Source organism: Ruegeria sp. HKCCA5463 (genome assembly GCF_013034175.1).
In the GTDB taxonomy this organism is placed as follows: Bacteria; Pseudomonadota; Alphaproteobacteria; order Rhodobacterales; family Rhodobacteraceae; genus Ruegeria.
On sequence record NZ_WQFL01000006.1, the window covers coordinates 1 to 230,686 of the forward strand.

192 protein-coding genes, 2 tRNA genes, 5 pseudogenes and 1 riboswitch (1 of these 200 cut by a window edge) are annotated in these 230,686 nt (G+C 57.6%); of the genes and pseudogenes, 113 read left to right on the forward strand and 86 right to left on the reverse strand.

Features of this window, described 5'->3' with window-relative positions:
- Nucleotides 1–191 precede the first annotated feature (191 nt).
- Nucleotides 192–1,283: a zinc ABC transporter substrate-binding protein gene (locus tag GOW09_RS13385; RefSeq protein WP_171119060.1), complete on the reverse strand. Its 1,092-nt coding sequence runs from the start codon at nt 1,281–1,283 to the stop codon at nt 192–194.
- A gap of 57 nt (nt 1,284–1,340) precedes the next feature.
- Here GOW09_RS13385 and GOW09_RS13390 point away from each other — a divergent pair, with 57 nt between their 5' ends.
- Genes GOW09_RS13390 through GOW09_RS13400 form a run of 3 tightly spaced genes read left to right on the forward strand, consistent with a single transcriptional unit; the run spans nt 1,341 to nt 3,393 of the window.
- Nucleotides 1,341–1,853 (forward strand): Fur family transcriptional regulator, encoded by a 513-nt coding sequence (locus GOW09_RS13390; RefSeq protein ID WP_171119062.1) that lies wholly within the window; start codon nt 1,341–1,343, stop codon nt 1,851–1,853.
- Between the two features lie 2 nt (nt 1,854–1,855).
- On the forward strand, nt 1,856–2,596 hold the full coding sequence (locus tag GOW09_RS13395; RefSeq protein ID WP_171119064.1) for a metal ABC transporter ATP-binding protein: 741 nt from the start codon (nt 1,856–1,858) through the stop codon (nt 2,594–2,596).
- On the forward strand, nt 2,596–3,393 hold the full coding sequence (locus GOW09_RS13400) for a metal ABC transporter permease (RefSeq protein ID WP_171119393.1): 798 nt from the start codon (nt 2,596–2,598) through the stop codon (nt 3,391–3,393). The genes GOW09_RS13395 and GOW09_RS13400 overlap by 1 nt, the downstream gene beginning before the upstream one ends.
- A gap of 124 nt (nt 3,394–3,517) precedes the next feature.
- Here GOW09_RS13400 and GOW09_RS13405 read toward each other — a convergent pair whose 3' ends face one another.
- From GOW09_RS13405 to GOW09_RS13440, 8 genes are all read right to left on the reverse strand, one after another.
- Nucleotides 3,518–4,591 (reverse strand): BMP family ABC transporter substrate-binding protein, encoded by a 1,074-nt coding sequence (locus GOW09_RS13405; protein WP_171119066.1) that lies wholly within the window; start codon nt 4,589–4,591, stop codon nt 3,518–3,520.
- Between the two features lie 31 nt (nt 4,592–4,622).
- A complete protein-coding gene (locus GOW09_RS13410) occupies nt 4,623–5,543 on the reverse strand; it encodes an ABC transporter permease (RefSeq protein ID WP_171119068.1) in 921 nt (306 codons plus the stop codon).
- Between the two features lie 3 nt (nt 5,544–5,546).
- Nucleotides 5,547–6,629 carry an ABC transporter permease gene (locus GOW09_RS13415; protein WP_171119070.1) on the reverse strand — a complete coding sequence of 361 codons (1,083 nt, stop codon included), beginning with the start codon at nt 6,627–6,629 and terminating at the stop codon, nt 5,547–5,549.
- 63 nt (nt 6,630–6,692) lie between these two features.
- On the reverse strand, nt 6,693–8,210 hold the full coding sequence (locus GOW09_RS13420; protein ID WP_152460137.1) for an ABC transporter ATP-binding protein: 1,518 nt from the start codon (nt 8,208–8,210) through the stop codon (nt 6,693–6,695).
- Entirely contained in the window at nt 8,207–9,142 is a 936-nt protein-coding gene (gene xdhC / locus GOW09_RS13425) for a xanthine dehydrogenase accessory protein XdhC (protein ID WP_171119072.1), read from the reverse strand. Before xdhC ends, GOW09_RS13420 begins: the two co-directional genes overlap by 4 nt.
- On the reverse strand, nt 9,142–11,544 hold the full coding sequence (xdhB, locus tag GOW09_RS13430; protein ID WP_171119074.1) for a xanthine dehydrogenase molybdopterin binding subunit: 2,403 nt from the start codon (nt 11,542–11,544) through the stop codon (nt 9,142–9,144). The genes xdhC and xdhB overlap by 1 nt, the downstream gene beginning before the upstream one ends.
- Entirely contained in the window at nt 11,541–12,902 is a 1,362-nt protein-coding gene (gene xdhA, locus GOW09_RS13435) for a xanthine dehydrogenase small subunit (RefSeq protein ID WP_171119076.1), read from the reverse strand. The genes xdhB and xdhA overlap by 4 nt, the downstream gene beginning before the upstream one ends.
- 180 nt (nt 12,903–13,082) lie before the next feature.
- Nucleotides 13,083–13,247 (reverse strand): hypothetical protein, encoded by a 165-nt coding sequence (locus tag GOW09_RS13440; RefSeq protein WP_171119079.1) that lies wholly within the window; start codon nt 13,245–13,247, stop codon nt 13,083–13,085.
- Here GOW09_RS13440 and dnaE point away from each other — a divergent pair.
- From dnaE to GOW09_RS13455, 3 genes are all read left to right on the forward strand, one after another.
- Nucleotides 13,246–16,746 carry a DNA polymerase III subunit alpha gene (gene dnaE / locus GOW09_RS13445; protein ID WP_171119080.1) on the forward strand — a complete coding sequence of 1,167 codons (3,501 nt, stop codon included), beginning with the start codon at nt 13,246–13,248 and terminating at the stop codon, nt 16,744–16,746. The genes GOW09_RS13440 and dnaE overlap by 2 nt on opposite strands.
- Nucleotides 16,747–16,831: 85 nt before the next feature.
- Nucleotides 16,832–17,050 carry a hypothetical protein gene (locus GOW09_RS13450; RefSeq protein ID WP_171119082.1) on the forward strand — a complete coding sequence of 73 codons (219 nt, stop codon included), beginning with the start codon at nt 16,832–16,834 and terminating at the stop codon, nt 17,048–17,050.
- Between the two features lie 16 nt (nt 17,051–17,066).
- On the forward strand, nt 17,067–17,435 hold the full coding sequence (locus tag GOW09_RS13455; RefSeq protein WP_253282647.1) for a hypothetical protein: 369 nt from the start codon (nt 17,067–17,069) through the stop codon (nt 17,433–17,435).
- Nucleotides 17,436–17,439: 4 nt separating this feature from the next.
- Here GOW09_RS13455 and GOW09_RS13460 read toward each other — a convergent pair whose 3' ends face one another.
- Nucleotides 17,440–17,634, reverse strand: coding sequence for a SlyX family protein (locus GOW09_RS13460; protein ID WP_152460143.1), 195 nt, complete (start codon nt 17,632–17,634; stop codon nt 17,440–17,442).
- Nucleotides 17,635–17,763: 129 nt separating this feature from the next.
- Between GOW09_RS13460 and hisS the strand changes: the two genes are divergently transcribed.
- Genes hisS through hisG form a run of 3 tightly spaced genes read left to right on the forward strand, consistent with a single transcriptional unit; the run spans nt 17,764 to nt 21,035 of the window.
- Entirely contained in the window at nt 17,764–19,251 is a 1,488-nt protein-coding gene (gene hisS / locus GOW09_RS13465) for a histidine--tRNA ligase (protein WP_171119084.1), read from the forward strand.
- A gap of 3 nt (nt 19,252–19,254) precedes the next feature.
- On the forward strand, nt 19,255–20,343 hold the full coding sequence (locus tag GOW09_RS13470; RefSeq protein ID WP_171119086.1) for an ATP phosphoribosyltransferase regulatory subunit: 1,089 nt from the start codon (nt 19,255–19,257) through the stop codon (nt 20,341–20,343).
- Entirely contained in the window at nt 20,340–21,035 is a 696-nt protein-coding gene (gene hisG, locus GOW09_RS13475) for an ATP phosphoribosyltransferase (RefSeq protein WP_171119088.1), read from the forward strand. The genes GOW09_RS13470 and hisG overlap by 4 nt, the downstream gene beginning before the upstream one ends.
- On the opposite strand, the gene GOW09_RS13480 is transcribed toward hisG, so the two are convergent.
- Both GOW09_RS13480 and GOW09_RS13485 read right to left on the reverse strand, forming a co-directional pair.
- The gene (locus GOW09_RS13480) at nt 21,032–21,415 is read right to left on the reverse strand and encodes a hypothetical protein (protein WP_171119090.1); all 384 of its coding nucleotides are present in this window, start codon (nt 21,413–21,415) and stop codon (nt 21,032–21,034) included. The genes hisG and GOW09_RS13480 overlap by 4 nt on opposite strands.
- A 98-nt stretch (nt 21,416–21,513) precedes the next feature.
- A complete protein-coding gene (locus GOW09_RS13485) occupies nt 21,514–21,945 on the reverse strand; it encodes a DUF1489 domain-containing protein (protein ID WP_171119093.1) in 432 nt (143 codons plus the stop codon).
- A 129-nt stretch (nt 21,946–22,074) separates the two neighbouring features.
- Here GOW09_RS13485 and GOW09_RS13490 point away from each other — a divergent pair, with 129 nt between their 5' ends.
- Nucleotides 22,075–24,357, forward strand: a complete 2,283-nt coding sequence (locus GOW09_RS13490; protein WP_171119095.1) for an adenosylcobalamin-dependent ribonucleoside-diphosphate reductase — start codon at nt 22,075–22,077, stop codon at nt 24,355–24,357.
- A 356-nt stretch (nt 24,358–24,713) separates the two neighbouring features.
- A pseudogene (locus GOW09_RS13495) lies at nt 24,714–24,832 on the forward strand (IS5/IS1182 family transposase); the annotation flags it as partial.
- A 30-nt stretch (nt 24,833–24,862) separates the two neighbouring features.
- Here GOW09_RS13495 and GOW09_RS13500 read toward each other — a convergent pair.
- Complete coding sequence (locus tag GOW09_RS13500) at nt 24,863–26,146, reverse strand: cytochrome-c peroxidase (RefSeq protein ID WP_171119097.1); 1,284 nt, start codon at nt 26,144–26,146, stop codon at nt 24,863–24,865.
- Between the two features lie 3 nt (nt 26,147–26,149).
- Between GOW09_RS13500 and GOW09_RS13505 the strand changes: the two genes are divergently transcribed.
- Nucleotides 26,150–26,620: a tetratricopeptide repeat protein gene (locus GOW09_RS13505; RefSeq protein WP_152460163.1), complete on the forward strand. Its 471-nt coding sequence runs from the start codon at nt 26,150–26,152 to the stop codon at nt 26,618–26,620.
- Between the two features lie 30 nt (nt 26,621–26,650).
- Here the strand turns inward: GOW09_RS13505 and dctP are convergent, their stop codons facing one another.
- Genes dctP through GOW09_RS13535 form a run of 6 tightly spaced genes read right to left on the reverse strand, consistent with a single transcriptional unit; the run spans nt 26,651 to nt 32,227 of the window.
- Entirely contained in the window at nt 26,651–27,712 is a 1,062-nt protein-coding gene (gene dctP, locus GOW09_RS13510; RefSeq protein WP_171119098.1) for a TRAP transporter substrate-binding protein DctP, read from the reverse strand.
- A 24-nt stretch (nt 27,713–27,736) separates the two neighbouring features.
- On the reverse strand, nt 27,737–29,026 hold the full coding sequence (locus GOW09_RS13515) for a TRAP transporter large permease (RefSeq protein ID WP_171119099.1): 1,290 nt from the start codon (nt 29,024–29,026) through the stop codon (nt 27,737–27,739).
- Entirely contained in the window at nt 29,027–29,614 is a 588-nt protein-coding gene (locus GOW09_RS13520) for a TRAP transporter small permease subunit (protein WP_171119101.1), read from the reverse strand.
- A gap of 53 nt (nt 29,615–29,667) precedes the next feature.
- Nucleotides 29,668–30,183 carry a flavin reductase family protein gene (locus GOW09_RS13525; RefSeq protein ID WP_371808053.1) on the reverse strand — a complete coding sequence of 172 codons (516 nt, stop codon included), beginning with the start codon at nt 30,181–30,183 and terminating at the stop codon, nt 29,668–29,670.
- Entirely contained in the window at nt 30,183–31,073 is an 891-nt protein-coding gene (locus GOW09_RS13530; protein WP_171119104.1) for an aldo/keto reductase family oxidoreductase, read from the reverse strand. The genes GOW09_RS13525 and GOW09_RS13530 overlap by 1 nt, the downstream gene beginning before the upstream one ends.
- The gene (locus GOW09_RS13535; RefSeq protein WP_171119106.1) at nt 31,073–32,227 is read right to left on the reverse strand and encodes an LLM class flavin-dependent oxidoreductase; all 1,155 of its coding nucleotides are present in this window, start codon (nt 32,225–32,227) and stop codon (nt 31,073–31,075) included. Before GOW09_RS13535 ends, GOW09_RS13530 begins: the two co-directional genes overlap by 1 nt.
- 105 nt (nt 32,228–32,332) lie before the next feature.
- On the opposite strand from GOW09_RS13535, the gene GOW09_RS13540 reads away from it, so the two are divergent.
- The 3 genes from GOW09_RS13540 to GOW09_RS13550 all read left to right on the forward strand — a co-directional run bounded on the left by GOW09_RS13540 (nt 32,333) and on the right by GOW09_RS13550 (nt 35,579).
- Nucleotides 32,333–33,043, forward strand: a complete 711-nt coding sequence (locus GOW09_RS13540; protein ID WP_171119108.1) for a GntR family transcriptional regulator — start codon at nt 32,333–32,335, stop codon at nt 33,041–33,043.
- A gap of 12 nt (nt 33,044–33,055) precedes the next feature.
- Nucleotides 33,056–34,153 (forward strand): Gfo/Idh/MocA family protein, encoded by a 1,098-nt coding sequence (locus GOW09_RS13545; protein ID WP_171119110.1) that lies wholly within the window; start codon nt 33,056–33,058, stop codon nt 34,151–34,153.
- Nucleotides 34,154–34,586: 433 nt separating this feature from the next.
- Nucleotides 34,587–35,579 (forward strand): hypothetical protein, encoded by a 993-nt coding sequence (locus GOW09_RS13550; protein WP_171119112.1) that lies wholly within the window; start codon nt 34,587–34,589, stop codon nt 35,577–35,579.
- A 117-nt stretch (nt 35,580–35,696) separates the two neighbouring features.
- Here the strand turns inward: GOW09_RS13550 and GOW09_RS22865 are convergent.
- Nucleotides 35,697–36,301: pseudogene (locus GOW09_RS22865) on the reverse strand (hypothetical protein).
- A gap of 305 nt (nt 36,302–36,606) precedes the next feature.
- Between GOW09_RS22865 and GOW09_RS13555 the strand changes: the two are divergent.
- The 9 genes from GOW09_RS13555 (at nt 36,607) to GOW09_RS13595 (ending at nt 45,715) form a co-directional block, all read left to right on the forward strand.
- Nucleotides 36,607–37,647, forward strand: coding sequence for a GlxA family transcriptional regulator (locus GOW09_RS13555; RefSeq protein ID WP_171119114.1), 1,041 nt, complete (start codon nt 36,607–36,609; stop codon nt 37,645–37,647).
- Between the two features lie 82 nt (nt 37,648–37,729).
- Entirely contained in the window at nt 37,730–38,869 is a 1,140-nt protein-coding gene (locus GOW09_RS13560; RefSeq protein ID WP_171119116.1) for an SRPBCC family protein, read from the forward strand.
- Nucleotides 38,866–40,395: a choline-sulfatase gene (betC, locus tag GOW09_RS13565; protein WP_171119118.1), complete on the forward strand. Its 1,530-nt coding sequence runs from the start codon at nt 38,866–38,868 to the stop codon at nt 40,393–40,395. The genes GOW09_RS13560 and betC overlap by 4 nt, the downstream gene beginning before the upstream one ends.
- Nucleotides 40,395–41,192: an SDR family NAD(P)-dependent oxidoreductase gene (locus GOW09_RS13570; RefSeq protein WP_152460175.1), complete on the forward strand. Its 798-nt coding sequence runs from the start codon at nt 40,395–40,397 to the stop codon at nt 41,190–41,192. The genes betC and GOW09_RS13570 overlap by 1 nt, the downstream gene beginning before the upstream one ends.
- Nucleotides 41,193–41,340: 148 nt before the next feature.
- Nucleotides 41,341–42,273 carry a 3-keto-5-aminohexanoate cleavage protein gene (locus tag GOW09_RS13575; protein WP_171119120.1) on the forward strand — a complete coding sequence of 311 codons (933 nt, stop codon included), beginning with the start codon at nt 41,341–41,343 and terminating at the stop codon, nt 42,271–42,273.
- 15 nt (nt 42,274–42,288) lie between these two features.
- A complete protein-coding gene (locus tag GOW09_RS13580) occupies nt 42,289–43,707 on the forward strand; it encodes an aminobutyraldehyde dehydrogenase (RefSeq protein ID WP_171119121.1) in 1,419 nt (472 codons plus the stop codon).
- The gene (locus tag GOW09_RS13585; protein WP_152460178.1) at nt 43,707–44,441 is read left to right on the forward strand and encodes an SDR family NAD(P)-dependent oxidoreductase; all 735 of its coding nucleotides are present in this window, start codon (nt 43,707–43,709) and stop codon (nt 44,439–44,441) included. Before GOW09_RS13580 ends, GOW09_RS13585 begins: the two co-directional genes overlap by 1 nt.
- Complete coding sequence (locus GOW09_RS13590; protein ID WP_171119124.1) at nt 44,441–45,385, forward strand: 3-hydroxyacyl-CoA dehydrogenase NAD-binding domain-containing protein; 945 nt, start codon at nt 44,441–44,443, stop codon at nt 45,383–45,385. The genes GOW09_RS13585 and GOW09_RS13590 overlap by 1 nt, the downstream gene beginning before the upstream one ends.
- A 165-nt stretch (nt 45,386–45,550) precedes the next feature.
- On the forward strand, nt 45,551–45,715 hold the full coding sequence (locus GOW09_RS13595) for a hypothetical protein (RefSeq protein ID WP_171119126.1): 165 nt from the start codon (nt 45,551–45,553) through the stop codon (nt 45,713–45,715).
- Between the two features lie 375 nt (nt 45,716–46,090).
- Here the strand turns inward: GOW09_RS13595 and GOW09_RS13600 are convergent, their stop codons facing one another.
- Both GOW09_RS13600 and GOW09_RS13605 read right to left on the reverse strand, forming a co-directional pair.
- The gene (locus GOW09_RS13600; protein WP_171119127.1) at nt 46,091–47,113 is read right to left on the reverse strand and encodes a GSU2403 family nucleotidyltransferase fold protein; all 1,023 of its coding nucleotides are present in this window, start codon (nt 47,111–47,113) and stop codon (nt 46,091–46,093) included.
- A gap of 86 nt (nt 47,114–47,199) precedes the next feature.
- Nucleotides 47,200–50,637 carry an AAA family ATPase gene (locus tag GOW09_RS13605; protein WP_171119129.1) on the reverse strand — a complete coding sequence of 1,146 codons (3,438 nt, stop codon included), beginning with the start codon at nt 50,635–50,637 and terminating at the stop codon, nt 47,200–47,202.
- On the opposite strand from GOW09_RS13605, the gene GOW09_RS13610 reads away from it, so the two are divergent.
- The 3 genes from GOW09_RS13610 (at nt 50,572) to GOW09_RS13620 (ending at nt 53,282) form a co-directional block, all read left to right on the forward strand.
- The gene (locus GOW09_RS13610) at nt 50,572–51,597 is read left to right on the forward strand and encodes a LysR family transcriptional regulator (RefSeq protein ID WP_254442744.1); all 1,026 of its coding nucleotides are present in this window, start codon (nt 50,572–50,574) and stop codon (nt 51,595–51,597) included. The two genes, GOW09_RS13605 and GOW09_RS13610, sit on opposite strands and share 66 nt — an antisense overlap.
- A gap of 106 nt (nt 51,598–51,703) precedes the next feature.
- The gene (wrbA, locus tag GOW09_RS13615) at nt 51,704–52,327 is read left to right on the forward strand and encodes an NAD(P)H:quinone oxidoreductase (RefSeq protein WP_171119131.1); all 624 of its coding nucleotides are present in this window, start codon (nt 51,704–51,706) and stop codon (nt 52,325–52,327) included.
- Nucleotides 52,328–52,385: 58 nt separating this feature from the next.
- Nucleotides 52,386–53,282 (forward strand): EamA family transporter, encoded by an 897-nt coding sequence (locus GOW09_RS13620; protein ID WP_171119132.1) that lies wholly within the window; start codon nt 52,386–52,388, stop codon nt 53,280–53,282.
- Between the two features lie 455 nt (nt 53,283–53,737).
- Here GOW09_RS13620 and GOW09_RS13625 read toward each other — a convergent pair whose 3' ends face one another.
- Both GOW09_RS13625 and GOW09_RS13630 read right to left on the reverse strand, forming a co-directional pair.
- Entirely contained in the window at nt 53,738–54,316 is a 579-nt protein-coding gene (locus GOW09_RS13625) for an LOG family protein (RefSeq protein WP_171119133.1), read from the reverse strand.
- On the reverse strand, nt 54,313–59,415 hold the full coding sequence (locus GOW09_RS13630) for a glycosyltransferase (RefSeq protein WP_171119134.1): 5,103 nt from the start codon (nt 59,413–59,415) through the stop codon (nt 54,313–54,315). Before GOW09_RS13630 ends, GOW09_RS13625 begins: the two co-directional genes overlap by 4 nt.
- A gap of 286 nt (nt 59,416–59,701) precedes the next feature.
- On the opposite strand from GOW09_RS13630, the gene GOW09_RS13635 reads away from it, so the two are divergent.
- The gene (locus GOW09_RS13635; protein WP_253284257.1) at nt 59,702–59,887 is read left to right on the forward strand and encodes a tyrosine-type recombinase/integrase; all 186 of its coding nucleotides are present in this window, start codon (nt 59,702–59,704) and stop codon (nt 59,885–59,887) included.
- Between the two features lie 69 nt (nt 59,888–59,956).
- On the opposite strand, the gene GOW09_RS13640 is transcribed toward GOW09_RS13635, so the two are convergent.
- Nucleotides 59,957–60,033: transfer RNA gene (locus tag GOW09_RS13640), tRNA-Pro, on the reverse strand.
- A gap of 390 nt (nt 60,034–60,423) precedes the next feature.
- Nucleotides 60,424–61,539, reverse strand: a complete 1,116-nt coding sequence (locus GOW09_RS13645) for a class I SAM-dependent RNA methyltransferase (protein WP_171119136.1) — start codon at nt 61,537–61,539, stop codon at nt 60,424–60,426.
- A 297-nt stretch (nt 61,540–61,836) separates the two neighbouring features.
- On the opposite strand from GOW09_RS13645, the gene GOW09_RS13650 reads away from it, so the two are divergent.
- The 6 genes from GOW09_RS13650 to nqrF are packed head-to-tail and all read left to right on the forward strand — an operon-like array spanning nt 61,837 to nt 67,709.
- Nucleotides 61,837–63,180 (forward strand): Na(+)-translocating NADH-quinone reductase subunit A, encoded by a 1,344-nt coding sequence (locus GOW09_RS13650; protein WP_171119137.1) that lies wholly within the window; start codon nt 61,837–61,839, stop codon nt 63,178–63,180.
- A gap of 5 nt (nt 63,181–63,185) precedes the next feature.
- Complete coding sequence (locus tag GOW09_RS13655; RefSeq protein ID WP_171119138.1) at nt 63,186–64,394, forward strand: NADH:ubiquinone reductase (Na(+)-transporting) subunit B; 1,209 nt, start codon at nt 63,186–63,188, stop codon at nt 64,392–64,394.
- Nucleotides 64,387–65,214: a Na(+)-translocating NADH-quinone reductase subunit C gene (locus GOW09_RS13660; RefSeq protein ID WP_171119139.1), complete on the forward strand. Its 828-nt coding sequence runs from the start codon at nt 64,387–64,389 to the stop codon at nt 65,212–65,214. The genes GOW09_RS13655 and GOW09_RS13660 overlap by 8 nt, the downstream gene beginning before the upstream one ends.
- On the forward strand, nt 65,214–65,867 hold the full coding sequence (locus GOW09_RS13665) for an NADH:ubiquinone reductase (Na(+)-transporting) subunit D (RefSeq protein WP_152460184.1): 654 nt from the start codon (nt 65,214–65,216) through the stop codon (nt 65,865–65,867). The genes GOW09_RS13660 and GOW09_RS13665 overlap by 1 nt, the downstream gene beginning before the upstream one ends.
- The gene (nqrE, locus tag GOW09_RS13670) at nt 65,867–66,475 is read left to right on the forward strand and encodes an NADH:ubiquinone reductase (Na(+)-transporting) subunit E (RefSeq protein ID WP_152460185.1); all 609 of its coding nucleotides are present in this window, start codon (nt 65,867–65,869) and stop codon (nt 66,473–66,475) included. Before GOW09_RS13665 ends, nqrE begins: the two co-directional genes overlap by 1 nt.
- Before the next feature lie 10 nt (nt 66,476–66,485).
- Complete coding sequence (gene nqrF / locus GOW09_RS13675; RefSeq protein ID WP_171119140.1) at nt 66,486–67,709, forward strand: NADH:ubiquinone reductase (Na(+)-transporting) subunit F; 1,224 nt, start codon at nt 66,486–66,488, stop codon at nt 67,707–67,709.
- Between the two features lie 64 nt (nt 67,710–67,773).
- Here nqrF and GOW09_RS13680 read toward each other — a convergent pair whose 3' ends face one another.
- Nucleotides 67,774–68,787 (reverse strand): NAD-dependent epimerase/dehydratase family protein, encoded by a 1,014-nt coding sequence (locus tag GOW09_RS13680; protein WP_171119141.1) that lies wholly within the window; start codon nt 68,785–68,787, stop codon nt 67,774–67,776.
- Between the two features lie 235 nt (nt 68,788–69,022).
- Here GOW09_RS13680 and GOW09_RS13685 point away from each other — a divergent pair, with 235 nt between their 5' ends.
- Nucleotides 69,023–69,736 (forward strand): metallophosphoesterase family protein, encoded by a 714-nt coding sequence (locus tag GOW09_RS13685; RefSeq protein ID WP_253283540.1) that lies wholly within the window; start codon nt 69,023–69,025, stop codon nt 69,734–69,736.
- A gap of 11 nt (nt 69,737–69,747) precedes the next feature.
- Here GOW09_RS13685 and GOW09_RS13690 read toward each other — a convergent pair whose 3' ends face one another.
- Nucleotides 69,748–70,272 carry a CBS domain-containing protein gene (locus tag GOW09_RS13690; RefSeq protein ID WP_171119143.1) on the reverse strand — a complete coding sequence of 175 codons (525 nt, stop codon included), beginning with the start codon at nt 70,270–70,272 and terminating at the stop codon, nt 69,748–69,750.
- 123 nt (nt 70,273–70,395) lie between these two features.
- On the opposite strand from GOW09_RS13690, the gene GOW09_RS13695 reads away from it, so the two are divergent.
- The 7 genes from GOW09_RS13695 (at nt 70,396) to GOW09_RS13725 (ending at nt 77,851) form a co-directional block, all read left to right on the forward strand.
- On the forward strand, nt 70,396–70,581 hold the full coding sequence (locus GOW09_RS13695; RefSeq protein ID WP_152460190.1) for a hypothetical protein: 186 nt from the start codon (nt 70,396–70,398) through the stop codon (nt 70,579–70,581).
- A 66-nt stretch (nt 70,582–70,647) separates the two neighbouring features.
- Entirely contained in the window at nt 70,648–71,673 is a 1,026-nt protein-coding gene (locus GOW09_RS13700; RefSeq protein ID WP_253284258.1) for an FAD:protein FMN transferase, read from the forward strand.
- Nucleotides 71,674–71,688: 15 nt separating this feature from the next.
- Nucleotides 71,689–71,925, forward strand: a complete 237-nt coding sequence (gene nqrM, locus GOW09_RS13705) for a (Na+)-NQR maturation NqrM (RefSeq protein WP_170345281.1) — start codon at nt 71,689–71,691, stop codon at nt 71,923–71,925.
- Nucleotides 71,926–71,996: 71 nt separating this feature from the next.
- On the forward strand, nt 71,997–73,667 hold the full coding sequence (locus GOW09_RS13710) for a sulfatase-like hydrolase/transferase (protein ID WP_171119145.1): 1,671 nt from the start codon (nt 71,997–71,999) through the stop codon (nt 73,665–73,667).
- A 192-nt stretch (nt 73,668–73,859) separates the two neighbouring features.
- Nucleotides 73,860–75,377: a 2,3-bisphosphoglycerate-independent phosphoglycerate mutase gene (gene gpmI / locus GOW09_RS13715; protein WP_171119147.1), complete on the forward strand. Its 1,518-nt coding sequence runs from the start codon at nt 73,860–73,862 to the stop codon at nt 75,375–75,377.
- The gene (locus GOW09_RS13720) at nt 75,374–76,504 is read left to right on the forward strand and encodes a murein hydrolase activator EnvC (protein ID WP_171119149.1); all 1,131 of its coding nucleotides are present in this window, start codon (nt 75,374–75,376) and stop codon (nt 76,502–76,504) included. Before gpmI ends, GOW09_RS13720 begins: the two co-directional genes overlap by 4 nt.
- A gap of 6 nt (nt 76,505–76,510) precedes the next feature.
- Nucleotides 76,511–77,851 (forward strand): S41 family peptidase, encoded by a 1,341-nt coding sequence (locus GOW09_RS13725; protein WP_171119151.1) that lies wholly within the window; start codon nt 76,511–76,513, stop codon nt 77,849–77,851.
- 42 nt (nt 77,852–77,893) lie between these two features.
- Here GOW09_RS13725 and GOW09_RS13730 read toward each other — a convergent pair whose 3' ends face one another.
- From GOW09_RS13730 to GOW09_RS13740, 3 genes are all read right to left on the reverse strand, one after another.
- Nucleotides 77,894–79,420, reverse strand: coding sequence for an MFS transporter (locus GOW09_RS13730; protein WP_171119153.1), 1,527 nt, complete (start codon nt 79,418–79,420; stop codon nt 77,894–77,896).
- 78 nt (nt 79,421–79,498) lie between these two features.
- Nucleotides 79,499–79,861, reverse strand: a complete 363-nt coding sequence (locus GOW09_RS13735; protein ID WP_171119155.1) for a hypothetical protein — start codon at nt 79,859–79,861, stop codon at nt 79,499–79,501.
- 11 nt (nt 79,862–79,872) lie between these two features.
- On the reverse strand, nt 79,873–80,634 hold the full coding sequence (locus tag GOW09_RS13740; protein WP_171119157.1) for a DUF6478 family protein: 762 nt from the start codon (nt 80,632–80,634) through the stop codon (nt 79,873–79,875).
- Between the two features lie 252 nt (nt 80,635–80,886).
- On the opposite strand from GOW09_RS13740, the gene GOW09_RS13745 reads away from it, so the two are divergent.
- From GOW09_RS13745 to GOW09_RS13760, 4 genes are read left to right on the forward strand one after another with little or no spacing between them, the layout of a single operon-like run.
- Nucleotides 80,887–83,994, forward strand: coding sequence for an ABC transporter transmembrane domain-containing protein (locus GOW09_RS13745; protein WP_171119159.1), 3,108 nt, complete (start codon nt 80,887–80,889; stop codon nt 83,992–83,994).
- Complete coding sequence (locus GOW09_RS13750; RefSeq protein WP_171119161.1) at nt 83,987–84,871, forward strand: CPBP family intramembrane glutamic endopeptidase; 885 nt, start codon at nt 83,987–83,989, stop codon at nt 84,869–84,871. The genes GOW09_RS13745 and GOW09_RS13750 overlap by 8 nt, the downstream gene beginning before the upstream one ends.
- 60 nt (nt 84,872–84,931) lie before the next feature.
- Nucleotides 84,932–85,861 carry an acetyl-CoA carboxylase, carboxyltransferase subunit beta gene (accD, locus tag GOW09_RS13755; protein WP_171119163.1) on the forward strand — a complete coding sequence of 310 codons (930 nt, stop codon included), beginning with the start codon at nt 84,932–84,934 and terminating at the stop codon, nt 85,859–85,861.
- On the forward strand, nt 85,858–87,132 hold the full coding sequence (locus GOW09_RS13760; protein WP_171119165.1) for a folylpolyglutamate synthase/dihydrofolate synthase family protein: 1,275 nt from the start codon (nt 85,858–85,860) through the stop codon (nt 87,130–87,132). Before accD ends, GOW09_RS13760 begins: the two co-directional genes overlap by 4 nt.
- 62 nt (nt 87,133–87,194) lie before the next feature.
- Here the strand turns inward: GOW09_RS13760 and zapE are convergent, their stop codons facing one another.
- Nucleotides 87,195–88,262 (reverse strand): cell division protein ZapE, encoded by a 1,068-nt coding sequence (zapE, locus tag GOW09_RS13765; protein ID WP_170345293.1) that lies wholly within the window; start codon nt 88,260–88,262, stop codon nt 87,195–87,197.
- Nucleotides 88,263–88,410: 148 nt separating this feature from the next.
- On the opposite strand from zapE, the gene GOW09_RS13770 reads away from it, so the two are divergent.
- On the forward strand, nt 88,411–89,646 hold the full coding sequence (locus GOW09_RS13770; protein ID WP_171119167.1) for an MFS transporter: 1,236 nt from the start codon (nt 88,411–88,413) through the stop codon (nt 89,644–89,646).
- A 45-nt stretch (nt 89,647–89,691) separates the two neighbouring features.
- Here the strand turns inward: GOW09_RS13770 and GOW09_RS13775 are convergent, their stop codons facing one another.
- The 6 genes from GOW09_RS13775 to GOW09_RS13800 all read right to left on the reverse strand — a co-directional run bounded on the left by GOW09_RS13775 (nt 89,692) and on the right by GOW09_RS13800 (nt 96,802).
- Nucleotides 89,692–91,731 (reverse strand): bifunctional aldolase/short-chain dehydrogenase, encoded by a 2,040-nt coding sequence (locus GOW09_RS13775; RefSeq protein WP_216603848.1) that lies wholly within the window; start codon nt 91,729–91,731, stop codon nt 89,692–89,694.
- A 63-nt stretch (nt 91,732–91,794) separates the two neighbouring features.
- Nucleotides 91,795–92,901 carry an S-methyl-5-thioribose-1-phosphate isomerase gene (gene mtnA, locus GOW09_RS13780; protein WP_171119169.1) on the reverse strand — a complete coding sequence of 369 codons (1,107 nt, stop codon included), beginning with the start codon at nt 92,899–92,901 and terminating at the stop codon, nt 91,795–91,797.
- A gap of 121 nt (nt 92,902–93,022) precedes the next feature.
- Nucleotides 93,023–93,478: a YaiI/YqxD family protein gene (locus tag GOW09_RS13785; protein ID WP_171119171.1), complete on the reverse strand. Its 456-nt coding sequence runs from the start codon at nt 93,476–93,478 to the stop codon at nt 93,023–93,025.
- Entirely contained in the window at nt 93,475–94,932 is a 1,458-nt protein-coding gene (gene sthA / locus GOW09_RS13790) for a Si-specific NAD(P)(+) transhydrogenase (protein WP_171119174.1), read from the reverse strand. The genes GOW09_RS13785 and sthA overlap by 4 nt, the downstream gene beginning before the upstream one ends.
- Nucleotides 94,933–94,935: 3 nt before the next feature.
- Nucleotides 94,936–95,769, reverse strand: coding sequence for an S-formylglutathione hydrolase (gene fghA, locus GOW09_RS13795; protein ID WP_171119176.1), 834 nt, complete (start codon nt 95,767–95,769; stop codon nt 94,936–94,938).
- Between the two features lie 103 nt (nt 95,770–95,872).
- On the reverse strand, nt 95,873–96,802 hold the full coding sequence (locus GOW09_RS13800) for an AEC family transporter (protein WP_171119178.1): 930 nt from the start codon (nt 96,800–96,802) through the stop codon (nt 95,873–95,875).
- A gap of 146 nt (nt 96,803–96,948) precedes the next feature.
- On the opposite strand from GOW09_RS13800, the gene GOW09_RS13805 reads away from it, so the two are divergent.
- The gene (locus tag GOW09_RS13805) at nt 96,949–97,566 is read left to right on the forward strand and encodes a TetR/AcrR family transcriptional regulator (RefSeq protein ID WP_171119180.1); all 618 of its coding nucleotides are present in this window, start codon (nt 96,949–96,951) and stop codon (nt 97,564–97,566) included.
- On the opposite strand, the gene GOW09_RS13810 is transcribed toward GOW09_RS13805, so the two are convergent.
- The gene (locus GOW09_RS13810; RefSeq protein ID WP_171119182.1) at nt 97,554–98,516 is read right to left on the reverse strand and encodes a CHRD domain-containing protein; all 963 of its coding nucleotides are present in this window, start codon (nt 98,514–98,516) and stop codon (nt 97,554–97,556) included. The two genes, GOW09_RS13805 and GOW09_RS13810, sit on opposite strands and share 13 nt — an antisense overlap.
- Before the next feature lie 294 nt (nt 98,517–98,810).
- Here GOW09_RS13810 and GOW09_RS13815 point away from each other — a divergent pair, with 294 nt between their 5' ends.
- Nucleotides 98,811–99,194 carry a LysR substrate-binding domain-containing protein gene (locus tag GOW09_RS13815; RefSeq protein ID WP_171666267.1) on the forward strand — a complete coding sequence of 128 codons (384 nt, stop codon included), beginning with the start codon at nt 98,811–98,813 and terminating at the stop codon, nt 99,192–99,194.
- A gap of 92 nt (nt 99,195–99,286) precedes the next feature.
- On the opposite strand, the gene GOW09_RS13820 is transcribed toward GOW09_RS13815, so the two are convergent.
- A complete protein-coding gene (locus tag GOW09_RS13820; RefSeq protein ID WP_171119186.1) occupies nt 99,287–99,988 on the reverse strand; it encodes a GntR family transcriptional regulator in 702 nt (233 codons plus the stop codon).
- A gap of 78 nt (nt 99,989–100,066) precedes the next feature.
- Entirely contained in the window at nt 100,067–101,428 is a 1,362-nt protein-coding gene (locus tag GOW09_RS13825) for a formimidoylglutamate deiminase (RefSeq protein WP_171119188.1), read from the reverse strand.
- Nucleotides 101,429–101,510: 82 nt separating this feature from the next.
- Here GOW09_RS13825 and hutI point away from each other — a divergent pair, with 82 nt between their 5' ends.
- The 13 genes from hutI (at nt 101,511) to GOW09_RS13890 (ending at nt 115,834) form a co-directional block, all read left to right on the forward strand.
- Nucleotides 101,511–102,722, forward strand: coding sequence for an imidazolonepropionase (gene hutI, locus GOW09_RS13830; protein WP_171119190.1), 1,212 nt, complete (start codon nt 101,511–101,513; stop codon nt 102,720–102,722).
- Nucleotides 102,719–104,257 (forward strand): histidine ammonia-lyase, encoded by a 1,539-nt coding sequence (hutH, locus tag GOW09_RS13835; protein ID WP_171119192.1) that lies wholly within the window; start codon nt 102,719–102,721, stop codon nt 104,255–104,257. The genes hutI and hutH overlap by 4 nt, the downstream gene beginning before the upstream one ends.
- Nucleotides 104,254–105,048 carry an N-formylglutamate deformylase gene (hutG, locus tag GOW09_RS13840; RefSeq protein WP_171119194.1) on the forward strand — a complete coding sequence of 265 codons (795 nt, stop codon included), beginning with the start codon at nt 104,254–104,256 and terminating at the stop codon, nt 105,046–105,048. The genes hutH and hutG overlap by 4 nt, the downstream gene beginning before the upstream one ends.
- Complete coding sequence (gene hutU, locus GOW09_RS13845) at nt 105,045–106,727, forward strand: urocanate hydratase (RefSeq protein WP_171119196.1); 1,683 nt, start codon at nt 105,045–105,047, stop codon at nt 106,725–106,727. The genes hutG and hutU overlap by 4 nt, the downstream gene beginning before the upstream one ends.
- A gap of 142 nt (nt 106,728–106,869) precedes the next feature.
- A complete protein-coding gene (gene nadA / locus GOW09_RS13850) occupies nt 106,870–107,919 on the forward strand; it encodes a quinolinate synthase NadA (RefSeq protein ID WP_171119198.1) in 1,050 nt (349 codons plus the stop codon).
- Nucleotides 107,920–107,925: 6 nt separating this feature from the next.
- Nucleotides 107,926–109,494, forward strand: a complete 1,569-nt coding sequence (locus GOW09_RS13855; RefSeq protein ID WP_171119200.1) for an L-aspartate oxidase — start codon at nt 107,926–107,928, stop codon at nt 109,492–109,494.
- Entirely contained in the window at nt 109,491–110,339 is an 849-nt protein-coding gene (nadC, locus tag GOW09_RS13860) for a carboxylating nicotinate-nucleotide diphosphorylase (RefSeq protein ID WP_170345310.1), read from the forward strand. The genes GOW09_RS13855 and nadC overlap by 4 nt, the downstream gene beginning before the upstream one ends.
- 115 nt (nt 110,340–110,454) lie before the next feature.
- Nucleotides 110,455–111,435, forward strand: a complete 981-nt coding sequence (gene bioB / locus GOW09_RS13865) for a biotin synthase BioB (protein ID WP_152460224.1) — start codon at nt 110,455–110,457, stop codon at nt 111,433–111,435.
- The gene (locus GOW09_RS13870; protein ID WP_171119203.1) at nt 111,432–112,565 is read left to right on the forward strand and encodes an 8-amino-7-oxononanoate synthase; all 1,134 of its coding nucleotides are present in this window, start codon (nt 111,432–111,434) and stop codon (nt 112,563–112,565) included. Before bioB ends, GOW09_RS13870 begins: the two co-directional genes overlap by 4 nt.
- On the forward strand, nt 112,562–113,182 hold the full coding sequence (gene bioD / locus GOW09_RS13875) for a dethiobiotin synthase (RefSeq protein WP_171119205.1): 621 nt from the start codon (nt 112,562–112,564) through the stop codon (nt 113,180–113,182). The genes GOW09_RS13870 and bioD overlap by 4 nt, the downstream gene beginning before the upstream one ends.
- Complete coding sequence (gene bioA, locus GOW09_RS13880; RefSeq protein WP_171119207.1) at nt 113,179–114,465, forward strand: adenosylmethionine--8-amino-7-oxononanoate transaminase; 1,287 nt, start codon at nt 113,179–113,181, stop codon at nt 114,463–114,465. The genes bioD and bioA overlap by 4 nt, the downstream gene beginning before the upstream one ends.
- A complete protein-coding gene (locus GOW09_RS13885; protein WP_171119209.1) occupies nt 114,462–115,082 on the forward strand; it encodes a DUF452 family protein in 621 nt (206 codons plus the stop codon). Before bioA ends, GOW09_RS13885 begins: the two co-directional genes overlap by 4 nt.
- Complete coding sequence (locus tag GOW09_RS13890; protein WP_171119211.1) at nt 115,079–115,834, forward strand: methyltransferase; 756 nt, start codon at nt 115,079–115,081, stop codon at nt 115,832–115,834. The genes GOW09_RS13885 and GOW09_RS13890 overlap by 4 nt, the downstream gene beginning before the upstream one ends.
- Nucleotides 115,835–115,838: 4 nt before the next feature.
- Here GOW09_RS13890 and GOW09_RS13895 read toward each other — a convergent pair whose 3' ends face one another.
- Nucleotides 115,839–116,612: a DeoR/GlpR family DNA-binding transcription regulator gene (locus GOW09_RS13895; protein WP_171119213.1), complete on the reverse strand. Its 774-nt coding sequence runs from the start codon at nt 116,610–116,612 to the stop codon at nt 115,839–115,841.
- Between the two features lie 217 nt (nt 116,613–116,829).
- Here GOW09_RS13895 and GOW09_RS13900 point away from each other — a divergent pair, with 217 nt between their 5' ends.
- The 6 genes from GOW09_RS13900 (at nt 116,830) to GOW09_RS13925 (ending at nt 125,242) form a co-directional block, all read left to right on the forward strand.
- A complete protein-coding gene (locus GOW09_RS13900; RefSeq protein WP_171119215.1) occupies nt 116,830–117,774 on the forward strand; it encodes an ABC transporter substrate-binding protein in 945 nt (314 codons plus the stop codon).
- 74 nt (nt 117,775–117,848) lie between these two features.
- The gene (locus GOW09_RS13905; RefSeq protein ID WP_171119217.1) at nt 117,849–118,871 is read left to right on the forward strand and encodes a glycine betaine/L-proline ABC transporter ATP-binding protein; all 1,023 of its coding nucleotides are present in this window, start codon (nt 117,849–117,851) and stop codon (nt 118,869–118,871) included.
- Nucleotides 118,868–120,859 carry a proline/glycine betaine ABC transporter permease gene (locus GOW09_RS13910; RefSeq protein ID WP_171119219.1) on the forward strand — a complete coding sequence of 664 codons (1,992 nt, stop codon included), beginning with the start codon at nt 118,868–118,870 and terminating at the stop codon, nt 120,857–120,859. Before GOW09_RS13905 ends, GOW09_RS13910 begins: the two co-directional genes overlap by 4 nt.
- A gap of 1 nt (nt 120,860) precedes the next feature.
- The gene (locus tag GOW09_RS13915) at nt 120,861–121,742 is read left to right on the forward strand and encodes a phosphotransferase (RefSeq protein ID WP_216597844.1); all 882 of its coding nucleotides are present in this window, start codon (nt 120,861–120,863) and stop codon (nt 121,740–121,742) included.
- Between the two features lie 8 nt (nt 121,743–121,750).
- Nucleotides 121,751–124,195, forward strand: a complete 2,445-nt coding sequence (locus GOW09_RS13920) for an FAD-dependent oxidoreductase (RefSeq protein WP_171119221.1) — start codon at nt 121,751–121,753, stop codon at nt 124,193–124,195.
- A 267-nt stretch (nt 124,196–124,462) separates the two neighbouring features.
- The gene (locus tag GOW09_RS13925; RefSeq protein ID WP_171119223.1) at nt 124,463–125,242 is read left to right on the forward strand and encodes an inositol monophosphatase family protein; all 780 of its coding nucleotides are present in this window, start codon (nt 124,463–124,465) and stop codon (nt 125,240–125,242) included.
- A gap of 23 nt (nt 125,243–125,265) precedes the next feature.
- Here GOW09_RS13925 and GOW09_RS13930 read toward each other — a convergent pair whose 3' ends face one another.
- The 9 genes and pseudogenes from GOW09_RS13930 to GOW09_RS13965 form a co-directional block, all read right to left on the reverse strand.
- A complete protein-coding gene (locus tag GOW09_RS13930) occupies nt 125,266–126,276 on the reverse strand; it encodes an iron ABC transporter permease (RefSeq protein WP_171119225.1) in 1,011 nt (336 codons plus the stop codon).
- A 1-nt stretch (nt 126,277) separates the two neighbouring features.
- Nucleotides 126,278–127,228, reverse strand: coding sequence for an ABC transporter substrate-binding protein (locus GOW09_RS13935; RefSeq protein WP_253284260.1), 951 nt, complete (start codon nt 127,226–127,228; stop codon nt 126,278–126,280).
- A 16-nt stretch (nt 127,229–127,244) separates the two neighbouring features.
- Nucleotides 127,245–128,018 (reverse strand): ABC transporter ATP-binding protein, encoded by a 774-nt coding sequence (locus tag GOW09_RS13940; RefSeq protein WP_171119227.1) that lies wholly within the window; start codon nt 128,016–128,018, stop codon nt 127,245–127,247.
- A complete protein-coding gene (locus tag GOW09_RS13945; RefSeq protein ID WP_171119229.1) occupies nt 128,015–128,371 on the reverse strand; it encodes a DUF1636 domain-containing protein in 357 nt (118 codons plus the stop codon). Before GOW09_RS13945 ends, GOW09_RS13940 begins: the two co-directional genes overlap by 4 nt.
- A gap of 97 nt (nt 128,372–128,468) precedes the next feature.
- A riboswitch (cobalamin riboswitch) is annotated at nt 128,469–128,666 on the reverse strand.
- Nucleotides 128,667–128,766: 100 nt separating this feature from the next.
- Nucleotides 128,767–129,431: pseudogene (locus tag GOW09_RS13950) on the reverse strand (D-lyxose/D-mannose family sugar isomerase).
- 16 nt (nt 129,432–129,447) lie between these two features.
- Nucleotides 129,448–130,374, reverse strand: coding sequence for a carbohydrate kinase (locus GOW09_RS13955; protein WP_171119231.1), 927 nt, complete (start codon nt 130,372–130,374; stop codon nt 129,448–129,450).
- A gap of 30 nt (nt 130,375–130,404) precedes the next feature.
- Nucleotides 130,405–131,463 (reverse strand): ROK family protein, encoded by a 1,059-nt coding sequence (locus GOW09_RS22645; RefSeq protein ID WP_253282611.1) that lies wholly within the window; start codon nt 131,461–131,463, stop codon nt 130,405–130,407.
- Nucleotides 131,440–132,741 (reverse strand): annotated as a pseudogene (locus GOW09_RS22650) (GH1 family beta-glucosidase); the annotation flags it as partial. The gene GOW09_RS22645 and the pseudogene GOW09_RS22650, both read right to left, overlap by 24 nt.
- A complete protein-coding gene (locus tag GOW09_RS13965) occupies nt 132,738–133,775 on the reverse strand; it encodes a LacI family DNA-binding transcriptional regulator (RefSeq protein ID WP_171119235.1) in 1,038 nt (345 codons plus the stop codon). The pseudogene GOW09_RS22650 and the gene GOW09_RS13965, both read right to left, overlap by 4 nt.
- A 219-nt stretch (nt 133,776–133,994) precedes the next feature.
- On the opposite strand from GOW09_RS13965, the gene GOW09_RS13970 reads away from it, so the two are divergent.
- The 14 genes from GOW09_RS13970 to GOW09_RS14035 all read left to right on the forward strand — a co-directional run bounded on the left by GOW09_RS13970 (nt 133,995) and on the right by GOW09_RS14035 (nt 151,331).
- A complete protein-coding gene (locus GOW09_RS13970) occupies nt 133,995–135,353 on the forward strand; it encodes an ABC transporter substrate-binding protein (protein ID WP_171119237.1) in 1,359 nt (452 codons plus the stop codon).
- 55 nt (nt 135,354–135,408) lie between these two features.
- Nucleotides 135,409–136,416: a carbohydrate ABC transporter permease gene (locus GOW09_RS13975; protein ID WP_171119239.1), complete on the forward strand. Its 1,008-nt coding sequence runs from the start codon at nt 135,409–135,411 to the stop codon at nt 136,414–136,416.
- A gap of 3 nt (nt 136,417–136,419) precedes the next feature.
- Complete coding sequence (locus tag GOW09_RS13980) at nt 136,420–137,568, forward strand: carbohydrate ABC transporter permease (protein WP_171119241.1); 1,149 nt, start codon at nt 136,420–136,422, stop codon at nt 137,566–137,568.
- A 9-nt stretch (nt 137,569–137,577) separates the two neighbouring features.
- Nucleotides 137,578–139,233, forward strand: a complete 1,656-nt coding sequence (locus GOW09_RS13985) for an alpha-glucosidase (protein ID WP_171119243.1) — start codon at nt 137,578–137,580, stop codon at nt 139,231–139,233.
- Between the two features lie 3 nt (nt 139,234–139,236).
- Nucleotides 139,237–140,319 carry an ABC transporter ATP-binding protein gene (locus GOW09_RS13990; RefSeq protein WP_171119245.1) on the forward strand — a complete coding sequence of 361 codons (1,083 nt, stop codon included), beginning with the start codon at nt 139,237–139,239 and terminating at the stop codon, nt 140,317–140,319.
- Nucleotides 140,320–140,390: 71 nt separating this feature from the next.
- A complete protein-coding gene (locus GOW09_RS13995; protein ID WP_171119247.1) occupies nt 140,391–141,140 on the forward strand; it encodes a sugar phosphate isomerase/epimerase in 750 nt (249 codons plus the stop codon).
- Complete coding sequence (locus GOW09_RS14000) at nt 141,140–142,186, forward strand: LacI family DNA-binding transcriptional regulator (RefSeq protein WP_171119249.1); 1,047 nt, start codon at nt 141,140–141,142, stop codon at nt 142,184–142,186. The genes GOW09_RS13995 and GOW09_RS14000 overlap by 1 nt, the downstream gene beginning before the upstream one ends.
- A gap of 22 nt (nt 142,187–142,208) precedes the next feature.
- Entirely contained in the window at nt 142,209–142,958 is a 750-nt protein-coding gene (locus GOW09_RS14005) for a basic amino acid ABC transporter substrate-binding protein (RefSeq protein WP_171119251.1), read from the forward strand.
- Between the two features lie 64 nt (nt 142,959–143,022).
- Complete coding sequence (locus tag GOW09_RS14010; protein WP_171119254.1) at nt 143,023–144,669, forward strand: amino acid ABC transporter permease; 1,647 nt, start codon at nt 143,023–143,025, stop codon at nt 144,667–144,669.
- Nucleotides 144,666–146,630: a beta-galactosidase gene (locus GOW09_RS14015; protein ID WP_171119255.1), complete on the forward strand. Its 1,965-nt coding sequence runs from the start codon at nt 144,666–144,668 to the stop codon at nt 146,628–146,630. The genes GOW09_RS14010 and GOW09_RS14015 overlap by 4 nt, the downstream gene beginning before the upstream one ends.
- A gap of 146 nt (nt 146,631–146,776) precedes the next feature.
- Nucleotides 146,777–147,901 carry an extracellular solute-binding protein gene (locus GOW09_RS14020; RefSeq protein ID WP_171119257.1) on the forward strand — a complete coding sequence of 375 codons (1,125 nt, stop codon included), beginning with the start codon at nt 146,777–146,779 and terminating at the stop codon, nt 147,899–147,901.
- 116 nt (nt 147,902–148,017) lie between these two features.
- Nucleotides 148,018–149,130 carry an ABC transporter ATP-binding protein gene (locus tag GOW09_RS14025; protein WP_152460254.1) on the forward strand — a complete coding sequence of 371 codons (1,113 nt, stop codon included), beginning with the start codon at nt 148,018–148,020 and terminating at the stop codon, nt 149,128–149,130.
- A gap of 12 nt (nt 149,131–149,142) precedes the next feature.
- Nucleotides 149,143–150,063, forward strand: coding sequence for an ABC transporter permease (locus tag GOW09_RS14030; protein ID WP_171119259.1), 921 nt, complete (start codon nt 149,143–149,145; stop codon nt 150,061–150,063).
- A complete protein-coding gene (locus tag GOW09_RS14035) occupies nt 150,060–151,331 on the forward strand; it encodes an ABC transporter permease (RefSeq protein WP_171119261.1) in 1,272 nt (423 codons plus the stop codon). The genes GOW09_RS14030 and GOW09_RS14035 overlap by 4 nt, the downstream gene beginning before the upstream one ends.
- Before the next feature lie 40 nt (nt 151,332–151,371).
- On the opposite strand, the gene GOW09_RS14040 is transcribed toward GOW09_RS14035, so the two are convergent.
- The 10 genes from GOW09_RS14040 to GOW09_RS14085 all read right to left on the reverse strand — a co-directional run bounded on the left by GOW09_RS14040 (nt 151,372) and on the right by GOW09_RS14085 (nt 162,636).
- Nucleotides 151,372–153,288: a beta-galactosidase gene (locus GOW09_RS14040; RefSeq protein ID WP_171119262.1), complete on the reverse strand. Its 1,917-nt coding sequence runs from the start codon at nt 153,286–153,288 to the stop codon at nt 151,372–151,374.
- A complete protein-coding gene (locus tag GOW09_RS14045; RefSeq protein ID WP_171119263.1) occupies nt 153,285–154,145 on the reverse strand; it encodes an SMP-30/gluconolactonase/LRE family protein in 861 nt (286 codons plus the stop codon). Before GOW09_RS14045 ends, GOW09_RS14040 begins: the two co-directional genes overlap by 4 nt.
- Nucleotides 154,142–154,747 carry a 2-dehydro-3-deoxy-6-phosphogalactonate aldolase gene (locus tag GOW09_RS14050; protein WP_171119264.1) on the reverse strand — a complete coding sequence of 202 codons (606 nt, stop codon included), beginning with the start codon at nt 154,745–154,747 and terminating at the stop codon, nt 154,142–154,144. Before GOW09_RS14050 ends, GOW09_RS14045 begins: the two co-directional genes overlap by 4 nt.
- A complete protein-coding gene (locus GOW09_RS14055; protein ID WP_171119265.1) occupies nt 154,744–155,637 on the reverse strand; it encodes a 2-dehydro-3-deoxygalactonokinase in 894 nt (297 codons plus the stop codon). The genes GOW09_RS14050 and GOW09_RS14055 overlap by 4 nt, the downstream gene beginning before the upstream one ends.
- Nucleotides 155,638–155,641: 4 nt before the next feature.
- A complete protein-coding gene (locus GOW09_RS14060) occupies nt 155,642–156,406 on the reverse strand; it encodes an SDR family NAD(P)-dependent oxidoreductase (RefSeq protein ID WP_171119266.1) in 765 nt (254 codons plus the stop codon).
- A complete protein-coding gene (locus tag GOW09_RS14065; RefSeq protein ID WP_171119267.1) occupies nt 156,406–158,112 on the reverse strand; it encodes an IlvD/Edd family dehydratase in 1,707 nt (568 codons plus the stop codon). The genes GOW09_RS14060 and GOW09_RS14065 overlap by 1 nt, the downstream gene beginning before the upstream one ends.
- 58 nt (nt 158,113–158,170) lie before the next feature.
- Entirely contained in the window at nt 158,171–159,511 is a 1,341-nt protein-coding gene (locus GOW09_RS14070; RefSeq protein WP_171119268.1) for an alpha-glucosidase/alpha-galactosidase, read from the reverse strand.
- Entirely contained in the window at nt 159,508–160,356 is an 849-nt protein-coding gene (locus GOW09_RS14075) for a carbohydrate ABC transporter permease (RefSeq protein ID WP_170345350.1), read from the reverse strand. Before GOW09_RS14075 ends, GOW09_RS14070 begins: the two co-directional genes overlap by 4 nt.
- A gap of 1 nt (nt 160,357) precedes the next feature.
- Nucleotides 160,358–161,284 (reverse strand): carbohydrate ABC transporter permease, encoded by a 927-nt coding sequence (locus GOW09_RS14080; RefSeq protein ID WP_171119269.1) that lies wholly within the window; start codon nt 161,282–161,284, stop codon nt 160,358–160,360.
- Between the two features lie 92 nt (nt 161,285–161,376).
- Nucleotides 161,377–162,636 carry an ABC transporter substrate-binding protein gene (locus tag GOW09_RS14085; RefSeq protein ID WP_152460266.1) on the reverse strand — a complete coding sequence of 420 codons (1,260 nt, stop codon included), beginning with the start codon at nt 162,634–162,636 and terminating at the stop codon, nt 161,377–161,379.
- 141 nt (nt 162,637–162,777) lie between these two features.
- Between GOW09_RS14085 and GOW09_RS14090 the strand changes: the two genes are divergently transcribed.
- From GOW09_RS14090 to GOW09_RS14100, 3 genes are all read left to right on the forward strand, one after another.
- Nucleotides 162,778–163,584, forward strand: a complete 807-nt coding sequence (locus GOW09_RS14090) for an IclR family transcriptional regulator (protein WP_171119270.1) — start codon at nt 162,778–162,780, stop codon at nt 163,582–163,584.
- On the forward strand, nt 163,581–164,639 hold the full coding sequence (locus GOW09_RS14095) for an ABC transporter ATP-binding protein (protein WP_171119271.1): 1,059 nt from the start codon (nt 163,581–163,583) through the stop codon (nt 164,637–164,639). The genes GOW09_RS14090 and GOW09_RS14095 overlap by 4 nt, the downstream gene beginning before the upstream one ends.
- A gap of 320 nt (nt 164,640–164,959) precedes the next feature.
- On the forward strand, nt 164,960–167,173 hold the full coding sequence (locus tag GOW09_RS14100) for an NADP-dependent isocitrate dehydrogenase (protein WP_171119272.1): 2,214 nt from the start codon (nt 164,960–164,962) through the stop codon (nt 167,171–167,173).
- A 573-nt stretch (nt 167,174–167,746) separates the two neighbouring features.
- On the opposite strand, the gene GOW09_RS14105 is transcribed toward GOW09_RS14100, so the two are convergent.
- The 13 genes from GOW09_RS14105 to GOW09_RS14165 all read right to left on the reverse strand — a co-directional run bounded on the left by GOW09_RS14105 (nt 167,747) and on the right by GOW09_RS14165 (nt 185,078).
- Nucleotides 167,747–168,709: a glycosyltransferase family 2 protein gene (locus GOW09_RS14105; protein WP_371808054.1), complete on the reverse strand. Its 963-nt coding sequence runs from the start codon at nt 168,707–168,709 to the stop codon at nt 167,747–167,749.
- Between the two features lie 266 nt (nt 168,710–168,975).
- Nucleotides 168,976–170,085 carry a LysM peptidoglycan-binding domain-containing protein gene (locus tag GOW09_RS14110; RefSeq protein ID WP_171119274.1) on the reverse strand — a complete coding sequence of 370 codons (1,110 nt, stop codon included), beginning with the start codon at nt 170,083–170,085 and terminating at the stop codon, nt 168,976–168,978.
- A gap of 44 nt (nt 170,086–170,129) precedes the next feature.
- Nucleotides 170,130–171,392 carry a transporter substrate-binding domain-containing protein gene (locus tag GOW09_RS14115; protein ID WP_171119275.1) on the reverse strand — a complete coding sequence of 421 codons (1,263 nt, stop codon included), beginning with the start codon at nt 171,390–171,392 and terminating at the stop codon, nt 170,130–170,132.
- A gap of 21 nt (nt 171,393–171,413) precedes the next feature.
- The gene (locus GOW09_RS14120) at nt 171,414–172,196 is read right to left on the reverse strand and encodes a PP2C family serine/threonine-protein phosphatase (RefSeq protein ID WP_171119276.1); all 783 of its coding nucleotides are present in this window, start codon (nt 172,194–172,196) and stop codon (nt 171,414–171,416) included.
- Between the two features lie 3 nt (nt 172,197–172,199).
- Nucleotides 172,200–173,237: an FHA domain-containing protein gene (locus GOW09_RS14125; protein WP_171119277.1), complete on the reverse strand. Its 1,038-nt coding sequence runs from the start codon at nt 173,235–173,237 to the stop codon at nt 172,200–172,202.
- 200 nt (nt 173,238–173,437) lie between these two features.
- Complete coding sequence (locus GOW09_RS14130; protein WP_171119278.1) at nt 173,438–175,624, reverse strand: serine/threonine-protein kinase; 2,187 nt, start codon at nt 175,622–175,624, stop codon at nt 173,438–173,440.
- A 341-nt stretch (nt 175,625–175,965) separates the two neighbouring features.
- Nucleotides 175,966–177,252, reverse strand: coding sequence for a dynamin family protein (locus GOW09_RS14135; RefSeq protein WP_171119279.1), 1,287 nt, complete (start codon nt 177,250–177,252; stop codon nt 175,966–175,968).
- Nucleotides 177,249–179,291, reverse strand: coding sequence for a dynamin family protein (locus GOW09_RS14140; RefSeq protein ID WP_171119280.1), 2,043 nt, complete (start codon nt 179,289–179,291; stop codon nt 177,249–177,251). Before GOW09_RS14140 ends, GOW09_RS14135 begins: the two co-directional genes overlap by 4 nt.
- A gap of 68 nt (nt 179,292–179,359) precedes the next feature.
- Nucleotides 179,360–180,232, reverse strand: coding sequence for a hypothetical protein (locus GOW09_RS14145; protein ID WP_171119281.1), 873 nt, complete (start codon nt 180,230–180,232; stop codon nt 179,360–179,362).
- Between the two features lie 23 nt (nt 180,233–180,255).
- Entirely contained in the window at nt 180,256–180,657 is a 402-nt protein-coding gene (locus GOW09_RS14150; protein WP_171119282.1) for a hypothetical protein, read from the reverse strand.
- A 52-nt stretch (nt 180,658–180,709) separates the two neighbouring features.
- Nucleotides 180,710–182,461, reverse strand: a complete 1,752-nt coding sequence (locus GOW09_RS14155) for a dynamin family protein (RefSeq protein ID WP_171119283.1) — start codon at nt 182,459–182,461, stop codon at nt 180,710–180,712.
- A gap of 8 nt (nt 182,462–182,469) precedes the next feature.
- Nucleotides 182,470–184,482, reverse strand: a complete 2,013-nt coding sequence (locus tag GOW09_RS14160; protein WP_171119284.1) for a dynamin family protein — start codon at nt 184,480–184,482, stop codon at nt 182,470–182,472.
- A gap of 2 nt (nt 184,483–184,484) precedes the next feature.
- The gene (locus tag GOW09_RS14165; RefSeq protein ID WP_253284262.1) at nt 184,485–185,078 is read right to left on the reverse strand and encodes a hypothetical protein; all 594 of its coding nucleotides are present in this window, start codon (nt 185,076–185,078) and stop codon (nt 184,485–184,487) included.
- A gap of 660 nt (nt 185,079–185,738) precedes the next feature.
- Between GOW09_RS14165 and GOW09_RS14170 the strand changes: the two genes are divergently transcribed.
- A tRNA-Leu gene (locus GOW09_RS14170) sits at nt 185,739–185,823 on the forward strand.
- 455 nt (nt 185,824–186,278) lie between these two features.
- Here the strand turns inward: GOW09_RS14170 and GOW09_RS14175 are convergent.
- The 3 genes from GOW09_RS14175 to GOW09_RS14185 form a co-directional block, all read right to left on the reverse strand.
- Nucleotides 186,279–187,457 carry an acyl-CoA dehydrogenase family protein gene (locus GOW09_RS14175; RefSeq protein ID WP_171119285.1) on the reverse strand — a complete coding sequence of 393 codons (1,179 nt, stop codon included), beginning with the start codon at nt 187,455–187,457 and terminating at the stop codon, nt 186,279–186,281.
- A gap of 194 nt (nt 187,458–187,651) precedes the next feature.
- Nucleotides 187,652–188,671 carry an AraC family transcriptional regulator gene (locus GOW09_RS14180; RefSeq protein ID WP_171119399.1) on the reverse strand — a complete coding sequence of 340 codons (1,020 nt, stop codon included), beginning with the start codon at nt 188,669–188,671 and terminating at the stop codon, nt 187,652–187,654.
- A gap of 16 nt (nt 188,672–188,687) precedes the next feature.
- Nucleotides 188,688–189,044, reverse strand: a complete 357-nt coding sequence (locus GOW09_RS14185; protein WP_171119286.1) for a hypothetical protein — start codon at nt 189,042–189,044, stop codon at nt 188,688–188,690.
- Between the two features lie 24 nt (nt 189,045–189,068).
- On the opposite strand from GOW09_RS14185, the gene GOW09_RS14190 reads away from it, so the two are divergent.
- From GOW09_RS14190 to GOW09_RS14215, 6 genes are read left to right on the forward strand one after another with little or no spacing between them, the layout of a single operon-like run.
- Nucleotides 189,069–190,382: an amidohydrolase family protein gene (locus GOW09_RS14190; protein WP_171119287.1), complete on the forward strand. Its 1,314-nt coding sequence runs from the start codon at nt 189,069–189,071 to the stop codon at nt 190,380–190,382.
- Between the two features lie 27 nt (nt 190,383–190,409).
- Nucleotides 190,410–191,393, forward strand: a complete 984-nt coding sequence (locus GOW09_RS14195; protein ID WP_171119288.1) for a BMP family protein — start codon at nt 190,410–190,412, stop codon at nt 191,391–191,393.
- A gap of 16 nt (nt 191,394–191,409) precedes the next feature.
- Entirely contained in the window at nt 191,410–192,768 is a 1,359-nt protein-coding gene (locus tag GOW09_RS14200) for an amidase (RefSeq protein WP_171119289.1), read from the forward strand.
- Entirely contained in the window at nt 192,765–194,285 is a 1,521-nt protein-coding gene (locus tag GOW09_RS14205; protein ID WP_171119290.1) for an ABC transporter ATP-binding protein, read from the forward strand. The genes GOW09_RS14200 and GOW09_RS14205 overlap by 4 nt, the downstream gene beginning before the upstream one ends.
- Nucleotides 194,275–195,318 carry an ABC transporter permease gene (locus GOW09_RS14210; protein WP_171119291.1) on the forward strand — a complete coding sequence of 348 codons (1,044 nt, stop codon included), beginning with the start codon at nt 194,275–194,277 and terminating at the stop codon, nt 195,316–195,318. The genes GOW09_RS14205 and GOW09_RS14210 overlap by 11 nt, the downstream gene beginning before the upstream one ends.
- Nucleotides 195,315–196,256 (forward strand): ABC transporter permease, encoded by a 942-nt coding sequence (locus GOW09_RS14215; protein WP_171119292.1) that lies wholly within the window; start codon nt 195,315–195,317, stop codon nt 196,254–196,256. The genes GOW09_RS14210 and GOW09_RS14215 overlap by 4 nt, the downstream gene beginning before the upstream one ends.
- Nucleotides 196,257–196,512: 256 nt before the next feature.
- Here the strand turns inward: GOW09_RS14215 and GOW09_RS22255 are convergent, their stop codons facing one another.
- The 4 genes from GOW09_RS22255 to GOW09_RS14235 all read right to left on the reverse strand — a co-directional run bounded on the left by GOW09_RS22255 (nt 196,513) and on the right by GOW09_RS14235 (nt 199,963).
- Nucleotides 196,513–197,349 (reverse strand): hypothetical protein, encoded by an 837-nt coding sequence (locus tag GOW09_RS22255; RefSeq protein ID WP_174829422.1) that lies wholly within the window; start codon nt 197,347–197,349, stop codon nt 196,513–196,515.
- A gap of 169 nt (nt 197,350–197,518) precedes the next feature.
- On the reverse strand, nt 197,519–198,409 hold the full coding sequence (locus GOW09_RS14225; protein WP_174829423.1) for a cation diffusion facilitator family transporter: 891 nt from the start codon (nt 198,407–198,409) through the stop codon (nt 197,519–197,521).
- A gap of 164 nt (nt 198,410–198,573) precedes the next feature.
- Nucleotides 198,574–199,482 carry a cytochrome c gene (locus tag GOW09_RS14230; protein WP_171119293.1) on the reverse strand — a complete coding sequence of 303 codons (909 nt, stop codon included), beginning with the start codon at nt 199,480–199,482 and terminating at the stop codon, nt 198,574–198,576.
- Between the two features lie 13 nt (nt 199,483–199,495).
- Nucleotides 199,496–199,963, reverse strand: coding sequence for a cytochrome c (locus GOW09_RS14235; RefSeq protein WP_171119294.1), 468 nt, complete (start codon nt 199,961–199,963; stop codon nt 199,496–199,498).
- An 86-nt stretch (nt 199,964–200,049) separates the two neighbouring features.
- Between GOW09_RS14235 and GOW09_RS14240 the strand changes: the two genes are divergently transcribed.
- The 3 genes from GOW09_RS14240 to GOW09_RS14250 all read left to right on the forward strand — a co-directional run bounded on the left by GOW09_RS14240 (nt 200,050) and on the right by GOW09_RS14250 (nt 203,193).
- Entirely contained in the window at nt 200,050–200,895 is an 846-nt protein-coding gene (locus GOW09_RS14240; RefSeq protein ID WP_171119295.1) for a LysR family transcriptional regulator, read from the forward strand.
- A gap of 190 nt (nt 200,896–201,085) precedes the next feature.
- On the forward strand, nt 201,086–202,549 hold the full coding sequence (locus tag GOW09_RS14245) for a sensor histidine kinase (protein WP_217360278.1): 1,464 nt from the start codon (nt 201,086–201,088) through the stop codon (nt 202,547–202,549).
- Nucleotides 202,546–203,193, forward strand: a complete 648-nt coding sequence (locus tag GOW09_RS14250) for a response regulator transcription factor (RefSeq protein ID WP_171119297.1) — start codon at nt 202,546–202,548, stop codon at nt 203,191–203,193. Before GOW09_RS14245 ends, GOW09_RS14250 begins: the two co-directional genes overlap by 4 nt.
- A gap of 239 nt (nt 203,194–203,432) precedes the next feature.
- Here the strand turns inward: GOW09_RS14250 and GOW09_RS14255 are convergent, their stop codons facing one another.
- Entirely contained in the window at nt 203,433–204,356 is a 924-nt protein-coding gene (locus GOW09_RS14255) for a LysR family transcriptional regulator (protein ID WP_171119298.1), read from the reverse strand.
- Nucleotides 204,357–204,473: 117 nt separating this feature from the next.
- Here GOW09_RS14255 and GOW09_RS14260 point away from each other — a divergent pair, with 117 nt between their 5' ends.
- The 4 genes from GOW09_RS14260 (at nt 204,474) to GOW09_RS22360 (ending at nt 207,105) form a co-directional block, all read left to right on the forward strand.
- Nucleotides 204,474–205,100, forward strand: coding sequence for a pyridoxamine 5'-phosphate oxidase family protein (locus tag GOW09_RS14260; RefSeq protein ID WP_171119299.1), 627 nt, complete (start codon nt 204,474–204,476; stop codon nt 205,098–205,100).
- 58 nt (nt 205,101–205,158) lie between these two features.
- Entirely contained in the window at nt 205,159–206,139 is a 981-nt protein-coding gene (locus GOW09_RS14265; RefSeq protein WP_171119300.1) for an alpha/beta fold hydrolase, read from the forward strand.
- A 55-nt stretch (nt 206,140–206,194) separates the two neighbouring features.
- A complete protein-coding gene (locus tag GOW09_RS22355) occupies nt 206,195–206,515 on the forward strand; it encodes a PhzF family phenazine biosynthesis protein (protein WP_216603851.1) in 321 nt (106 codons plus the stop codon).
- A gap of 242 nt (nt 206,516–206,757) precedes the next feature.
- On the forward strand, nt 206,758–207,105 hold the full coding sequence (locus GOW09_RS22360; RefSeq protein ID WP_216603852.1) for a PhzF family phenazine biosynthesis protein: 348 nt from the start codon (nt 206,758–206,760) through the stop codon (nt 207,103–207,105).
- A gap of 177 nt (nt 207,106–207,282) precedes the next feature.
- On the opposite strand, the gene GOW09_RS14275 is transcribed toward GOW09_RS22360, so the two are convergent.
- Nucleotides 207,283–208,503 carry an adenylate/guanylate cyclase domain-containing protein gene (locus GOW09_RS14275; RefSeq protein WP_171119301.1) on the reverse strand — a complete coding sequence of 407 codons (1,221 nt, stop codon included), beginning with the start codon at nt 208,501–208,503 and terminating at the stop codon, nt 207,283–207,285.
- A 349-nt stretch (nt 208,504–208,852) separates the two neighbouring features.
- On the opposite strand from GOW09_RS14275, the gene GOW09_RS14280 reads away from it, so the two are divergent.
- The 10 genes and pseudogenes from GOW09_RS14280 (at nt 208,853) to GOW09_RS14325 (ending at nt 223,593) form a co-directional block, all read left to right on the forward strand.
- Nucleotides 208,853–209,878 (forward strand): LacI family DNA-binding transcriptional regulator, encoded by a 1,026-nt coding sequence (locus GOW09_RS14280; protein ID WP_171119302.1) that lies wholly within the window; start codon nt 208,853–208,855, stop codon nt 209,876–209,878.
- A 94-nt stretch (nt 209,879–209,972) separates the two neighbouring features.
- Nucleotides 209,973–211,277, forward strand: a pseudogene (locus GOW09_RS14285) (sugar ABC transporter substrate-binding protein).
- A gap of 110 nt (nt 211,278–211,387) precedes the next feature.
- On the forward strand, nt 211,388–212,254 hold the full coding sequence (locus GOW09_RS14290) for a carbohydrate ABC transporter permease (protein WP_152460300.1): 867 nt from the start codon (nt 211,388–211,390) through the stop codon (nt 212,252–212,254).
- Nucleotides 212,255–212,266: 12 nt separating this feature from the next.
- Nucleotides 212,267–213,097: a carbohydrate ABC transporter permease gene (locus tag GOW09_RS14295; protein ID WP_171119303.1), complete on the forward strand. Its 831-nt coding sequence runs from the start codon at nt 212,267–212,269 to the stop codon at nt 213,095–213,097.
- Between the two features lie 12 nt (nt 213,098–213,109).
- Nucleotides 213,110–214,114 carry an ABC transporter ATP-binding protein gene (locus GOW09_RS14300; protein WP_171119304.1) on the forward strand — a complete coding sequence of 335 codons (1,005 nt, stop codon included), beginning with the start codon at nt 213,110–213,112 and terminating at the stop codon, nt 214,112–214,114.
- Nucleotides 214,111–214,884 (forward strand): L-iditol 2-dehydrogenase, encoded by a 774-nt coding sequence (locus GOW09_RS14305; protein ID WP_171119305.1) that lies wholly within the window; start codon nt 214,111–214,113, stop codon nt 214,882–214,884. The genes GOW09_RS14300 and GOW09_RS14305 overlap by 4 nt, the downstream gene beginning before the upstream one ends.
- Complete coding sequence (locus GOW09_RS14310) at nt 214,884–216,389, forward strand: mannitol dehydrogenase family protein (RefSeq protein ID WP_171119306.1); 1,506 nt, start codon at nt 214,884–214,886, stop codon at nt 216,387–216,389. Before GOW09_RS14305 ends, GOW09_RS14310 begins: the two co-directional genes overlap by 1 nt.
- A 473-nt stretch (nt 216,390–216,862) precedes the next feature.
- Nucleotides 216,863–219,781 carry a M10 family metallopeptidase C-terminal domain-containing protein gene (locus GOW09_RS14315; RefSeq protein ID WP_171119307.1) on the forward strand — a complete coding sequence of 973 codons (2,919 nt, stop codon included), beginning with the start codon at nt 216,863–216,865 and terminating at the stop codon, nt 219,779–219,781.
- 756 nt (nt 219,782–220,537) lie between these two features.
- Nucleotides 220,538–222,277: a type I secretion system permease/ATPase gene (locus GOW09_RS14320; protein ID WP_371808055.1), complete on the forward strand. Its 1,740-nt coding sequence runs from the start codon at nt 220,538–220,540 to the stop codon at nt 222,275–222,277.
- Nucleotides 222,277–223,593 (forward strand): HlyD family type I secretion periplasmic adaptor subunit, encoded by a 1,317-nt coding sequence (locus GOW09_RS14325; RefSeq protein WP_171119308.1) that lies wholly within the window; start codon nt 222,277–222,279, stop codon nt 223,591–223,593. The genes GOW09_RS14320 and GOW09_RS14325 overlap by 1 nt, the downstream gene beginning before the upstream one ends.
- Before the next feature lie 11 nt (nt 223,594–223,604).
- Here the strand turns inward: GOW09_RS14325 and GOW09_RS14330 are convergent, their stop codons facing one another.
- The 3 genes from GOW09_RS14330 to GOW09_RS14340 are packed head-to-tail and all read right to left on the reverse strand — an operon-like array spanning nt 223,605 to nt 226,628.
- Nucleotides 223,605–224,612: an ABC transporter substrate-binding protein gene (locus GOW09_RS14330; protein WP_171119309.1), complete on the reverse strand. Its 1,008-nt coding sequence runs from the start codon at nt 224,610–224,612 to the stop codon at nt 223,605–223,607.
- The gene (locus GOW09_RS14335) at nt 224,591–225,970 is read right to left on the reverse strand and encodes a sensor histidine kinase (RefSeq protein WP_171119310.1); all 1,380 of its coding nucleotides are present in this window, start codon (nt 225,968–225,970) and stop codon (nt 224,591–224,593) included. Before GOW09_RS14335 ends, GOW09_RS14330 begins: the two co-directional genes overlap by 22 nt.
- Nucleotides 225,960–226,628 (reverse strand): response regulator transcription factor, encoded by a 669-nt coding sequence (locus GOW09_RS14340; RefSeq protein ID WP_152460309.1) that lies wholly within the window; start codon nt 226,626–226,628, stop codon nt 225,960–225,962. Before GOW09_RS14340 ends, GOW09_RS14335 begins: the two co-directional genes overlap by 11 nt.
- Nucleotides 226,629–226,735: 107 nt before the next feature.
- Between GOW09_RS14340 and GOW09_RS14345 the strand changes: the two genes are divergently transcribed.
- The 4 genes from GOW09_RS14345 to GOW09_RS14360 form a co-directional block, all read left to right on the forward strand.
- Complete coding sequence (locus GOW09_RS14345) at nt 226,736–227,719, forward strand: tripartite tricarboxylate transporter substrate binding protein (RefSeq protein WP_171119311.1); 984 nt, start codon at nt 226,736–226,738, stop codon at nt 227,717–227,719.
- A 65-nt stretch (nt 227,720–227,784) separates the two neighbouring features.
- On the forward strand, nt 227,785–228,267 hold the full coding sequence (locus GOW09_RS14350) for a tripartite tricarboxylate transporter TctB family protein (protein WP_152460311.1): 483 nt from the start codon (nt 227,785–227,787) through the stop codon (nt 228,265–228,267).
- 1 nt (nt 228,268) lies between these two features.
- Nucleotides 228,269–229,780, forward strand: a complete 1,512-nt coding sequence (locus GOW09_RS14355) for a tripartite tricarboxylate transporter permease (protein ID WP_152460312.1) — start codon at nt 228,269–228,271, stop codon at nt 229,778–229,780.
- 4 nt (nt 229,781–229,784) lie between these two features.
- Nucleotides 229,785–230,686 carry the 5' portion of a CaiB/BaiF CoA-transferase family protein gene (locus tag GOW09_RS14360; RefSeq protein ID WP_171119403.1) on the forward strand. 271 nt of this gene lie beyond the right edge of the window, so only the first 902 of its 1,173 coding nucleotides appear in the window; it begins with the start codon at nt 229,785–229,787; its stop codon lies off the right edge, out of view.

The window sequence follows — 230,686 nt, forward strand, 5'->3', positions numbered from 1 at the left end:
CCCTTGCCCCATCAGAACTTCAACCTGCCGTAACTTCGAGACAATCTCTTCGGGCTTCGGTCGCTTGTTTGCCATTCTCAGTCCTCCGTTTCCTAAACATAACGGTGGACCCGTTCAGTTGGGGAGGCTCACTGTCTTCTGGAAGGTTGAACCCGGCCAGTTTCTCAAACTGAACCGGGCTTGCAACAGGGTCAGAGACACTCGGCCAGAGTTTTTGCCATGTTGAGAATAACTTGCGGGTAGAGATCGGCTCCGGGTTCCAGATCAGAGCCCAGCGGATCGATTACGCCCGTTTTCGCCTCGGTCCCGTCTAGCACGGTTTTGACGATACCGGGGTTGAATTGCGGCTCGGCGAGAACGCAGTTGATACCTTCTTCGCGGATACGGGTTTGAATCTCGGCGATACGAGCCGGGCTCGGGTCCGAGGCGTCGGCGATGGAAATCGCACCTGCGGCCGGAAAGTCAAATGCATCCTCGAAATACTGGTAGGCGTCGTGGAACACGACGAAACTTCCTCCGCGAACCGGTCCAAGCGTCTCGGCCACTTGTGCGGACAGCGCGGCCATCTCAGCGCGCGCGGCTGTGGCATTGGCAAAATATGCACCTGCATTGTCCGGGTCGGCAGACGACAGCTGCGCGGCGATCAGATTCAGCCAGGTTTCTGCATTTGCCGGTGAAAGCCACGCATGTGGGTCGTGCTCGCCATGCGCGTGATCATGATGCTCATCATGCTTGTCTTGATCGGCATGTTCTTCGTGATCGTGATCATCATCCTTGACGTGGTCGTCGTGATCATGCTCGTGGTCATCATCCTTTGCATGGTCGTCGTGACCATGTTCATGATCATCATGATCGTGCCCGTCGTCTTCGATGTGCTCATCATCATGATCATGTTCGTCTTCGCCGCCATGATCGTGTGCCTCGAAAACAGCGCTTTCGCGGAACTCCAGAAGAACCGTACCATCCGCGTCAAGAAGGGACGTGACCGTCGCACTGTCGGCAAGGGTTTCGATGGCACTTTCCATCCAAGGTGTCAGGTCTTCTCCTACCCAGAACACCAGATCGGCATCCTGCAATGCGGCCGCCTCGGACGGGCGCAGGTTGTATTCATGGGGCGAGGCACCGGGTGCGACGATCAGGGCCGGTGTTCCGACGCCATCCATAACCCGGGAAACGAGCGAGTGGATCGGTGCGATATCGACCGCGACGTTCGGAAAGTCCGCGATGGCCGTTCCTCCCATCAATGCAACCGTGATCGAAACTGGAAGAAGCTTTCTGGACATCAGACCCTCTGTGTGATTTTATAACGTTACGAGTGGCAATACATGATATGAAATAACATGACAAGCGATACGAACCCTGTCTCTGTCGATGAGGCGGCCCCGGTCGGGTTTCAGGAACATGACCATCAGAGTTGCGTCAAAACTGCGTTGGTATCCGCCGAGGCGCGCTGCAAGGGCGAGGGGCTGCGCCTGACGCCGGTTCGCCGCAAGGTCTTGGAAATGCTGCTGCAAGAGCATCGGGCCCTTGGTGCCTATGCAATTCTTGACCGCCTGCGAGAGGAAGGGTTCGGATCTCAACCTCCGGTCGCCTATCGGGCGCTTGATTTCCTTGTTCAAAACGGGTTCGTTCACAAGATCGAGCGGCTGAATGCATTCGTTGCCTGCTCTCATCCCGGCGCGTCGCATTCGCCGGCATTCATGATTTGCAGAAAGTGCGATGCCGTTGCCGAGGCGCAGTCCACGCCGGCCAAAGGTGTTCTGGGTGCCGCTGCGCGCGCAGCGGGTTTCGAGATCGAAAGAACGGTTGTAGAAGCCGAGGGACTTTGCCCCGACTGCACCGAAAAGGCCTGAAAATGACGCTCGTCTCTGTCGAGAATCTCAGTGTTCGCTATGGTTCAAACACTGTTCTGAGCCATGTGGACATGGCTGTCGAACCCGGCGAGATCGTCACCATCGTCGGGCCGAACGGGTCGGGAAAAACCAGCCTGTTGCGCGCCATCATCGGTGCGACCAGGCCATGTGCCGGGCATGTATCGCTGAAACCCGGATTGAAGATCGGGTACGTGCCGCAGAAACTGCACGTGGATCCCACGCTGCCAATCTCGGTCGAGCGATTCATGCGACTGACAGACCGTGTCTCCGGCCGTCAGTGCGTCGAGGCATTGGAAAAAGCAGGCGTCCCGGATCTGTTGAAACGTCAGATGTCGCAACTGTCCGGCGGGCAGTTTCAGCGTGTGTTGCTGGCGCGGGCGTTGATCAACCAGCCTGACCTTCTGCTGCTGGATGAGGCAACCCAGGGGTTGGACCAGCGCGGATCGGCGAGTTTCTATCAGCAGATTGAGGCCGTGCGCCGCGAAACCGGATGTGCAATTCTGATGATCAGTCACGAATTGCACGTGGTCATGAGCGCCTCGGACCGGGTGATTTGTCTGAACGGCCATGTATGCTGTGAAGGATCGCCGGCGGTGGTCGCTTCGGCACCGGAATACCGGGCCTTGTTCGGAACGGGAACAGGCGGAGCGCTTGCCCTGTACCGGCACGAACATGATCACCATCACGACCATGATGCAAATCCTCAGGAAGCGGCGGAATGATGCTGGACGATTTCATGATGCGTGCAACGCTTGCAGGTATAGGGGTTGCGTTTGCGGCGGCGCCTCTTGGATGTTTCGTGGTGTGGCGCCGCATGGCGTATTTCGGTGACGCAACCGCACATGCCGCGATTCTGGGCGTGGCCCTGTCACTGACCTTTCAGATGTCGATCTTCACCGGTGCGCTGGCTGTTGCGTTGATTATGGCGCTGACGGTCACTTTGTTGGCGGGTCGTGGCTATGCGATGGACACGCTGCTGGGGGTCCTGGCGCATTCCGCCTTGGCTTTCGGTCTGGTTGCCGTTTCGTTTTTGTCCGGCGTCCGCATTGATTTGATGGCATATCTGTTCGGCGATATTCTTGCGGTATCCCGTTCGGATCTGCTTGTGATCTGGGGCGGCGCGGCGCTTGTCGTGGCGCTGATCGCCTGGCGATGGGCTCAGCTTTTGACGGCCACATTGAACGAGGAACTGGCCTATGCCAGTGGGTTCGACCCGAGGCGGGAACAGTTGATTCTGACTCTGTCTCTGGCGGTGACCGTGGCTGTTGCGATCAAGGTTGTGGGGGTATTGCTGATCGCGGCGATGCTGATCATTCCTGCGGCGGCGGCACGAAATCTGGCCCGATCGCCCGAATCAATGGCGTTGATAGCGGCAGCAATAGGCGCGATGTCCTCAGTTGCGGGGTTACGGGCAGCTTATGTGTTTGATACTCCGGCAGGGCCATCAATTGTCTGCGTCGCCGCAGTCTTGTTTGCCTGTCTCAGCGTGGTGGGGTGGCGAAGACAGGGCAGGGTGTGATGGATCTGAGCTCGATTGCGCTGACCAGGTAATCTCATTCGTTGTTCGGCACTTCAGGTGCGCACAGCACAAAAAAGGGCCCGCACACGGATTGCGGGCCCTTTCCGTTCCTTGACGATACAGCTTACTGCGGAATTTCGCCTTCCAGCCCTTCAACATAGAAGTTCATGCCTGCCAGCGTGCCATCGTCAGCGGTTTCGCCTTCAGCCAGCCAGTCACTGCCGTCCTGCTTCTTCAGCGGACCGGTGAACGCGTGATAGCTGCCATCTGCAAGGGCCGCCTTCAGGGCCAGAGCCTCTTCCTTGACATCTGCGGGAACCGCGTCCGAAATCTCGCCGATTTCAACCATTCCTGCTCCGATACCGTCCCAGGTGTTGGAAGACGTCCAGGTTCCGTCCATTACGGCTTTTGTCCGCGCGATGTAATAGGGGGCCCAGTTGTCGATGATCGATGACACACGCGGAAGCGGTGCGTACTCGCTCATGTCCGACGCCTGACCGAAGGTGATCACATTGCCGGCCTCTTGCGCTGCTGCTTGCGGCGCTGTCGAATCGGTGTGTTGCAGGATTACGTCCGCGCCCTGTTCGATCAAAACAGTGGCGGCGTCAGCTTCTTTCGCCGGGTCGAACCACGTGTAGGCCCAGACGATCTTGAACTCGACATCCGGGTTCACCTTCTTGGCGTGGATATAGGCCGAGTTGATGCCGCGGATCACCTCGGGGATCGGGTAGGAGCCGATATAACCGATGATGTTCGACTTGGTCATTTTACCGGCGATGTGGCCCTGAACCGCGCGACCTTCGTAGAAACGGGCCGAGTAGACCGAGACGTTGTCGGCGGTTTTATAGCCGGTTGCGTGCTCGAACTTCACGTCCGGGAATTTCTTGGCCACGTTGATGGTCGGGTCCATGTAGCCAAACGAGGTGGTAAAGATCAGATCCGCGCCTTCCAGCGCCATCTGAGTCATCACACGCTCGGCATCCGGGCCTTCGGGAACGGATTCAACGAATACGGTTTCAACCTTGTCGCCAAACTCTTTTTCAACGGCCTGCCGGCCCTTGTCATGTTCATAGGTCCAGCCGCCATCGCCGACCGGGCCGACATAGACGAAACCGACCTTGGTCTTGTCTTCGGCCATGGCCCCCGAGGTCAGACCCAGCGCCATGGCGGCGCTCGTCAGAAGTGTAGTGAATTTCATGTGTTACTCCCCAAGTTGGTACTGTTGGCCCCTAGTGTGAGGCATGGAAGGTCCGGCCCAGCGAGGCAGGTGCGCTGCTCTTGTCGGCCGAAAGGATCACAAGCACAAGGATCGTGATGATATAGGGCGACATTGCCAGATACTCGACGGGAATGGCAACGCCCGCTGCCTGCAAATTAAGCTGCAACACGGTAATGCCGCCGAACAAATAGGCACCCAGCAGGACACGCCACGGCTTCCAGCTTGCAAAGACAACAAGGGCCAATGCGATCCAGCCGACGCCGGCGGTCATGCCCTCGGTCCACTGCGGCACGCGGATCAGGCTGATATAGGCCCCGCCCAGACCGGCGCAGGCGCCGCCGAACATGATGGCCAGAATGCGGATCTTGATCACCTTGTAGCCAAGCGCATGCGCGGCATCGTGGTTTTCACCGACGGCCCGCAGGATCAGACCAACACGCGTGTATTTCAGCACCGCCCAGACGGTCGCCGTGATCGCGATGCCCAGGTACAGGATCGGGTCATGTTGAAACAGGATCGGGCCGACAACCGGGATATCGCTGATCAGCGGAATATGGATGTCGCCCATACTGGGGGGTTTGATCCCCACATAGCTCTGCCCGATCAGTGCGCTGAACCCAAGGCCAAACAGGGTCAGAGCCAGACCGCTGGCCACCTGATTGGCCAATGCAAACTGCGTCAACAAGACGAACAGCAGCGATAGAACGGCGCCGCCGATCGCGGCAGCAACAAAGCCCAGCCAGGGCGAGCCGGTCTCGACCGAAATCGCGAAGCCGCTGATCGCACCGACAATCATCATGCCTTCGACGCCTAGGTTCAGAACGCCTGCTTTCTCAACGACCAGCTCTCCGATCGCGGCCAGCAGCAAGGGGGTCGCGGCCACCATCAGTGAAGCGACCAGAAGTACGGGATTGATTTCACCAAGGTCCATGGGTCACGCCACCTCGTTACGGGCCGCACGGATGCGGTAGTTGGTCAATAGGTCGAAGGCCAGCAGGAAGAACAGCAGCATGCCCTGGAACACCTGAATGGCAGCGGCAGGCAGGCCCAGCTGCGACTGCGCGATTTCACCGCCGATATAGGTCAGCGCCATCAGTCCACCGGCCAGCAGAATGCCCACAGGGTGCAGACGGCCCAAAAAGGCCACGATGATGGCAGTGAAACCGTAGCCCACGTTGAAATCGATGCTGACAACGCCTGAAGGGCCGGAAACTTCGAACATGCCTGCAAGTCCTGCAAGCGCGCCGGACAAACCCAGACAGAACAGGATCAACCGGGCCGGGTTCACACCCGCAAATTTCGCGGCGCGCGGTGCTTCACCGGTCAGGCGGATGTGAAAGCCCAGCATGTGCCGGTTCAGCAGGACATAGGCAAAGATCACTGCGATCAACGCGGTCACAACACCCCAGTGCATGCCGGATCCGGCGATCAGTTCGGCATTGTGCGCACTGTCATAGGATTGCAGATTGCGGGACCCCGGAAAGCCGAACCCTTCGGGGTTCTTCAGCAAACCCAGAGAAACCGAGGCCAGCATCTGCTCGGCCACATAGACCAACATCAACGAGACGAGAATCTCGTTGGTGCCGAAACGCACCTTCAGGAAGGCGGGGATCATGGCCCACAACCAGCCGCCGAAGGCGCCGGCAATCACCATGATCGGAAAGATGTAGAAGGCATCCAAAGGGTAAAAGGCCAGCCCGGCACCCGCCCCGAAGATGGCGCCCATGATATACTGTCCCTCGGCCCCGATGTTCCAGATGCCTGCACGAAAGCCCAGCGACAGACCGATGGCGATAAGCACCAGCGGAGCGCCTTTCACCAGCAGCTGTGGGCGGTAATAAAAGGCGAATTCACCAAAAAGAGGTTCCCAGAAGATGGTGCCGATGGCCTCAACCGGATTCTTGCCCAGTATGGCAAACAATAACCCGCCAAAAAACATCGTCGCCAAAACTGCAACCAACGGCGTCGCATAAGACCAGACCCTGGAAGGCTGAGGACGTTTCTCCAGCAAAATCATCAGCTCGTTCCCCTGACTTCTTCATCTTTTTTCAAATGCTCTCGCCGAAGGCGGCCCAACAGATCACACATGCGCCACCTCCATTCCGTGGGCACCGCCCATCATCAGCCCGATTTCGTCCACTGTCAGTCCGGTTGTCGGACGTGGCGCGCTCAGGCGGCCCTCGTTCAGCGCAGCAAAGCTGTCCGAGATTTCCATCAACTCATCCAGATCCTGAGAGATGCAGACAACTGCCGTTCCCTTTGCCGCCAGGTCGAGGATTGCCTGCCGGATCGACGCGGCCGCCGCAGCATCCACGCCCCAGGTTGGCTGGTTCACCACCAGCACATCCGGGTTTTGCAGCACTTCGCGTCCGATCACGAATTTCTGCAGGTTCCCCCCGGACAAGGACCGCGCCGCGTTGTCCGGGCCTGGTGTCCGGACGTCAAAAATCTCGATGATCTTCTCCGCAAAGCTCTTGGTCTCGGCCCATTTCAGAAAGCCGTTGCTTTCCAGACCCTCTCGAACCGACCCGGTCAACAGGGCGTTTTCGGTCAGGCTCATGTTCGGGGCAGCGGCATGGCCCAGCCGTTCTTCGGGCGCGGTCAACACGCCAAGTTTGCGTCGCGCGGTCGGGCCCAGCTTGCCGATCGCCTGACCGTTGAACTTGATCGCGTCGGCAGATGTCAGAATTTCACCGGACAGGACGCCCAGCAATTCATCCTGCCCGTTGCCCGCAACGCCGCCAATGCCCAGAACCTCGCCCTTGCGGACGGTCAAATGCACGTTGCGCAATGCGGTGCCGAATTCTGACGGAGAAGGCACCGACAGCCCGCTGACATCCAGCGTCACTGCGCCAAATTCACGCCCCGAACGTTCCGGGGTTTGCAGGGCCGTTCCCACCATCAGTTCGGCCATGTCGCGGGCCGAGGTCTCAGACGGGACGCACTCGCCTACATTCTTGCCCAGACGTAGGATCGTGGCGTGGTCACACAGGGTCCGAATCTCTTCCAGCTTGTGCGAGATATACAAGATCGACGTGCCTTCGGACCGCAACTTGTTCAGCGTCTCGAACAGGATTTCGACCTCCTGCGGGGTCAGTACCGAGGTCGGTTCGTCCATGATCAGCAGTTTCGGGTCTTGCAGAAGGCAACGGATAATTTCAACACGCTGGCGTTCCCCGGCGGACAGATCGCCGACTGTGCGGAACGGATCCAGCGGCAGGCCGTAGGTTTCCGACACTTCGCGGATGCGCGAGGCCAGATCACCCATGGCGGGCGGGTTTTCCATCCCCAAGGCGATGTTCTCGGCCACGTTCAGCGCGTCAAACAGCGAAAAATGCTGGAACACCATCGCAATCCCGTCGGCCCGTGCGGAGCGGGGCTCGGGCGGCGCAAAAGGCTGACCGCGCAACAGCATGGTGCCACTGTCAGGTTTCACCAGCCCATAGATCATCTTGACCAGCGTGGATTTCCCGGCCCCGTTTTCCCCCAACAGGGCGTGAACTTCGCCCTCTCCGATGTCAAAGGACACCTGATCATTGGCAACGACACCGGGATAGGCTTTGGTCAACCCTTGCAGGCTCAGCAATGGAGTGGTCACGCGCTCAGGTCCTTCTTCAACTCATTCTGCCGGGCCGGGCGCAGCAGTTGCGCTGCGACGCCCACGGCGATCATCTGCGGGTGTTTGCCCAGCGACGGGTCACCAATCGGGCAGGTAATCCGGCTTATCCGGTCGGGCGGATGCCCAAGGGCCGCCAGCCGCGATCGGAACCGCGCCCATTTGGTAGCCGAGCCGATCAGTCCCGCAAAGCGGAAATCGTGCAAAAGCAGCCTGTTGCACAGTTCTAAATCCAGATTGTGTGAATAAGTCAGCACAAGGTGCTCGGCATTGGGCGGTGCATGTCGCACAAGTTCGGCCGGTTTCGTCGCTGGCAGATCGGTCACGCCTGCAGGAATCACGTCCGGAAAGCGCTCGGGGCCGGTATCGACCCAAGTGATCGCAAGATCGGGCAGGGGGGACAGAACATCCACCAGCGCCCGTCCGACGTGACCTGCGCCCCAGATCCACAGGTTTCGTGCCGGTTTATGCACCGGTTCGATCATCCAGCCGTCGATCAGGCGTGGTTCGGGTGCAATGCCCTGACTGCGTGCTGTCGCCAGCACTCGCTTGACCGAAAGAGGCGTGGCGCCACCGGATGCTGATCGTGCAATGATCGTATCATCCAGCGTTTCAACCTTCTTGAGATCATAGACTTCGCTGAACAACGAGACCGCTCCGCCGCAACATTGGCCCATGTCCGGTCCCAGCGTGTGATGCGTCAGGCGCGTGGCGACTGTTTGCGATCGTGCGGCCTCCGCGGCCTGGTATTCCAGCGTACCACCACCGATGGTTCCGCTTTGCCCGTCTTTCCAGACCAGCATCGCAGCACCCACCTCGCGCGGGGACGACCCTTTGATCCCGGCGATGACCACCCGAACCACTTTCCCGTGGGTTTTGACCGCCTCCCTCAAAGCCTCAAGGTCAAATCCCATCAGATGCCTCCCTTCATCCTCTGGACCCCGCGCCAAACCTCTTCGGCCGTGGCCGGAGCGTTCAGGGCCGGGTATCTGTCTCCGCAGGCGGCAATGGCGTTCGACAGCGCCAGCCAGGCCGAGATCCCCAGCATGAAAGGTGGCTCGCCCACAGCTTTCGAACGATAGATGGTGTCCTCGCGGTTTTCGCCATCCCAAAGCGTGACGTTGAAGATGTCCGGCCGGTCCGAGCAGGCCGGAATCTTGTAGGTCGAGGGCGCGTGCGTGCGCAGGTTGCCCGTGCCATCCCAGACCAGCTCTTCGGTCGTCAGCCACCCTGCACCCTGTACATAGCCGCCCTCAACCTGACCTATGTCCAAAGCTGGGTTCAGCGACGCGCCCGCGTCATGTAGGATATCCGTTCGCAGAATGCGGTTTTCACCGGTCAGAGTGTCCACCGCCACCTCGGTAACGGAAGCACCGTAGGCAAAGTAGAAGAAGGGGCGACCGCGCCCGGCGATCCGGTCCCACTCGATCTTGGGCGTCTTGTAGAACCCGGTCGCCGACAGGCTGACGCGCCCCTGATAGGCCAGTGCGGCGGCTTCGGCGAAGGTGTAACGCTCTTCTGAGACCGACACCTGCCCATCCGAGAACGTGACCGTCGATGGATCGGCCTGATGACGTTCCGCAAGATAGGCGGCCATCCGGTCGCGGATCGTGTCGCAAGCGGCCTTGACCGCCATGCCGTTCAGGTCACTGCCCGAAGATGCCGCCGTCGCAGACGTGTTCGGTACTTTCGCCGTGTCGGTTGCGGTGATTTTCACCATCTCCAGCGGTATGCCAAAGCGCGACGCGGCGACCTGTGCGACCTTCTGGAACAGGCCCTGGCCCATCTCGGTGCCGCCGTGATTCAAGTGGACTGATCCGTCCTGATAGACATGCACCAGCGCACCCGCCTGATTGAGGTGGGTCAGCGTGAACGAGATACCAAACTTGACCGGGGAAAAGGCGATGCCCTTTTTGATTACACTGTTCTCGGCATTCCATTTCGCGACAGCCGTCTTGCGCGCGGCATAGTCGCTGGATTTCAGCAACGCCTCGGTCATGCCGTGCAGTTCGAAATCGCTGACCTCCATCCCATAGGGTGTGGTGTTCCCGCCGGCGGGCAGAGGACGCACCGGTGCGTCACCCATTTCAACGGCGCCGCGGCTGGTCAGGTCTTCGTGCGGATCGGGATGCCCCAGTGGTTTTTCTGTCGGTGTGCTCTCGGTCACGGCGTGCGCGGGTGCGTAGTAATTCCGGCGGCGCAGCTCGACGGGATCCAAACCCAGCGCATGCGCGGCATGGTCCATGACCCGTTCGATGCCGACCATGCCCTGCGGGCCGCCGAACCCGCGATAGGCGGTGGCAGATTGGGTGTTGGTCTTCAAGCGGTGGCTTTCGATCCGGGCGTTCGGCAAAAGGTAGGCGTTGTCCGAGTGCAGCATCGCCCGGTCGGCCACGGGCAAGGACAGGTCCTGCGCCCAGCCGCAGATCGCATAGTGGAGGAATGAGACGCCCTGTATATGTCCATGCTCATCGAACCCGGCCTTGTACGAAATGCGGAAAGCGTGGCGTTTGCCCGTGATGATCATGTCATCGTCACGGTCATAGCGCATCTTGCAGGCCTTGCCGGTTGCGCGGGCGGCCACGGCGCAGGCCACTGCCAAAGCGTTGCCCTGACTTTCCTTGCCGCCAAACCCTCCGCCCATGCGGCGGGTCTCGACCCGGACGGCGTGCATCGGAACACCCAGAGCGTCGGCCACTTTGTGCTGAATCTCGGTCGGGTGCTGGGTCGAGCTGTGCACCAGCATATCCGCACCTTCATCCGGCACGGCCAGCGCGGCCTGACCTTCCAGATAGAAATGCTCCTGCCCGCCCAATTCAAACGAACCTTCGATCACATGCGGCGCACTGGCAATGGCCGCATCCGCATCGCCCTTGGCATAGATGCGTGGACCATCTTCAAACCGGCTGTCGGCGGCCAAGGCGTCCGCGATCGTCAGGATCGGCGTTTCTTCGGCATAGTCGACCTTGCCCAATCGCGCCGCTTTGCGGGCGGCCAGATGGCTGGTGGCAACGACCAGGAACACGGGCTGACCGATATAATGCACCGTGCCGTCCGACAGCAGCGGCTCATCGTGGATCGAGGGCGAGACATCGTTGGCAAATGGCAGATCCTGTGCCGTCATGACCATCACGACACCCTCGGCGTCTTTGACAGCCGACAGATCCATTGCGGTGATCTTGCCCTTGGCGATCGGGCTCAGGCCAAAGGCCAGGTGCAGCGTGCCCTTGGGTGTCGGGATGTCATCCACGTACCGCGCCGCGCCCGAAACGTGCAAAGGGGCGGCGTCGTGGGGCAGGGCTTGCGTCACACTCATGCTGACACCTCCAGCACATTGGTGATCTCGCCCTGATCTTCCAGGAAATACCGTTGCAGCATCGCCTTGGCGGTTTCCAGTCGATACAGGGCCGAGGCGCGCATATCCGTGAGTGGTGAAAAGTCGTCGGCAAACGATGGCAGCGCGGCGTCAACGGTCTTGCGCGTCCACGGTTTGCCGATCAAAGCGGCCTCGACATGGGTTGCCCGTTTCGGAACAGCAGCCATGCCACCATAGGCGATGCGCGCCTGTGTGACGCTGCCCTCCGAAACGGTTATGTTGAAACAGCCGCAGACGGCCGAGATATCCTGATCGAACCGTTTGCTGAGCTTGTAAGCCTTCAGGCGATCTGGCTGGCGGGGGAAGCTGACGGCTTCCACAAACTCGCCCGGAACCCGATCCTGTTTGCCGTAGTCGATGAAGAACTCTTCCAGCGGGATCGACCGCCGCTCGTCGCCCTTGCGCAGGTGCAGTGTCGCGTTCAATGCGATCAGCGCAGGCGGGTTGTCCCCGATGGGCGAACCGTTGGCGATGTTGCCTCCGACCGTGGCCGCATGGCGAACCTGAACGCTGGCATAGCGTCGGATCATCTCGGCATAGGACGGATGCAGATCGACCAATGCATCTGCCATGCGATTCATGTCGACCATGGCACCAAAGCTGACTTCATCGTCGGTGATCGTGATCTCTTTCAGATCGTCACATCGGTTGAGGAAGATCACCGGGTCAAGTTCACGCAATTGTTTCGTGACCCAAAGGCCCACATCGGTCGCACCAGCGACCAGAGTCGCATTCGGGTTCTCGGCATACACGGCGGCCAATTCGTCGGATGAGGTTGGCAGCATGCGCGAAGCGGCAATCGTTGCAGGTGGTTTATCTTTGACCCAAACCGGAACGGGCTGTTCCTCGGCCGCTTTCGCTGCGCGAACGATCGGCGCATAGCCGGTGCAGCGGCACAGGTTGCCTGCAAGCAAAGTGTCATGGTCCGTTGCGCCATTCGTGTGCCCGGCCACCATCGACATGACGAAACCGGGTGTGCAGAAGCCGCATTGCGAGCCGTGCAGATCAACCATTGCCTGCTGAACCGGGTGCGCTTCGCCATTCGGGCCGCTGGCACCTTCGACCGTGCGCACCGCTTTGCCATGCAGTTGCGGCAGAAACAGAATGCACGAGTTCAGGGCCTTGGCGCCTTGGTCATCCGTCACCATCACGGTGCAAGCCCCGCAATCGCCTTCGTTGCAGCCTTCCTTGGTGCCGGTCAGGCCGCGATCTTCGCGCAGCCAATCCAGCAGGGTGGCTGTCGGATCGATATCAGCCAACTCCACTGTCTCTCCGTTCAGAAGAAACGTGATGTTCATTCGAGAAACCCGTCGCCTTACCCGGTTGCGCCCTTGTGGCCCTCCTTCGATGCGACGTAGAAAGAGTGGCGGGCGAATTGCTTGCCATGAGATGTTAGAAACAGCGCGGCTTGTCTGGCAAGAAAAACCGCCTCTGTTATACACCATTAGACGTATACGGCCTGTTGCCGTCTTGTCCGATTAATGGGCAGCCACTTGTAAATAAAGCGGTTTTTGATTGCGGCGCCCAGTCAATCCCGAAGCACCTTCTGAAAAAGCCGAATAATCAATGGCGATATTTTTGCGGCATACGTGGCGCGGTTCCGCCTTTTGTCGCACAGCCGGCTGGGGTAGCTTGGGCGTCATGAGCAGCTCTCCACGATTCATCCACCTCCGCGTTCACACTGAATATTCCCTTCTGGAAGGCGCCGTGCGGCTGAAAAAGCTGCCGGGCCTCTGCGAGAAGATGGAGATGCCAGCCGTTGCCGTAACGGATACCAATTCGATGTTTTCGGCGCTGGAATTCTCGGTCACCGCAAGCGGCGCCGGGGTACAGCCGATCATGGGGTGCCAGGTCGATCTGACCTATGTCCAGGCCCAGCCGGGCGAGAAGCCAAAGACGCCCGCGCCTCTGGTGCTGCTGGCGCAGTCCGAGACCGGGTACGAAAACCTGATGAAACTCAGCACGTGTCTCTACGTGGACAAGGGCGGGCAACTGCCTCAGGTCACTTTGGAAGAACTGGCCGACCGATCTGAAGGGTTGATCTGCCTGTCAGGTGGACCTGACGGCCCGGTGGGAATGCTACTGCAACAGGGTCAGCGCCCGGCGGCCGAAGCGTTGGTCGATCGGCTGGCGGCAATGTTCCCCAACCGGTTTTATATCGAGCTTCAGCGCCATCCGGGTGAAGATGGCCAGCCCGAGGCCGAACGCCTGACAGAACGCGGCCATGTCGAGATGGCTTATGCCAAGAACCTGCCGCTGGTCGCCACGAATGACGTCTATTTCCCGACGCCGGACATGTACGAAGCTCATGACGCGCTGATCTGCATATCGGAAGGGGCCTATGTCGACCAGCAGGAAGGCCGCCGTCGGCTGACGGCGCAGCACTACTTCAAGTCACAACAAGAGATGGCGACCCTGTTCGCCGACTTGCCCGAGGCCATCGAAAACACCGTCGAGATCGCCAGACGCTGTGCGTTCATGGCCTATCGACGCGACCCGATCCTGCCAAAATTTGCGGATGACGAGGTGGCCGAGCTGCGGCGCATCGCCAATGACGGCTTGCAGAAACGTCTGGCCGTGATCCCGCATGCCGTGACGCCCGAGGAGTACCAGGAACGTCTGGATTTCGAACTGGGCATCATCGAAAGCATGGGTTTCCCCGGCTACTTTCTGATCGTCGCGGATTTCATTCAATGGGCCAAGGATCACGACATTCCGGTCGGGCCGGGGCGGGGCTCGGGCGCGGGCTCGCTGGTGGCCTATGCGCTGACGATCACCGACCTTGACCCGCTGCGCTACAGCCTGCTGTTTGAACGGTTCCTGAACCCCGAGCGGGTCTCGATGCCCGACTTCGACATCGACTTTTGCATGGACCGCCGTGAAGAAGTGATCCGCTATGTGCAGCAGAAATACGGCCGCGACAAGGTGGGGCAGATCATCACCTTCGGTGCGTTGCTGTCGAAGGCTGCCGTGCGCGATATCGGGCGGGTGCTGCAGATGCCTTACGGGCAGGTGGATCGTCTGTCCAAGATGATCCCGGTTGAAGGCGTCAAACCTGTCTCCATCGAAAAGGCGTTGAAAGACGAACCGCGTCTGCGCGAAGAGGCGCGGAATGAAGAGGTTGTTGACCGTCTGCTGACCTATGGCCAGCAGGTCGAGGGGCTGTTGCGCAATGCCTCGACCCACGCGGCCGGTGTGGTGATCGGTGACCGGCCGCTGGATGCGCTGGTGCCGCTTTATCAGGATCCGCGCTCGGATATGCCTGCGACCCAGTTTAACATGAAATGGGTGGAACAGGCCGGGCTGGTAAAGTTCGACTTTCTGGGTCTGAAGACCCTGACCGTGATTCAGAACGCAATGGACCTAATTTTCAAATCCGGGCGTCCCTTGCACATCGCCGCCGATGGCACCGAACTTTATGAGCCCGCTGAGGGGGCTGAAAACCAGATCAACGCTATCCCGCTGGATGATGAGGCGACGTACAAGCTTTATTCCGCAGCCAAGACCGTGGCGGTGTTCCAGGTGGAAAGCTCGGGCATGATGGACGCGCTCAAGCGCATGAAACCCACCTGCATCGAGGATATCGTGGCGCTTGTGGCGCTCTACCGTCCCGGCCCGATGGAGAACATCCCCACCTATTGCGAGGTCAAGAACGGCCTACGCGAAATCACCTCGGTCCACCCGCTGATCGATCATATCCTGGAAGAAACGCAGGGCATCATCGTCTATCAGGAGCAGGTGATGCAGATCGCCCAGGTCATGGCGGGATACAGCCTTGGTGGCGCCGACCTGCTACGCCGTGCGATGGGCAAGAAGATCAAAGAGGCGATGGACGCCGAACGCCCGAAATTCGAGGCCGGTGCAGCCAAGAACGGCGTGGACGCCAAGAAGGCTTCCGAGGTGTTCGACCTGCTGGAGAAATTCGCCAACTACGGCTTCAACAAGTCGCACGCGGCGGCCTACGCGGTGGTCAGCTACCAGACCGGCTGGCTCAAGGCGAACCACCCGGTCGAGTTCATGGCCGGGGTCATGAACTGCGATATCCACCTGACCGACAAGCTGGCGGTGTATTTCGAAGAGGTCCGCAAGGGGCTGGGCCTGCCTTACGTGCCGCCCTGCGTGAACCGCTCGCTGGCGACCTTCGACGTGGTGGATGGTCAGCTGGTCTATGCGCTGGGCGCGCTCAAGAATGTCGGCGTCGAGGCGATGAACCTTGTGGTGAAGGGCAGGGGAGACAAGCCTTTCGTCAACCTCTTTGACTTTGCCCGCCGGGTCGATTTGAAGAAGGTCGGTAAACGTCCGCTGGAAATGCTGGCGCGTGCCGGCGCTTTTGATGAGCTCGACAAGAACCGTCGCCGCGTGTTCGAAAGCCTTGACCGTCTGGTACAGTATTCGGCGGCGATCCATGAACAGAAAAACTCCAATCAGGTGTCTCTGTTCGGTGAGGCAGGCGACGACCTGCCCGAACCGCGCCTGTCGCCGACGCCCGACTGGCTGCCGGCCGAGCGCCTCAGCGAAGAATTCAAGGCCATCGGCTTCTATCTCTCGGGGCATCCGCTGGACGATTACATGCCCGCGCTGAAGCGCAAACAGGTGCTGACGCTGGATGAGGTTACGGAAAAGGCCCGGTCTGGTCCGCTCATCGCAAAGATGGCAGGGGTTGTCGCCGGGCGGCAGGAACGGAAATCGGCCAAGGGCAACCGCTTTGCTTTCGTTCAAATGTCTGATCCCACCGGCGCCTATGAGGTCACGCTGTTTTCGGACACGCTGGAGAAGTGTCGCGAGTTTCTGGAAACCGGCGCGCAGGTCGTGCTGACTGCCGAGGCAACGATGGAAGCCGATCAGCTCAAGCTGCTGGGCCGCTCGGTTGGTCCTGCGGATTCCCTCGTGGCCGAGGCCGGAGCAACTGGGCTGCGAATTTACGTTGACGAAGCACAGGCCGTACCAACGGTGGCCAAGGTTTTGGAAGACGCCGCCTCTGCCGCGAAAGGGGCTGCACGGGGACCAGTCCAGTTCATGTTGCTGGACCCCAGCCTGCCCGGCGATGTTGAGATGGAACTGGGACGTGAATTCCCCATCAACCCGCAGATCAAGGGCGCGATCAAATCCCTTGAAGGCGTCATGACCGTCGAAGAGATATGATACCGCTTTGTTGCCAGACTGTTGGTGCCCCGCTAGGCTGACTTGACAGAGATGTCTTTAGGTCATGCCACAGGAGGGCGTTGTTATGACAATAACGGGTCTCAAGTTCAGAAAGATTGTATTCGGCGCAGCAGCGACGCTGGCTTTGGTTTCGGCCTCAGCTGGTCTGGCGGATGACAAGAAAAAAGAAAACACGATCAAAGGCGCCGTGATTGGCGCGGGTGTCGGCGCGCTGATCGGCGACGGCAAAGGTGCCGCCGCCGGAGCGGTGGCCGGTGCGCTGATCGGCGCGAATTCCAAGTAAGCGGAGGAGCATCCGGATGAGGACGAATTTGCTTAAGCCAGCCGCCACCGCCTTAATGCTTGCAGCGCCCGGATTGGCCCTTGCCGACGAGGAAGCCGAACAGATGATGCAGGACGCGCTGCCGCTGATGTATCACACCTGCACCTCTGTTATCGAAGAGGCTGATGGGAACGAAGAATACATTCTGGACGTCGTTGGGAAGATGACGGCCCTTTCGCTTTACAACCGTCAGGTTGACATCGAAGCCCACGCGACTTCGGATGAGGAAAAGGCGGCTCTGAGAGAAACATTTGTGGCCGCCTTGAAAGAGGGCTGCACCGGGGACGGAAACGCCCTGTTGGGAGGCGTTGTGGACAACGCGGTAAAATCGACGCTGGGGCTTTAAATCATCAATAGTGAGGCGGTCGTTCGTCACCAAAGACAACGCCGCCTGAACCTTCCTGCGCCCGTTCTGCTTCGCGCTGCAACAGCATTTCAACCCGTTGGGTCAGCCGGTCGATTTCCGACTGTTGTCTGGTGACGACCGTGTTCAGTTCGTCCACGGTACGGGTCAGATGGGCGATCTCTTCTTCCAGATGCTGCATGGGGAACTCCTGTCTTGCGCTGGTCATAGCGACACAGTTGGCCAAAGGCCAGAGAAAGCGCGCCTTGCCCCGATGCGGACCATGGGATAGACCGCGCGCGGAACAAGGACACTCCCAAGGACGCCCCACATGGCCAAGCCCAAGAAACAGCCCCGCCCCAAGGCCGTCACGCCGAAAGGGTTCCGCGACTATTTCGGCGAGGAAGTCACGCAGCGCACCGAGATGCTGCGGACGATTGCGGGCGTGTATCATCGTTACGGGTTCGACGCGCTTGAAAGCAGTGCGGTCGAGACCGTCGAGGCGCTGGGCAAGTTCCTGCCCGACGTGGATCGCCCGAACGAAGGCGTGTTCGCCTGGCAGGAGTTTGACGAGGGCGGCAATGGCGATTGGATGGCGCTGCGCTATGATCTGACAGCACCTTTGGCCCGGGTCTATGCCCAGCACCGCAACGATCTGCCCACGCCCTATCGCCGCTATGCGATGGGTCCGGTCTGGCGCAACGAAAAGCCGGGGCCTGGGCGGTACCGTCAGTTCTATCAGTGTGATGCGGATACGGTGGGGACGGCCAGCATGGCGGCCGATGCCGAGATTTGCGCGATGCTGTCAGACACGCTGGAAACCGTGGGCATTCCGCGCGGCGATTATCTGGTGCGGGTCAACAACCGCAAGGTTCTGAATGGCGTGCTTGAGGCGATGGGCCTAGGCGCGGACGCGGCAGCGCGCGACGACGTTCTGCGCACCATCGACAAGTTCGACAAGGTGGGTGAGCAGGGCGTGCGCGAGTTGCTGACCAAGGGCCGGCTGGATGTCTCGGGCGCGTTCATCGACGGTGTGGGCCTGTCCGACGATCAGGCCGAGCCGGTGATCGCCTTCCTGACCTCCAAGGCCGATGCTGCCGCCGGAACGCTGGCCAACCTGCGCGCGGCCGTGGGTGACAGCAAGATCGGCGCCGAAGGCATTACGGAACTGGAGCAGATCGGCGAGTTGCTGGCCGCGGGCGGCTATGGTGCTGATCGCATCCAGATCGATCCCTCGGTCGTGCGCGGTCTGGGTTATTATACCGGGCCGGTCTATGAGGCCGAACTGACCTTCGAGATCTTTGATGAGAAAGGCCGCAAGCGGCAGTTCGGGTCCGTCTCGGGTGGTGGGCGCTATGACGATCTGGTGAAGCGTTTCACCGGGCAGGAAATGCCTGCGACAGGCATCTCCATCGGCGTTGATCGCCTGCTCGCAGCGCTGCGCGAAAAGGGTCGGATCAGTGCTCAGGCCACCGGCCCTGTGGTCGTGACCGTAATGGACCGCGACCGCATGGCCGACTATCAGGCGATGGTGGCCGAGCTGCGCAATGCCGGCATCCGGGCCGAGGTCTATCTGGGCAATCCCAAGAATTTTGGTAACCAGCTGAAATATGCGGACAAGCGGAATTCTCCGATTGCGGTGATCGAGGGCGGCGACGAAAAAGCCAAAGGCATCGTGCAGATCAAGGACCTGATCCTGGGGGCCAAGATTGCCGAAAGCGCCACGCTCGAGGAATGGAAGGAACGCCCCAGCCAGTTCGAGGTGCCGCGCAGCGATCTGGTCGCCAAGGTGCGCGAGATTCTGGACAGTCAGGACTAAGCCATGCCCAACCGATCCCAGATCCAGGCCCGGGCCGCGATGATGCGCGTGCGCTTCGAGGCCGCCGGGGCGCAGGTCGTCGACCCGCCGCTGCTGCAATCGGCCGAGACGCTGCTGGACCTCTACGGCGAGGATATCCGCGCGCGCGCCTATGTCACCTCGGACGCGCTGCGCGGCGAACAGATGCTGCGCCCGGATTTCACCCTACCGGTGGTGCAGATGCACATGCGCGACGGGGCCGAACCGGCGCGCTATACCTATTCGGGTGAGGTGTTCCGCCGTCAGGAGCATGACCCCGACCGCGCCAATGAATATATCCAGGTGGGATACGAGGTTTTTGACCGTGACGATCCGGCCGGGGCCGATGCCGAGGTGTTTTCGCTGATGGCGCTTCAGTTGCGTGGGTTGCCTCTGCGAGCGGCAACCGGGGATATCGGTATCCTCACCGCCGCGGTCGAAGGGCTGCGCACGACCGAGCGTCGTAAGGCCGCCCTGATGCGGCACCTGTGGAGACCGCGCCGGTTCCGCATCTTGCTGGATCGGTTTGCAGGTCGCAAGGCGCCCTCGGAAGGGCGCGCCGCGCTGCTGGACGCTGCCGATCCGATGGCCTTTGATGCCCCTATGATCGGCAAGCGCCGCAAGGCCGAAATCGCAGCGCGCATCGAAGCCCTGCGCGAAGACCGCGATACGCCGCCGATTTCCGACAATGAACTGGCCGGGCTGGAAACGTTGCTGAATGTGCGCGAGACCATGCCATTTGCGCTGGAACAGCTGCGCGACGTGGCGGTGGATCTGCCGCAGATCACGCCCGCCTTGGACCGGCTGGAGGCGCGTGTGGCTGCGCTGCAAGCACGTGGCGTCGATGTCGAGCGGTTGGATTTCGAGGCCGCCTATGGCCGGACATCGATGGAATATTACGATGGTTTTGTTTTTGGGTTTTACGCGGAAGGTCGGCCTGACCTGCCTCCGATCGCCACGGGCGGGCGCTATGACGCGCTGACACGGCAATTGGGCCGTGGAGACGAAATCCCGGCTGTCGGCGGCGTGTTGCGCCCCGACCTGATGCTGGAGATTGAGGAGGGTGCTGTATGAGCCTGAAACTTGGTGTGCCGTCGAAGGGCCGGTTGATGGAAAAGACCTTCTCATGGTTCGAAAAACGCGGCATCACCTTGTCACGCAGCGGGTCGGACCGGGAATATGCGGGCAAGGTCGAAGGGATCGACGGTGTCTCTCTGATCCTGTTGTCGGCGGGGGAAATTCCGCGTGAACTGGCGGCGGGGCGGATTCAACTGGGCGTCACCGGGATCGATCTGGTGCACGAGAAACTGCCGCGCTGGGAACAGCAGGTTGAAGAGGTTTCGCAGCTTGGATTCGGCAAGGCTGATCTGATCATCGCAATTCCGGCATGTTGGGTCGATGTCGATACGCTTGATGATCTGGACGCGGCAGCAGCTGCGTTTCGCAAAACCCATGGCCACCGGCTGCGGATCGCCACCAAATACCACCGTCTGGTTCGGGAATTCCTGACAGAAGCGGGCGTGGCCGATTACACGCTGGTCGACAGTCAGGGTGCGACTGAAGGCACGGTGATGAATGAAACCGCCGAAGCAATTGCCGACATCACCTCGACCGGAGAGACCCTGCGCGCGAACCACCTGAAGATCCTCTCGGACGGTCTGATCCTGCAATCGCAGGCCACGCTGTGGCGCAGTCGGGTGGCCAGTTATTTGCCTGATGACAAGCGGGTGCTTGCGGAAGTAATGGACCGGGTAAGCAAAACTTAATCAGGGGCAGCGGTCACTGATTTGCTGATGTCAAAACGTTTTGACCCGCACGTCCCTTTCCATTTTTTGAACACGACATTCTTTCTCAGGTCGAATGTCATGGTGCCGGTGTTGCCGCCTCCGCAGTTCGCGCTGTCGAAGTTGAAACTGATGGATTGCTTTTTGCTGTTCCCCGAAACGCTGGCGCCGTTGATATTTTGCAGCGTTGAGGACGTGATGCCTGCAATGTTGCCGCCGGTAATTGTGACCGACACCGGGAACGGATTTTTGGACGGCACGGTCAGGCTATAGGTTCCATCCTTTGGGGCGGCGAGAACGCTTGTTCCGCCTGCTACAAATACAGCCGCCAATACGATTGTTCGAAATTGTCCAATCATCATAGATTGCCCTCGTTAACTTAATAAAATCAAGTAAACATTCTATGCGATTTTGTTGGCATCCTCAACGCATCACATTGCAGATAGTCTGGTGCCGGCCTTTACAGAACCCCGATTTCCGCCAGGGCGCGGTTCAGATCATCGGGCAGGGCATCGTCCTGCTCGCGGTTTTTGGGCAAATCGGCAGGAGTATCTTCAGGCTTGAGATAACGCCATCCCTGAAACGGGCGTTTCAGGGCGTTCTGGGTGCGGTGCAACTTGGGGTCCAGCACAATGGCACAGCGGCGGATACCATCGTCTCCGATCACTTCATCCAGCCGCAGGATCCGCTGGCGGCATTGGATTACGCCCTTGATGACCCAATAGATCGATCCGCCGTTCAGAATTTCGGCTTCGCGCTTGGGCCACATGCGGGTGACGTGGCGTGGAAGGCCATCTGCGAACCGCTGGCGATAGCTGTCCTGCCAGGCCATCAGCGTGTCGACGCTTTCCGAACCAACGGACAGTTTTATGAGGTTTACGTAATTATCCACAGCTTTCCCACAGAGTCGTCCCGAAGACCATCTTTATATTGTAGCTTGGTTCCAGTTGTCATCAAGGTGTTGTGGTGAGCATGTGATTTGAGGTAGTCTGGATACCTCTTTCAGCACAGGGAATCACCAATGAGCCGCTTTGCCGCCCCCATCGCCGAGCAGATCTGGGATATGAAGTACCGCTTTAAACAGGCGGATGGCACCCCCATCGATCAAACGGTTGAAGACAGTTGGCGGCGCATCGCCCGTGATCTGACGCGGGCGGAAAACGACCCGGGGCACTGGGAAGAGAAATTCTATGAGGCGCTGGAAGACTTTAAATACCTGCCTGCCGGGCGGATCACAGCAGGTGCCGGCACCGCGCGTCAGGTGACCCTGTTCAATTGTTTTGTCATGGGCACGGTACCCGACAGCATGGGCGGCATTTTCGACATGCTGAAAGAGGCCGCTTTGACCATGCAGCAGGGCGGGGGGATCGGCTATGATTTCTCGACCATCCGCCCGCGTGGCGCTGACGTGAAAGGCGTCGCGGCGGATGCGTCGGGGCCGCTGAGCTTTATGGATGTCTGGGATGCCATGTGCCGCACGATCATGTCCGCGGGCTCGCGCCGTGGCGCGATGATGGCGACCATGCGCTGTGACCACCCGGATATCGAACAGTTCATCACCGCCAAATCTGACCCGGCCCGCCTGCGCATGTTCAACATGTCGGTTCTGGTGACCGATCCGTTCATGGAAGCGGTCAAGGCCGATGCCTCGTGGGATCTGATCTTTGACGGCAAGGTCTATCACACGGTTCAGGCGCGTGATCTGTGGAACAAGATCATGCAGGCCACCTATGACTATGCCGAACCGGGCGTGATCTTCATCGACCGTATCAACCAGGCCAACAACCTGAGCTATGTTGAAACAATCGCTGCCACGAACCCGTGCGGCGAACAGCCATTGCCGCCCTATGGCGCCTGCCTGTTGGGTTCGATCAATCTGGCGCGTTTGGTGGTTGAACCGTTTGAGGCAAAAGCCCGTTTGAATGAAGAGGCCCTGCAAGAACTTGTCGCCACGGCTGTCCGGATGATGGACAATGTCGTTGATGTGTCAAAATTCCCACTGGCCGAACAAGAGGCTGAAGCGCAGGACAAACGCCGCATCGGGCTGGGCGTGACCGGGCTGGCGGATGCGCTGTTGATGCTGGGTCTGCGCTATGGCTCGGACGAGGCGGCGCGTCAGACCGAGCGCTGGTTGCACGCGATCGCCCGCGCCGCGTATCTGGCGTCGGTCGACTTGGCCAAGGAAAAAGGGGCGTTCCCCCTGTTCGATGCCGAGAAATACCTGGCCAGCGGCACGATGCAGCAGATGGATGACGATGTCCGCGAAGCCATCCGTGCACACGGCATCCGCAACGCGCTGCTGACCTCGATCGCGCCCACTGGGACGATCTCTTTGTACGCAGGGAACGTATCGTCGGGGATCGAGCCGGTCTTTGCCTATGCCTATACGCGCAAGGTTTTGCAGAAGGACGGCTCGCGGACCGAGGAAGAGGTGGTGGACTATGCCGTTCAGATGTGGCGCGACAAGTTCGGCGATGTCGAGCTGCCCGACTATTTCGTGAACGCCCAGACCCTGACCCCGGCCGAGCACGTCAAGATGCAGGCGGCGGCGCAGAAATGGATCGACAGCTCGATCTCGAAGACGATCAACTGCCCCGAGGACATCTCGTTCGACGCCTTCAAGGACGTGTATATGCAGGCCTGGGATCAGGGCTGCAAGGGTTGCACGACCTATCGCCCGAACGACGTGACCGGTTCGGTTCTGACCGTTTCGGAAAGCGACGACAAAGTGCCGGGCGAAAGTGCGGATGCGCCGCACGAGGTGGATGGCGGCGATGTCATCTACATGTCCGAACCGCTGGACCGGCCGCAATCGCTTGAGGGTTCGACCTACAAGCTGAAATGGCCCGACAGCGAACACGCGATCTATCTGACCATCAACGACATCGTCATCGGCGGCCGGCGGCGTCCGTTCGAGGTGTTCATCAACTCGAAGAACATGGAGCATTACGCCTGGACGCTGGCCTTGACCCGGATGATCTCGGCCGTGTTCCGGCGCGGTGGTGACGTGTCTTTCGTGGTCGAGGAGCTCAAGGCCGTGTTCGATCCGCGCGGCGGGGCCTGGGTGCAGGGCAAGTATATCCCTTCGATCCTGGCGGCGATCGGCGGCGTAATCGAGCAGCACATGATCGCGATCGGGTTCCTCGAGGGCGAAGGGATGGGGCTGAAGTCCGACCCGCAGGCGCAGGTGGTCAACATGGACGCCCCCCGCGGCAAGGCCTGCCCGTCCTGCGGCCAGTATGACATGGTGATGATCGAGGGCTGCATGACCTGCCGCAGCTGCGGGCATTCGAAATGTGGCTGAGACGGGGGGGTCGCTGTGAAAACCAGCAACAGTCTGCAATTTAACCTGCTCAAACTGCAACTTTGACCACCAGAACTTTGCCATCGCGTTTCGAGGCGCTGGCTTTTTTTGATTTGGATTGTGTAGAGAGAGTTGTCAGCGCTTTAGCACGCTCCCGATAAAGTTGGCGGGTGCCAAACCGCATTGGTCCGCTTGGACCAATCAAAGCTTCGTTAGCCTGATTGTGGTCTTCTAGCCATGCAGTGAAATAAAGCAGGTGCCAAATTGAGAATGCCCACGAAGATTGCAGAGAGTATTTGTTTGTAGGCGATTGATAAGTTTCAGAGATGGGCGGGGCCAGATGAGGCTATCCAGCCGAGAAATGCTTCAACAAGTTGAAGAATGCCAGCCGAGTTGCAACTCGCTGCGACGTGCCCGCCGAAAGCTCTTCGGCTTCGTCGATATCGCATCAACCCGTCTCTGGCTCAGCCATTAGTCAACATGACCTAATTGATGAGAGGGATGGCTAAGGAGTAAACCCTTTCGGCACACCGAATATCGGCGAGTCCACGCTGCGACCTGTCAACGAATGCAGAAAAGCAATCAGGTTTTCTATTTCCAATTCCGCAAGCTGGATCGGATCAATATCAATTTTCTTGCGTTGACGTGCCATTTCATATTGGTCCTGCCAAACTAGGAAATCCGTTTTTTGCAACCATGGCACGTGGGGTAAGGCAGCCATTTGTGGGGTCCATTTGTCCAGGCTGGCCTGCGGATCCAAATGATGGCGAATGACGCTTTCAAGATCGGGGAAGGCGCCATTGTGACCGTACGGTGCGGTCAGGGCAACGTTACGGAGCATCGGGGTGCGGAACCTGTAGGCATCCTCAAGGCGGTTGCTTTCACCCATGCGGCCGACATCCCGGACGAAGGGATCCCACTGCCGGGTGCGACCCGGCCCAAAGGGTGGCAAGCCCAGTGCATGGAACTTCTGATCTGACATGAGCGGTCCGCTGTGGCAGGCGGAGCAGCGGGCTTTGCCGTAGAACAGCCTCATCCCCTCGATTTGCGCCGGTGAAAGGGCATTCATGTCGCCCGCAAGATAGTGGTCAAACGGGCTGTCGGTGCTGCGCCACTCGATCGCCATGAAAGCGGCCAGAGCGTTGGCGACTTGCGTGATCGTGATGTCCTCGGTCGTCTCGACCTCAGCAAAGGCGGCGACTATGGCTGGACCATAGCGCGGATCGGTGCGGACGCGTTTCGCCAGAATGAGCCAGCCCTTGTCGATGCGATCATGCACCGCGCCTGTGACTTCATTTTCGGCCACATTGCCCGCCATCTCGAATTGTGAGGTCAGGGGAAACAGAGCCTGTGCCGCCAGCAGGGAGTTCAGGCCCTCGGGCAGCCACTCCTGCGCCGGGGAATTGAAGCCGTTGCCGTAGACGTCGGAAATGCTCAGCCTGCCGTCGTGAAAGACGGTGTGTATGTCCTTGGCCCCAAGATTCCACAGGCCCGGAGAGTTGCGAGGGATGCGTTTGCGTATTCTGTCGGCCCCGGTGCCGGGTGTGCGGTCCGGCCCCAACCCCTGCCCGCCTTCTCCTATGCCCAGAGACAACCCGTCCGAAGTGCCGAAATCCGGGTGGTGACAATGGGCGCAGGCGTTGTTGCGGTTGCCTGACAGGATCGGGTCGTAAAACAGTTGATGACCGATGGCGGCCTGTTCCATATCAAAGGGGATAAAGTCATCATCGGTCAGCGGGCGCGGCAAATCCTGTGCCACAGCGGCCCCGACCCAGAAGAAGGCAACCATCCCATGCGCCAGCTTGTTCTTGCCCTTTGCGTATTTGCGTCTCCGGCTCTGGCTGAACTGGAACAAGCCCGCGATATGATGGAAGCCGGACAGTTTGCTGCCGCGCGCGAGGAACTTCTTCCAGCCGCGCGCTCGGGCAACGCCGAGGCTGAAGAGCTGATCGGCGTGATGTACGGGCTGGGTTTGGGGGTCGAGCAGGATTACGAACGGGCTTTTGAATGGTATCTGCGCGCCTCGATGAAGGGGCATCCGGGGGCGCAATCGGGCGTTGGCTGGTATTACGAATTGGGTCTGGGCATGCCTGCGCCCGATCTGGTGCGCGCGTATATGTGGTACACGCTCAGCGCCATTGGCGGCGACCCCGATGCGGCGATCAGCCTTGAGGAAGTGGTCAAGAAAATGTCGCCGGAGCAGATTGAAAAGGCGCATGTTCTGGTCAACGACTACAAAGGGTGGATGTACCCGTTTCGGTGAGGGCCAGGCCGCAAAGCCCGGCCCAACCGTTCACTTCAGATCCGCATCGCGAGCGGCGTTGACGTCCGCCTCAGCCGCCGCGACCGCCTCGGTCAGTGCAGCAAATATCTCATCGCCACGCGCAACGTTGGACTGGAACCAATCATAGACTGGCGTTGCGGCCTCTTTGAACGCAGCCTTCTGATCGGGTGTCAGCACATAGAGGTCTCCGCCACCGGCAACGAAATCCTCATAGGCTTGGATCGACTTGCGCTTGGGGGAGGCGAAAGTGGCCTGTTGCAGGGCATAGAACCCGTCGACCACGACGCGGCGCAGATCCTCGGGCATCTCCTGGAACTTGGCGTTGTTCATCCACCACAATGCGCCCATATAGGCGTGGCCGTCCAGCGTTACGTATTGCAGGCCCGCATCCGGGAATTTCATGCCCATGATGTCGGTGATGCCGTTCTTGGATCCTTCAACGACACCGGTCTGGAAGCTGGTGAACAGTTCCGGCCACGGGATCGGGGTGGGCGACGCACCCAGCGCCTTGACCAGTTCCTGCGGCAGGTCGGCGACGACGGTGCGGATTTTCAGACCTTCCATATCCGCAGGCTCGGCAATGCGGCGCTGTGTGTTGGCAAAGTTGCGCCAGCCGCCGGTGTTGCCGATGGTCATCAGACGGATCGCGCCGCCCGAGTCCTCAAGCGCCATGTCGCGCATTGTGCGGGTGAAATCGCCCGACAGGACATGCTCGGCAATGCGGTCATCGGCCATCAGATAAGGTAGGTCCAGAACCTGCACGTAAGGAAAGATGCCTGAGGCACCGCCCGAGGTCGAGATGTAGATGTCGATGGTGCCGTCTGCCACGCCCTGCAAGCATTCGGCCCCGTTCGAGCAAAGCTGTGTGCCGATGAACAGTTCGACCTCGATCGCGCCGTTCGAGGCAGATTCGACATAGTTCTTGAAGACGATCAGCCCGTCATAGTCCTCATCGTTTTCGTTCGAATTTGCGGTTGCGCGCAGCGTATAGTCGGCGGCTATCGCAGCCATGGCGGACGCCGCCACCAGCGATGTGGCCACCGCTGTGGTTTTGATGAATTCTCTGAGCATGCGTTTCCTCCCTGTGGAACTCAGTTAGTTGGCAAATCCCGTTATCCTCGGGATCGTCATGGATAGTGCGGGTATGTAGGTGATCAGGAAAATCACGATGATTTCGACCGCCAGGAACGGCAGGATCGCTTTGGCGATGGTTTCAACCCGTTCGCGCGATACGGCGGCAGCCACGAACAGGACCAGGCCCATTGGCGGTGTGGCGAGGCCGACGGTCAGGTTGACGCTCATGATGATGGCAAAATGGATCGGGTCGACGCCTAGGCTGGTGAAGATCGGGCCAAGGATTGGTCCAAGGATGATGATCGCAGGGCCTGCGTCCAGGAACATGCCAACGATGAACAGCAGCAGGTTGATCAGGAACAAAAGGATCAGCGGGTTTTCTGACAGGCTGAGGATCAGCGAGGCCAGTTGTTCCGGCGCATGGCTGAGGCTGACAACCGTCTTGAACGCCATCGCAGCACCAACCAGCAGCAGAACAACGGCTGAAGTCATGCCTGCATTGCTGAGCACCTCGGGGACCTCTTTCCATGTCAATGTCCGCAGGATGAAGAACCCGATGATGAAGGCATAGCCCACGGCGACTGCCGCAGCCTCGGTCGGTGTGAAGATACCACCCAGAATACCGCCCAGAATGATGACCGGTGTCATCAATGGGAAAAAGGCCTTCAAACTGGCCTGACTCCGCTCGGGCCATGTGTATTTGCGGCTGGCGATGGGGAAGTCATAGCGGTCGGCCATCAGTTTGATCATCAGCATCAGACCGACACCGACCATCACGCCCGGAACGATCCCCGCCAGAAACAACGCGGCCACGCTTTCGCCCATCACATAGGCGTAGATGATCATGATGCCCGAGGGCGGAATGATCGGCCCGATCACCGAACTCGCCGCCGTGATCGCGGCGGCGAATTTGCGGGTATAGCCCTGTTTCTCCATCGCCGGGATCAGCATCGACCCAAGCGCCGAGGTGTCCGCCACTGCGGACCCTGAGAGGCCCGCGAACAGGATCGAACTCAGCACGTTCACATGCGCCAGACCACCGCGCAGGTGTCCCATCAGGGCCTGCGAAAACTCGACAAGGCGGATGGTGATGCCGCCTCGGTTCATGAGCTCTCCGGCCAGCATGAAGAAGGGGATCGCCATCAGAGGGAAGCTGTCCATACCGTTATAGACATTGCGATACAGCAACGTGATGTCGTTCGTCTGGCCGTTCAGCCACAGCAGGATTCCGGGCGCCGCCAGCAAAGCGAAAAAGACCGGCAGGCCGATCAGCAGGAAAATCAGGAAGGTGGGCAGGAACCAGATCAGCATTTATTCGGCCCCCACTGCCGCATCAGGAATTTCAGGCAACAGGTGGCCGCCGCCCAGCAGAGTGATGAAGGATCGCAGGATCAGCTCGATATTCACCGAGATCAGCAGGATGATCCCCACCAGCAGCGATGTCATCATCCAACTGCGAGGAATGCGATACCATTCGTCGAACCCGAAAGAGGTGGGCAGATACAGCGCGGCAGTGGCGAATTTTCCGCCAAAGCCGGTGACCTCGGACCAGCCGATATTGACCGCGACCAGCAGGACGGCGAGCGCGATCAAAAGCAGGAACAGATTCAGCGTCTGGCCGATGATGCGGGGAAGGAGGCGTTCCAGCATGTCAATGGCTACAAAACCGCCGCGCCGAAACGCGGTGGGCGCCATAAGACCGGTCATCCACAGCATGCAGAACCGCGCGGCCTCGTCCGGCCAAGGCAGCGCATTGCCCAGAACGTATCGGAAAAACACCTGGATCAGAATTGCGATCACCATGAGCGCAATCGCAACAACACCAACCGCGCGGCCCAGACGCAGCACGGTTTCGTTCACGAATGCAATCGGTGCAAGCACCGATGCCAGTCCGCCCATGCGGATCCTCCCTTGGTCAGCCGTGGGTGTCCCCCACGGTCATCAAATCGCGCTTAGACTTTCGCGAATTGGCCGAGTTTCCCGGCATAGAAGGTCAGCGCGTCTCCATCCGACATGCTGGCCCTGAGAACTTTTCCAACCACAATAACGTGATCGCCTGCATCGTGATACGCGTGCTGTTCGCATTCGAACCGCGCCAGGCAGTCCGCCAACACCGGCGTCCCATTCTCACAGCGCTCGTGGCTGATGTCCCGCAGTGCAAAGGCGTCTTTCGAGCAGCCGAAACACAGCTCGGCCTGGTCCGAAGACAGCACATGCACGCTGAAATGCCGGGCCTTGTGGAAATAGGGGAAGCGACGCGAGTTGCGGTCTCCGGCCCACATGATCAGCGGTGGGTCAAGCGACAGGGACGAAAAGCTGTTGGCGGTGATGCAGACAGGCCCATCCGCGCTGTCGCAAGTGACGATTGTGACGCCGGTTGCAAAGCGGCCGAAGGCGTCGCGCAGGGTACGTGTGTCGTCCTTATGTGGAATGAAGGTGCGGGTCATGTCCTTTGAGATTGCGTTCATCATGGTACCTCATGCCCCAGTGCCGCCTCGTACAGGCGAAACCAGCTTTCGCGATCCAGTTTGACTTTCAATGCGTCCGAGGCGCGTTTGATCCGGTCCAGATTGTTGGTGCCCAGAACCGGCAGGATGTTGGCCGGGTGGGCCAGCAGGAACGCCACTGCGACGGCGGCGCGATCCACGCCAAACCCGGCTGCGATTTCATCGGCGACGACCCCAACCGGCGGGTTTCCGGCCATCAACAGGCCTCCACCCAGCGGCGACCATGCCATCAACGGATGGCCATGCTGTTGGTGAAACGCCAGATCACCGTTGGTGAAAGGGCTGATCTGACCCAGAGAAATTTCGATCTGGTTGGTGACCAACTGCGTTTTCATCGCCGATTGCAGCAACGACCAATCCCACGGGCGGAAGTTGGACACACCCACCGCGCCGACCTTTCCACTGGCGACGACCTCATCCAGGGCGGCTCCGGTTTCATGGTGGTCCATCATGGGGTCCGGGCGGTGGATCAACAGTAGATCGATGTGGTCAATCGCCATTTCTGACAGCGACGTCTCGACCGATTTCAGAATGTGGGCGCGCGAGGTGTCGTAGTATTTTACCTTCGCATCCGTGTAACGGCCAACCGGCGCGACGATGTCGCATTTGGTGACGATCTCCATCTTCTGACGCAGGTTTGGATTGGCGCGCAGGGCGGCACCCAGCACGGCCTCGGCCTGGTAGCCGCCATAGATGTCGGCCTGATCGAAGGTGGTGATACCCTGATCCAGGCAGGTCTGAATCTTGGCCTCGACATGGCCCGCGGACGTGTCACTGTCATCGCCCAACCGCCACATGCCATAGACAAGGCGGCTCATCTCCAGCGAGTCAGATAGTTTCACACGTTGCATCAGCGGCGTTCTCTGTTGCCCAGCGGTGTGGCCGGGGTCGTTTTGGGAACCCTTCCGTAAGCTTCGGGAAGGGAACAGGTTTTCAGATTCGGCAACACGCGGGCGCCGAAATGGCGGGCTTCGTCCAGATGCGGGTAGCCCGAGAAGATGAAAGCGCGGATGCCCATCTTCTGGTATTCCTCGATCTTCGACATAACCTGATCGGTCGACCCGACCAGCGCCGCCCCACAGCCCGAACGCGCGCGGCCAACACCGGTCCAGAGACCGGGTTCGACATAGCCGTATTCATCCGCCAGATCGCGGTTCCTGGCCTGATGCGCCACCCCTAGCGAGGTCGAATCCAGCGCCCGTTCGCGGATGGCGCGACCGTATTCGTCGTCCAGCTTCGAGACGATGTAGTCCGCGTATTCCTGTGCCTCAACCTCGGTATCGCGAACGATCATATGGACACGCAACCCGTAATCCAGCGTGCGGTCGTAGTTTTCAGCGACGGTGTGAACGGCCTTCATCCGTTCGGCCAGTTGATCCTTGGTTTCAGGCCACATCAGGTAGACGTCACAATGCTCGCCGCACAGATCCAAAGCAGAGGGAGAATAGCCGCCGAAATAAAGCAGCGGGCCGCCGGTCTGATATGGCTTGGCCGGGTCGGTGGTCAGGCCCGAGAAGTTATAGACCTCGCCTGCATGATTGATCTCATCCTGCGTCCAGGCCTGTTTCAGAATCTGCACCACTTCGCGCGAGCGCTGATAGCGGAACGCGCTGTCGGCTTTCTCACCGGGAAAGTCGGATGAGATGATGTTGACCGTCAACCGCCCCTTCAGCATGTGATCCAGCGTTGCGATGGTGCGGGCCAGCATGATCGGTTGCATCTCGCCACAGCGCACAGCGGCCAGCAGGTTGATCCGGTCGGTGATCGGAGCGCAGCCGGCGACAAAGCTCAGCGTGTCTTGACCGACCTGATAGGAGGACGGGCAGAGGATGTTGCGAAAACCCTGCGCCTCGGCCTCTTTCACAATGTTCGAGCAATGCTCCCAACTCGACCGCAGGTCACCGTCGGGAACGCCAAGGAACTGGTAATCATCGGAACACAGCGCAGCGAACCACGAAACTTCGGCCGCATCCAGATCGGGGGATGTGATGGGGACGATGCTCATTTGATTCACGCTCCGTACATCTTTGACTTTCCTCTTGCGTAGCAATCGCTTTGATGTAGATCAATAGTGTATCAATTTTTCCTGCGACCGAGTGAAGCGTCTGCCGTGCCTGCATCCAACCGAAACCCCAATGCCCTGCCGGTATATATTCAGATCGCGGAACTTCTGATCCGTGACATCGCGGCTGGTCGCCTTATTGACGGTGAACGATTGCCGACCGAGCGCGAGATGGCCGCAGAGCTGAATGTCTCGGTTGGAACGCTGCGAAAATCGCTCTCAGAGCTGGAAAAAAAGGGGATGTTGGAGCGTATCCAGGGCTCGGGCAACTACATACGCGAGACCGGTACGCAAAACAGCGTCTATGCAATGTTCAGGCTGGAACTGCCGAAAGGGGGCGGCCTGCCCCGTGCGGATATCCTGTCGGTTGACCATCTGAAAAAGCCGGTCGATCTGCCGAAATTCGGTGCTTCTGACGCTGGTTCGCGTGTCCGGCGGATGCGCTACCTGAATGATACAATCATCGCTGTCGAAGAAATCTGGCTGGACGAATCAGCGGGCCTGATCGACCAGAGCCTGCTGTCCGACTCGCTCTATCGCTATTATCAGCGCCAGTTGGGCTTTTGGATCGCAAGAGCCGAAGACAGGGTTTCGGTCCGGCCTCTACCGGACTGGACGCCTACTGACTTCACCAAGCCAGCCGGCCAAGCAGTTGGTTACATCGAGCGGTTCAGCTGGTCGGAAAGCGCAGCACCCGTCGAATTCTCAAAAACTTGGTTCGACCCGGATCGGGCCAACTACGTACAACGTCTGAAGTAAAAGGAATCGCACATGACCCGGACCATCAATTACGGGCTGATTGGATGCGGAATGATGGGGCAAGAGCACCTGCATAATATAGGATTGCTGGAAGGTACCAGTGTGGCTGCGATCTATGAACCGGATCAGGAGATGGCAAAAGCCGCCAAGGCAATTGCGCCAACTGCTACCATGGTAGGTTCTGTGCAAGAGCTTCTGGCAGTAGAGGAACTGGACTGCGTTGTCATTGTCAGCCCGAACCATCTTCATGTGGACCAGATCTGCGAAATCGCAGAAACACGTCCTCTGCCGCTATTGGTAGAAAAACCATTGTTCACCGACCCGCAAGACGTGCCCCGACTTGAGCAGTTGCAGCGCGACTACCCCTGCCCGATTTGGGTCGCGATGGAATACCGGTACATGCCCCCTATCGCTGCTTTGATCGACAAGGCCGAGGCGACAGGTGGGGTGAAAATGCTGTCGATCCGCGAGCATCGTTTTCCCTTCCTCGACAAGGTCGGCCACTGGAACCGGTTCAACCGAAATACTGGCGGTACTTTCGTCGAGAAATGCTGCCACTTCTTCGACCTGATGCGTCTGATATTGCAATCCGATCCGGTGCGCATCACGGCAAGCGGCGGGCAGGCGGTGAACCATCTGGACGAAAGTTACGACGGTCAAACCCCGGATATTCTGGATCATGGCTTTGTTCTGGTCGACTTTGCTTCGGGTGCGCGCGCGATGTTGGAACTTTGCATGTTTGCCGAAGGCTCACGCTATCAAGAAGAAATATCGGCCGTCGGACCGGACGCCAAGATCGAGGCGTTTGTTCCTGGACCCGGACGATTCTGGCCCGATCACTTGGGAACTCCGCCGCTGCCGCAGGTGATCCTGAGCCCGCGCAATCCCAAAGGTCCGGTATCAATGGACGTTCCGGTGGACGCCACCCTTTTGGCGGCTGGGGATCACAATGGGTCGACCTACTATCAGCACAAAGGGTTCCTGTCCGTACTTCGTGGCGAAAAGGCGAAACCGGATGTGAGTTTGAAGGACGGCCTCTGGGCTGTCAGGATGGGGCAAGCGGCACAACAGGCAATTGAAACCGGTGAAACGGTTTACTTGGCCGACTGATCGGGGCCGGAGTCGCAGGTGCGTTTTGCGATCGCTAAAAGACGCCTTAGACTGTTGCTGGCAATGTCTTTCGTCGTATGACTAGGACCACGATCGCTTGATTGGTTTAAGTGGGTCAAGCTCGCTGAAACTTCAATCTGCAGCGCGCTGTGTTTATGCAGAACGCGGCGTTTCTGGAATGTCTGGTCTTTGCTTTTCTGTCTGGTCAAGCGCGTCACGGGGTTCTGAGCTTAGTCACTGTCGAAAATTCGCATCCTAAACTAAGTTGAGTTACAGATTATTGTGCCAACTCAAGTGCCGACAGGTAAAAAGGAACACATAAACTAAATAACATCAGTATCTTATGCGCTTAGTAACGAAACTTCTCTCACTGCTTTGTGTTCTGGCCACCTTTTCGGTGACCTCTAGACCTTTGCAAGCTTGCTCAGTCTGCGTGACCTTGCCTGAGGCTTCGTCGGCTGATCACATTATTTCCGCGGACATTATCGTTCTGGCGGGTCCGACACCGGACAACCCGTTCCGGTTTTCTCCGGTTCACATTCTGAGAGGGACAGAACAGAAAATCTCAGCGCTGCCGGAAATACCGTTTCTGATCGACAGCAAGACCCGCGCAGCTTTCCGGTCCAATCCAGAAAAGACGGTTCTCTTCACCTATGGCGCAACCGACAAGGATGGTGCAGGGCGTAGCATTTCACGAAGCTGGAAGCGCCTATTCATGATGACGCCAGACAGATCTCGGTTTGTTGAGGATTTAATAGCTGTTGGAGGATCGTGGGCGTACGGCGACAATGACGGCTCGGAGCGTGTTATGTTCTTTGCGGGCTATCTAAGCCACGAAGATCATGTGCTGAGAAACATCGCTATGGTTGAAATCTACCGTGCCCCATATGAATTTGTTCATCCACTTCGGAACACGATGCCTACTGAGCAGCTCCTGCAAGAATTTCGTAGTCTGAACAGGATCAGTTACATACCCGTCGCGGTGCGTCTGCTTGGCTTGCAATCTGATGAACAGGCAGCCTCTGTTGTGCGTTCGCGATTTGAACAGGTTTTGAAAAGCAATGGTCAAAACCTTTATGAATGGGCTCTCGCAGGTATCGAAATCGACGGCGCCCTTTCAGTTACTGCGATTGAGCGAGCGCTGCAGCGCCCCGGCTGGCAACTGCCCGAAAAGCGATCCCTGATCCGGGCTTTGACCGAAGGCGGCACGGTTTTGCCTGAACTTCGCGCTCAGATTATTGGCATTTTTTCGAGTGAACTCGAAAAGGACCGTAATCTAGCGCCGCGGATCGCAGTTGCCATGCGGAACTGGGGCGAGACCGCCCTGAATCACCAATTTCAAGCGCTTATCGTGAGGGGTGAAATTGATCCCGCGACACAATTTGTTCTCAGAACAATAGTCGGCGCGGGGCAGGTCACCGATTGAAAGTGAGCTGTGCGCTGTTCTTTGGCACAAGTAATGCGAAATGGATCTCGATCGCCCGTTTTCAGAGTTTTTTTGGCGTTGGTCTCTTTGTAACGCAGGCTCTGGTTCGGTTTACGTTTAAGTAAAAGTGGCAGCGGCTTTGTTCTGAAACCTACGGTTTCTGATTGTTTGCTTCTTGATCTCCACTCTTATGTTCAGGATTTTGGCGTCTCGGCCATGATAGACGTCGGCGGGTGTCAAGTTGGCCGGGCTCTCCGGGTAACAGTAGTTGTTGTTGTGATCGACAAAGGTGCCGATCTGTCGCTCAAAACCTCCGGGTAGGAAGTAAATTTCCAAGAGAACCCAGTTCTTCAAGGTTTGGTACCAACGCTCGAACTGGAGTGGGGTTTGTGTGTGGTGCGGCGCACCGTGCACGTGATCCGAGACAGTCCACCAGATCACCCGCGGCGTATGTCGAGCCGTTTTCGCTGAGCAGCCTTGGCTCGTGTGCGACCATGACGTGATCTCAGTCCGAGGCCTCAGGGGCAGTCACCTGCCGAGCGGTGTCGCCCGCAAGACGGGCTCTCCCGGCTTCCGGGAACTCCTTCGACCAGAATATAATAGCTTTCGGTTATGCCCTCGCGGAGACACAGCGCCGCAATGCTATCCTCAGCGCGCAGACCGGCCGGGACAATACCGACATTCTATTCGGCCCAGTAATGTTTGCGGGTCTTGCGTTTGATGTTCCTGACGAGCTTTTAAATTTGCGTCTTTCTAAGTTCCGGATTTCTTGTTCATCTTAGCTTGCTAATAGGTTCAATGAACTCGAACCCCTCCGCAACACAGATCCCTAAATCTACCGGGTGGGTGCTGAAGTCAGACAGCGGAAAATGGAAGATCCTTCGTCGCAGTTCGAGGCGAAAGATAAGCTTGAGTCGCTGCAATGCACGTTGCGCTTCGCGTCTGATTCAGCCTTGAGCTGGTCGTCGATTTTACTTGTCTGGCCGCACTGTCTACCGTTGAGAAAGAACAGAAGGGAGTTGGCGACATGGTCGAGGGCGGCGGGCCGGACAGAACAACCGAACTGAGAATCGCTGTAACACCATTTTTCAACCTGGCGGCCACGATGTCATTTATCGATCCCTTTCGTGCCGCCAACTATCTCGAGGGAACAACACTGTTCCGATGGCAACTTGTGTCCGAGGCGGGCGGGATGGTGACGGCCAGCAATGGCGTTGAAGTCAACACCGCCAGGTTCTCAGAGGCGGGAATGAACAAAGCGAACATGCTTTTCGTCTCGTCAAGTTGGGAGCCGGAGCGCCATGTTTCTGCTGCGTTGCGCGCGAACCTCAGAAATGCCGCACAACGTCAGGCAATCTTGGGCGGGCTAGATACAGGTGCCTTTATTCTGGCCCATGCCGGGTTGTTGGAAAACTATACGGCAACAGTCCATTACGAACATATTGATGCGTTCCAAGAATTGTTCCCCAAGACGGGCATCAGTGAAGCGCTGTGGGTTATAGATCGCCGTCGTGTGACTTGCAGTGGTGGTGCGGCTTCGCTCGATCTTGCCCTGCATCTGATCCAGCAGTCTCATGGTAGCGCTCTTGCAAATGCCGCTGCACGCTATGTGTTTGCCCCCCCGATACGCGCCCACGGGGCATTGCAGTACCCCGAGAATACCGAGCCTTTGGGCAACTCTGTTCCAACAAATGTGCGTGCCGCAATTCGTGTCATGGAGGCAAACCTTGAAACGCCACTCTCCATTGCGGATGTTTGTAGGCATGTCGGGTTATCACATCGGCAACTTGATCGGCTCTTTGCGCAATGCGTGCGAAAAACGCCAGCACTTTACTACCGTGATATCCGCCTCGACCGGGCCCGTGGCCTTGTAACCCAAACTGACCTGACCATGTCGGAGATTGCCTTTGCGAGCGGATTTTCAAGCCAGGTCCACTTTAGTCGGGCCTACAAGGACCGCTTCGGTCTCCCACCAAGCAAGGATCGTGTTCAGGGACGCATTCCATTCGAGTTCCGAGCATGGCCAATGCACCGTGCACCAAAGCCTAAGGCGAAAAAGGTTAAGTAGTCGGCGATTCATGGTAAGTCTTGTGGTTTGATCCGCGAAATGCTGGTGCAGTGAGTTCCTGATTCCAGTCGTGAGGACAGCCATGACGCAGTTTCCAGATCAAAACGCGTTCGAAGCAATAAAGTCTGGCTTCGACCCAGATCCAAATCGTGCGCTTTCGTTGCGCAAAGAGGCTTACATTGACGCAAACTGGTTTGAGGTCGACCGTACGGAGATCCTTGCCAAGTCTTGGCAATGGGTTTGTCACGTCGAAAAGCTGCGTACGCCGGGGTCATACGTCGCCACACATATCGCGGGGCACCCAATCGCTGTCGTCAGGGATAGGGAAGGGGTCTTGCGCGCCTTCTACAACGTCTGCAAACACCGCGCCCATGAGCTGTTGAGTGGCGAAGGCGAGACGACCCGTATCATGTGTCCCTACCATGCTTGGGTCTACAAGCTTGACGGTCAACTTGTCCGCGCACCTGAAACCGATCACCTGGAGGCCTTCACGCCACGCGATATCTGCCTGGATGCTGTTCAAGTGGAAGAGTTTGCCGGTTTCGTTTTCGTCAATCTCGACACGCAAGCTGCCTCGCTGTCGGATCAATCCGGCAATCTGGAGACCGAAATCCGCCACTGGGCCCCTGATATCGAACAACTTACCTTCGGGAAAAGACTGACATACGATATCAAGTCGAACTGGAAGAATGTCGTCGACAATTTCCTTGAATGCTACCACTGCCCGACCGCCCACAAGGACTTTTGTGATCTTGTGGACATGGACACGTACAAGGTCACGACCTACGGTATTTATTCCAGCCACATGGCAGAGGCGGGGCAGAACGCCAATTCCGCCTACGACGTCTCCAACGCGACTGTAAAGACCCATGCGGTCTGGTGGCTGTGGCCCACAACTTGTCTGATGCGATACCCGGGCCGGTCTAGCATGATCGTGTTAAATGTCATTCCGGTCGGACCAGATCGCACGTTGGAGACCTATGACTTTTTTCTTGAGACGCCCGAGCCTGATCCGATGGAAATCGACGCGATGCGCTATCTGGATGAAGTGCTTCAGGTTGAAGACATCAATCTGGTCGAAAGTGTACAGCGAGGAATGAAAACGCCGGCCTTTACGCAAGGTCGAATCGTGTCGGACCCTTCAGGATCCGGCAAATCCGAACATGCCGTTCATCACTTCCACGGGCTGGTACTTGATGCTTACGCAAAGGCCGCTCCATGACGCAGCCGAATATTGTTGTGGTGATGGCCGATCAGTTGGCACCACATTTCATTGGTGCTTATGGGCACAAGGGCGCCAAAACCCAGCACATGGACAAACTCGCGGCACGCGGGATGCGATTTGACGCCGCTTATTGCAACTCGCCGCTCTGTGCACCGTCGCGATTTGCTTTCATGTCCGGGCAATATGTCAGCCGAATTGCGGCTTATGACAACGCGTCGGAATTCCGTGCCAGCGTGCCTACCTTTGCACACTACCTCAAGGCTCTGGGATATCGCACGTGCCTGTCAGGCAAGATGCACTTCGTCGGACCTGACCAGATGCATGGGTTTCAAGATCGGATTACGACCGATATCTATCCCGCCGATTTCGCTTGGACGCCGGACTGGGAAGCCCATGATGAGCGGATCGACAAGTGGTACCACAACATGCAGACCGTCAAGGAAAGCGGTGTGGCAATCGCGACATTCCAAACGGATTACGATGACGAGGTCGAGTTCGCAGCGCGCCGGTGGCTGATCGAGCGCGGACGGGATCACGCAGCCGGCGACGTCTCTCCGTTCTGCTTGGTGGCGAGTTTCATCCATCCTCACGATCCATATGTGGCGAAGCCAGAATTCTGGGATCTCTACGCCGATTATGAAGTCGACTTGCCGCAAGGCCTCTCTCTGGAAGAGCACGACCCGTTCTCACGCCGTGTGATGGATGGGATCGAAGCCTCCACTGTGCCGCTTTCGGATGAAGAAATCGGCCGCGCACGGCGCGCTTATCTGGCAAATGTGAGCTATTTCGACAGTAAAGTCGGCGCGATCGTCAAGGCGCTGGAAGAAACGGGTCAGATTGACAACACATTGATCATTGTGACCGCGGATCATGGAGACATGCTGGGTGAACGGGGTCTTTGGTACAAGATGACGTTCTTCGAACACTCTGCCCGTGTGCCCTTAATCTTCGCAGGCCCGGATGTGGCCGAAGGCACGGCGCCTCACGCGTGCTCTCTCGTCGACCTGCTTCCGACCTTCCTGGAGGTTGCCGGAGGGACACCCGACATGCTGGGCGAGCCAGTTGACGGTCGGTCCCTGATGCCCTTGACGCGTGGGGAGGATGCACCAGAGGACATTGCCATCGGCGAATACTGCGCAGAGATGACACCTTGGCCTGTCTTCATGATCCGGCGCGGGACACTGAAGTATATTCACTGCGATGTGGATCCACCGCAGCTCTATGACCTGTCTCGGGACCCGGATGAGCGTGTCAACTTGGCGGATGACCCGGCCTACAGTGATGCAGCCGCTGCCTTTGCATGCGAAGTCGCTGAGAGATGGGACAGCGAAAGGCTCCGGGCTGATGTTATGCGCACCCAGAAATCGAGGCGCGCGCTTCATGCCGCGATGGAGGCCGGGGCAAGCGAGCCATGGGATTACAACCCGCCGCGCGACGCCAGTCAGGAATATGTTCGCAATCACATGGATTGGACTGCGGCAGCCGCGCGCTACCGCTTTCCACCGATGGGGGAAACAAACTGATGGATATTCAAGACGGCAAGGTGGCCCTTGTGACGGGCGGACGGGGCGGCATCGGCCGTGCGATCGTGGATCGGCTGACCCGAGAAGGGGCCGTTGTCTACGCAGCCGATCTCAGTGAAAGCGGATCCGTGTCCAACCCAGCAGGGGCCGATAGCCATTTTCTCCGACTTGATGTCACCTCAGAACCCGAGGCCATTGCAGCTATGGAGAGGATAAAGACTGAGCACGGCAAACTCGATATTCTCGTGAACGCTGCGGGCATCGAGATCGAAAAAACAATTGAGGATACAAGCCTTGAAGAATGGAACCGCTCGTTTGCGGTGAACGTGACAGGCACATTCCTGACGTCCAAATATGCGCTACCTTTGATGCGCAAGGCGGCAAAGAGCGGCAGTTCTGCATCTGTCATTAACTTCGGATCATATGACGGTTTCATCGCAGATCCGGGACTGGCGGCATATTGTGCAACGAAAGGTGCGGTTCATGCCCTGACCCGCGCGATGGCCTGCGATCACGGGCCCGAAGGCATCCGGGTCAACGCGATTTGCCCTGGCTACATCGACACACCGATGCTGCAAAGCTTTTTCACCGGCGACGGCTCGGGTGGCGGCGGCAAGACGATTGACCAGCTTCAGCAAGCTGTGCGCGATGTGCACCCGATGCGCACTTATGGAACGCCAGACGATATCGCAAACCTCGTGAACTGGCTCGCCAGCGATGAGGCCCGATATGCAAGCGGACAGCTTTGGGTGCTGGATGGAGGCCTTAGCGCTCAAGTCCAGCAGATGCGGCTATGAAATGCGCCGTCAACCCCAGGAAGGTCGCCGACGAGGGTGCTTTACGGCCACGCTATGCGCTTGGTGAAACCCCCGAGGTTCACCTGATCTACCGACCCAAAGAGGTGCGTTACCATTTGCGCCGTGTTGTTTCGCAGGAGGCCCCGGAATGCCAAAATCCGTAATCATCACATGCGCACCGACCGGGGGCATCCACACCCCGACAATGAGCCCTCATCTGCCCATTACGCCAACCGAAATCGCAACGGCCAGTATAGAAGCCGCCGAGGCCGGTGCCTCCATTATCCATTTGCATGCCCGCCATCCCGAGACCGGCAAACCCGATCCCAGGCCAGAATTGTTCCAGCAATTTATGCCTGTCATCAAACAATCCACAGATGCCGTGATCAACGTTTCAACCGGCGGTGGGCTTGGCATGTCCATGGACGAACGCATGTTGGCGGCCACGACGACAAGCCCCGAAATGGCATCCCTCAATGTGGGGTCGCTGAATTTCGGAATCTTCCCGATGCTTCAGAAATACACCGAGTTTCAGCATGATTGGGAACGCCCTTTCCTCGAAATGACCGAGGATTTCATCTTTCCCAACACGTTCAGGACAATTCGCTACGCCATCGAAAAGCTTGGGGGTGAACATGGCACACGGTTCGAATTCGAGTGCTACGATCTTGGCCATCTCTACAATGTAAAATGGTTCGTTGATCAGGGTCTGATCAAGCCACCGTTTTTTATTCAGATGGTGTTCGGAATCCTCGGCGGTGTGGGCGCTGATCTCGATAACCTGATGCATATGCACACCATAGCCGACCGGCTGTTCGGGCCGGAGAACTACGAATGGTCGGTGCTGGCTGCGGGGCGCCATCAGATGCCATTTGCGACTCAGGCGGCCCTGTTGGGGGGCAACCTTCGTGTGGGGCTCGAAGACAGCCTGTTCATCGGCAAGGGCGAACTGGCGACATCCAATGCCCAGCAGGTCCGGAAAATTCGAGACATCGTGAAAAACCTCGGGCTTGAGGTTGCAACACCTGCCGAAGCCAGAGAGCGGCTCGCGCTTAAGGGCGCGGACCGGGTGAATTTCTGATAGAAGGGAACAGGCATGCAAGGCAAATTGCTTATCAATGGGGAGATGGTGGAAGGGGAGGGTGAGGCCCTGGCCATTTTGAACCCCGCGACAGGAGAGAAGATTGGCCTGGTCGCAGAGGCCAGTTCGGACCAGGTAGAGGCCGCAGTAAGGTCATCTGAAGAGGCGTTCGAAACCTTCCGACATGTCCCGCCGGTCGAACGGGCCGCGCTGCTGATGCAAATCGCCGATATTATCGAAGCCAATCAGGATGAGTTGGCGGAGCTTGAAAGCCTTGATGCCGGCAAACCCTGGCCATCGGCACGCGATGATGAGTTCCCTCTTACCATCGACACATTCCGCTTCTTTGCAGGGGCGGCCCGGACCATGACGGGATCGGCTGCGGGCGAGTATGTCGCAGGCCACACAAGCATGATCCGCCGCGACCCTGTTGGCCCCGTGGCGGCGATTGCCCCTTGGAATTATCCGTTGATGATGGCCGCCTGGAAACTTGCAGCCCCTCTTGCAGCCGGCTGTACAGTTGTTCTGAAGCCTTCCGAGATCACACCTTTGTCCACGTTGCGCCTTGCTGAACTTTTGCAGGACGTCTTGCCCAAAGGGGTGCTGAATGTGATTCACGGGCGTGGTCCCACGATTGGGGATCAATTGATCAACAGCCCTCAAATGGAAGCAATCACTGTCACGGGGTCCCCGGCCACTGGCATGGCCGCTATGCGCGCCGCCAGCGAGCAAATCCGCCATGTGCATCTGGAACTGGGTGGCAAGGCCCCCGTCATTGTTTTTGATGATGCCGACCTGGACGCTGTGGCTGAAACGATCCGCTATGGGAGCTTTTTCAATGCCGGGCAGGATTGTGCGCAACCGTGCCGGATCCTGGTCCAGGACAGTGTGTATGAAAAATTCGCGGCCATGGTCGAAGCGCAAGTAAAAGAAATAAAAGTTGGCGCGCCCAAGGCTGAAGGCACCGAAATGGGTCCGATGGTTTCCGCAGCTCAGCGCGACCGCGTTTCCGCCTTTGTCGACCGCGCACGTCCTGGATGCGAGATCGTCACAGGTGGCGCAAGCGGAGATGGAAACGGGTTCTTCTATCAACCGACGGTGTTAGCAAACGTCGATAATTCAGCAGAGATCGCAACGGATGAGGTCTTTGGGCCCGTTGTGACGCTTTCCCGTTTCTCGGACGCGGATCATGCCGTAAAGGTGGCGAATGCAGGTCGATACGGACTGGCATCCTCGGTCTGGACGACCGACGTGGGACGGGCAATGTCGATTACATCTCGCCTGCGCTACGGGTTCACATGGGTCAATACGCATGGTGTCGGCACACCTGAAATGCCTTGGGCCGCGATGAAAGGCTCCGGCACGGGCTGTGATATGAGCATCTATGCGCTCGACGCCTATACGTCGATCCGTCATGTGATGGTGGCGCACTGATGCGGCTTGCAGGAAAAAAAGCGTTTGTTACTGGCGGGCGCCAGGGAATTGGACGCGCCATCGTCGGTGCTTTCCTGAAGGAAGGCGCCGAGGTGGTGACCTGCGGGCGGGGTGGAGCCCCTGACGGCCTGCCCTGTGAATGGCACGATCTGGACGTCAGTGATCCGGTGAACGTCCAAATGGTAGCCGAGGCTGTGGGTGCGTTGGACATTCTCGTCAACAATGCCGGGGTTCAGGTGGAAAAGTCAGTGACGGAAAGCACCGACGCGGATTGGGATCTAGTGATCGGCGCCAACTGTCGAGGGGTGTTCAACTGCTGCCGTGCCTTTATTCCGACTATGAAATCCGGCGGGAGCATCATCAATATCGGCTCAATCTCTGGCAAGGTCGCGGACCCTTCGATGGCTCTCTACAATGCGTCCAAAGCTTTCGTGCATGGGCTCACGCGATCTATCGCCGTGGATCATGGCCCAAGCCTGCGGTGCAATGCGATTTGTCCGGGATGGATCAATACCGGCATGCTTGAGGCCGCGTTCGAACTTGCAAAGGATCCTGTCGCGGCAAGGCAAGACGCACTGGCCCGTCATCCCGTTCGTCGGTTTGGCGAGCCGGATGACATTGCATCCATGGCTGTCTGGCTCGCCTCTGACGAGGCAAGCTTCGCAACGGGTCAGTTCTTTACCGTCGACGGCGGCATGACGGCCGCGTCGCCACTCAACCCCGGAGTGTTCTGATGTCGGAGATCTCACATACTGCAATTCTTGGTGCCGGCGTTATTGGTGCAAGCTGGGCTGCGCTGTTTCTCGCGGCTGGTCGATCAGTTACTGTTTACGACCCGGCACCAAACTCTGAAGAGCAAACCCGCGCTTTCATTGAAACAGCTTGGCCCACGCTTGAAGAACTCGGCCTGACCGGCAGAGCCTCTCCGAACGCATTGGCGTTTGCAGAAACAGCAGCATCTGCGGTCGATGGTGCAGACTTCGTGCAGGAGAATGTTCCAGAAAGAGAAGCGATCAAACACGCACTCTATTCTGAAGTCGAACCAGCCCTGAGCGAGGATGCGATCGTTTCCAGTTCCACATCAGGCATGACGCTGGAGGCTTTACAAGCTGGCTGGCAAGATCCTGCGCCTTTCATCCTCGGACACCCGTTCAACCCGCCACATCTTATCCCGTTGGTGGAGCTCACTGCAAACGCGCAAACAGGTGATGGCGTTCTCGAACGAGCCGAAGCGTTTTATCACGACATAGGCAAGGTCACGATCCGCATCAGGAAAGGCTTGCCTGGCCATGTGGCGAACCGCCTTCAGGCAGCCGTCTGGCGCGAAGCGGTCCATATGGCTGTCGAGGGCGTTGCTTCGGTCGAAGACATTGACAAGGCCATGTGGGCGGGCCCCGGTCTGCGATGGGCGGCCATGGGGCCGACGATGTTGTTCAATCTAGGAGCGGGAGAGGGCGGTCTGCGCGCCTTTTGCGAACACTTCCGGGATACGTTTAACGGATGGTGGGACGGGTTGGGTCAGCCACACTTGAACGACGACGTTATCGAAACTTTGGTTCAGGGCATAAACGAAGAAGCAAACGGTCGATCCCCGCAGACACTCGCGGCCGAGCGAGATGCGCTTATTGTTGCCATGCAAAAATCCCTCAAAAGCATTCGACTAGAATCGAACACTTGAACGCTGAGCGTTCGTGATAACGCATTGAGGAGGCACCACCGGCCGAATTTCGGAGCTCTGGCTGCGCAGTGTGTCGACAATCCGTTCCGCCGTGGCCGCGCCAAAGCCCTGTTGTAGCTTCGTGATGAGGTTGCCTTCGTGGACGGCAAAGGGTTGGAACACTGAATGTACGACAAAGTTGGTGCTTTTTATTGTCTGGGTCTCTTTCTCGATCCAAACGTGCTGGATCTTCCGTCCGTCGCCTTCGGCGATTTTTTTAGCTTGGGCATGCGCGGCATGACCCTGGAAAACGCCACTGCCATTTCTGCGATCTTGCGCGAGACCCCGTAGAATTTCTACCGTTCCTAAAGCCTGGTTGCGCCCAAGAAAGCTGCGGTTACTAGGGGCTAGAAGATATCAGGGTCCCCTGCTGTGGTAGATTTCTGCCGGTTGGGATGAACTGAGCAAAAACAACCCGCGAAACGTTGCGGAAATCGTTGCGTGAAATACGCTGAAAGCAAAAAAGCGCCCTTGGGCGCCTTGTTTTATTGGTCGGAGTGAGAGGATTCGAACCTCCGACCCCTGCCTCCCGAAGATCGGTGCAGGTGGCCAAGTTATTGATTTTTAGTCAAAGGAGCCCTGTTTTCCAGGCGTTGTCGCCAATCAAACCAGCCAAGTTCAGGTTCGGCAGGTTCATTGAACCTGAGAGCACTGTCTACATGCGCGTTAATCCTGCAGTTCCTGTAACAGCCGCTGCGTTTTCGGCATGCGGTCCAGGCTGGCCTCAATCCTAGAACGCCACTTGGGGCCACGAGAGAGTGCATCTTCGTAGGCGTCATTCAATTCATCCGGCCGATCCTGAGCAAGCACCTCGACTAGAAATGCGGCCTGTCGTCTGTCCTTTTCTGCTTTGAGGGCATTTTCACCGGGACGGCGACGGTCCGCGACGATCAACTTGTGGATGGCATAGCGTTCTGGCTGCGGGATTTGCACCAAAACGCCACTCCGGTAGGTTACAGCAGCGTTGATTGGCTCCGCGATGAGGTAGTTCAGATGGTGCAATCCTTGCGCATCCACTCCCAAAGCGGGCAGTTCGCGCACATCCTCATCCTCACCAAATGATGGAGTGAGGAATTCTATCAGCGTGTCGCCTCGTGTCTGTTTCCAACGCCAGGTGCGTCCGGCCGTGAGACTGGGCTGCGCCATGAAGTCGAAATCGCGGAACACATCTTCCAGCGATGGTGATGCAGTGTCCTCCAGCACCAGCGACAACCTGGAAAAGCTGGCGATGTCGATGTCATCCGTGTGAGCGGTCATATCCATGTCGAAACGCACACCCAATTCACCTTCGTAAAGGCGGAAGGCGTGCGTCCCCACTATGGTGCCGCCTAGACGAAATACGCCGGACGTTGCCATCGCAGAGAGCAGGCTGCCCGTGGCAGCGTCCAGACCCAGAAAACCTTCTGCTCTTAGGAGCCGCACGAGGCGCGCCCGGTTGCGGCGGCGGTCTTCCTGTTGGGCTTTCAAAGTTTTGTGCTGTTCCAGCCTACCGCGCAGTTCCTCACGATCCTCTCCCAAGTAGTGCTTTTTGACATCGGAACCGACCCGGTAGGTGTCATACCAGTAGGTCCTGTTGTTGCGTTCGACTCGTGTGGGGGTGCCCCGGATGTCCGAAACAGCATCGTCCCGCAGTGAACGCAGGAGATCGTGATAAGCGGCATGTGCTATGGATGAATGGCGCGTGAACATCTTGGCTTCCACTGTGCTCAACGGATTTTAGTTTTGTTGAACATAAGTATGTTCAACAAAAAGTAAAGATGTTGAACACCACGCTTTTAGCTCTGTAATTCGTGAATAAACACAGATGGGCATGAATTTTTCGCGATGTCGCAAAGATGCGCGTGATGAGTCAGGTAGATCACCTGGCCGCTTTTGCTCATCTCAGCTAACAGGCCGAAGGCCTCGGCGGTGCGGTCGTCGTCGAAGCTTTCCATGATGTCATCGGCAATGAACGGCACTGGGCCGTTGTTGCGAGCAAACTCGTGGTAGCCTGCAATGCGTAGCGCAAGGTAGAGCTGAGCCCGGGTGCCGTCTGAGAGTTGGTCAGCCTGTTTCGAGCCACCCCCAGCGGCCAGCGCCACCAATACTTCGCGGGAACCATCCGGCTGTGCGGCGAGGCCAGAATATCGGTCTCGCGACATGATGCGGAAGGCTTCTGATGCGCGTTCGAGCATACCGCTGCGGTGAGTGTCACGATAGCTCCTGAGAGCAGCTTCGACTGCCAAGAGCCCCAAACGCTGCCGTAGGTGGCGCCGGGCGCCGTCCTCAATCTCAAGCAACAATGTCTGGCGTTGTTCTTCCAGACGGGCAACTGCGTCATCGCCACCGACCGCTTCGACGGCGTCTTCGGCCTTGCGGAAGTCGTCCTGTGCTTCTTCCTGTGCTGTGCGCAGGGTTTTCAAATCGGTCCGCAGGCTGTCGGCGCGTGCGGCGAGCGCATCGGCATCTAGATCACGCAGTCGCGCACGTGCTTTTTCGACTGTATCGCATCGCATCCCTGCACAGAGGTCTTCGGTCAGTTCGCGCTGAGTTTCACGCAGTTTCGACAGTTCCCCTGCTCGCGTGAGCGCATCGCGCGCTTCGGCCCAAACTTCGACTTCAAAGTGACGGGAAAATTCGACGGTCCGATTGCGATGAATCTCGGCTTCCTCTTCCAACTCCGAGAGGGCTTGTTTGGCCGTCGTCAAACGATCTGAGAGGTTGGCTCGCTGATCTTCGCGGCTCTCCGCTGCGCGCTGTCGCCGGGTGATGTCACGCCACAGATCAGTCGCTGGCAGATCGAAAGGCATTTCGATGCGACCCGCCAAATCGCGAGCCTCTTTTTCAAACCTTTCGCGGTTGGATTGCATGGTCGTTATCCGGTGGGTCAGTTCACCGATGCGGTCCTGATGTTCACGTAGTTGGTCGAGCTCTTCGAGGATCGCACGCATCTCGTCGACAGCGGGCGGCGCGTCAGCCATCCAAGTGTCGGCACAGGCGGCTTCCCACTCCACCTGCCATGCGGTGCGCGCGTCGTCTGCCTCTAGTTTGTTGCGCTCACGTCTGGTCAGGTTCTGGCGGGCCTCGGCTTCGGTCTCGCTCAAAGCCTCAACCTTAGACACCTGGTCCAAGAGAGATTGAGCGGTTTCAAGGGCTAGGGCCAGGCTCGTATCTTTGGGTATTGCGCGGCCCGCCTGTGCGAAAGCGTTCGAAATATCCAAACGAGCCTGGGCAACGACCTGCACGCGCCGGGCAAGATCGCGCGCCTTGCCATCGTGCTTGACCAGGGCATCCTGCGCTATGTCGAGCTTGTCGAGCCAAGCGCGGAAAGTTGGCAGGTCGATGTCGGTGGGGAGTGCGGGGGAGACCTTGGCAGCGATTCCGGCAAGCCGTTTCGCCAGGTTTTTGCGCCGCTCCCTGGCCTCGGCCGATTTCACTTTGGCAACGTCAACTTGTTGTTGGGCTTCGACCAACGTACGCTCGGCCTCGGCTGTCTTTTCAGCATGGGCGCGCTGATCCGCAAGGGTGGCAGTCACCTGGTCGTCGAGGCGCATCGCAACCTCAAAGCACTCTGCAGTTTTGTCCGTCAGATCCGCACGGTGGCGGGACCATTCTAATTCCCGACGTGTTCGCACTTGAGCTGCTTCTTCCAGACTAACTACGGCAGTTGTTCCGACTGCATCGCGTCGAGCGAGAGCTTGGGTCACAGCCAGTTCTAGTTGCTCCAGCCAATCATCCGCCCGGTCGATCGCCCTATCAGCCTCGGCGATTTCCGCGTCCAATTGCTCAAGAGCGGCGTCGTCTGACGGAGTCAAACTCGCCAGTTCATCGTTGTTTCCCGTCCAGGGCGAAAGCGCAGACAGGGCCGATTTCAAACGCGCTTCCTTCTCTTCAAGCTCGGTGCTTACACGGTCGTGTGCGCCGACAGGATCGTCGCGGCGAAGGTTTTGCACCAAACCGGCCAGCCCACCCAAATTTGACACGCTGCCTCCAGCCTTACTTAAACGCCGCTCAGCGCGCTCGAGGTCATCTTTAGCAAGCTGCAATTCTCTAGTCGCAGAATCGCACGCGGTTTCCACACCAGAGCTTTTTTCGATCAGCGCGCGCAGGCGCCCCAGGCTTCTTGCCTCGGGCAACAGCTTGGTCGGATCCGCCCCGACGTGCCCCAGTCGAGACAGGCAATCATTGACTGCTTGCGTCTTGGCTTCGAGCTCTCCGTGCCGCTTGGGCAAGTCCTCCACCGCGGTGTCGTGGGCCGATTTTAATTGTTCCGCCGCCTCGATGTCCTCGCGTGCTTTCAGAACCACCCCGTCGGGTGGGAGGTCGTTTAATTCGGCTACCAACCCTGCCACAGTCTTTCTCGCGGCCTCAAGCCGGGTGGCAATAGCGGTCTCCGTGCGGTCAAGTTCGGGAAGTTCGGCAAGCCATCCCTCTGGAGGTTCTGGTAGCGAACCGTAACTGGCGATCTCCGCCTCTAGACGGTCCAGCCGCGGCAAAAGCGGTAGTGCTGCGATGTGACGTTCGGTCGCGATTACATCGGTCTGTGCAGTTTCTGCCGCCTCGCGCGCTTTGTGCCAGGCATCTTTGGTCCGATAGCATTCAGTCGATAGGCGAGCATACTCGGAAGCAGCAGTGTCCAATTCCTTAATCTGCCTTCCCAAGTCGTCGTAGGCGGCACAAAGATCGCGCAACGCACCCTTGCGTCCGGTCCTGTTCAGGAACCCCTCCGACTCTGCATTCAATTCGTCCAACTGCGCCGCCAAATCGGTCATCCCCGCGCTTGCCTGAAACAGCAACTCACCGAGATCCCCCTTGCTGGCGAGGATGCTTTCGCCTCCTTCGTCCAGGGTCTGTCGATTGAGCGAGAACATCGCCGCATAGGATGTGCGGTCGAGTCCTCGCAGACCGCCATGCAGCAGGGCTTCACCCAGCGGTTCACCGCTGGCGTCGAGCAGAGAATTGTCACGTTTCTTGACCCGAAGCAGTTCATGCGTCTGCCCGTCTATTTCTAGCACGGCCCCCAACCGCATCGACTGATAGGGGTGAATGAATCCCATGCTGCTTCGCACGGGGATCTGGAACAGCATGTCCAGCCAACCTTCGAGCAGGGTGGATTTCCCAGCTTCGTTTGCACCGTAGATCACGTGCAGGTCGGGGTTACCGGGTGTTTGGATGGGAAACGACAGGCTCAGATCAGTGAACTTGCCAAAACGGGTGAGGTCGAGCCGGTTCAATCGCATCGCTCAACCATCGGTCTCTTCGAGGCGCGCAAGAACCTCCATTGCGCCCTGCTGCATCGCATGGACAATAGTCGCGGTCGTCTCTTCCTGACTATCACCCAGGAGCGCTCGCAACTCTCGTGGGATATACTTCAGCAGACGTTCCACTTCTTCCAGAACTGCCGGATCATCGAAATCAAGCTTCTGGAAGAAAGTCTGGGAACCGTCCTCCTCACCAGAACGACCCGATCGATGTCACTGACTGACACCGGCAGTCTTTATTACCAAGATGCAATTGGAATTCTCGACGCGGTCGAAAAAACGGAACAGACCATTAGGGAAGGTTCAAAAGCGATGCGTGGACACCTTCGGGTGAATGCGTCAAGTTCCTTCGGCCAAACCGTTATCGCACCGATGCTTCCAGAGTTCTTGGAAACCTATCCCGATTTGCGATTTACGCTTTCGATGGACGACAAGGTGATTGATATGGTCGAGGGCGGGTTCGATCTATCGATACGTATCCGTGCTGCCATGCCGGATTCGGCACTTGTTGCCCGACGGATCGGCGTGATGCGGCAAAGAATATTTGCGTCTCCTGACTATTTGGAGCGATGCGGGACTCCGACCCAGCCGGCGGATCTCAAAAACCACGCGATCATCGGCTTTTTGCTTGCTGATCATTTGACGAGCTGGAAGCTCTCGGCCGCCGAAGGTGTCACAACATTAGAGCTTGATCCGCGCGTGCGCGTCGGCAACAGCCTCGTTTTGCGGGATCTGCTAATAGCGGGGCAAGGTATCGGAACACTGCCCGAGTTCGTTTCTGATGCTCCTGAAGCCAGTGGGACCTTGGTGCGAGTTCTTCCTGACCACGAACTGCCTGCGCCGGAAGTATTCGCCGTTACAGCATCTCGTTTGGGAATGGACGCAAAGGTCAAAGCCTTTCTTGATCATCTGCGCCTGGCTCTCAAGTCGTGACATTGTTCAATACAGGTAAAGAGTGATGTCAAAGAGCGCGACTTAATTGGCGGCGCAACAAATTCCATTCTCTCAGGGAACAAGTCACAGCCCTGAGAGGTATCCTATGTCACGTATTCTCGTTCTCTACTATTCAAGCTATGGCCACGTCCGCACATTGGCCGATGCAGAAGCTGAAGGCGCCAGAAGTGTTCCCGGCACCGAAGTGGACGTTCGGCGTGTGCCCGAAACCGTCCCAGAGGAAGTCCGCCTGCAGGCTGGCTATGTCGTCGATGATACGCCTATCGCTTTGCCGGCAGATCTGGAAAACTATGATGGAATAATTTTAGGAACACCGACCCGATTTGGCATGATGGCCGGCCAAATGAAGTCGTTTCTGGATCAGGCCGGAGGGCTTTGGGCCAGAAATGCTCTGGTTGGAAAAGTCGGGGCGGTCTTTGCATCAACAGGTTCGCAACACGGTGGGCATGAGGCCACCCTTCTGACAACGCAAGTCCCGCTTCAACACTTTGGGATGCTGATTGCCGGAATGCCCTACACATTTGCTGGCCAGACTACATCAAAAAAAATCATTGGCGGCGCCCCATATGGTGCCGGAACGATCGCCGGCGCTGATGGTTCCCGCACACCTACCGAAACCGACCTAGCCGGAGCGCGGTTCCAGGGCGCTCATGTTGCAAGAATTGCCGCATGTCTCGCCGGATCAAATCTGCAAGAGGAAGCAGCCTAACCCGCGCGCCTCTGACGTCTCACTCAACTTTTCCAACGCCTCAGCCGGGAGACACACTATGTCACGCTCAACCGACATTCTTCTCACTGCGCTCGCCCCAGCGGTATGGGGGAGCACCTACCTGGTAGCTACGGAAGCGCTTCCGGCGGGCTATCCTATTACCCTGGCTGCGTTACGAGCTCTGCCTGCTGGCTTGTTGTTGCTTGCAGTGACGCGCTGCGTTCCACCACGCGAATGGCTCGGTCGAACTTTCGTCTTAGGCAGCCTCAATTTCGCTCTGTTCTGGGTGCTCCTCTTCGTTGCTGCGTATAGGTTACCCGGTGGTGTGGCCGCCACCCTAGGATCGTTGCAAGCAATGATCGTGATTTTGATGGCGTGGGGATGGCTGGGAACCCCAATACGACTTGGTGCACTCGGCGCCGCCGCGACTGGCGTAATGGGTGTGTCTCTGCTGCTGATCGGGCCGGAAGCACAACTTGATTGGATCGGTATAGCAGCGGGTTTTGGAGGAGCCGCGTCAATGGCTGCTGGCACTGTTCTCAGCCGGAAATGGCAACCTCCGGTCTCGGCGCTGAGTTTCACAGCGTGGCAATTAACAGCCGGTGGTTTGATACTGTTGCCAGTCGCACTGTTTCTTGAGCCGCCTCTACCTGCGCTCAGCGCGACAAATGTCGTCGGCCTGATTTGGCTTGGGTTGATTGGTGCTGCAGCAACCTATGCTCTTTGGTTTCGTGGCATAGCGCGCCTGGAGCCCAGTGCACTCTCGATGCTCGGCATGATGAGTCCTGTTACAGCTGTAGTGTTAGGCCGGGTATACTTGGGACAAACTCTTAGCATCACTCAGACTATAGGAGCAGCCATAGTTATTGGCTCTGTTGTGGTCGGCCAGAGCGTGAGTCGAAGGGACAATTCGGGTTTGAAAAAATGGAGACCAGCAACAGCTGGATCTGTCTGATGGGTGTTGAGTCGCAAACAATGAGCCCAATCACGCAAGCGGGCGAGGAATGGCTCAGCGCCTCGCTCAAGCCCGTTCGCCAGATCCCTAGAATATCGAAGTCCTAGGTTTCCGTGCGCAACATGAAGGGGATGGGTTCTGGTGCCGCAGCATCTGGGCGATCCAAACCTCCCATAGCTATTGTTGCGTTGTGGACGAGCGATCCAAAGCGCTGAGAGCGCTCAAGGCGTGCGTTTCTATTTCAGTGCTGTCGTGTATCGAAAACTGCCTTGGATGCTGCCAGTAAGCGCCCCAGCCAGTCTGGTGCTACTCACAGCACTCGTTAAGCTTTCAGAGTGAGCCTACACTCAACCACCTTGCCGCGCAGGTAATTGACCATCCATCAGCGCGCATCGCGCCCCGAAGTAGTTCCTAGTTCTGGTGCATCCAACCCCTGCAGGCGCACCGGTGTCGCGCTAATCACAGATGCCGCGATGCGTGCGATCATACAGGGGACGCAAACGCTGAACGAGAGCGACGGCCTCCTGGGCTGTATCAGCACCATAGACGCAATCTTCACGAATATTCTTATATCGCGTCCTCTCATCGATCGGCGCGTCGGCAAGTCGTCCGCTCCAGCCATTGCAGCGAAGCGCGATCAACAGCCGTCGATGGATCCAAGCGAAAGCCATCTCCGAAAGTGTCCCGGCACCGCCGCCGATCGCGATCACTGCATCTGCTTGGGCCATCACGAGGTTTCGCCCATGATCCAGCCCGGTCGGGATGACGATATCCGCGTTCGAAGATACGCGAGGACCGCCAGGATCTCTGCCTGGAAGCAGGCCGATACACGCGCCATGCACCCAGTTTGGCGACGTCCGCCCGCCTTCAAGCGCGGCGTCCATGACACCACCCATGCCGCCAGTCATCACCGCAAAGCCCTTATCGACCAGGCATCGGCCCGTGCTAAAGGCAAGTTCTAGGCGCCGATCCTCGTCGGGAAGTGTCGCATCTCCGATCACTGAAACGATCTGGCGGCGTTCTGTGCAGTTCATTGATATTCCTCTTCGATTCGCGTCTCTCTTGCAATCAGTCGTGCGATCACCGCCTCGCGCATTGCGGCCCTGGCGGTCTCGCGCGTCTCTCCCGGTTCATGAAGATAAAGCGGCTTGCGGATCCAAATGGGCGCTCGCGCGGCCTCGACCATCGGCAGCATAAAAGCCCAGTCTGACGCCAGTTCGACATATGAACCGTCGAGCCGAAGCGCCTCGTCGGGCACTCCGTCGAAGAGACCTTTTCGGAAACTGCGCAGATGCTGCCAGACATTGCCGCCGCGGTTGCCTCGCGGATTGTCGAAGCACACCTTGTAGTCGACACTCTTGTCCGTGCGCAACATGGAGCCAACGGTCAGGTCAGCACCCGCGTCATAGGCATTGGCAAGTTGGGTTAGCACATCACGGCCAATCAACTGATCGTCGGCATCGAGCGTCACTATGATCTGCCCGGGTGTGGCGCATAGATCGCGGATCGCATGAACGGTATTGGCCAGCAATCCGGCACGTCGGCGCCTCGCAACAAAGCTCACTCGATGAATGTCGCCGGAAAGCATGTGCCCGACTTCCTCGGCGATCCAAGGGACCGATGCGTCATCGACAACGATGGCACCCCAATCCTGACGATCTTGTCTGAGAACCGAGTCCCAACAACGTCGGAACCGCTCCGGTGTCACGTTGTGTCCGCAGATGACAAATACAAAGCGCTCGTGACGTTCTGCCTGCCGCCAGTCTTTCGCCCCTCCGGTCCATTCAATTTGATCGACCTGAACTGTCGGCACCCGCCCCCTCGCAACGGATGCACGCACTTCTTCCCACGCCTCGATATCACGCTTGCGAGCATTCGGCGGATGCAAACAAAAGCCGCCGACACAGCCTCCCCGTAAGGAAGTTCCCCGACCAAGCCGCACTGCTTCATCCATCGCACGATGCCATGACAGATCTGGAGCGCCGTTCCGCTCGGTGTTCGGCAGCGGAAGGATTGCGTTCATTCGCTTGAGGCAGACAAGGCCCAATCGGCTTTCGACCCGCCATGGGCCTTGCGACCCAGTAGCCGTCCATCGCCTGTGGCCTTCGTGAGCAACGGGAAAACTGGCTGTCAGCGCTTGCGAATCCTCCCGCAATGCCGCGACCAGCTCGCTCACCGGGTCGCGGTTTCGGTCTGTGCGCGCGATCATCATGTCGATATCGGCATGAAGCACGTTCGGGCCTATGCAGGCATCGAACCCAGCCAGAAGCGCCCCAGTCGCGGCGCCGCCAGCGCTATGACTTGCAGCGAGATCAAGTCCAAACCAGCGGAAATTGAGCGCCCTGAGAGCTGTAGGCGAGGATGGTGTCTCCACGATACGGTCGATCTCGCCTTCGTTCAGTAGGCGCTGGGCCGCGTTGCGTAGAGCCGAAAGGTTCGCTTCGGCATGCGGTCTCGGGAAGCCTTCCCTGCGCGTGTCGAGGGCCAGCACTGTCTCGTTGAAAACACCGGGATGCTCCAACGCTGCCAAGATGTCGCGCAGTTGCAGATCCAGCGCCTCGGCGTCCATTGCACAGGCCTTGATCAACAGCGAAACATCGGGCTTCGAAGCGGGTGCCAGTTCGAGAACAAGCAGATCGGACACGGTTTCGAAGCGCTCGAATTCGATGCATCGGCGTTCATGCCGCGCCATGATGCGAAACCCGGAGCGCATCAGTCGACGGCGAAGCAATCGCTCGCTTCGATGTCTCTCGTGAAGAACCCGTCCTGTCGCGCGCACCGTCTTGGTCCATTCCGCAGCAGCATGATTGCCAGGAGTCGAAAGTGGCGTGGCTTCGGCCACGTAGGACCTGTGCGCATATGCGGGGTGACACAGCGCGAACAGCACTCGCCCGTCTGTCGCGAGGGCAGCCCGCAGATCAGTGAGGACTTTGCCCAGCTCATCCTCGTCCAACAAACAGGCGACGCGTCGACATACGACAAGATCGAACGGGCCGGACGTGATGGCTTCTGCGGCCGTTTTGGCCCTGTGCACACCAAGCGAAGCCAATTCATCCAGACGTGTTTCGACGCCAGGATCAGGATCCCAGGCAACGACCTTAGCCCCCGCTCGGGCAAGCGTGGCCGCCTGCTTGCCCTTGCCGGCCCCATAATCGAGAACCCGTTTCGGACGCAATGCCAAGGCGCGCGTGACCGTCGGATCTACCGGCAACTCCAAGCCGAGTCGTTCACGCACAGCCCGGATTAGGTTCTCATGCCCTTCAAGCTCAGGTAGATTCACATCATGCAGCGATTGGCGCATCAGCAGACCGATGTCGCTCCGCCACCACCATCGCCAGCACAACCAGGCACGACGGCACATCCGCGCGAATTCCAAACCTTCGGCCTTCGGATCATCGACCGGTATCAGGTCTGCCCCGTAGTCGATCAAGCGCACAGAACCGTTCGCAACCCGCAGGTTCTTCGGATGCAGGTTTCGGCAAACGAGCCCTGCGCGATGCAAATCCGCGAGCAGCTCGACAAGGCCTGGCCCGTGCCCGCCCGCCCAAGGATCCGATGCTTCGAACGGCAAACTCATTAGCCAACCCAGAGATGTCCGCTCTATCGTCTGGGGCTTGATCAGTGCCGTCGTCGAGGAGGTTTCTCCAGTCAACATCCGGAGTGTAGGAACGGCTTCGGCCACCTGTTCCGATGTCCAGCGGTCGAAGAGTTTCCAGATCGTGCGCCCATCGGTAAAAACCACGCCTTCCGCGCCTTGCCCAAGGACATGAATGGGTGTGGACGTCTCGACCGAAGCACAAGCGGCTTGGCCACGTTCCTCGGCCAACAGCTGTGGAATTGCGTTCGAACGGCGCACCCTTCCGGAATACTCCATGATGCGCGCATCCATGCCAGAAAGGAAATCTCGAACCTCCACTGGGCCAAGAACACGGACCGCAGATTCGATTTGCGCGAAATTCTCCGTTGAGAACATCTGGAGCAGCTGTCGTGCCTGCGCGTCGAGTGTGATGCGCGCGACATAAGTCGGTGCCTCGTTTCGGATCCAATCCAAGAGCTCCAGTGCAAGGCCACGAATGCGGAAGAAGGAGAGGCGCAGAACGGCGAGGCGCTCGTCTTCATATTTTCCGCAGAGCGCCTCGACAAGGTCCGGGTCTTCGTCGGCATCTACCAATGCGCTGAAAATTGCAAAACCACGCACATCATCGGCGATCCCTGCAAGATCAAGCTTTTGTGGTGGTGGAAGGCTACTACGGTCGTGCCGCACCGGAACAGGGACCGAGATGACTTGTCGATCGAAACGACGCTCATGCATAAGTGCCCAGATCATGTCCGATCGCCGCGTCGGACGCCCTCCGATGGTGGGAGAAATATTTGGCAGATCCAACAAGGCTTCGGGATCAAAAATAAAGGTATTTCCGCCCCGATGGAGCGCATCTGCGGCTTCAAAAACGCCCATGGCATCTGGGTCCGCCATCAGCGGGCGCAGCGGAGCTTCACCTGCAAGGATGCGCGGGATCATCGTCTCCAACCGTGCAAGCGCATCCCCGCAGCTCTCGTCGGAGTGTTTCGGTTCAAGTGCAAAAGGAGTTTCAAGCCGGTCGGTCTCGATCCGGGAAAGATCATGATAGTAGTCTCGCCGGCCTGCACGCAGCACAGCATTGTGGGGTTGTGCTGCCGGAACCGGTGCGTCCTCGGGAGAGGCCGACAACCGCCGCAGGTTCCACAGCAGGTCCATCAGTTGCCCTCGGATACTGGCAACGGCAGGAAGCGGCGGTGCGCCGGTATAAGTCCCGATGCAGATGTCCGCGCCCGTTGCGCGCATCCTGCGCAACGCTTGGGCAAGTTCGAAAGGTCGACGCTCTGACCCGGAAGACGTCGCAATAATCGGATCGAGACGCATGTCATCGTCAAGAATCCAGACTACACAACCCGGTCTTTCCTGCGCCATGTGATAGAGGCAACTTTGAAGGGCCGTTCGCGCATCGGAGATGGCGAGTCGCCCTTGTCGGTCCACACCCTCCGGACGCCAAGCCCCTTTCCTCTCAAGCAGTTCCAGCCCCGCTCGATCCACGACACGAATCCGTAGGCGGTCCCTCTTCTGCGCCACCATGGAGGCGAAACTTTGTCCAGAAATCGCTTCAGGTCGGTTCTCAAGCAACAAAACGTCGGGCGGCGCAAATTCCTCGGCCTCGACCCTCTCGGCCAAGTCGTCCAGAAGACGAGAGAGCGACTGGACGCGTCGGTCATCTGCGATGATGCCAACAATCAATGGCGGTGTCCCTTCCGACTGTGGAAAGGAAGGTCTGTCTGGCGGAATTTCTTCGCCAACGTCTCGGTCCTGATTTGGCCCTTCGACCGGCTGCCAATCAAAGAGCTTCTGCGCGCGATTGAGATGCTTGGCGCGCACGGTCGGCGACATCAGTGGTCCGTGAATGCGATCGAACATCTCCAGACCGGAATGTTTGGCCACCGAACCGGGAGACGAAAGCCGAGGGCGATCAACACAGGCATAATGGTGCACACTTGGGGCTGATGTCGTCGCATATCGCAGGTTGGGACGGCGGCACAGCCTGATCCACAGGTCGCGGTCAGTGCAGCTTTGCAGCGCTTCGTTGAAGCCTCCAGCCTCGAGCAGGATGTCGAGCTGTGCCGCAAAAGTGGAGCCTTGAATCCCTGGGTTCCGCTCCATGAAAAGACTGGCGTCCACCGCGGCAGGCGGGTCGATCCTGCGCGCATCCAAATCTGACTCGAGGCGCAGGAAAGGCGCCGCGACGACCTCGGCACCTTCTCGGATGCGTGCCTCGACCGCAGCGAGATGCTCAGGCGTCCATTCATCGTCGTCGTCGAGGAAAGCAACGAAGATATCCGTCATACCGGCGTGTTTTCGCACCAGATGATCAAGCCCAGTATTCAACGCACCCGAGAGCCCTTTTGTCCGGCGGTTGTGAAGAAACTGAGCGGTTGGGGCCGCCACTTTAACTTCCTGGGCAAGGTCAGTTGTTCGTTCGTCCTCGACTACGATAATTGCATCCGCAGGGCGAGATTGAGAGAGGGCGGAAGGTAGTGCGCGTTGCAACAGCAAGTTATTGCGCGCATGCGTTGCCAGCATCGCGACGATGGTCGGTCTGTTCATGGTCATCCCCGATGAAAGGAAGCAATTGGCTAACCGTCTTCCTTGCGAGAGCATGTCGGCTTAAGAGGCTTGCGGGATCGGTCATCGTGGATCCATCAAGCCCGATCCGGCACGTCAAACAACCAAGAGCAGCTGCAACCTTGAGTAGTTATTGGGTGGTGAGGTGTCAATCTCGAGGTCGAATGTCATGCCGGTTGATTGTGAAGACCGGAACCAGTTTGAGCAGCCTCATCTGACTGGTCCAAATTGATTGTTGGTGCATTGTCGGCCTGCGATCCAGGCGAGTTTGTCCGATGTGTCGCCGCATGTGTTGCGGCACACGGCAGCTGTCCACATGGCCGAGGCAGGCATCGCGATGGAGGAGATCGCTCAGTTTCTCGGTCATTCCGACTCGCGGATCACGGCGTCTGTCTATGCGCGCTACAGCCCGGAACACCTCCGCAAGGCCGCCAGCGCGTTGGAGTTCGACTAGGCTGAGGTTCAATGAACTGCAGATCACTGTCTTGAAAGCAAAAAGGCGCCCTTGGGCGCCTTGTTTTATTGGTCGGAGTGAGAGGATTCGAACCTCCGACCCCTGCCTCCCGAAGACAGTGCTCTACCAGGCTGAGCTACACTCCGACCGTGGCGGGTGATCTATACGCGGCGTGTCTGATGCGCAAGAGGATTCTGTATTTCGATCACCCGAATCTTTCGAACGCAACAACCAAAAAAGGGCGGCGCACCGATAAGGTCGGAACCCGGTAATTTGAGCAGGTCTTCACGAATCGAAAAAACGAGCGGTTGCATGTCTGCGTTCTTCTGGTTGATCGGCACGCAAGAGTGCCCGCCAATTTGTTCACCCCTGCCGGGCAGGTCACAATTGCACCGGTGCTAAGACGTCGAGAGGTTCACAGGCACGTTGAAAGACAAGGGAACCGCACCCCTTTGCGGCGGAAACCCTGTGGTCTTCTTGTCCGCTCTCGCCCGCGCAGCCATCGTCATGAATTGGTTGTGAAGCATCCCAGGCAATCACGGCAAGGGGTCTGTTTGGTACAGACGAATTTTGGTTCCACCATGGTCGACGACCGGTCCTGGCGCCAGCAAAGGCAGGCGTGTGGCCCGGGCAAGCCCCGGAGCGCTGGTGATCACGCCGACCCGCCATCCCTGGAACCGGTTCATCAAGGTCTTGCCCATCGCACCATAGACTGAACGCAAGCGTCTTTCGTCACCAATCCGCGCCCCGTAGGGCGGGTTCACAATGACCAGCCCCGCAGGACCTTCGGGGGGTTTTATGTCACTGACGGAACGCTGTTGAAACCGTGTCACATCACTGACCTGGGCCCTTTCGGCATTGGCAGTCGCCGCGTCGACCGCGCCCGAGTTGCGATCCGAGCCGTAGAAGGTAAGCGCGCATTCCGCCGTCTTCGTTTCCTGCCGCATTTCCTGCCACTGATCAGGGTCAAAGCCCGCCAGGTCCTCGAATGCAAAACTGCGGGAGCGGCCAGGGCGCAGACCTAGAGCGATCTCGGCGGCCTCGATCACGAAGGTACCGGATCCGCACATCGGGTCCAGTACGGGTTCATCGCCCGAGTAGCCACACTCTCTCAGGAAGATGGCGGCCATTGTTTCGCGCATTGGGGCCTTGGCAATGGCTTCCTTGTGACCGCGTTTGTGCAACAGCTCGCCGGAACTGTCGACCGAGATCGTGCAGATGTCTTTCTCGATTCGAAGCAAGACCCGAAGGTTTGCCTCGGATGAAATCGAGGTGCCCAATGTCTCGGATATTGCCCGCTCGATCCTCTGACGCGCTGCACCGGCGTGATAAATTCTGGATTTGCGGCTGATGGCTTCCACCTTGACCGGCACGTCAGGACGCAAAACGGTGCCCCAAGGAAATTTCCGAGCACGTTTGTCCAATTGGGCAAGGTGCACGGCGGGGAAACTGCCCAGTCGCACCAGAACCTTGTTGGCGCCGCGCAGTGTCAGGTTGGCGCGCCAGACCTCGGGCCATGAACCCCGGCATGTCACCCCGCCGGGTACAGTTCTGACCTGCGCGAATCCGTTGAATTGCGCCTCGTCACCAAGAGGCGCCTCGAGGCCAGGCGTGGCAACCAGAAAGATTTCCAAATCTGTGTCTTTTTCCATTCCGGTTGCTTACACTGGAACCTTGTTGGGCGCGATATGCAATTATACGCCATGGAATCAGAAGAAATGACCGATCAATCGCAGGATTGTGTGGTTCATCCTCAAGTTTTGGCGGTAACAGGTTTGCGTTTGTGACCTTCCCCGCGTAAAGGGTCCTTGATCGGAAATACGCCTGCGGATTTTGGACCGTTTTCGACGCTTTTGCGACGGAGGCTCGAAAAAACCGCGCTATTGCATGACCCCGAAAGGGCGTTGGCAGAGCTGGCGCAGAAAAGAGGCTTGGAAGAACGTAGCAACATGCAAACTTTCAAACTGAAAAAGGGGCTGGATCTGCCGGTGGAAGGCGCTCCTGACCAGACCATTCACCCGGGCCCGGAATACTCGACCGTTGGCGTCCTGGGCGGTGACTACATCGGCCTGAAACCCAAGATGCTGGTGCAGGAAGGCGACAGCGTCGTACGTGGCGCGCCGCTGTTCTGTCACAAGGACGCGCCTGACGCGATGATGGTCGCACCGGTAAGTGGCAGGGTCGTCGCGATCAACCGTGGTGCCCGTCGGGTGCTGCAAAGCGTCGTGATCGAAGTGACAGATGTCAATGACGCCGGTGTTGATTTCTCGGGCATAGGGGATGCCGACAGCGCCGAAGGCGTGACGGCCAAGCTGTGCGCCGCCGGCCTGTGGACGTCGTTCCGCACGCGTCCCTATTCGAAAATGCCGAACCCCGGCGTCAAACCGGATGCGATCTTTGTCACCGCCATGGACAGTGACCCGCTGGCCGCTGACGCTGCCACGATCATTGCCGAGGCGGCCGAAGAATTTGCCGCCGGTTTGGCGGCAGTCAGCACATTGACCGAGGGCAAAACCTATCTTTGCCAGAAAGAGGGTGACACGATACCCGGCGCAGATGTCGCCGGTGTCGAAACTGCATCTTTCGCAGGCCCGCACCCATCGGGGCTGGCCGGAACGCATATTCACTTTCTCGAACCCCTTGCAGGCGACAAGCAGGTCTGGACCATCGGGTATCAGGATGTCATCGCCATTGGCCGCCTGACGCAGACCGGCCATCTGGATCCGAATGTCGTGATTGCCCTGACGGGGCCGGGTGCGCGTCAACCGCGTTTGATCCGTACCGTGATGGGCGCATCAACTGACGATCTGACCAGCGACGAAGTCGTTGTGGACGGCACGCCCCGTATCATTTCGGGTTCGATCCTGTCGGGCCGGCACGCAGATGGTCCTACCGCCTATCTGGGCCGGTTCGCGCGCCAGATCAGCATCATCCGTGAAGATCCCGATCAAATCCCGTTGGGCTGGATTCGTCCGATGCCGTCGAAATACGCGGTCCAGCCTGTATTGGGTTCGGCATTCGCCAAGAAGCTGTATGCCTTCACGTCCAACCTGAACGGCGGGCGTCGGGCCATGGTGCCCACAGGTGTTTTCGAAGACCTGATGCCGCAGGACTATCTGCCCACTCAGTTGCTGCGGGCGCTGCTGGTAATGGATACGGACACTGCCCAGGCCCTGGGTGCGCTGGAGCTGGACGAAGAGGATCTGGGCCTTGTGGGCTTCGCTTGTCCGGCAAAATATGAATACGGGCTGGCGCTGCGCGACTGCCTGAGCAAAATTGAAAAGGAGGGCTGAGCCGAATGGGTTTGCGCAGCTTCTTTGACAGGATCGAGCCGAACTTTACCAAGGGCGGCAAGTACGAAAAGTACTTCCCCATCTACGAGATGGTGGAAAGCTTCATCTACACTCCAAAAACCGTGACCACGGTGGCGCCGCACGCGCGGTCCTATGTGGATATGAAGCGGATCATGACCTATGTCGTGATCGCGACGATCCCCTGCATCCTGTGGGGGATGTGGAACACCGGCTATCAGGCGAACTCGGCGATTGCTTTGCTGGGGCCGGAATCGGCCACCGGCTGGCGGATTGCTTTGTTGCAGATGTTCGGGATTTCGCTGGACCCGTCCAGCATCTTTGCCAACGTCATGCATGGTCTGATGTATTTCCTTCCGATCTACATCGTCACGCTGGTCGCGGGCGGTATCTTCGAGGTCATCTTTGCCACCGTTCGCGGCCATGAGGTGAACGAAGGCTTCCTTGTTACATCAATGCTTTATACGCTGATCATGCCTGCTACGACGCCCCTGTGGCAGGTGGCATTGGGCATCATCTTCGGCGTCGTGATCGGTAAGGAAGTGTTCGGGGGCACCGGCAAGAACTTTCTCAACCCCGCGCTTGTGGGGCGGGCGTTTTTGTATTTCGCCTATCCGGCGCAGATGTCGGGGGATGCGGTCTGGACACCCGTTGACGGGTTCTCGGGCGCAACTGCATTGGGCGTGTCTGCGGCCGAAGGTGTGCAGGCACTGGCCGCCGAAGGCATCACCTGGTCGAGCGCGTTTTTCGGCACCATTCAGGGCAGCTTTGGCGAAACATCGACACTGGCCTGCATGATCGGTCTGGCTTTCCTTCTGATGACCAGGATCGCCAACTACCGCCTGATTGTGGGCTGTCTGGGGGGCACCATCGGCTTTACCCTGCTGTTGAACCTGATCGGATCGGATACCAACCCGATGTTCGCGATGCCGTGGTACTGGCATATCGTATTGGGCGGTTACGCTTTCGGGCTGGCCTTTATGGTGACGGAACCGGTTTCGGCCAGCCACACCAATGTAGGGCGTTATATCTACGGCGCTTTGATCGGAGTCATGGTCGTGATGATCCGCGTGATCAACCCGGCTTTCCCCGAAGGGATGATGCTGGCAATCCTGTTCGGCAACGTCTTTGCACCGCTGATCGATTATTTCGTCGTGCAAGCCAACATCAAACGGAGGGCGCGTCGCCATGTCTGATACGCAATCCCCAGATCAAAACGAGGCACCCAAGGGCGCATTGGCCAGATTCCTGGCGGCGTCGCCGGATTCTGTTGGCAAGACGATCTTCATCGCCGTTGCCGTCTGTCTGGTCGCCTCGATGGTTGTGTCCGCGGCCGCAGTCAGCCTGCGCCCGGTGCAAGAGGCCAACCGCCTGAAGGACAAACAGGTAAACGTTCTGCAAGTTGCGGGCGTGTTCGAGCCGGGCATCGACGTGACAGAGGCTTTTGCCGCCTTCGAACCACATGTGCTGGAGCTGTCCGCGGGCACCTTCGTCGATGATCAATTTGATCCGACCACGTTTGACGACATCGCCGCCGCCAGCGATCCAGAGCTGAGCGTCGCGCTGGACAATGACCCAGCCGGTATCGGCCGCAAATCCAAGTACCGTGTTATCTATCTGCTGCGCGATGATGCGGGTGATCTGGACAAGGTGATCCTGCCTCTGCACGGATACGGCCTGTGGTCGACGCTCTATGGGTTTATCGCGCTTGAAAACAACGGCAACGATATCTACGGCCTGCAATTCTATCAGCATGGTGAAACTCCGGGCCTTGGGGCCGAGGTGGACAACCCGCGCTGGAAAGCCTTGTGGAACGGGAAAAAGCTGCGCGACGAAGCAGGTGATCTGCAAATCACCGTTGCCAAATCGCAGCCCGCAGCCGGGCCAGATTTCTATGTGGATGCGTTGGCGGGGGCCACGCTGACCTCGGTCGGCGTCGACAACCTTGTGAAATTCTGGATGGGCGATGCGGGCTATGGTCCCTTCCTGGCCAAACTTCAAGCAGGAGAGATTTGATGTCCCAGACCAAGAAAGAGATGCTGGTCGACCCGCTTGTCGACAACAATCCGATCACATTGCAGGTGCTGGGCATCTGTTCGGCGCTTGCGGTGACATCATCGTTGCAAGTGTCGATGGTGATGGCGCTGGCGGTGATCTTCGTGACCTCGTTTTCGTCCTTCTTCATTTCATGCCTGCGCAACCAGATCCCCGGTTCGATCCGGATCATCGTTCAGATGGTGATCATCGCGTCGCTGGTGATCCTGGTGGACCAGATCCTGAAAGCCTATGCTTTCGAGATTTCGAAAACCCTGTCGGTTTTCGTCGGCCTGATCATCACCAACTGCATCGTGATGGGCCGCGCCGAGGCATTTGCGATGAAGAACCCTCCGGTTGCGTCCTTCATCGACGGAATGGGCAACGGCATGGGCTATGGTCTGATCCTGCTGCTGGTCGGCTTCATTCGCGAGCTGTTTGGCGCGGGGTCGCTGTTCGGCGTCACGATTCTGGAAACCGTCAACAACGGCGGCTGGTACGTGCCCAACGGCATGCTGCTGTTGCCGCCCTCGGCGTTCTTCATCATCGGTCTGATCATCTGGGCCTTCCGCACCTGGAAGCCGAACCAGGTGGAAGAGCGTGAATACAAAATTCAGCAGGTAGAGGCCCACTGATGGAAGGTCTGATCTCACTGGCCGTAAAGGCCATCTTTGTCGAAAACCTTGCGCTCAGCTTTTTTCTTGGCATGTGCACTTTCATCGCCGTGTCCAAGAAGATTTCGACAGCGCTGGGGCTGGGGATTTCGGTCATGGTCGTGCAGGCCATCACCGTGCCTGCCAACAACCTGCTGCTGAACTACCTGCTGAAACCGGGCGCGCTGGCCTGGGCCGGGTTCCCGGATGTGGACCTGACCTTCCTTGGCCTGATTTCCTATATCGGCGTGATCGCGGCGATGGTGCAGATCCTCGAGATGGTTTTGGACAAGTATTTCCCACCGCTTTACAACGCGCTGGGGATCTTTCTGCCACTGATCACGGTGAACTGCGCCATCCTTGGCGGGTCGCTGTTCATGGTGGAGCGTGACTATAACTTTACCGAGGCGGCAACTTATGGCTTGTCTTCCGGTTTTGGCTGGGCGCTGGCAATCACGGCAATGGCCGGAGTGCGGGAAAAGCTGAAATATTCGGACATTCCCGATGGTCTGCAAGGTCTGGGCATTACTTTCATTACCGCAGGTCTGATGGCTATGGCCTTCATGTCCTTCTCGGGCGTGAAACTGTAAGGGGGCGTTGATGGAAACCTTTACCTTAGGCGTAGCTCTTTTCACCGTAATCGTTCTGGCATTGGTGGCCATCATCATGGCCGCCCGATCCAAGCTGGTATCGACTGGAAACGTCAACATTACGATCAACGGCGAAAAGACGATTTCCGTTCCGGCAGGTGGCAAGCTGCTACAGACACTGGCTGCCGAGAAGCTGTTTGTCCCTTCGGCCTGCGGTGGCGGCGGCACCTGTGCGCAGTGCCGGGTGCGGGTGCATTCGGGGGGCGGGTCGATCCTGCCGACCGAAGAAAGCCATATCACGAAACGTGAAGCGTCATGTGGTGATCGCCTGTCTTGCCAGGTGGCGGTCAAGCAGGACATGGATATCGAAGTTCCGGAGGAAGTCTTCGGCGTCAAGAAATGGGAATGTACCGTTCGGTCGAACGAAAACGTAGCGACCTTCATCAAGGCGTTGATCCTGGACCTGCCCGAGGGCGAGGATGTGAACTTCCGTGCCGGTGGCTACATCCAGATCGAAGCACCAGCACACCAGTTGAAATACACGGATTTCGACATTGAAGAGGAATATCGCGAGGATTGGGATCGCTTCAATCTGTGGCAATATGAATCGGTGGTGACCGAACCCATCGAGCGCGCCTATTCGATGGCCAACTACCCGGACGAAAAAGGCATGATCATGCTGAACGTCCGCGTGGCCTCGCCGCCGCCGGGGTCCGAAGGCATTCCGCCGGGTCAGATGTCGTCCTACATCTTCAACCTGAAGCCGGGTGACAAGGTCACCATTTCAGGCCCATTCGGCGAGTTCTTTGCCCGTGAAACTGACAAAGAGATGGTCTTCATTGGCGGCGGCGCCGGTATGGCACCCATGCGCAGCCATATCTTTGATCAGCTCAAGCGTCTTCAGAACCGCAACCGCAAGATCAGCTTCTGGTATGGTGCGCGGTCGAAGAAAGAGATGTTCTTTGTCGAAGACTTCGACAGTCTGGCTGAAGAATTCGACAATTTCGAATGGCACGTGGCCTTGTCGGACGCGCAGCCCGAGGACAATTGGAAAGGCTTTACCGGCTTCATCCACAACGTATTGTTCGAAGAATACCTCAAGAACCACCCCGCGCCTGAGGATTGCGAATACTACATGTGTGGTCCGCCAATCATGAACCAGTCGGTCATCAACATGCTGCTGGATCTGGGCGTGGACCGCGAAGACATCATGCTCGACGATTTCGGCGGGTAAGGAACAAAAAAGAACCGGCGTTGAAGACGCCGGTTCTTTCATTTGGCGATAGGCCTACGTTATTTTATTTTCCGTAATAGTCTCGGTACCACGCAACGAACTGGGTGATGCCGTCTTTCAGGTCTGTCCGGGGACGATAGTTCGTCAGTCTTTGTAGCAGCCGATTGTCCGCCCAGGTGGCATGAACATCACCCATCTGCATCGGCATGAAGTTCTTGATCGCCTTCTGCCCCACGGCCTGTTCGATGGCTTCGATGAAATCCATCAGGCGCACTTTTTCTCCGTTGCCGATATTCACGATGCGGTAGGGCGCGACGGGGGACAGGCTGTCTCCGTCCTCGATACCCTCACGGCTGGCTGGCCGCACCGGAGGCACATCGATCAGCAATCTGATGCCGCGTACAAGGTCTTGGACATGGGTGAAATCCCGATGCATGTCGCCGTGATTGTAAATGTCGATCGGGCGGCCATCCAGGATGGCGGCGACAAATTTGAAATACGCCAGATCCGGTCGTCCCCAAGTGCCGTAGACGGTAAAGAAGCGGAACATGGTCGTCGGCAAATCCCAAAGATGCGCATAGGAATGCCCCATCGCCTCATTCGCCTTCTTTGTCGCGGAATAGATGGTCAGTTGGGTGTCGGCTTTTTCCGTCTCGGTAAACGGCATGTCTTCGTTGGCACCGTAAATGGAAGAGGTCGATGCCATCAAAAGATGATCCACCTTATGTTGCCGTGCAATTTCCATCACGTTGAATGTTCCAACGACATTCGATTCAACATAGCTGCGGGGATGGTCCAAACTGTGTCTCACACCGGCCTGAGCCGCCAGATGAACAATGACTTCCGGCTGAAATTCTTCGGCGACCTGCATCAACCGATCAAAATTTTCCAACCGATCCTCGGTTGCCGTGAACCCGGGTGTCTGAAGCAGAATTTGATGCCGACGCTGTTTCAGGACCACATCATAGTAATCCGTCATCCCGTCGTATCCATGCACGCGGAACCCTTCCTCTAACAGCAGCTTTGCCAGATGGAACCCGATGAACCCCGCAGAGCCCGTAATCAAAACCCGTTTCATAGAACCCTCAAAACGCCCTGCACGATCATCGCCGAACAAAAGGTTCTGCCCCTGATGCCGGGTCAAACATTTTGAACTGCGCTGAAGGTCATATCGAACATCCAGACGTCATTGGTCAACTCTTTGCTGATTCAATCAGATGCTCATTGCCGCCAATGGGCGAGAAGGATAGGGATCAACATGTATGATTACGAACTGGATCAGACGGTGGTTCGACCGCAGGGCGGGGCGGACAATGAATGCAGTGCCTTGCGACATCGCTCCGGCCGAGAAAGTGACGGCCGTGGGCGATATTCACGGTCGTCTGGACTTGTTGCAGGCGTTGTTGCCCCGACTGGACGATCAGAGCTTGCTGGTCTTTGTCGGAGATTACATTGATCGGGGGCCATACAGCGCGCAGGTGCTGCGCCACCTGTTTCACCTGAGCGAGACGTCAGGAGGACGCGTTCAATGTCTTCTTGGAAACCACGAAGAGTTTCTGTTGCAATTCCTGGAGGCGCCGGAACGCAACGCCCGGCTTTGGTTTCAAAATGGGGGTGTACATACACTGGCGTCTTTCGGGTTGAAACCGCCCGGGGATATCGACAACAACCAGCAGATTCGAAAACTGGCGGATGATCTTCGCCTTAAGATGGGGGAAAGCCTAATCAACTGGCTTGCCGACCGGCCTTTGACCTGGACCACTGGCAACGTCACTTTCGTTCATGCGGCGCTGGACCCCCGACATCCGGCTGAGGCCCAGGATCGCCAGATTTGCCTCTGGGGACATCCCATGTTTCCCAGGCTGGCCCGCAGTGATGGTCAATGGGTGGTGCATGGCCACACCATCGTGGACCTCCCCCGGGTCAGGAACCGGGTGGTGTCGCTTGACACGGGCGCTTTCGCTTCGGGTCGGTTGACAGCCGCCGAGATCAACGCCGGAAGTGTTCGGTTCACCTCGACCGTGTGAACAGTGGGCCGTTAACCGACGATCATTTGCTTCATGCGAAGCGCTTCATATTCCAGCTCTTTAAGGCGGAAGTGGACAACGTCTCCGATCGTGATGACGCCGCACAAGTGACCGTCGCGCAGCACCGGCATATGGCGAAAACGGCCCTCGGTCATCGTTTTCAGAACTTCATTCAGCAGATCGTCCGGTGTGCAGGTCTTAACATCCCTGGTCATGAGATCTTCGACCGATTGCGGAAGGGTCTGGCCGGGTGTGTCTGCCATGCGCCGAACGATGTCGCGTTCTGACAAAATCCCCTGCAATGCCCCGTTCTGATCCGTCACTAGAACTGCACCGATCCGCTTTTCCTTCAGCGTGTTGACCACAGAATGGATGGTGTCATTTGGCCGCACCGAAAACACCGCGTCCCCTTTACCTTCAAGCAGCTTTGCCACGGTTGTCTGCGAATGCGACAGGTTCGATTCCGCAGACTGGCTGTACGTCGTCTTGTCAGCCTTGTCGCCGCGCGAAGGCGACTGGTAAGAGGTTGGAGCCATGGGCAATCTCCTTGTGGTTCTTGCAAAGTCTTTCCCTTTCACCTTAGCGCAGCTAAACGACCTGTATAGGGTGCAATTGCGCCGATCGGCAAAAACGCGGGCCCGGAAAGGACGTTCAAGCCATTGAGTGAACTCTATCTTACGCCACCCATAGCGGCATTGATCTTCTTTGCCGTTGTTGTTTGTGGCCACAATTTCCGCATGGCGTGGAAGCAACAGCCGCCGGGTTGGCAAAAACGTGCGTGGTTGTTCGGCGTGCCGGCGGGGGTCGGCCTTTTGATGCTGGGATTCCTGCCGCTGAAGATGTGATCGCAGTTTGACTCTGGCCGGGGCCACTGGCATATGCCGGGCACAGAATTTCCCGGAGATCGCCCGATGCGTCTTATGCCTTTACTGGCCGTTGCCACCCTTCTTTCCGGCTGTTTGTTCGACAAAGAACCCGAGGTGGTTCGTCTGTCGGGCGAAACGATGGGCACGACCTTCAACATAACCGCGATCGGCGAAGATCTTGATGAGGCCGCATTGGCCGCGGCCGTCGAAGAGACGCTGGCCGAGGTGAACGCCAAAATGTCCAACTGGGATCCAGAATCCGAGGTGTCCGTCTTTTCGGCGTCAACCAGCACAGCCCCCGTTCCGGTCTCGGACGAACTCGCATTGGTCCTTTCGGCCGCCAATGAAGTGCACGAAAAAACCGGTGGGACTTTTGATGTAACTCTGGGCCCGCTGATCGAACTTTGGGGCTTTGGCCCACGCAAGCCCGAGGATCCAGTGCCCTCGGATGCCGAAATCGAGGCCGCGTTGAGCAGCGTCGGGCAAGCCCGTTTGCTGACGCTCGACACCGCAGCCGGCACGCTGTCGAAGGCTGATCCAAAGGTGGGCATCAACCTGTCGGCGATTGCGAAGGGCTATGGCATCGATGCGGTGGCCGGTGCTTTGCAGGATGCCGGTATCGACGATTACCTTGTCGAGATCGGCGGTGATCTTGTTGCCAAAGGCAAGAATGAGCAGGGCGAAGCCTGGCGCATTGGCATCGAAAAGCCTGAAACGGGCGCTCAGGGCATTCAATTGATCGTTTCCCTGGATGATCGCGGCATGGCCAGCTCGGGCGATTACAAGAATTTCTTCGAACAGGACGGCGTGCGCTATTCGCATATCATCGATCCGACCACGGGACGCCCGATCACACATCGCACGACCTCTGTCACGGTTCTGGCGGAAAACGCAATGTTGGCGGATGCCTGGGCAACGGCCATGCTGGCTTTGGGTCACGAGAAGGGAATGGACATTGCGGAAAAGTATAAACTTGCCGTGTACTTCATCTCGCGGGATGTGACAGGCGGCGAAGATGCCTATATTACTTCGCACAGCACCGAGTTCAAAAACGCTTTGGGAACCAACTGACAGTCAGGAACCGAGATGAGCACTTTTATTCTGGCCTTTATTCTTTTGGCGCTTGTCATGGTCGGTATGTCATTGGGTGTCATGCTAATGGGCAAGACCATCAAAGGCAGCTGCGGTGGCCTGAATGCGATCTCGGGCGCCGATAAATGCGTTGTGTGCCAAAAGGATGTCGACCCGGACAGCCCGCTGCGCGACCAATTGCAATGCAAACGTGCCAGGAAGATGCTGGAACAGATGGAACAGCAGACCTGAAGCAAGTTTTGCTTCGCTCTGCGAACGGAAGTGGCTAACTAGGTCCCCATGACTTTCGGGGAGGCACCGCGTTGGCCAAGGCAAAGAATATCCTGTTCATCATGTTCGACCAGCTGCGCTGGGATTATCTGAGCTGTTACGGGCACCCACATCTGCATACTCCGAATATCGATCGTCTGGCCGCGCGCGGTGTCCGCTTTGACCGTGCCTACATCCAGTCGCCGATTTGCGGCAGTTCACGCATGTCGACCTATACCGGACGATATGTGCATTCCCATGGGGCCTCATGGAACAACATCCCTCTGAAAGTGGGTGAGATCACGTTGGGCGACCACCTGCGCAAGGCGGGAATGGATTGCTGGCTGGTCGGCAAGACACATATGGCCGCCGATGCCGAGGGGATGGCCCGTCTTGGGCTGGAGCCCGACAGCATCATCGGGGCCCGCGTCGCGGAATGCGGGTTTGACGTGTTCGAACGCGATGACGGGTTGCGTGCAGAGGGTCCGGACGGGTTCTATGACCCGGACGGGGCAAAGAAATACAACCATTACCTTGCAGATAAGGGGTACGAGAGCGACAATCCGTGGCATGATTTTGCCAATTCCGGTCTGGATGCCGATGGCAACGTGCTGTCGGGGTGGTTCCTGAAAAATTCATCCGAACCGGCAAATATCGCGGAAGAGGACAGTGAAACACCATATCTGACCACCCGTGGAATCGAGTTCATGGACAGCCATGAAGGACCGTGGTGCTGTCACCTCAGCTACATCAAGCCTCACTGGCCTTACATCGTGCCGGAACCTTACGCTTCGATGTACGGGCCCGAACATGTCGTGCCCGTGGTCCGCTCGGAAGCTGAGCGAAAGAATGCCCATCCCGTCCTGAAGGCCTTCATGGACACCAAGGTCGGGCAGGCTTTTTCGCGCGAGGATGTCCGCGAGGCGGTGATCCCGGCTTACATGGGGCTGATCAAACAAGCGGATGACCAGATGGGTCGTCTGTTCGACTGGATGGAGAAAACCGGGAGGATGGACGACACGATGATCGTGCTGACCTCGGATCACGGTGATTTTCTGGGTGACCACTGGATGGGTGAGAAGACTTTCTTCCACGATGCCTCTACCAAAGTGCCGCTAATCATTTATGACCCGTCACCCGAAGCGGACCTCACGCGCGGCACCACCTGCGGCGCGCTGGTCGAGTCGATCGATCTTGCGCCGACGTTTCTGGAACTGGCAGGTGGTGAAAATGCCGGACATATTCTCGAGGGGCATTCCCTGCTGCCGATCCTGCATGGTCAGTCCGACAAAACGCCGCGACAGGTCGCGATCTGCGAGTATGACTATTCCGCCTCACCCATTGCGCAGCGGTTGAACGTATCCGTTCGCGACGCGGTGATGTTCATGGTCGCGAATGAAAAGTGGAAGCTCATCCATTGCGAGGGCGGGTACAGGCCGATCCTGTTCGATCTGGAAAACGACCCCGACGAACTGGTGGATCTGGGTGACAGCGCGGATCATTCGGATGTCATCGCGCAAATGTACGACCACCTGTTTGCCTGGGCGCGGCGCCCGTCACAGCGCACCACCCGGTCCGAACAGCAATTGATCGATATGCGGACCCGAAGCGGGGGTACGGGCATCATGATCGGTATCTATGATGAAAACGACACGCCGCTGGAACTGACGGTCAAGTATCGCAACCGCACGGCAAAGCCATACACGCGTTACCTCAAAGGCTAGTCTCGTCCGGGTTTCCACCGATCATACCATGATGGCTCTGCGTCGAAAAATGCAGGGGACCGTTGTCTTCCAGCGATGGCCCGAAGCTGGCAGGCCGTTTGATTAATTCTGCGTAATTTGCCGCAAAGATGGTTCACCCCTTGCCGGCCAGACGCTAGAAGAAGACCCAAGAGCAGTAATCGGAGAATTTCAATGCCAACCCCCAAACCCGTTGTTCTGTGCATTCTTGATGGGTGGGGCGTGTCAGACGACACACAGGCGAATGCGCCCCATCTGGCGAATACGCCGACCTTTGACGCGATCATGGCCAAATGCCCGCATGCCACACTGACAACGCATGGCCCGGACGTAGGTCTGCCCAGCGGGCAGATGGGTAACTCCGAAGTCGGTCACACAAACATAGGCGCGGGCCGTGTTGTGGCCATGGATCTGGGTCAGATCGACCTGGCTATCGAAAACGGTTCATTCTTTGGCAATGAGGCGTTGCAGGCTTTCATTTCCAAGGTCAAATCCTCAGGGGGGACGGCTCACCTCATGGGGTTGGTCTCGGACGGTGGTGTCCACGGGCACCTGAACCACATCATCGCGGCAACCAAGGCCATTACGGATGCCGGTGTTCCGGTCGCCCTTCATGCCGTCACGGACGGGCGCGACGTGGCCCCCAAATCTGCGCTGACCTATCTTTCCCAGTTGGAAGAACGGCTGCCCGAGGGGGCTCGTGTCGTCACGGTAAGCGGTCGCTATTTCGCCATGGATCGCGACAATCGCTGGGAACGGATCGCAGAAGCCTATGACGCGATGATCAACGGCAAGGGCAGGGTCGCCGACACCGCACATGGCGCCGTGGACCATGCCTACAACCAGTCTGAGTCTGACGAATTCATTACGCCGACCGTGTTGCAAGGTTACAAGGGCGTATCCGACGGCGATGGCTTTTTCTGTCTAAATTTCCGTGCAGATCGTGCTCGCGAAATCCTGCGCGCGATTGGTGAACCGGGCTTTGCCGAGTTCGAAACCGGGCCGCGGCCGAAACTGTCGGCGCTGCTGGGCATGGTAGAGTATTCGGACGGTCACAACGCATATATGACCGCGGTTTTTCCGAAACGGGCGATTGTGAACACGCTCGGGGAATGGGTCGCCAAGCAGGGGTTGCGTCAGTTCCGGCTGGCTGAAACCGAAAAATACCCCCATGTCACTTTTTTCCTGAACGGGGGCAAGGAGACACCTGAAAAAGGTGAAGATCGCTATATGCCCAAATCACCCAAGGTTGCGACCTATGATTTGCAACCCGAGATGTCCTCGGCCGAGGTCACAGCCAAGTTTGTCGAGGCGATCGAACAAGGTTACGACCTGATCGTAACCAATTACGCCAACCCTGATATGGTCGGGCATACCGGCGACCTTCAAGCTGCGATTAAGGCATGCGAAGCCGTTGATGCAGGATTGGCTCAGGTCGTTGCTGCCTTGGAAAAAGCAGGCGGCGCAATGATCGTCACCGCCGATCACGGTAACTGTGAAGTGATGGTTGATCCGGAAACCGGCGGTCCGCATACGGCGCACACGCTGAACCCGGTGCCCATAGCTTTGGTCGGAGGGCCAGAGGGCGCGCAGGTGCGTCAGGGGCGGTTATCTGATCTGGCGCCGACCCTGCTTGATTTGATGAACCTGCCCAAACCGCCGGAAATGACCGGAGAAAGCCTGCTGTCATGAGGCTGACCGCCCTAGCGATTGTGCTGCTTTCAGCTTGTCAGGCCTTTGCCCAGACCGACGCTTCTCGGGCGGCGCTGGATGCGGCAAGGATGCTGGAACAGGCGTCGATCTCGCTGAGCGAAGCAGACGGCGCAAGGGATCGGGTGCGGGCGCTGACCGAAACGATACAAGCCTATGAGGCCGGGCTGAGCGCGATGCGGACCGGTCTGCGCAAGGCTGCAACACGCGAAGCGCAACTGAGCGCGCAATTGAGCGCGCGTGAAAAGGACGTCAGGCAGTTGCTTGGTATTTTGCAGACCATCGAAACGACCGCGCCGCCAGTGCTGATGCTGCACCCGTCAGGCCCATTGGGCGCGGCGCGGGCCGGAATGATGCTGTCCGAGGTCACGCCTGGGCTCAATGCAAAAGCGCAAGCGCTGGCGCAGGACCTGCAAGAGGTTCAGACCTTGCGTCTGCTGCAACAAAGCGCCTCGGAAACTTTGACCGAAGGGCTGCGCGGTGTGCAGGATGCCCGCACAAAGTTGAGCGAAGCGATTGCCGACCGCACCGATTTGCCGCGTCGGTTTGTCGAAGACCCGGTGCGCACGGCCATTCTGATATCTTCGACCGAGACTCTGGATGGCTTTGCAAGCGGTCTGTCAGAAATCTCGGAAGGTGAGATCATTGAAACCGACGCAAGCATCCTGGATCAGAAAGGACAGATTCCCTTGCCGGTGCAGGGCGTCATGCTGCACAAGGCCGGTGAACCGGACGCCGCAGGCGTCGCCCGCGCAGGTCTGGTCATCGGCACCCGTTCCCGTGCGCTTGTAACATCCCCGACCGCGGCCACGATCCGTTATCGCGGACCATTGCTGGATCTGGGAAACCTGGTCATTCTGGAGCCGCAACCGGGCCTGTTGTTCGTGTTTTCGGGCTTGCAAGAGGTCTATGGTCAACCCGGGCAGGTGATCCCCAAAGGCACTCCGGTTGGCCTGATGCCGGGTGAAACGCCGGAAATCGGCGCAATATTGTCAACAAGCGGTGATGGCACTGGAACTGATCGCCCAGAAACGCTCTATATAGAGGTAAGAGAAGACAACACCCCGGTGGACCCGGAAACTTGGTTTCGGACCGACAAGGATGGATAAACGAGTATGAAGAAATTTGTGATGGCCGGTTTGGCCGGAACTGTGGCAGGCATTCTTGCGACAACACAGATCGCAGGTCCCCTGCTGGCGCAGGAGGCTGTGAACAAGGCCAGCGTCTATGAACAGCTTGACCTGTTTGGTGACATTTTCGAACGCATCCGTGCGCAATATGTCGAAGAGGTCGAGCCCGAAGAACTTATCGAGGCGGCAATCGATGGAATGCTGACCTCTCTTGATCCGCATTCCAGTTATCTTTCACCCGATGATGCCGAACAGATGCGCGTTCAGACTCGGGGCGAGTTCGGTGGACTGGGTATTGAGGTCACGCAGGAAGACGGTTTTGTCAAAGTCGTGTCTCCCATCGACGACACACCCGCTGACGAGGCCGGGATCGAAGCCGGAGATTTCATCACACATGTGGATGGCGAAAGCATTCTGGGCCTGACGCTGGACAAGGCGGTGGATCTGATGCGGGGTCCGGTCGGCTCCGAGATCGTTATTACCGTCGTGCGCGAAGGCGAACCTGATCCCTTCGATGTCACCATTATCCGTGACACGATCAAGCTGACCGCCGTTCGCGCCCGCACCGAGGGCACAAGTGTCGTGCTGCGGGTAACGACCTTTAATGATCAGACTTTCCCCAACCTACAGGAAGGGTTGAAGGAACAGATCGAAGAAGCTGGTGGCATCGACAAGGTCAATGGTGTCGTACTGGACCTGCGCAACAACCCGGGCGGTCTGTTAACACAGGCCATCAAAGTTTCGGATGCGTTCCTGAACGAAGGGGAAATCGTCTCGACCCGTGGACGGGACCCGGAAGAGGGTGAGCGTTTCAACGCCACCCCCGGCGATCTGGCGGAAGGCAAACCCATTGTCGTGTTGATCAATGGTGGTTCGGCCTCGGCATCTGAAATCGTCGCGGGCGCGCTTCAGGATCATCGCCGGGCCATCGTCGTCGGCACCAAAAGCTTCGGCAAAGGGTCGGTTCAGACGGTGATGCCGCTGCGGGGTGATGGTGCGATGCGCCTGACTACGTCCCGGTATTACACCCCATCGGGGCGGTCGATTCAGGCTCTGGGTGTCAGCCCTGATATCATCGTGGAGCAACCCCGTCCGGCGCCAGAACCGGAAGAGGAAGAAACAAACGCCCGTTCACGGTCCGAGGCCGATCTGCGCGGCAGCCTCAACAATGACAGCCTGAGCGAAGATGAGATCCGCCAGATCGAAGAAGATCGCGCCAAGGCCGAGGCAACCGCAGAGCTGAGGGAAGAGGATTACCAGCTGGCCTATGCCATCGATATCCTGAAGGGGCTGTCGGCCTTCAACCCCAACGGGCCGTCACAGTAAAACGGTTAGGGCTGCGGATGTCGCAGCCCTTGGCTCCCGGCTTTAGCTTTCGATCCGGTGCAGTTTCTTTTCGTCGAGAAGCAGCGCCAGAACGAGACCGACCGAGACGGACAAGGCCGAAAAGACGAAAGCCATACTCATTCCGCTGTCAAAGGCCGCCGACAATGCCCGTTGAACCGTCTCTGCTTCGCTGGATGACAACCGGCTGATTACCGCATGGGCGGACGGCGTTTCAAGTGTTCCGCCGTTGATCGTGCGAAGCTCTGCTTCGGTCAACTTGATGCCCGAAGCGGCCACATACTGGCGAAGCTCAGACAGGCTGACGACGTACATAATGGCCGTGGCACAGGCGACAGAGATTGCGCCGTAAACCAGGTGGGTCATGAAGCTCAGGCCGCCAACCAGCCCAGCCCGTTCCGGCTTTACGGCACACATTGCAGCAGTGCCGGACGGCCCAACCGTCAATGTTGCGCCCAGCCCGATCATCGCCATGCCGGGCAGGATGCGAAAATACCCCAGATCACCGGGCAGCACGACAATGGTCGCAGCGCCGATCGTTGCGATCAGATATCCCCAAAACAGAAGCCGCTTGGGGCCGAAATCATTGTAAAGCGTGCCCGAAACAATTGATCCCACGGCAAGCAACACGGTCAGCGGCGCCAAGCCCAGTGCCGATTCAAACGTCGACCAGCCCAGCACCTTTTGCATGTATTGGGGAAAATACAGCAGCCCCACAAATGCCGCGGACACGTTGAACATATTCAGGCCAAGGGTGATGCGAAACTCGCGGTTTTGCATCATCTGCGGCAAAAGCAGCGGCTCTGTCACGCGTTTCTCGACTTTGGGGAACAGAATGAAAAGCGCAGCACTGATGAAAAACAGCATCAACAACGGAACGGATGTCCACCCCCAGTCCGCGCCCACATCCAAACCGTAAAGCAGCAGCAAAACGGCAAAGGACAATACACCCATTCCGGCGAGGTCGAGGTGTTCATCCGGTTTGTGCTGTGTTTCGCGCTCCATCAGGATCAGCGCGGTGGCCATCGAAATGCAGGAAAAGACCACATTGGCGAGGAAAAAGTAGCGCCACTCTCCCAAGTTCACGGCCAATCCGCTGAGCATCGGACCAAACACGTTTCCGGTGGTCACACCTGCCAGAATTAGCCCCATCACCAAGGCTCGATGTTCTGGCTTTGATACTTTGGTTGCCCCGAAGGCCAGCGTGCAGGGCCACACACAACCCGCGCCGATGCCTTGCAGCGCACGCGCAATGACAAGAAAATCAAGACTGGGCGAAACGAAGCACATGACCGAGGAAAACAGAAAGATCGACAGGCCAAAAAGCATCATTCTGCGGTGGCCATACATGTCGCCAAGCCGTCCGCCTGCGACCATGGTCATGGCGAAAAACAAGGCATAGATGTTCAGAACCCATTGGGTGCTGGTGATGTCGGCGTCAAAGCTGCTTTCGATCGCAGGCACCAGCATCAGGGCGCCGGTAAAATCAATACCGATGCCAAATCCGGTAACCATCAAAGCGATGACTTTGACTATGCTGCTGCGATCCATGACAAGGCGCGATCCGTTCCGAAAACGCCAATGATGCACGAATCTGCCAAGATTGACAGGAAAACCAGCCGGAACGGATCAGGTGTCGTCTCGGCAGATCCGGCGGAAAGCGCGTTTCAGCATATCCAGTTCAGCCCGCAGCAGATCAATTTCGGCCCTTAGATCATCTGCGGCGGGCTCACCGGCAATCACCGTGAAGCTTCCCAGTTTCTCGGTCGTGGCTGCATCTGCAACGACGAACGTGTGCACACCTTCGGACAGGGCGGCAACAGGCACCTGTATGCGCAAGTCCCATCCGTTTTCTGCGGGCGACAGGTCAACGTCGCTCAGGGTTTCGCCCTGATAGCTTACCTCGGGGTTATTAGGCGTACTGCTGGCTTGAATGTGGCCTTGCCAGATTCCGTTTTCGAACCGGATGAAGGTTAGCTTGGTCTGCGTCATGACTGATCTTCTCACAAATCGGCACGATGAAAACGGCAAAACGTAAGATCCCGCACCACCATGCGGTTCATCTCGGGCGTTTCAAAAATCAAGTCCAGCCAGATTTTTTCGATCCTGCGCTCATTCAGGGGGAGATGCGCCAGATCAAAATCCACGGCCTTTGATACCTCGCTGGGATAAAGGCTTCGCAACACCTGTTCCATATTGGGCCCGTGCTGAATGTTGAGGCGCGCGAAAACGCCCGATGGCTTTTCACACTCGATCAGGGTTTCCAGCCTCACAAGATGCTCGCGCGTTAGATGAGTTGCAGCATCCACAGGCAATTCAACCGAAACGGACAGGAAGGACCCCCCAAAGCTGAAAACCTCGATCACGAGACTGAACGGAGCCAGATCTCTGTCCCCTCTGTTCCGGACTTGCCGAACGGCAATTTCAGAAAGCGGGCAGTCGTGGAACACGCTGACCTGACTGTCCAGAACGGTCTTTCGCGGGGCCGAAGCCACACCCGGTTGCGTCAGGGGCGCACGCCATAGGTCGGGGCGGCAGCTCCAGTCTGTTCCGACGGGTTTGGGAAACTGCGTTGACCCAATCGTTGGCCGGATCAGGCGACTGTCCGCCTGCTGAATCAGATGATCAAGATGCCTGCGCAAGCCGCGGGCCTGATCCCGTTGCAAGCGCAAATCTGCCTGGCTGGCATACGGCGCCTGATGCGCGGCTCGACGCCAGCGCCCCAGAATCTTGCGATGAAAATAGCGATCCAGAATCCTGCCCATGGCCACGTCGTCCGATAATGCCCGGCCTTAGTCAAGGACAACAGCATGAACAAAGCCGCAATAACGGAATTGCTATCGAAGCCTTGTGTTTTCCTGTTGGGGTCCCTCCATAATTTGGTTAGGCGCAACATGCTGAAACTGAACCGGTCTATTCTTGCAATGTACCGGGTCAGTGCTTACCGTTTGGCTCCTGCAAAGTGGGTCATCCCAAGAACAGCCACACAACAGTTTAGCGCATGACAAGGCCAGGTTATGGAGTCCACTTTATTTGCCTTCATTTGGAAATATTCGAAGAAACAGCAACTTGTTCTTCTTCTGCTGACGGTCCTGTCGTTCCCGTTTCTTTACGCCTCGCTGGAACTGCCCAAACAAATCATCAACGACGCAATCGGCGCGCCGGGTGACACGGTAACCATCTGGAACTTCACCGTGACGCAGGTTCAGTATCTGATGATACTGTGCGTTGCATTTCTGGCGACGGTGATCGCGAGCGGTGTCATGAAGATGCGCATCAACACGATGAAGGGCGTCCTAGCCGAGCGCATGCTGCGGCGCCTGCGCTATACGTTGATTCAACGGTCGATGCGGTTTCCGAAATCCTATTTTGCGACCACCAGCCAGGGTGAGCTGGTATCGATGATCACGTCCGAGGCCGAACCGATGGGTGGCCTGATGGGGGATGCCATCGCGCAGCCGGTTTTCCAGTTCGGCCAGATGATGACGATCGTCACCTTCCTGTTCATGCAAAGCGTTTGGTTCGGGCTTGCCAGTATCGCGCTGATCCCGCTTCAGGCCTGGCTGATCCCCAAGCTTCAGCGGCAAATCAACCTTCTGAACAAGGACCGCATTCAGGAAGTTCGACGTCTGAGCTCGGAGATCGGCGAAACTGCGGCGGGTATCAGCGATCTGCGGACCAACGGAGGGTGGCGCTATCGCCTTGCGCAATTCAGCCATCGGCTGGGGAAACTGTTCGAGATCCGTTTCAAGATCTACAACAAAAAATTCTTCATGAAGTTCCTCAACAACCTGATAACTCAGATGACACCCTTCCTGTTTTATTCAGTGGGAGGATATCTGGCGATTACCGGTGAGGTGACCGTAGGTGCGCTGGTTGCCGCGTTGGGCGCCTACAAGGATCTGAGCGGCCCATGGAAGGATCTGCTGACCTATTACAATCAGGTACAGGACATGTCTTTGCGGTGGGAAATCGTCACCGAGAGATTTGCACCGGGCAACATGATACCGGAAGAGCTTTTCGAGGGTGAGCCTGAAACCATTCCGCGTCTGACTGGCGACATAGAGCTGCGAAATGTGACAGTTCGCGATAGCGATGGTAAAACCGTTCTCGAAGATCTCGATCTGACCATTCCGCGCGGCGCGCGCGTCGCAATTCAGTCTGGACAGGCGTCGGAACGCAGTGCGTTGGGACAGCTTCTGACTCGTGAGGTGTTGCCGGCTCAGGGTGAGGTGATCATAGCCGGGCATAATCTGCGGGGTCTGCATCAGGCCGTCATCGCGGCCCGGATCGGCTATGCCTATTCGCGCCCTTACCTGTTTGACGGGACATTGGGCGACAACCTCATGATGCCTTTGCGCACGCATCCACGACATCAAGCAGATACGCTCAAGGCCCCGACGCGGTGGCAAATCGAAGCTGTTCGTGCAGGCAATTCACCGGATTCTCTGGACGATGAATGGATTGACCCGGGCCTCGCCGGTCTTGACGATATCGACGACATACGTGACTGGTGGTTCCAGCTGGTGGAAGCGATGGGCATCGACGAGTTCATGTTCCGCCGCACTTTGCGTACGCAGTTCGACCCGGAAATTCACCCGGTTCTGGCACAGGAAGTTGTCAATTTACGAGGGACCATCGCTGAGCGCCTGGCAGAAAAGGGGCTTGATCGATATGTGTACCGGTTCGACCCTGATCGCTTTAACCCGGCAGTTCCGCTGGGCGGAAACCTGTTGTTCGCGGCACCATCCAAGGACATTTCTCCGGATATTTTGGCGGGTGACGAACGGTTCGTTCAGATGCTCAGGACCCATGATATGGTTGACGACGTGATCAGCATCTCTCAGGCCGTCATGGACACGCTCAGCAAGACCTTCGGGCGGGACGGGGCGGATCACCCGCTTTTCCTGAGGCTTGGCATGTCCAAGGACATGTATCACAAATTGCTGGATATCGAAGAACGGCGCAAAGCCAAGGGTGATATGGCCGTGAGCGACCAGGAGCGCGCATTGCTATTGACGGTGCCGTTCCTGTTGACGGCGGAGCAGATCGGCCCAAACTTCCCGGAAGAATACAAGGAAAAGATTCTTGCCATCCGCAAAAGTCAGGCCAAGCGGCTGCGGGATGCGATGGGCGGCATGTTCATGTCAGTTGCGCCGGACATCTATGTGCCACGTCTGACCGTGATGGAAAATGCGATCTACGGCCGGGTTTCGTTGATGGCCGGTGCACACGCGGACGAAATAGAAGACGTTGTGGCCGAAGCCATGAACGAAGCCGGCCTGCGACGCCGTGCAGCTGCCATCATCTACGATTTGCCAGCAGGCCTGGGCGGGAACAATCTGCCGACCGTCTTTCAGGAGCGTGCCGCATTCTCTCGCGCGGGTATCAAACGGCCTGACGTCCTGATTCTGGACAGGGCCCTGGCAAGTCACGATTCCGAAAGCCGGTTGCGCACCCGCCTGAAACTGCGGGAATTGTTGCCGGATTCCATTATGATATTTATGGAAGATCACTTTGCACATCCCGAAGCGTATGATCTGTTTGTGGAAATCAAGGATGGCCGTATCGATGGTGTGTCACGATCCAAATCCCCGCAAGAAGACAGCACGTCGGACGATCTGAGCCGCAAGCTCGAGATCATTTCGGCGACCGAGTTGTTTTCCGGCGTGGATGGCCGCAACCAGCGGTTGTTGGCGTTCTCAGCGCAATGGTACGAAGCAGCAGCGGGGCAAGTCATTTTCTCGCGTGGTCAGGCGCCGGACGCGGCGTATCTGTGCGTCTCAGGGCAGGCCAGGCTGGACTGGCCCACGGATGATGGAAAAAAACGCCCGATCTCGATCATCGAACCCGGGCGGCTGATCGGTGATCTCTCGATCATAACAGGAGAGCCCAGACAACTGGATCTGGTCGCCACCGAAGGTTGCAGGTTCCTGCGTATCGGCGCCGAGGAACTGCGTGCCGTGGTCGAAAGCGACGCTTCGGTTGCTACGCAATTGCTACAGACTGTTGCGGGATATCTGACTACGTTGTCCACAAGAATCAATGCGGCGCAGAACCCCGAGGAGCTGCTCCCGACGATTACGGATCAGGCGATTCAGGAAAGCACGGATAATAATGCCTAAAGCATATTCCGCTCATGACCATCTGGTCGAAACCGCGCGCGGCAAACCGGAAATCTGGCGCCTGTTGCTGGGGCTCTTGCTGGTTGCCGTGCTGGTCAGCGTTCTGAACATGGTGTTTTTTACCGTGGTTGCCGGGATGGGTCCGGAAAGCTGGGCGCAGACGCTTCTGATGGGCGGTTCACCCCTCGCGCTGCTGTTGCTGTTGGCCAGTTTCGGTTTCATCATTCTGGGCGTGGCCGTCGCCGCGCGGCAGGTTCAGCACAGGTCTTTGGTGTCCATCGTGGGCGGGTACCGGTTGGCTGCGGGCCAATTCCTTAAAGTGTTGAAAGCACTTCTTATTTTGGGCATTGTCGGGTTCCTGCTGCCGCCTTATGGCTTTGGCGGATCTCTGTCGCAGAACCTGCCATTGTCAACCTGGCTTCTTCTTTTGCCGGTTTCGGCCTTGGTTGTTCTGGTGCAGACCAGCGCCGAAGAGCTGTTGTTCAGAGGCTATATTCAGCAAACCCTGGCAGCCAGATTTCGATCGCCTGTCATCTGGATGGGGGTGCCATCCATCCTGTTTGCAATTGGACATTACACACCGGACATGGCCGGCGACAACGCGTTGCTGATTGCGCTGTGGGCTTGCGTTTTCGGTCTGCTGACATCGGACCTGACGGCACGGACCGGAACATTGGGGCCAGCTATCGCCTTGCATTTTTTCAACAACATCATAGCGTTGCTGTTCATCTCGTTGCCCGACAACCTGAACGGGCTGGCGCTGTTCACCCTTCCGTTTGATGCATCCGACGCCGAACAGCTTCGTCCCTGGCTTCTGGTGGACCTTGCCGTGATGTTCGTTTGCTGGCTGACCGCGCGACTTGCGCTCAGGCGTTGATTGCAATTCCTTCCGTGGCGTCCTATTTGACGTCAACACCGCACAAGCCAAGGTTCCGACATGAACTGGATCACAAACTACGTCCGCCCCCGGATCAACTCGATCTTCTCACGCCGCGAAGTGCCTGAAAACCTCTGGCACAAATGCGACGAATGCGGAACGATGCTGTTCCATCGCGAGCTGGCGGAAAACCAGAATGTCTGCACACAGTGCGACCACCACATGGCGATCACACCGCGAGAGCGGTTCAAGCACTTGTTTGACGGCGGCATCTTTACCGAACTTGAAGTACCCGCGCCAAAAGACGACCCGTTGCAATTCCGCGATCAGAAGAAATACCCCGACCGCATGAAAGCAGCGCAGAAGAAGACCGGCGAAAAGGAAGCCATGCTGGTTGCCTTGGGTGAAATTGGCCGCACCCCCATTGTGGCCGCCGCGCAGGACTTTTCGTTCATGGGCGGATCGATGGGCATGTATGTCGGCAACGCGATCATCGCCGCCGCGCAGGAGGCGGTAAAACTCAAACGGCCGCTGATCCTGTTCTCGGCGGCCGGTGGCGCCCGTATGCAGGAAGGTATCCTCAGCCTGATGCAGATGCCGCGCACCACTGTGGCAGTCGAGATGCTGAAAGAAGCCAACCTGCCATATATCGTGGTACTGACTCATCCGACAACCGGTGGCGTTACTGCGTCTTATGCGATGCTGGGCGATGTCCATATCTCGGAACCCAATGCGCTGATCTGCTTTGCCGGGCCTCGCGTGATTGAGCAGACGATCCGCGAAAAACTGCCCGAAGGCTTTCAACGCGCCGAATACCTGCTGGATCACGGGATGCTGGACCGTGTCACCAGACGTACCGAAATGCGCGATGAACTGATAACCATCACGCGGATGCTGATGAGTCTGCCGCCGGCGATCAAGGGCGATCTGCCGGCACCGGAACCAACCGACGCAATCGAGGCCCCCGCCGAAGAGACAGATCAGAAATGACGGCCAAGACGTCCGACGCCATCCTCGACCGGATGATGGCGCTGCACCCCAAGATCATTGATCTGACCTTGGACCGTGTCTGGCGTTTGCTGGCTGCACTGGACAATCCTCAGCTGAAACTGCCGCCGGTCATCCATATTGCCGGGACCAACGGCAAGGGCTCGACTCAGGCGATGATCAGAGCGGGGCTTGAGGGGGCAGGGCGCTCGGTACACGCCTATACTTCGCCACATCTGGCCCGTTTCCATGAACGCATTCGATTGGCCGGAGAGCTGATCTCGGAGCCAGAACTGACGGCAATTCTGGATGAATGCTACGCTGCCAATGGCGGCGAAAACATCACCTATTTCGAGATCACCACATGCGCCGCCCTGTTGGCCTTTGCCCGTGCCAAGGCAGATTACACTCTGCTCGAGGTCGGGCTGGGCGGGCGTCTGGACGCCACAAATGTGATCGAAAACCCGGCCGTCACGGTTATTACCCCCGTATCCATCGATCATGAACAGTTCCTGGGTGGTACTTTGGGCAAGATCGCGGCGGAAAAGGCGGGCATCATCAAGCCCGGCGTTCCGTGCATTGTCGGCCCGCAACAGGACGAAGCGCTTGAGGTCATCGAATACACGGCCGCCCGATTGGGTGCGCCTTTGTTGGTTCATGGTCAGCACTGGCACGTGCAGGAAGAAAACGGGCGTCTGATCTATCAGGACGAAACCGGTTTGCGGGATGTGCCTCTGCCCAACCTTCTGGGCGCACATCAGGTTCAGAATGCGGGCGCAGCGTTGGCGGTTCTGCGCCATCTGAACATGGGCGACGACGCGTACGAAGCTGCCGTGACCAAGGCCGAATGGCCGGCACGCATGCAGCGTCTGAAATCCGGCCCGCTCGTAGATCAGGCGCCGCAGGCCGAGATTTGGCTGGACGGTGGTCATAACGCCGCCGCAGGTGTCGCGTTGGCGGATGTGTTGGCGAAACTGCCGCCAAAACCGACGCACATGATCTGCGGCATGCTCAACACCAAGGATGTGACCGGGTATCTCGCACCTCTGGCAGAGAAGGCGACAAGTCTGACAGCCGTGTCCATTCCGGGCGAGACCGCAACGCTCAGCGCGGAAGAAACCGCTGCGGCTGCGGCCAGGGTCAACCTGCCCGCATCCACCGCTGACAGCGTAGCGGACGCATTGAAAGTGATCACGGACAATGACCCGCAGGCGCGTGTTCTGATCTGCGGCTCGCTCTACCTGGCCGGAAAAATTCTGCAAGAAAACGCGTAGGCGCGTTCCAGCCTCTTGACCTTGCTGACACGGTCTTGGATGGGGCGGGCGATACGGGCGGATCAGCGCCCCTTTCGCCCCCAATCCTGATCCTGCATTTCCCGCAGGCGCGATGCCGTGCGTTCAAATTCGAAGGTTCCTTCGCCTTCGACATACAGCATCTCTGGTTCGGCCGCAGCCGAACAGATCAAACGCACCCTGGCTTCGTAAAGTGCATCGATCAGGGTGACAAAACGCTTGGCTTCGTTGAAATTGTTCCGAGACAGGCGCGGGATGTCCTCAAGCACCAGCACCTTCACTTCTTCCGCAATCGCCAGATAATCCCCCGGTCCCAACATGCGGCCACACAGATCATAGAAGGAAGCCCGCGCCACCCCGTTGCGAAAGGCGGGCAATTCAACGGCCCGACCTTTGACGTGCAACACAAGCGGATCAGCGGGCCCACCGGCAAGATCTGTCCAGACCTGCCGGATTTTTTGCCGGGCTTCTGGGCCAATCGGAGTGAAATAGACCGGGGCACCCTCCAACCGGTTCTGCCGATAGTCCGTGGGCGACACCAACTCCCACACCTGCAACTGCTCTTTGATATGCGCGATGAACGGCAGAAACAGCTGCCGGTTCAGCCCATCCTTGTACAGATCGTCGGGATGCCTGTTCGACGTGGTAACCACGACCACGCCGCCCTCGTGCAACAAGTCAAACAGCCGCCCGACGATCATCGCGTCCGTAATGTCGGTGATCTGCATTTCGTCAAATGCGAGCAAGCGAACTGAGTTGACCACCTCCTTCGCCACTGGTGCCAAGGCATCCTCGACATTCTGTTGCCGTGCCTTGTGCATTCCAGCATGGATTTCCTGCATAAAGGCATGAAAATGCACACGCCGTGCCGGGATATTGCCCAGCGTATCGACGAACATGTCCATCAGCATCGATTTTCCACGCCCGACACCGCCCCATAGGTACAATCCTTTGGGGGGCGGAGGCGCCTTGCGGAAGAGCCCGCGTTTGACCGGCTTGGACAGTGCCGCCCGGATACGTTCGAATTGGGGCAGAACGGCCTCTTGCGCGTCGTCGCGTGTCAGCGTTCCGTCCGCGATGCGGGCCTCGTAAAGCGAAATAAGATCCGTCATGAATCCGAGCCTTACCCGTCGTCTCGGCCGTTGAAAAGAAGCCATTTTTGGCGACACATCAATTTTGTTTATCCGTGACCGCAAATCTGCTGAATTGACGGTGACACCAAAAGTAATACGGTCCTTCGGACGTAACGCCTGAGGTCCCATGCCCCGATCCGCCCGCTTGTTGAATCCGATTCTGATTGTCGGATGTATCATCATCACGGTCAGCTTCGCCGTTCGTGCGTCGTTCGGCGTATTCCAGATTCCGATAGCCGATGAGTTCGGCTGGCTTCGGACCGATTTCTCGATGGCGATTGCAATTCAAAACCTGGCCTGGGGCATCGGGCAGCCGATCTTTGCTGCGATTGCCGAAAAGGTGGGCGACCGCCGAGCCATCATCCTCGGCGCTCTCACTTACGCGGCTGGCATGGTGCTGACGGCGTGGTCCGTTACGCCGTTCGAGCATCAGATATACGCGTGGCTGGTGGGTTTCGGCATCGCCGGGACCGGGTTTGGTGTGGTTCTGGCGGTTGTCGGACGCGCGTCCACCGATGAAAACCGGTCCATGTCGCTGGCCATCGTTACCGCTGCGGGCAGCTTTGGGCAGGTTCTGGGGGCGCCGACCGCTGAATGGCTGCTGACTTTCCTGCCTTGGCAGCAGGTTTTTGTCGTGTTCGCCGCGGCAATTCTTGCCCTTGTGCTGACCTTGCCCTTCATGCGCGCACCCCAGCCCGTTTCGAAGGCAGAGATGCAAGAAAGCATGAGCGAGATTCTGGGCAAGGCGTTCCGCGACCCTTCCTATGCGCTGATATTTCTGGGTTTTTTCAGCTGCGGATACCAGCTGGGTTTCATCACCGCGCATTTCCCGGCTTTCGTGACCGAGATGTGTGGACCAATCCAGCCTGGAGGCGTACTGCATTCCATCGGGATCACCTCCACATCCGCACTTGGTGCGGTGTCGATTTCATTGATCGGTCTGGCCAATATCGGCGGTACGCTGCTGGCGGGTTGGGCCGGCAACCACTTTCCGAAAAAGTACCTTCTGGCAGCGGTTTATACGGGCCGGACGATTGCAGCGGCTTTGTTCATCGTGTTCCCGATCACACCCCTTACGGTCATCGTGTTCTCGCTGGTGATGGGATCGCTTTGGCTGGCCACCGTGCCGCTGACTTCGGGTCTCGTCGCGCATCTTTACGGTCTGCGTTATATGGGAACGCTCTATGGCTTTATCTTCTTGAGCCACCAGATCGGCAGCTTCCTGGGCGTCTGGCTTGGCGGACGCATGTACGACCAGTATGGCGACTACAACATGGTTTGGTGGATCGGGGTCGCGATAGGTGCCTTCAGCGCCATAGTCCACCTGCCGATCCGAGAGAACCGAACGGCAGTTCCTGCCTGAGGCACATCGATACGCCACAGGCAGGGAACCAATCGGGCAAAGGCGTTACCGAAGTTCGGCCTCGGTATTGCCGCCATCCACCGTCACGACATGACCGGTGGTGCGTTCCATCAGCGCCAGCGCAACAAAGGCGTTCGCGACATGCTTCGCCTCGACTTCGCGGCCCAGCAGGTTGCCTGACATATAGGTCTCCTCGGAAACGCCACGTGCGGCAGCGCGTTCCTGAATGAACCCATCCGTTAGCAGGCCAGACCGAATTCGGTCTGCATTCACCCCATTCACACGGATCCCATATTCGGCCAATTCAAGTGTCAACTGGCGCAACAGGAACAGGGTGGCGGCTTTTGGCGTGCCATAGGCCCCCATGTTCCGGCCCGGGTTGATCGCCTGTTTGGAGATATTGAACAGGATCTGACCGCCGCGGCCCTGAGCTTGCATCACTCGGGCAGCCTGTGTCGCAAATGCCTTGTGCGCGAAGAAATTCAGTTCAAAAGCCGCGCGGAACTCGTCGTCACCAAGATCCAGCAAAGCGCCCGAAGTCGCCGACCCGGCATTCGATACCATTACATCGATCCCACCAAACCGGTGTATCGCCGCCGCAATCGCGGCATCTGCGGCGCCTCTCTCGGTTACATCGCAGGCATATGTCGAATGCCATGTGCCAAGGGTCGATTTGGCCTCGGCCAACGCCCGTTCATCCCGGTCCACCAGAACGACATTTGCACCGGCGTTAGCAAAGGCCTTGGCGGTGGCCAAACCTATCGCCCCTGCACCGCCGGTCACCATCACAATCTTGCCCTGAAGCGGAGGTGGTGAGCTTTTGCCCAGCTTCGCCTGTTCCAAGGACCAGTATTCACAATCAAAGCGATCTTTTTCATTGATGGGAAAAAAACCGCCCGCGTCTTCGCCCACTGTTCGAACCCGCAGGTTTTGTTCCGCAAGATCTGCCGCTGCCGAGGCAGCCTTTGCGTTCGGACCCATTCCCAGGACCCCCACGCCCTCGATCCAGGCATGCTTGGGGTCTTGGGGCAGCAGTTTCTTGGGTTCGTCGGCCTGCGGCGCCTGCCGTTCAAAATACGCCCGATAGTCTTTGGCAAACTCTTCGACCTTTGCCTTGATCCGAGACCGCCCCCCAGACAAATCCGACGCGCGCAATACAAGCGGGCAGCCTTTTGTCCGCAACACGTGATCCGGCGACGCCATGCCCCGCTGGGCCAATGAATCAATATCCGGACGATCGAAAAAATGCATGACATCCGGCCCGTTGCGGAGGTCAAAAACCGGCATCGGGTCATCCCGTTGGGCCGCCACTTCGGCGATAACCCCGCGCAGGATCGGAAATATCTCAAGATTCTCAGCCGGATCGCGACGGCCAATTGTCGTCAGGTCCTTCATTCCGAAATAGGCAGCAACCTCGTTGGTATGCGCCACGATCCGGTCATAGCTTTCCTGCGCCGACGCGCCGAACGTGAAATGCCCGTGCTGAAGCAGCAGAAGCCCTTCGACATTCGGGTTTTCGTCAAATACCTCGGCCGCCTTTTTGGCCAGCCCGAAGCCAGGCATGATATAGGGCACAATGCCCAGTCGGTCGCCAAAAATCTCGCGGCAGACGTTCTCGGCATTTGGCAGATTGGCGAGCACCAGAAAGGGTGTCGCATGCGTATGATCCACATATTTGTGCGGCAGAAATGCATGCAACAGAGTTTCCACAGAGGGGTTCGGAGAACCCGAATCCAACAGATTGGCGCGCTGAACATTGACCATCTGCGCATCTGACAGATGGTCCAATGCGCGCAGTTTCATCAAAGGATCAAGCCACACGCCCGGCAAGCCCGGTGCCTCGATGCTGTCCAGATCCCACCCAGATCCCTTGACATGCAGAACGCGCTGCGGATCGCCAAACAGATCAGGGCGTTCCAGTTTGACCGACGTGTTGCCTCCTCCGTGCATCAGGAGGTCCGGGTTCTGACCGATCAGCCGCGAGGTATAGACACGTTCGCCCAGTTCCTGATCCGCGGGGTCTGTTCCGGCCCGGTCACGCCATTTCCGTGCCTCGTCGGCCCTGTACCAGTTTTCAATCATCATTCATTCTCAGCAAGTTAAGCGGGTGCATGATCCGCGTGGGCGATTGCACAATTCAAGACTGTACTAAACAAAGTGTGAACCAGCCCGTTCGGGAAACAACCGGGCAAGCCCGTCAGCAGACGCCTCGCTGACGCCGCGCTCGGTGATAAGCCCCGTCACCAGCCGGTTTGGGGTGACATCAAAGGCAGGATTGCCACCTTCCGTGCCGTCTGGCGTCACGCGTACATCCGAGATGTTCCCCTGCCCATCAACCCCCATGACATGGGTGACTTCCCTGGAATCACGTTCTTCGATCGGGATTTCGGCGACTCCGTCGCGAACGGTCCAGTCAATCGTAGGGGAGGGCAGGGCGACGTAAAATGGCACACCGTTGTCCCGCGCAGCCAAAGCTTTCAGATAGGTCCCGATCTTGTTGCAAACATCACCTTGGGCCGTGGTTCGGTCCGTGCCCGTAATCACCAAATCAACCAGGCCGTGCTGCATCAAATGACCGCCGGCATTGTCCACGATGTAACGATGTGGAATGCCATGTTCGCCCAATTCCCAAGATGTCAGCGCGCCCTGGTTGCGCGGTCTGGTTTCATCCACCCAGACGTGCAGCGGGATGCCCGCGTCATGTGCGTGATACATCGGGCTTGTGGCCGTGCCCCAATCCACAGTCGCCAGCCATCCCGCATTGCAATGCGTCAGCAACCGAACCGGTTCTCCGGCGGGTTTTCGGGCCGCGATATCCTTGATCAGTTCCAACCCGTGCCGGCCGATTGCGGCGTTGATCTCGACATCTTCGTCTGCAATCTCCTGCGCCAGCGACCAGGCACGCTCGGCACGGTCACCCGGAGCAAGCGGCATCAGCGCTTCTCGGCATCTGTCCAATGCCCAGCGCAGGTTGATTGCCGTGGGTCGGGTTGCATGCAAAACGTCATACGCGGCATCAAAGGAGGCTTCGGAGCTGTCCCGAGACATCTGCTCGGCAATTCCAAACGCAGCGGTCGCGCCTATCAAGGGTGCGCCCCTGACCCACATATCCCGTATCGCAGCTGCAAATTCATCAAGGGTTTTCAGGGTTACGACCCGAAAATCATGCGGCAACCACCTTTGGTCGATGATCCGAACCACGCCTGCCGGTTTGTCCCACCAAATAGACCGACAATGGGTGCCTTGTACTTTCATAACGCAGTCTCCGTATTCGAAAAGCCTGATCGGAATTCAAGCACAGGGTGCGTTCTAATGAGGTACTTGTAAACGGGCGTTTCGGAATTCGGGTTAGTAATTGATCCGGCAAAAGGAATGATCATCCCTTTCTGGCGGCACGTATTTCCCGTTCCAAGGCGTCCAGAAACCGCGAGCGGTCGGCTTTGCCGAAGGGTCGCCCACCGCCGCCGGTTCCCAACGGATTGGCCGCGCGCAGATCGGCCATCAAATCGCGCATTGCCAGTTGTTGGCCAATATTTGCCGCGGTGAAGGTTTCACCATTCGGGCGTAGCACGCGTGCGCCCGCTTCGACGCATTTTGCGGCCAAAGGGATGTCGGACGTTATGACGACATCCCCTTCTCCACAGCGTTCGGCAATCCATTTGTCGGCCTCATCGGCGCCTTCGGAAACGACAATGACCTGCACCAGCGGGTTGGCCGATGGACGAAGCCCGCCATTGGACACCAGCGCCATCGGCACTTTGTGCCGCGTCGCGACCCGTTCGGCCTCGGCTTTTACGGGACAGGCATCGCCATCGACATACAGCGTCGTCACGCCTTCTTTGCCTCTTGCTTTGCTGGTTCCACCGGTTTCTTTTTGACCTTGAATTCCTCGGGTATGGGCATGCGGTTGAACGCATCCAGGCCCGCGATTTTATACGCTTCGGCAAGTGTCGGGTAGTTGAACGTGTTCTGAACGAAGTAGTCCACCGTACCTTTCAGGTTCAGCACGGCCTGCGCGATATGAATCAACTCCGTCGCGCCTTCACCAACGATCTGGACACCCAGCACCCTGCGGGTCTTGAGCGAGAACAGCATTTTCAACATGCCGTGTTCCAGCCCCATGATATGCCCGCGTGACGTCTCGCGGAATCGCGCGACACCGACTTCGTAGGGGATGTTGCGCTCCTGCAATTCTTCTTCCGACATTCCGCAGGTTGATATTTCGGGCACTGAATAGATGCCATAGGGGTACCACGGGCTTTCCGGCAGCGTGGGCGTTTCAAGCGCGTGACAGGCAGCCACGCGCCCCTGCTGCAAAGAGGTCGATGCCAGTGACGGATGTCCGATCACATCGCCCGTGGCATAGATATGCGGCACCGCCGTTTGATATGTCTTGCGGTCTACCTTGATCCGGTTGCGGTGGTCTGTTTCCAGCCCGACGGCATCCAGATTGAGTTTGGACGTCGCCCCCATGCGTCCGGCCGCAAACAGAAGCATTTCAGCGCGAACGTGGCGACCGTTTTCAAGGGTCACTTCCACATGTTCACCGGCGTCTTCAATTTTCTCGACAGCCGAGCCCAAACGCAGGTCGACACCGTTTTCCCGGATCTGATGGGTAAAGTCGTGGATCAACCGGCTGTCGATGAAATCCAGAAACGTGTCGCGGGGTTCAATCAGCGTCACACGCACGTCCAGGGCTGAAAACATCGTGGCATATTCTACGCCAATGACCCCGGCACCGATAACGACCAACGAGCGCGGAATCTCAGCCATTTCCAGAAATTCATCACCGTCCACTACCGTTTTGCCGTTGAACGGGACATAATCCGGTCGATAGGTTTTCGTACCTGTCGCGATCAGGAACTTCGCGGCCGTCACACGCGTTGTTTCCCCGGCATCGGTTGCGACCTCTACTTCGTGCGGCCCGACAAATCTGGCCAGGCCGTCGAGGGTTTCGACGTGGTTCCGATTGAACTGATGCTCCAACACATCGACTTCATGGTCGAGGGTCATATGCAGGCGGGCTTTCAAGTCTTCTGCCCGGATCTGATCCTTTACCCGGTATGAACGCCCGTAAAAGCTGCGCTCGCGCCAGCCCGACAGGTTCAGAACCGTTTCGCGCAAGGTCTTGGACGGAATTGTCCCGGTGTGGACAGAGACGCCACCAAAACGGTCTTTGCGGTCGATGACCAGCACACGCCGTTTCAGTTTGCCTGCCTGAATCGCCGCAGAACGCCCAGAAGGCCCCGACCCTATGATGATCAGGTCATAATCGTAGCTGCTCATCCCTCAGTCTCCGTACAGTGCCTCGGCATGGAAGATGACGTGATCTTCCATAAACGTGGACACAAAGAAGTACGAATGATCGTAACCCGGCTGGAAGCGATACGTCGCTTGCTGGCGACGTTCGGCGATGGCTTGCGCCAACGCTTCGGGGCGCAGAAAATCCATGAACTGATCGTTTGCACCGGTGTCGATCAGGATCGGACCGTCGAAGCCGGTTTTCTTCATCAACAAGGACGCATCGTGTTTTGACCAAAGCGCTTCGTCGTCACCAAGGTAGGCGCTCAGCTGTTTGCGGCCCCAATCCGCTCCGGTCGGGTTCGAGATCGGCGCAAAGGCTGACACCGAACGGAAGCGTCCGGGCAGGTTCATGGCAAGTGTCAGGGCGCCGTGCCCCCCCATGGAATGGCCCGTAATGGCCTGGCGTTCGCTGTCGATGGCGAAGTTTTCGCACAGCAGGGCGGGCAGCTCTTCGGCAACATAGTCCCACATCCGAAAATGCGGTGCCCAGGGTTCCTGTGTTGCGTTCACATAGAACCCCGCGCCCTGACCCAGGTCGTAATCTTCGTGATCTGCGACGCCGTCACCACGCGGCGACGTATCTGGAAACACCACGGCAATTCCCTGTTCCGCGGCCCACGCCTGAGCCCCGGCTTTGGTCATCGCGTTTTCATGGGTGCAGGTCAATCCCGACAAATACCAAAGAACCGGGACCGGGCCGTCCTTGGCCTCGGCTGGAAGAAACAGGCCAAAAGTCATGTCACACTTGCACGACGAGGAAGCGTGGCGGTACACGCCCTGCACACCGCCGAAACAGGCATTTTCCGAAATGGTTTCCATCAGGCACCGTCCTTGTTTTCGAGTCGCAACATGGCTAACGATCCGCGGACCCGGCGTAAAGTCTGTGCGCCTTCGTTGAGAGTATTTTTCGAAAAGGTGAAGGTCAGAATGTGCCCGCCCAGGCGATCACCATCGGCACGGTGAGAATACTGACGATTGTGGATAGAAGGATTGCCGCCGACGCGCGATGCGGGGCAATGCCGTAATGCGCGGCCAGCATGTAAACATTGCCCGCCACAGGCAAAGCAGCGGCAGAGATGGCAACAGTTGCGGGAAAAGTATCAATCGGTATCAGCCATAACAGAGCGACCGCAACGCAGGCCGGATGGATCACCAGTTTGCAGAAGCTCAACCATGCCGCGATCTGGACACGTTCAGCCGACTTGTCCGCCAATGATGCACCAATGGCGAACAATGCACCCGGAGTTGCTGCCCCACCGAGAATGATAAGAAAATCGCCAAGAGGTTCAGGAACAGGCAATTGCAGCGAGGACCAGATGAGACCGGCCGAGATGGATACGATCATGGGATTGCGGACCAAACCCAGTCCGATCAGCTTGAAGGTGGTCGGGGTCAATCTACCGTCACGGCCGCCGTTGATCAGGATCACGATCAGGGAAGAGAACACGACCAGATCGACGGTCAGGACCAGCATCACGGGCCCGATCGCAGCCTCGGAGAACAAAAGGGAAAGCATGGGCAGCCCGAGGAACCCGACATTGCCGATGGCCGCGCACTGAGCCTCGACCGCAGCAGTCGGAATGTCGAGCCCGCGCAGCCAGGCGATGGCCGACGCCAGAACGTAAACGGTCATAGTTCCCAGCAGATATCCTAGGATGAGCCGGGCATTGAAAATCTCGGCAAAGGGAAGGGTGGCGGCAAAGCGAAACAGCATCGCCGACAATGCAAAGAAAAAGACGAACTTGGTCAGATATGCCGTGGCTTCAGCCGTGAAGAACCGCGTGCGCCCCGCCCAAAAGCCCAGGCCGATAATCGCGAAAAACGGAAGGGTGCGCAGAAATATTTCGACCATGGGCCCAGTCCTAGCACGGTTTGAACGCGCTGCAAGTCCCCGGCATCAAAGCAAATGCAACCTCCGCTTCGCTGAAATATTCGAGAATCGTTGTATCTAAACCGAACGGTTTATAAACTGGCGCGGCTATCGATCGAGGAGAAGACATGACCCAGACCGCCACCATTCTGCGCACCGGCCGGAAATTCGACCAGGTTCTGCGCGGGGCTCGACAGGTTTTCATGGCGGATGGGTTTGAAGGGGCAAGTGTGGATGACATTGCCCGCGCGGCTGGCGTGTCAAAAGCAACGCTTTACAGCTATTTCCCGGACAAGCGCCTTTTGTTCATGGAAGTGGCCCAGACAGAATGCTGCCTGATGGCCGAGCGGGTCATCTCGATGATCGACGAAACCAAGCCTGCCCGCGAAGTGCTTCAGATCACGGCGACGCAATTGACGGCCTTTCTTGTGTCGGATTTCGCGCAGCAGGTTTTCAGGATCTGCGTTGCCGAGCGCGACCGGTTTCCCGAGCTTGGTCGTGCGTTCTATGAGGCAGGGCCGCAAAACGGCCAGCGACAGATGGCCGAGTATCTGGAAAAAGCCGTGGCCAAGGGTGAATTGGCCATTGATGATGTACATATCGCTGCCGAGCAGTTTTCCGAACTGTGCAAAGTGCGGATCTGGACCCGGGCGGCTTTTGGTATTCAGAACACGTTCACTCAGGAAGAAATAGATCAGGTCGCTGCTCAGGCTGTTGACATGTTTCTTGCCCGTTACGGGGTCTGACCCACAAAAGTGATGGCCCGCGCCCGGAACAGGGGCGCAGACCATCGCTTACTCACCAAAACACTCGATACACAACAGTTTAAAGCTGCAAGTCTTGTAAAACCCTTTACTCGAAGAAAGTTCTGGCCAGACGCTCGCTGACAGGCTGTGCCAGATATGCAATCACTGCGCGTTCGCTTGTGTTGACGAACAGGTCTGCGGGCATGCCGGGGACCAAGTCCAAAGCCGCCACTTCGTCGGATTGCCGATCGTTCAGTTTGACCCGGGTCTTGAAATTGCACTCGCCAGTGCGTTCGTCCTCCAATGCGTCGGCTGAGATAAAAGATGGAACCTCGGAACTCGGGCACATTGGCCTGCGAAAAAGCTAACAAACGAATCCGTGTGGCCTGACCGATTTTCAGCTTGTTGATGTCACCGGGATTGATCCGGCCCGAAATCGCCGAATTGCAACCGATAAGGATGTCGTCGTCGCCTTCACTGTTCTGTGGATCATCGCCGACGGCGCCGTTCAGCGCATTGGTCAGATCGCTGCCGACAATCACGTCGCCATCAGCCGAGCCAATGGCGTACTCAATTGAAAACAGTCCATCGGTCTTGACCTGGTTCGAGATCACGTCCTGACCGATGACACCGATGCCCCCTGATGCGTTCACGTTCAGCGTGGTGCACGCCTCCGCCAGCGATTCCTGTACAACCGGGCCGTTTTGGCCGACCGGCGCATTGTGCAGATGGATGGCCGAAACCGCGCCGGGGATGAGCGTGTTCAGGTCAGCTTCGTTCCGCCCGAAAACGCTCAGTTCGCTGGAATACGAGACTTCTCCGGTCGCCGAATTCCGGGTGATGACTACGGTCGCGTGGCCGGTGACCTTGCTGTCCAAGGCCGGCCCGGGCTCTTGCTCCGCGTTCAGGCTACCGCTCAGGGTGACGGTGCGAATGTCAAACTTGGCCAACCAGAGCAAAAAACTTGAACAGGAATTGGGAACCGATCTTTTCCTGCGCCTCAACAACGAGGTGCCTCGACACTGTACGGTGCCCGTGTCGTTGAACTGGCTGGGCGCCTTCTGAACGATGCGCAGAAAATCCGTGACACCGCGACCGAGTTCCGCGACCCTGAAACAGTTCCTTTGACCGTCGGAATGCCTCCGACTTAGGCCCCTTATCTGACCGGGTATCTCTCTGAACCCTTCAGCTCGCTGTTTCCAAGGATGGGGGTCACGCTGATCTAGGATCTGCCTGAAAATATATTGCGTATGGTCGATGATCACTTGCTGGACATGGCGCTTGTGGCGAAGATCAACAGCAGCGCCGCTTTGGATTTCACTTCAATCTGGTCTGAACCATTGTTTCTGGCCCTTCGAAAAGGGCAACCGCTTTGCGCCTTGTCGTCCACCACCCCAGAGGATGTTCCGCCATATGATTTCATCCGGCTTCCACACGGTTTCGGATACGAACTTGAGGGGAGGCTTCCCAAACATGACGGATCAACCCGGATCAGCAAAGGTTTCGACCTGACCACGCTGAGGTTCGAGACGATCTGCCGCCATATTTGCCATTCCGACGATTGTACAATTGTCTCGGCCTTGGCCGCTGAACAACGAGAACCAAATCTCGGCTGCTTCGGACGCTGAACGGGCAAAGGTGACTGCCACGACAGTCAGGAAGGTGGGATCGAAGCGATAAGGTTTTGCCTCTATGTCAAAACCTGTTCGGTGCTCTGGCCTCAATACGTGGTGCGCATCTGGTATCCCTGATGGAAAGTCATGCGCACGAAAGTAACCGGATCGCTGCGAAACCAAGTCGTACGTTCCAGCTGAAACAACGGTGTGCCGGGCGGTACCGCCAGAAACTCCTGCAAATGCCCTGTTGCGGGGACGGCCGAGAAGGCAATTTCAGCGTTTGAAAACGGCACCTCGGACAGCAGCCATTCATTCGGCCCGGTGGTCAGGAAATCTTCGTCGAGAACCTGAGGCACGGTGCTGACGTTGATCCAGCGTTCCTCGAACTGGAATGGACGGTTGTCGGCGTGGTGCATACATTGCAGATGGACGACCTGCGCACCTTCCGGGATGTTCAGCTTTGCCTGCAACCACGCGGGGCAATCGATCAGTGTTCGGCTGACCAGAGCATAGCGGTATTCGGCGTTCATTTCTTCGATGGCCTGCCGAACGACAGTGATCGGTAATTTCGCCTGTTTTACCGGTGTGGTCACAACACGCGTGCCACCCTTGCGTTTGCGGGTGACAATTCCCTGTTCGGCAAGTTCCCGCAGCGCCCGATTGACCGTCGCCCGTGCAACGCCGAATTCGGCTGCCAGTTCCATCTCGGTGGGCAACAGGCTGCCCTGTGGCCAGACACGGGTTTGAATGCGGTTCACGACTTCGTCCCGAATGTCCTGAAAGCCGAGAGGTTTTTGATCGGTCACGTGGTGTTCATCCAATTAGGTACAAACATATTGCTATTATGAGGCCATTTTTGTCAGCCCGTAAAGGCGGCAGCAAGCTCAAAGCCTCGGCATGAGATCAGCCATGGCCCGCCGATAGCCGGATACGATCCGATCCCGAGCAATATGGCGGCCCCGGCGTACCTGATGGCGGCCAGCCGACCACAGATCGGTCACTACGTGGTCCTTCGCGGCAAAGACCAACCCGTCGAGCAACTGTTCAGGACGCAGGGCACAAAGTGCCGGATCCTGGCTGTCGATGGCAACAAGATCCGCCAGCATCCCTGCTGCGATCTGGCCCGCCGCGCGACCCAGGGCCTGCGCACCGCCCAAAGCCGCATTGCAATACAGTGTCTGTCCAACCGAACCGTCCCCTTCGACCAGGACATTGCGCGACAGGTCTCGCAGGCGTTGGGAATACTCCAGCGTACGCAGTTCCTCTGTCATCGAAACCAACACGTTTGAATCCGACCCGACCCCGAAACGACCACCGGCTTCAAGAAAGACGGCCCCATTGAAAGGGCCATCCCCCAAATTGGCCTCGGTGATCGGGCAAAGCCCCGCGACCGCGCCCGTTGCGGCCATATCGCGGGTTTCCTTTTCCGTCATATGAGTGGCGTGGATGAGGCACCAGCGATGGTTTACCGTTGCATTGCTCAGCAGCCATTCCACCGGGCGGGCGCCCAGACCCTCGTGAACCTGCTCAACTTCCATGGGTTGTTCCGCAATGTGGATATGGACAGGTCCCGTCTTTTTTGCGTCCAGAACCCGGGCAAGATCTTGTGGTGATGTCGCGCGCAAGGAATGTGGTGCAATGCCTATCTGACAGTCATCCGGCAGATCGCCCAGTGCCACTTGCGCTTGCTCGACCAACGCCAGATAGCGGTCTACATCATTGCCAAATCGTTGCTGTCCCGATTCCAACGGTTGCTCGCCGACCCCTGCGTAAGAATAAAGTACGGGCAGATGCGTCAGCCCGATTCCCGTCTCGTCCGCAGCAGCCATGATCCGCTGGGACAGCTCTGCAAGATTGTCATAAGGTGTGCCGTCTGGCTGGTGATGCAGATAATGGAATTCACCAACCGAGGCGTAACCGGCTTCCTGCATCTCCATATAGACCAGAGCGGCAATCGCCTGCACGTGATCAGGCGTCAGGTGCTGGGTGAAACGATACATCAGTTCCCGCCACGTCCAGAAACTGTCGCGACCGGCCTTTCGGTATTCGGTCATGCCTGCCATCGCGCGCTGAAATGCGTGGCTGTGCAGATTGGCCAATGCGGGCAGCAAAGTGTCGACGCAAGTGTCACCCTCTTGCGCCGTCGCGCCCTGTTGCAGCGACAATATCAGCCCTTGGCTGATTTCCACCCGCAGGTTCGTAGCCCAACCAGTGCTCAATAATGCGCGATTAGCGAAGATAGCCATTTTTTACCTCGTTTTATGCATAGACATATAAATGATAGAAATGTACTAGAAAAGCAGGAAATGCATGGAGGGTGCGAGTCACATGCAGACGCAAACGCAGGTTTTGACGGATCTTGATGCCGCAACGATGACCGAAGGCGGACCGCCATACGGTTTGGTCCCGGATGCCGCGATCGCGTTGCAGGACGGGCGTATCGCATGGGTCGGCCCTGTTGTGGATCTTCCATCACGTTTCGCCGACCAACCAAGGGTTCGAATGGGTGGGCGCCTGGTTACGCCCGCCTTGATCGATTGCCACACCCATGTGGTTCACGGTGGCCATCGCGCGTCAGAGTTCGAAATGCGCCTGAACGGCGCAAGCTATGAAGAGGTCGCCCGCGCCGGGGGTGGGATCATCTCAACGGTAAAGGCCACGCGTGCAGCCGGAGTGGAGGAGTTGGTGGCACAGGCATTGCCGCGAGTTGATGCGATGCTGGCCGAAGGGGTATCGGTCATCGAAGTGAAGTCCGGTTACGGATTGGATGACGATACCGAATTGAACATGTTGCGCGCGGCTCGGGCGTTGCCGGATCATCGTCCCGTCCGCGTTCTGACCAGCTTTTTGGGGGCTCATGCGGTGCCTCGGGGCTATGAGGGCAGGGCGTCGGACTACATTCATCAGGTCTGCATTCCCACGCTTCGCGCCGCACATGCCGAGGGATTGGCCGATGCGGTCGATGCCTTCTGCGAAGGCATCGCCTTTCAACCGGAAGAGTTGATCCCGCTTTTTGATGTCGCGACAAAGCTTGGCCTGCCGATCAAGATCCACGCCGAACAATTGTCGAATTTGGGCGGCGCAAAACTGGCTGCCGGATACGGCGCGCTTTCGGCAGATCATATTGAGTACCTTGATGAAGCGGGTGTCCTGGATATGGCGCAGGCCGGTACCGTCGGCGTTATTCTGCCGGGGGCGTTCTACACCTTGCGCGAAACGCAGGCGCCACCGATTGACCTGTTGCGTCGGCATGCTGTGCCCATGGCGCTTGCCACGGATTGCAACCCCGGTTCAGCGCCGATGACCTCGTTGCTGCTGGCGATGAACATGGGATGCACCCTGTTTCGCATGACGCCAGAAGAGGCCCTGCAAGGCGTGACGGTTCACGCGGCCCGTGCTCTCGGGTTGGCTGACTGCGGTCAGATCTCAGTCGGGCGGCGCGCTGATCTGGCGGTTTGGAATGTCGAACACCCCGCGGAATTGGCCTATCGCATCGGATTCAACCCTCTTCATACCCGCATTTTCGGAGGTATATTTTGACGACCCTCACCCTTACCCCGGGCACCGTTACCCTGTCGCAGCTGGAACAGGTCTTTCGCGAAGAGCGCGCTGTTCAACTGGATCCCGCTTGCCGCCCGGCCGTCGAAGAAGCGCACAAGCGCATCGCCGATGCGGCGGCGGGAGAGGCCGCCGTATATGGCGTGAACACAGGGTTCGGGAAACTGGCAAGCGTCAAAATCGCGGCCGAGGACACGGCAACCTTGCAGCGCAACCTGATCCTCAGCCATTGCTGTGGTGTGGGCCCTGCGATCCCGCGCGCCCTTGCCAGATTGATGATGGTTCTGAAATTGCTGAGCCTGGGGCGCGGGGCCTCGGGGGTTCGGCCAGAAGTGATCACCCTGCTGGAAGGGATGTTGTCACAAGGTGTGACCCCGGTGATCCCGGCGCAGGGTTCAGTCGGGGCTTCGGGTGATCTTGCGCCCTTGTCCCACATGGCTGCCGTCATGATGGGCGCTGGTGAGGCCGAATTCGGTGGCGATGTGATGCCCGGTGATGCTGCGCTGTCCAAAGCGGGTCTGCACCCGATCGAATTGGGCCCCAAAGAAGGGCTGGCGCTGATCAATGGCACCCAGTTTTCGACGGCCTTTGCGCTGTCCGGCCTGTTTGGCGCATGGCAGGCGGCGCAAAGCGCGCTGGTTACCTCGGCGCTGACGACGGATGCGATCATGGGTTCGACCGCCCCGTTGCAACCGGAAATCCACACGTTGCGCGGGCATCGCGGGCAGATCGAGGCCGGCGTGACCATGCGGGCGCTGCTGGCCGGGTCGGTCATTCGTGAAAGCCATCGGGATGGCGATACCCGGGTTCAGGACCCGTATTGTATCCGCTGCCAGCCTCAGGTGGTGGGGGCCGCGATGGATGTGCTGAGGCAGGCCGCAACAACGCTGGAAATCGAGGCCAACGCGGCGACGGACAATCCTCTGGTTCTTTCGGAAACCGGCCTGATCGTTTCGGGCGGGAATTTTCACGCCGAACCGGTTGGGTTTGCCGCAGACATGATCGCGCTTGCCGTGGCCGAGATCGGGGCAATTGCACAACGCCGCATTGCGTTGATCGTTGATCCGGCGCTCAGCTTTGATCTGCCGCCTTTTCTGACTCCCAATCCGGGCCTGAATTCGGGCTATATGATCGCTGAGGTGACGACTGCCGCACTGATGAGCGAAAACAAGCATCTGGCCAATCCATGCGTGACGGACTCGACGCCCACATCGGCCAATCAGGAAGATCACGTTTCGATGGCGGCCCATGGTGCGCGGCGATTGGGGCAGATGGTTGCCAATCTGGAACGCATTCTGGGGGTCGAACTGCTGTGTGCCACACAAGGGGTCGAGTTCCGCGCGCCGCTGCCTACGAGCGATACGTTGCAGGCCGTGATGGCACGGTTGCGCGCCGTGGTGCCGGCCTTGGGTGACGATCGCTATATGGCACCCGAGATCGAAGCAGCCTCGGCCCTGATTGCCAGTGGTGAGATTGCCCGTGGCACGGGCATCGCCATGCCGGAACTTGGCGCATGAGCGGCCCGGTCGAGATTTCGCGCGGTGACGGTCCGATCGTGCTGGGTCTGCCGCATACCGGCACCCATGTTCCGGCCACGATCGAGGCCAAGTTGAATGCGCGGGGTCAAGCTCTAGCAGATACGGATTGGCATGTTCATACCTTGTATGAAGGACTTCTGCCCAGTGCGACCACGGTTCGGGCGACCTTCCACCGATATGTGATCGACGCCAACCGGGACCCGACGGGCGTGTCGCTTTATCCCGGCCAGAACACGACCTCTCTTGTGCCGCTGACGGATTTTGACGGCCAGGGCATTTGGGACATCCCGCCTTCGGAAAAGGATATCCTCGAACGACGGGAAGCTTTTCATGCACCGTATCATGCCGCCCTGAAGGCCGAGCTGGAACGCGTGAAGGCGGCGCATGGGGTTGCGGTGCTGTATGATTGCCACTCGATCCGCAGCCATATTCCTTTTCTGTTCGAAGGTACTCTGCCCGATATGAGCATCGGCACGAACAATGGGGCGACCTGCGCGCCGGAAATCGAAGCCATAGCGCATGAATTCGCGGCGTCCTCGCCCTGTACGGCTGTTCTGAATGGGCGGTTCAAGGGCGGATGGACAACGCGCCATTATGGGCGCCCCTCGGAAGGGGTTCACGCGATCCAGATGGAGCTGGCTCAGTCGACCTACCTGAAAACTGAAGCGCCGCCCTGGGCTTTTGACACCGACAAAGCCGACCGCCTGCGCCGGTGGCTCAAAGACATTCTTGACGCTATCCATGACACTGCATTGGAGCTTGCCCGATGACCGATCCTCGCAAAAATACCCGTGACATCTATCCCCCGACAGGGCCCGAACTGAACGCCAAAAGCTGGATGACCGAAGCCCCGATGCGGATGCTGATGAACAATCTGCACCCTGATGTGGCCGAGAATCCGCATGAGCTGGTTGTCTATGGCGGGATCGGACGTGCCGCGCGGACGTGGAAAGATTTTGACACCATCGTTGCTAGCCTCAAGGACCTGGAGGAAGATGAAACGCTGGTGGTGCAATCCGGCAAACCGGTCGCCATCGTTCGGACGCATGCCGATGCACCTCGGGTGCTGATCGCGAACTCGAACCTCGTGCCGCATTGGGCCAACTGGGACCACTTCAACGAGCTCGATAAGAAGGGCCTGATGATGTACGGCCAGATGACGGCCGGTTCGTGGATCTATATCGGGACGCAAGGCATCGTTCAGGGCACTTACGAAACCTTCGCCGAGGCTGGACGTCAACACTATGACGGGGACCTGACCGGCAAGTGGATTCTGACTGGTGGTCTGGGCGGCATGGGTGGTGCGCAACCTCTGGCGGCGGTCTTTGCAGGGGCGTGTTGCCTGGCTGTCGAGTGCAATCCAGACAGCATCGATTTCCGCCTGCGTACCAAGTATCTCGACGAAAAGGCCGAGACGCTGGACGAAGCGCTGGAAATGATCGACCGCTGGACCAGGGCGGGCGAGGCGAAATCGGTCGGTTTGCTGGGCAATGCGGCCGAGATTTTCCCCGAAATCTACCGGCGGATGCAGGCGGGCGGGATGCGCCCTGACATCGTGACCGACCAGACCAGCGCCCATGATCCGGTCAACGGCTATCTGCCATTGGGCTGGGGCATGGCGCAGTGGAAAGACAAGAGGGAAAGCGACCCCAAGGCCGTGGAAAAGGCAGCCCGAGCGTCGATGAAGCAACACGTGGCCGCCATGGTCGATTTCTGGAACGCGGGTGTGCCAACCCTGGACTATGGCAACAACATCCGGCAGGTGGCGCAGGACGAAGGCTTGGAAAACGCCTTTGCCTTCCCGGGTTTCGTGCCCGCCTATATCCGCCCGTTGTTCTGCCGCGGCATCGGCCCGTTCCGCTGGTGCGCACTGTCGGGTGATCCCGAGGATATCTACAAAACTGACGCAAAGATGAAGGAACTGTTCCCCGAAAACACCCATCTGCACAACTGGCTCGACATGGCGCAGGAGCGCATCGCCTTTCAGGGCCTTCCCGCGCGCATCTGCTGGATCGGACTGGGCGACCGCCACAAGGCTGGGCTGGCATTCAACGAGATGGTCAAATCTGGAGAGTTGAAGGCGCCGGTCGTCATCGGTCGCGACCACCTCGACAGCGGCTCGGTCGCGTCGCCGAACCGCGAAACCGAGGCGATGAAGGACGGCTCGGACGCCGTTTCGGATTGGCCGCTGCTGAACGCGCTGGTCAATACCGCCTCGGGCGCGACATGGGTCTCGCTGCACCACGGAGGCGGCGTTGGCATGGGTTTCAGCCAACATGCGGGTGTCGTGATTTGTGCCGACGGAACCGATGCAGCGGCCAGACGTCTAGAGCGGGTTCTGTGGAACGATCCGGCTTCTGGCGTCTGGCGTCACGCAGATGCGGGTTATGCGGACGCCAAGGCCTGCGCACGTGAACACGGGCTGCGTCTGCCGGGGATTCTGGGCTGATTTGCCATTCATCTTTGAATTTGTCTGCATGGCTTAGCGCTAACGTCTCATTTTCCGGTTTCGAACCGGGGATGTTTCCGCTAGGGCTAAGCCGTTAAGCAGCCCGCCAGGCTAACGACAACTGACAAAGGTGGCTCGCCCGTTGCTCGATATTGCACAAGTCCGCACTGTTCTTTCGGACGTCTATGACCTCGCCCCATCGGCCACGTTGGCCAATGAGATGAAAGACACGTTTGCCCGTATGGATCGTGTGATCAGCCCGCCGGATTGGGCGATCTATGCGCCCTATGTGCGGGCGATCAACGCGCTCAAGAAAGAGCGTAACGCCGTGATCCTTGGGCACAATTACATGACACCGGAAATCTATCATGGTGTGTCCGATTTCGTGGGTGACAGCCTGCAACTGGCGATCAAGGCCAGCGAGGTGGAAGAGGATGTGATCGTTCAGGCCGGGGTTCATTTCATGGCCGAGACATCGAAAATTCTGAGCCCCGGGAAAACTGTTCTGATGCCCGACATGGATGCGGGGTGTTCTTTGGCAGAATCGATTACTGCCGAAGGAATCGACGAAATGCGGGCCAAATACCCCGGCGCGCCGGTTGTGTCTTACGTGAACACCACTGCCGAGGTCAAAGCGGCTTCGGATATCTGCTGCACCTCGTCGAACGCCTTGCAGATCGTGAATGCCATGGAGAGCGACACGGTCATCATGACGCCGGATCAATATCTGGCTCAAAACGTGGCCAATGAAAGCCACAAGAATGTGGTTTACTGGCCCGGTTCCTGCATCGTGCATGAACAATACACCGCTCAGGACCTGCGCGACTTCCGGGAATGGAACCCCGGAACGCGCCTGATTGCGCACCCGGAATGCCCGCCGGATGTGGTGGCCGAGGCGGATTATTCCGGTTCAACCAGCGGGATCATCAAATATGTGCATGATGAGAAACCCGAAAAGGCGATGCTGATCACCGAATGTTCGATGGCGTCGAACATCGCGGATGAACTGCCCGAGGTCGATTTCGTAGGGCCGTGCAATATGTGCCCGTACATGAAAAAGATCACGCTGGAAAAGATCCTCTATGCGTTGCACACGATGGAAGGCCAGGTCGAGGTCGCCGAAGACGTGGCAGAGCAGGCCCGCAAATCTGTTCAGGCGATGATTGATCTGTCCCGCAAGCTCGGCATCTGATCGGCAATGACCGACATCACCACGGATCGCGTCATTATTGTCGGGGCCGGGATTGGCGCGCTTTATGCTGCGCTGAAACTGGCGCCGCGCCCGGTGGTGATCATCTCGCCTGATCCTTTGGGCGAAGGTGCAAGTTCGGCATGGGCGCAGGGTGGCGTGGCGGCGGCGATGGACCTGGCTGACAGCCCGGAAAGCCACGCCGTTGACACCGTCAATGCCGGGGCAGGCACTGTCGAGCCTGACGTTGCGGATTTGGTGACGCGAGAGGCGCGGGATTATATTCTGGACCTGACCACTTTGGGCACACCATTTGATCGCACCGAGGGTGGCGGGTATGTCCTGTCCCGAGAAGCCGCGCACAGTTTTGCCCGCGTCGTGCGGGTAAAGGGCGATCAGGCTGGCAGTGAAATCATGGCCGCCCTGATCGAACGAGTGCGCGAAACTTCTTCGGTGCAGGTGTTGGAAGGGGTCCTTGCCGTTGCGCTGGAAGTGGCGGATGGGCGCGTAGTGGGCGTGGTTTTGCAGGAGGCCTCGGAAAGCGGATCCGCGCCCGTGACGCTTCGTGCACCTGCCGTATTGTTGGCGGGTGGCGGTTCTGGCGGGCTTTTTGCCCTGACGACCAATCCGGCCCGCATCCGGGGGCAGGTCATCGGAATGGCCGCACGGGCCGGGGCGCTGATCGCCGATGCCGAATTCGTGCAGTTCCACCCCACGGCCATGGACGTGGGTGAAGATCCGGCCCCGCTGGCGACCGAGGCCCTGCGCGGAGAAGGGGCAATACTGATAAACAAACACGGCGAGCGTTTCATGCAGGCCGTTCACCCTGATGCCGAGCTTGCCCCGCGCGACGTTGTGGCCCGGGCGATATTTGCCGAGGTACAGGCCGGCAACCGCCCGATGCTGGACACCCGCAAGGCTTTGGGCGCGCAAATCAACGAACTTTTCCCGGCGGTTGCCGCATATTGCGCGCGCAACGGAATCGATCCGGTCCGGGATGCGATCCCGGTTGCTCCGGCAGCGCATTACCACATGGGCGGGATTGCCACAGGCACTGATGGCCGCGCGACGCTGGATCGGTTGTGGGTGTGCGGCGAGGCGTCTTCGACCGGCCTTCACGGCGCCAACCGGCTGGCCTCGAACGGTTTGCTCGAAGCGTTGGTGTTTGCACGCATCTGTGCCCGGGACATTGCGCGTTCGATACCGGACACTTCCGCGTCGGAACCTGTGGCCCTTCGATTTGATCAAGCTGACATCCCTGATACGTCCGATGCGGTCAGTATGTTGCGCACGACCATGTCGCGCGATGTTGGCGTTGTCCGGGACCGCGCCGGGTTATGCCGGGCATTGCGCAGGATTGCCACGCTCGAAGAGCAGCATGGCACATGCCCGTCCTTCAGAAACATGTGTGCCACAGCAACCCTGATCGCCGCGGCGGCATTGCAGCGCGAAGAAAGCCGCGGCGCGCATGAGCGATCCGACTTTCCGGAAACTGCCGACGGCCCCGGCAAGCGATCCCGGATGTATCTTAGCGACGCGCTGCACATTCGCGCCGATGCCTGCAAGGAAATACCATGAGTTTTGCGACCCTGCCCGATCTGATCCTCGAACCCGTCATCCGCGCGGCGCTGATGGAGGATCTGGGAGCTTACGGTGATGTGACCACCCGCGCCGTGATCCCGCCGAGCACGACCTATACAGCCCGGCTGAATGCGCGCGAGGACGCCGTTGTTTCGGGCATGCAGGTGGCGACGATAGCGTTCCGGCTGGTCGACCCGACGCTTGAAGTTGAGGTGCTTGTCAAGGATGGCCAGTCCTGTCGGCGCGGCGACACGCTGATGACCATCAAAGGGTCCGCGGCCTCGATCCTGTCGGGTGAGCGGGTCGCACTGAATTTTGCCGGTCGCCTGACCGGTATTGCCACAAAAACTGCCACCTTTGTCCAGCAGACAAAGGGCACGAATGCCCGCATGACCTGTACCCGCAAAACCACGCCCGGACTACGCATCGTGGAAAAACAGGCCGTGCTGCATGGTGGCGGTTTCAATCATCGCTATTCGTTGTCCGACGCGATCCTGATCAAGGACAACCACATTGCCGCCGCCGGGGGTGTGCGTCAGGTTCTTGAGGCCGCCAAAGCGCAAGCCAGCCACATGATGGCCGTCGAGATCGAAGTCGATCGACTGGACCAGCTGGCCGAAGTTCTCAGGATTGGCGGCGCGTCCGTCGTATTGCTGGATAATATGGACAACGAGATGCTGCGCGAAGCGGTTGCCATGGTGGACGGGCGGATGAAGACCGAAGCCAGCGGTAATGTGACGTTGGACCGCGTCGCATCGATTGCGGCGACCGGGGTCGATTACATCTCGTCCGGGGCGCTGACGCATTCCGCCCGAACCGTTGATCTGGGCCTTGATTTCTGAAAAGCGCGGCATTTCCGCTTGATTTGGGATCGTTTGCGCCAACACGGTTGCGCCTTCAGGTTTTATCGATAATAAATCCTCGGCAACGCAAGCTGCAGGAAGTTTTATAGATAAAATGATCATCCCTCATTCCGGCTGGACCCGAAAGTCTGCGCAAGCTGTTCATGACCTCCCGTTGATGGACCTTCTGTTCCGGGCACAGACCGTGCACCGCGAGAACTTTGATCCGAACAAGATCCAGACCTCTAAGCTGCTGTCGATCAAAACCGGCGGGTGCGCCGAGGATTGCGCCTATTGCTCGCAATCGGCCCGCAACGGATCCACCCTGCCTGCATCGAAGCTGATCGAGGTTCAGCGTGTACTGGCCGAGGCCAAAAAGGCCCGCGACGGTGGCGCGACCCGGTTCTGCATGGGGGCCGCCTGGCGCGAGCCCAAGCCGCGCGATATGCCTGCCCTGATTGCCATGGTGGAAGGCGTCAAGGCGATGGGCATGGAAACCTGCATGACGCTGGGCATGCTGGATGACACCCAGGTGGTTCAACTGCGCGATGCCGGGTTGGACTATTACAACCACAATATCGACACGTCCGAACGCTATTATTCCGAAGTGATCACCACCCGTACTTTCGCGGACCGGATCGACACGATGAACCGGGTGCAGGAAGCCGGAATCAAGGTCTGCTCGGGTGGTATTCTGGGTATGGGTGAACACACTGGCGACCGTATCGATATGTTGCTGACTTTGGCCAACATGACCCCGCCGCCGGATTCGGTGCCGATCAACATGCTGATGCCACAGGCGGATACTCCGCTGGCTGATGCGGAACCGGTTGATCCAATCGACTTTGTGCGGATCATCGCAACCGCTCGCATCCTGATGCCCAAAGCCTATGTTCGGTTGTCCGCCGGGCGCAGCGACATGAGCGACGAGATGCAGGCGATGTGCTTCTTCGCCGGAGCAAATTCCATCTTTGTCGGTGAAACTCTTTTGACGGCGGAAAACCCCGAAGAAGACACCGACTCGATCCTGTTTGCAAAACTTGGCCTTCAGGCCGAAACGGCTGAAGACCATAAGCGCACGGAAGCCGCCGAATGACAGCAGTCGAACGACTGGAATCCATGCTGGATGCGCTGGAAGCCCGGCACCGCCGCCGGGTTTTGATCCCGGCGCGCGGGCTGGATTTTGCGTCCAACGACTATTTGGGCTTGGCCGGGTCAAGCCTGTTGCAAGAGGCCGCACAGGCGGCGCTGGCCCGCGGCGTGCCCGTCGGCTCGGGCGGCTCGCGGCTGCTGCGGGGAAATCACCCCGAGCATGAGGCGCTGGAACACGAAGCAGCTGTGTTCTTTGGGGCCGAGGCCGCATTGTTCATGGGTGGAGGGTTTCAGGCCAATCAGGCAATCTTTTCCACCCTGCCGGCGGCCGGGGATCTGGTTTTGTATGACGAACTGGTTCACGCCAGCGCCCATGAGGGGATGCGCGCCAGCCGAGCGGATCTGCGCGCTTTTCGTCACAACGACGTCGCGGATGCGCGAAACGTTCTGGCCGAATGGCGATCCGCTGGTGGGCAGGGTCAGGTATGGATTGCTGTTGAAAGCGTCTATTCCATGGAGGGCGATCTGGCTCCGCTGGAAGATTTGTCATGTCTGGCGCGTGAAGCCCAAGCTGTTCTGATCGTGGATGAGGCGCACGCCACCGGCGTTTTCGGGGCAAATGGCAAAGGTCTGGCGCATGATCTGAACGCTGACCTTTTGACCCTGCACACCTGCGGCAAGGGGCTTGGAGTTTCCGGCGGGCTGATCTGTGGCCCGCGGGCGATGATCGATACCCTGATCAACCGCGCACGGCCCTTTATCTTTGCAACGGCGCCGTCCCCTCTGAATGCTGCGCTGGTACGGGCTGTCCTGTGTGAACTGGCCGGGACTGACGATTTGGTCACTGCTGCACGCAAACGTCTGCGCCATGCACATGAGGCGGCCCGTGAAACAGGGTTGCCTGACGCGGCCTTGAACAGCCAGATCATTCCCGTCGTTCTTGGGGGCGAGGCCCGCACGATGGCGATGGCACAGGCTTTGCAACATCAGGGGTTTGACATTCGCGGCATTCGCCCGCCTACCGTTCCAAAAGGCACATCCCGTCTGCGCGTCTCGATCACCGGGAATGTCGGTCCCGAGGACATTTCGGCCCTGTTTGCAACCATCTCCAGCCATCAGTCGGAGGCCGCATGAGCGCTCTGGTCATTGTCGGAACCGACACGGGCGTCGGAAAAACAGTTTTTTCGGCTGGCCTGACGGCGGCCCTGAACGCCACTTACTGGAAGCCGGTTCAATCGGGGCTCGAGGATGCGACGGACACGGAAACCGTCTGCACCTTGTCCGGTGTGGACGTGTTGCCCGAGGCGTATCGCCTGAACATGCCTGCCTCACCCCATCTTTCTGCCGAGGATATGGGCATAGAGATCGATCTGTCCCGGCTCGCGCTGCCGCAAGTTGACGGGCCGCTGGTTGTGGAAGGGGCAGGGGGGCTGATGGTGCCTCTGAACCGCAAATCCTACTATCTGGATCTGATTGCCCAATGGCAGGCCCCGGTCGTTCTGGTCGCACGCACGGCGTTGGGAACGATCAACCACACCACGTTGTCCCTGATGGCGCTTCGACGCGCTGGGTCCGAGGTGGTCGGCGTTGCCTTTGTCGGAGATCCGGAGCCCGACGTGGAACAAACCATCGTCGAAATGAGCAAGGTGCGACACCTCGGACGCCTGCCTTATCTTGGCGACCTGACGCAGCAAAGCTTGTCAGAAGCTTTCTCGTCCATAGACGTGGCGACCATACGGAGGTTTCTGTGACCCCGCTGGAGTTTGACGCCCACCACCTTTGGCATCCCTATACCAACGTGGCCGATCCCGGTGCGATGCATCTCATCGACCGGGCCGAGGGCGTGTATCTTTACCGGGAGGACGGCGCAAAGATGATAGACGCCATGTCGTCATGGTGGTGCGCCATCCACGGCCACAAGCATCCCGAAATCACATCCGCCATGCAGTCCCAGCTGGAAAAGATGCCTCATGTGATGTTCGGGGGGCTGACACACCATCCGGCCATTGATCTGGGGCGCAGGATGGTCGACATGTTGCCCGAGGGGCTGGACCGCATTTTCTATTGCGACAGTGGGTCTGTTTCGGTCGAAGTGTCGATGAAGATGGCGGTGCAGTATCAAATGGCTCATGGCCGCACCCGCAAATTCGAATTTGCCACAATTCGGGGCGGCTATCACGGTGACACGTGGAAAGCGATGAGCGTCTGTGACCCTGTGACGGGTATGCACGGGCTGTTCCGAGGGGCTTTGTCGATCCAGCACTTCCTGCCGCGTCCCCAGGTTCGGTTGGGGGATGACTGGCCCGAAGACCCGGCGTTGAACGGATTGGAGGCGCTGGAACGACTGTTGGCCGACAAGGGCGATCACCTCGCGGCCCTGATCCTTGAGCCCGTGGTTCAAGGCGCCGGGGGCATGTATTTCTATCATCCCCAATGGCTGCGCGCGGCACGCGCCATGTGCGATGCTCATGACGTGCTGATCATTTTTGACGAGATCGCAACCGGATTTGGCCGAACCGGCAAGCTGTTCGCCACCGATCATGCGGGCATAACCCCGGATATAATGTGTCTGGGCAAGGCATTGACCGGGGGGCATATCTCGTTTGCTGCTACCGTGACCAGCAAGCAGGTGGCGTATGGCATTGGCAATAGTGAGGCCGGAGTGTTCATGCACGGCCCGACCTATATGGCCAACCCTCTGGCCTGTGCCGCTGGTTCGGCCAGCCTCAGACTGCTGGCCGAGGGGAACTGGCAACGCCAGGTGGCTGATATCGAAGGCCAGATGCGGACCGAACTGGAGCCAGCACGCAGTTTGTCGGGCGTTGCAGATGTCAGGGTTCTTGGCGCTATTGGCGTTATCGAAATGAAGGAAACGGTTGATCCATCGGTTGCTCATCGGCTGGCCCCTGAAACCGGAGTGTGGCTGCGCCCCTTTGCGCGAAACATCTATTGTATGCCGCCTTACATTGTTACACCTGATGAGCTCGGCCGGATCACCAGCGCGATGGTCGCTTTGGCCGGGGGGCAGCAATGAAACACCAGTGGCTGGCGCAATCGGATGACAGCAAGCTGACACTGGTCTTCGGGGGGTGGGCGCTGGGTGCTGCCCCGTTCCGCGGGCTGACCGGAGGCGGATCTGTTCTGCTGGTTGATGACTATACCCGGCTCGATGATCCCTTGCCCGATCTGGCCGGGTTTGACCGCGTCGAAATGCTTGCGTTTTCCTTCGGTGTCGCATCCGCGGCCCATTGGCTGGCCAGCACAGTGTTTCGCCCTGACCGGCTGGTTGCTGTCAGTGGTACGTTGCACCCTGCCTGCGCAGACCGGGGCATCGCGCCCGATATTGTCCGGGCCACGGCGGATCAGCTGTCATCGGCAAGTTTCGTCAAATTTTGCCGACGCGCCGGACTGTCTGCTGACATACCTGAACTGGACATCGAGCAGGCAAGAAAGGAACTTCATGCGGTCATCGAACGTGGCTCGGCGCCTGATCCCGGCTTTGATCTGGTTTGGATATCAGAGCGGGACCGGATCATTCCGACCAATGCTCAAAGGGCGGCCTGGGCCGCAACCCCGGATGTGGTCAAGGGCGTCGCCGCTCCGCATGTACCTTTCCAACCGGGTCAAAGCTGGACGGAGTGGCTGTCATGACGGCGCAATTGGCCGACAAGGTTCAGCGAAGCTTCAGTCGAAGCTTCCAGACTTACAACGATACAGCCAGCCAGCAGGCCTGGGTTGCCCGCAAGCTGGTTTCCGAGATGCGTCGGGTTGGCGCGCCGAACCGGTTTGATGTGGCGTTCGAGCTGGGATGCGGCACTGGCCATCTGACCCGGTTGCTGCGGCAGAACTTTGACCTTCCTGATCTTCACCTGAACGATATAGCGCCGCAGGCTCGGGCGACGGCAGATGCGGAAAATGCGGCTTTCATTGACGGAGACGTCCGCCTGGTCGAATGGCCCGCAAAGCTGGATTTGGTCGCATCGGCCTCGATGATCCAATGGATGGAGGATCCGGCCGGTTTGCTGCAACAGGTTGCCGAAGCGCTTGAACCCGGAGGGTGGTTGGCCATTTCCGGGTTTGGCCCATTGCAATATCAAGAGCTTGCGCAAATCGGATCGACAGCCCGTGCACCGGGCCTATGCCTGCCTGACGCCCTTGCAACCGCCATAGATGGGCCGTTCAAGATTCTGAAGGTTGGCCAAAGCGTTCGGCCATCCTATTTTGACACGCCCAGAGATGTGCTGAAACATTTACGCAGTACAGGAGTAAATGGCCGGGCTCAGGGTGCATGGACCCGGTCCACCTTGGCCCGGTTCGAAGCTGACTACGTTCAGAAGTTCGGAACTGACGGCAGGGTTCCTCTGACTTACCACCCGGTGTGGGTCATTGCCGAAAAGCGTTAGGCGCTTATTCGGCGACGACAAGGTCGATTTCATTCGCCGACAGCATCTGGCAGATGTCCTCGGGCGGGTTCACATCGGTAAAGAACAGATTGATCTTGTCGGCAGGTTCCAATGTGACCGGCGCGCGCTTTCCCAGCTTTTCGCCATCGGCCACGACAATGCGGACCTGTGCGTTTTGAATGGCGACGCGGGCCAAGTTTGCTTCTTGCAGGTCGTGCAGCATAAAGCCCGGGTCCGCATTGACCGCCCCGACTGAAAGAATGGCGAAACGGACGTTCAAACGTTTGATCAGGTCCTGAGCTTCAACACCAAATGCGCCCCCATCGTGCGACCGCAGCTCGCCACCAGCCATGAAGACCCGGTTGTTGTTTCGTGAAGCCAATGCCTGCGCCACAAAAACCGAGTTCGTCACGACAAAGAGATCGCTGTGGTTGCCAAGCGCCTGCGCCACATAAGCGGTAGTAGAGCCGATATCGAGGAAAACGGAGTCGCCGTTACTAATGACCTCGGCAACCGCCTTCGCCAGCTTCTCTTTCGCGTCAACCTTCTTGTCCAGGCGGCTTTGCAGCGACGGTTCCAGAATGTCTTCGAGAAGATGAACCCCGCCATGGACCTTGCGCACGATGCCGCGCTCTTCCAGATTGCGGACGTTTCGCCGAATGGTTTCCAGGCTGACCCCAAGTTCATTCGCCAGAACGCTTACGCGGCACGAACCGCCCGCGCGAAAAAGGGCGCGCAGGATTTCTTCTTCTCGTTGGTTTGTGGTCGGCAGGTTCATGTTTCGCGCTCTGATGGCATCGTCATAAGGGACGTTAAGCCATACCACAATACCCACATAAAGCAACGCTGCACGAGAGAAAGGCTTTGAAAACTTGCCATGATCAGGAAAAAGTGTGGCTTTACGTGGTTTTTATTGACACAAAAGCCCACGATGTGGTCGTCTGTACTCAATACCACCGATTCATCGAAAAAAATCACGACAGGGAGAAGGTGTTATGAATTGTAAAATGGGAATTTCCGCGCTGGCCCTCATGGTCGCCGGAGCCGCAACAACTGCATGGGCTGTTGAGTCCACGGACCCAATCAAACTGACGTTGCACGACTGGTCGGGGCAGTTGATCAATACCAAGATCATGGGTTCGATCCTGGAAGAAGCCGGGTACAACGTTGAATATGTTCAGGCGGATTACATTGCTCAGTTCGCCGGTCTGAAAACGGGTGACCTGCATCTGGCAATGGAAATCTGGGAAACCACCGGACGCGAAGCGCTGGACGAGGCAACCGGCACCGGCAAGGTCGTCAATGTCGGCGAAACCGGCCTGATGGCGATCGAAGAATGGTGGTATCCCAGCTACATGAAGGAACGGTGCCCGGGATTGCCGAATTGGGAGGCGCTGAAAGACTGCGCCGAGGAATTCGCGACGGCGGAAACTGCTCCGAACGGGCGTTATGTCGGCGGCCCGGTGACCTGGGGTGGCTTCGATGACGAGCGTGTCGAAGCGCTTGAACTGGATTTCGAAGTCGTCCATGCGGGCACCGACGCGGCCCTGTTTGCAGAATTGGAATCCGCTTATCAAAGACAGGATCCAATTGTTCTGTGGGTCTACGTCCCACATTGGGCGCCGGCAAAATACGAAGGCGAGTTCGTCGAGTTCCCGCCATTTACGCCAGAGTGTTACAGCGACCCTTCTGTCGGTGTGAACCCGAATATGGCCTATGATTGCGGCAAACCGCGTGGCCCGATCTGGAAAGCAGCCTGGTCTGGCCTGCAAGAAAAATGGCCGGGCGCTTATGACATCATCGAAGCCTACAAAATCAACAATGATGAAATGAGCGCCATGGTTGGCAAGGCCGATCTGGACGGTGTGGAAATCGACAGCGTTGTTGCAGAGTGGATGGAGACCAACAAAGACCGCTGGTCTGGCTGGATCTCGAAGTAATCCACTGGCCAGAGCGGGCCTGTCGCTCTCTCGGACCGCTCTGGCCTTTTTCGCGAATGAACCGGACCACCCTGATGCCCCCCAAGACCAAACTGTCGTGCCGAAACGTCTGGAAGCTTTATGGCCCCAACGCAGATCGGTTGCTGCGGACAACCCCCGAACCTACGGCAGAAGAAATTCGCAAGGCAGGCGTGATCGGCGCAGTGCGCAACGCCAATATCGAGATCTCGGAAGGTGAGATTTTCGTCATCATGGGCCTGTCGGGGTCCGGCAAATCCACTTTGGTACGGTGTTTGTCCCGGTTGATCGAGCCAACCGCCGGAGAAGTTCTGTTCGACGATGCTGACCTCTTGCGCGCCAGCGAGAATGAGCTGATCGAAATCCGGCGTCACAAGATGGGCATGGTGTTCCAGCATTTCGCGTTGCTGCCGCATCTGACCGTTTTGCAGAATGTGATGTTTCCATTGACGATTCAGGCCACACCCAAACCCGAAGCCGACGCCAAGGCCCGCGAGGTGGTGGAACTGGTCGGTTTGAAGGGGCGCGAGGATTATTACCCGCGTGAGCTGTCCGGCGGCCAGCAACAGCGCGTCGGCATTGCCCGTTCCTTGGTGACCGAGCCTGATCTATGGTTTCTGGACGAGCCGTTCTCGGCCCTCGATCCGCTGATCCGGCGCGAGATGCAGGATGAATTCCTGCGGTTGCAGGAGCGGTTGCACAAGACCATCGTTTTCATCACCCATGATTTCGAAGAGGCCGTTCGCCTGGCCGACCGCATCGCCATCATGAAGGACGGAGAGGTGATCCAGATCGCCACGCCGGAAGAGCTGGTGATGCACCCGGCCACCGACTATGTGGCTGAATTCACGAAACATATTCCCCGTTCAAAGGTCTTGACCGTCGGCGGTGTCATGACTCCCGGCGCTGTGGGCGAGGGCAATCCGATCTCTCAATCCACGCGCATCTCGGACGTGGCGGAACGGATTATCGCGGCAGATGCGCCGATCGCCGTCGTGGATGCAGAGGGCCAACCCGTCGGAGCGATTGACCGCAAGGCCGTTGCGCATGTGCTGTTCGGCGGCGGAGACACGGCATGATCCGCCTGACCCGCAGCCAGATGGCCATTCTGCTGCTTGTTCTGCTCACCATCGTGCTTGGCTATTTCGGCCGTGATTTGAGCAAGGCGCTGGATGCGCGCTGGTTGACCAAGTTCCCTTCGGCCTGGGTGATCCCGTTCAAAACCTACATTTCCTCGGCGATGACATGGCTGATCGAGGACGCCGCCATCGGGCCGGTGTCCTTCACCGATGTCACCCGCGCCATCGCGTGGTTGATCGAGCAGCCCTACAATCTGGTATTGGCCCTGCTGGCCGACGGCTTTGTCAGCGGTCAGGGAAATGACGCGCAGGTCATCCTGCCTGCGATCAGCTGGATCGTGGTCATCACCGCCGTTGTCGCCTTGGGTCAATATTGCCGTGACTGGGGATTGGCCGCTCTGGTCGGGGCCTGCTTCATCTATCTTGCAGTTTTCGGACAATGGGATAGCGCCATGGTGACGCTGGCCTCGGTCCTGATCGCGGTGCCGATTGGAGCGGGCGGCGGGTTGCTGTTGGGCATTCTCGCCTATCGCCATCCGCATTTTGAAAAGATCATCTCACCAATACTGGACTTGATGCAGACGATCCCGATCTTTGCTTATCTGGTGCCGATCCTGTTCATGTTTGGGTTTGGCCCGATCTCTGCCTTGGTCGCGACGATCATCTATGCGACGCCACCGATGGTGCGGATCACCACGTTGGCACTGAAAGGTGTGGATCCCGAAATCCTGGATTTCGGACGCATGGCGGGCACGACCCGGCGGCAGTTGATGTGGCGCGTGCTTGTGCCCTCGGCCAGCCACAGCCTGATGGTGGGTGTCAATCAGGTGATCATGCTGACCCTGAACATGGTCATCATCGCCTCGATGATCGGGGCTGGGGGGCTGGGCTTTGACGTTCTCGCCGCACTACGCCGTCTGGACATTGGAGCAGGGTTCGAAGCCGGCATCGCCATCGTGGTACTGGCCATCGCCGTCGACCGTCTGAGCCAGGCCTTTGCCGAACGGATGGGCCAGGTGCATCATGAGGTCGCTGGCTCGTGGATCGCGCGTCATCGCCGGACGGTTCTGGTTGTGGTTCTGATGCTGCTGACATGGGTATTGGGACAGTTCTCGCCTCTGTTGTTGGAATATCCTGAAAGCCAGACCATCACCACTGGCGCGTTCTGGGACAACACGGTCGAATACCTGAACGTCAACTATTTCGACACGTTCGAAGCCATCAAGGTTTTCTTCCTGACCTGGTTCATGATCCCGATCAAAACGGTTCTGCTGGGCATCCCGTGGCCGTGGGCCATCGCGATGCTGTTCCTGCTGGGCTGGCACGCAGGCGGTTGGCGTCTGGCGTTTCTGTGTGGCGGAATGGCCTCGCTGATACTTGTGTCGGGCCTGTGGTCAAAGGCGATGGTGACAGTGTATCTGTGCGGCGCATCGGTCATTCTGGCGACGCTGATCGGGGTGCCTCTGGGTGTTCTGGCGGCACTGAACAAACGCGCTGGAACGGCCATCAATCTGCTGATCGACACGCTGCAAACCTTGCCCAGCTTTGTTTATCTGATCCCTGTCGTCATGCTGTTCCGGGTCGGCGATTTCACCGCCCTGATTGCCATCGTTCTCTATGCGCTGGCCCCGGCGGTCCGTTATGCCGCCCATGGCGTGCGCTCGGTCAGTGAGGAACTGATCGAGGCGGGTCTGGTTTCGGGCTGCACCCGCAGACAACTGCTGCGCCATATCCGCCTGCCGATGGCGTTGCCTGAAATCCTGCTGGGCGTCAATCAGACGATCATGCTGGCGCTGTCGATGCTGGTGATCACCGCCCTCGTCGGCACCCGCGATCTGGGGCAGGAGGTCTATATCGCCCTGACCAAGGCCGATACCGGCCGCGGTCTGGTGGCCGGCCTGTCGATTGCCTTCATCGCCATCATCGCTGATCGGTTGATCAATGCCAGTGCCCGTCAGGCCCGCATCCGCTTTGGACTGGAGAGTTGATATGAGTCATCCCGACCTGATGACCCGCATCCGCGCTCTGCCGATCTGGCAGGGAGAGATCGAGGCCACTCCGTTGACCGGTGGCATCACCAATGTGAACTACAAGGTCACGGATGGCAGCGGGTCTTATGTGGTGCGTGTGGGCGACGACATCCCCCTGCATCAGGTAATGCGGTTCAATGAGCTGGCCGCCAGCAAGGCAGCCAATGCGGCGGGTCTGTCGCCTGCCGTGCTGCATTCCTCAGGCGATTTGACAGTGCTGGAATTCATCGAAAGCCGCACATTGACGGAAGAAGAAGTCCGCCACCCGAACATGCTGCCCCGAGTTCTGGAATTGGTGAAAGCCTGTCATGTCGAAGTGCCGAAACACCTGCGCGGGCCGTCGCTGGTGTTCTGGGTGTTCCATGTCATCCGGGACTATGCCGCAACGCTGACCGAGAATGACAGCGCCCATGCAAAGCTGATCCCCGATCTGATCGACGCAGGCACGCTGCTGGAACATGAAGCAGGGCCGTATGACATCGTGTTCGGCCATAACGACCTGCTCTGCGGCAATTTTCTGGACGACGGCAACCGCCTTTGGCTGATCGATTTCGACTATGCCGGGTTCAATTCTCCGCTGTTCGATCTGGGCGGGCTGGCGTCGAACAATGGCCTGTCGTCTGAACAGGAAGACTGGGTGTTGGAGAGCTATTTCGAAGCCCCGGTCACCGACGATCTGCGCCACCGCTATACGGCGATGAAATGTGCCTCGCTGCTGCGGGAAACCATGTGGAGCATGGTGTCCGAGATCACCTCGGATATCGACTTTGATTACGCAGCCTACACAGCTGAAAACCTGGCGCGGTTCCGCGCGGCCCTTACCGATTTCAAAAATACCTGAGGACAGACATGACCGACCTTCCGAATACAGCCAAAGCCGTCGTTATCGGTGGCGGGATCATCGGCTGCTCGACCGCCTATCACCTGGCCAAGCTGGGCTGGACGGATACGGTGCTGCTGGAGCGCAAGAAGCTGACCTCGGGCACCACCTTCCACGCCGCGGGTCTGGTGGGGCAGTTGCGTTCGAACGCCAATATCACGCAATTGCTGGGTTATTCCGTCGATCTGTACAACAAGATCGAAGAGGAAACAGGGCTTGGCACTGGCTGGAAGATGAACGGCGGCTTGCGTCTGGCCTGCAACGAAGAGCGCTGGACCGAGGTGAAACGCCAGGCCACTACGGCGCATTCCTTTGGTCTGGACATGCAGCTTCTGACCCCATCCGAGGCGCAGGAGCTGTGGCCCTTGATGGATGTCTCTGACGTGATCGGCGCGGCTTACCTGCCGACTGACGGTCAGGCGAACCCGTCAGATATCACGCAGGCATTGGCCAAGGGCGCCCGCATGGCCGGGGCGAAGATAATCGAAGATACCAAAGTTACCGATATCGAGATCGAAGGTGGCAAAATTCGCGCGGTTATCACCGAACAAGGTCGGATCGAGTGTGAAAAGGTGATCTGCTGCGCCGGGCAATGGTCCCGCACCTTTGCCAGCCGCTTTGGCGTCAACGTTCCTCTGGTTCCGATGGAGCACCAGTACATGGTGACTGAACCTTTCGACGTGCCCGGCAATCTGCCCACTCTGCGCGATCCCGACCGGCTGACTTACTACAAGGAAGAAGTCGGAGGTCTGGTCATGGGCGGCTATGAGCCGAACCCGATCCCCTGGGCCACCAAGGGTATTCCGCAAGGCTTCCACTATACCCTTCTTGACAGCAACTTCGATCATTTCGAACAGCTTATGGAACTTGCGCTGGGTCGCGTGCCCGCGCTGGAGAACGCCGGCGTCAAGACGCTGACCAACGGGCCGGAAAGCTTCACGCCCGACGGCAATTTCATCATCGGCGAAGCGCCCGAGTTGAGGAACTTCTTCGTCGGTGCTGGCTTCAATGCCTTTGGCATCGCGGCTGGCGGTGGTGCGGGCATGGCGCTGGCGGAATGGGTGCATAAGGGCGAGCCGCCCTTCGATTTGTGGTCTGCCGATATCCGTCGCTTTGGCCGCCCGCATTTCGACACCGACTGGGTTCGCACCCGTACTGTCGAGGCATATGGCAAACACTACACGATGGGTTGGCCGCATGAGGAACATGACTCGGGCCGCCCCTGCCGAAAATCGCCGCTTTATGACACGCTGAAAAAGCAGGGCGCGTGTTTTGGCGAGAAACTGGGCTGGGAACGCCCCAACTGGTACGCGGACGCGTCAAAGGGCGAGGTGCCCAAGGATGAATACAGCTTTGGCCGCCAGAACTGGTTCGATGCCGTCGGGCGGGAACATAAAGCGGCACGTGAAGCGGCTGTGTTGTTCGATCAGACCTCTTTCGCCAAATTCGCCCTCAAGGGTCCGGATGCTTTGGCAGCGTTGAACTGGATCTGCGCCAATGATGTGGACAAGCCGGTTGGCGCGCTTGCCTACACCCAGATGCTGAACGACAAGGGCGGGATCGAGTGTGACCTGACCGTTGGGCGCGTGGCCCATGATGAGTTCTATATCGTCACCGGCACCGGCTATGCCACCCATGACTTCGACTGGATCAACCGCAGCATTCCCGAGGGCATGAATTGCCAGCTTTTCGATATCACCTCATCGAATGCGGTTCTGTCATTGATGGGGCCAAAATCACGTGAGATTCTGGCGCCGGTGACGCGCGATGACGTCTCGAACAGCGGGTTCAAGTTTGGCACGATCCGCACCATCGGCATCGCCGGGTGCCCGGTTAAGGCGCTGCGCGTGACTTATGTGGGTGAACTGGGCTGGGAACTGCACCTGCCGGTGGAATATGCACAAACCGTGTATGACGCCTTGATGGAGGCAGGGCGCCCGCATGGATTGATCAATGCGGGCTACAGGGCGATTGAATCGCTGCGTCTTGAAAAAGGCTATCGCGCCTGGGGCTCGGATATCGGGCCGGATTATACGCCGTTCGAAAGCGGCTTGGGCTGGGCCGTGAAACTCCGGAAAAATATTGATTTCAAAGGGCGCGCCGCCTCTGAGGCGCAAAAAACCGGCGGCGTAAAGAAGATGCTGGCATGTTTCACGGTTGACCCCGAGGTTGTTCTTCTGGGGCGTGAAACGATCTATCGGAATGGCGAAAGGGTCGGATGGCTGACTTCGGGCGGCTATGGTTACACCGTCGAAAAGTCGATCGGCTACGGTTACATCCGAAACGCCAACGGTGTCGACGCACAATACGTCACATCAGGGACATATGAATTGGATGTCGCCACTCAGAGGGTTCCTTGCGAAGTGACGCTGCAACCGCTTTACGACCCGCAGATGAGCCGGGTGAAGACCTGACCCGAGGGTGCAAGAGCAGATCTACCGACACACGCACGGCGATCGGAACACATGGGGAAAGCATGCAAACAGGGCAAATCCGCCCAGAGTGTCCGAATGTTCGTCGAATCTGACGGATTTCGATCCATAAGCCATTGATAAAGTTTCAGTATTGTCACACCTCATGCCCATCTGAAAACTGAACTGCAAGACTTCCCATTCAGCTTTCAGGGCAAACAACCTTTCATCCGTTGGAGATTGGATGACTTCAGCCGAAAAGGACCGAAAATGGTAACCCCAGATGCGTTGACTGAACACGCGATGAAGATTGCTGATATTGCCACGGAGTCCGCGATGCGGTTTTTTCGGGGGTCTTTGGGCATTGAATTCAAACAGGATGAAAGCCCGGTGACGCAGGCCGACAAGGCAGTTGAGGCGGAAGTTCGCACCTACCTGAAACAGCATTTTCCCGGACACGGCATCTTTGGCGAAGAGCACGGTCAAGAAGCAGGCGACGGGCTTCATATGTGGGTGATTGACCCGATTGACGGAACCCGTTCGTTTCTGTCCGGCCATCCTTTGTTCGGGTTCCTTTTGGCGCACCTTGTGGATGGGCGCCCTCGGTTGGGGCTGGTCGGAATGCCGGCCTTACATGAGACCTATTTGGGTGTGGTTGATAACGGGGCCAGCCTGAACGGGCGACCGATAAAAGTGTCGCACACCACGCGTCTGGATCAATCGGTTTTGTACGTGAATGAAGGCGACAAAATTTATCGCGATCATCCTGACCTGTTCAGCCGGCTGATGAATGCAGGGCAGACGCGCCGATTTGCCTATGATTGTTATCCCCATGCCTTGCTTGCTTCGGGCCATGTCGATGCTGTGGTGGATTACGATCTGCAACCTTATGACTATCTGGCGCTCTCACCTCTGATCACGGCTGCTGGCGGAGTGATGACCGATTGGCACGGGCATGCGTTGCCCCTCGATTCAGATGGCGCGGTCGTTTCCGCCGCAACCCCTGAATTGCATGCTGAACTGCTTGACCTCATCAATGTCGAAAAATGACAGTGTTGCGCAACCTTGGAAAACTAGCTCCCGCGATCAGATTTGAACAAATACAAAAAGACAAAAAGTGATCCTATCGACGTCGTGACGATTCCGACCGGCAACTCCTGCGGAGCCAGAAGAAGGCGTGACAAGATATCGGACAATGTCAACAGAATCGCGCCCACGATCGCCGAGACGATCAGCAGGTTTCGGTGCAGAGTTCCGGCGATGCCGCGTGCAATATGAGGCACCATCAGCCCGACAAAGCCGATTACACCGGCAACGGAAACGAAACTGGCCGTCGCCAACGCGGCAACGAAAAACATGCTGAACCGCAGTCCTTGAACGGGAATACCCAGTGACGATGCTGTGAAATCCCCGGTCAGCAGCGCGTCAAGCCACCGGCTGCGGTAAAGCGAATAGCTCAGGATCAGGCCCAATCCGATCAAGACAAGCGGGAAGGTTTCCCATCTTGCCAGTCCCAGACCGCCAAGCATCCAGAATATCACCGAATGCGCTGCGCGATTGTCGCCAGAGAAAATCAGGTAGTTGGTGATCGCGGAAAACAGAAAGGACACCGCCAGGCCAGCCAGGATCAGTTTTTCGGGTGCGCTCGTACGCAAGCCCTGAACCAGCGCCAGAACAATGCCGGACGCAATCAGACCACCGCAAAATGCCGCCAGCGGCAACGTCCAGATTCCCAGGACATCACCCGTGACGGTGATCACCAGAACGGCGCCGGCAGCAGCACCCGAGGACAGACCGAACAGAAACGGATCTGCCAGATCGTTTCGCGTCGTTGTTTGCAAAACGACACCAACGACGCCCAGTCCCGCACCAATCACGGCGGCAAACAAGGCACGGGGCAGGCGAAGGTCGAAGACGATCCGGTGCAAGGGCGACATGTCTCCTTCCACCAGACCGGTTCCGAGGCCGATGGCCGAAAAAACTTCGCTTATGGGGATTGGGGTGGTCCCGTAGACGATCGACAACAGCAAAAGGGCGGTCAGAACAACCGCCCCCAGCACTATCAAACGGCCCAATCGGACCATATCAATTGGTCTCCGGGTGCATCGCCTTCGCCATCTTCTCGATCGCCTCGATATTTGCCGGGCCGGGCGTCAGTTCCTCGTAACGCAGGCCAATCCAGCGCTCGTTCTTTACCGCGTCCGTTTGTGACATCACCGGGTGATCCTTGAGGAACTGGAAAGTGTCCTCTGCGCCGTTGCCGGATTGATAATCGAGCAGCACCAGAAACTCCGGGTTGGCCGCTGCCACGGCCTCCCACGACGTGCGGCCCCAGCTGGTATCCAGATCATGCGTCACGTTCTCGCCACCCGCGGCTGCGATCATTGCATCGGGAATGGCGAACTTGCCAGCGGTGAACGGAGCATCGGCCGGTCCGTCCAACAGGAATACGCGGGGCTTTTCCAGATCGGCTGTTTTTGCTTCGATGGCGGACAATTTGTCTTTCCAGCTGGCAACCAGCGCCTCGGCCTTGTCTTCGACCTGCATGACCTTGCCCAGACGCAGAACGTCATCAAACAACAGGTTCATGCTGGCCTCGGGGCGATCCTTGTCCAGATGCACGCAGCTTTCGGTCAGGATCATGGTCTTGATACCAAAGGGTTCCAGCGTGTCGGGCGTGACGTCACCGCCGGGTTTCATGCCATAGTACCAACCGGCGAAAAACAGATCGGGTTCGACGGCCACAAGGTTTTCAATGGTCGGGTATTTGGGGGCAAGCTCTGGGATATCGCCACGCTGAGCATCAAAATCAGGGCTTGTTTTGTACCAGCCGGTAATTCCGGTAAGCCCCACGATCTTGTCCTGAAGGCCGAGCGCAAAGGCCATATCCGCCATGTTCATGTCATGCACGACCAGACGTTCCGGCGCCGAGTCAAAAACCAGCGGTTCGCCGCAATTGTCCACGGTGACGGCTTCCGCTGCCGCGCCACCTGCCAAGCCAGCGAAAACAACCACCGGCCAAAGTTTCTGCATCATATTTAAGTTCCTGTTATTATGACAGTTTCCGTTTTCGGATATCCAGTGCGGGGATCATGCGGCCTTCGTGCTGAAAGCACAGATAATCCACGCCGAATGTCTCACGTACCCGGTCTGGGGTCAGAACTTCGACAACAGGCCCGAACCCCGTCAGACGCGTGGCTTTCATCAGCGCCACATGGGTGGCGAATTCCGGGATCATGACCAGATCATGGACGATCATGACGACCGTTACCCCCAGATCAGCAACCAGAGACAGCATGTGCCCCTTGGCATCGGGGTCCAGATGGTTGGTTGGCTCGTCTAGAAACAGCAAGGACGGGTTCTGGGCCAACGCGCGCGCGATATGTGCGCGCTGACGTTCTCCGCCGGACAGTTGACCCATCGTTTTGTTGGCAAAATGCGACAGCTCGGTCGTCGTCAGAACCCGTTCCAGATCAGCCTTGTGCTGAGCCATCGAACGTTCGCCCTGAATCGGGATTTGCCCCAGCGCAACATAGTCTTGCAGGCGCATCCGCCCGTCAGGCATTTCCTGCTGCCCGACCACAGCAATGGAGCGGGCACGTTGGCGGGCGGACAGGGTCCGAAGGCTTTGGCCTTCTATCCAAACATCACCCAAGATAACCCGTTCGATCCCGCACAGCAGTTTCAGCAGAGTGGTCTTGCCGGCGCCGTTCGGCCCGGCGATTGCCAGAATTGATCCTTCTTCCAGACGAAAGGACACATCCTGCAACAGGATATCGCCATTAAGAGCATAGTACTCCAAATTTTCGGCAACCAGAAAACTCATGAAGCGCCACCGGACGGCAATGCGGGTATTCGCGACAAGGTCTTTGCGAAAAGGGCAGGGGGGCGGTCCGAGGCGCTGGTCCAGCCATCGTCACTGTCGCCGAACTGGGTCGCGAATTCGACCAAGGCGGACAGGTCGTGTGATGTCGTGATATCGCCAAACAGGTACTGCGCTTTTCCCGGGGCCTGAAATCCGACCGTCATGGCCCGTTCACAACCTGCCATGCAGGCCACCATTCGGGTTTCAAAACCGTCAGGCAACCGGGCATTCAGCTCGTCTTGCGCAGCCTCGGCAGACATCGCCCCCTGACATGTTGAACAGATCAGAACGTAGTGATCAGAATAGCAGGTCATAGCCATCTCCGTCGTTTGCCAGACGCAGACAGAGGGCACATACCCAGATATTACGCAAACACGCCATCAAGCCTCCTTCCGAGACGCCCCGCCTCGGGTTGGTTTATAGTGCGATGGCAGGTCTCCTGACTTGCGGGTCGTTGCTTGGCCGACCTTCCCAACCCATGCGGGTCAGTGGTGAAGTGGCGTCGCTCACCGCTTACAGTTGCGGGGGCAGTCACGGACTTGGCACATTCCAGCGCCGCACCGTGTTCCCATTTTCATCCCTTACGGAACCATCCCGCTCAGCTAGTCCGGCAATGCCAGACTTGTCAAGCGGCAGACGAAGGCGGTGGTAGATGGAATTGCAACAGCCGCGCCAGCTGTCCTGCTGCGCCAGCCCGGACCGAACGGTGTCAATAGTCTGATACAAGAAGGAAATCCGGCTCGAAATCTTTCTCGACCTTTGAAAACCGTGGAATTGGCTTTTCAAACACATTGTTCGTACGGTCGTCATTCACGGTCGATACCTCGCCAATAAGGCAATCGCCGCGCTCGGCCCAGAAAGCGTGCCAGATGTCGGGCATCAGAGTTACGCTTTACCCGGGCTTCAGCCGTACGTGCTCTTGGGGTTGCAAGGTTACAGGGCAGGCATCGCTGGGGACCGTCATCGGGTTGCTGCGGTCGACGCCACCGTTTGGATCCGGCGCATGAATTTCCAGAAAGAGATCGCCGCCGCCCCGGTTGATGATGTCTTCTGCCTTGATAATATGCCGGTGCACCGGAGAAAGCTGATTGTCTTTCGAGATCAATAGTTTTCTGCACAGAGCATCCCACGCCCGGATTTCAGATCCTTCGTCTAACCAGTGCGTAGAGTGAACGGGAATAGGTAATGTTCGTCGAAATGGCCTTGTGCGTAATCGGTAATATCCCATCCCAGCCCGCGGCTGCGGATCGTTTTGGCCAGAGGGCTGCGCATTTTCTCGGGCGACCAATCCGCAAAGGGTGGCAACACGGCGCCGAAGGGTTGAATGAACGCCTGTGCATAGGGCTTGATGTGGTTGATTTCGGATCGTTTCATCATGCCATCCCGCAGATCAAAGTTCGTGCGCCCAAGGGGGTTCCGCCCCGGCTCGGGAAACGGTTACGGCCGCCACGTCAGCGCCCAGTTCCATGGCGGCTTGCAGGCTTTCAACCGTCAATCCGCGCAGAACTGACTTGGTCAGATGCCCTGCGCGGCTGAGCTCGGTCAGAACGCCGGCGTTGAACGTGTCACCTGCGCCGATCGTATCGACCACTTCAACGGGTTTCACAGGAACCGAGACTTCGGAACCATCCGCCAGGTAACCGTGCGCCCCTTCACTGCCACGCGTGACGATGACAACGGAAGGACCCGCCTGCAACAGCACAGACGCTTTTGCGGATTCGGATTCAGCGCCCGGAATGATCCAGTCCAGGTCCTCGTCTGAAACCTTGACGATATCCGCACGCGAGATCATACGGTTCAAACGCGTCCGAAATCGGGTTTGATCCTTGATGAAATCCGGGCGGATATTCGGGTCCAGCATCACTGCCCGGTCGGAACCGTGGCGGTCCAGAAGGGCGGCATAGGCATCTGCGCAAGGTTCACACGCAAGGCTGATTCCACCGAGATACAGGGCAGAGACAGCAGGAAGCTGATCGGGCATGTCTTCGGGCAGCAACATCCGGCCCGCAGTGTTTTCATCAACAAAGCTGTAAGAAGCGTGTCCATCCGAGAGCTGCACAAAGGCAAGCGTGGTGGGACGGTCCGAGGTGATCACATGTGTCGTGTCCACATGGCTCGCTTTCAGCGCATCGATCAGTTGTTGGCCGAACATGTCCGATGACAAACCTGTCAGCATCCCTACCGGAACACCCAGACGTCCCATCGCGACGGCTGTGTTCAGAACTGCACCACCAGTATGTGGCACAAAACCAATTGCGCCCGATGCGGTCGGTTCTGAAATCATATCTATCAGCGCTTCACCACAGCACAGGATCATGTCTTGGTCCTTTTAGGTAAGAAACTTCGGTTAGTCTGGTTGCTGTCTCAGCGCATTCTTGCAGAAGTTGTTTGCGCCGATGATCCCGAACTCTGCCTGTTCAGATACGTATAGGTTCAGGGAGCGGCGCAAATCGCTGAAGCGGCCGCCGCCGTTGAACGCATCCTTGAAGTTGTCACTGAATAGCCAGCGGTTTTTCTCGGCAACGCCGCCGACGAGGAAAACGCCCCCCTCCGGCATCAAGGTGACCGCCAGATCACCCATCAAAGCACCCAGATGGGTGGTAAAAATCTGCGCGGCTTTTTCGGCGACCAGATCGGTGCCGTTACGGGCATCGTTCAGAATGTCCTTTGCAGAGCGCGCCTGAGTTCGCGCTTGACCGGCTGCCAATTCAACCGCCTGATACAGGATCGGCAGGCCGGTTCCGCTTAGGAACATTTCTGCTTCCAGCGCTAGGCTGTCCCCAAAGAAACAGCCCGGTGCGATGCGACGTGCCGCCTCAAAGATATCAACTTCGTCGCGATGGCGCGGGTACAGGCCCACGTGCCCGCCTTCGCCGGAAACCGTGTGATACCTGCCTTCGGAATATAGCAACGCACCAACGCCAAGCCCGGTTCCGGGCCCTACAACCAGCCGTGTGCCTGCGGGCGGCGTTACCTGACCCTGCAAGACCGCCACATCCGACCGGGTCACCTCGGCCACTGACCATGCCGCGGCGGTAAAATCATTTATGACAAAGGTGCGCTGCGCTCCTGTTGCATTTGCCAACTCTGTCTCCGAGAGATCCAGGTTCGCGTTGGTCAGCTGAATCGTTCCGTCCCTGACCGGCCCGGCTCCGGCTGCTACGACGGCCTGTGGGTTGGTTCCGATCTCGTCCCTGAGATCATGGAGCGCCTCCAGCAGGTTTTCCAATGTTCCTGTCGGGTGTTTCCGAAGATCTGCCAATTCGCCATTCGTAACGACGCCCAGACGTGTGTTCGTGCCCCCGATATCCGCGACCAGGTTCCAATGCTCATGCACGGCACCGAATGGTTGCGCTAACGGCTGAGAGACGCTCTGACCCTCGGACAGGGCGGATTTCAGCGCCATGAAAGACGCTTTGGGAGTTCTCACAAGTGTTTCGAAATCCACGTCCACCAGTCCAAACCTCTTCTCGTACCCGAAGGCCCATTCATAATTGTCCAGCAGCGACCAGACAAAATAGCCATTCACCGGAACACCTTGTGCCAAAGCGTCCAGCACGGCCGCAAGGTGCTTGTCGAGATAATCGATACGATCATCGTCCTGCACGCGCTCCTCACTCGCCATACCGTTTTCGGTGATATAGATTGGCAACGCGCCCGTATAGTCTTTCCTTGTTCTGACAAGAAAGCGGGTAAGGGCAGAGGGATCGATTTCCCATCCCATCTGCGTTTTGGGTAACGGTCCGGGAACCTCTTGCAGGCTTGGCCAGGCGGCGTCCGCCGGGGCAATCAATTTTCGGGTATAGTAGTTCAACCCGCACCAATCGACCTGTGTGCCGATAGTTTCAAAGTCGTTCTGCCAGCCCTTGGGCAAGTGCGGCTCCAAGCCCTCCAAGGCTGTTTGGGGATATTCCTTGTTGAAAACACCGCCAAGGAAGAACCGGTTGTAGATCGCATCGTAGCGATCTGCCGCAAGCCGCTCTTCCGCGCTGGCATCTGCTGGCTCGGACCATTCGAGGTTGAACACAGCACCCAGATTGCCCATCCCAAGACTGCGCATGGCCTGAATCGCCCGCCCGTGGGCCAACAAAACGTGATGCATTGCCCGGGCCGCGGCGCGGATATCGCGCAGACCGGGCGCATGGTGGCCTTCAAAATGGCTAAGCCAACTGACACACCAGGGTTCGTTGATCGGCGCGGCACTGAACATCCGGTCGCCGATCCGACCCATGACGACCTGCGTATAATCCGCGAACCAATCCGCGATGTCGCGATTGCACCATCCCCCCTGATCCGCAAGCGCTGACGGCAATTCCCAATGATAAAGCGTCACACAGGGGCGGATACCGCGTTGCAGCAGGGCGTCCGCCAATCGGTCATAATAATCCAGCCCCGCCTGATTGACCTGACCACGCCCGTCCGGCAGCACGCGTGCCCAGCTGGTCGAAAAACGATAACAGTCAAACCCGGCCTGGCGCACCAGATCGAAATCCTGTTCGAACCGGTTCAGGTGATCGCAGGCGACGTCTCCGTTTTCCCCGCGCACCACGTTGCCCGGCGACGCCGCAAAGGTATCCCAATGAGTTCGCCCCGCCCCGCCCTGCGCGTGGCCTTCAATCTGGTACGCAGAGGTGGCAACACCAAAGAGAAAATCTTTGGGAAAATCAGCGCGTGCGTGTTTCATGGTTGCACCTTGTTGGGCGCAGGGCCGGTTGACCTGCCCACGACCAGTTCGGCCTCCAGCAGCCGGGTTTTTACGGGATCATTCGGGGATTTGATGCGCTGGATCAACATGTCAGCCGCCATTTCACCCGCCTGACGGACGGATGAGCGCGTTGCCGTGAAAATCGGAACATCCTGCCCGTTCTTCAAATAGGACAGGTCGTCGTCATGGGCGATCACTGACACATCCGTACCCATCTCAAGCCCGTTTTCGGACAGCGCACGCCGTACGCCGATGGCAGAGATCATCGATGAACACAAAATAGCGGTCGGAGGGGACTCCAGGCGCAACATGTTCTGCGTTTCGTGATGGCCGTAAACCTCTGTCATTTCAGCGCTGCGCATCAGATTTGCATCGGGCGCAAGCCCGGCCTGACCAAGCGCCTCAAGATATCCGTCGCGGCGGCGTTGGGCAAAATCCATATCTTCCAGACCGTTGATCAGAGCGATACTGCGATGGCCAAGGTCAATCAGAAAGCGTGTGGCGCGCATGAACGAACTTTTGTTGTTGACGTCGATCCAGTCATATTGCGCGTCGACGCCGGTCGACCGTCCGTGCACGATGAATGGGACGCCCATGCGGGTCAGGACTTCGATCCGTGGTTCGTTCACTTTGGGGCCTTGCAGCACGACTCCGTCCACCGCGCCGCGCTGAAAAAGACTCCGATACGCTTCTTCAATCGAAGTGTCGTCGGCATTGGTGAACATCATGTCATAGCCATGTTCAGCGTATTTCTTTGCGGCACCGGCGACGAAGTCTCCGAAGATCGGGTTGACCATTTCATGCCGGGACGAGCTGGGAATGACGTGGCCGATCACCATCGATCGTCCGGTCGCAAGCCCCTTGGCGCGACTGTTCGGCCGGTACCCGTGTTTGCGCGCCGCGGCTTGAACGCGCGCACGTGTGTCCTCGCTCACTTCGGGGTACCCGTTCAGCGCCCGGCTGACCGTAGTTTGCGAAAGGCCCAGAACTTCCGAGAGCTGCTTCAGGTTCATTTTTCGATTCAAAGCGCCTTAAATTGGGTGGCTCTTTTTTGTTTTGTGAGCAAATGCGGCATCCGTCAACTTGTTTTGCGTTGAAAGCAGAAAATATAATTATTTTGGCGCTGGGAAGCAAAATATTGACAGGGCGCCAATGTTAGCGGATAACACACATCATCCAAAGCGCTTTGAAAGCGAGTCTTTGAATACATGAAAGCTTGGGAGGAGGATTTGATGAAACACGGGCTTTACGCAGGTGCGGCGGCACTCGCCCTGATGGCCGGATCAGTTCAGGCAGAGGGTGAGATGATCCATGCCGTCGGCGAGGGCAGTTTTGACTGGGATGGGTTTCAGGCCTTTGCCGAAGCGAATGATCTGTCCGGCGAAAGCCTGACCATTTTCGGCCCCTGGCTGGCTGGCGAGGGCAAGTCCTTCGAAAACCTCGTGGCCTATTTCGATGAGGCAACAGGCGCGAATTCCAGCTATGTGGGTTCGGATTCTCTGGAACAGCAGATCCTGATAGATGCGGCCGCAGGCTCGGCGCCGAATCTGACTGTTTTCCCGCAGCCTGGTCTGGCGGCAAACCTCGCAAAACAGGGCTATCTGACGCCATTGGCCGAAGGCACTGCGGACTGGATCAAGGAAAACTTCGCCGCCGGTCAATCCTGGGTCGATCTGGGTACGTTTGAGAACGCGGAAGGGTCTGACGATTTTTACGGGTTCTTCTTCAATGTGAACGTCAAATCGCTGGTTTGGTACGTGCCCGAAAACTTCGAAGACTTTGGGTATGAAGTGCCCGAAACCATGGAAGAGTTCAAAGCTCTGATGGATCAGATGGTCGAGGACGGCGAAACGCCCTTGTGCGTCGGTCTGGCCTCGGGCGGCGCAACGGGTTGGCCTGCGACGGACTGGGTCGAGGATCTTATGCTGCGTACGCAACCACCTGAAGTCTATGACCAATGGGTGTCGAACGAAATGAAGTTCGATGATCCCCGCGTCATAGCCGCGATTGAGGAATATGGCAGCTTTACCCGCAATGACGACTATGTGGTAGGTGACGCAGACGACACAGCGGCAATCGATTTCCGTGACAGCCCCAAAGGTCTTTTCGATAGCCCGCCCGCTTGCATGATGCATCGTCAGGCTTCGTTTATTCCCGCCTATTTTCCGGAAGGCACGGAATTGGGGGTGGATGCTGATTTCTTCTACTTCCCGGCTTATACCGAAAAAGACCTGGGGACGCCGGTGCTTGGGGCAGGGACATTGTTCACAATCACCAACCCAAACCCTGCAGCCGAAGCCTTTCTGGAGTTCCTCAAAACACCTTTCGCCCATGAGATCATGATGTCGCAGGACGGTTTCCTGACGCCTCATCTGGGTGCAGATCCCGCGAACTATTCGAATGATTCACAGCGGGGACAGGGCGAAATTCTGACCAACGCAACGACCTTCCGCTTTGACGGGTCCGACCTGATGCCCGGTGCAGTCGGGGCGGGTACGTTTTGGACCGGGATGGTCGATTACTCGTCGGGTGCAAAAGATGCAGCCACCGTGGCACGTGAAATCCAGGCGTCCTGGGACGCAATCAAGTGACCAACTCATGGGGCGGTCCTGAGGCCGCCCCGTTTGCCAAACGGATGGGCGTATCATGACACCCGCACTACAAGGCCTGCTGACGATCGCCATCGGCGTGTCGGGTTGCGTGGGCTACTTCTATCTTTCCAACCAGTTTCTGGACAAAGTCCTGTTTCCGCCGCGCGGGCCAAATGCGGGCCGAAACATCAACCGCGCGAACTTGATCCGCCCGTGGTTGTTCCTGTTCCCGGCGCTTGCTGCATTGGGGCTGTATCTGGCGTATCCGGTGGTTGAAACCTTGCGCCTTTCGCTTACGGAACGCGTGCCCGGTGGCGGATACCGCTGGGTTGGCCTGGACAACTATACCCAAATGGCGGCCGAGCCGAAGTTTTGGGAGGCCATGCGCAACAACATGTTCTGGCTGATCGTCGTGCCGGCCATGTCAACGGCTTTTGGTCTTCTCGTGGCGCAACTGACCGACCGCATCCGCTGGGGCAACTTTGCCAAATCCCTGATTTTCATGCCGATGGCCATTTCATTTGTTGGTGCATCGGTGATCTGGAAGCTGGTTTATGATGCGCGACCAGCGGAACAGGACCAGATAGGCATCCTGAACGCGCTGTACACCTTCTTCGGCGGAACCGAACCCAACACGTGGTTAACAATCCCCTTCTGGAATAGTTTCTTTCTGATGGTTGTCCTGATCTGGATACAGACGGGTTTCGCGATGGTCATCCTTTCGGCGGCCTTGCGCGGTATTCCCGAAGAAACCATCGAGGCGGCCATTTTGGATGGGGCCAATCCCTTTCAGATCTTCTTCAAGATCAAGGTGCCGCAGATCAAAACCACGATCCTTGTTGTTTGGACGACGATCACGATCACCGTTCTCAAAGTGTTTGACATCGTCTTTGCCATGACCAACGGCCAGTGGGAGACGCAGGTGCTGGCGAACTACATGTACGACAAGCTTTTCCGCGCCAATGACTGGGGCGTCGGATCCGCCTCGGCCATGGTGATCATGTTGCTTGTTACCCCGATCCTCGTCTGGAACGTGCGCAACGCGCGCAAGGAGATGGAGTAAGCCATGAGCGATATCGCCGGAACCAAACCCGCGCTCAGATGGGTGGTGCATCTGTCAGTCATCTTCCTGGTAGCTCTTTGGGTCATTCCCACGCTTGGCTTGCTGATTTCGTCCTTTCGGACGGCAGATCAGATTTCGTCCAGCGGCTGGTGGCGGTCGCTGTTTCCCTCTGAACAAAACCTGACGCTTCGCAGTGCCGCGCCCGAGACGCAGGTGCTGGAAAACGGAGTGTATGTCATTCAGGGGGCGTTGTTCGACGAAGATGAGCAAGCAACGATTTCCAGATGGGGCATCAGTTCGCGCGAGGTTGATGCATTTGAACCGGGCCAAACAGCCGAGCTGCGTCGAGGTGGTACGATCACGGTGGATGCGGCGGGCAACTATAGGATGGAAAACACCGAGGAATTCACCGGGAAACGTGGCGCGCGCATCTTCGTAACAGCGGAACTGCCACCCGAGTTCACTTTGGAAAACTACCGAAAGGTTCTTCTGGATCAAAGCAGTACGGACAGCATGGCCAAGGCGTTCTTCAATACGCTGACGGTGACCATCCCTGCAACAATCATCCCGATCCTGGTTGCTGCCTTTGCGGCTTATGCGCTGGCATGGATGGAGTTTCCCGGGCGCGCCCTGCTGATCGCGGCCGTTGTTGGCCTTTTGGTCGTTCCGCTTCAATTGGCCTTGATCCCGTTGCTGAAATTTCACCTCAATATCGGGATCGGCAAAGGCTATCTGGGAGTCTGGCTTGCGCATACAGGCTTTGGGATGCCCCTGGCGATTTACCTGCTGCGCAACTACATGGCCGGATTGCCGCGTGATCTGATCGAAAACGCCCGCGTCGATGGCGCCACAGAGTTTCAGATCTTTACCAAACTGATCCTGCCACTCAGCTTCCCGGCGCTGGCGTCTTTCGCGATCTTCCAGTTCCTGTGGACATGGAATGACCTGCTTGTTGCCAAGGTTTTCCTGATCGACGCGACCGGCCAGACAACCGTGATGACGAACCGCATCGTCGAGCTGCTGGGTACACGTGGTGGCAATTGGGAAATCCTTGCGACCGCTGCCTTTGTGTCGATCTTCGTGCCGCTGGTCGTCTTCTTCGCAATGCAAAAATACCTGGTCCGGGGCCTGTTGGCCGGATCTGTCAAATAGAGGCGTCTGATGAACGTGCAGAACAACCTTGAACAATGCAAAGCAACGAAACTGTCTTCGGACTGGTGGCGCGGTGGTGTGATCTATCAGATCTATCCACGCAGTTTTCAGGACAGCAACGGGGATGGAATCGGTGATCTGAAGGGCATCACTGCGCGACTGGACTACATCGCCTCGCTGGGCGTTGATGCAATCTGGATCTCGCCGTTTTTCAAATCGCCGATGAAGGATTTTGGTTACGACGTCAGCGATTACCGCGATGTCGACCCCATGTTCGGGTCGCTGGCGGATTTCAAAGAGCTTTTGGATCAGGCCCATGCGAAGGGTCTGAGGATCATGATTGATCTGGTCCTGTCGCATACATCTGATCAGCACCCTTGGTTCATCGAAAGCCGCAGCAGTCGTGAAAACCCGAAATCCGATTGGTATGTTTGGGCGGATCCCAAACCGGATGGCACGCCACCGAACAACTGGCTTTCGATCTTCGGCGGCTCGGCCTGGCAATGGGATGCCCGACGGCTGCAATATTATCTGCACAACTTCCTGACATCGCAGCCGGATCTGAATTTCCACTGCCCGGATGTTCAGGATGCGTTGCTGGACGTGGCGCGGTTCTGGCTTGATCTGGGGGTGGATGGCTTTCGGCTGGATACCATCAATTTCTATTTCCACGACAAGGCGCTGCGCGACAATCCCGCGCTGCCGATGGATCAACGCAACGCCACGATCGCACCGGCCGTGAACCCCTACAACCATCAGGACCACCTGTTCTCAAAAAGCCAGCCCGAGAACATCGCCTTCCTCGAAAGACTGCGGGCCTTGACGGACGAATATGAAGGCCGGGCTTGTCTGGGCGAGGTCGGAGATGCGCAGCGCGGGCTTGAGATCATGGGCGAATACACATCCGGGGATAAGCGGATGCACATGTGTTATGCCTTCGAGTTCCTGGAAAAACGTTCATTGACAGCAACTTACACAAAGCACGTTTTTGACCAGCTGGAAGCGAAGGCGGGTGATGCGTGGCCATGTTGGGCATTTTCCAACCACGACGTGCAGCGTCACGTCTCGCGCTGGAATCTGGATGACGCGGCAGCCCGCCAGCACGCGGTTCTCATGATGTGCCTGCGCGGCTCTGCCTGCCTTTACCAGGGCGAAGAACTGGGCCTGCACGAAGCTGATGTGCCGTTCGAGAAACTGCAAGACCCCTATGGCATCGAGTTCTGGCCCGAATACAAGGGCCGCGACGGCTGCCGCACACCGATGGTTTGGGCAGCACAAGATGAACAATCGGGTTTCAGCACCGCAGAACCCTGGCTGCCGGTAAGCGCACAGCAGGCCGGGCAAGCGGTGGACCGATTGGAGGCAGATCCAAGCTCTATGTTGAACCACTACCGTCGCGCCATTGCCTTGCGGCATGCGCATCCTGCTTTGGCAACGGGGGCGCAGACCGGCATGACGGAAACGGGTTCGATTCTGTCTTTTGTGCGTGAGGATTCGCATGAGCAGATATTCTGCGCCTTCAATCTGGGCACGGATTCTGCCGCGTTCAAGCTGCCCGAAGGCAGTTGGCAGGTCATGGGTCAGGACCTAGGCGGTGTCGAAGGAAGCGGCAACGTTGTCCTGAACGCGGCGCAGTTCATCCTGATGTACAGGAAAAAGGGATAAAGCATGTCTGAACTCAACCTCACGGACGTCGCCAAGTCCTATGGCCCTGTCGATGTTTTGAAGAACATCAACCTCGACATCGAACAAGGCGAATTGATCGTTTTTGTCGGTCCTTCCGGATGCGGCAAGTCCACCCTGCTGCGGATGATCGCCGGGTTGGAGAAGATTACAGGCGGCACGCTGGAAATCGAAGGGCAGGTCATGAACGATGTTCCGCCTGCACAGCGGGGCATCGCGATGGTGTTTCAAAGCTATGCCTTGTATCCCCACATGACCGTTCGCGAGAACATGGCCTTTGCCCTGAAAATCGCGAAGATGCCCACGGCCGAGATTGATGCTGCCGTAGACCGTGCCGCTCAAATCCTTCAGCTGGAACCATTCCTGGACCGCCTGCCAAAAGCTCTTTCCGGAGGGCAGCGTCAACGGGTTGCCATCGGGCGCGCGATCGTACGTGACCCAAAGGTGTATCTGTTCGACGAACCCCTCTCGAATCTCGACGCGGCACTTCGGGTGGCCACGCGGATCGAGATCGCGCGTCTGAAAGAGGCCATGCCTGACAGCACCATGATCTACGTGACCCACGATCAGGTCGAGGCGATGACACTGGCCAGTCGGATCGTGGTATTGGCCAACAAGGGCATCGCGCAGGTCGGGACACCGCTTGAACTGTATGAGGCGCCTGACAACGAGTTTGTTGCGCAGTTCATCGGTTCGCCTTCCATGAACGTGCTGTCCGGCACAATCACCGGAACCGGCGAAATGACCACCGTCGAACTGTCATCAGGCGGGATTGCAAGATCCGCGGTTCCAACCGAAGACAGTGACCTGGGGAAAAAGGTCAATATCGGGGTGCGTCCCGAAGACTTGGCCATGACGGAAGAATCCGCGATTCTGTCCGGCAAGGTGGATTTCACCGAAGCCCTGGGCGAAGTCACGCTGCTGTATTTTGAGAAAACCGATGGTGCGGATGCAGTCATTGCAAAGCTGCCGGGAGTTCAGCGCAACCTGCGCGGCCAGACGGTCTCGGTCACGGCCGCACCGGACAAGGTGCATCTGTTCCACAATGGATTGTCCATGCGCAAATAGCAGCGAAACGCAGTTCTTGACAGAATTGCGTTTTGTGTTTCACCATAATTGAAACGTTTCAATGGTGAAAAATGCGGGTATCGGCGCAGCTTTACACGGTTCGGCAATGCGGTGACCTCACGGACCAACTGAAGTTGGTTTCCGCTTGCGGGTTTTCAGATATCGAAACCACCAGTCTGCATGACATGACACCGCAAGAGATGGCGCGCATCGTCCATCAATCAGGTCTTAACCTTCGTTCTGCACATTTCGATTGGGAGGAGTTCCACGAGCGTTTCGACGACATCGTTGAAGTACTGCACCTTTTGGAATGCCAGGTGGCGGTCATGCCTTGGCTGGCGCCACAGGCGCGGCCCGGCACTGTCGAGGGATGGAAGGCAGTGTCGGGCCAGTTGTCCGATTGGGCAGATCGACTAGGAGATCACGGCGTTAGTCTTGCCTATCACAACCACGATTTTGATCTGTTCGGGGCGCCGGGAAAAACGCCTCTTGAACAGATTCTGGCGCAAGAAAACATCTATTGGCAGCCTGATATCGGTTGGATCGTCGCGGCCGGTCAGGACGCGGCTGACCTGCTGGCGCGCCATGCGGATCGCATCCTGTCTGTTCATGCAAAGGACGTGGATCCGCAGGGCGGATCCGGCGACAGACGCTGGCGCAATCCGGGTGAGGGTGTTGTCGATTGGGACGCCACGATACGAGCTCTTTCAACCACCAAGTGCACCGACCTTTTCGTCGAGCATGATGAAACCGCCGATCACAGGCGCACCTTGCAAACGGGGCGGTCGTTTTTGACTGAACGGCTTGGGGGCATCGGCTGATGGCGCGGGCAACGATCAAATCGATCGCCCGTATGACCGGCTATTCAGTCGGCACGGTTTCAAACGCACTGCGCGGCGCTTCTTCGGTAAAACGGGAAACGCGGGAGGAGATCCAAAAGGCGGCGTCCGAGCTTGGGTATCGGGTCAATCTGGACGGCCTGAAACTGCGCACCAAAAAATCCTACAGGATTGCGGTATTGGTCAGCGTCTCGGGCAGTGCCGCTGAAGAGTGGGAGGGTGTGGAGTTTACCCGGATCCTGGCCGGAATATCCGACGCGGTTCAAGGGTCACGCTATGAGTTGAGCGTCTTCAGTGTACGAGATGTTGAAGCCGCATTGCAGACCCTACATTCCATCGTGCAGGAAGGGTTGGCAGACGGCGTGATCTTTTCCGGAACTCGCGTGAATGACCCGCGTATCGCCTATCTGCAAGACAAAGGTTTTCCGTTTGTCACATACGGGATGAGTGACAGTGCCCAACCACATCCTTACGTGGATCTCGACAGTCAGGCTGCTGCTTTTGATGCAACGGCTCGGCTGCTGGCATTGGGGCATAAGCGGATTGCGCTTATCAACCCGCCGGATGACCTGATCTATGCCCGTCAACGTCGCCAGGGATATTCAGATGCTCTGACAGCAGGTAGCATGGAGTTTGACCCGGCCCTTGTTTATCCCGGCCCGACCACGGCGAAGACCGGGCAAAGGGCCTTTGCGGCGCTCATGCGAATGCACAACCGGCCAAGCGCCATCATTTGCGCGAACGAGGCGATGACCCTTGGCGCCTTGTCCGCTGCGGCCGACATGGGCGTTCAGGTCGGCAGGGATGTCGTTGTTATTTCAAACGACGATCTGAAGCTTAGCCAGTATTTCATACCCCCGCCCAGCACCTACTATTTGCCGATAGGCGAGACCAGCCGCATGCTGGGGGAATTCATGCTTAAAGCACTGGACGGCGTTGATCCGTCGGAAACGCAAAAAAAGATCAGGGCCACATTGATCGAGCGGCAACCTGACACCCCGGCGCCGGGCATGGCGCAGACCAACTGAGCCAACAGAGGAGAAACCGAACATGTTCAAAAACCTATTTGCCGTTGCAACGCTTGCAATGCTGACAGCGCCGGCGGCTTTTGCCGCCGATCTGGAAGGTCGCGTTCTCAAGATCGGAACGGATGCAACCTATCCCCCGATGGAAACCGTCGACGAAACAACCGGTGAAATCGTAGGCTTTGATGTCGATGTGATGAATGCAATCTGTGAAAAGATCAATTGCGTTCCGAATTTCGTAAACACCGCTTGGGACGGTATCTTTGCGGCGCTTCAACAGGGTGAGTTCGACCTGGTCATCTCGGGCGTATCGATCACGCCCGAACGTGAAGAAACTATGGACTTTTCCGAACCGTACATCGTTGTCAGCCAGGCCATTTTGCTGCAAGTCGACAACGCGGATATGACGCTTGAGGATTTCAAAGCGGGTGGCCAGAAACTGGCGGCACAAACAGCGACGACCAACGCCCAACTGGCGGAAGAGCTTGTAGGGCGCGAGAATGTCAGCCTCTACGACAACTTCTCGGCGGCTATTCTGGCGCTTCAAAACGCAGACGTGCAAGGGGTGATCATCGATGGCACCTCTGCCGCGGCCTACGAGCAGGAGTTTGCCGGAGAACTGACCGTGGGCATCACAGGCCTGCAATCGGATCCATTGGGAATCGTGTTTCAGGAAGGTGACCCGACGGTGGATGCAATCAATGCCGGTCTCGCCGCCATTCAGGAAGACGGCACGCTGGACGCGCTGAAGGCCAAATACTGGGGCACAAACTGATCCTTCAAGCCTTTCTGGGCCCGGGGGCTAAGGCTGCCGGGCCATGTTTCAGCGGAGAAGTTCCATGTCGCGTCTCAGCACGATCCGCCCGAGCAATCTTGTATTGCTCGCAGCCGCTCCCTTCATCATCTATCTGTTCGCCACGTCCTCGAAATATCTGCGATCTCTGATCGCAATTCTGGGGATCGGCAACAATGCAGGGCCGATTTTCGTCGGCTTTCTGCTGATCGTCTCGGTTGCAATCCTTGGATATCTCTGCGCCCGGCATGCACGTTTTACCAATCACGCCCCCGGCTGGTTGCGGGTTTCGGCCCTTGCGGCGCTGCCCGCGTCAGTTGCGCTTTTGGTCATGAGCTTTGTATCTCCACAGCTTTTGATGCCCTTCGCGGAATCCGTTTTCTTTCATGCGCTCAGCGAGAACACATCAACCCTGATCGACCGGTCCAGTCAGACGTGGGTGTTGTATCCCGAAGTCGTGACCCAGGTTCAAACAGGACTGCAAGTTCTTCTGGCCGCATACACAGCTGTTGTCGCCTTGAGCCTGCTGTCCGCGGCGTTGCAACCCCCTTGGCGCGGGCGCGTTCTTTTGGGGCTGGAATGCCTTACAGGTGCGGTTTTGTTCTATCTGATGTTCATGGCCTACTGGCAGTTCGCGACGGGCGTTGCCATTACGTTCCGCGCAGCCATCTTCGCCTATATCTTCTCGGCCATTCTGGGCCTGATCTGGGTGGGGCTGCAATCGTTCAAACCACGGGCGCGCACCACGATCCTGTATGGTTCCATCAGCCTGTCATTGCTTGCGATATCAGCCTTTTTCTTCGTGCAGCCGCAGGTCAGTTACGTTCTGGTCGGAAGCACCGAAGGGCGCATCGCCATTGTGCGCGGCACGCCACAGGCGCAGGCTGACATCATCCGGTTTGGAGAGTTCGACGGTGCCGGCGAACAACAATACCGCATACGCAGCGCCACTGATGCAGCGGCCGCCCTGGAGCAGATTGAAACCGTAGACAGCGTTTCCGGAGCGTTTGTTCCCGAGGATGCTCATTCACAAGGCTATCCGGTTCTGTGGCAGACCCGTTTCTTGCCTGACAAATACCGGAATCCCGCTCTGGCTTTTGCTGTTTTCGGCTTTCTGCTGCTGACGCTGACCATTGGCGGCGCACAGCACAAGCTGCATCCCTTGGCCGTCGGGGCCGAATTTTTCGTGGACACGATACGCGGCATTCCGATGTTGGTGATCATTCTTTACATCGGCCTGCCCTTGGCGGGCGCGGTCAAGGATGCCACGGGCGGCGGCATTGATATGACCAACATGACACGCGGGATCATCGCGATTTCGGTCGGGTATTCGGCCTATATGGCTGAAATTTTCCGATCTGGGATCGAGGCCATCCCGAAAGGGCAGCTGGAAGCAGGCAGTTCGCTGGGCTTGTCGCGCTGGCAGACGGCGCGGCTGATCGTTCTGCCACAAGCCCTGCGGATCGTCACCCCGCCATTGGGCAACGAATTTATCGCGATGATCAAGGATACCTCGTTGCTGTCCATCCTGTCCGTCCGCGACATGACCCAAAGGATGCGAGAGTTTCAGGCAGCTAGCTTTCTGCCCTTTGCGCCGTTCAATACGGCAGCAATTCTGTACGTGGTACTCACCCTCTGTTGCGCAAGCTTCCTGAAATGGATCGAACGGCGCACGGCAAAGGACAACCGATGAGCAAACTGGAGCTTGGGGTTTGCTACTACCCCGAACAATGGGACCCGTCCCAGTGGCGCAGTGACGCCGCGCGGATGGCCGGGATGGGTTTGGATTGGGTTCGGATCGCCGAGTTCACCTGGGGTCTGATTGAACCGGAACGCGGGCGGTTTCACTGGGACTGGTTGGATGACGTCATCGAGATTCTGGGGCGGGCCGGTCTGCGGATTATGATGTCGACTCCAACGGCTGCGCCACCCAAGTGGCTGATTGATGAGCACCCCGAAATTCTGCCGGTTGGCCCGGACGGCCGGGTCAGGGGTTATGGTTCCCGCAGACATTATTGTTTTTCCAGTGACGTGTACCTGGCCGAGGCGCAAAGGATCGCCACGGAATATGCCGCCAGGTATGGCCAGAACCCTCATGTCCATGCCTGGCAGATCGACAATGAGTACAATGACCACGACACCGTTCTCAGCTATTCCGATGCCGCACGGGCGGGATTTCGGCGATGGCTGGCAAAACGATACGGTACAATTGACGCATTGAACGAGGCCTGGGGGACCGTGTTCTGGGGGAGCCTCTATTCCGGCTTTGACCAGATTGAACTGCCCAATGGTTTGGTTGCTACACCCAACCCCACCCATGCCCTTGATTTCAGGCGCTATTCTTCGGACCGGGTGCGGTTGTTCAACAAGACACAGGTGGACGTGCTGCGCGAACATGCGCCGGGTCGAGATATCACGCACAACTTCATGGCCGGTAGTTTCGAATTTGATCACCACGCAGTGGCCGCCGATCTGGATATCGTCGGCTTTGACAGCTACCCGCTGGGTAATCTGATGGGCTCAACCCTGTCAGAGAAGGAAAAGCGCCGTTATCTGCGAACCGGTGCGCCTGACTATCAGGGATTTCATTGCGACTTGTATCGCAGTCAGGGGCGGGGGCGGGTATGGGTGTTGGAACAACAGCCGGGGCCGGTGGACTGGGCGGCACAGAACCCTTCCCCAGCCGAAGGGATGGTTCGGCTTTGGACCTGGGCCGCATATGCACACGGCGCGCAAGCTGTGATGTTCTTTCGATGGCGACAGGCAAAGTTCGCGCAGGAACAATACCATACAGCCTTGCTGCGCTCGGATGACAGTCTGGATCAAGCCGCGCTCGAACTGGCTCAGATTGTGAAGGATCGCGAAAACCTCCCGTCAACGACGCGCGTAAAAGCCTCGGTGGCGATGATGCTGGATTACGCTTCGATCTGGGCGGCCGATATTCTGCCGCATGATGATGACTTCCCCAATTCCCAAATCTTCCGCGAATGGTACACCGCCTTGCGCAGTCTGGGGGTGGACATTGATTTTGTTGGTACCGAGGATGGTTTGGAAGGTTACGCCCTGATCGTGCTGCCGCAAAGCATGATCGTGACCCCGGATCTGGCCGCAAGACTTGATGCTTCGGGGGCAAAGCTATTGATTGGTGCCCGGTCCGGCAGCAAGACAGCTCAAATGCACACCCCTTCAAATCTGGCGCCGGGTGTGTTGGCGGATCTGACCGGCGTCCGAGTTGCCCGTGTCGAATCGCTCCCGGATATTGCGAGAGATTCTGTGCAGTTGCAAAACGGTCAGCTCTTTGACTTTAGTGGGTGGCGCGAAATCGTCGAGACCGAGGCAAATGTCCTGGCGCGCTTCAAAAGTGCCTATTGCGACGGCAGCCCAGCGGTCGTCCGGTCGGATCGTGCAACATATCTGGCCATGGTCCCCAGCGGTGCGCTCTTGCACGAGATTATGCGCGATGTCCTGGAATGGGCAGGGCTGAAACCTCTGGACTGCGATCCAGACTTACGCGCAACCCGGCGCGGTACGTTGCATTTTGCCTTCAATTTTGGTGACATGTCCAAACCCCTGCCTGGCGGTGGATCACGACGCATGCTGCTTGGCTCCGATCCGGTCTGTGCATACGATTTCACTGTCTGGGAGGAAAACTAACGCCTTGAAATTCAACCAAAACGTGTCAAGACTCAAAACTGGACATAAGAATTCCGCAAACTGTCACTTTTGGACTGACGTACGGGCACAGAAAGTCCTATGAATAAAAAACAATAACAAACTAATCCAACAACGGGAGAACACTTATGACTAAACATTCGACTCTTTCGAGACGCTCTGTGCTGAAAAGCGCGGGCGCCGCAGCACTTGCGGCACCCCTGTACAGCAAGAGCGCTCTGGCTTCGTCGGGCGAAATCAACATTCTGATGTGGTCGGATTACCTGCCGCCCAGCTTCATTGAAGAGTTTGAGACCCTTACGGGAATCAAGGTGAACTACACCGGCATCGGCTCGAACGAAGAAATCATCAACAAGATGAAGGCCACCAAGGGCCAGGGTTTTGATATCGTTTCACCGACCAACAACCGGTCGTTGCAGTGGGAACCGCTGGAGCTGCTCCAGCCATTCGACATGAACAAGGTTCCGATCGATCTGGTGAACCCTGCCATGGCCAAGATTGGTACTGATGCGTGGAACTTTGGCGATTCAGGTGCGCACTGGCTGCCGCATATCTGGGGTACAGAAGGAATCGCTTACCGTACTGACCTGTGGCTACCGGATGGTGATGCGCCGTCCTATGGCGACGTGTGGTCGGAAGCGAACGCCGGGAAAACCATGGGTCGCGCGCATTCCATGATGCTGGGCGCCGGCCTTTATATGGAACGCGCTGGCGAGATGGAGCCGGGTTCGGTCTGGGCGGCATATGGTGATGAAGACACTATGCGTAAGGTTTGGGGCCAGATCACCGATTGGTGCGTTGCACGCAAGGACCGCATCAAACTGATCTGGAACGACGCCGACACACAGAAGAACGGTCTTCTGAACGAAGGCGTTATTGTTGGCCAAACCTGGGACGGCCCACCCCTTGCACTGAAATCCGCAGGCGAGCCGGTGCACTATCAGGCGCCTGTCGAAGGTGCGATGGCTTGGGTGGATGGTATGTCCATGCCGACTGGTGCCGCAAATATCGATCAGGTTTACGCTTTCATCGACTTTGCCTATCAGGCCAAGCCGGCCGGTGTTGCCATTGACAGCCACGGCTACAACTCGCCGGTATTGGGCGCCGACCAGTATTCCGGCGACACCTACAAGAAGAACTTTGCCGAGGCCTATCCGGGCGACTCGCTGGCCAATCTCAATCCGTGGCCGGCAGAAGCGCCGTGGTATGCTGAAACCCGGACCGAGTTCGTCAACAAGTTCAAGAGCGCTTAAGCGTTCCGAACCTTCGCCCTCCGCATCCTGCGGGGGGCACCCATCTGCGCGCCGTCCCGGCGTGGCGGACACTAATACTGTGTGGTGACAACACGCACCTCAGGGAGAAACCAAAAATGAGTGCAGGGGTCGGAGTCGATCTGGAAAACCTGTGGATCCGTTTCGGCGACTTCGTCGCCGTGCGCGATGCAAACGTCAACATCAACGGGGGCGATTTCTTTTCGTTCCTCGGGCCATCGGGCTGCGGAAAAACAACCATTCTGAGGGCAGTGTCCGGCTTTCTTGAACCAAGCGAAGGCAACGTCCTGATTGGTGGCAACAATATGCGCGGTATCGGGCCCAACAAGCGCCCGACGGCGCTGATCTTTCAGAACCTCGCATTGTTCCCGCTGATGAAGGTCTGGGAAAACATCACGTTTTCCATGGAAATCAAAGGGGCCAGTGCTGCCGAACGCCGCAGGCGCGCCGATGAGCTTCTGGACATGATTGCGTTACCGGGGCAAGGGGACAAGCTGCCAAGCGAATTGTCAGGCGGTCAACGTCAGCGTGTTGCGATTGCCCGGGCACTCTGCGCTGAGCCAGACGTGTTGTTGCTGGACGAGCCCCTTTCGGCACTTGACCTGAAGCTGCGCCAGCACATGCGGACCGAGTTGCGTGAAATTCAGCAGCGCGTGGGCATTACCTTCATCTACATCACACACGACCAGGGCGAAGCGCTGACCATGTCAGACAATATCGCCGTCATGCGTGCCGGTGTGATTGATCAAATCGCCGACGGGAAGACGATTTACAACGATCCCAACACGGCTTTCGCGGCTTCATTCGTTGGCGAAAACAATGTGTTCCGCGGGAAAATCAAGCAAGTGATGGGCAAGGAAGCTTTGATCGCGACCAACCGTTCGGGTGATCTGGTGGCAAGGATTTCGACGGCCAATCAGGGCAAGATGAAAGAAGGTGATGACGCGATGATGTTCATCCGTCCCGAGGCCTTTGCGATTGCCCCCGATGGCGCAACGGGCGATCACTTCGTCACCGCCCGGGTCAATCATGAAGAGTTCGAGGGCAACGTCTTTAACATCTTCACAGAAGGTGAAGGCGGAAAAGAAATCAAGGTCTCGATCCCCAACCATGGGCAATCTTTCGAGGACCACACCGGACAGAACATCACGCTGGAATACGAGACGCATAACGCGGTCATCGTTCCTGCCGGTGAACTGGCAGCGGAATAGGGGGACGATCTCATGCCCCGATTTCTGAAAGAATTCTTCAATCGCAACGGCACCGGTATGGGCTTGGCGATCCTGGGTTTGGTTCTGTTCTGGACCATCGGCCTTATCATCCTGCCGCAGCTGTCGATGCTGGATTTCTCGTTCCGTCCAAACCTCCCGCCTCCAGAGATTGGCGGGCCGAAGGACGTCTATACGCTGGAGAACTACAAGTACCTGATATACGGCCCTGAAGGCGGCAGTCAGGATTACAATACGGTTGACCTGCGGGTGTTCTTCCGCACCCTCGTGGCGGCCGTTTGCGTGACGATTTTCAACCTGATCATCTGCTATCCGATCGCCTACTATCTGGGGCAGTCCGAAGGCAGCCATATCCGCATCTTCGCGATCATGCTGATCATCCCTTACTGGATCAACGAAATCCTGCGCGCCTTTGCGTTGCGCATTATCTTCGGTGAAACCGGTGTTCTGAACACGTTGTTCGTGGGGCTGGGGGTCTGGGATACGCCGTTCGACTTCATCCGGAACGATATCGCGCTCTATGCCGGGCTGGGTTATGCCTATATTCTGCTGATGATCTTCCCAATGTATAACGTCATAGAAAGTTTGGATAAAAATCAGATCGAAGCCGCGCGCGACCTTGGTGCGCCGTGGTGGCGGATACATTGGCGTGTGGTCATTCCTTATGCCAAGCCAGGGATCAGTTCGGGCTGTACGATGGTGTTCATGCTGTCTGCGGGCGCGCTGGCGGCACCGCAGATCCTGGGCGGGCCTTCGTCGCTGTGGTTCACACAGCTGATCTATCAGCAGTTCAACGATAACAACGACTGGCCGCAAGGGGCTGCTTACGCGATCGTCCTGCTGGTGACCTGTATCCTGTTCGTGCTGGCCATGATGCGCCTGTTCAAAGTGAACATGGGGGATATCGGGAAATGAACAATTCCTTTCTCCGCATAAGCATCTGGGTCTATCTGGCGATCTTCTTCCTTTATCTGCTGGGACCGCTTGTGATCATGTCGATCACCGCGTTCAACTCGTCCGGCTTCCCACGGATGAGCCCGTGGGAATGTCTGACCTTCCAGTGGTTTGGCGAGCTGTTTCAGGATCAGCGCATCCTGAACGGTATCAAGAACTCACTGATCATCGGGATCGGCACGGTCATCCTGTCAGTGGCCATGGGTCTGGCGGGTGCACTGATGCTGACCCAGATCTGGCCAAAACTTCGGGCGACTTACTATACGATCATTATCGCTCCGATCCTGATCCCGGGTGTTGTTCTGGGTATCTCGACGCTGGTGTTCTGGGATCGTATCAACCGGATGCTGGGACTGGGGGCGGACAGCTTCCTGTCAAATGGCATTTTTCTGACGGTGATCGGCCAATCAACCTTTATCGCCAGCTACTGCATGCTGGTGTTGGTGGCACGCTTGCAGCGATACGACGTGGCCTTGACCGAGGCTGCGCTGGACCTTGGTGCCAGCCACGCACAGGCCTTCCGCAAGATCCTGTTGCCGTTCATGCGCCCGGCGATTGCATCGGCAGCGGTGTTGGCGTTCCTCGCATCGTTCGAAAACTACAACACCACCACCTTTACCTTCGGTGAATACCCGACGTTGACGATCGAACTGGCCCAAAAGGTCCGTTATGGCATCACACCCGCGATCTCGGCGCTGGCCTTCATCATCGTGGCGCTGACAGTGTTCTTCGCTCTGCTGAACGAAGCCAAGCTGAAACGTCAGGAACTGGTGGCAGCGGCGCGCAAGAACGCGACGGTTGAAGAGCTGGCCGGCAAGATCAAACTGCCCAGCTTCTTTTCCGGCAACATGGCAGCGGTTCTGCTGGTTGTATTTGCCGTCGCAACGATCACAGTTGTCGGCACTGCGGCCACCTACAATCCGGCGCAGTGTATCGCCGATGTCCGCGAGCAGAAGAAGTTGGAAGCGGAACAGCGTATTCAGGAGTTGCGCAAACAGCGTGAAGAACGCCTCAAGCAACGCGAAGCTGAAGAAGCGGAACAGGGCGGTGTTCAAACCACCCCGAAACCGTCGAACAACAGCGGCTTTGGCAATGTTTTTGCACCGAACTCTTTAGGGGGTGACGAAAACGAAGGCGCAGATGGTGGGTCTGACTCCGAAAGCGCTCCGTCCAACAACAGTGGTTTCGGCGGGGTGTTTGACCCCAATAGCCTGCAAAGCGACGAATAGCAGCGCAGCTTCGTAATCTCGGCACCCGCCCGGACTGACCTCAGGTCGGTTCGGGCGGATTGCGTTTCAGGATTTTGACGTCACAACCTTCGACGGTGAGCCCGTTCCAATCCACCGGCCCTGCGTTGTAGTTGATCAGGAAGTCATGATTGGCCGTCTCGCGCAGTCGCAGGCCTTGCGGCATCCTGCGCAATGTCAAATCGGCTTCTTCCGCCGCCATGGCTATCACGCGGTCCCAAAGGTCTGCATCCGGGAAGCCGGCCAAGTACCAGATTCCGTCCCCTGCCTTGAGAGCAGGTGTTCCGTCTTCGAAACTCAGCAGGTCTTGGGCCGTTCCTGACAATCGGTCGATCCAATGCTGCGCCGTTCCGCCACCCTTGACCGCGCGTTCAACCGTGGGCGGCAGAGTTTCGACCAGATCAACATCGCAATCGATCCTGCTCAGACCGGGTCTGCCCTTTTCAGGGATTTGAAAATCGCGGGTGATCGCGCCGCTGCGCGGTCCCAGAATGGCAAGATCGCATCTCTCAGCCAGACGTTGTTCCACATCAGGATCCATTGTGGCCAAACCGGGGGCAAAGATCACCGAGTAATTGCCTGGAATGTCCTTCGCCGAAACAAAGTCTACCGACAGACCGGCCCGTCGCAGCGCGCGATATGCCGAAAAAACCAATCGGAAATAGTCAAATCCCGCGCCTTGTGGTTGTGTGGACCACGCCCAGTCCGAGGCGTAATCGAACAGAATGGCCACTTTGGCCTGTATCTGTTGCACCGCACCCAACGAGTTCAGGTCATCTGCGGTCTGACGGGCTTCTGCCAGTGCAGCAGCAGGGTGATTGTTCGACGTCAGCAAGCCGGCATGCATTTGCTCTTGCGCAAACGGGGCTTGCCGCCATCGGAAATAACTCACCACCTCGGCGCCATGAGCAACCGCCTCCAATGACCAAAGCCGCACCATTCCGGGCAGCGGCGCCGGATTATACGGTGCCCAATTCACCGGGCCGGGTTGTTGTTCCATCACCCACCAACGGCCACGCCCGACCGCCCGGTAGAGATCATGATGAAACGCCTGCATGTCCGGATCGCCCTGTTGCAAAAAGGCGGTCTTGTGCGCGTCGTCGGCTTCCAGCCGGTCCGACAGAAAACCGATCGGATAACTGTCCCAGGTAGCGATATCCAGATCCGCGCCAACTTTGAAATGGTCGAAGTCCAGAATACGGCCCATGTAATTGTGCAAGAGCGGCGCATCAGTCAACGGCCGCAGCGTATCCACCTGTGCTTTGTTGAAAGCCGCGACCTGATCCGAACTGAAACGCCGGAATGCCAGTACATGAGCCGGGTTCGGCTCGGTCACGGTTTGATTGGGCAAGTCGATTTCGCTGAAGTTGCGATATTCCATCGACCAGAACACATTGCCCCACGCCCGGTTCAGCGTTTCAATTGTTCCGTACCGTTCGGCCAGCCAATGGCGAAACGCCTGTTGGGCAGCAGCGGTGTAGCTGAGAGTGGTGTCGTGACACCCATATTCATTGTCAATCTGCCACGCGACCGCATGCGGGTTCTTACCGTACCGTTCACCCAATATCCGGGCGATGCGGGTAGATTCGTCGATATAGCCTTGATGGCTAAAGCAGTAATGCCGCCGGGATCCGAACTTGCGCGGGTTGCCATTTTCATCGGCAGCCAGCATGTCCGGGTGTTTGTCCAACATCCAGCGCGGCGGCGTTGCGGTTGGCGTGCCCAGCACGACCTTCAATCCGGCTGCTCCGAGTGTCTCAATCGCGCGATCCAGCCATTCGAATTGCAATACGCCGGATTGCGGCTCGATGCGGCTCCACGCGAACTCGCCAATGCGCACCCATGTCAGGCCTGTTTCGACCATTTGCGCGGCATCGTCGGCCCACATCGCCTCTGGCCAATGTTCAGGATAATAACAAACGCCCAGTTCCGGCTTCATAAGATGACCTTGTGTTCTGCCTGACCCTGACCTGCATTTCGCGCGGCAAAAGTCATGCCGTTGGTCGGTTGGTTGTCTATTGCTTCTGCGCTCAATCCCTGACGGGCCGTTGTGCAGAAAAGCGTATTCAGTTCATCGCCCCCGAAAGCGGGGCAGGACGTATGGGATGCGTCAAATGCAACGGCCTTCAGAAACATGCCGTCGGCCGTGTATGCCGCAATCCGGCTGGCACCCCATTGTGCAATCCAGATATTCCCCTGGGTATCGATGACCGCACCATCCGGGTTCAGACCTTCTTTGCGCAAATCCAGAAAAACTGCGCTGTCGCCTTCCGGCCAACCGGTTTCGGCGTTCAGACGCCAGCGCCTGACTTGTTTCGTTGCGGTGTCACAGAAATAGGCCACCGAACGATCGGGGGCAAAACAGATCGCGTTTGAGATTGTTACATCTGGAACCAATCGCCTCAACTCGCCTCTCCAGAAGCGATAGATTGATCCGGCGCCGGGTTCCGCCTGCTGGCCCATTGTGCCGATCCAAAACCCGCCCCACGGATCGGCGCGGCCATCGTTTGAACGGGTGACGGGGTTGTCGGCTTCCAGAGGCGTGATCAAGTTCCGCTTTCCGGATTGCAAATCAAAACGCCACAGCCCCGTTTCCGACGCCATAAGAAGCGTATCGCGATCCACCCAGCCCGCGGCGGAGACATGTTCATCGAAGCTCCAGCTTTTGGGCATTCCCCGCTCGCGGGTCATCAGACGTTTGCCTATGATATCGAACCAGAAAAGCTGACGCCTTTCAGGATGCCACAACGGGCCTTCGCCCAACTCGCAGGGGCGGTCGTCAAAGATGGTGCTCATCCGGCGGCCTCGTCATAGGCCGTAACGATATGCCGGGCGCGCTCGGCGATTTCGGCGACATCCATTCCGGGTTTGAAAAGTGCAGAGCCTATCCCAAAGCCATCTGCGCCCGCTTTGATCCATTGCCCGAAATTGTCGGGTCCGGCACCGCCAACGGCAAAAACAAGCGAGCCTATGGGCAAAACCGGACGTAAGGCGGCCAAACCCGCCGGACCAGCCATCACCCCAGGGAACAGCTTCAACCCGGTGGCCCCGGCCTTGAGGGCTGCAAAAGCTTCGGTTGGGGTGTAAACCCCCGGCCAGCTTTGCAGGCCCAACGCGACGGAACGCTTGATGACCTCGGCGTCATAGTTGGGCGATACGATCAACTTGCCTCCGGCGACCGACACAGCGTCCACCTGATCGACTGTCAAAACAGTGCCCGCGCCGATCAGGGCCTGATTTCCAAACGCATCAACCAAAGTGCCGATACTGTCGAGCGGATCCGGAGAATTGAGCGGCACTTCGATCCGGTCGATGCCGGCATCGATAATGGCGCGGCCAACGGCATTGGCTTCGTGTGGTTGCAAGCCACGCAATATGGCGATGATGGGACGGCTCATGCGGTTTGCCTTGTCATGTTTCGGGCCAGTGCAAGCCCGGCCAGAGTTGCCTCGGTGGCGTTTGCGGTTTCCACGAACGCGCCTTGCCGTTGCAGGGCTGTTGCATATGTCTGCGACACGCCTTCCGCCCCGATAATGGCCAGTTGCTGCCCCAGCCAATAGGGCCGTGTCGCGGCCAGTTCGGCCCCGATCAACATTCCGGAAAGGCACGCACGCGCGGTGGCTTTGGCCTGACCTTGCAGCAAGTCTGCCGCTCGCAAGTTAAAGAGACGCGCAGCCAATTGTTCGGGCTTTGACAACGTATCCGCAACCGCCTCGGCGAAGGCGTCTTCGTCCCAGCCCGGGCCTACAGAGTGCCGCAGCACGGACTGACCACACAGCAGGTCGAACAACTCACCCGTCATGAAGGTACGAAAGCTTACAACCTCGCCAGCGCTTACCTGAACCCATTTCGTGTGGGTTCCGGGCAGGCAGATAACGCCATCCCAATTCTGGCGCGTGCCCAGAAATCCGGCAATCTGGGTTTCCTCACCCCGCATCACATCCGGCGGAGTTGTCTGTTTCAGACCGGGTATGACAAAGGCCCGAATGCGCGGGTCTGATCCGGGTACGCGGATAGGGACATCCGGCAAGGGGTCCGAGGGCACGGTCGAATAAGGGGCTTCCACCCAGCCCTGGCGTGCGCCGACCATTCCGCAAGCGACCACATCCACCGGCGCGCCGGGCAACCAGTTTTCGATCAAATCCAGCAGTGCGGCTTGAAACCCGTCAGGCCCGACATGCGCCATGCCCTTGCCGGATTGCGCATGGTCCAGCGCAGTCGAACCCTGCATGGCCCAGGCCCGTAAATGAGATGTTCCCCAGTCGACGGCGATCCATTCAGTATTCATAACATCACCCCGAAACCACAACGCCGCCGTCAACAGCTATACATTGCCCGGTCATCGCATGGCTGGCCCTGGACGCCAGAAAAAGTGTTGGTGCTATCATATCCTCGGGCTTCAGGTGCTCTTTCAGACATTGCCGGTCCAAATGGGCCGCCAGATCCTCGGGTGTGGCCCATTTATCCAACTGTTTTTGCGTCAGAACCCAGCCGGGGGCCAGAGCGTTTACGCGGATATTCCTCGGCCCAAGTTCTCGTGCCAATGACCGTGTCATCCCCGTGATCCCGGCATTCGAGGTCGTATAGATCGGATAGCCAGCATTGCCCATCATGTAACTGATCGAGCTGAAATTGATGATTGCCCCGCCATCTTTCATTTGCCGGGCGGCTTCTTGACACGCGAAATAATAGGCTTTCAGGTTCACCTCGATCATCCAGTCCCAGAATTCCGTCGTGGATTCCTCAAGCGTATGACGTTGGTCGTTGGCCGCATTGTTTACCAAAACGTTCAAAGGGCCATGAGCCTCGGCAGCTTTGACCATCGTCGCGTGCAGCAGTTCGGTATCCGTCATGTCGCCTTGCAGGAACAGCGGCGCGCGGCCGTGCTTGTCGCGCATCTCTTCGACAAACCCGCTGGCATCCGACCGACCAATGAAGGCCACATTGGCCCCCTGTGCCATGAATCCATCTGTCAGCGCCGCACCAACGCCCGAGCCACCGCCGGTGATATAGACGGAGGCCCCGTTGAGATCGTGGAATGTAGCTGGTTGGGTCATCAGTGGCTCTCTCTGGTCACGAGGCGGGTGTCTTTGCCAACAAGGAAATCCAGATCCGCCCCCTGATCCGCTTGCAGCACATGGTCGATGTAAAGTTTTGCGTAACCGCGAGTGTAGTGCGGATCATCCGGTTGCCACGCGGCGCGGCGGGCGTTCAGTTCGTTTTCGTCCACAAGCAGTTCCAGTTCGCCACTGCTGGCTGAAACACGGATGCGGTCTCCGGTTTTGACCAGCGCCAGCGTGCCACCCGCCTGTGCTTCGGGGCTGACATGCAAAATGACGGTGCCATAAGCTGTTCCCGACATGCGGGCATCCGAGATCCGGATCATGTCTCGTACACCCTCTTTCACCAATTTCGCCGGAATTGGCATGTTGCCGACCTCGGGCATGCCCGGATACCCTTTGGGGCCACACCCTTTGAGCACTAGGATGCTCTTGGTCGTGACCGGCAGGTCTTCACGGTCGATATTGGCCTTTAGGTCTTCGATGTTGTCGAACACGAAAGCCTCGCCCTCGGTTTCAAGAAGCGCGTCAGTGGCCGCCGAAGGCTTGACGATGGCCCCATTCGGCGCAAGGTTGCCGCGCAGAACACGCAGGCCGGCAGCGGGCTTTACAGGATCATCGAAGGGACGGATGACGTCGGTATCGAAACACTCGGCTCCTTCGAAGTGAGCCGAGATATCCTTGTTCAGAACCGTCTTTGCCGGGCGCAGGAACGATTTGAGTTCATTCAGTACCACCGGCATGCCGCCTGCGTAGCAGAAGTCTTCCATCAGGTATTTGCCCGACGGCATGCAGTTGACCAGCAGTGGTATTTCGGATCCGATTTCAAAGTCCTTCAAGGTCAGGTCAACCCTAACACGTCCCGCCAGCGCCAGCAGGTGAACCACCGCATTGGTCGAGCCTCCTAAGGCCGCGTTGGCGAGGATGGCGTTCTCAAACGCCTCTTTGGTCAGGATGTCCGAGGGCTTGAGGTCTTCGTCGACCATCTCGACGATGCGCCGGCCTGTCATGTGCGCCAGCGCCATGCGGCGGGCGTCGACCGCCGGAAGCGCGGCATTGGTGGGCAGGCTCATGCCCATCGCCTCGACCAGCGACGCCATGGTGGACGCGGTGCCCATGGTCATGCAGACGCCAGCGCTGCGCGACATGCCGGATTCGGCGTTCATGAAATCCTGCAAGGTCATTTCGCCAGCCCGAACCGCTTCGGAAAATTTCCAGACATCGGTGCCGGACCCGATATCCTGCCCGCGGTATTTACCGTTCAGCATCGGGCCTGAACTGACGACGATCGAAGGCAGATCGACTGACGCCGCCCCCATCAACTGCCCCGGCGTGGTCTTGTCGCAGCCGCCCAACAGAACGACCCCGTCAATACCATAGGCGCGGATCGATTCCTCGACATCCATGGCCAGCAGGTTGCGGAACAGCATCGCAGTGGGTTTCATCTGGGTTTCGCCCAGCGACATGACGGGGAATTCTACCGGAACGCCGCCCGCCTCCCACACGCCGCGTTTTACGCCCTCGGCCAGATCGCGCAGGCCCGAGTTGCAGGGGGTCAGTTCCGACCAGGTGTTGCAGATGCCAATTATGGGTCGTCCATCAAAAGCGTGGTCGGGAAAGCCCTGGTTTTTCATCCACGACCGGTGGATGAAGCCATCCTTGTCGAGTTTTCCATACCAATGTTGTGAGCGGCGTTTTGTCATTTCTGGCTTTGTTTTTCTTGGCGGAAGTTGGATCTGAGTATTTGTGAAAAGATGAAGATCAGGCGGCGCGGGCCGGGCGGCACCAGTCGGGCAGCCAATCGTTGTGGGCCGTCAGCAGATCCGTGACAAGGTTGCGGATCTGGCGCAGGTCCAGTTCGGCGGCGGTGTGCGGATCCATCATCGCGGCGTGATAGATGTATTCGGGGTTCTGTTCTGTCAGGGCCCGAACAGTCAGTTCCTGTACGTTGATCTGGGTGCGCATCAGGGCAATCAACTGCGGCGGGATGTCGGTCACGACAGAAGGCTGTACGCCGTTGCTGTCCACCAGGCAGGGGGTTTCGACCGCCGCGCCCATGGGCAGTTGCGGGATCTGGCCGGTGTTGGGCAGGTTGCCATAGGCCATGTAGGGCGTGTTCGTAACGATCGCGTTCATCAGTTCGGCCGCGAATTCGTGGCTGCGCGTGACATCGATATTGCGCCCGTCGGTCAGGGTCTTGGCCTGTTCCTTCCACATCTCGACCTGCTCGACGCAGCGGGTGGGGTATTCGTCCAGCGGGATGGAGAATTCCTCGATCAGGTCCTGTCGCCCTTCCTTGATGAACCACGGCACGTATTCGGCCAGGTGTTCCGAGCTTTCTGTGCAGAAATAGCCCAGGTGATCCATCACCTCGTACCGCACCTTGTTGGGGCAGCGCGGCATCAGCAGCGGTGCCTTCGGGAATTTCCCCGTGTGATAGCCCTGGCGCAGTGCCGGATACAGGTCGCGACCTTGATGTTCCAGTTTCAGAAAGAATGCGACGTGATTGACGCCCGCGACTTTGTAGCGGAACTCATCCTTTGGCAGATCCAGATCGTGGGCCAGTTCCTCGACTGTATTTTGAACCGAGTGACAAAGACCCACATGTTTCAGGGTCGGGAAGCGTTCGGCCAGTGCCCAGGTGTTGATGGCCATCGGATTTACGTATTGTAGCATTGTCGCGTTCGGACAGAGTTGCATCATGTCCCCTGCGACACCCCAAAGCACCGGAACCGTGCGCAGGCCTCGCATGATCCCTCCGACGCCCAGCGTATCAGCGATGGTTTGACGCAAGCCATACTGCTTGGGGATCTCGAAATCGGTGATCGTGCAGGGCTTGTATCCCCCCACCTGAAACGCGGTGATGACGAAATCGGCCCCGTCCAGCGCCGCGCGGCGGTCGGTATGGGTCGAGACTGTCGCCCCGGCCCCGACCGAGCGGATCATGGAGCGCGCAACTGCTTCGCTTTCCGCAAGGCGCTGGGGGTCGATATCCATAAGCGCAAAGTGACTGTCGGCCAGTGCAGGGGTTAACAGAGCATCCCCAACGATGTTCTGCATGAAAATTGTGGACCCGGCACCGATAAAGGTAATTTTGGTCATTTCACAGCTCCGAGGGTCAAACCCGCAATGAAGTGTTTCTGCATCAGGAAGAACATGGCCACCGGTGGCAGAGCCGCCACGATGGAGCCCGCGCTCATCAATTGATAAGCGGCGCGGAATTGTGCGTTGAAACTGGTGATTCCGGCAGTTACAGGCTGGCTTTCTGCGCCTTGCGTCAGGACGACGGCCCAGAAATAGTCGTTCCAGATGAAGGTGAAGATCAGCACGCTGAGCGCGGCGATCGCGGGCTTCATCAGCGGCAGGACCACGTACCAGAAGATGCGCCATTCGCTGATACCCTCGACCCGTGCGGCCTCGATCAGTTCAAAGGGCAGGGCGCGGATGAAGTTGCGCATGAACAGGGTGCAGAACCCGGTCTGAAATGCGATGTGGAACAGGACCAGCCCGGTCTTGGTGTTGTAGAGCCCAAGTTGCAGGGTCAGGTCGCGCACCGGCACCATCAGGATCTGGAAGGGCACGAAATTCCCGGCCACGAACATGAAAAAGATCCAGAGGTTCGACTTGAACTTGTAGATGCCAAGCGCGAAGCCGGTCATGCAACTGAGGGCCACCGCTCCGATCACGGTAGGGACGGTGATCATAAATGAATTCAGCAGGTATCGCGGCATGTCCGAGTTGAAGAACACCTGACCATAGTTGAAGGCGCCCTCAAAGCTGGACGGCATTCCCCAGTAATTTGCGTTGGTGAAGTCAGCAGCGGGTTTTACCGAGAAAAGAGCAACCGCCAGCAGGGGACCCAGCCACAACAGAAGGGCCAATGGAAGCATGGCTTGATACGTGATCTGCGCCGCGCGGGGTTGTTTTTCGATGGGTTTGGGAAACATCTTAGCGCCCCTTCTCTTCACGGTACATCGACCACAGGAAGTAGGCGATGAAGCACAACATGATCAGGAATAGGATCACGGCGATGGCCGCGCCATAACCCATGCGGAAGCCATATTCGGACAGCGCGACCTCGAACATGTAATAGGCCAGCACGCGGGAGGATCCGAAAGGTCCGCCTTGTGTCATGATTGAGATCAGGTCGAAAGACCGTAATGCGCCGATGATGGTCACGACAAACGCGATAAAGGTTGCGGGCCGCAATTGTGGAATGATGATGTGCCAAAGCATCTTCCAACCCTTGGCCCCGTCCAGGCGTCCTGCTTCGATCTGTTCCGGGTCTACAGCGTTCAGGCCGGTAAGGTACAGGATCATGCAATAGGCGGTTTGTGGCCAGAGGCCGGCGAAGATGATGCCATAGGTCACGAAACGCTCATCGCCCAACACGTTTACCGGGCCGAGGCCGAAGAAGCCGAGGAATTCGTTCAGCAACCCGAAGGTCGGATCGTAGAACCAGGTGAACACCAGCCCCACCACGACTTGGGAAATCACGAAAGGAAAGAAAAACAGGGACTTATACAGGCGGATGCCCCAAACGGTCTGATTCAGGAACAGGGCGATGAACAAACCTGCCGGAATCGCTGCCAGGTACAGGATCAGCCAGATCAGATTGTTCTTCATCGAGATGTAGAAGGCATCCCGGTCTACCCATTCCCAATACAGGTCTTCGTAGTTGCGAAAGCCGACGTATTCCGCAGCGCCCAGGCCGTCCCACTCGTAAAGTGACAGGTTGAAGGACTGGAATACCGGGATAATCACATAGACCAAAAAGAACAGCATCCCGGGGGCCAGAAACAGCCAGGGTGCGATGCGTTGTTGGTTGCGATGGAACCAGCTTTCCTGTTCTGAGGCGTCGGCTGCAACTGTCATGGGAAACTCGGGTCTGTTGGAGCAAGGCGGGTCGGAACCCGCCCTACGATTCAAAGGAGCGTGGGCCGGGCTTTGGCCCGACCCTTGCCTGGTCAGTTATCGTAAATACGCTCGCGCGCGCGTTCGAGTTTGGCCAGTATCCGGTCCAAGTTGTCGGGTTTGACCATGAATTCCTGGAAACCTTCCATGGACACTTTGGCCATTTCCGCAGGCGCGTCACGGTCCCAGAACTGGGCTACCCCACCGGGGCTGTTGGACGAAAGCATTTCAAAGCCCTGTTGCAGGAACTTGTCGTCATCCACGGCGGATTGCGCGTTGACCGGCAATTGGCCGAGATTTGCGCCGTTGTTGATTTCGGTCTGTTCATCAGCAGAGACCACGAAACGCAGGAATTCGCGCGCAGCTTCCTTGTTCGAAGCATTGGCCGGGATGTGGAACGTGTCGGTCGGGGCGTCTTCGGCCAGCTCAACATCGGGATTGATCGCGACGAACTGGTAGAAATCCAGCTGGTCATCCGTCAGGCCCGCATCGCGCAACGGTGCCACTGCGAAGTTGCCCATCAGATAGGCTGCTGCCTCACCATTGACCATGAAGGGCAGGGCTTCCTGCCAGCTATACGTCTGGTGATTGTCGATGAAGGCGCCCATGTCGATCAACTGTTTCCAGTTGGCGAAAGTCTGTTTTACCCGATCATCTTCCCAGCTGACTTCGCCGTTGGCGAGTTGCTGGTGGAAGTCGAAACCATTGGTCCGCATGTTCAGATAATCAAACCAGCCACCGGCGGTCCAAAGGAACTTGGTGCCAATAGTATAGCAGGCCCGTCCGGAATCGACGATTTTCTGGCAGTTGGACAGTTCTTCTTCCCAAGTGGTCGGCTCGCTCAGGCCTAGCTCGTCAAAGATGTCTTTGCGATAGTAGACACCCCACTGATAGTAGGTATAGGGCACGCCCCATTGCTTGCCGTCGATTGTCAACGCGCCCTTGGTCGAAGCGAGGTTGTCGGCGATTTCGGGCTCGGCCCACAAATCTGAAACATCCTCGAACAGACCCGCCTCGACATATGGTTTCATACGGTTGGCCGCGTACCACGTGGCCACATCCGGTGTGTCAGCTGTCAGGAAATTTCGAATCTGCGTCTTGTACGCCTCGCGGTCGATAACGGTTGTTTCGATTTCCAACCCCGGATGCTGTGCCCCAAAACGCTCGATCATCGCCTCCATCGTCGCGCGTGGCGCCGGGTTCGATGTGTCCAGAAAAATCCGCAGATCTCCGGTGAGTTCCGCAGCAGCTGGCGCCGCCATCGCGACACCAAGCGCCAGCGCAGCCGTCGTGCGCTTGAAAGTTGAATACATGGTTTCCTCCCTGTTGGTCTCCTGCAAAGTTCCAAATAATGAAACCTTGTTTTATATATTGAAAACTACACATCGACTCGGTTACTGTTGTCAAGACCCTCGTGAGGATGGCGAGGGATAATCGGAGGAGAATGATGGCCCGTGTCAGGTGACGGAACTATAGGCAAAGCATGTAATGTGCTGGATCATGTAGCGTCGTTCGAGCGCCCAGTTCGATTCGCTGAACTTTTGGAAAACAGCGATTTTCCAAAGGCGACCCTTTACCGATTTCTGCAATCCCTGACCAACCAGGGAATGCTGTCTTATGACCGCGACAGGCAGACCTATGCGCCCGGGATGCGGTTGGTTCGGTTGGCCCATGCGGCATGGACGCAAAGCTCATTGGCCCCGATAGCGCGGCCTTTTCTGGATGCCCTCAGCCAAGAAACCGGTGAAACCGTGCATCTGGCGCAGCTTGATTCCAGTCAGGTTCTTTACGTCGACAAACGCAACGCCGCACAACCGATCGAGATGTACTCTCAGGCTGGAAAAGTTGGCCCGGCCTACTGCACGGGGGTCGGCAAGGCGATGCTGGCCTTCTTGGACGAAGATGCGCTGAACAGGGCGGTGTCGCAGCAAAGCTATCACCGCTTCACCGACAAAACTCTGACATCCGAAAAGATGTTGCGGGCTGATCTTGACAGAATTCGCAGCCGGGGATTTGCCGTCGATGATGAAGAGCACGAGCCTGGCATCATATGCATCGCCTGCCCAGTTCTGACGTCGAACGGTCGGATGCTTGGGGCGATTTCGATAACCGGGTCCACCGAACGAATGGATTTCGATCAACTCGAAGCCTGGGTGCCGCGCCTGCGGCGTGTGGCTGAACAAATCGGAACCGAGGCACAAGCCTGGCGGTTTCCCGAAACAGGCCCAGGTTCGAAAAACGACAGGATGCTAATGACATGACAGGTGTAACTCTGAATCGGGCAATCAAACGGTACGGTCAGACTCAGGTCATTCATGGGATCGACCTGCAAATCGAAGATGGAGAGTTCTGCGTTTTTGTTGGGCCTTCAGGGTGCGGAAAATCCACGTTGTTGCGGATGATCGCAGGGCTGGAAGAAACCTCGGAAGGTGAGATTCACATTGGATCGCGCGAGGTGACACATATGGATCCAGCCAAGCGCGGCGTGGCGATGGTGTTTCAGACTTATGCGCTTTACCCGCACATGTCAGTGGCCGAAAACATGGGATTTGGCCTGCGCATGAACGGTGTCCCAAAAGCCGAGATCGACCAGAAGGTGCAGGAGGCTTCCAGCATTCTGAAGCTTGATCCCTATCTCAAGCGCAAACCCAAGGCCCTGTCCGGGGGGCAACGGCAAAGGGTTGCGATCGGGCGGGCGATTGTACGCGGGCCCGAGGTTTTTCTGTTTGACGAACCCCTGTCCAACCTGGACGCTGAATTGCGTGTCGAGATGCGCGTCGAAATCGCGCGTCTGCATCAGGAAATCGGTGCAACCATGATCTATGTGACCCATGATCAGGTCGAAGCCATGACGATGGCCGACAAGATTGTGGTGCTGCGCGATGGCCGGATCGAACAGGTCGGCGCCCCGATGGATCTGTATCGTGATCCTGACAACCGGTTTGTTGCAGGTTTCATCGGTTCGCCCGCGATGAACTTTCTCGATTGCGATTATGCCGACGGCCATGTCACTCATCCCGCTTTGGGCCAGCCATTGCCGGTCTCGGCAACCGTTCCTGCCGGAACGGACAAGGTGACGTTGGGGATGCGCCCTGAACATATTCATATCGACCGGTCTGCGGACACCTGCACCGTGGATCTGACCGAAGCGCTTGGGGGTGTATCCTACTCATATTTGCTGACGCCAAATCGTGACAAACTGATTGTCGAAGAGAGGGATGACCAGCGCAGCAAAACCGGCGACCGGATTGGCATATCCATTCAACCTGACCGTGCCATGGTATTTGATCCCGAGACAGGGCAGAGATTTCGGTAATCCTTGGCCGCAACCCGAAAAATTCGTGGGACCAGCCGTGCAGCTTTATGGAAAACATGTGGCGTGACCAGAAGGGAAACGCCAAAGACAGGCGGGCGAAACGTTGAGCTGATGACATCAAAGGCCATCCACGCCCAGCCCGTGGCAAAATGCGCGGGCACAGATGATTGATTCCCAGCGCAACGTGATTTAAGGGAGGCCCTGTCAAAACAGAGTCACCCAGGGGCGGTATCGTGATCGCGCCCCTCCTGCGCCACGCTGAAGTAGTGGCTTCAACTCTTGGATCGCACGCCCCGAAAGGCTTAAAAAGGTAAAAGAATATGGCAGATAAATCGAACTTCGACATATTGTATACCATTGTAGACGAAGCGCCCGAACTGGCCAGCGCCTCGTTCCTGCCCATCATTCGCAAGTTCGCTTCGGCTGCTGGCGTCAGCGTGGGCACCAAGGACATTTCACTGGCCGGGCGCATTCTGGCAGCCTTCCCCGAGAACCTGACGGATGAGCAGCGCGTCTCGGACGATCTGGCGGCATTGGGTGAGCTGGTAAAGACCCCGGACGCCAATGTGATCAAGCTGCCGAACATCTCGGCATCGGTTCCGCAACTGGTGGCCGCCATAGAAGAGTTGCAGTCGCAAGGCTATGATATCCCGGCCTATCCCGAAGAACCTTCGACCGACGAAGAAAAGGCGATCCGTGCGCGTTATGATGCCATCAAAGGCTCGGCCGTGAACCCGGTTCTGCGTGAAGGTAACAGTGACCGCCGTGCGGCGCGGGCTGTCAAAAACTATGCCCGCAACAACCCGCATTCCATGGGCGAATGGACCTCGGACAGCAAAACCAAAGTCTCGTCCATGTCGGGCAACGATTTTTACGCCAATGAGAAATCGGCCACCATCACCGCTGCCCAGGCAGGCGATGCAAGGATCGAGTTTGTCGGCAAAGACGGCAGTGTGACTGTCCTGAAGGACGCGTGGCCGCTGGAAGAAGGCACCGTGGCTGATGCGACCTTCATGTCGGTCAAAGCACTGTCATCCTTCCTTGCAGAGGCCATCGAGGACACCAAGAAAGACGGCACAATGTTCTCGTTGCACCTGAAAGCCACGATGATGAAGGTCTCGGACCCGATCATCTTTGGCTATGCGGTCAAGGCCTGGTTGGCGCCGGTTTTCGAAAAATTCGGTGCGGAACTGGATGCGCTGGGTGTGAATCCGAATTCGGGTCTTGGCGACTTGCTTGAGCGGGTTCAAAACAATGCCGAGATCGTCGCCGCAATAAACGCGATCAAGGCTGATCGTCCATCCATGTATATGGTGGATAGCGACAAGGGCATTACCAACCTGCATGTTCCTTCCGATGTGATCATTGATGCTTCGATGCCAGCGGTGATCCGCGCGGGCGGCAAGGGTTGGGATGAGACCGGTGCCAAGGGTGATACTAATTGCGTCATCCCCGACCGGTGCTATGCAACTGTTTATGATGAAAGCATCAAGTTCTTCAAAGCCAACGGTGCATTGAACCCGGCCACTGCTGGTGCGGTCGCAAACGTTGGCCTTATGGCGCAGAAGGCCGAGGAATACGGCAGCCACCCGACCACCTTCGAGGCACCCGCCGACGGCACAATGCGCATCGTTCTTGCCAATGGCGAGACCCTGCATTCGCACGAGGTCGAAAAGGGTGACATCTGGCGGGCCTGCACCGTCAAGAAGGCGCCGATCGAGAACTGGATCCAACTGGCGATGGACCGTCAGCGCCTGACCGGATCCGAGGCGATCTTCTGGCTGGATGCGAACCGCGCCCATGACGCCGAGCTCATCAAATACGTGGAACCGGCGCTCAAGGCTGCGGGCGTGGCTGACAAGTTCCAGATCATGGCCCCGCGCGAGGCAACCCGCCAGACGCTGGAAACCATCACCGCCGGAAAGGACAGCATCGCCATCACCGGCAACGTGCTGCGTGACTATCTGACCGACCTGTTCCCGATCCTCGAACTGGGCACCTCGGCCAAGATGCTGTCGATCGTCAAGCTTATGAATGGCGGCGGCCTGTTCGAAACCGGGGCAGGGGGCTCGGCACCGAAACACGTGCAGCAATTGGTCGAGGAAAACCACCTGCGCTGGGATTCGATGGGCGAATTCTGCGCGCTTGGGGAATCCCTGAACTTCCTGGCCGACGCCAAAGGAAACGCGAAGGCAGGTGTTCTTGGCGCTGCGGCAGAGGCCGCAACTCAGGGCATTCTAGACAACAACCGGTCGCCAAGTCGAAAAGTCGGCGAACCGGACAACCGCGACAGCCACTACTGGTTCGCGCGCTACTGGGCCGAAGCCTTGGCTGCCCAATCTGACGATGCCGATCTGGCAGCTGAAATGGCATCACTTGCAAAAGCGCTGGCAGACAAAGAAGAGCAGATCTTGTCGGAACTGGCCGCAGTCCAAGGACCGTCGGTGGATTTGGGCGGATACTATCACACTGACCCGGTCAAAACCGCCGCTGTGATGCGCCCCAGCGCTACGCTGAACGCAATCATCGGCTGATCGCCGTCGAACAGGCGGGCGAGTTTCGTCCGACATCAAAACACGAAGGGACCGCCTTTGCGCGGTCCTTTTCATGGAAAGCGGGATTGCCAAAAGACCTGCGCCGAAGCTTGCGCCTGACGATCTGTAGCTTGCTGTTGCTGCGCCGCTAAAACCTACCTTGTCAGGTTCTATAAACGGCTTGCGCAAAGTGTGCCCGGGAAGCATCTGCGCATCACTTTGGATTTCAGCGCTTGGCCGTCCGCTCGCAGGCGCAAATTTCGATCGCTTTCCCGAAACTGCGAACAGGGCGGTCAGCAAGGATCGAAAGATCCTGATTTTTGGAAAAAATTTAAGATTTACGGGATTCCCCCAATAGCGCCGGTTTTCAGTCCGCGTTAGGTATTTGGGGACAAAGAATTTCACTGGTGAGGCCTTAGGGCTATATCACTCACTCAGAAAAATGGCCAGCATTTGGGGTGCTGGCCATTTGCGTATCTGGTTCACCAAATCCTTGAACAAACCAGCGTGTTCAGACGCTTACGCGCGAACAGGCCGTTCATTTGCCTAGCATTGAACTGGGGGTGGTTCTGATCAGCCAAATCGACGGGTTTGAGCCTCGACAAGCGATGGCTTGATTTGGTCAACGCCTGACGCAGCTACACCTTTGTGCTGCAAATATGACAGACGACGTGCTTCCCTACGGGCAAGAGCCAGAGATTCCAGAATCAAAGCGCAGACGATGGACAGCATTGTCGCAACAAAACCAGATACTGCGACGACGACAGACGGAATTCTATCGACAAGCCCTGTTTCCAAAAATTCCCGGAATACGGACACAAACACAAAGAGCGAAGGCAAAAACATCAACACGGCCAATGACAGGAAAAACGCAACGGGCTTTTCATCCTTGATCAACAAGCCGATCATTTTGAGAATCCGCCATCCGTCGGAGAACGTCGCCAGCTTGGAGTTCGAATCTGGCAGGCGTGACGAGTATCTTGTTTGAACCTCACCGATTGGCATGCGCATCTGCATCGCATGAACTGTTAGCTCTGTTTCAATCTCGAACCCGTTTGATACTGCGGGGAAGCTTTTGACAAAGCGTCTGCTGAAAACGCGGTAACCCGAAAGCAGGTCGTTGATTTTGCTGTTGAAGAAGAATTTCACAAGCCAACTGAACAACGCGTTGCCAAGTTTGTGGCCGCGCCGATAGGCTTCGGTTTCTTCATTCACGCGGGCGCCGTTGACCATATCCAGATTCTGCGACACGAGCAGGTCGATCAATTCCGGCGCCGCCGCGCTGTCATAGGTCGCATCCCCGTCAGCCATAACGTAGACATCCGCATCAACGTCGGCAAACATTCGACGGACCACGTTGCCTTTGCCCTGGTATGTTTCGGAATAGACTAGGGCGCCTGCCTCAAGCGCGACCTTGACGGAGTCGTCGGTGGAATTGTTGTCATATACGTAAATCGTTGCGTCGGGCAGGGCCGCACGGAATTGCCGAACGGTTTCACCTATGGCAACGGCCTCGTTGTAGCAGGGCAAGATCACTGCAACGTCCAAATCCGATCTGGTCGCGGACGACGGTGAGTTATTCTGAATTTTGAAGGCGCCCTGTATCATATGAAAATCACGCTCTTTCATTGGCATCAATTGAATGATGATCGTGCTTGGGGTTAGAAGGTGCTGCGCATTTGAGGCTGTTATGAAGCAGATAAGAGGCCAAAATTTGTCATTCTGAAAAACCTCGTGTTTAACGCTGACAAAAAAGGGGCCGACTGAAGAACCGGCCCCAAAGTTTCAGCTGAACCGAGGGATCAGTTCGACGCTGCCATCAGTTTTTCGTTGTGCTCGCGCAGCGTGTCGGAGACGATCGCATACCATTCCCCGGTTTCGCGCATCTCGTTCAGGCCTTTGTTCAACATCGCCAGGTATTGCTTGCCGAACGGATTGCTGCGGTGGCTGATAAAGCGCAGCGAGGAAAGCGAGGTCACGTACGGGTTCTCAACCAGGTCGTTCTGGTTCAGTCCCATTTCAACCATTGTGTCCGAGAACAGCTGAACTTCAAAGGTTGCAACATCTGCGGTGCCGGTCAGGACCGCGTCAAGGCATTCGCGTGCGGTGATCGGCTGCATCAGCGTAATGGTTTCACCATTGTGCAGACCTTCCTGTTCCAGATCATGGATGAACCAGCCATCCATACGGCAGATGGTGGCGCCCTTCAGTTCTTCAAAGGTTGTCGCATTCGCATACTGGCTTTCGGGAATGGTGTAGAACCCGACGACAATATCGTAGACCGGAACAGATGAATCGAACTGTGTGCAGCGCACCTCGGTTTCCCAGGACCACTCGTAAGTGCGGTTGGTGCAATCCGGCATGTTCCACGCCATGGACACGTCAAAGGCGCCAAGAGGCAGAAGAGTTTCCAGGTGCGAGTTCCAATCATCCACGAAGCTTACGGAATAGTCGCGCGCGTTGCCGCCACGCTGCAAAGCCGTGGTGCCCAGACGGGTGATTGCTCCGCCACCGTTCAGCGATTCATCTGCGAAAGGTGCCCAGCCATTGCCGGTCACCAGCTTGATCGGCGGCTGGTAGACGCTCGAACGTTTGACGCTGGCTGCACGTTGTTCTTCAGCTGCGATGATTTCCTGCGCGCTCTGGCCATTGGGCAGGCTGCCGTCTTCACAGGGAAGGGCCAGAACCAGACCTGGCTCCAGAGCGTTGGGGTTGGTGATTTCGTTCCGGTTCGCGTTGAAGATCGGCTGATAGTTCGACGTGCCGTAGGCTGCGATTGCGATGGTCGCCATGGTGTCGCCGTCTTGGACGGTATAGTTGGTACAAGCTTCCTGCGCCGCAGCGGCGCCCGCACTCATCGCGGTGATTGCGGTTGCTGAAAGCGCTACCTTCTTTATCTTCTCGTTAAACATGTCCACTTCCTCCAGACTTTAGTTTGTCAGGCCAGATCGGGGCCTTATCCATTTTCCATTTGATGACGCAGGGCGGTTGACACGATGTCGCGCCATTCGCCTGATTGCTGCATGATTGCCAGACCCTGATTCAGCGTCTCAAGGATCGCTTCCCCATCAGGATTATCTTTGTGGGTCATGACGTTAAGCGACTTGATGGCCGCAAGGTTGGGGTTTTCGATAATCCGGTGCTTGTACCCAAGCCGATCTATTGCCTCGGCTGCCAGATGTGCTTCGATGGCGACGATATCTGCGGTGCCTTCCATCAGAGCGTGAAAGCAATCATCCGGTGACGTTGGGCGCAGAAGTTTGATGACCGGTTCGTACAGGCTTACCGCGTCCATGTGAGACAGGGACCAACCTTCCGGCCGGCAAATCGTTGCACCGGCAAAGTCGGCATAGGTTAATGTCTCTTCATAGCCGGAACCTTCCCGGGCGAAGAACGTATCCACAACCTCGTAGAACGGGTTTGAGAAATTGTAGGTCTCGCACCGGTTGCGATCATCTTCCGACAGCGCAACGGCCTCTTCGCAATTGGGACGCGACCAGGGGAAGGTGGCGTCAAATGCAAGCGTCGGCATCAACAGGTCCAGATGGGATGACCAGTCATTGACGAACTGAATCTTGTAGGCCTGTTCGGGAGCGGCACGAAACATCGCTGTCTCAACCAGATGGGTATAGAGCCCCCGATTGGGCAGAGATTCATCGGTGAACGGAGCGTAGTTCCCACCGGTGATCAACAGCAATTGACGATCCCGAATCTCGGGCCGTTCACCCGTTCCGGCATTCCGGATCAAAGCGGCAGCTTCGGCGCGGGCGGCTTCGATCTCTTCTTTGGCAGCAGCCCGTGCTGCAACGACCGCCTCTTCACTTGCTTTCTTTGCCTCGGCTTCCGCTGCGGCAACACGTGCTTCTGCTTCGGCCACAGCTTTTTCAGCGCGTTCTTCTGCGGCTTTTACCAGTTCAGCCGCCATTTCCGCAGCCAGCCGCTCTGCTTCGGTATCAGCCAGCACCGGAGCGCGCCCGACATCTTCCAGACAGGGCAGCTCCAGAACGTCGCCGACGCGGATAATATTGGGGTTGGAACCGATAACATCCCGGTTCGCGTCGAAAATGATCCGAAAGTCTTCGGTCGCATACACTTCGATTGCCAATTCCCGTAAGCTATCGCCGCGTTGAATTTCATAACTTGAACACGCCTCTTGCGCAGATGCCGCGCCCGTGGCGGCAGCAAGGGCAAGGCTTGATATGAGTAAGTGCTTTTTCATGGGTCCTGTTGCTTTGCCTGTTTAGGTTCTTGTAAGTTTCGCCACTGCGATAGAAAGATTGTCCTGATCCGGGTCACCCTTGGCCTGCACAGCCGTCAGCAATGCTTCGGCAATGTCTTGTGCCAGCCCCTGTTGATGATCCCGCAGAATGGCCTGAATTTCGGCGTCGCTGATGTACTGCAACCCATCACTTCCAAGGATCAGGACATCGGCGGGCGACACGATCAATGGATCTTCCGGGCAATCCACTTTGGGAATGGCCCCGCCCGTAACCACGGACGTCAATTGATTGCGGTCCATTTCCCGGGCCACCGCTTCGGTGATCTCGCCAGAAGCCACTTTCGACGCAATCACGGGTGCCATCGAGTGGTCTTCGTTGACCTGCGTCAACGCTCCATCTCGAAACAGGTAAAGAGGGCTGTCGCCGATCGAAATCCAGAACACACGCCGCCCCAGAAGAAGGACACCCAACATGGTCGATCCCATGTTGAACCCTTGGCCCCGGGCCTCGGTGTAGTTGGCGATCGCGGCATTGGCTTGCATGGCGGCCAACGGAAGCGCATCTATCGCGGATCCTTCGTTCAGTGTTTCTGCCTCAAGTTCTGGGTCCAGCGCGTCGCGCCATGCGGCCACAATCATTTCTGAAGCTATTTCACCCGCCTCATGGCCACCCATACCGTCCGCAATCACAACATAACCCGCGTCCGACGCGTCAAACATGCGGGCCGCAATCGCGTCTTCCTGCGTTTCCCGCTGACCCTGGTTCAGGATCAGCGCAACATCATATGCCGGAGTTGCCAGCATCAATCAGGAATCCCGCCAATCAAAGCCGTCGTCACAGAAGGCCATGAACCGGATCGAGGTTTCGCTGATGCGGATCAGGTCTCCGCTGGACAGGGCCACGGTACTGAGAACAGGTTTGCCATTTAGACGTACAAGATTGGCCTTGCCGCCATGGCCCAAGTAACACTTCCGGTCTTCGGGGTCATAGGCGATGACTGCATGGTTCGAGCGCGAAATGCCGGTATCGCCAAAATCCAACTGAATGGCCTGGTCATCGTTGCGTCCGATTTGCATCAGGCCTTCGGTGAGCGTAATGCTTGAACCTCGTCCCGGACCGGCTGTTACTACCAGCCAGCCCACCGGGAATGTCTCTTGCGCCGCTTCTGCTTTCGCTACGGGTTCGGAGGATTCGATCAAGTCCTGAACATGCGTATCGGCGCGCTCAAATCCCAGAAATGTCGTCTTGACCCGTGAACGGCGATCCTCGACCGGGGCGGGGGCTGGTGCAACCTGCTCAATCACCGGCTCAGGGGTCTCTTCGACCTGCTTCGTTTCTAGGGCCGGAGCTTCGGCAACCTCAACCTCGCCGACTTCTGGCTCGGTAGGTTCGGACACGACCTCGGCCGTTGCTTCCTCTGGCGAAGTCTCGGCGGGTGTTTCCGTCACATGCAGGGTGACAACCTGCTCGACCTCAACCAGTTCTTCGACATGCTCTTCCACCAGAACGTTTTTCGGAGCGTCGTCCTCTTCCAAGTTGTCTTCTTCCGAACTGTCTTCGGCGAAGATCGACTCCTCGGGTTCGGTCACTGCCTCCGGCTCGGCCTCGTCGAACTCGGGCATCTTTTCTTCGGGGATCAGTTCATCCGTTTCCTCATAGGATTCGGATGTCATGTTTCCACCGGCCAGGGCGGCGCGCAAAGCGTTGAAATCCGCAATGGGTTCCTGCTTTTCTTCTTCGCTTACGGCGCCGTCTACTGCGGCCGGTTTCTCGGCAACGTCTTCTTCTTTGGATTTGCCGGCACCTTCGAGAAGCCGGCTCAGAGGGCTTTTGTATTTGAACATGGTGTCGACACCTTCAAGTTAATGACGCAGATAAGCCGCGTCGTAAGCTGCTACTGTTCCCTGCACGTCAGCGCAGAGCTACTCAAGGATACCCATGGGAACTGGTACATTCTGCGGCGGGCCGGTTCCCGCCAGGGTGGCAAACCTTGATACCACCCTCAGCAAACACACACTGGCAGATCACTTTTGAACCGGTCGGATTACTCCTGTGCAAGCTGCATGATTGCGGCCGTCTCGGCCCCATTGCGCAACACTGTTAGATTTGCCTCGGGCTGTTCGCTTGAAATGAGTGCGGCCAGCATCTCATCAAGGCTTTCCGAGCCGTCAAATGTGATGCCGGAATGGCTTTCATTCAGCAGGACATCGTCTTTTTGCAGGCTTCCTGCCGCGTCAGCCGGAACTGCGTTTACCGTGGTTTGCCATCCGCTATTGCCTTCGGCGTTAACGGTAAAGGTGTAACCATTTTCCAAACCAACGGATCGTATGGCGGGAAGGGCCAACAGACCATTTTGCGCCCGGGTCTGACCCAGCGGGCGATAGCGGGCAGCAACCCTTGTATACCCATCGGCGTCAACCTTCAGGTTATCCAGAACCTGCGCCGCAAAAGGAACATCCTGACGAACCGGGCTGCCATTCAGGGTATAGATGACAGCGCCACGCTGTACCCAATCGCCGATCACGCTCATGTCCTGATTGGCGTCCACCCCCGTAACTGCGATCGTGGCTCCGGTCGAGCCGCGGCGGCGGGATGTCTGGAAGGGGATATCGACATCCCAATGCGCAAAAGCCACCTGCTGTTCCGCCGGAACACCGGCGTTGGCAATTGCATCAGTCGCAGGTGTCTCGATCTCAGACACTGCTGCAATATCAGTCGCTTCTTCCGACTGTGCCGGAACTTCGGAACGTTCAGTGTCTGCGGAGGCTGTTTCTGTGGCAGCTGGCTCCGCAGGTACTGGTTGTGCCTGCTCGACAGGCTCTTCCGGTTTGGGTTCGCGTGCGATGGCCACCTCGGGTTCGGGATCGGTGGCCTCTGTGACAGAAGGATCTGTAACGGGCGCCTCTGACTCAGCGGATTGGATGTCTGCCGTGGGCTGCGCGACAGGTGTTTCTGCCTGGTCTTCCGCCTTGTCGCCGGACATCACAAAGAAACCACCCGCGGCCAAAGCAACTGCAACAACAGCCGCGCCTGCAATCAGCTTGCCGCTGCCGCCGGACCCGCTCTGAACCACTGTATCGACAGCGACCGGGGTTTCCTCTTTCTTAGAGATTTTGGTAAGATCGACATCTTTTTTGTCTTCGTTGCCAAGAACGATGTCCGAGTTTCCGGCCAGCAGGGCCGTAACTACGGCTTCGGCGTTCTCGCTTTCGGCCTTGATCCGGGCCTTTTCTTCTTCTTTGTCTTTGCGATCCATGCCGACAATCACGGACACGGGCCGATAGGCGAATGTGTCGAACATGACACCGGGGCCGCGGAACATGCGCAACCAATCCAATGCAGATTGAAGACGATCCGTGGCGTGAACTTCCATCGCCTTGTCAATCGCCTCGAGGAACCCGTCTGGGTATCCTTCGAAACGACCGGTCAATGGCGTGTAGGGGTCATCCTGCCCGTTGTTGAACGCGTTCAGCCGGCTCTGGCCGTCGATGGGGCGTTCACCGCTGATCGCGTGATAAAGCGTGGCGGCCAGAACATATAGGTCGCTGCTGGGCCCTTGATCCGCGCCCCGGACATAGAATTCGTGCGGAGAGTATCCATCCTTGATCACGCGCAGGGTCAGCAATGCTGCTGATTTGTTCGCCGCTTGCTCACGTGCGGCGCCAAAATCGATCAGGACGGGGTCTCCGTTTTCATCAATCAGAATGTTGTCCGGCGAAATGTCCCGATGCAACATGCCGCTCTGGTGAATGAAAGACACCGCGGACAGCATTTTTTCGGTGACCTGTACGATGAAATCAGGGCCGCCGTCATTCTCCGGGTTTTCCACGTAATCCAGCAGGTCGCACCCACGGATCAGGTCCATTGCGATATATGCGGTGTCATTGTCTTCGAACACCTGATGCACATCTACGATATTGGGATGTACCAGACGCGCATGATTGCGCGCCTCCTGAATAAAGAGATCAATGATCGAGCGCAGGTCGTCCTTGAAGGATGGGTCGTTTGGTTCGACCAGATCACCGTTGCGGCGGCACAGCGCTCCGGGGAAACACTCTTTGATCACGACGTCGCGCTCCAGGCTATCGCGCGCCAGGTAAGTGATCCCAAATCCGCCGTTGCTGAGATAGCGGAGGATTTCATACTGCCCGCGCAACAGCTTTGCGCCTGGCTGCAATCCTTCAATTTTCGGTTCGTCGTGCGTCGCGCCGACAGCCTGGTTGTGGCTCATTTCAATCCGCCCGTTCTATTCATTTTGCGGCTTAGAAAAACCGGGCCGACAGCCCACGAACTCACAACCAAAAACAACCGCAGGACACTTGAGAACGGTTAGACGTTTCAAATTTGACTTTATTGGGGCCGCCTGATGGCTTCACTATGGATCGTTTTTCGCATGATGGCTTATGTTGTGCCTAGCGGTGCCTATGAGGCAATATATAGACAATGAATATGGGCTGATTGAAAACTTAAACCCGAAATCAAGCGTGTTGGTCCACGAATTCGAAACAATAAAGGGCCGATTCCTCGGCCCTTCGAATCGCTGCAATGCAGCTCAATCTTGACGGGAAAGCGTCAGGTTCCGGTTTTCGGTTGCGCCGCTGCGACCGTGCTTCCAGCCCAGGCAAGGTTGTCGCCCAGCTGCGCCAGAATGCTGATTGCGTCCTTCAATGGTGCGTCCCCGCTTTCGAATTGCAGCAACAAAAGCAAATCTGTCGCCTTTTCAAATTCTGCGGGAATCCAATCAGCTTCGGGGTCGATTTCGCCACCTTGTTCCAGCCGCTCCGCAAAATCTTCGACGATCTCCTGACAGCTGTTCAGAAACGCGGCCGGTTCGATGTCAGAGGTTTCACGTAGATCTTCATAGATGCTTGCTATTGCGGCCAGCCAGTCCTCGAGAATGGGATTGTTCAACGGGGGCAGGGCAGACCCAAGCGATGACTGCATCGATGTGGTGTCATTCGAAACAGGCTCTGGCTCTGCGCCCTTCACCGCCTCAAGATAGGGCAGGATGTCCTGCTGCAAATCTTTCCGCGCAGCCTCGAGATCGCCGCGGCGCCGGTCGGATGCCGCTTCCAGCACGTGTTCCGCAAGGTTCTGCCCGCCGCAGGTTTCCCAAAGCGCAAAGTCGGGCTCGGGTTCTTGCGCCATGGCACGCACGGCGACCGGCGTACCAATTGGGACAACGGCGCGGAACATTCCTTCTTTTTCTTTGTTCAGGCGCGCAAGGACGCGGTCCAGGGCACCCTGCACCGGTGGCAGATCAGCATGTGTTACGGCCAGCAGGCTGTTGGCCCGAAGTTCCGGGGGCACCTGAGACCACAAGTGGCGCTCGGTCTCGCGCCAGGCATTGGTTCCATTTGTGCACCAGATGGCACAATCAACGAAGTTCAGCAGATCCAAAGTCGGCTTGTAGGTATCATCCAGAGCACCCGAGCCCGGAAGATCAAACAGTGATATTTCCTTGAGGGCCGGAGTATTGATGCCGACCGATATGAAATCGGGCTCCTCCTGGGCCGCTTTTTCCAGCACTATGCCGGAATAGGTCTTTGGTTCCCTGTTCCACCAACCGACAGTCGTTTCAGGCGCATCCGCGTAGGCGACGATCACCAGCGGCAGTTTCAGATGCTGCGGGCCGGTTGGCAGAATGTCCGCGCCTGCCAGCATGTTCGCCAGACTTGACTTGCCTGCGCCGAATTCCCCGGCGAAACCGATATTGACCGCGTTTGACAGACGTTCAGCGTGGGACAGAGCCCGCGCACGCATATCATCCAACGCCGCGTCAGGCGTCAGGTTTTCAGTTGCGGTCAGGAAGCGCTCCAGTTGGCGTACTTCCTTTTCAGTTCCGGGAAATTCAATCATTCCGCAGCCTCTGCTTGTCTTTCATCCGCATCGGGTGTTCCAAAAACCGTCTCCAACTCGGCTGCAATGCGACGCGCTTTGTCGAATGCACCTTGCGCTTCCGCCTGAGCGTTCAGCTCTCCTGAGTTGGAACGGTGCTCAAGATGACCGGCCAGAAGGGCCATATAGTGGTCCAGAACCGTATTCAGCCGTTCCAACAGATCGTCGCGGGTCGTGTCGATCAGGTCATCCCCGATCAGCTCGAATTCCTGCACGATCAGCCGTTCTGCACGCGCCACAACGCTGTTGCGCGAGATCAGACGCGACAGCCAGTTTACACGCAATTCAACGGTAATGCCACGGGTCAGGGCGGTGGTGTCAGGCCGGAACCAACGTACAGCACTGGTGTTCATGCGATTGTCGACCGGTTCTTGCCATCCCGGCAATGCCCGCAAGGCGGCATTGCAATGCATGTCGATCGCGTAAAGCTCGCTTAGCATGCGCTGCCGAACAACTTGCGACGCCCCCTGTACCAGTTCACGCATACGCTCGCGCAATGGCGTAAAATTGAGCTCGGTCTCTCCGCCTTTTGCCAGCAGAGGCGACTGGCCGTCCGGTCCGCGCACAACGATAGCCACCGTTTCCGAGACAGTGTCATCCATGACCCCGCGCAGATTCGACAGGACATCATCCATGTCACGCGTGATCTCCTGCGTTTTTTCAGCAATCAACTTGCGTAGGTCGCCAAGTGTCTTGTCGCTTTCATCGGCATTTCGAACATCCGAGCCGTCTTCATCTTGCAGCGCCCGCAAACGAACCTGAGAGCGCTCAAGCTCCCCGCGTGCGAAGCTGTCGAGATGTTGCCAGGCCATCCGCAACTGTTCGTTGATCGGTCCGTCCGTCAACGCCTGAGTGACATGACGACGCAGATCGGGCAGGCCCGACGCGATCATTGCGGCAAAGCGCAGAACCGCTTCGCGGCTGATCGGTCCCGGGCCTTGTTTGATCTCGGCCACACCGTTGAGATATTGCTGCATCTGTTCCGGGTGAGCGCGCAGCCATGCCAGCACGTGGTCGTGGTTCACTCCGGTTTCATCGCCGGTCAGAGCATAATGCGCCCATTGCGCACTGCCCATCAGGACATCGATGTTCGAGTTGCCGAGCGCCTTTTCCAACCCGTCCAACACATCCAGACGAACCTTGGCCGCGTCTTCGGCGCCGCCGCCCAGTTCATCCACACGGTTGATGAAGACGACGATCTGCCCAAGTTCCAGCGCTTGCATCAACCGGAACAATTTCAGATCCGCGCGCGACAATGCCTGATGCGCGGACAGAACCACCACAAAGAAATCGGATTCCTTCAGATACTGTCGTGAAATTTCTTCGCGGATCAGCAGGGGATCATTCACGCCGGGCGTGTCGGTGACCGTCAGCGGAAACGGAAAATGGCCCAGGTCAAAATAGACCTCGGCCTTGCGGGTGATGTCGCTGTAAAGCCCGCGATCACTGCCCGGATCCAAAGCCCCGTCTTCGGACGGATCATCCCCGGCACAGACATATCTGGCGAGGTCATCTGACGTCAGTTCGTCCAGATCGTGCTGTTGGCCCAGCAGTTGTTCATAGCTGTCACCCAGACGTCGACGCGCCCGGACCTTCATGGCCTCGACCTGTTCTTCGATCATCTCGCGCTTATAGCTGTCCTCGTCATCGGGAAACATGTTGCGCAGTTCTTCACCTTCGGCGATCAGCGATTGCCATTGGTAATTGTCGAAGAAATGGAATTCGGCACCTTGCGTCCGGCCGGACGGGTGCCCGAAATGCATATCGGTGATAACAGTTGTCCAGGGGTTTACATCCGAAGGCAAATACTCGGCCTGACCGGTGAAGCCGTTGATCAGACGCGATTTTCCAGCCTTGATTTGCCCGACAAACGCAATTGACGGTTTCAGATTGCCAAGATCACCAATGATGCGCGAAATGAACTGGCGCGTTTCATCATTGGTTGCCCCGTTCATTTCTTCTGCTATGCGAATAAGTTCGCGGCGATGTGTTTCACTCATTACTCATTACCCTGGTTACAATAAAAAACAGATTGAAGTAGTCGAAAATTTGAATTCAACGGAGGCAATCATTTTTCGGCCTCCTGCAAAGAGGTCCACAGGTTGACGACCGCCCCCAGTTTGCGGGCTTCGTGGATGGCGACCGCGATCTGACCACCGTCACTCAAAACGGCCAGACCGGCCCCTTTCCCGCCCGATGGCCGCATGACAATCAACTGCGGGTCTTCACTCTCTTGCTGAGAGTCGCCATCCCAGCCGGCAAGATCAGCCACAAAACGGGCCAGCGTGTCCTGGTCGGGATGCATCGGCTCAGATGGCTTGCAAACGCCTTCCAAAAGAGGTGCGGCTTCGTCCGAACTGTCCACAAACACACGACCCGAGGCGAAGCGGCTCGACGCTTCAAAAAAACGTTGGGCAAGTGTTTCCGCTGCATCGGGTGTTGCCTCGGCGGGCAGAGAGTCATCAACAGGTTTCTCAGCACTCGGGACGACGGAAACAATTGGCTCGGACGGAAGCTCGATGGCGGCGCAGGCTTTCTCGATTTCGCTGAAGGTGATACCTACCTCATCCACTTCAAGCGCTGTGTCCGGTCTGCCCGAAGTCAACTCAAGCGGAGCAGGCGATGCGGAGATCTCCGACACCAATCCAGCCAGCTTCTTAATCAATTCGGCGCGTGATTCCGTTTCAAAGTCCGGAATCTCACCTGCCGGTACCTTGAAAACATCGGTGATCCGGGAGCTGTTCACCTCGATTGCCAGACAATCCCCGTTTGTGGCAGTAAATTCCAACCGGCGCGGCAATACTGTGCTACGGATTGCCCGCAATACCGCTGAACGGCGCGCGGCCGCTGTTTCTCCTGCGATCCTCACGGTCGGAGACAGCCGTGCGACCGAGGTCCGCCTGATATCTTCAAGCAGGTCGAGAATGTCCGTGTCCATCATGCCGTGACCCCCTCTGGTCCCGTTCAAACCGCAGCCGCAACCGGCCCCAGACTGAGATGTGATTTGGTAAGCACCAGTCCGACATTCGCACTGTTGCGACAGATATAGCAGACCACATGATCAGGATATTCCTTGGTCCGCAAAAAGATGTTTAGCCTGTCCTTGGAAAAAACGGCGACTTCCCCAAAGCCAGCGTTTTCTTCGTCTGCACTGCCAGCCTGACGCAAGAGCGCTTCAAAGGCTGCAACTCCGCGCCCCTGAAACAGATTGGCCACAGCCACCGCCAAAACATCCAACGAATCCGCGCAGTCGGGATCTGAAACAGAGCTGCCCAAAAGCATCCCTGTCTCCATGTCGATATACCCGGCTGCTATACAGTCGGGTATCGTTTCCATGGCGGAGTTCAGTGCGGTTTGAATAGACATCTAATCCATTGTTTTCATTTATGAGTTTCTCACTAGCTCGATTCGGATACCCTTACAACACATGCCATTCAGCGCCGCTATTTTCTTTGGCTTTCGGAATGGATCGAAGTGCCTCTTTGGTTTGCCTTTCGTTGTGTTCAATGGCGATCTGATCAAACTCGGCCAGAAAGGCCTTGAATACATTCTTCAGCCCTTCTGCATCTTGCGGCAGGTCTTCATTTCTCGAAACCTCCTGCCACATATCCGACGCGCTGAGAGGCGATCCGACCGCAACTTCGGGCAGGCCACTCAGCGTGGCAACGCTTCTTTCAACTGCGTCAACCTGTTCGGTGGTGGCCGCTTCGATCAAACCGCTGGTTTCGGGTTCCGGCTCATACTCATCCGCAGTGTTGCCGGTTTGCGCGGCCATCAATGCCGTAATCGAGGATACAGAAACTTCTATGCCGCGATCTTCAGCCAAATCGGCCTGGTCGGATTCCTCTTCTTCGCCATCCGGCACGATCGGGGTCTCTTGCATCGAAGTGTTCAGCGAGGCAAGCACATCATCGGAATTGTCAACAGCCGCAAGAGGCGCGGGGCTGATTTCAGCATCATCCAGAGCGCCCGTGTCGTCATCCAATGCATCCTCCAGATTGGCGTCAACGGACAGTTCGAATTCGTCTTCGTCATCCTCAAGGCCCGCGACATTCGTCAATTCCAGCGGGTCATTCGAGGTGTCCTTGAAAAAGGAACGCAGATCATCGCTTGTGTCGGGTTCAACGGGCAGCGGAACCGGCTCTGCCGTCATCTCTGCGCGCAGCCGTTCAGCCTCTTCCGCATCGATCCGAACCCGCTCGGCCTCATCCGAGCGCCGCTCGACCCGGGCAGGCCGTACCGGAAAGCTGGTTACAACTGTAGCGCCTTCAGCGTTCGATTGCCCGGCGGCCACCAAGGGGTTCACCAACCTCAAGGGTGTGGCTTCGTCTTTGGCTGTCGGCTCGCTTGATGAACGGGCAGGGCGCAATGGTTTGACTTTGGGTGCGTCGGCCTGGCTCTTGTCGATCTGGTATCGAGCCAACTGATCGGCGCGGTTGTCCATAATCTGTTCTGTGATCTCCAGGAAACTGTCGATCATCTTGCCTCCGCCGCTGCGCGACCACATCTCGGCATCGCCTGTCTTGTCACGGGCAGTGATTGCGTCGCGGGCCGAAAACAAAATGGACCGATTGAACAGGTGACCAGCTTCGCGGTTAACGCGGCGTAGTACTTTTTGACGGTCTTTGAGGCTCAGGGCATCTGCCCGCGTCACCAAAAGCAAAGAGTTGTGTTGCAACCTCTCGGGTAGGGAAACCCATGTCGCGCGTTCGGTTTCGCGCCAGGCTTGTGTCGCGTGGGTACACCACAAAACGCCGTTTGCCTGACCCACCGCGCGTTGCCACACATCCGTCGAGATCTTGGGGTCCGAAATGCCGGGTGTGTCGATCAGGTCGACAGCTTCCAGAATATCGGCCTCAAGGAAGATGCGGATGAACTGTGCGTCATTGACGCCAACGGTTTCAAGCTGATCCAGTTCGATCAGTTCAGTACTTCCGTCATGGCGTTTGATATAGGGCGCTTGACTGCCCCAGCTAAACCAGACCGGTGGCAACTGGGTTGCCGTCACCTGCGTCGGCAAGGTCTGCGTTCGCAGCAAAAAGTTCATCAACGTGGATTTACCGGCGCTGAACTCGCCCATCAGGGCGAAAACCGGTTTGCGACGGGACCACTGCTCGATGCGTTCCCATGCCTTCGGAGAAACAAAGCGTGTTTGTGTATCTTTTGCCATTTTTCTACTTATGCCGCTTCGTTGCTTAGATCTTTCAGTATGTCACCCAGAATCTCGTCCTTGGATTTCTGTGGCTGCAAGCCCGCCATCGCCGCCGCAGTCTGACCCGGGTTCTTGTCGGCAGAAGACGAGATGCTCAGCAGTGTTTCCTTCTGCTCGCGCAGGAAATCCGTCAGGATCGCACGGACGTTTTCCAGAACCGCCGCGATCTGGTTTTCCTCGATATCCTTGGTGATCGAGTTTGCCTCGGACGCGATCAACCGCGTGTAATCCGCCGCATATGCCTCAAACCCCTTTCGGCGTTGCCACCAACGTCGCCACCAGGTGCTTTGCAAGTCCAGTGCGATCGTCCGGCCGATGCCGAGAGGCGGCGGAACACGGGGAACAATGGGCGCTTCGATGCTGAATTCGCCCAGATGGTTGCCGAGTATCTTATGATAAAGCGCTTCGACGTCCGCAGCAGCGGTTGCGTACAACGCCCCTGCATCCTTTCGCATGGCGCGGGCGAAACTGAAATAGGCAGCCTTTTGCAACGTCCGCAAACCCGCGGGATCGTATTGCCACGTGCCTTGTTCGCCATTTTTTTCAAGATGCGCGATCAGAGAGTCCGTTGCGCGTTTGACGAAATTGTCCTCGGCTGACTTCAGACGCTCCAACACTTTGTCGCGCAGCGCATTTGTCAACTCGGCGGCTTTCTTTTCGTATTCGGCTGAAACCGTGTTTATCGCCTCTTCGGGCGATACGCCGTCGAGATCCCGTGCAACGCCTTCGCCTTCGGACAGATTCTTGGCAACCGCAGTCGCGCGGATCTGACTGGCAATGTTACGCGCCCGATGGCGGACGCGGTCCATCAGGCGCGCTCCGGCACCTTCTGCAATGCGCTCATTCATGGCCAGTAGCAGATCGGGCAGACCGGACAGCGCCCAGATTTTATCGAGCGAGGCCGCCTGATCACCGAAACCGGCGGCCAGGTAGAACGTATTCAAGGCCTGGCGCGACTCTTCTGTCAGAATATCCGGGTTCCCGGTCAACGCCGCTTCGGCCCATAATGCGCTGCCAAACACGACGCTGGTATTCGTGTCGATATTGTTTTGTTTCAGCGTGTCCTGAATGCGGTCACGGATCTCTGGAACCTGGTTCACGGGATCGGACAGCTCGTCGATCCGGTTGACGAACAGGATGATCTGCCGGTTCTCGAACTGCGCGATAATGCGCATCAGAGCCATGTCCATGGTCGTCAGGGCTTGGCTTGCCGCCAACACCACAACGCAGACTTCGGATCCGCGCAGGCTGCGCAGAGTGATTTGCTCGCGCACCATGAACGTATCGTTCACACCCGGCGTGTCGCACAGTTTCAGCGCGATGGGGTATTGCGGAATGTCCATATACAGCTCGGCTGATTTGGTAACATCAGCAAACCGGCCCGTTTTGGGATCAATATCGGGATCGTCTTCATCGCCCAGGCAGACATAACGCTGAATCAGTTCCCCATCGAAATGATCATACTGATGGCTTTGACCTAGGATCAGGTCGAAATGTTTGCCAAGACGTTCCTCTGACTTGGCCTTCATCTCACCGATCTGGCGGCGGATGTCTTCCATCTCGTCATCAGCGCCGGCGCGATTGGCCAATTCGCCAAGACGACCGCCACCGACCATCAGGTTGTCCCATTCTTCCTGCTCGAAAAACGTGAACTTGGCCTTTGTATCACCGGGTGGGCGCGTGTTGATGTTCAAGGTCGTAACCACCGACGTCCACGGGTTGACGTCTGACGGAAGCAGGCTGGGGTGCCCGGCAAGAATATTGACGATCGAGGATTTTCCGGCCTTGACCTGGCCCACCATCGTGACGCTGGCGGTAAAATTTTCCATCCGGGTCTTGAGGGTCGCCAGCCGTGCCGAGGAGCGCGCATCAGCCACCTCAGTCAGTTGATCAATCTGAGCCGTCAGTGAAGCCATGGTCGCCGTCATCGGTGCCAGTGCTTCGTTGCCTACAGACAAAAGGTGATCGTTGCGCGCCATACTTAACCTCCGGTTCCCGTTGCAGCAATTTGGGGCGCATGCGCAACACGCCCTGCCGGAACGCTTGTCAGAGTGTCGATCCGCGCGATCAGGTCCAATGCATTGCCCAGTATTTCGGCCTCGGCCCGAGGTGAAATGGTCTCGTACGATTTGGAATCGGCCAGAACTTCGATCGAGCTGAAGCGGTCGCCGTTCTCGAGGCAAGCAACGCGGCGCCCGGTTGGGAAACCTTCGGATTTTGCGGCGGGTAACGGCATGCGGGCGTTCGCAAGCAGATAATGTTCACCCGAATGCGTTCGAAGGGAAATGCCAAAGCCTGTGGTCGGGTGGTCGCGATTCAGAGTCTTGAGCTCACCAAGGAAACTCTCACGAGCGAAGAAGACAGCTTCTTGCTCGGCGGCAGCGGAGGGATTCAAATCGGTCACAGCAGAAAGCCTTGTATTGGAGTTGAGCAAAAAAACTCGTACCGGCGCCAAAGTGGCAAAAAGACTCATTAACTCCTGATAAACAACAAGTACCTTCAAGGCGGTGTTATTTTGGCGCGAATAAGATTTTTTAGCGGTTGAATTGTGGCGGCAATGTGGTCGATCTCTCATAAGAATGCCTCAACCGATGCGAGTATTTCGATGCGGCAGATCAGACCGAGAAACGTCCGGCAAGCTTGTATGCATGCATAGTCGGCGCAGTCAATTGGGGCAGAGGTGACGTCTTTTCCGGTGCATTCGAATGATTTGAGGGTCGAAAACCTTTTGGCTTCATACTTCTGAATAAAAACAATTATTTATGTTTCGCTGCTTTTCTGAAAACACCGGATCTGGAGGATGGAACCAAATGCCCAGGCAGTTCCAGCAGCACAGTCTGAGGCAGTTTCGCGGGTCAGACTGCATCAACTCTGGCCCGTTGTGCCTTGATTCTCCACCAAGTCTGGCGCCACAAGTTCCGACCTGAAGTGCTGGCGTCTATTCAACGTTAGCGCGTTTTTTGACGACTTGATTGTGCCAGGCGTCAACATGTGAACCAAAAGCCGTAAAGCAGCTTCATATAGGTACTCTCAAACCGGTTGAAGGTGGGAGTCAGATGCCTCTGGTTTCTCGGCCGTTGTGTTGCTTGCGGTATCAACAAGACCGGAACAGGTTGCAATTCTCAACGAGGCAGCCCGGCAAGTCACAAACTTTGTATTCCTCGAATTTTCCCTCTCGCACTCCGATGCAAGCTTTGTTATTGACCGCTTCATTCCAGCGCAAACGCGCTTGGTTGCGGGTGTGGCGAAATTGGTAGACGCACCAGATTTAGGTTCTGGCGCCGCAAGGCGTGGGGGTTCAAGTCCCTCCACCCGCACCAAATAAATTTACCATAATCATCATTATACGTGTTGTGAATACGCCCGTCTTCAGAGATTGTGTGCACCTTCAAGCCCTTCGTTTTCCAAACATATCGGTGGACCCAATTGACTGGGATACTGCAATGCCCAATGGAGCATATCTGCTTTGGCAGATCCCGAGTTCGTCAGATTGCGATGTTCCGCAATCGCGATTGGCTTGTTTCGGGCTCGATTGAGTGGTCGGGATTTTTGATGTTCTCAACCCCCGTGCCCCTGCCCTTCGCTGGTCACCGTCCCACATGTCAGTGCCGTCAGAAAGCAAAGCTTCATACGCTTTGCGCGACCTTGTTCATGGCGAGTTAGCACCACGGTCAAACATTCAGGCAACCGGCCGCAATAATGCGGCCGGCCTTTTGATCTTGCTGATGTCTGCGCAGAATCTCAGATTGGCGCCGATCGAACCGGTGCGGGACATTCAGTCGGTCTCACCAAAACCTTTCGGTACCGGCAGATCAGGCAGAGTTGCCGCACGCTTTTGCAAGGCTCGCCCGATGACCACACGGCTGATTTCCGTCGTCCCGTCCACGATCCGCAACATTTGCGCGAGGCGGGACAAGCGATCCAGGCCGTAGGGTTGCAACAGCCCCGCACCACCCAGGACCTGCGTACAGGTGTTCGCGGCTTTCACGGCGGCATCGGGCACGAACCTTTTCGCATGGGCCGCCATCAAGGGGCCTTCGGGCGTGCCAAGGGATTCTGCCGCCTTTCGGTAGAGAAGCTTTGAGGCTTCAAGGTCGGTTGCAACCTCGCCCAGCATCCACTGAATCCCGTCCAGATCAAGGTTCCTGCCGCCAAACATCTTGCGGTTCTTGGAATAGGACAACGCCGTATCCAGCGCGGATTGCATCAATCCACAACATCCTGAGGCAATCGAAACACGGGCAATGTCGATGGCCATGAGCGCGCCCTGAAGACCCTGACCAATGCGCAGGATGATGTTGGTTTCATCGACCACGACCTTGTCCATGTACATTTCGGCCAAGGGCAGGAAGTTGTAGGACGGGGTATCGTAAAGCGGCCCAAAACTGAGGCCCGGTGCGTCGGCGGGAATTGCGATCATCGCCATGTCCTTGTGGCCGGGTGCGTCGCTGGTCTTGACCACAGTGAAATAGATATCCGCCTCGGTCGCCAGGCTGACCCATGCCTTCGCGCCGCTGATCGTCCATGTGCCGTCGTCATTGACCACGGCGCGTGAATACATGTTTGTTGCGTCCGATCCGGATTGTGGTTCGGTCAGTGCAAAGTTCGCCAGCTTGCGACCAGATGTCAGGTCCCGCGCCCACTTTTCCTTGAAGGCATCCGCGCCATAGCCGCAGCCCGCGAAGGTACAGATGTTGTGCATCGACAGCGCAAAGGCATATGCGCCATCGCCCCGTCCCAGTTGTTCATAAACCTGTATGCCTTCTGCCAGCGGCAAGGCCTGCCCGCCAAACTCTTCGGGGGCGTAGAGCCCCGTCAGACCAGCGGCCCCGGCCTTGTCCGAAGCATCGCGCGGCCACTTCTTCGCGGCGTTCCAGGCATCCACATTGGGCAGGATCACCTGCTCGGCGTGGTCGCGTGCAGCTTGGAGTATGGTGTCGAGTTTGTCTGACATTGGTGGATCCTTTCACGACGGTCATTCTCAGATGGCGCCACAACCGGGAAGCCATGGATGAGCGGGATGATGAGTTTTTGAGGGCAAAACTTCCGATAAGAACGTTTTTCTACAGAGAGATATAGCGAGCCTGCCCGCTGGCGACCATCTCGTGCAATGACAGATCATTGTCCAAAAGTGACAAATCGGGCACCCTACATTTGCACCCTGCGGTATGAGCTGGGGGTGCTTCCGGTCCAGCGCTGAAAGGCCCGGTGGAAATTGGCCGCCGACGAAAATCCGACTTCATGTGCGATGGCTTCAACGCTTTTGCGCCCCGCCTGAAGATCACGGATAGCGATGTCGCGCCGCAGGGCATCCTTGATGGCCTGAAACGATGTACCATCCGCATGCAGCCTGCGGATCAGGGTGCGGGGGGTCATGTGCATCGCGGATGCCGTCTGGGTCAGGGTTGCCGCGTCCCATCCCGATTGGACCAGATAGGTGCGCACCCGCAGCGATTGGGTGTGCTCTCGCGAACTGGTGAAGATCCAGTCTCGGGGCGCGTTGTGCAAAAACCTGTCAAGGTCATTTGTGCTGCGCGCCTGCACTGGACCCAGCGAATTCGGATCGAACGAAATCGCGGTGGCACCTTGGCCGAACCGCAGCGGTGCCGGAAAGATGACCGCGTAGTCCTGATCAAAGTCGGGGCGCTCAAACACGAAATCGACAGCCTTGACCGGAACTTCGTGCCCCGCCAGCCAAGACATGAGCCCGTGGGCAAGTTTGAGTATCAGCATGTGCCCGAACCGCTGAACCTGGGCCGCGCCCCGTGGCTTCAGCGTAAGCACCAACATGTTGTCGGCGTCATCCAGAGCAAACTGGTAGTCATCCAGCAACAAGTTCCAGAAGGTCGAAAAGCGGTAAAGTGCCGATGAAAGAGACGTGGCTTCCCGGACTGTCGTCAAAAGATGTTGCAGAGCTCTCGGCCGGATCGGGCGGCTCCAAAGCCCCATCATCTCATCACCGGTCTCAACTGCGGCAAGTTGATAGAGACATACGATTTGATCCAGCGTGACGCGGCCATGAGGGAGACGCGTATCCGCGACCAAACCCGACCGGCCGAGAAGCGATGCCATCTGCGCCTCGGGGCATAGCGTGCGCAATGCCGTCAGCCAGTCATCGATAAACTGGCTGGAAACCGTGGAAAGGATCGTTGGTGCGACATTGGTCATGACGTGCAAGGAGGTATCACCAATTCCGGTCGAGATGAAACACGGCGCGTGCAGATGGCGGATTGTCAATGTCTTCACCACACAACGCTCTGGTTGAGCTTATTTCAGTGGGCTGGCGCCCCTGTTCGCCGCACCGGTCATCGAATATCGCTGTGCGCCGGCGGGCCAGAGCTTTTGTTTGCGTCAGCAAGCAATCTTGCGGATGAACTGGGCACTCTTTTGGCTCGGGCCGCCAGTGCCCCAAATCCCGGGCAGTAGACGGCCAAAATTTAATCAGTTGGGCTTTGATAATGAGCAGCTGAGAGGCTGAAACAGGCACCAATTCCAGAACACCGTAAAAATAAATAGCAATTTTTTTGAATACTTTTACCATGTGGTCAAATTAGAGGGCGGATGAATGTTTGACATCATCATCAGAAAAGCCAGCTTGCCGGATGGCCGCGAACCGGTGGATATTGCGATCAAGGGCGACCGTGTCGCTGAAATTGCCGCTGACATCATGGGGGAGGCGCGCGAAGAAATTGATGCAACGGGCCGCCTGGTTTCACCTCCGTTCGTCGACCCGCACTTCCATATGGACGCCACCCTGAGCCTCGGGTCGCCACGTATGAATGTTTCGGGCACGCTTTTGGAGGGCATCGCGCTTTGGGGAGAACTAAAGCCCCTTCTGACGCCCGAAGCGGTGATCGAGCGGGCCATGCGATATTGCGATCTGGCAGTGTCGCAGGGATTGCTGGCCATCCGTTCGCATGTGGATGTTTCGTCAACTCCGCTGGTGGGCGTCGAAGCTTTGCTGGAAGTGCGCAAGCTGGTTGCCCCCTATATTGACCTGCAATTGGTGGCATTCCCGCAAGATGGACTGTACCGCGCAGAAAATGCAGAGAAAAATCTGATCCAGGCGCTCGATATGGGGGTCGATGTGGTGGGCGGCATCCCGCATTTTGAACGCACGATGTCGGAAGGCGCCCGATCGGTCACCAGGCTGGCCGAGATTGCCGCAGATCGCGACCTGATGCTGGACCTGCACTGTGATGAAAGCGACGATCCGATGTCGCGCCATGTGGAAACCCTCGCCTATGAGACCACGCGCCTCGGGCTCGGGGGTCGTGTGACTGCAAGCCACGTCACCGCGATGCATTCATACGATAATTACTATGCCTCGAAGCTTGTTCCGCTGATCGCGGAAAGCGGCATGAACGTCGTACCGAACCCGCTTATCAATATCACGCTGCAAGGCCGCTCGGACACTTATCCGCGCCGCCGTGGCCTGACCCGCGTACCAGAATTGCGTGCAGCAGGTGTGAACGTTTCCTTCGGGCAGGATTGCACCATGGATCCATGGTATTCTCTTGGCTCTGCCGACATGTTGGAAGTGGCCCATATGGGCGTGCATGCGGTGCCTATGACATCCCGCGAGGCGATGGAATGGGCTTTCACATCCGTTACCCAGAACGGTGCCAAGACCATGGGTCTGCCTGACCCGACAATTCGCAAAGGTGGCCCAGCCAACATGGTTGTGCTGCAAGCGCGTGACCCGATTGAAGCTGTTCGCATGAAGGCCACACGTCTTGCCGTCATCAAAAACGGCAAGGTGCTGGCGCGTACCGAACCAAGACTGGCCGCGCTTTCCTTGCCCGGCCGCCCCTCGACCCTGGATCCAGCGGATTACGCGCCCAGGCCCAATATTCAGGAAGCTCAAAAACAAGAATAGTTGCCACCAACAGAAGAGGATACTCCGATGAAATTCACCACAACACGTCGTCAACTGATGGTCGGCGCTGCGGCCACGATGGCCCTGCCGGCTTATGTCCGCCGCGCCAATGCACAATCTGCGATCCGCGTCGCTGGCGTGCATATGTCTCCGGTCGAAAATGCATGGAACAGCCGGATCCACGTGGCGATGCAGGAAGCCGCCGAGGCTGGTCTGATCGAATATGAGTTTTCAGAGGGTGTGGCTCCGACCGACTATCCCCGTGCGATGCGCGAATACGCCGAAGGCGGCGCGCAAATCATTTGGGGCGAGTCTTACGCGGTGGAACGCGAAGCACGCGAAGTGGCTGGTGACTACCCCGATACCGCGTTTTTGATGGGGTCCTCCGGCGGACCGGAGGGCGACAATTTCGGTGTCTTCGGCACCCGCAACCACGAGGCGGCCTATCTGGCCGGAATGCTTGCCGGCCAAATGTCGGAAAGCAATGTTTTTGGTTCCGTCGGCGGTTATCCGATCCCCGAGGTGAACCTGCTGATCAATGCTTTCCGGATGGGCGTCAGTGAAGTGAACCCTGACGCCACTTTCTTTAACGGTTTCATCGGAGCATGGTTTGATCCGGCTCGCGCGCAGGAAGCCGCGATTGCCCAGATCGACGCGGGCGCGGACATCCTGTTTGGTGAACGCATTGGCACCGCAGATGCCGCTCAGGCGCGCGGCGTGAAGGCCATCGGTTCACTGATAGATTATACGCCGCGCTATCCCGGCACGGTCTTTGCCAACGCGATATGGAACTATGGGCCAACCATCGAAGCCATCGTGGCGGATGTTCAGGCCGGCAAACCCACCGGGCGCAATTATACCGAATATTCCTTCATGGCTCATGGCGGCAATGAGCTGATCTATGTCGCCGACGAAGTGCCTGCCGACGCCATCCCTGCGATGGAGGCCAAACAGGCCGCGATCCAATCCGGCGAATGGGACGTTCCGATCGACGAAAGCGAGCCCTCCTGATCCCGGCGGCTTTGACGTGACCGATGCCACGGCTCTTGCAGCTGCCGTTTCGGCAGGGCAGATCACTGCCACCGACGCGATGGAAGCAAGCCTTTCCGCCTGCCGCGCGCAGGCGGATCTGGGCGCCGTGGTGTTTCTGGACGAAGACATGGCCCGCGCCGGCGCGAGGGCGGCAGATGCAGCGCCATCGGACCAGCGCGGGCCTTTTCACGGGGTTCCGTTCCTGGTCAAAGACCTCGGCGGTTCCGCCAAAGGGCTGCCCGCTGCTGCCGGGTCTGCGGCAATCCGCGCGCAAGGGCTAAAACCCGAAACTGACAGCTGCCTGCTGCATGAATTGCGCCAGACCGGCCTGATCCCTTTTGGCGTGTCGGCAACACCGCCATTCGGCCTTTCCCTGACATGCGAACCAGATGGCATGGTTGCGGCCCGCAATCCGTGGAATCCCGCGTTGACGCCCGGTGGCTCATCTGGCGGCGCCGCGGCTGCGGTTGCAGGCGGCATCGTCGCCATTGCTCATGCCACGGACGCGGCCGGATCCATCAGAGTCCCAGCCGCGTGCTGCGGCTTGACCGGGCTCAAGCCGTCACGTGGTGCGGTGCCCGGAGGCCCTGATTTTACCAATCACCTGATGGGGATAGCGTCAGAACTGGTTCTGGCGCGGTCCGTTCGCGATGTGGAAGCCGCCTTTCAAGCCGTAGCCCAGCCCATGGCCCCGGTACATCCGGCGGACCGCCCCCGCATTGCATTGGCACTGCCCGAGCGTTGCGGAACTGACCAGTGCAAAGCCGCCAAGGATGCGGCTGACGCTCTGCGCGATGCAGGCTGCGAGGTGTATGACATTTGTACCCCGGACGAGATGGGGGCCGAGGCTCATGCAATTGCCCGCACGATACTGGCTGTTTCGCTGGCCGAGTGGCTCATTGCACTCAGGATATCTGATGATCAGGTTCCACCGCTTGCCGCCGCCATGGCTGCCGAGGGCCGTGCCACATCTGCCACCGCGCTTTTTGCGGCCACACGGCAGCTTGCTCGTCTGACATATCGTGCTCGCAAGATTTTCAGTTCTGTCGATGCTGTCCTGATGCCGGTCCTATCGTCTGCACCGCCCGTTATTGGCAGTTTGGATCTGTCTGGCGGCTCCGCAGATGAACACATGGCGCGGCTGGAGGCCTTTGCCCCGAACGCAGCGCTTGCCAATGTTGCAGGCTTGCCGGCTTTGGCATTGCCTTTTGGCATGGCAAATGGCCTGCCAATCGGTGTGCAACTGATGGGACCACCCGGCTCGGATGTTGGGCTGCAGAAACTTGGTGCTCTGATCGAGGCGCGTGCGCCCGAACTTACCTTTCCGTCTCCAATCGCAGGCCTGCCCACATGAACAAGGTTCTGGAACTTCACGGCATAACAAAGCGTTTTGGAACGCTTACCGCCAATGATGATGTGACCCTGTCATTGGCCCAGGGTGAAATCCTTGCATTGTTGGGTGAAAATGGCGCAGGCAAAACGACGCTGATGAACATCCTGTTCGGCCACTACGCAGCAGACGAAGGCTCGGTTAGGGTGTTTGGCAAAGCGTTGCCTCCGGGTCTGCCCCGCGCAGCGATCGAGGTGGGTGTGGGCATGGTACACCAGCACTTTACGCTTGCGGGCAACCTCACGGTTCTTGAAAACGTCATGCTTGGTTCAGAACCCCTTACACGCGCACGGTCCGCACGTGGCGAGGCGCGCGCAAAGTTGTTGAAGATCGCGGATCGGTTTGGTCTGCCCGTGAACCCCGACGACAAGATCAAGTCCCTTTCCGTGGGTGAACGTCAACGCGTCGAAATTCTGAAAGCGCTGTACCGAGACGCGCGCATACTGATCCTGGATGAACCGACGGCCGTTCTGGCCCGGCCCGAGGCAATGCGCCTGTTTGAGACGCTGCGCGACATGACGAAAGAGGGTCTGTCGCTTATCTTCATCAGTCACAAACTGCATGAGGTCATGGCGGCCTCTGACCGTGTGGCCGTTCTTCGTGGCGGTAGGTTGGTCGCGGAACGTAGGACTTCGGAAACCACCCCCGGAGAGTTGGCGGAACTGATGGTTGGCCGCAAAGTGGAACGACCAGTTCGTCATGACCACGAGATTGGCGCGCCGGTTCTGGTCGCAAACGATGTGCGCGTGAAAGAAGACGGTGAATTGCGGCTGGATGACGTATCATTCACCGTCCATGCAGGCGAGATCCTTGGTATCGTCGGCGTATCAGGCAATGGTCAGGCCTCGCTTGGCGGGCTGCTGTCTGGATTGATCCACCCAAGCGCCGGGCAGTTGACACTGCTGAACAAGGATATCGGCCATCTGGGCCCGCGTGGCATGATCCAGGCTGGCGCCGGCAGGGTACCGGAAGACCGCCATGCAGAAGGTGTCGTGGGTGAATTGAGCCTGTGGGAAAATGCAGTTCTTGAACGTCTGCGCACACCGGAGTTTTCGCGCCGAGGCTTTGTCCGACAACGCGCCGCCCGAGAATACACCGCAGGGCTTATCGAACGGTTTGATATCCGAGCGGCCAGTCCCGACACGCGCACACGGCTGCTGTCTGGCGGCAACATGCAAAAATTGATCCTGGGGCGGGTCCTGACCAACGGACCGCGTTTCGTGCTCGCCAACCAGCCGACGCGGGGCCTTGATGAAGGGGCAATTGCCGCAGTTCATGCCGAGCTTCTGGCCACACGGGCCGAGGGTGCTGCGATCCTGCTTATTTCAGAAGAACTTGAAGAAGCCGTAGCTCTTTCAGACCGGATTCAGGCCATCGTAAAGGGTCGATTGTCGAAACCGATATCCGCTGATGAGGCTGACCCGCAACGCCTTGGCCTGATGATGGCAGGTGTCTGGAAGGAAGATGATGATGCGGCTTGAACGACGCACATATGTACCGCTGTACCTTGTGGTCATTGCGCCGCTGGCCGCGATCTTTACCGCGTTGTTATTGGCTGCGGGTTTAATCGCAGCGGCAGGTGTGAACCCGTTGACTGCCTATGGTGAAATGCTGACCGGCGCCCTTGGGTCACGCCTTTCGATCACCGAGATGCTGACCCGCGCCACGCCGCTGATATTTACCGGGCTGGCCGCGGCCGTCGCTTTTCGGGCGCGTCTTTGGAACATCGGCGGCGAGGGGCAGTTCTTTGTCGGCGCACTGATTACCGCCTGGATCGGGCATTCTCTCGGGGTTCCCGGGTGGATCGGTATACCGATTTTGATGCTGGCGGGCATGGCGGCGGGTGCGGCCCTGTTGGCGGGCCCCGCTTATTTGCGCCTGCGTTTCGGGGTGGATGAGGTGGTGACGACCCTGCTGCTCAACTTCATTGTGATCCTTTTCGTCGGCCTCATGATCGAGGGTCCGATGCGCGATCCGATGGCCTTTGGCTGGCCTTCCTCAGTGCCCGTGGGCGGAGAGTACCGCCTGCCGGATCTTATTCCCCGCACGCGCCTTCATATCGGGTTGCTTTTTGCCATCGCGGCAGCAGGTGTTGTTTGGCTGATCCTGGCCCGCACGGTTTTTGGGGCTGAAACACGCGCCGCAGGCTTGAACGTCGGTGCCGCCGCCTTTGCCGGAATTTCCCTTCCCAAAACGATCATGGGTGTGGCCCTGCTTTCAGGCGCTTTGGCAGGGCTGGCAGGTTCCGTCGAAGTCATGGGCGTCACAGCTGGGGTCACCACGACCATGAGCCCCGGATTCGGATATGCCGGTATCGTCGTCGCAATGCTTGCCGCATTGCATCCGGCGGGCGTGGTCGCAGCCGCGGTTTTCGTTGCCACCGTCTTTGTCGGGGCCGACGCCATGAGCCGCGCAATCGGCGTTCCCAGCTTCATTGCCGACGTGATCGTGGCGCTCTGCCTACTCACCATGATCGTGGCTCTTCTTTTCACAACTTACCGGGTGCGCCGATGAGTGATGCAATCGACCTGCTGCTGAATACCAGCCTCTGGGCGTCCGTGCTGCGCATTGCAACGCCGCTTATTTTCGGAGTCCTCGGCGCGTTGCTCTGTGAACGTTCGGGTGTTCTCAATCTGGGGATCGAGGGGATCATGACCATGGGCGCGATGAGCGGTTGGCTTGCCGTCTACATGGGCGCGCCCTTGCTGGTTGGCCTGATGATCGCGGCACTTTGCGGCGCAATGTTGGGATTGCTGCACGCCATGTTGACGGTCCCGCTTGGATTGTCGCAACATGTCTCGGGGCTTGGCATCACGCTGTTTGCATCCGCGCTGGCCTACTACCTTTACCGGTTGCTTGTCGAAGTGGGCGATCTGCCCCCGACGATAGAACCTTTCCAGCCACTCGATGTTCCGGGTGTTTCCGATATCCCCATTCTGGGTCCGATCCTGTTTTCCCAGGCTCTGCCGACCTACCTCGCTCTGTTTGCGGTGGCTGTGATGGCCTACGTCCTTGCCCGGACACCGCTGGGGCTGGCCATTCGCATGACTGGTGAAAACCCGCACGCGGTTGAGGCACAGGGGCTGAACCCCATTCGCATTCGCATTGGTGCAGTGGTTGTCGGATCAGCGTTGATGGCAGTGGGTGGTGCGTTCCTGACGACAACGGCGTTCAACAGTTTCTTCCCGGGCATGGTTCAAGGACGCGGCTGGATCTGCATCGCGCTGGTTGTGTTCGCAAGTTGGCGACCGGGCAAAGCATTGATCGGTGCCGTGCTGTTTGCTTTTTTCGATGCATACCAGCTGCGGCTGCAAACGGCGATTGAAGGCGTGCCATATCAACTCTTCCTGATGGCGCCCTATGTGCTTTCCATCGTCGCGCTCGTTCTCGTCGCCCGCAGGGCCGAGGTGCCTGCCGCGCTGATGGCACCCTATCGGCGCGGTGAACGCTAGGATCAGGGTTCACAACCAGTGGATGACTGGTCGTTGCAAGCGCGAAAGGGGCAGGACACACATGAGACATCGCTTATGGCGGTTTGCGGAATTGGTGCCCGTGCCATTCATGTTAGGGGGGACTTTGAGCCAACACCTTGGGCAAGAAGCCATTGATCCCAATGCAGTACGCCGATATCCGCTGGCAATGACGTAAATGAAAGGTGGCCTCTGACGATGAGAAGCCGCCTTTTGTCTTTCGTTCTGACGTAGTTGCCTAGTTGCCTGCCGACTGCAATCTCCGACGGTCAGCGGCGGTTGCATTTCTCTCAACGACAGTCCGGTTGTATGGGTCTTTCAACTCATAACGGCCAAACTCGATCTCTTCTTTCCAGCCATTGGCATAGTTTACTTCGATATTGTTGCCCTGACGTTCAACCTTCGTCGGGCGGCTTCCCGCAGAACCTCCTTGGCCGGACGCGCGCACGTTGTCGATGGAGATACCATCTGCCAATGACCGGAGCCTTGAGACATCGGCGCCTGTCGCCAGCCGTTCTTCCACAGTGCGGTTCTGAGCATTCTTTCTTTCATACCGACCGTTTTCGATTTCTTCTTTGGTTCCATCGGCATAACGCACTTCGATGCCGTTGGCGTTCGTCTCAACCTTGGTTACGCCGGCAGTGCGCGATGACCCGTCTCCTGACCGGGATTGATCCTTTTTGCCGCTGCCTCTGTTCGACCGCTTCGAGTCATCATCATCGTCGTCGTCATCATCGTCATCATCGTCGCGACCACCTTTGCCGGATCCGGAATTGTCGTCGCGATCATCGTCCCTGTCGTCGTCGCGGTCATCGTCCCTGTCGTCGTCGCGATCACCCCCGCGACCACTGTTGCCCGACCCCGAGTTGTCGTCCCGTTCGCCGCCACGATCATCCCCCCGATCGTCATCGCCGCCATCCCCATCTTTTCCGCTGCCGCTTTTGGCAAAGGCATAGGCTGGTTCAAGGTGCAAGCGCCCTTCCGCGTCAAACTTCGGCGCGTAAGGCGTTGCGGCAATCAACGAAGCCAGTGCTGCGGTGCTGAGAAGCTGGCCCAGTTTTCCTTGAAGTTTCATTCTTTCGCCTCCAGTTCTGTTCGACCCATCTCATGGTGTCGGTGACAGATTACCCGGGGCGTTGCTTCCCGACATCGGGCTTAGGTCTGATGAATTGCAGGCCGAACGTCCCGGCCAAAACCACGACTTCCGTCGTAATCGATTGCACCGAGTGGTTTAGGAGAGTGGTTTAGGAGACTTGGCTCGGTTTTGCTCCGTTGCCCTTCAACTCATCATCGGGCTCCAGATGAATGACAAAGACAGAACCAGGATAAATGCGTTCCAATGCGTGTTCGACTTCGTTGCAGATGTCATGCGCTGCGCTGACCGACATCGCGCCGTCCACAACGAGGTGAAACTCGACGAAGATGATATTTGCGGATCTGCGTCCCTTGAGGTCGTGATACTCCAGCGCAGCGCCAAGATTGTTTTCAATGGTGTCGGAAACAACTTGCAGGTCATGGTCGGAAAGGCTCACATCCATCAGGCCGTCAACGGACGCTCGAATGACTTTCCATCCTTCCCACAGGATGTTCAGCGCGACCAGAATTGCAAGGATCGGGTCAAGGATCAGCCAGCCGGTGACAAGTGCAAGCATGAGTCCCGCGATGACACCCGCTGACGTCATGACATCTGTAAAAATATGCCGCGAGCTTGCCTCCAATGCAGGCGACCCCTCGCGCCTGCCGATTCTGAGCAATAAGTAGGCCCATGCGCCATTCACGCCCGTTGCAATGACATTGACGGCGATTCCAAGAAAAGGCGCATCCTCCAGATGCGGATCTGGAAGTGCCAGCACGGCCTCTCTGATGATCAGGAACGCCGCCAACACAATCAATACGCCCTCGACGACAGCGGAAAGATATTCGGCCTTCTTGTGACCAAAGGGGTGGTTTTCATCAGGGGGTTTGTTTGCAACCCGAACCGCGAAATAAGCCAGCATCGCCGCTAGGACATTGACGGTGGATTCCATCGCGTCCGACAACAAAGCCACAGAACCCGTCAGCCACCAGGCCAGCAGCTTCAGGGCCAGTACCGCCAGGGATATCGGAATGGACCAAAGCGCTATTTTTTGTGTCATTCGGCCACGACCCTCAATCAATCACGAACAGAAACTCGGGCGAGTGCTGCGCTCCGGTGCCCAGAACGTAAAACAGGAGTTTGGCGAAAAGGGAATAGGCCTTGCGGCTTCGTGCTGGCGGCTGACCGAGGCATCTGGCATCCGATGCATGGCGCCAAATGGAGTTACTCTGATGGCGCGCCTGTCGGTGACGCGGGCACGGCCTTGAGATAGGCCGCAATCGCCAAACGGTCCTCATCCGTAAGGCGTGATGTGTTCTCGATGACTTCCACCATCTCGCCACCCGCGCTGTCATAATCCGGCGTGAAGCCAGATTTCAGATACTCGGCAATATCAGCCTCGGACCAATCCAACTGGGCGGAGGTCAGCCCGGGGATGCGGCCCTTTCCGCTGGGGTTTGGTGCACCTGTCAGCCAGAGGTCGCGTTTCAGGCCCCCTAGCCCGTTGCGCGGTGTGTGGCATTCTGCGCAATGTCCCAACGCCTCTACCAGATAACGGCCTTGCATTTGCTGGTCAGTCAGATCGCCTTCCACAACCCAGCCCGGTTTCAGATACAACAGCTTCCACCCGCCCAGCCCGCGTCGAATGTTGAAGGGAAAGCCAACCTCGTGCGCTGCGCTTTGGGTTGGAACCGCCGGCAAAGTGCCGAGGAAGGCATGCAGCGAAACAACGTCCTCGACTGACATGTTGGCGTAAGTCGAATAGGGAAACGCAGGAAAATAGTGCTGCCCTTCGGGCCCGGTCCCGTGAAGCAGGGCATTGGCCAGATCCAATGCGGACCACGATCCGATGCCGGCAACCGGATCACTGGATATGTTCGGGGCTATGAAGGTGCCGAAATCCGTCTCAAACCGACGTCCGCCAGCGAGTACCAGCTTTTCCTCACCTGTTGCGTTCGGTGCAGAATGACAGGACGCGCACCCAGCCGCGTAAAACACGGCCTCACCTCGACTGAGATCAGGGACAATCCCGTTCAGTTGTGTCTGATCAACTCTTTTCGGGCGGGTCAGCACCAAACCGACCAGCTCGACCAGTACAGCAATACCTGCGGCGAAAATGAAAAAACGCCGCATGGCCAGCGCTCCTTTAGTCTTTGGGCGCCCTGTAAACTTTGTGACATGCCGAGCATGATCCGCCCAGATCACCCATCGCCGCCTTCAGAGCATCGACATCCTGACCTGCCGCCGCCTGCATCGCAACCGCGGCTTCGGCCATGGCCTGACCTTTTGCGCTTACATCCGGGAAGTTTTCCCAGATGGCTGGCAAGGCTCGGGTAGACGGGTCGGACGCATTGTCGGACCCGGCAGGCCACATCGCAGATTGATCGATCTGAGTCAGAACAACCAGGTTGTTCGCGGCCCGGGTTGCCGCCTCGGAATCATATTCAATCTCTCCTTTGGCCATGCCGCCCAATGTGCCAAGGTTGAAGGCATAAAGCTGCATGATCGAGGTCCGAGCCTTCACCGCCGGGTTTTCGCTTTCATGGGCGATGGCTGATCCAATAACGGCTACCGACAACAAACCTGCCGCAATGGCCGGGATTTTCTTCATCATTGTGCGTCTCCCTGTTCAATGCGTCGAATACTAGCCTGAACATTTTTTCTTGTAATTGTTTGTTATTCATCGTTCCTTGTTAATTTATGCACAACCAAAACTGGGATGATTTTCGGTACGCGCTGGCCGTCAGGAAACACGGATCGCTGAATGCGGCTGCCGGGGCGCTGGGTGTTACTCATGCAACGGTGCTGCGCAGAGTCGCCGCGCTTGAAGACCGTTTTGGATGCGTGATCTTTCAAAAACACCCGTCAGGGTACACCGCCCTGCCCGAGGCCAGAGCAATTCTTTCGGCGATGGAAAGCGTTGAAGAGGCGGTACTTTCTGTAGAGCGGGCAATTGTGGGTGCAAACCGGTCCCCTGCGGGTCAGGTCCGCATTGCGTCCACGGACAGCCTTTGTCAGCTTGTACTGCCCCAAATATTGACTGAGATATCGCGGCTTTACCCCGGCTTGGAACTGACTTTGTTAAGTGGCAACAGCCATCATGATCTGTCGAGGTTGACCGCGGACATCGCCGTGCGACCATCGATCAAACTTGAAGAAGGGCTTGTCAGCGAACGAGCGGGAACATTGTCATTCGGCGTTTTTGACGATGGTTCCCCAAACCGAAAATGGATGAGGCTTGATGGGGCGTTGAGCCGCTCGCTTCCCGCCAAATGGTTGTCCGAACATGTCAGCGCCGATGAGATGACCAACGGGGCAGACAGCTTTTTGGTGCTTCAGCAGATGGCGGCCTCCGGGGTGGGCAAAGCGTTTCTGCCCTCGTTTATCGGGAACGCGGATCCTCGGCTTCATCGGTCGTCAGAAATTGATCCCGGAATAGATGTTCCGCTCTGGGTGGCGACACTGGACGAGATAGCGCGCACTCCCAGATTTGCCATCGTGCAAAGAGCTTTGGTTGAACGCCTGTCCATTGCTCTGCCGGGGTGACAAATCAAAAAACTTGCCCGTATGTGTGGCTCCTCCGAGAACGGCTTTGGGCCGATGCGCTGATTGCCTGGACGGAGTTTTGAACGAACTGCGTGTACCTTCTGCCAGGCCGCGCGTGCTTTCTGTCCGCCGTCTGCGCGTTTGCGCGGACATAAGGTCGACATGATCCAAATTCTGAAACCGAACGCTGATGAGTTCAGACCAAGGTCGGTGGCGCGGTCAGGGATTGTCGTTCATAGTTGAACACGAAATGAGACCCGAGATTTCCGATCTGTCAGTTCGCAATTGGTCATTGTCGCGAGTTTTTCTTGCGGCTTGCATTGTCGTGATGGGAACGGCCACCGCGATAGTTGGCGTATGGGTGTCAAATCGGATCGAGAATGCAGTTGTCCAAAACTCTGCCAATTCCGCAGCGCTGTATATGGAGAGCATCGTATCCCCTCTCAGCCAGGAACTTGCATACGGGGATCGTCTGTCCGATCAAGCAAGGCGGGCACTGGACGAAATATTCATGACCCAGCCAATGCGAGACCGCATTGTGTCCTTCAAGTTTTGGAAACAAGGCGGCGTGATCGCGCACGCGTCGGATCCAACCATCATTGGGCGCCGTTTCGACCCGACTGACGATCTGAGCCGAGCCTGGAGCGGAGAGATTTCGGGTTCTTTCGAAGATCTCGACCATGCCGAAAGCGCCGCAGAAGCTGCACTTGGGATCCCGCTGCTTGAAGTGTACAGCCCGATCCGCGAACTCTGGTCAGGCGAAATCATTGCAGTTGCAGAGTTTTACGAGAAAGCTGAACAGCTGGAAGTTGATATGGCCAGAGCCCGCCGGACAAGCTGGCTTGTGGTCGGGTCAGCATTTGCGGCAAGTACAATCGTGCTGTTTTCCATCGTGGCAATCGGTGACAACACCATTCGACGTCAGGGGCGCCTGTTGGAGCGTCGTCTGAAAGAGAGTGAACAGATGGCAGAGCAGAACGCCAGGCTGCGGTCGCGCGTGGTCGAAGCGTCGGAACGATATGCCACGCAAACAGACCGGTTTCTGAAGAAACTTGGTTCCGAGCTTCATGACGGTCCCGCTCAATATCTGTCCCTCGCGGCCCTCAGGTTGGAGGCGGCTTTCTCGGACAGGCCTGAAAAGCCGGCAGAGGCCGAGGAGATTCAACAGTCTTTGCAGAAGTCCCTGGCCGAAATTCGCGCGTTGTCGCGGGGGTTGTCCGCTCCGGACATCGACAATCTGGCGCTGATTGATGTGGTGAAAAGAGCGATAGAAGATCACTCGGAACACAGCCCATTGCGACCGGATGTTTCACTTCAGGGAAGCCAGACGATCGAGTTGTCCGTGTCCGACAAGCTGTGTGTTTTCCGGTTCCTTCAGGAAACGCTTTCCAACGCCGCCAGGTATGCTCCGAATTCTCGATGCACCGTCATTTGCGAGGCGCATAACGATCGGGTCGTCATTCACGTCAACGATGACGGGCCCGGATTTGACCCCTCGGACGGAAAAGTACTACGTGACGATGGAGGCCAGGGGCTTTTGGGTTTGCGAGATCGGGTTGAGAGTATCGGCGGCAGGTTCGAAGTCAGGTCAAGCCCTGGCAAAGGCACCTCTGTCACAATGACACTATTTCCCAGAAAGATGAGTACGCCATGACAACATCTGTCGTAATAGCGGATGATCACCCGATTTTCAGGGACGGATTGCAGCGGACATTGGACGAAGCCGATGGGTTCGAAGTTCTCGCTGCCGGCTCGAGCGCGGATGAGGCAATTTCACTTGTCGGCATTCATCAACCTGACATCGCCATCCTCGATCTTTCGATGCCCGGAGGCGGCATAAATGCGACGCGAAAAATCGCGGCCATGGCAAACCCGCCATTCATCGCGATACTGACGGTCTCGGAAAACAACAGTGACGTCGCGGATGCTTTGGAAGCAGGGGCAATCGGCTACATCGTCAAAGGTGTGACAGCCAGCGAATTGACAGCCTCACTGCGCAGCATCGCCGCAGGTGAAGGATTCGTGTCGCCCGGGCTGGCCTCGCGCGTGCTGCTTCAGATCAACAGAGATGCGGAAACTTCCAAAGACAGCGATGTTCTGAACGATCTCACGCATCGCGAGGAAGAAATACTTCGACGTGTGGCGAAGGGGATGAGCAATCGGGAGATCGCAGATCAACTGGATCTTCAGGAAAAAACCGTGAAGCACTACATGACGGCGATCCTGTCCAAGCTCCACGCCCGAAACCGGGTCGAAGCCGCGCTGATCGCGCACGATGCCTGGGGCAAGACCGACTAAACCATGGGTCAAACATGATTGCATGCTCAATGCTGGCCCCATCGCTTCGAAAAGCGTGTGCACCCGGGATCTGAGATTTCAGTTTCGTGCCGGCAAATCTAGTTGGTGGCAAGCTTTGTTGCACATGTTCGCATATGGGCAGGCCTTGCGCTGTATCACCTCAAAGCGCATGTCCAAAGTGATCTATCGATCAGGACCCCGGCCGCGACCGGATGGCATGGTTCGGCGGATCTTTTGGCCTAACTCTCAGGCCTGTGTCGGAATCCATCCAAATAGGGGTCGGATTTGAGACGCTTGGCCGCAAAATCGACAAAAGCGCGCACTTTTGCAGACACGGTGCGGCCCTCTTGATGCACAAGATGGATGGGGACCTCGGGTGGTTCATACGAATTCAGAACGGTCCTGAGCCGCCCGTCCGCAACGTAGGGTGCAACCTGATAGGATAAAAGCCGCCCGATGCCATGCCCTTGCAGGGCCAGCTCGATCACCGCGTCATTGGTGTTCATGCTGATGCGCGGGTTCACGCGCTTTGTCACGACCGTGTCGCTTTTTTGAAAATGCCATTGGGCCGAGGCGTGCAGGGCGGTTGAATTTATGATGGCGTGATTGGCAAGGTCGTCGGGTGTGCCTGGTTCGCCGCGCGCATCGAGATATGCCGGAGCGGCAAACACGACCTGCCTCACCGCGCCACATCTCACCGCCATCAGGCTTGAATCTGCAAGGTTTCCAATCCTGATGCCGACGTCGAGGCCCTCATCCACCAGATTGACCACGCGGTCCACATAGAGAGTGCGCGCAGAGAGCTTTGGATGCAGTTCCAGAAATTCACCCAGAATCGGAGTGACGAACATACGGCCGAACAACACCGATGCGGTCACGCTGAGTTCCCCGGTCGGTTCGGCATAGGATCCGACAGCGGCACGCTCTGCCTCCTCGAGATCCATCAGAATGCGTCTGGCATCTTCAAAGAACCTTCGCCCGCTGTCCGTCAGCATGACTGATCGCGTGGTGCGCACAAAAAGACGAAGCCCCAGGCTGTCCTCCAGCATGGAGACCAGTCGGGTTACCGTTGGTGGTGACATATTGAGGTGGCGCGCTGCGGCAGCGAAGCCATTCAGCTCGGCCACCTTCACAAAAACGCTCAGTGCGTGAAATCTATCCAAACGACTATTCCATATTTTGGAATAATATATTGCCAAATAGGGACATTCTGCAACACCAAAGCTTTGACTAGCTTCACCTCAACCCCAGGGCTCTGCCCGGCTGAGATGGAGAATTCAATGACACGCCCATTTGCAGAAATCAGTTTTACGCCTTCTGTACGTGCAACACAGGCCAAGAACGGATCGGCTGAAGGCTACGCAAAGTTTCTGGCCGGCGCTGTTCAGGAAGACCTCATCAGCCCGGTCGAAGCCAGCTTCATCGCACAAAGGGACGGCTTTTATCAGGCGACCGTCTCTGAAACCGGCTGGCCTTATGTTCAATTCCGCGGCGGACCGGCAGGCTTTCTGAAAGTGCTGGATGAACGGACGCTGGCCTACGCGGATTTTCGCGGCAACCGGCAATATCTGAGCGCAGGTAACTTGCTGAACAACGACCGCATTTCTTTGATCCTGATGGACTATCCCAACCGGAGACGCCTCAAGATCTGGGGCCGGGCGAAACTTGTTGATGGCGCGGATGATCCGGCCCTGATGCAACGTTTGCATGACCCGAATTACAGGGGCCGCCCGGAGCGGGCCATTGTGATCAAGCTTGAAGCGATGGACTGGAACTGCCCGCAGCACATCCCCCAACGCCTGACCCTGGAAGAGTTTGAAGAGCACATGGCGCCGCTTCGCGATGAACTGGCGGAACTGAAAGCTCAAAACGCAGAGCGCAACGAAAAGCCCGGCCATAAACGCTGACCGATGCTGAACCCCGCGCGTTCAGACGCGCCCCAAAACCCCAAGAAAGGAAATACCCATGTCGCGCAATTTGAAATCCATCCTCAGCGCCAGTCTTCTCGCGCTTACCATCGCGGTGCCATTAACTCCGGCCCCTGCAATCGCAAGTGAGACCGGCATTGAAGCCACCCAAGCGGTCAATTTCCGCGCAGAAAAAATCGGCGAGGTCAATATCGCCTATCGTGAGGCCGGAGACCCGAGCAGGCCAACCGTTCTGTTGCTTCATGGGTTTCCGACCTCGTCACATATGTTCCGCAACCTTATCCCTGAACTGGCCAAGAACTATCACGTGATCGCGCCCGATTTTCCCGGATTTGGGGCGTCGGATATGCCGCAAGCCGAAGACTTCGAGTATTCCTTTGCGAATATCGCCGAAATCATGACCTCCCTGCTGGATCGGAAAGGTGTCGATCAATACGCGGTCTATCTGATGGATTACGGTGCCCCGGTTGGATTCCGGATGTTTGCCGAACAGCCCGAACGGGTCACCGGCTTCGTCATTCAGAACGGCAATGCATATGAGGAAGGGCTGCGCGAATTCTGGGACCCGATCAAAGCCTATTGGGCCGACCCCTTGAAAGAGAATGGCGACCAGCTTCGTGGGTTTCTTACTCTGGATGCGACCAAGTGGCAGTTCACCCATGGTGTACAAAGGCCGGAACTGATCAGCCCGGACAACTATTGGCACGTCCAATACCTGCTTGATCGCGAAGGTAATCAGGAGGTGCAACTTGAACTTTTCCTGGACTACGGCACCAACGTCGCCGAGTACCCGAAATGGCAGGCGTTGTTTCGTGAGCATCAACCACCTGCGCTGCTGATGTGGGGTAAGAATGATCACATCTTTCCGGCCGAAGGCGCCATGCCCTATCAACGCGACCTGAAGGATCTTGAGTTTCATCTGCTTGATACCGGACACTTCGCGCTGGAAGAATATGGGCCTGAAATTGCGGAACAGATGACTGCATTCCTGAACCGCATCACCGCCGCCGGCAACTGATGCGCAACTGGCCGCGCCTCGATCAAGGGCGCGGCCTCATGTTTGGAGACGATCAATGAACACGCAAGCAAACACTGCCAAGGAAGTCACGGTTGAAATCGTGCACGGGTTTGTCGACGGTGGCACCGGAGGAAATCCCGCAGGCGTCGTTCTGGACGCTGATGATCTGAGCGCGCAAGATATGCAAACCGTGGCGGCAAGAATTGGATTGTCCGAGACGGCGTTTGTCTCGCGGTCCAAGACGGAAGGCTTCAAGCTGGATTTCTTCACACCGAACCGGCGCATCGCTCATTGCGGTCATGCACAATCGCCGCCTTCTCTCACCTTGATGCGCTTGGCCGGATCCCCCAGCCGATACGTCAAAGGAAACTATTGATGGCCCCAGGTGCATACTCACGAAAGACGGCGCCGCCTATATGGAACAATTGGCCCCACGCTACTCGGGTGCTCAGGAATGGATCTAAAAGGGCGTGAAACTCGACGATGTGCTGAGCTCTCTCGGGGTCGACAAAACTGACCTGGATCAGAGGTTTGCTCCGGTTTTGGTCAACACCGGCAACAGCTTCATCCTAGTCGGTCTTTCGGATGCGGCGGGCCTTGCCCAAAATCAGACCAGATTTGGCCAAAATCAAGCAAATCAGCGAGCAACTGGATCTGATTGGCTATTACGTATTCACGAAAGACCCTTCAATCACCAGCCGGGACGCCACAACCCGTATGTTCGCACCCAGATACGCGATAGATGAAGAAGCCGCCACGGGGATGGCACCCGGGCCACTTGCATGCGTGTTGCATGATTTCGGCGGCACGTCTCAGCGATCATTTGAAATCGAACAAGGGGTGTTTATGAACCCGGCAAGCCCGAGCCTGATAAAGGTCGAACTTGACATCGAGAATGGTGCGATCACGGGCCTCATGGCGGGTGGTTACGGAAAAGCCATGACCTCGGCCCGGATTGCTTTGTGACACGAAAAGGCCAGGTGCGTCCGCAGCATCAGCTTCGGATGCGCCCAGGTCCTTGAACTCGAATACGTTTCGTCCAAGGGTCCTGCGACGGGACCTTAGTCAGCGCAGTGCGAGGCCCGGTCGCCCGCAGCCCAAATTGAAACCGGCCATTGCGGACAATGTAGAAGCTTGCGATTCTCAATCCATGTTGTCCGGATCAATGTGGCGATCCGGCATGGGGCTGGCTTGATGCTCCTTTTCGACGAGAGAATACAGCTCGATGGATCCGGCAAGCCCTCGAACTTCGTGAAACCCGCAAGCAGAGAACAGTTCAGGCGAAGCCGCGGCAACGGCTGACGTCGCCAGAACTCTGTGGCCCAGGGATTTCGTCAATACCTCAATACGGCTTGCGAGGTTGACTGCCCTACCCAGAACAGTGAAATCCAGCCTGCCAGGGCTGCCGATATTGCCATAGCTGACCTGCCCGACATTGATCCCGATGCCTATGTCCAACGGCGGCTTCCGAGCCTCTTCGCGGTGATGGTTGAGTGCGGCCAAACCGGTCAATACGCTTTGAGCGGCCCGCGCTGCCCTTTTGCATTGGGCGTTCAAATCCTCCTGTGTCGCAACGGTGAATATCGACAGAATGCCGTCTCCCATAAACTTGAGAATGTCGCCGCCATTCTCTTCGACAGACTGCACGACCAGATCAAAATATCCACTCAACATGTCGAAAACGTCCTCTTCGGATGCCCTGTCCGAAAGAGCGGTGAAACCGCGCAGGTCAGAGAACATGACAACTGCGTCAAGGGTCGTGCGTTCCCCTCGCTTGATCCGCCCGTTCCACACAGCATCAGAGGGCCCATCGCCAAGATAGGTTCTCAGAAGACCTTTGGACGACTTGCGCATTGTGACCGGTTCCAGAGCAGAGGACAAAGCGGGCAATGCATCCTCAATCATTTTCAGATGCCGGGGCGAGAACCCTTCTGGCGACCGGGTGACAAAAGTGCAGCCGTGCAGCGATCCGTCTCCGTAATAAAGCAGCGTAGCATAGTAATCGGTGCCACCCAACTCAGCGAATTCGATATATGATGAGTGCTCGGTCTTGGGATCCAATTGCCGTAGACTTTTGTGAAGTGGCTTCCGGTGTTCTAGAATGTATTCGAATGAGCTGCCGACATACCCATCCGTCAGCATGGTCTCATGTGTTACGTCATAGCTTTCGGTGCCATCCGGTGTCCAAACGATCCCCCATGCGATGAGCAGCGGATTGGCGAAACGCTGACCGATATTGACCCGCCAGAGCGGCACACCCGCCTCGATCAGAGACGAACAGAAATATGACACCACTTTTTCCGGGTCATCCGAACGACGCCCCTCGGCAATCATCCAATTGGTCAGTTGGGCAATAGCATCCATAGTTTAAAACCAATCGCTTAGATAAGATCGTCAAGAATTTGGGTTCAGCGTTCGATCATATTATTCTAGCCTTTTTCTTACCCCGTCCAAGCCTGCTGTTCGGTCCACAGTTATCGGCCGTAAGCGCCGGCCAAGCCACACGCAGACCTTCCTGGATACGTTTTGCCAGCCTTGTCATCAATTTGAATGAATCTTGCAAAAAGGCCGGCGTCACTCTCGAATTCCCTTTGAACGCCTTGTCGCGCGCTGGTTGCACGAGGCCGCTCTGGCTATTGATTTATTAGCGCGCGCAAAGAATATGTAAATCTATGATAAGTTCACGGCGAACAAAACCAGCAGGCAGACTGGCATGACCAAGATAAAGAATATGGAAGAGTTTGCAGCGCTCAGCGGCATCTCGCGCCCCACGGTATCCAAATACTTTCACGATCCCGACAGCGTTCGCCCCACGACGCGGGCCCGAATCGAAGAGGCGCTGGAACGGTTCGACTATCGCCCCAACATTTACGCGGTGAACCAGAACCGGAAGCTTACCAAGAATATCGGTATCGTCGTACCGTATCTGGCCGATCCGTTCTTTGCTGAAATCGCACGCTATCTGGAACAAAGCTGTATCGCGGCTGGATACCGTCCGTTCCTGTTCAGCTCTCATGGTGAACAAAAGCTGGAAAACGAAATTCTGGACGGTCTGCAATCCATGAAGCCGGCAGGGGTACTTTTGGCGCCTCTCGGACGCGTTTCGGACAGATCAGCAATAGAGAAATTCTGTGCCAATGTTCCGACGATCTTGTTTGACAGTAATCTCGATGGTTTGGGGGCTGCATTCGTTGGTTCTGATAACTTCAGCTTTGTTTCACAAACCGTCGAATACATGACCCGCACTGGTGAACCGCCTTCGTTCTTTGAAATGCGCACACCTGCGAACCCAAACGCCAACAAGCGAAGGAAAGCCTATATCAAAGTGATGGAACGTCTCGGACTCGAGCCGCATATTATCAAAGTTGAAGGCAAAGGCTGGGCGTTTGAAGAAATCGGCCAAAGAGGGGCGCTGAAAGTTCTGGAAGAGCGCGGTTTGCGAACCGACTCGGTTCTGTGCAGCAATGATCGACTGGCGATTGGCTTTCTTGCAGCTTGCTACAAACAGGGGATTCGCGTCGGTCGTGATGACAGTTGCGCGCTGCGCGTGGCCTCAAATGATGACCATCCCTTCGCGCAGTTCACTTGCCCATCCCTGACAACGGCGGCTCATGACTATGACAATGTTTCCGGTCGCAGCGTCGAAACCCTGTTTCAACTCATTGAAAGTGGAGGGAAATTCAAGACGCGGTCAGAAACGTTGTTTCCCGCAAGACTGGTTTTGAGGGATTCCGCGTAACCTACAAATTTTAACGCGCGTAAAGTTTTATTGACGTCGCGACAATTTACACACTACTTTCTGTGTACAGCATCCAAGCTCAGGGAGGACAAGGATGTATTTGAAGAACGCACTTCGTGCGGCGACGGCATTAACCTTTGTCGCAACGGCCGCGGCCCATGCAGAAACGATCACGATCGCAACCGTCAATAATGGCGACATGATTCGGATGCAGGGCTATACCGACAACTTTACCGAGGCGACTGGTATCGACGTGGAATGGGTGACGCTGGAGGAGAACGTCTTGCGTCAGCGTGTTACCACCGACATCACCACCAAGGGCGGTCAGTTCGATATCATGACCATCGGTATGTACGAAACGCCGATCTGGGGCGCGAATGGCTGGTTGGTTCCTTTGGATGGACTGTCAGAGGAATATGATGTCGGCGATCTGCTTCCTGCGATGGCGGGTGGCCTGAGCCATTAGGGCACGCTGTATGTGGCACCGTTCTATGGCGAAAGCTCGATGATCATGTACCGCACCGACCTGATGGAAAAGGCCGGGATGGAGATGCCTGAGGCGCCGACATGGCAGTTTATCCGCGAGGCGGCGGCTGCGATGACGGACCGCGACAACGACATCAACGGCATCTGCCTGCGCGGCAAGGCCGGTTGGGGTGAGGGCGGTGCCTTTATCACTGTGACCGCGAATTCCTTTGGTGCGCGATGGTTTGATGAAGACTGGAAACCTCAGTTTGATCAGCCGGAATGGAAAGAGGCGCTGACCTTTTTTGTCGACATGATGAATGAATCCGGCCCTGCCGGTTACGCGACCAACGGCTTTAACGAAAACCTGTCGCTGTTCCAGCAGGGCAAGTGCGGAATGTGGATCGACGCCACTGTTGCGGCGTCCTTCGTGACAAATCCGGATGATTCAACTGTCGCGGACAAGGTCGGGTTTGCTCTGGCACCAAATTCGGAAGGCGTCGACAAGCGCGCCAACTGGCTGTGGGCCTGGGCACTGGCCATTTCGGCGGGAACCCAGAAAGAGGATGCAGCCAAGCAGTTCTTCGAATGGGCTACTTCGAAGGACTACATCGAACTGGTGGCGGAAAACGAAGGTTGGGCCAATGTCCCTCCGGGCGCGCGTACCTCGCTTTATGAGAACGCGAACTACAAGGACATTCCGTTCGCCAAGATGACGCTCGAGTCGATCCTGTTGGCCGACCCGCAGAACTGCTGTGCCAAGCCAACACCCTATACTGGTATCCAGTTCGTTGCGATCCCGGAATTCGCGGGCATTGCCACACAGGTCAGTCAGGAATTCTCGGCGGTTTATGCCGGACAGCAGACTGTAGATGAAGCGCTTGAAAAGGCGCAGGCCTTTACGGCTGAAGAAATGGAAGCCGCAGGGTACTGAGGCATCCCTCCCAGTAGGGGACAGGTGATCTGTCCCCTGCTCTCTTCCACTTCCACAACTCGCGTTTTTCTCGCAGGCTGAGTTACGCCTGAACAGAGAGGGTTTGCGTAATGGCTACTCAACACTCCCGATCCGTTGCTCGCCTGATGATGGCACCCGCAGTGGTCCTGCTGCTTGGCTGGATGCTCGTGCCATTGACGATGACGCTGTACTTTTCTTTCAAAAAATATCTGCCTCTGCGCGGGGGTGATCTGGGCTGGGTCGGGTTCGACAACTATGTCCGCTTTGTCTCGTCCAGTACATTCTGGCCCGCGGTGCAGGCAACATTGGTCATTGTTGGCGGTGTTCTGATCATAACCGTCATTCTCGGAATTCTGCTTGCCATGCTGCTGGATCAGCCGATGTGGGGGCAAGGCATTGTCCGAATCCTTGTCATCGCGCCGTTCTTCGTCATGCCCACCGTGTCTGCGCTGGTGTGGAAGAACATGTTTATGGACCCGGTCAATGGTTTGCTGGCCCATCTGTGGCGTTTTTTCGGGGCCGAGCCGATCTCGTGGTTGTCCGAGGCGTCGATGACCTCGATCATCATGATCGTTTCGTGGCAATGGCTGCCCTTTGCAACGCTGATCCTGTTGACCGCCATTCAGTCGCTGGACAGCGAGCAACTGGAAGCAGCCGAGATGGATGGTGCACCGCCGTTGAAGCGCTTTTATCACATCATTCTGCCGCATCTGGGCCGTGCGATCACCATTGTGATCCTGATCCAAACAATCTTTCTTTTGTCGATTTTCGCCGAGATCTTCGTGACCACCGGTGGCGCTTTCGGCACCCGTACACTCACCTACTTGATCTTCCAGCGCGTGTTGGAAAGCCAGAATGTCGGCCTTGGATCAGCCGGAGGTGTCTACGCAATCATCCTTGCCAATATCGTTGCGATCTTCCTGATGCGCATCGTCGGCAAGAACCTGGACGCGTGAGGAGGAAAACTCATGGCCCGCGCTGTCACATCTCGACGCAAATCGCTGAACACCGCCCTTGCCTGGGCTGTTGGACTGCTGATTTTCTTCCCGATCCTCTGGACGATCCTGACCAGCTTCAAAACCGAAGCGCAGGCCATTGCCAGCCCGCCCCTGTTTTTGAACTTTGACTGGACGCTGGAAAACTACGCCATCGTGCAGGAACGCTCGGACTATATGCGGTTCTTGTGGAATTCGGTGATCATCGCCGGTGGATCGACCATGCTGGGCGTGATCATCGCCGTGCCCGCCGCCTGGGCGATGGCGTTTGTTCCGTCCAAACGAACCAAGGACATCCTGTTGTGGATGCTGTCCACCAAGATGTTGTCGGCCGTAGGTGTGCTGTACCCGATCTACTTGCTGTTCATCCAACTGGGCCTTCTGGATACGCGCGGAGGGTTGGTCGTGGTGCTGATGCTGATCAACCTGCCGATCATCGTCTGGATGCTTTACACTTATTTCCGCGAAATTCCGGGTGAAATTCTGGAAGCCGCGCGGATGGATGGGGCGACGCTGAAAGAGGAAATCCTCTATGTCCTAACCCCCATGGCCATTCCCGGCATCGCTTCGACCGTCCTGCTGAACTTTATCCTTGCTTGGAACGAGGCGTTCTGGACCCTCAATCTGACCGCTGTTGACGCGGCACCGCTCACGGCCTTCATCGCCAGCTATTCCAGCCCCGAGGGCCTGTTCTTTGCCAAGCTCAGCGCGGCCTCGACCATGGCAATTGCACCCATCCTGATCCTTGGCTGGTTCAGCCAGAAACAACTTGTCCGCGGCCTGACCTTCGGCGCTGTGAAATAAGGAGCATTCCTCATGGGACGCATACAACTCAAGTCCGTGACCAAAAGCTTCGGCGACGTTCAGGTCATCCCTCCGCTGGACCTGACCATTGAAGATGGCGAGTTCACCGTTTTCGTCGGCCCTTCGGGCTGCGGAAAATCCACGCTGCTGCGCCTGATCGCAGGGCTGGAAGACATCACCAGTGGCCACATAGAAATCGATGGAGCAGACGCAACAGACGTGCCGCCCGCCAAACGAGGGCTGGCAATGGTGTTCCAGTCTTATGCGCTTTACCCGCATATGACCGTGCGCAAGAACATCGCATTTCCGCTGCGCATGGCGAAACTGGATCAGGCTGAAATCGACAAGCGTGTTGAGGGCGCGGCAAGCGTTTTGAACCTGACCGACTACCTGGATCGCCGCCCGGGCCAGTTGTCCGGCGGTCAGCGTCAGCGCGTCGCCATTGGTCGGGCCATCGTTCGTGAACCGGCCGCGTTCCTGTTCGATGAGCCGCTTTCAAACCTCGACGCAGCACTTCGGGTCGGCATGCGGTTGGAGATCAGCGAGCTGCACGAACGCCTCGCGACAACGATGATCTACGTCACCCACGATCAGGTCGAAGCCATGACGATGGCGGACAAGATCGTTGTGCTTCAGGCGGGCGTGATCGAACAGGTTGGCAGCCCGCTGGAACTGTACCGAACGCCACGCAACCTGTTTGTTGCAGGTTTTATTGGTTCGCCCAAGATGAACTTCATCGAAGGGCCAGAAGCGGCAAAGCGCGGTGCCCAAACGATCGGCATTCGACCGGAACACATTGCAGTTTCGGAAACCGAAGGAGAATGGTCCGGGGTCGTCAGCGTCTCGGAACACCTTGGTTCGGACACGTTTTTCCACGTCCACGACACCGGACTGGCCGAGACAATCACTGTTCGTGCCGATGGCGAGGTTGGTTTCCGCCATGGGGAACGCATTCATCTGACCCCACGCGCCGATGTGATCCACAGATTTGACGCAGACGGTCTGCGGATCGAATGAAACGTCTGACGGGCAAAACCGCCCTGATTACAGGGGCTGCGCGGGGCATTGGATTGGCATTTGCCAAGGCCTATGTGGCAGAGGGCGCGCGGGTCGCAGTCGCCGACATCGACATCCAGCGCGCGCAGGACGCGGTCGCTGAAATTGGCGCGGCGGCTTTCGCTGTCGAAATGGACGTGACCGACCAGCAGAGCATCGATCAGGCCATAGCCAAAACCGCGGCGCAATTCGGCCCAATCGACATTTTGATCAACAACGCGGCCATCTTCAGCGCCGCACCATTCGTCGAGATCGAGCGCGCCGACTACAATCGTGTGTTTGACATCAACATCGCGGGCGGGCTGTTTACGATGCAGGCCGTCGCCAAACATATGATCGAGCACGGAACCAAAGGCCGAATTATCAATATGGCCTCGCAGGCCGGGCGAAGGGGTGAACCGTTGGTCGCTGTCTACTGCGCCAGCAAGGCGGCGATCATATCACTGACCCAATCGGCGGGGCTGAACCTGATTTCTCATGGGATCAATGTAAACGCGATTGCCCCCGGTGTAGTCGATGGCGAACACTGGGATGGCGTGGACGCCTTTTTTGCAAAACACGAAGGCAAGCCCCTTGGCCAGAAGAAGCGCGAAGTGGCGGCAGCTGTTCCATATGGCCGCATGGGGCGCGCGGAAGACCTGACGGGCATGGCGGTTTTTCTGGCCTCTGACGAGGCCAAGTATATCGTCGCGCAGACTTACAATGTCGACGGCGGAAATTGGATGAGCTGATGGACCCTGTGGCGAACGCAAAAACCCCTGCACGGCTGCGGCAAGAGAGCCTTTCCAAGCTGCCAACCACCGTGAAGACTCCGATGTATGAACGTACGGATCTGACGCCGGGCATAGTTCATATAGGATTGGGTAATTTCCATCGCGCGCATCAGGCCTGGTATATCCATCAGCTCATGCAGCAGGGGTTGGCCCATGACTGGGCAATCGTCGGAGCGGGTGTGCGAAGCTATGACGCTGTCATGCGAGAACGATTGCTGGCGCAGGATTGCCTCACAACGCTGATCGAGTTGGGGCCAAACGGAATGTCCGCCGAGGTGATTGGCCCGATGATCGATTACCTGCCGATCGAAGAAAACAACGCTGCCCTCATCCACGCGATGGCCGACCCGGCCACCCGGATCGTTTCGCTGACTGTTACCGAAGGGGGATATTTTCTGGATGCCAACAGCGGCGCATTCGATTTCGACCACGCAGATATCCGTCATGACGCAGAAAACCCCAATCAGCCCCGTACGGCCTTTGGCGCAATGGTTGCGGCACTCAGACGACGGCGCGCCGAAGGCCTCAACCCGTTCACGGCGCTCGGCTGCGACAATCTTCAGGGCAACGGAACGATTTTGCGAAACTGTGTTGTGGGATTGGCGCGCATGTCCGACCCGGAACTGGCCAACTGGATCGACAGGCGTGGCGCGTTTCCCAACTCGATGGTGGATTGCATCGTACCAGCGACGACCGACCAATTGGTATCGCAATGCCGCGCCCTTGGCGTCGATGACAGAGCGCCCGTCTCGCATGAGAACTTTCGTCAATGGGTCATCGAGGATGCCTTCTGCGCCGGACGTCCGCCCCTCGAAAACGTCGGCGCAATACTGACCAACAACGTCCATGGTTACGAGACCATGAAGTTGCGCATTTTGAACGGAGGTCATCGACTGTTGGCGAATGTCGGAGAAGTACTGAGTGTTCCGACGATTGCCGACTGCATGAAGGACCCGGACATCGTGGCGTTTTTTCGAAAAGTGCAGTTTGAAGAAATCCTTCCGCATGTCGAAGCGGTTCCCGAAACCACTGCAAATGAGTACCTTGAGTTGATCGAGAGCCGATTTGCGAACACGGCGATTCACGACACCACACGCAGGGTTGCATTCGACGGATCGGCAAGACATCCCGGATTTTTGCTGCCGTCGCTGCGTGATGCACTTGCATCAGGGTCTTCCGCAAACGGGCTCGCTCTCGCCGAAGCGTTCTGGTGCCGGATGTGCGCGGGTATTCGTGAGGATGGCTCCGAGATCACCCCCAATGATCCCCAGTGGGAAAGCCTGAACAGCACTGCAAAAGCGTCCAAAGCTGATCCTGAGCTTTGGCTGGAACAGGGTTTCTACAGCGGTGATTTTGGAATCAGCACACAGTTTTCCAACGCCTTTGCCCGCTGGCTGACCCTGATATGGCAGCGTGGCAGCCGGGCCGCCATTGCTGAGTATGTTGCCAACGGTTCAACGTAGCAAATCAATCTCGGCGCTCGGTTCAATCGGGACCCATGCGGTGCGGTATCTGACCCTTGGAGCCTTGTCTGACGTTGACGCAAATAGGGCCTGCAATCTGCCGAAAATGGCATGGATGTCACCCTCGGCGGCTCTGACCGGTTCACCGTCTTGGGCAAATCCCCACTACAGAGTCCATGGAATAAGCGAAAGTTTGCCACCGGATCAAAAGCTCCGATAACGGGTCCCAAAAAATGAAAAAATATTGGGCAGAATGCCCAAAACCCTAAACGGCCGCAGATGCCCGGTTCAGCCAAGGATCGCGGGTTTCTGTTGCACTTATGCGACGGTTCTGCCGTTGAAAGAAAGTGTCATTTGAAACATGGTGTCACCTGCTGTTTCAAAAGGATTGGTGCATAGTAGTTTGTCATAAAAAGAACAATTTAAGCGTGCATCCGAGTGCAATCAAATCTTCCGAGGTACAGGGCTGAGCAATGGCTACTACGACTATAATACCAAGACCTTCCGCTTCTTCTCCGCTCAGTCCAATACAAGGTTATGTTGCCTACGGTGACGGCAATCCTGCGACCACCACCGTAATTTCTTATCACTTCGAACAATACGCGGGTACACAAGCGTGGACTGCGGAATACAAAGCAGAATTCCGAGCGGCTCTCTCTGCAATTGAAGCAGTCGCAAATGTGACTTTTGTCGAATCCGGCAGCGCTTCTGCCGACTTGGTGGAAGTTATTGCGCCCACAAGCTTTTTTTCAAATCCCAGAACGCTTGGCTACCACTATACGCCATCGCGCAACCCCTCCGAAGGTGCCTTCAACACCGCTTACTGGACTGCCGGAACAAATGGAAACGGCGATCCGGGCGGGTTTTTCTTTACTACGTTGCTCCACGAACTGGGTCACGCGCTAGGGTTGGGTCATCCCCACGACACCGGTTTGGGTACAACCGTGATGAATGGCGTTACATCGCCATTTGACTCTTTCGGGACCGGCAGCCTGAATCAGGGTGTCTACACGGTGATGTCGTATAATGATGGCTGGACCGAAAAGAACGGAATTCTCTCTGTCAACGCGACTTATGGGGGTTCAACGGGTCTTGGCGCTTTGGACATTGCTGCGTTGCAGGCGATGTATGGCGCCAATACCAGCCACAACTCAGCCAACAATACCTACACGCTTCCTTGGGCAAACGTTGGGGGTACCGGCTATCAGTCTATTTGGGATACTGGTGGAAACGATACCATCCAGCATGTCGGCAGTTCGAAGGCGCGGATCGACCTGCGGGCCGCAACACTGGATTATTCCGAGACCGGCGGCGGCGTAGTGTCCTACGCAGAGGGCATAAAGGGCGGCTTTACAATCGCGCATGGCGTTGTGATTGAAAACGCGATCGGCGGGACCGGTGACGACGTGATCGTCGGGAATACCGCTCAGAACGTTCTGAATGGCAACCATGGACACGATAAGATCTATTCAGTGTCCGACGGAACCAACAACAACACCGTTTATGGCGGCTTGGGGAACGACACCATTTATCTGGCAAACGGTTCCGGCGCAGACCAGGTTTTCGGCGGCCAGGGTGACGATTGGGCCATTGTGACCAACAATGCCGGCTCGTTTTCCGGAGGAAGCGGCACTGACACAATCCGATTTGTCAGCGCCATCAGCAGCTATCTGTTCATAAAAAACGGCACGAAATACGAATTTATCGATGCCGTTTCACGTATCACCTTCACGGTAGAAGATGATGTCGAGGCCATTCAGTTCCTGAATGGATCACAGGCGTATACTCGTTCGAATATCGAAGCTGCCATGCAGCTTTCGGATATCGAGACGACCGGCACCACACTGAAACATGCAAGTCAGGGCATTTACGTTCTGGATTCAGGCAGCTCGAACGTGACGCTGGTTTTTAATGGTCAGGCTGTTGGTCAAAACACGATCGCCGGCTGGCAGGCCATTCAGGCCGAGGCTTCGGGTGGCGGTTACAAAGTGCTGTGGAAAAACGTGGATGGGACGTACGGGGAATGGACCGTCAATGCCAATGGTCAGTTCCTCAGCAGCAGCAGCATCGGCAACGTGGCTGATGTTGAGACCTTCTATGGTGCTGATTTGAACAATGACGGGCTGACGGGTCATGGTACGGTCACGGTTGAAACCACTGGCTCCACGACACTCGTTTCGTCAAGCCTGGGTTCATACTTGATTAATGGCACCATTGAACTGACCCTAAACGGTGCCAAAGCCGGCTCGGGCAGTTTCCCTGGCTGGCAGGCCATTCACGCCGAGGCTTCGGGCGGCGGCTACAGGGTGCTTTGGAAGAATGCTAATGGCACGTTTGGGGAATGGGTGACGGATGCTAATGGTCGTTTTGTCAGCAGCAGCACCATAGACGACGTCAGGGATGTCGAGGTCTTTTATGGCGCAAATCTGAACAATGATGGGCAAATCGGCCATATCACGACCAGCATCGAATCCAACGGTTCCACGACGCTGGGATCGTCAACCAATGGCGCATATGTAATCGGCAGCAGCATCGACTTGAAGCTCAACCAGGCTAATGCCGGTCCTGGCAGCTTCCCGGGTTGGCAGGCCGTTCAGGCCGAGGCTTCAGGTGGCGGCTATCGGGTGTTGTGGAAGAACTCGGATGGGTCCTACGGTGAATGGACGACGAATGCGGCTGGTGAATTCCAAAGCAGTACAACAATCACCAATGTTGCGGATGTAGAGGTCTTCTATGGCGTTGACCTGAACAATGACGGGCTGACGGGGCATGGAACGATCAGTATTGAATCCAACGGCGCGATAACGCTGGGGGCGACAACCCAAGGTGAATATCTGATTGGCGGCACCACCAAGTTGACATTCAACAACGCCACCGTCGGACCGAACAGCTTCGCGGGCTGGCAGGCCATTCACGCCGAGGCTTCAGGTGGCGGCTACCGGGTGTTGTGGAAGAATTCGGATGGAACTTACGGTGAATGGGTCACGGATTCCAATGGTGTATATGTCAGTTCCAACACCGTCCCTGACGTGGTCGCGGTCGAAACTTTCTATGGCTTTGATATCGATGGCAGTGGGACAGTGGGATACGGATTGCCCAAACTCGCTCGGTTTACTGAAGGCGATCAGAAAACGCCGACGGGCGAAGAAGTTTTGGGTGTGTCCGATTGGGATGAAACGGTCGATATTCTAAAGTTCGTCCCTGATCTTGAGGCTCCCGAAGACGTAGAAGACGACTACACACTGGTGAACTTGCATCAGGCTCAGGACGGGGTGCTTAACGTTTCCGAAGACTCATTGGCCGCCGTATTGGGTGGGAACTTGGAGGTCGAGGATGACGAGGCCAGTCCGACACTTACACCCCATTTGGACGAAGGCAGCTTTTGGATTTAAAGATCCTTTGGCGCTGGAGGCGGCCCGTTCGGTTAAACTGACGGTGCCGTTTCTGGCGTAGATCGGCGAATAGGCTTGCGATTTCGATCGGTGTCCCGGCCCTGCAGGCCCGCCTTGTCAGCTCTGTCAAACCAAACAGCAGAGTGAAAACAAATCGCCAAGGTTTGAGCGGAGCCGTAGCAACACATCCTGCCGCCAGCAAGCCACCACCGGTGTTTCCAGGCAGTTCTGGCAACATCTTAAACCCATAGTGTGCCGCGCGAAGTTCCGCGATCGATCACGGTGATACTCCAAACATCTTTGCAAGGAGGTATTATTCGTTTGTCCTATTGGCCCTGATAGTTTGTGCGGTCGCGCTGCTGAAATACGCGAACACGCATCTTCTGTGCAGCCTGAGTAGGCGCTCTTATTTTGATCTCGGGCGCTGACGCAGGCTTTGCAATCAGTCATCACCTGACGCGGATTGTGCGGGCCATCATTGGCGTATCCGTCGCCGACAACCTGATCTTGCGTTGGCCCAGACCTCGGAACTGGTCAGGTGCTTTTGGCCGCGACCGCATAGTTACCGCATAGTTAATGTGCGTCGGAACCACCGAGTTCAAACGTTGAGACAGTCTTTGCGACGTTGGCCAAAAAGTGCTTCTTCCAGCCCGCAGTCTGCGGTTTCTTGCTCAAAAAAACATGTGCAAACTTGGCAATGCTGAACTAACTTTCTAAATGCGGCGATGCCTGTCCGAATGATGTGGATTTTAAACTGTGAAACCTCAACACCGCCTGTCAGCGGCCCCTCGCCATGAATTGCGCAACGTGCGCAATCAGGGCATTGCCTTTCTGGCCTTGGCGTTTTTGTTCAGCATCTTCGTCAACCTGCTCATGCTGACAGGTCCGCTGTTCATGCTGCAAGTATATGATCGGGTTCTTGGTTCACGGGCAGTTGAAACTCTGACCGCACTGTTTTTGCTTGTTGCGTTGCTTTATGCGCTGATGGCCATGCTGGACTATGCACGCGGTCGTATTGTTGCCCGCTTTGGTGCGCGGTTCCAGTCGCAGCTGGATGAGCGCGTTTTCGAAGCCACAATGCGTCGGTCTCTGGTGCCCCAGGTGCGATCGGCTCCGGCAACTGCACTGCGGGATCTCGAGGCCATTCGCACCTTGTGCTCTTCGCCCGTGTTGCTTGCAGTAATGGATATTCCGTGGACGCCCGTCTTCCTGGGGGCAATTTTCATTTTTCATCCTCTGCTTGGCTGGTTGGCCGTTGCAAGTGGCGTACTGCTTGTGGTGATTGCTTTGCTCAACCAGGCCCTGACCAGCCGTAAGGTGGCCGAAGCACAATCCGCTGCGGCGCGGGCGAATGCCTTTTCCGAACACGCGAGGCAGGCAGCAGAAGTTGTACGGTCGCAGGGAATGCAGGCGGACGTGACCAGGCGGTGGTTGAACCAGCGTACGGAAGCTTTGCGTCAAAGCATTTCCGCCAGTGACTGGACAGGTAGCTTCACGTCGCTGACGAAATCGCTTCGGCTTTTCCTGCAATCTGCCATGCTGGCTTTGGGCGCGTGGTTGGTACTGCAAAACGAAATGACGCCCGGGGCGATGATTGCGGGCTCGATTCTCTTGGGACGGGCCTTGGCCCCGGTGGAACAGGCTGTCGGCCAATGGAGTTTGGTCGAACGGGCACGCACGGCCTGGAATTCGTTGAACCGGTTTCTGGACCAGACACCGCCAGAGGAACAGCGGATTCGTTTGCCGATCCCCAAATCCCAATTGGAAGCCAAATCCCTGACGGTAATCCCTCCGGGTGCTACTGCGCCAACGTTGCGGAACGTTAACCTGAAACTGGAACCGGGAAAGGCGCTTGGTGTGATCGGGAAAAGTGGGTCGGGCAAGACGACCCTGGCCAAGGCTCTGCTTGGGCTTTGGAGACCGGCGGCGGGCGAGATCCGGTTGGGCGGCGCCACGTTGGACCAATACAATCCCAACGATCTGGGCAGCCATATCGGATACCTGCCGCAGCAGGTCACTCTGTTCAACGGAACCGTTGCTGAGAATATTGCACGGATGTCGGAAAACCCGGATTCAGAAGCGGTGGTTGCGGCGGCCAAGAAGGCCAAGGCACATGAACTGATCCTGTCATTGGAAAAGGGTTACGGCACCTTCCTTGAAGGCAATGACAGTCAGTTGTCGGGCGGTCAGAAACAGCGCATTGCGTTGGCCCGTGCGCTGTATGGCGACCCGGTTCTGCTCATTTTGGACGAGCCGAACTCGGCCCTCGACGCAGATGGCACGGAAGCTTTGAATGCAGCCGTGCGCGGCCTCAAGGAAGCGGGAAAGGCCGCCATCATCATGACGCACCGCCCGCAGGCCATTTCGGAATGTGACGATCTTGCTGTTGTGGAAAAAGGCCAGGTGGTGAGGTTTGGCAGCCGCGACGAGGTTCTGAACGCAATGGTCCAGAATGCGGGCGCGATTAAGCGCAAGCTTAGCCCCGTAGGTGAATAATGGCGAAAAAATCAACCAAGACACCCGTCCCCGTCTGGGGCATCAAAATACCTGCGCTGGTGGGATTTCTTGCCCTTGGCATTCTGGTCGGCGGGTTGGGTCTTTGGGCCGTGAAAACGCGGCTGGCCGGGGCGATTGTATCTTCGGGCGTCATCGAAGTTCAAAGCAACCGTCAGGTCGTTGAACATCCTGACGGCGGCGTGGTTGGCGAGATTTTCGTGCGCGACGGTGATACGGTTGCCTCGGGCGATTTGCTTTTGCGGTTGGATGACACATTTCTGTCTTCGGAACAGACGATCGTAGAATCTCAACTCTTTGATCTGCTGGCCCGCCGTGCCCGGCTGGAGGCAGAGCGGGATGGCCTGACATCCGAAGAATTGGCGGCGCGCCTGGCCGAGGTTCAAAAAGAGTACAACATTGATCCCGACCTGATTGAGGGACAGCAGAATCTGTTTGATGCCCGGCTGGAAACGCTGTCCAAGCAGGACGAACAACTGCGCAAACAGTTGGTTCAGATAGAAAGCGAGATCGCAGGCACGCAGGCTCAGTTGGTCTCGTTGCGCCGCCAGACAGAGTTGATCGAGGCGGAGTTGAAGGATCAGCAAAGCCTGTTGAGCAGGGGTCTGACACAAAACAGCCGCGTGCTGGCGCTGCAACGCGAAGAAGCCAGTCTGTCAGGCGAAATCGGCAAACTGGAAGCCTCCGTTGCGCGCCTTAAAGGACAGATTGCATCAACCGAGATCAAGATTGTCGAACTGACCGCGACCCGGCGGGAAGAAGCGATCACCACTTTGCGGGACGTTCAGGCGCAGGTGGCAGAGCTGTGGGAACGACGTTTGTCCCTGGCGGAACGTCTGGCCAGGCTTGAAATTCGCGCACCTGTCAGCGGAACGGTTTACGGCAGTCAGGTCTTTGCTCTGCAATCGGTCATTCAGCCGGGCGAACCCATGATGTATGTGGTTCCGCAGGACACGCCGCTGTTGGTGGCAGCGCGGGTGGATGCGATCCATGTGGATCAGTTGCATGTCGGGCAATCCGTTGCCCTGCGCTTTCCGGCGTTCAATCAACGCGAAACGCCCGAACTCGAAGGACAGGTCAACAACGTCTCGGCGGACACCTTCACGGATGAACAGTCCGGTTTCACCTTTTACCGCGCCGAAGTGGTGCTGAATGACGGTGAGGTCGACCGGCTCAATGGTCAGGAACTTTTGCCGGGTATGCCGGTTGAGACTCTGATCAAGACCGACGAACGCACGCCGTTGTCCTATCTCGTGAAACCAATGGCGGACTACTTCAACCGCGCGTTTCGCGAATGATGCGGGCGCGGTTATCGCTGGATGACCGCGTTTTCCCATTCAGCTAGAAAACGGCGGCGTTTCAGCCTGTCCAGAAATGTCATGAGGGCCGGGTCCAGCCCAATCGTTTCGCGATCGGTGCCAGTTTCGTGTGTTGCCAAGGGCGGCAAGGTAACGGGGTCGCCTACCCGCTTGGTTTGGTTGGAAATCAGATGTTTTAGAAAAGACGTGGCCGCGTCCGGTTGCGGTGTGCCGTTCAGCACCATGGCCGTGCGCATCATGGTCGTCTGAAAATCCGACGGCAGAATGATTTCCACAGTGTCCTTGCTTCCGGCGCGGGCTTCGGCATAGCTGCCCAGAACGTTGTAAGCCACAGCAATCTCACCCTTGACGAGGTCATCGATCATATCCGCCGAACAACAGTACAGGCGCACGTCCAATCCACCCATCACCTCCATGAGCCGCCAATACGTCTCGGACGCGCGGGCATCCTGCGTTGCGAACAGATACCCCAGACCGGATTGACGGATGTCATAGGTGCCCACACGGCCCCTGAAATCATCGGGACGCAAACGAAGGATTTCGATCAGTTGTTGCCGGGTCTCGGGGATGGGGCCACCGGCAAAGGCCGCGCGGTTAATCACGATTGTCGCCGGTTCCGAGGTGAAAGCAAAAAGGCTTTGATGCCATTGCGCCCAGGATGGCAGCGGTATGTCGTCGATGATGCGCCCGAAACCGTCGTTTGCCAGCTTCAGTTGCAGGTCCATCGCGCTGGATATGACGACATCAAAATCTTCCGGCGCGGCACGGACTATTCGGTCAATATCTGCGGTGCCTGTCACCAGGTATTCGACAGAGATACCGGGGTTTTCTTCGATGAAACCCGCAATCAAGGGTTCGAACAGAAAGGTGTCCGTGCTTGAGATCACGCGTAGATGCGCCTCATCCGCCGAGGCGTTGAAAACCTGCCTGTCCTCCCAGGTTTGGGTGGCAGCAACGACAGGAAGGCTGAAGAAAATCAAAGCGATAAGATAACGCACGCGCCGCCCCCCTGCCGGTTGGTCAATTCCAGTGTGCCACCATGCGCAGAAGCAACGTCCTGAACGATTGTAAGGCCCAATCCGGATCCGATGGTTCCGCTTGCATTCTTCCCGCGCTCGAAACGGCGTGTCAAAGTGTCGATCTCGTTTGGAGGAAACCCCGGCCCACGGTCTTTGACAATTATCTGAATGCGTGGTTCCGAAACAACCTCGATGCGTACGAAACTGTCGGCAGGCGCATATTTCAGTGCGTTGTCGATCATGTTGCGCACAGCGTTCTGAATAAGAATGGGGTCACCTGAATACGAAACCTTTGGATCGCCGCTCAGGGAAAGCGACAAGTCCTTCATCTCGGCGATTGGCGTAAGACGCTGCACCAGATCACGGACCAAAGCATTGAGATCAATGTCTTCGCGCTCCAGATGATCGGCGCGGAACGTGATCATCGCATGATCCAGCAATTGCCCCGCCGCGCGCGAGCTTTCATCAATGGCCCGCACCATTGAGCGTAACGCTTCGCGGTTTTCTTCCTTTTCGACCCTCTGCAATGTGGCATCGGCATAAGATCGAACGGTTGCCAAAGGTGTGCGCACCCGGTGGGCCGCCTCGGCGATGAAATCTTCCGATTGGCTCAGCGACTGATCCAGCCGCCCCATCAAAGAGTTCAACGACGCCACCAAAGGAGCCATTTCGCGGGGTACGGGCTTTTTGAACGGGCTCAGGTCCTGCGGGCCGCGCCGGGTGACAGAGGTCGTGAGCCTGTTCAATTGGCCAATCGTCGACGAGGTGGCCCAGAACGACAGCGCAGCGGCAAGGGCAAAGAACCCGATGCCCAAAATCGCCGCGTTGCGTGAAATCTGGTCCAGAGTTTCCGCAAGCGCATCCTGCGTTTGGCCCAACGCGACCTCGATAACGGTTTGTTTGTTCAAGCCCACCAAGGTTCGCCGAGCACTGACCTGACGTATGGTTTCACCCCGTATCCGACTGGTTTGAAAGCTCCACTTGCCGTCGAATTGCCCTGTGGCCGGCGGCAGATCATCATATCCAGACAGAAACGCACCATCCTGAAAAATCGCGTAAAAAACCCGGTCGTCGGACGGTGTGCTGAGCATGGCGAAGGCTGCATAGGGAATATCAACCTCCAACTGACCGTCGCGCAAGGCGGCCGCGTCTAGAATTGAGGTGACAGACGCCCCCAGGATGTTGTCCTGCCCTTGTTGCGCGACCTGTGCGGCATAGTTGCGAACCGCGATGAACAGAAGAAACGCCAATATCGCGGCACCACCGATCAAAGTCAGGACCAGCCTGTTCCGAAGCGATCCTGACACATAGGGATCAGGAGGGGGATCAGGAGGCATGATCCAGCCTGTATCCAAGACCGCGAAGCGTGGTGATCTTCAGGTCCGACGGTTCAAGATGTTTACGAAGGCGGCCAACGTAAACTTCGATAGCATTGTCCGAGACATCGTCATCATATGAAAAAAGCCGGTCGGTCAGTTTCTGTTTCGAAAAAACCTGACCAGGCGCGCTGATGAACAGTTCCAGAAGGCGCAGTTCCCGGTTGCGCAACGAAACAGTCTCATCCCCTACGGTCAGATGACCTGCCAATGGATCAAAGACTATTCCGCCCACTTCAATCGTTGTCCGTGAATTCCCGGATTTGCGACGCAGAACGGCGCGGCAGCGGGCCTCGAGTTCGGCGTGGTCGAACGGTTTGGTGACATAGTCGTCGGCCCCCAGATCCAGCGAACCGATTCGATCCGAAACCTGGCTGCGTGCGGTCAAAACGATCACGGGGGTGTCCAGGCGACCTGCGCGATGCCGTTTGAGAAAGTCGCGCCCGTCCCCATCCGGCAACATGATATCCAACAGAATAAGGTCGTATTCCTGAGTTTCGGTAAAGGCGGTCGCCTCGTCCAATTTAGACGCATGATCAACCACATGGCCGTCTAACCTCATGCGCGAACAGATGGCGTTCGCCAGATCAAGATTGTCTTCCACAAGGAGGAATTTCATGGGATTTTTGCTATTTTTCGTGCGTGACAGGTTGATGTCAGGTTGATGTGTTTTTGTTCCACCCAATCTGAGCCGCCATGCGGCTGGTTGTCAAATGGGAGGACATCATGACGACATTCACACTGGGCCGTCGCGCCCTGATCGCAGCTGTGGCCGCAATTGGCCTGACAGGGCCGGCTTTGGCTGATGGCCATCAGGTCGTGGACAGCATTCACTTTCTGATCCCCGGTGGCGCCGGTGGCGGCTGGGACGGAACGGCGCGCGGCACGGGCGAAGCGCTGACAAAAGCTGGCCTTGTCGGCACGGCGTCATACGAAAACATGTCGGGCGGCGGTGGTGGCAAAGCCATTGGATACCTGATTGAAAATGCCGACAGCAATCATGGCACTCTGATGGTGAACTCGACGCCGATCGTGATCCGCTCATTGACCGGTGTATTTCCTCACAACTTCCGCGATCTGACGCTGGTTTCGGGCACTATCGGCGACTATGCCGCGATCGTTGTGGGCAAAGACAGCCCGATCAACTCGATGGCGGATCTGCTTGCCGCTTTTGATGCGGACCCAGGCGGCACAGCGATCGGTGGCGGCTCGGTTCCCGGCGGCATGGACCATCTGGTGGCGGCGATGGTTATGGAAGCAGCGGGCAAGGATGCGCTTGGCGTGAAATACATCCCCTATGATGCGGGCGGCAAAGCCATGGCGGCCCTGCTGTCGGGTGAAATCGCCGCCTTGTCCACCGGTTTCTCGGAAGCGGTCGATCTGGCGAATGCGGGTGAAGTCAAGATTATCGGCGTGACATCCGAAGAGCGCGTTGATGCGGCTCCTGACGCGATGACGATGAAGGAACAGGGTATTGATACCACCTTCGTGAACTGGCGCGGCTTCTTCGCGGCCCCCGGCCTGCCCGAAGAAAAACTGGCCGCCTACCAGGAAGCGATTGCCAAGATGTACGACACCCCGGAATGGGAAGAGGTTCGTGCACGCAATGGTTGGGTCAACATCCACAACTCGGGCGCAGATTTCCAGACGTTCCTGGAGCAGCAGGAACAGCAGATCGGCGATCTGATGAAAAAGCTGGGCTTCCTCTAAGTCCATTTTCGGCAGAGCGGATCCGCCGCTCTGCCTTCCCACGAACAGGAACAGGGAGGGCTCTCATGGCGCTGGATCGCTGGATCGCGCTCATTCTTCTGGGTGTGTGTTTGACATATGGCTACGCCGCCTGGTTCACGATGGACGGCAGCCTGCCCCCTTTCATGCAGAGAAACCCGATCTGGCCCAGCACTTTCCCCAAAGTGCTGTCGGTTCTGGGTGTCGTCACCACCACGATCATTTTGCTGGGCTTTGAAAAGGCGGAACCAAAGGAAGCCGATATCGATTACCGGCGGCTGGGGGAATACCACCTTGATCAAGCACTTATGTTGCTGGCCTTGATGGTGATTTACGCGCTTTGCCTGCGCCCTGTTGGGTTTCTGATCTCGACCTCGGCCTTTCTGATCCTCGGGTCTTTCATTCTGGGTGAGCGCAAATGGCACGTCATGCTACCCGTCGCGCTGATCGCCACAGGCGCGGTCTGGTATCTGGTTCAGGAAGTTCTTGGCATCTACATGCGCCCATTGCCGGGCATTTTCGGAGGCTGACATGCTCGAAGGACTTCTGATCGGTCTGCAAACGGCGTTTTCAATTCAAAACCTGCTGATGGTGATCGCAGGGTGCCTGATCGGCACGTTCATCGGCATGCTTCCGGGTCTTGGGCCGATGTCGATCATCGCCATCATGATCCCGGTCGCGATTTCCATGGGCGACCCGTCCGCAGCGCTGATCCTGCTGGCCGGAGTGTATTACGGCGCCATCTTTGGCGGTTCGACATCTTCGATCCTTCTCAACGCGCCGGGGGTCGCGGGCACTGTTGCGTCCAGTTTCGACGGCTATCCGATGGCCCGCCAGGGCAAAGCGGGCAAAGCGTTGACTGTTGCAGCTATTGCAAGTTTTGCCGGCGGTACGATCGGAGCCATTTTGTTGATGGTCTTTGCCCCTGCTCTGTCGTCGGTGGCACTGCTGTTCCACTCGGCCGAGTATTTCGCGCTTATGGTCGTGGGCCTGTCGGCAATCGCAGCCTTCGCAGGCACCGGTCAAGTGGCCAAAGCCGTCATCATGACGCTACTTGGGTTGATCATGGCAACGGTCGGTGAAGGTGCATTGTTCAACCTGCCGCGTTTCACAATGGGTATCATGGATCTGCAATCGGGCTTTGGCTTCATCACGCTTGCCATGGCCATGTTCGCCCTGCCCGAAGCGCTGTTTCTGGTGCTCAAACCCAAAAACCTTCAGGGGGATGACGGCGAGATCAAGGACCTGCGCATCACAGGCAGTGAAGCCAAGGCCATCGCACCGGTGATCGGCCGCCAATCTGTACAGGGCTTCTTCATCGGGGTTCTGCCCGGTGCGGGGGCAACGATTGCCAGCTTCCTCGGCTACGCGGTCGAGCGCAACATTGCCCCGAAAGAGGAACAGGACGAATTCGGTAAAGGGTCAATAAAAGGTCTGGCTGCGCCCGAAACGGCGAACAACGCGGCATGCACCGGTTCTTTCGTGCCGCTGCTGACACTGGGCATTCCCGGGTCTGGCACCACCGCGATCCTGCTTGGCGCACTGATTGCCCTGAACGTGACACCCGGCCCACGGCTGATGCTGGACGAGCCGCAGATATTCTGGGCCGTCATCATGTCAATGTTCATTGGCAACCTTGTTCTGCTGATCCTGAACCTGCCGCTGATCCCATATATCGCAAAGGTTCTCTCGGTTCCGCGCAATTACCTGATCCCCTTCATTTTGTTCTTCACTCTGATGGGGGCCTATATCGGGCAGAACAACGCGACCGAGCTTTTGATACTTGTTGGCTTCGGTGTTTGCGCCACGGCGTTGAAATTTGCCGACTACCCGCTTGCGCCGCTGCTGATCGGTTTCATCCTCGGGGGGATGATGGAGGATAACTTTGCCCGCTCGATGCAGCTCTATGACGGTATTGCTTTCATCTGGGAACGTCCGATGACGCTGGGTCTGCTTGTTGTCGCGGTGCTGCTGGTGCTGTTGCCCAGCTATCGCGCGCGCCGGGCACGTGCTCGGGCCGCAGGAGTTGCCGACGGTGACTGAGCCAATGGCAGGAATACGGGTTCTCGATCTGACGAATGTCCTCGCGGGTCCGTATTGCTGCTATCAACTGGCGCTCATGGGCGCCAAAGTGATCAAGGTCGAACGCCCTGACGGTGGCGACCTTGCCCGCGTTCTGGGTGCTGATCCTGCCAGAAACAAGGCCGGTATGGGCGTCAGCTTTCTGGCGCAGAATGCTGAAAAGAAGTCTATCACGCTCAACATGAAATCAGAACGAGGCAAGGCGCTTCTGAAACGCCTTGTACAGACGGCCGACGTATTGGTAGAGAACTTTCGCCCCGGTGTGATGGATCGGCTTGGACTTGGGTATGGCGTCTTGCGCGATGTGAACCCCAGCCTGATTTACTGTGCTATAAGCGGGTTCGGTCAGGATGGCCCGCGCCGAAGCGATCCGGCCTATGACCAGATCGTGCAGGGTATCAGTGGCGTGATGTCTGTCACCGGCGGTCCTGACACCGCACCCTATCGCGTTGGCTATCCTTTGGCGGACACGATCGGTGGGATGACGGCCGCTTTTGCAGTGTCCGCCGCCCTGAACGCGGATCCTCGCGGGGCCTATCTGGATGTGGCAATGTCCGAGGCCGTGATCTCGACAATGGGTTGGGTCGTGTCGAACTATCTGATCGCCGGTGCCATTCCCGGGGCCCATGGCAACGAAAACACGACGTCAGCGCCATCAGGAACATTTGCAACCTCTGACGCGCCCATCAACATTGCCGCCAACCGCGACGAACAGTGGCAGGCACTGGCCCGGCATCTGGGCCGGCAAGACCTGCTGGCCCACCCGGACTATGAAACGCGCGAAGACCGCAAGCGCAATCGCCACGCCCTGCGCGCGGCGCTGGAGGAGACCTTGCGGACCAGAGCGGCATCAGACTGGGTCAGCGA

Excerpts from the sequence above, each read along its gene's own strand:
- GOW09_RS13385 (WP_171119060.1), bottom strand. The coding sequence starts at position 1,283 with ATGTCCAGAAAGCTTCTTCCAGTTTCGATCACGGTTGCATTGATGGGA.
- GOW09_RS13390 (WP_171119062.1), top strand. The coding sequence starts at position 1,341 with ATGACAAGCGATACGAACCCTGTCTCTGTCGATGAGGCGGCCCCGGTC.
- GOW09_RS13395 (WP_171119064.1), top strand. The coding sequence starts at position 1,856 with ATGACGCTCGTCTCTGTCGAGAATCTCAGTGTTCGCTATGGTTCAAAC.
- GOW09_RS13400 (WP_171119393.1), top strand. The coding sequence starts at position 2,596 with ATGCTGGACGATTTCATGATGCGTGCAACGCTTGCAGGTATAGGGGTT.
- GOW09_RS13405 (WP_171119066.1), bottom strand. The coding sequence starts at position 4,591 with ATGAAATTCACTACACTTCTGACGAGCGCCGCCATGGCGCTGGGTCTG.
- GOW09_RS13410 (WP_171119068.1), bottom strand. The coding sequence starts at position 5,543 with ATGGACCTTGGTGAAATCAATCCCGTACTTCTGGTCGCTTCACTGATG.
- GOW09_RS13415 (WP_171119070.1), bottom strand. The coding sequence starts at position 6,629 with ATGATTTTGCTGGAGAAACGTCCTCAGCCTTCCAGGGTCTGGTCTTAT.
- xdhC (WP_171119072.1), bottom strand. The coding sequence starts at position 9,142 with ATGGGATTTGACCTTGAGGCTTTGAGGGAGGCGGTCAAAACCCACGGG.
- xdhB (WP_171119074.1), bottom strand. The coding sequence starts at position 11,544 with ATGAGTGTGACGCAAGCCCTGCCCCACGACGCCGCCCCTTTGCACGTT.
- xdhA (WP_171119076.1), bottom strand. The coding sequence starts at position 12,902 with ATGAACATCACGTTTCTTCTGAACGGAGAGACAGTGGAGTTGGCTGAT.
- dnaE (WP_171119080.1), top strand. The coding sequence starts at position 13,246 with ATGAGCAGCTCTCCACGATTCATCCACCTCCGCGTTCACACTGAATAT.
- GOW09_RS13440 (WP_171119079.1), bottom strand. The coding sequence starts at position 13,247 with ATGACGCCCAAGCTACCCCAGCCGGCTGTGCGACAAAAGGCGGAACCG.
- GOW09_RS13450 (WP_171119082.1), top strand. The coding sequence starts at position 16,832 with ATGACAATAACGGGTCTCAAGTTCAGAAAGATTGTATTCGGCGCAGCA.
- GOW09_RS13455 (WP_253282647.1), top strand. The coding sequence starts at position 17,067 with ATGAGGACGAATTTGCTTAAGCCAGCCGCCACCGCCTTAATGCTTGCA.
- GOW09_RS13460 (WP_152460143.1), bottom strand. The coding sequence starts at position 17,634 with ATGCAGCATCTGGAAGAAGAGATCGCCCATCTGACCCGTACCGTGGAC.
- hisS (WP_171119084.1), top strand. The coding sequence starts at position 17,764 with ATGGCCAAGCCCAAGAAACAGCCCCGCCCCAAGGCCGTCACGCCGAAA.
- GOW09_RS13470 (WP_171119086.1), top strand. The coding sequence starts at position 19,255 with ATGCCCAACCGATCCCAGATCCAGGCCCGGGCCGCGATGATGCGCGTG.
- hisG (WP_171119088.1), top strand. The coding sequence starts at position 20,340 with ATGAGCCTGAAACTTGGTGTGCCGTCGAAGGGCCGGTTGATGGAAAAG.
- GOW09_RS13480 (WP_171119090.1), bottom strand. The coding sequence starts at position 21,415 with ATGATGATTGGACAATTTCGAACAATCGTATTGGCGGCTGTATTTGTA.
- GOW09_RS13490 (WP_171119095.1), top strand. The coding sequence starts at position 22,075 with ATGAGCCGCTTTGCCGCCCCCATCGCCGAGCAGATCTGGGATATGAAG.
- GOW09_RS13500 (WP_171119097.1), bottom strand. The coding sequence starts at position 26,146 with ATGGTTGCCTTCTTCTGGGTCGGGGCCGCTGTGGCACAGGATTTGCCG.
- GOW09_RS13505 (WP_152460163.1), top strand. The coding sequence starts at position 26,150 with ATGCGCCAGCTTGTTCTTGCCCTTTGCGTATTTGCGTCTCCGGCTCTG.
- dctP (WP_171119098.1), bottom strand. The coding sequence starts at position 27,712 with ATGCTCAGAGAATTCATCAAAACCACAGCGGTGGCCACATCGCTGGTG.
- GOW09_RS13515 (WP_171119099.1), bottom strand. The coding sequence starts at position 29,026 with ATGCTGATCTGGTTCCTGCCCACCTTCCTGATTTTCCTGCTGATCGGC.
- GOW09_RS13520 (WP_171119101.1), bottom strand. The coding sequence starts at position 29,614 with ATGGGCGGACTGGCATCGGTGCTTGCACCGATTGCATTCGTGAACGAA.
- GOW09_RS13525 (WP_371808053.1), bottom strand. The coding sequence starts at position 30,183 with ATGAACGCAATCTCAAAGGACATGACCCGCACCTTCATTCCACATAAG.
- GOW09_RS13530 (WP_171119104.1), bottom strand. The coding sequence starts at position 31,073 with ATGCAACGTGTGAAACTATCTGACTCGCTGGAGATGAGCCGCCTTGTC.
- GOW09_RS13535 (WP_171119106.1), bottom strand. The coding sequence starts at position 32,227 with ATGAGCATCGTCCCCATCACATCCCCCGATCTGGATGCGGCCGAAGTT.
- GOW09_RS13545 (WP_171119110.1), top strand. The coding sequence starts at position 33,056 with ATGACCCGGACCATCAATTACGGGCTGATTGGATGCGGAATGATGGGG.
- GOW09_RS13555 (WP_171119114.1), top strand. The coding sequence starts at position 36,607 with ATGGTCGAGGGCGGCGGGCCGGACAGAACAACCGAACTGAGAATCGCT.
- GOW09_RS13560 (WP_171119116.1), top strand. The coding sequence starts at position 37,730 with ATGACGCAGTTTCCAGATCAAAACGCGTTCGAAGCAATAAAGTCTGGC.
- betC (WP_171119118.1), top strand. The coding sequence starts at position 38,866 with ATGACGCAGCCGAATATTGTTGTGGTGATGGCCGATCAGTTGGCACCA.
- GOW09_RS13570 (WP_152460175.1), top strand. The coding sequence starts at position 40,395 with ATGGATATTCAAGACGGCAAGGTGGCCCTTGTGACGGGCGGACGGGGC.
- GOW09_RS13575 (WP_171119120.1), top strand. The coding sequence starts at position 41,341 with ATGCCAAAATCCGTAATCATCACATGCGCACCGACCGGGGGCATCCAC.
- GOW09_RS13580 (WP_171119121.1), top strand. The coding sequence starts at position 42,289 with ATGCAAGGCAAATTGCTTATCAATGGGGAGATGGTGGAAGGGGAGGGT.
- GOW09_RS13585 (WP_152460178.1), top strand. The coding sequence starts at position 43,707 with ATGCGGCTTGCAGGAAAAAAAGCGTTTGTTACTGGCGGGCGCCAGGGA.
- GOW09_RS13590 (WP_171119124.1), top strand. The coding sequence starts at position 44,441 with ATGTCGGAGATCTCACATACTGCAATTCTTGGTGCCGGCGTTATTGGT.
- GOW09_RS13595 (WP_171119126.1), top strand. The coding sequence starts at position 45,551 with ATGTACGACAAAGTTGGTGCTTTTTATTGTCTGGGTCTCTTTCTCGAT.
- GOW09_RS13600 (WP_171119127.1), bottom strand. The coding sequence starts at position 47,113 with ATGTTCACGCGCCATTCATCCATAGCACATGCCGCTTATCACGATCTC.
- wrbA (WP_171119131.1), top strand. The coding sequence starts at position 51,704 with ATGTCACGTATTCTCGTTCTCTACTATTCAAGCTATGGCCACGTCCGC.
- GOW09_RS13620 (WP_171119132.1), top strand. The coding sequence starts at position 52,386 with ATGTCACGCTCAACCGACATTCTTCTCACTGCGCTCGCCCCAGCGGTA.
- GOW09_RS13625 (WP_171119133.1), bottom strand. The coding sequence starts at position 54,316 with ATGAACTGCACAGAACGCCGCCAGATCGTTTCAGTGATCGGAGATGCG.
- GOW09_RS13630 (WP_171119134.1), bottom strand. The coding sequence starts at position 59,415 with ATGAACAGACCGACCATCGTCGCGATGCTGGCAACGCATGCGCGCAAT.
- GOW09_RS13645 (WP_171119136.1), bottom strand. The coding sequence starts at position 61,539 with ATGGAAAAAGACACAGATTTGGAAATCTTTCTGGTTGCCACGCCTGGC.
- GOW09_RS13650 (WP_171119137.1), top strand. The coding sequence starts at position 61,837 with ATGCAAACTTTCAAACTGAAAAAGGGGCTGGATCTGCCGGTGGAAGGC.
- GOW09_RS13655 (WP_171119138.1), top strand. The coding sequence starts at position 63,186 with ATGGGTTTGCGCAGCTTCTTTGACAGGATCGAGCCGAACTTTACCAAG.
- GOW09_RS13660 (WP_171119139.1), top strand. The coding sequence starts at position 64,387 with ATGTCTGATACGCAATCCCCAGATCAAAACGAGGCACCCAAGGGCGCA.
- GOW09_RS13665 (WP_152460184.1), top strand. The coding sequence starts at position 65,214 with ATGTCCCAGACCAAGAAAGAGATGCTGGTCGACCCGCTTGTCGACAAC.
- nqrE (WP_152460185.1), top strand. The coding sequence starts at position 65,867 with ATGGAAGGTCTGATCTCACTGGCCGTAAAGGCCATCTTTGTCGAAAAC.
- nqrF (WP_171119140.1), top strand. The coding sequence starts at position 66,486 with ATGGAAACCTTTACCTTAGGCGTAGCTCTTTTCACCGTAATCGTTCTG.
- GOW09_RS13680 (WP_171119141.1), bottom strand. The coding sequence starts at position 68,787 with ATGAAACGGGTTTTGATTACGGGCTCTGCGGGGTTCATCGGGTTCCAT.
- GOW09_RS13685 (WP_253283540.1), top strand. The coding sequence starts at position 69,023 with ATGAATGCAGTGCCTTGCGACATCGCTCCGGCCGAGAAAGTGACGGCC.
- GOW09_RS13690 (WP_171119143.1), bottom strand. The coding sequence starts at position 70,272 with ATGGCTCCAACCTCTTACCAGTCGCCTTCGCGCGGCGACAAGGCTGAC.
- GOW09_RS13700 (WP_253284258.1), top strand. The coding sequence starts at position 70,648 with ATGCGTCTTATGCCTTTACTGGCCGTTGCCACCCTTCTTTCCGGCTGT.
- nqrM (WP_170345281.1), top strand. The coding sequence starts at position 71,689 with ATGAGCACTTTTATTCTGGCCTTTATTCTTTTGGCGCTTGTCATGGTC.
- gpmI (WP_171119147.1), top strand. The coding sequence starts at position 73,860 with ATGCCAACCCCCAAACCCGTTGTTCTGTGCATTCTTGATGGGTGGGGC.
- GOW09_RS13720 (WP_171119149.1), top strand. The coding sequence starts at position 75,374 with ATGAGGCTGACCGCCCTAGCGATTGTGCTGCTTTCAGCTTGTCAGGCC.
- GOW09_RS13725 (WP_171119151.1), top strand. The coding sequence starts at position 76,511 with ATGAAGAAATTTGTGATGGCCGGTTTGGCCGGAACTGTGGCAGGCATT.
- GOW09_RS13730 (WP_171119153.1), bottom strand. The coding sequence starts at position 79,420 with ATGGATCGCAGCAGCATAGTCAAAGTCATCGCTTTGATGGTTACCGGA.
- GOW09_RS13735 (WP_171119155.1), bottom strand. The coding sequence starts at position 79,861 with ATGACGCAGACCAAGCTAACCTTCATCCGGTTCGAAAACGGAATCTGG.
- GOW09_RS13740 (WP_171119157.1), bottom strand. The coding sequence starts at position 80,634 with ATGGGCAGGATTCTGGATCGCTATTTTCATCGCAAGATTCTGGGGCGC.
- GOW09_RS13745 (WP_171119159.1), top strand. The coding sequence starts at position 80,887 with ATGGAGTCCACTTTATTTGCCTTCATTTGGAAATATTCGAAGAAACAG.
- GOW09_RS13750 (WP_171119161.1), top strand. The coding sequence starts at position 83,987 with ATGCCTAAAGCATATTCCGCTCATGACCATCTGGTCGAAACCGCGCGC.
- accD (WP_171119163.1), top strand. The coding sequence starts at position 84,932 with ATGAACTGGATCACAAACTACGTCCGCCCCCGGATCAACTCGATCTTC.
- GOW09_RS13760 (WP_171119165.1), top strand. The coding sequence starts at position 85,858 with ATGACGGCCAAGACGTCCGACGCCATCCTCGACCGGATGATGGCGCTG.
- zapE (WP_170345293.1), bottom strand. The coding sequence starts at position 88,262 with ATGACGGATCTTATTTCGCTTTACGAGGCCCGCATCGCGGACGGAACG.
- GOW09_RS13770 (WP_171119167.1), top strand. The coding sequence starts at position 88,411 with ATGCCCCGATCCGCCCGCTTGTTGAATCCGATTCTGATTGTCGGATGT.
- GOW09_RS13775 (WP_216603848.1), bottom strand. The coding sequence starts at position 91,731 with ATGATGATTGAAAACTGGTACAGGGCCGACGAGGCACGGAAATGGCGT.
- mtnA (WP_171119169.1), bottom strand. The coding sequence starts at position 92,901 with ATGAAAGTACAAGGCACCCATTGTCGGTCTATTTGGTGGGACAAACCG.
- sthA (WP_171119174.1), bottom strand. The coding sequence starts at position 94,932 with ATGAGCAGCTACGATTATGACCTGATCATCATAGGGTCGGGGCCTTCT.
- fghA (WP_171119176.1), bottom strand. The coding sequence starts at position 95,769 with ATGGAAACCATTTCGGAAAATGCCTGTTTCGGCGGTGTGCAGGGCGTG.
- GOW09_RS13800 (WP_171119178.1), bottom strand. The coding sequence starts at position 96,802 with ATGGTCGAAATATTTCTGCGCACCCTTCCGTTTTTCGCGATTATCGGC.
- GOW09_RS13805 (WP_171119180.1), top strand. The coding sequence starts at position 96,949 with ATGACCCAGACCGCCACCATTCTGCGCACCGGCCGGAAATTCGACCAG.
- GOW09_RS13825 (WP_171119188.1), bottom strand. The coding sequence starts at position 101,428 with ATGGCTATCTTCGCTAATCGCGCATTATTGAGCACTGGTTGGGCTACG.
- hutI (WP_171119190.1), top strand. The coding sequence starts at position 101,511 with ATGCAGACGCAAACGCAGGTTTTGACGGATCTTGATGCCGCAACGATG.
- hutG (WP_171119194.1), top strand. The coding sequence starts at position 104,254 with ATGAGCGGCCCGGTCGAGATTTCGCGCGGTGACGGTCCGATCGTGCTG.
- hutU (WP_171119196.1), top strand. The coding sequence starts at position 105,045 with ATGACCGATCCTCGCAAAAATACCCGTGACATCTATCCCCCGACAGGG.
- GOW09_RS13855 (WP_171119200.1), top strand. The coding sequence starts at position 107,926 with ATGACCGACATCACCACGGATCGCGTCATTATTGTCGGGGCCGGGATT.
- nadC (WP_170345310.1), top strand. The coding sequence starts at position 109,491 with ATGAGTTTTGCGACCCTGCCCGATCTGATCCTCGAACCCGTCATCCGC.
- bioB (WP_152460224.1), top strand. The coding sequence starts at position 110,455 with ATGATCATCCCTCATTCCGGCTGGACCCGAAAGTCTGCGCAAGCTGTT.
- GOW09_RS13870 (WP_171119203.1), top strand. The coding sequence starts at position 111,432 with ATGACAGCAGTCGAACGACTGGAATCCATGCTGGATGCGCTGGAAGCC.
- bioD (WP_171119205.1), top strand. The coding sequence starts at position 112,562 with ATGAGCGCTCTGGTCATTGTCGGAACCGACACGGGCGTCGGAAAAACA.
- GOW09_RS13885 (WP_171119209.1), top strand. The coding sequence starts at position 114,462 with ATGAAACACCAGTGGCTGGCGCAATCGGATGACAGCAAGCTGACACTG.
- GOW09_RS13890 (WP_171119211.1), top strand. The coding sequence starts at position 115,079 with ATGACGGCGCAATTGGCCGACAAGGTTCAGCGAAGCTTCAGTCGAAGC.
- GOW09_RS13895 (WP_171119213.1), bottom strand. The coding sequence starts at position 116,612 with ATGAACCTGCCGACCACAAACCAACGAGAAGAAGAAATCCTGCGCGCC.
- GOW09_RS13900 (WP_171119215.1), top strand. The coding sequence starts at position 116,830 with ATGAATTGTAAAATGGGAATTTCCGCGCTGGCCCTCATGGTCGCCGGA.
- GOW09_RS13905 (WP_171119217.1), top strand. The coding sequence starts at position 117,849 with ATGCCCCCCAAGACCAAACTGTCGTGCCGAAACGTCTGGAAGCTTTAT.
- GOW09_RS13910 (WP_171119219.1), top strand. The coding sequence starts at position 118,868 with ATGATCCGCCTGACCCGCAGCCAGATGGCCATTCTGCTGCTTGTTCTG.
- GOW09_RS13915 (WP_216597844.1), top strand. The coding sequence starts at position 120,861 with ATGAGTCATCCCGACCTGATGACCCGCATCCGCGCTCTGCCGATCTGG.
- GOW09_RS13920 (WP_171119221.1), top strand. The coding sequence starts at position 121,751 with ATGACCGACCTTCCGAATACAGCCAAAGCCGTCGTTATCGGTGGCGGG.
- GOW09_RS13925 (WP_171119223.1), top strand. The coding sequence starts at position 124,463 with ATGGTAACCCCAGATGCGTTGACTGAACACGCGATGAAGATTGCTGAT.
- GOW09_RS13930 (WP_171119225.1), bottom strand. The coding sequence starts at position 126,276 with ATGGTCCGATTGGGCCGTTTGATAGTGCTGGGGGCGGTTGTTCTGACC.
- GOW09_RS13935 (WP_253284260.1), bottom strand. The coding sequence starts at position 127,228 with ATGATGCAGAAACTTTGGCCGGTGGTTGTTTTCGCTGGCTTGGCAGGT.
- GOW09_RS13940 (WP_171119227.1), bottom strand. The coding sequence starts at position 128,018 with ATGAGTTTTCTGGTTGCCGAAAATTTGGAGTACTATGCTCTTAATGGC.
- GOW09_RS13945 (WP_171119229.1), bottom strand. The coding sequence starts at position 128,371 with ATGACCTGCTATTCTGATCACTACGTTCTGATCTGTTCAACATGTCAG.
- GOW09_RS13955 (WP_171119231.1), bottom strand. The coding sequence starts at position 130,374 with ATGATCCTGTGCTGTGGTGAAGCGCTGATAGATATGATTTCAGAACCG.
- GOW09_RS22645 (WP_253282611.1), bottom strand. The coding sequence starts at position 131,463 with ATGGCGCTGAAATCCGCCCTGTCCGAGGGTCAGAGCGTCTCTCAGCCG.
- GOW09_RS13965 (WP_171119235.1), bottom strand. The coding sequence starts at position 133,775 with ATGAACCTGAAGCAGCTCTCGGAAGTTCTGGGCCTTTCGCAAACTACG.
- GOW09_RS13970 (WP_171119237.1), top strand. The coding sequence starts at position 133,995 with ATGAAACACGGGCTTTACGCAGGTGCGGCGGCACTCGCCCTGATGGCC.
- GOW09_RS13975 (WP_171119239.1), top strand. The coding sequence starts at position 135,409 with ATGACACCCGCACTACAAGGCCTGCTGACGATCGCCATCGGCGTGTCG.
- GOW09_RS13980 (WP_171119241.1), top strand. The coding sequence starts at position 136,420 with ATGAGCGATATCGCCGGAACCAAACCCGCGCTCAGATGGGTGGTGCAT.
- GOW09_RS13985 (WP_171119243.1), top strand. The coding sequence starts at position 137,578 with ATGAACGTGCAGAACAACCTTGAACAATGCAAAGCAACGAAACTGTCT.
- GOW09_RS13990 (WP_171119245.1), top strand. The coding sequence starts at position 139,237 with ATGTCTGAACTCAACCTCACGGACGTCGCCAAGTCCTATGGCCCTGTC.
- GOW09_RS13995 (WP_171119247.1), top strand. The coding sequence starts at position 140,391 with ATGCGGGTATCGGCGCAGCTTTACACGGTTCGGCAATGCGGTGACCTC.
- GOW09_RS14000 (WP_171119249.1), top strand. The coding sequence starts at position 141,140 with ATGGCGCGGGCAACGATCAAATCGATCGCCCGTATGACCGGCTATTCA.
- GOW09_RS14005 (WP_171119251.1), top strand. The coding sequence starts at position 142,209 with ATGTTCAAAAACCTATTTGCCGTTGCAACGCTTGCAATGCTGACAGCG.
- GOW09_RS14010 (WP_171119254.1), top strand. The coding sequence starts at position 143,023 with ATGTCGCGTCTCAGCACGATCCGCCCGAGCAATCTTGTATTGCTCGCA.
- GOW09_RS14015 (WP_171119255.1), top strand. The coding sequence starts at position 144,666 with ATGAGCAAACTGGAGCTTGGGGTTTGCTACTACCCCGAACAATGGGAC.
- GOW09_RS14020 (WP_171119257.1), top strand. The coding sequence starts at position 146,777 with ATGACTAAACATTCGACTCTTTCGAGACGCTCTGTGCTGAAAAGCGCG.
- GOW09_RS14025 (WP_152460254.1), top strand. The coding sequence starts at position 148,018 with ATGAGTGCAGGGGTCGGAGTCGATCTGGAAAACCTGTGGATCCGTTTC.
- GOW09_RS14030 (WP_171119259.1), top strand. The coding sequence starts at position 149,143 with ATGCCCCGATTTCTGAAAGAATTCTTCAATCGCAACGGCACCGGTATG.
- GOW09_RS14035 (WP_171119261.1), top strand. The coding sequence starts at position 150,060 with ATGAACAATTCCTTTCTCCGCATAAGCATCTGGGTCTATCTGGCGATC.
- GOW09_RS14040 (WP_171119262.1), bottom strand. The coding sequence starts at position 153,288 with ATGAAGCCGGAACTGGGCGTTTGTTATTATCCTGAACATTGGCCAGAG.
- GOW09_RS14045 (WP_171119263.1), bottom strand. The coding sequence starts at position 154,145 with ATGAGCACCATCTTTGACGACCGCCCCTGCGAGTTGGGCGAAGGCCCG.
- GOW09_RS14050 (WP_171119264.1), bottom strand. The coding sequence starts at position 154,747 with ATGAGCCGTCCCATCATCGCCATATTGCGTGGCTTGCAACCACACGAA.
- GOW09_RS14055 (WP_171119265.1), bottom strand. The coding sequence starts at position 155,637 with ATGAATACTGAATGGATCGCCGTCGACTGGGGAACATCTCATTTACGG.
- GOW09_RS14060 (WP_171119266.1), bottom strand. The coding sequence starts at position 156,406 with ATGACCCAACCAGCTACATTCCACGATCTCAACGGGGCCTCCGTCTAT.
- GOW09_RS14065 (WP_171119267.1), bottom strand. The coding sequence starts at position 158,112 with ATGACAAAACGCCGCTCACAACATTGGTATGGAAAACTCGACAAGGAT.
- GOW09_RS14070 (WP_171119268.1), bottom strand. The coding sequence starts at position 159,511 with ATGACCAAAATTACCTTTATCGGTGCCGGGTCCACAATTTTCATGCAG.
- GOW09_RS14075 (WP_170345350.1), bottom strand. The coding sequence starts at position 160,356 with ATGTTTCCCAAACCCATCGAAAAACAACCCCGCGCGGCGCAGATCACG.
- GOW09_RS14080 (WP_171119269.1), bottom strand. The coding sequence starts at position 161,284 with ATGACAGTTGCAGCCGACGCCTCAGAACAGGAAAGCTGGTTCCATCGC.
- GOW09_RS14085 (WP_152460266.1), bottom strand. The coding sequence starts at position 162,636 with ATGTATTCAACTTTCAAGCGCACGACGGCTGCGCTGGCGCTTGGTGTC.
- GOW09_RS14095 (WP_171119271.1), top strand. The coding sequence starts at position 163,581 with ATGACAGGTGTAACTCTGAATCGGGCAATCAAACGGTACGGTCAGACT.
- GOW09_RS14100 (WP_171119272.1), top strand. The coding sequence starts at position 164,960 with ATGGCAGATAAATCGAACTTCGACATATTGTATACCATTGTAGACGAA.
- GOW09_RS14110 (WP_171119274.1), bottom strand. The coding sequence starts at position 170,085 with ATGTTTAACGAGAAGATAAAGAAGGTAGCGCTTTCAGCAACCGCAATC.
- GOW09_RS14115 (WP_171119275.1), bottom strand. The coding sequence starts at position 171,392 with ATGAAAAAGCACTTACTCATATCAAGCCTTGCCCTTGCTGCCGCCACG.
- GOW09_RS14120 (WP_171119276.1), bottom strand. The coding sequence starts at position 172,196 with ATGCTGGCAACTCCGGCATATGATGTTGCGCTGATCCTGAACCAGGGT.
- GOW09_RS14125 (WP_171119277.1), bottom strand. The coding sequence starts at position 173,237 with ATGTTCAAATACAAAAGCCCTCTGAGCCGGCTTCTCGAAGGTGCCGGC.
- GOW09_RS14130 (WP_171119278.1), bottom strand. The coding sequence starts at position 175,624 with ATGAGCCACAACCAGGCTGTCGGCGCGACGCACGACGAACCGAAAATT.
- GOW09_RS14135 (WP_171119279.1), bottom strand. The coding sequence starts at position 177,252 with ATGATTGAATTTCCCGGAACTGAAAAGGAAGTACGCCAACTGGAGCGC.
- GOW09_RS14140 (WP_171119280.1), bottom strand. The coding sequence starts at position 179,291 with ATGAGTGAAACACATCGCCGCGAACTTATTCGCATAGCAGAAGAAATG.
- GOW09_RS14145 (WP_171119281.1), bottom strand. The coding sequence starts at position 180,232 with ATGATGGACACGGACATTCTCGACCTGCTTGAAGATATCAGGCGGACC.
- GOW09_RS14150 (WP_171119282.1), bottom strand. The coding sequence starts at position 180,657 with ATGTCTATTCAAACCGCACTGAACTCCGCCATGGAAACGATACCCGAC.
- GOW09_RS14155 (WP_171119283.1), bottom strand. The coding sequence starts at position 182,461 with ATGGCAAAAGATACACAAACACGCTTTGTTTCTCCGAAGGCATGGGAA.
- GOW09_RS14160 (WP_171119284.1), bottom strand. The coding sequence starts at position 184,482 with ATGGCGCGCAACGATCACCTTTTGTCTGTAGGCAACGAAGCACTGGCA.
- GOW09_RS14165 (WP_253284262.1), bottom strand. The coding sequence starts at position 185,078 with ATGAGAGATCGACCACATTGCCGCCACAATTCAACCGCTAAAAAATCT.
- GOW09_RS14175 (WP_171119285.1), bottom strand. The coding sequence starts at position 187,457 with ATGTCAGACAAACTCGACACCATACTCCAAGCTGCACGCGACCACGCC.
- GOW09_RS14180 (WP_171119399.1), bottom strand. The coding sequence starts at position 188,671 with ATGACCAATGTCGCACCAACGATCCTTTCCACGGTTTCCAGCCAGTTT.
- GOW09_RS14185 (WP_171119286.1), bottom strand. The coding sequence starts at position 189,044 with ATGGTAAAAGTATTCAAAAAAATTGCTATTTATTTTTACGGTGTTCTG.
- GOW09_RS14190 (WP_171119287.1), top strand. The coding sequence starts at position 189,069 with ATGTTTGACATCATCATCAGAAAAGCCAGCTTGCCGGATGGCCGCGAA.
- GOW09_RS14195 (WP_171119288.1), top strand. The coding sequence starts at position 190,410 with ATGAAATTCACCACAACACGTCGTCAACTGATGGTCGGCGCTGCGGCC.
- GOW09_RS14205 (WP_171119290.1), top strand. The coding sequence starts at position 192,765 with ATGAACAAGGTTCTGGAACTTCACGGCATAACAAAGCGTTTTGGAACG.
- GOW09_RS14210 (WP_171119291.1), top strand. The coding sequence starts at position 194,275 with ATGCGGCTTGAACGACGCACATATGTACCGCTGTACCTTGTGGTCATT.
- GOW09_RS14215 (WP_171119292.1), top strand. The coding sequence starts at position 195,315 with ATGAGTGATGCAATCGACCTGCTGCTGAATACCAGCCTCTGGGCGTCC.
- GOW09_RS22255 (WP_174829422.1), bottom strand. The coding sequence starts at position 197,349 with ATGAAACTTCAAGGAAAACTGGGCCAGCTTCTCAGCACCGCAGCACTG.
- GOW09_RS14225 (WP_174829423.1), bottom strand. The coding sequence starts at position 198,409 with ATGACACAAAAAATAGCGCTTTGGTCCATTCCGATATCCCTGGCGGTA.
- GOW09_RS14230 (WP_171119293.1), bottom strand. The coding sequence starts at position 199,482 with ATGCGGCGTTTTTTCATTTTCGCCGCAGGTATTGCTGTACTGGTCGAG.
- GOW09_RS14235 (WP_171119294.1), bottom strand. The coding sequence starts at position 199,963 with ATGATGAAGAAAATCCCGGCCATTGCGGCAGGTTTGTTGTCGGTAGCC.
- GOW09_RS14240 (WP_171119295.1), top strand. The coding sequence starts at position 200,050 with ATGCACAACCAAAACTGGGATGATTTTCGGTACGCGCTGGCCGTCAGG.
- GOW09_RS14245 (WP_217360278.1), top strand. The coding sequence starts at position 201,086 with ATGAGTTCAGACCAAGGTCGGTGGCGCGGTCAGGGATTGTCGTTCATA.
- GOW09_RS14250 (WP_171119297.1), top strand. The coding sequence starts at position 202,546 with ATGACAACATCTGTCGTAATAGCGGATGATCACCCGATTTTCAGGGAC.
- GOW09_RS14260 (WP_171119299.1), top strand. The coding sequence starts at position 204,474 with ATGACACGCCCATTTGCAGAAATCAGTTTTACGCCTTCTGTACGTGCA.
- GOW09_RS14265 (WP_171119300.1), top strand. The coding sequence starts at position 205,159 with ATGTCGCGCAATTTGAAATCCATCCTCAGCGCCAGTCTTCTCGCGCTT.
- GOW09_RS22355 (WP_216603851.1), top strand. The coding sequence starts at position 206,195 with ATGAACACGCAAGCAAACACTGCCAAGGAAGTCACGGTTGAAATCGTG.
- GOW09_RS14275 (WP_171119301.1), bottom strand. The coding sequence starts at position 208,503 with ATGGATGCTATTGCCCAACTGACCAATTGGATGATTGCCGAGGGGCGT.
- GOW09_RS14280 (WP_171119302.1), top strand. The coding sequence starts at position 208,853 with ATGACCAAGATAAAGAATATGGAAGAGTTTGCAGCGCTCAGCGGCATC.
- GOW09_RS14290 (WP_152460300.1), top strand. The coding sequence starts at position 211,388 with ATGGCTACTCAACACTCCCGATCCGTTGCTCGCCTGATGATGGCACCC.
- GOW09_RS14295 (WP_171119303.1), top strand. The coding sequence starts at position 212,267 with ATGGCCCGCGCTGTCACATCTCGACGCAAATCGCTGAACACCGCCCTT.
- GOW09_RS14300 (WP_171119304.1), top strand. The coding sequence starts at position 213,110 with ATGGGACGCATACAACTCAAGTCCGTGACCAAAAGCTTCGGCGACGTT.
- GOW09_RS14305 (WP_171119305.1), top strand. The coding sequence starts at position 214,111 with ATGAAACGTCTGACGGGCAAAACCGCCCTGATTACAGGGGCTGCGCGG.
- GOW09_RS14310 (WP_171119306.1), top strand. The coding sequence starts at position 214,884 with ATGGACCCTGTGGCGAACGCAAAAACCCCTGCACGGCTGCGGCAAGAG.
- GOW09_RS14315 (WP_171119307.1), top strand. The coding sequence starts at position 216,863 with ATGGCTACTACGACTATAATACCAAGACCTTCCGCTTCTTCTCCGCTC.
- GOW09_RS14325 (WP_171119308.1), top strand. The coding sequence starts at position 222,277 with ATGGCGAAAAAATCAACCAAGACACCCGTCCCCGTCTGGGGCATCAAA.
- GOW09_RS14335 (WP_171119310.1), bottom strand. The coding sequence starts at position 225,970 with ATGCCTCCTGATCCCCCTCCTGATCCCTATGTGTCAGGATCGCTTCGG.
- GOW09_RS14340 (WP_152460309.1), bottom strand. The coding sequence starts at position 226,628 with ATGAAATTCCTCCTTGTGGAAGACAATCTTGATCTGGCGAACGCCATC.
- GOW09_RS14345 (WP_171119311.1), top strand. The coding sequence starts at position 226,736 with ATGACGACATTCACACTGGGCCGTCGCGCCCTGATCGCAGCTGTGGCC.
- GOW09_RS14350 (WP_152460311.1), top strand. The coding sequence starts at position 227,785 with ATGGCGCTGGATCGCTGGATCGCGCTCATTCTTCTGGGTGTGTGTTTG.
- GOW09_RS14355 (WP_152460312.1), top strand. The coding sequence starts at position 228,269 with ATGCTCGAAGGACTTCTGATCGGTCTGCAAACGGCGTTTTCAATTCAA.